Annotated in this window: 158 protein-coding genes, 1 tRNA gene and 10 pseudogenes (1 of these 169 cut by a window edge); 77 read left to right on the top strand and 92 right to left on the bottom strand. The window is 64.6% G+C overall.

Translation table 11 applies throughout. The features are described from left to right. Positions 1-100: 100 nt before the first annotated feature. Positions 101-176, top strand: a tRNA-Ala gene (locus LKE06_RS32440). Between the two features lie 165 nt (positions 177-341). On the opposite strand, the gene LKE06_RS32435 is transcribed toward LKE06_RS32440, so the two are convergent. Both LKE06_RS32435 and LKE06_RS32430 read right to left on the bottom strand, forming a co-directional pair. Next, the gene (locus LKE06_RS32435; RefSeq protein WP_228003248.1) at positions 342-527 is read right to left on the bottom strand and encodes a hypothetical protein; all 186 of its coding nucleotides are present in this window, start codon (positions 525-527) and stop codon (positions 342-344) included. 68 nt (positions 528-595) lie between these two features. Then, entirely contained in the window at positions 596-928 is a 333-nt protein-coding gene (locus tag LKE06_RS32430) for a winged helix-turn-helix transcriptional regulator (RefSeq protein ID WP_228003247.1), read from the bottom strand. A 53-nt stretch (positions 929-981) separates the two neighbouring features. Between LKE06_RS32430 and LKE06_RS32425 the strand changes: the two genes are divergently transcribed. Next, positions 982-1,590 (top strand): TetR family transcriptional regulator, encoded by a 609-nt coding sequence (locus tag LKE06_RS32425; RefSeq protein WP_228003246.1) that lies wholly within the window; start codon positions 982-984, stop codon positions 1,588-1,590. 120 nt (positions 1,591-1,710) lie between these two features. Here LKE06_RS32425 and LKE06_RS32420 read toward each other — a convergent pair whose 3' ends face one another. Next, the gene (locus tag LKE06_RS32420) at positions 1,711-2,310 is read right to left on the bottom strand and encodes a TetR/AcrR family transcriptional regulator (RefSeq protein ID WP_228003245.1); all 600 of its coding nucleotides are present in this window, start codon (positions 2,308-2,310) and stop codon (positions 1,711-1,713) included. A 134-nt stretch (positions 2,311-2,444) separates the two neighbouring features. Here LKE06_RS32420 and LKE06_RS32415 point away from each other — a divergent pair, with 134 nt between their 5' ends. After that, positions 2,445-2,936: a nuclear transport factor 2 family protein gene (locus tag LKE06_RS32415; protein ID WP_228003244.1), complete on the top strand. Its 492-nt coding sequence runs from the start codon at positions 2,445-2,447 to the stop codon at positions 2,934-2,936. Between the two features lie 70 nt (positions 2,937-3,006). Next, on the top strand, positions 3,007-3,957 hold the full coding sequence (locus LKE06_RS32410) for an alcohol dehydrogenase catalytic domain-containing protein (RefSeq protein WP_228003243.1): 951 nt from the start codon (positions 3,007-3,009) through the stop codon (positions 3,955-3,957). A gap of 75 nt (positions 3,958-4,032) precedes the next feature. Here the strand turns inward: LKE06_RS32410 and LKE06_RS32405 are convergent, their stop codons facing one another. Genes LKE06_RS32405 through LKE06_RS32395 form a run of 3 tightly spaced genes read right to left on the bottom strand, consistent with a single transcriptional unit; the run spans position 4,033 to position 5,920 of the window. Next, positions 4,033-4,425, bottom strand: coding sequence for a nuclear transport factor 2 family protein (locus LKE06_RS32405; RefSeq protein ID WP_228003242.1), 393 nt, complete (start codon positions 4,423-4,425; stop codon positions 4,033-4,035). Between the two features lie 28 nt (positions 4,426-4,453). Next, positions 4,454-5,296, bottom strand: coding sequence for a helix-turn-helix domain-containing protein (locus LKE06_RS32400; RefSeq protein WP_228003241.1), 843 nt, complete (start codon positions 5,294-5,296; stop codon positions 4,454-4,456). Positions 5,297-5,344: 48 nt separating this feature from the next. Beyond that, complete coding sequence (locus tag LKE06_RS32395; RefSeq protein ID WP_228003240.1) at positions 5,345-5,920, bottom strand: TetR family transcriptional regulator; 576 nt, start codon at positions 5,918-5,920, stop codon at positions 5,345-5,347. Positions 5,921-6,039: 119 nt separating this feature from the next. Here LKE06_RS32395 and LKE06_RS32390 point away from each other — a divergent pair, with 119 nt between their 5' ends. From LKE06_RS32390 to LKE06_RS32375, 4 genes are read left to right on the top strand one after another with little or no spacing between them, the layout of a single operon-like run. Further along, positions 6,040-6,981 (top strand): NADP-dependent oxidoreductase, encoded by a 942-nt coding sequence (locus LKE06_RS32390; RefSeq protein ID WP_228003239.1) that lies wholly within the window; start codon positions 6,040-6,042, stop codon positions 6,979-6,981. A 2-nt stretch (positions 6,982-6,983) separates the two neighbouring features. Continuing rightward, complete coding sequence (locus LKE06_RS32385; protein WP_228003238.1) at positions 6,984-8,069, top strand: saccharopine dehydrogenase family protein; 1,086 nt, start codon at positions 6,984-6,986, stop codon at positions 8,067-8,069. Next, positions 8,039-8,443, top strand: a complete 405-nt coding sequence (locus LKE06_RS32380; protein ID WP_228003298.1) for an MFS transporter — start codon at positions 8,039-8,041, stop codon at positions 8,441-8,443. Before LKE06_RS32385 ends, LKE06_RS32380 begins: the two co-directional genes overlap by 31 nt. Before the next feature lie 20 nt (positions 8,444-8,463). Further along, positions 8,464-9,015 carry an MFS transporter gene (locus tag LKE06_RS32375; protein WP_228003237.1) on the top strand — a complete coding sequence of 184 codons (552 nt, stop codon included), beginning with the start codon at positions 8,464-8,466 and terminating at the stop codon, positions 9,013-9,015. Between the two features lie 174 nt (positions 9,016-9,189). Here the strand turns inward: LKE06_RS32375 and LKE06_RS32370 are convergent, their stop codons facing one another. After that, on the bottom strand, positions 9,190-10,065 hold the full coding sequence (locus LKE06_RS32370; RefSeq protein ID WP_228003236.1) for a LysR family transcriptional regulator: 876 nt from the start codon (positions 10,063-10,065) through the stop codon (positions 9,190-9,192). A gap of 85 nt (positions 10,066-10,150) precedes the next feature. On the opposite strand from LKE06_RS32370, the gene LKE06_RS32365 reads away from it, so the two are divergent. Next, complete coding sequence (locus LKE06_RS32365) at positions 10,151-10,987, top strand: PhzF family phenazine biosynthesis protein (RefSeq protein ID WP_228003235.1); 837 nt, start codon at positions 10,151-10,153, stop codon at positions 10,985-10,987. A gap of 368 nt (positions 10,988-11,355) precedes the next feature. Here LKE06_RS32365 and LKE06_RS32360 read toward each other — a convergent pair whose 3' ends face one another. Further along, positions 11,356-11,799, bottom strand: coding sequence for a hypothetical protein (locus LKE06_RS32360; RefSeq protein WP_228003234.1), 444 nt, complete (start codon positions 11,797-11,799; stop codon positions 11,356-11,358). Positions 11,800-12,014: 215 nt separating this feature from the next. Beyond that, positions 12,015-12,548, bottom strand: coding sequence for a hypothetical protein (locus LKE06_RS32355; RefSeq protein ID WP_228003233.1), 534 nt, complete (start codon positions 12,546-12,548; stop codon positions 12,015-12,017). Positions 12,549-12,860: 312 nt separating this feature from the next. Here LKE06_RS32355 and LKE06_RS32350 point away from each other — a divergent pair, with 312 nt between their 5' ends. Continuing rightward, positions 12,861-13,172, top strand: coding sequence for a transposase (locus LKE06_RS32350; RefSeq protein ID WP_228003232.1), 312 nt, complete (start codon positions 12,861-12,863; stop codon positions 13,170-13,172). 83 nt (positions 13,173-13,255) lie between these two features. Further along, positions 13,256-13,483, top strand: a complete 228-nt coding sequence (locus LKE06_RS33435) for a helix-turn-helix domain-containing protein (protein WP_372477461.1) — start codon at positions 13,256-13,258, stop codon at positions 13,481-13,483. Here LKE06_RS33435 and LKE06_RS32340 read toward each other — a convergent pair. Beyond that, positions 13,458-14,660 (bottom strand): IS30 family transposase, encoded by a 1,203-nt coding sequence (locus LKE06_RS32340; RefSeq protein WP_228003296.1) that lies wholly within the window; start codon positions 14,658-14,660, stop codon positions 13,458-13,460. The two genes, LKE06_RS33435 and LKE06_RS32340, sit on opposite strands and share 26 nt — an antisense overlap. 398 nt (positions 14,661-15,058) lie before the next feature. Here LKE06_RS32340 and LKE06_RS33050 point away from each other — a divergent pair, with 398 nt between their 5' ends. Then, positions 15,059-15,535, top strand: coding sequence for a DDE-type integrase/transposase/recombinase (locus tag LKE06_RS33050; protein WP_228003295.1), 477 nt, complete (start codon positions 15,059-15,061; stop codon positions 15,533-15,535). Positions 15,536-15,976: 441 nt separating this feature from the next. Here the strand turns inward: LKE06_RS33050 and LKE06_RS32330 are convergent, their stop codons facing one another. The 4 genes from LKE06_RS32330 to LKE06_RS32315 are packed head-to-tail and all read right to left on the bottom strand — an operon-like array spanning position 15,977 to position 18,382. Continuing rightward, complete coding sequence (locus LKE06_RS32330) at positions 15,977-16,432, bottom strand: hypothetical protein (RefSeq protein ID WP_228003231.1); 456 nt, start codon at positions 16,430-16,432, stop codon at positions 15,977-15,979. 12 nt (positions 16,433-16,444) lie between these two features. Beyond that, on the bottom strand, positions 16,445-17,743 hold the full coding sequence (locus LKE06_RS32325) for a hypothetical protein (RefSeq protein WP_228003230.1): 1,299 nt from the start codon (positions 17,741-17,743) through the stop codon (positions 16,445-16,447). A gap of 4 nt (positions 17,744-17,747) precedes the next feature. Next, complete coding sequence (locus tag LKE06_RS32320; protein ID WP_228003229.1) at positions 17,748-18,047, bottom strand: WXG100 family type VII secretion target; 300 nt, start codon at positions 18,045-18,047, stop codon at positions 17,748-17,750. Beyond that, entirely contained in the window at positions 18,044-18,382 is a 339-nt protein-coding gene (locus LKE06_RS32315) for a WXG100 family type VII secretion target (RefSeq protein WP_228003228.1), read from the bottom strand. The genes LKE06_RS32320 and LKE06_RS32315 overlap by 4 nt, the downstream gene beginning before the upstream one ends. A gap of 264 nt (positions 18,383-18,646) precedes the next feature. Here LKE06_RS32315 and LKE06_RS32310 point away from each other — a divergent pair, with 264 nt between their 5' ends. The 4 genes and pseudogenes from LKE06_RS32310 (at position 18,647) to LKE06_RS32305 (ending at position 20,201) form a co-directional block, all read left to right on the top strand. Continuing rightward, positions 18,647-18,811: a hypothetical protein gene (locus tag LKE06_RS32310; RefSeq protein ID WP_228003227.1), complete on the top strand. Its 165-nt coding sequence runs from the start codon at positions 18,647-18,649 to the stop codon at positions 18,809-18,811. Continuing rightward, entirely contained in the window at positions 18,792-19,136 is a 345-nt protein-coding gene (locus LKE06_RS33525; protein WP_504788520.1) for an Rv1352/Rv1906c domain-containing protein, read from the top strand. Before LKE06_RS32310 ends, LKE06_RS33525 begins: the two co-directional genes overlap by 20 nt. Then, positions 19,060-19,512, top strand: a pseudogene (locus tag LKE06_RS33495) (competence protein CoiA family protein); the annotation flags it as partial. The gene LKE06_RS33525 and the pseudogene LKE06_RS33495, both read left to right, overlap by 77 nt. Before the next feature lie 23 nt (positions 19,513-19,535). Then, complete coding sequence (locus LKE06_RS32305) at positions 19,536-20,201, top strand: hypothetical protein (protein WP_228003226.1); 666 nt, start codon at positions 19,536-19,538, stop codon at positions 20,199-20,201. Positions 20,202-20,262: 61 nt separating this feature from the next. On the opposite strand, the gene LKE06_RS32300 is transcribed toward LKE06_RS32305, so the two are convergent. The 4 genes from LKE06_RS32300 to LKE06_RS32285 form a co-directional block, all read right to left on the bottom strand. Next, positions 20,263-20,589 (bottom strand): hypothetical protein, encoded by a 327-nt coding sequence (locus LKE06_RS32300; protein WP_228003225.1) that lies wholly within the window; start codon positions 20,587-20,589, stop codon positions 20,263-20,265. A gap of 274 nt (positions 20,590-20,863) precedes the next feature. Next, positions 20,864-21,337, bottom strand: a complete 474-nt coding sequence (locus LKE06_RS32295; protein ID WP_228003224.1) for an ASCH domain-containing protein — start codon at positions 21,335-21,337, stop codon at positions 20,864-20,866. Positions 21,338-21,398: 61 nt separating this feature from the next. Then, the gene (locus tag LKE06_RS32290) at positions 21,399-23,468 is read right to left on the bottom strand and encodes a GNAT family N-acetyltransferase (protein ID WP_228003223.1); all 2,070 of its coding nucleotides are present in this window, start codon (positions 23,466-23,468) and stop codon (positions 21,399-21,401) included. A gap of 74 nt (positions 23,469-23,542) precedes the next feature. After that, positions 23,543-24,076 carry a hypothetical protein gene (locus LKE06_RS32285; RefSeq protein WP_228003222.1) on the bottom strand — a complete coding sequence of 178 codons (534 nt, stop codon included), beginning with the start codon at positions 24,074-24,076 and terminating at the stop codon, positions 23,543-23,545. 310 nt (positions 24,077-24,386) lie between these two features. Here LKE06_RS32285 and LKE06_RS32280 point away from each other — a divergent pair, with 310 nt between their 5' ends. Beyond that, positions 24,387-24,584: a hypothetical protein gene (locus LKE06_RS32280; RefSeq protein WP_228003221.1), complete on the top strand. Its 198-nt coding sequence runs from the start codon at positions 24,387-24,389 to the stop codon at positions 24,582-24,584. A 383-nt stretch (positions 24,585-24,967) separates the two neighbouring features. Continuing rightward, on the top strand, positions 24,968-26,797 hold the full coding sequence (locus tag LKE06_RS32275) for an N-6 DNA methylase (RefSeq protein ID WP_228003220.1): 1,830 nt from the start codon (positions 24,968-24,970) through the stop codon (positions 26,795-26,797). Here the strand turns inward: LKE06_RS32275 and LKE06_RS32270 are convergent. The 5 genes and pseudogenes from LKE06_RS32270 to LKE06_RS32250 form a co-directional block, all read right to left on the bottom strand. Continuing rightward, entirely contained in the window at positions 26,780-27,313 is a 534-nt protein-coding gene (locus LKE06_RS32270; RefSeq protein WP_228003219.1) for a hypothetical protein, read from the bottom strand. The genes LKE06_RS32275 and LKE06_RS32270 overlap by 18 nt on opposite strands. A gap of 436 nt (positions 27,314-27,749) precedes the next feature. After that, positions 27,750-28,754 carry a putative endonuclease domain-containing protein gene (locus LKE06_RS32265; RefSeq protein WP_228003218.1) on the bottom strand — a complete coding sequence of 335 codons (1,005 nt, stop codon included), beginning with the start codon at positions 28,752-28,754 and terminating at the stop codon, positions 27,750-27,752. A 586-nt stretch (positions 28,755-29,340) separates the two neighbouring features. Next, the gene (locus LKE06_RS32260) at positions 29,341-29,682 is read right to left on the bottom strand and encodes a hypothetical protein (RefSeq protein WP_228003217.1); all 342 of its coding nucleotides are present in this window, start codon (positions 29,680-29,682) and stop codon (positions 29,341-29,343) included. A 379-nt stretch (positions 29,683-30,061) separates the two neighbouring features. Continuing rightward, positions 30,062-30,391: an SDR family NAD(P)-dependent oxidoreductase gene (locus LKE06_RS32255; protein WP_228003216.1), complete on the bottom strand. Its 330-nt coding sequence runs from the start codon at positions 30,389-30,391 to the stop codon at positions 30,062-30,064. A gap of 26 nt (positions 30,392-30,417) precedes the next feature. Beyond that, positions 30,418-31,466: pseudogene (locus LKE06_RS32250) on the bottom strand (NAD(P)-dependent alcohol dehydrogenase). A gap of 145 nt (positions 31,467-31,611) precedes the next feature. Here LKE06_RS32250 and LKE06_RS32245 point away from each other — a divergent pair. Further along, a pseudogene (locus tag LKE06_RS32245) lies at positions 31,612-31,758 on the top strand (transcriptional regulator); the annotation flags it as partial. A 177-nt stretch (positions 31,759-31,935) separates the two neighbouring features. Here the strand turns inward: LKE06_RS32245 and LKE06_RS32240 are convergent. Then, on the bottom strand, positions 31,936-32,562 hold the full coding sequence (locus LKE06_RS32240) for a TetR/AcrR family transcriptional regulator (protein ID WP_228003215.1): 627 nt from the start codon (positions 32,560-32,562) through the stop codon (positions 31,936-31,938). A gap of 115 nt (positions 32,563-32,677) precedes the next feature. Between LKE06_RS32240 and LKE06_RS32235 the strand changes: the two genes are divergently transcribed. From LKE06_RS32235 to LKE06_RS32215, 5 genes are all read left to right on the top strand, one after another. Further along, positions 32,678-34,171 carry a glycoside hydrolase 5 family protein gene (locus LKE06_RS32235; protein ID WP_228003214.1) on the top strand — a complete coding sequence of 498 codons (1,494 nt, stop codon included), beginning with the start codon at positions 32,678-32,680 and terminating at the stop codon, positions 34,169-34,171. 23 nt (positions 34,172-34,194) lie between these two features. Next, on the top strand, positions 34,195-34,350 hold the full coding sequence (locus LKE06_RS32230) for a hypothetical protein (protein WP_228003213.1): 156 nt from the start codon (positions 34,195-34,197) through the stop codon (positions 34,348-34,350). A gap of 859 nt (positions 34,351-35,209) precedes the next feature. Beyond that, complete coding sequence (locus LKE06_RS32225) at positions 35,210-35,359, top strand: hypothetical protein (RefSeq protein ID WP_228003212.1); 150 nt, start codon at positions 35,210-35,212, stop codon at positions 35,357-35,359. Positions 35,360-35,394: 35 nt separating this feature from the next. Then, positions 35,395-35,787, top strand: a complete 393-nt coding sequence (locus LKE06_RS32220; RefSeq protein WP_228003211.1) for a recombinase family protein — start codon at positions 35,395-35,397, stop codon at positions 35,785-35,787. Between the two features lie 103 nt (positions 35,788-35,890). Beyond that, a complete protein-coding gene (locus tag LKE06_RS32215; protein ID WP_228003294.1) occupies positions 35,891-37,063 on the top strand; it encodes a recombinase family protein in 1,173 nt (390 codons plus the stop codon). Here the strand turns inward: LKE06_RS32215 and LKE06_RS32210 are convergent. The 6 genes and pseudogenes from LKE06_RS32210 to LKE06_RS32185 all read right to left on the bottom strand — a co-directional run. Continuing rightward, positions 36,996-37,988 (bottom strand): annotated as a pseudogene (locus LKE06_RS32210) (type I restriction enzyme subunit R domain-containing protein); the annotation flags it as partial. The gene LKE06_RS32215 and the pseudogene LKE06_RS32210 sit on opposite strands and share 68 nt — an antisense overlap. A 125-nt stretch (positions 37,989-38,113) precedes the next feature. Beyond that, complete coding sequence (locus LKE06_RS32205) at positions 38,114-38,767, bottom strand: NAD(P)H-binding protein (RefSeq protein WP_228003210.1); 654 nt, start codon at positions 38,765-38,767, stop codon at positions 38,114-38,116. A 117-nt stretch (positions 38,768-38,884) separates the two neighbouring features. Then, positions 38,885-39,592 carry a type 1 glutamine amidotransferase domain-containing protein gene (locus LKE06_RS32200; protein ID WP_228003209.1) on the bottom strand — a complete coding sequence of 236 codons (708 nt, stop codon included), beginning with the start codon at positions 39,590-39,592 and terminating at the stop codon, positions 38,885-38,887. Between the two features lie 113 nt (positions 39,593-39,705). Beyond that, a complete protein-coding gene (locus LKE06_RS32195) occupies positions 39,706-40,293 on the bottom strand; it encodes a TetR/AcrR family transcriptional regulator (RefSeq protein WP_228003208.1) in 588 nt (195 codons plus the stop codon). Positions 40,294-40,360: 67 nt separating this feature from the next. Next, complete coding sequence (locus tag LKE06_RS32190; protein WP_228003207.1) at positions 40,361-41,197, bottom strand: alpha/beta fold hydrolase; 837 nt, start codon at positions 41,195-41,197, stop codon at positions 40,361-40,363. Positions 41,198-41,352: 155 nt separating this feature from the next. Next, entirely contained in the window at positions 41,353-41,526 is a 174-nt protein-coding gene (locus LKE06_RS32185; RefSeq protein ID WP_228003206.1) for a hypothetical protein, read from the bottom strand. Here LKE06_RS32185 and LKE06_RS32180 point away from each other — a divergent pair. The 3 genes from LKE06_RS32180 (at position 41,516) to LKE06_RS32175 (ending at position 42,624) form a co-directional block, all read left to right on the top strand. Further along, positions 41,516-41,971, top strand: coding sequence for a hypothetical protein (locus tag LKE06_RS32180; protein ID WP_228003205.1), 456 nt, complete (start codon positions 41,516-41,518; stop codon positions 41,969-41,971). The genes LKE06_RS32185 and LKE06_RS32180 overlap by 11 nt on opposite strands. 183 nt (positions 41,972-42,154) lie before the next feature. Further along, positions 42,155-42,286 carry a hypothetical protein gene (locus tag LKE06_RS32785; RefSeq protein WP_255649766.1) on the top strand — a complete coding sequence of 44 codons (132 nt, stop codon included), beginning with the start codon at positions 42,155-42,157 and terminating at the stop codon, positions 42,284-42,286. After that, positions 42,283-42,624 carry a HEAT repeat domain-containing protein gene (locus LKE06_RS32175; RefSeq protein ID WP_228003204.1) on the top strand — a complete coding sequence of 114 codons (342 nt, stop codon included), beginning with the start codon at positions 42,283-42,285 and terminating at the stop codon, positions 42,622-42,624. Before LKE06_RS32785 ends, LKE06_RS32175 begins: the two co-directional genes overlap by 4 nt. Positions 42,625-42,723: 99 nt before the next feature. On the opposite strand, the gene LKE06_RS32170 is transcribed toward LKE06_RS32175, so the two are convergent. Continuing rightward, entirely contained in the window at positions 42,724-43,143 is a 420-nt protein-coding gene (locus LKE06_RS32170; protein ID WP_228003203.1) for a hypothetical protein, read from the bottom strand. Between the two features lie 167 nt (positions 43,144-43,310). Between LKE06_RS32170 and LKE06_RS32165 the strand changes: the two genes are divergently transcribed. The 3 genes from LKE06_RS32165 (at position 43,311) to LKE06_RS32155 (ending at position 45,885) form a co-directional block, all read left to right on the top strand. Next, positions 43,311-43,505 carry a hypothetical protein gene (locus tag LKE06_RS32165; protein ID WP_228003202.1) on the top strand — a complete coding sequence of 65 codons (195 nt, stop codon included), beginning with the start codon at positions 43,311-43,313 and terminating at the stop codon, positions 43,503-43,505. Between the two features lie 106 nt (positions 43,506-43,611). Then, positions 43,612-45,183, top strand: a complete 1,572-nt coding sequence (locus LKE06_RS32160) for an ISL3 family transposase (RefSeq protein WP_228003201.1) — start codon at positions 43,612-43,614, stop codon at positions 45,181-45,183. A 45-nt stretch (positions 45,184-45,228) separates the two neighbouring features. Further along, on the top strand, positions 45,229-45,885 hold the full coding sequence (locus LKE06_RS32155) for a hypothetical protein (protein ID WP_228003200.1): 657 nt from the start codon (positions 45,229-45,231) through the stop codon (positions 45,883-45,885). Positions 45,886-46,107: 222 nt separating this feature from the next. On the opposite strand, the gene LKE06_RS32150 is transcribed toward LKE06_RS32155, so the two are convergent. Together LKE06_RS32150 and LKE06_RS32145 are read right to left on the bottom strand one after the other, a co-directional pair. Further along, on the bottom strand, positions 46,108-47,370 hold the full coding sequence (locus LKE06_RS32150) for an IS701 family transposase (protein ID WP_228001681.1): 1,263 nt from the start codon (positions 47,368-47,370) through the stop codon (positions 46,108-46,110). Between the two features lie 70 nt (positions 47,371-47,440). Then, positions 47,441-48,771 (bottom strand): annotated as a pseudogene (locus LKE06_RS32145) (IS630 family transposase). 208 nt (positions 48,772-48,979) lie between these two features. On the opposite strand from LKE06_RS32145, the gene LKE06_RS32140 reads away from it, so the two are divergent. Next, entirely contained in the window at positions 48,980-49,360 is a 381-nt protein-coding gene (locus LKE06_RS32140) for a hypothetical protein (protein WP_228003198.1), read from the top strand. 761 nt (positions 49,361-50,121) lie between these two features. Here LKE06_RS32140 and LKE06_RS32135 read toward each other — a convergent pair. After that, entirely contained in the window at positions 50,122-50,601 is a 480-nt protein-coding gene (locus LKE06_RS32135; protein WP_228003197.1) for a nitroreductase family deazaflavin-dependent oxidoreductase, read from the bottom strand. Between the two features lie 176 nt (positions 50,602-50,777). Between LKE06_RS32135 and LKE06_RS32130 the strand changes: the two genes are divergently transcribed. The 6 genes from LKE06_RS32130 to LKE06_RS32105 all read left to right on the top strand — a co-directional run bounded on the left by LKE06_RS32130 (position 50,778) and on the right by LKE06_RS32105 (position 55,579). Further along, positions 50,778-51,536 carry a class I SAM-dependent methyltransferase gene (locus LKE06_RS32130; protein WP_228003196.1) on the top strand — a complete coding sequence of 253 codons (759 nt, stop codon included), beginning with the start codon at positions 50,778-50,780 and terminating at the stop codon, positions 51,534-51,536. A gap of 118 nt (positions 51,537-51,654) precedes the next feature. Further along, complete coding sequence (locus tag LKE06_RS32125) at positions 51,655-52,887, top strand: FAD-dependent oxidoreductase (RefSeq protein WP_228003195.1); 1,233 nt, start codon at positions 51,655-51,657, stop codon at positions 52,885-52,887. Positions 52,888-52,942: 55 nt separating this feature from the next. Beyond that, complete coding sequence (locus LKE06_RS32120; protein WP_228003194.1) at positions 52,943-53,176, top strand: hypothetical protein; 234 nt, start codon at positions 52,943-52,945, stop codon at positions 53,174-53,176. Then, positions 53,173-53,928, top strand: a complete 756-nt coding sequence (locus tag LKE06_RS32115; protein WP_228003193.1) for an SDR family NAD(P)-dependent oxidoreductase — start codon at positions 53,173-53,175, stop codon at positions 53,926-53,928. The genes LKE06_RS32120 and LKE06_RS32115 overlap by 4 nt, the downstream gene beginning before the upstream one ends. A gap of 23 nt (positions 53,929-53,951) precedes the next feature. After that, positions 53,952-54,821, top strand: coding sequence for an ABC transporter substrate-binding protein (locus LKE06_RS32110; RefSeq protein WP_228003192.1), 870 nt, complete (start codon positions 53,952-53,954; stop codon positions 54,819-54,821). A 143-nt stretch (positions 54,822-54,964) separates the two neighbouring features. Beyond that, positions 54,965-55,579 (top strand): class I SAM-dependent methyltransferase, encoded by a 615-nt coding sequence (locus LKE06_RS32105; RefSeq protein ID WP_228003191.1) that lies wholly within the window; start codon positions 54,965-54,967, stop codon positions 55,577-55,579. 281 nt (positions 55,580-55,860) lie between these two features. Here LKE06_RS32105 and arsB read toward each other — a convergent pair whose 3' ends face one another. From arsB to LKE06_RS32090, 3 genes are all read right to left on the bottom strand, one after another. Then, complete coding sequence (arsB, locus tag LKE06_RS32100) at positions 55,861-56,952, bottom strand: ACR3 family arsenite efflux transporter (RefSeq protein ID WP_228003190.1); 1,092 nt, start codon at positions 56,950-56,952, stop codon at positions 55,861-55,863. Further along, positions 56,949-57,308, bottom strand: coding sequence for an ArsR/SmtB family transcription factor (locus LKE06_RS32095; protein WP_228003189.1), 360 nt, complete (start codon positions 57,306-57,308; stop codon positions 56,949-56,951). Before LKE06_RS32095 ends, arsB begins: the two co-directional genes overlap by 4 nt. Before the next feature lie 90 nt (positions 57,309-57,398). Next, a complete protein-coding gene (locus tag LKE06_RS32090) occupies positions 57,399-57,917 on the bottom strand; it encodes an ArsI/CadI family heavy metal resistance metalloenzyme (RefSeq protein ID WP_228003188.1) in 519 nt (172 codons plus the stop codon). Between the two features lie 96 nt (positions 57,918-58,013). Here LKE06_RS32090 and LKE06_RS32085 point away from each other — a divergent pair, with 96 nt between their 5' ends. After that, positions 58,014-58,373 (top strand): Rv2640c family ArsR-like transcriptional regulator, encoded by a 360-nt coding sequence (locus LKE06_RS32085; RefSeq protein WP_228003187.1) that lies wholly within the window; start codon positions 58,014-58,016, stop codon positions 58,371-58,373. A 221-nt stretch (positions 58,374-58,594) separates the two neighbouring features. Here LKE06_RS32085 and LKE06_RS32080 read toward each other — a convergent pair whose 3' ends face one another. Further along, complete coding sequence (locus LKE06_RS32080; RefSeq protein ID WP_228003186.1) at positions 58,595-59,236, bottom strand: TIGR03085 family metal-binding protein; 642 nt, start codon at positions 59,234-59,236, stop codon at positions 58,595-58,597. A 297-nt stretch (positions 59,237-59,533) separates the two neighbouring features. Between LKE06_RS32080 and LKE06_RS32075 the strand changes: the two are divergent. After that, positions 59,534-59,872 (top strand): annotated as a pseudogene (locus LKE06_RS32075) (transglycosylase family protein); the annotation flags it as partial. Between the two features lie 461 nt (positions 59,873-60,333). Here LKE06_RS32075 and LKE06_RS32070 read toward each other — a convergent pair. Continuing rightward, positions 60,334-60,585 carry a hypothetical protein gene (locus LKE06_RS32070; protein ID WP_228003185.1) on the bottom strand — a complete coding sequence of 84 codons (252 nt, stop codon included), beginning with the start codon at positions 60,583-60,585 and terminating at the stop codon, positions 60,334-60,336. 208 nt (positions 60,586-60,793) lie between these two features. Beyond that, positions 60,794-61,216 carry a VOC family protein gene (locus LKE06_RS32065; protein WP_228003184.1) on the bottom strand — a complete coding sequence of 141 codons (423 nt, stop codon included), beginning with the start codon at positions 61,214-61,216 and terminating at the stop codon, positions 60,794-60,796. 672 nt (positions 61,217-61,888) lie between these two features. Between LKE06_RS32065 and LKE06_RS32060 the strand changes: the two genes are divergently transcribed. The 3 genes and pseudogenes from LKE06_RS32060 to LKE06_RS32050 form a co-directional block, all read left to right on the top strand. Next, complete coding sequence (locus LKE06_RS32060) at positions 61,889-63,634, top strand: WD40 repeat domain-containing protein (protein WP_228003183.1); 1,746 nt, start codon at positions 61,889-61,891, stop codon at positions 63,632-63,634. Between the two features lie 157 nt (positions 63,635-63,791). Beyond that, positions 63,792-64,106 carry a hypothetical protein gene (locus LKE06_RS32055; RefSeq protein ID WP_228003182.1) on the top strand — a complete coding sequence of 105 codons (315 nt, stop codon included), beginning with the start codon at positions 63,792-63,794 and terminating at the stop codon, positions 64,104-64,106. Then, positions 64,057-64,596, top strand: a pseudogene (locus LKE06_RS32050) (helix-turn-helix domain-containing protein); the annotation flags it as partial. The gene LKE06_RS32055 and the pseudogene LKE06_RS32050, both read left to right, overlap by 50 nt. 439 nt (positions 64,597-65,035) lie before the next feature. Here the strand turns inward: LKE06_RS32050 and LKE06_RS32045 are convergent. The 3 genes from LKE06_RS32045 to LKE06_RS32035 all read right to left on the bottom strand — a co-directional run bounded on the left by LKE06_RS32045 (position 65,036) and on the right by LKE06_RS32035 (position 67,517). Then, on the bottom strand, positions 65,036-65,812 hold the full coding sequence (locus LKE06_RS32045; protein WP_228003181.1) for a DUF8020 domain-containing protein: 777 nt from the start codon (positions 65,810-65,812) through the stop codon (positions 65,036-65,038). Then, a complete protein-coding gene (locus tag LKE06_RS32040) occupies positions 65,809-66,528 on the bottom strand; it encodes a DUF8020 domain-containing protein (protein ID WP_228003180.1) in 720 nt (239 codons plus the stop codon). The genes LKE06_RS32045 and LKE06_RS32040 overlap by 4 nt, the downstream gene beginning before the upstream one ends. 83 nt (positions 66,529-66,611) lie before the next feature. Next, positions 66,612-67,517: an alpha/beta fold hydrolase gene (locus tag LKE06_RS32035; RefSeq protein WP_228003179.1), complete on the bottom strand. Its 906-nt coding sequence runs from the start codon at positions 67,515-67,517 to the stop codon at positions 66,612-66,614. A gap of 84 nt (positions 67,518-67,601) precedes the next feature. On the opposite strand from LKE06_RS32035, the gene LKE06_RS32030 reads away from it, so the two are divergent. Next, positions 67,602-68,300 carry a TetR/AcrR family transcriptional regulator gene (locus LKE06_RS32030; RefSeq protein ID WP_228003178.1) on the top strand — a complete coding sequence of 233 codons (699 nt, stop codon included), beginning with the start codon at positions 67,602-67,604 and terminating at the stop codon, positions 68,298-68,300. On the opposite strand, the pseudogene LKE06_RS32025 reads toward LKE06_RS32030, so the two are convergent. Continuing rightward, positions 68,297-69,627: pseudogene (locus LKE06_RS32025) on the bottom strand (IS630 family transposase). The gene LKE06_RS32030 and the pseudogene LKE06_RS32025 sit on opposite strands and share 4 nt — an antisense overlap. 49 nt (positions 69,628-69,676) lie before the next feature. On the opposite strand from LKE06_RS32025, the pseudogene LKE06_RS32020 reads away from it, so the two are divergent. Together LKE06_RS32020 and LKE06_RS32015 are read left to right on the top strand one after the other, a co-directional pair. Next, positions 69,677-69,971: pseudogene (locus LKE06_RS32020) on the top strand (3'-5' exonuclease); the annotation flags it as partial. Positions 69,972-70,104: 133 nt separating this feature from the next. Continuing rightward, complete coding sequence (locus LKE06_RS32015) at positions 70,105-70,467, top strand: DUF3592 domain-containing protein (RefSeq protein ID WP_443678141.1); 363 nt, start codon at positions 70,105-70,107, stop codon at positions 70,465-70,467. Positions 70,468-70,587: 120 nt separating this feature from the next. On the opposite strand, the gene LKE06_RS32010 is transcribed toward LKE06_RS32015, so the two are convergent. The 6 genes from LKE06_RS32010 to LKE06_RS31990 all read right to left on the bottom strand — a co-directional run bounded on the left by LKE06_RS32010 (position 70,588) and on the right by LKE06_RS31990 (position 75,416). Next, positions 70,588-71,445, bottom strand: coding sequence for a macro domain-containing protein (locus LKE06_RS32010; protein ID WP_228003176.1), 858 nt, complete (start codon positions 71,443-71,445; stop codon positions 70,588-70,590). A gap of 69 nt (positions 71,446-71,514) precedes the next feature. Continuing rightward, the gene (locus tag LKE06_RS32005; RefSeq protein ID WP_228003175.1) at positions 71,515-73,047 is read right to left on the bottom strand and encodes a caspase, EACC1-associated type; all 1,533 of its coding nucleotides are present in this window, start codon (positions 73,045-73,047) and stop codon (positions 71,515-71,517) included. A gap of 29 nt (positions 73,048-73,076) precedes the next feature. After that, positions 73,077-73,439 carry an effector-associated constant component EACC1 gene (locus tag LKE06_RS32000; RefSeq protein ID WP_228003174.1) on the bottom strand — a complete coding sequence of 121 codons (363 nt, stop codon included), beginning with the start codon at positions 73,437-73,439 and terminating at the stop codon, positions 73,077-73,079. A 516-nt stretch (positions 73,440-73,955) separates the two neighbouring features. Beyond that, positions 73,956-74,222 carry a response regulator transcription factor gene (locus LKE06_RS33045; protein WP_308188471.1) on the bottom strand — a complete coding sequence of 89 codons (267 nt, stop codon included), beginning with the start codon at positions 74,220-74,222 and terminating at the stop codon, positions 73,956-73,958. Further along, positions 74,108-74,584 (bottom strand): response regulator, encoded by a 477-nt coding sequence (locus LKE06_RS31995; protein ID WP_308188474.1) that lies wholly within the window; start codon positions 74,582-74,584, stop codon positions 74,108-74,110. The genes LKE06_RS33045 and LKE06_RS31995 overlap by 115 nt, the downstream gene beginning before the upstream one ends. A 16-nt stretch (positions 74,585-74,600) precedes the next feature. Then, positions 74,601-75,416: a sensor histidine kinase gene (locus tag LKE06_RS31990; protein ID WP_228003173.1), complete on the bottom strand. Its 816-nt coding sequence runs from the start codon at positions 75,414-75,416 to the stop codon at positions 74,601-74,603. A gap of 178 nt (positions 75,417-75,594) precedes the next feature. On the opposite strand from LKE06_RS31990, the gene LKE06_RS31985 reads away from it, so the two are divergent. After that, positions 75,595-76,173, top strand: a complete 579-nt coding sequence (locus LKE06_RS31985) for a hypothetical protein (protein WP_228003172.1) — start codon at positions 75,595-75,597, stop codon at positions 76,171-76,173. An 88-nt stretch (positions 76,174-76,261) separates the two neighbouring features. On the opposite strand, the gene LKE06_RS31980 is transcribed toward LKE06_RS31985, so the two are convergent. The 10 genes from LKE06_RS31980 to LKE06_RS31935 form a co-directional block, all read right to left on the bottom strand. Next, positions 76,262-78,193, bottom strand: a complete 1,932-nt coding sequence (locus LKE06_RS31980) for a UvrD-helicase domain-containing protein (RefSeq protein WP_228003171.1) — start codon at positions 78,191-78,193, stop codon at positions 76,262-76,264. Then, positions 78,190-80,067 carry an ATP-dependent nuclease gene (locus LKE06_RS31975; RefSeq protein ID WP_228003170.1) on the bottom strand — a complete coding sequence of 626 codons (1,878 nt, stop codon included), beginning with the start codon at positions 80,065-80,067 and terminating at the stop codon, positions 78,190-78,192. Before LKE06_RS31975 ends, LKE06_RS31980 begins: the two co-directional genes overlap by 4 nt. Before the next feature lie 374 nt (positions 80,068-80,441). Continuing rightward, positions 80,442-83,603 carry a coiled-coil domain-containing protein gene (locus LKE06_RS31970; RefSeq protein WP_228003169.1) on the bottom strand — a complete coding sequence of 1,054 codons (3,162 nt, stop codon included), beginning with the start codon at positions 83,601-83,603 and terminating at the stop codon, positions 80,442-80,444. After that, positions 83,600-84,193, bottom strand: coding sequence for a hypothetical protein (locus tag LKE06_RS31965; RefSeq protein WP_228003168.1), 594 nt, complete (start codon positions 84,191-84,193; stop codon positions 83,600-83,602). The genes LKE06_RS31970 and LKE06_RS31965 overlap by 4 nt, the downstream gene beginning before the upstream one ends. A 38-nt stretch (positions 84,194-84,231) precedes the next feature. Next, positions 84,232-84,570 (bottom strand): hypothetical protein, encoded by a 339-nt coding sequence (locus LKE06_RS31960; protein ID WP_228003167.1) that lies wholly within the window; start codon positions 84,568-84,570, stop codon positions 84,232-84,234. 359 nt (positions 84,571-84,929) lie between these two features. Next, on the bottom strand, positions 84,930-86,219 hold the full coding sequence (locus LKE06_RS31955; protein WP_228003166.1) for a hypothetical protein: 1,290 nt from the start codon (positions 86,217-86,219) through the stop codon (positions 84,930-84,932). An 8-nt stretch (positions 86,220-86,227) separates the two neighbouring features. After that, positions 86,228-87,628, bottom strand: a complete 1,401-nt coding sequence (locus LKE06_RS31950) for a Wadjet anti-phage system protein JetD domain-containing protein (RefSeq protein ID WP_228003165.1) — start codon at positions 87,626-87,628, stop codon at positions 86,228-86,230. A gap of 662 nt (positions 87,629-88,290) precedes the next feature. Then, a complete protein-coding gene (locus LKE06_RS31945; protein ID WP_228003164.1) occupies positions 88,291-88,833 on the bottom strand; it encodes a hypothetical protein in 543 nt (180 codons plus the stop codon). Next, positions 88,830-89,156, bottom strand: a complete 327-nt coding sequence (locus tag LKE06_RS31940; protein WP_228003163.1) for a hypothetical protein — start codon at positions 89,154-89,156, stop codon at positions 88,830-88,832. The genes LKE06_RS31945 and LKE06_RS31940 overlap by 4 nt, the downstream gene beginning before the upstream one ends. 465 nt (positions 89,157-89,621) lie before the next feature. After that, a complete protein-coding gene (locus tag LKE06_RS31935) occupies positions 89,622-90,152 on the bottom strand; it encodes a cupin domain-containing protein (RefSeq protein ID WP_228003162.1) in 531 nt (176 codons plus the stop codon). Positions 90,153-90,639: 487 nt separating this feature from the next. Here LKE06_RS31935 and LKE06_RS31930 point away from each other — a divergent pair, with 487 nt between their 5' ends. Continuing rightward, entirely contained in the window at positions 90,640-91,041 is a 402-nt protein-coding gene (locus tag LKE06_RS31930) for an ester cyclase (RefSeq protein ID WP_228003161.1), read from the top strand. Positions 91,042-91,476: 435 nt separating this feature from the next. Here LKE06_RS31930 and LKE06_RS31925 read toward each other — a convergent pair whose 3' ends face one another. From LKE06_RS31925 to LKE06_RS31915, 3 genes are all read right to left on the bottom strand, one after another. Beyond that, the gene (locus LKE06_RS31925; RefSeq protein ID WP_228003160.1) at positions 91,477-91,797 is read right to left on the bottom strand and encodes an NIPSNAP family protein; all 321 of its coding nucleotides are present in this window, start codon (positions 91,795-91,797) and stop codon (positions 91,477-91,479) included. A 113-nt stretch (positions 91,798-91,910) separates the two neighbouring features. Beyond that, positions 91,911-92,459, bottom strand: a complete 549-nt coding sequence (locus LKE06_RS31920) for a DUF4267 domain-containing protein (RefSeq protein ID WP_228003159.1) — start codon at positions 92,457-92,459, stop codon at positions 91,911-91,913. Between the two features lie 128 nt (positions 92,460-92,587). Further along, on the bottom strand, positions 92,588-93,235 hold the full coding sequence (locus LKE06_RS31915) for a hemerythrin domain-containing protein (protein WP_228003158.1): 648 nt from the start codon (positions 93,233-93,235) through the stop codon (positions 92,588-92,590). Here LKE06_RS31915 and LKE06_RS31910 point away from each other — a divergent pair. Beyond that, a complete protein-coding gene (locus LKE06_RS31910; protein ID WP_228003157.1) occupies positions 93,200-96,649 on the top strand; it encodes an ATP-binding protein in 3,450 nt (1,149 codons plus the stop codon). The genes LKE06_RS31915 and LKE06_RS31910 overlap by 36 nt on opposite strands. Before the next feature lie 68 nt (positions 96,650-96,717). Here LKE06_RS31910 and LKE06_RS31905 read toward each other — a convergent pair whose 3' ends face one another. Then, on the bottom strand, positions 96,718-97,734 hold the full coding sequence (locus LKE06_RS31905; protein ID WP_308188470.1) for an AMP-binding protein: 1,017 nt from the start codon (positions 97,732-97,734) through the stop codon (positions 96,718-96,720). A 293-nt stretch (positions 97,735-98,027) separates the two neighbouring features. Further along, on the bottom strand, positions 98,028-100,067 hold the full coding sequence (locus LKE06_RS31900) for a WD40 repeat domain-containing serine/threonine protein kinase (protein WP_228003156.1): 2,040 nt from the start codon (positions 100,065-100,067) through the stop codon (positions 98,028-98,030). Between the two features lie 236 nt (positions 100,068-100,303). Between LKE06_RS31900 and LKE06_RS31895 the strand changes: the two genes are divergently transcribed. Together LKE06_RS31895 and LKE06_RS33430 are read left to right on the top strand one after the other, a co-directional pair. Then, positions 100,304-101,056: a Mut7-C RNAse domain-containing protein gene (locus LKE06_RS31895; RefSeq protein WP_228003155.1), complete on the top strand. Its 753-nt coding sequence runs from the start codon at positions 100,304-100,306 to the stop codon at positions 101,054-101,056. A gap of 156 nt (positions 101,057-101,212) precedes the next feature. Then, positions 101,213-101,548 carry an ester cyclase gene (locus tag LKE06_RS33430; protein WP_228003154.1) on the top strand — a complete coding sequence of 112 codons (336 nt, stop codon included), beginning with the start codon at positions 101,213-101,215 and terminating at the stop codon, positions 101,546-101,548. Between the two features lie 401 nt (positions 101,549-101,949). Here the strand turns inward: LKE06_RS33430 and LKE06_RS31885 are convergent, their stop codons facing one another. The 4 genes from LKE06_RS31885 to LKE06_RS31870 form a co-directional block, all read right to left on the bottom strand. Then, positions 101,950-102,681, bottom strand: coding sequence for an SDR family NAD(P)-dependent oxidoreductase (locus LKE06_RS31885; protein ID WP_227996096.1), 732 nt, complete (start codon positions 102,679-102,681; stop codon positions 101,950-101,952). 253 nt (positions 102,682-102,934) lie between these two features. Further along, positions 102,935-103,183 (bottom strand): hypothetical protein, encoded by a 249-nt coding sequence (locus LKE06_RS33040; protein WP_228003300.1) that lies wholly within the window; start codon positions 103,181-103,183, stop codon positions 102,935-102,937. Beyond that, complete coding sequence (locus tag LKE06_RS31875) at positions 103,158-111,230, bottom strand: non-ribosomal peptide synthetase (protein ID WP_228003153.1); 8,073 nt, start codon at positions 111,228-111,230, stop codon at positions 103,158-103,160. The genes LKE06_RS33040 and LKE06_RS31875 overlap by 26 nt, the downstream gene beginning before the upstream one ends. Before the next feature lie 2 nt (positions 111,231-111,232). Next, positions 111,233-111,775: an FcoT family thioesterase gene (locus tag LKE06_RS31870; protein ID WP_228003152.1), complete on the bottom strand. Its 543-nt coding sequence runs from the start codon at positions 111,773-111,775 to the stop codon at positions 111,233-111,235. Between the two features lie 233 nt (positions 111,776-112,008). On the opposite strand from LKE06_RS31870, the gene LKE06_RS31865 reads away from it, so the two are divergent. Next, entirely contained in the window at positions 112,009-112,872 is an 864-nt protein-coding gene (locus tag LKE06_RS31865) for a TauD/TfdA dioxygenase family protein (RefSeq protein WP_228003151.1), read from the top strand. A gap of 92 nt (positions 112,873-112,964) precedes the next feature. Here the strand turns inward: LKE06_RS31865 and LKE06_RS31860 are convergent, their stop codons facing one another. The 5 genes from LKE06_RS31860 to LKE06_RS31840 form a co-directional block, all read right to left on the bottom strand. Then, complete coding sequence (locus tag LKE06_RS31860; protein ID WP_228003150.1) at positions 112,965-113,174, bottom strand: heavy-metal-associated domain-containing protein; 210 nt, start codon at positions 113,172-113,174, stop codon at positions 112,965-112,967. Between the two features lie 326 nt (positions 113,175-113,500). After that, positions 113,501-114,121, bottom strand: a complete 621-nt coding sequence (locus tag LKE06_RS31855) for a sigma-70 family RNA polymerase sigma factor (protein WP_228003149.1) — start codon at positions 114,119-114,121, stop codon at positions 113,501-113,503. 290 nt (positions 114,122-114,411) lie between these two features. Next, positions 114,412-115,008: a hypothetical protein gene (locus tag LKE06_RS31850; protein ID WP_228003148.1), complete on the bottom strand. Its 597-nt coding sequence runs from the start codon at positions 115,006-115,008 to the stop codon at positions 114,412-114,414. A gap of 103 nt (positions 115,009-115,111) precedes the next feature. Next, positions 115,112-115,327: a hypothetical protein gene (locus LKE06_RS31845; RefSeq protein ID WP_228003147.1), complete on the bottom strand. Its 216-nt coding sequence runs from the start codon at positions 115,325-115,327 to the stop codon at positions 115,112-115,114. 19 nt (positions 115,328-115,346) lie between these two features. After that, entirely contained in the window at positions 115,347-116,192 is an 846-nt protein-coding gene (locus LKE06_RS31840; protein ID WP_228003146.1) for an SDR family NAD(P)-dependent oxidoreductase, read from the bottom strand. Between the two features lie 551 nt (positions 116,193-116,743). Between LKE06_RS31840 and LKE06_RS31835 the strand changes: the two genes are divergently transcribed. Next, positions 116,744-117,409 (top strand): YcnI family copper-binding membrane protein, encoded by a 666-nt coding sequence (locus LKE06_RS31835; RefSeq protein ID WP_228003145.1) that lies wholly within the window; start codon positions 116,744-116,746, stop codon positions 117,407-117,409. A 224-nt stretch (positions 117,410-117,633) separates the two neighbouring features. Continuing rightward, positions 117,634-117,966, top strand: coding sequence for a hypothetical protein (locus tag LKE06_RS31830; protein WP_228003144.1), 333 nt, complete (start codon positions 117,634-117,636; stop codon positions 117,964-117,966). Positions 117,967-118,237: 271 nt separating this feature from the next. On the opposite strand, the gene LKE06_RS31825 is transcribed toward LKE06_RS31830, so the two are convergent. Together LKE06_RS31825 and LKE06_RS31820 are read right to left on the bottom strand one after the other, a co-directional pair. After that, positions 118,238-118,777: a cupin domain-containing protein gene (locus LKE06_RS31825; RefSeq protein ID WP_228003143.1), complete on the bottom strand. Its 540-nt coding sequence runs from the start codon at positions 118,775-118,777 to the stop codon at positions 118,238-118,240. 257 nt (positions 118,778-119,034) lie between these two features. Next, positions 119,035-120,573, bottom strand: coding sequence for an FAD-dependent monooxygenase (locus tag LKE06_RS31820; RefSeq protein ID WP_228003142.1), 1,539 nt, complete (start codon positions 120,571-120,573; stop codon positions 119,035-119,037). Positions 120,574-120,688: 115 nt separating this feature from the next. Here LKE06_RS31820 and LKE06_RS31815 point away from each other — a divergent pair, with 115 nt between their 5' ends. Then, complete coding sequence (locus LKE06_RS31815) at positions 120,689-121,318, top strand: TetR/AcrR family transcriptional regulator (protein ID WP_228003141.1); 630 nt, start codon at positions 120,689-120,691, stop codon at positions 121,316-121,318. 342 nt (positions 121,319-121,660) lie between these two features. Here LKE06_RS31815 and LKE06_RS31810 read toward each other — a convergent pair whose 3' ends face one another. Genes LKE06_RS31810 through LKE06_RS31800 form a run of 3 tightly spaced genes read right to left on the bottom strand, consistent with a single transcriptional unit; the run spans position 121,661 to position 125,054 of the window. Continuing rightward, a complete protein-coding gene (locus tag LKE06_RS31810) occupies positions 121,661-123,259 on the bottom strand; it encodes an acyl-CoA dehydrogenase family protein (protein ID WP_228003140.1) in 1,599 nt (532 codons plus the stop codon). Further along, positions 123,256-124,221, bottom strand: a complete 966-nt coding sequence (locus tag LKE06_RS31805) for a 3-oxoacyl-ACP synthase III family protein (RefSeq protein WP_228003139.1) — start codon at positions 124,219-124,221, stop codon at positions 123,256-123,258. Before LKE06_RS31805 ends, LKE06_RS31810 begins: the two co-directional genes overlap by 4 nt. Continuing rightward, the gene (locus tag LKE06_RS31800) at positions 124,221-125,054 is read right to left on the bottom strand and encodes an AfsA-related hotdog domain-containing protein (RefSeq protein ID WP_228003138.1); all 834 of its coding nucleotides are present in this window, start codon (positions 125,052-125,054) and stop codon (positions 124,221-124,223) included. Before LKE06_RS31800 ends, LKE06_RS31805 begins: the two co-directional genes overlap by 1 nt. A gap of 629 nt (positions 125,055-125,683) precedes the next feature. Here LKE06_RS31800 and LKE06_RS31795 point away from each other — a divergent pair. From LKE06_RS31795 to LKE06_RS31785, 3 genes are all read left to right on the top strand, one after another. Then, positions 125,684-126,301, top strand: a complete 618-nt coding sequence (locus LKE06_RS31795) for a DUF8020 domain-containing protein (protein WP_228003137.1) — start codon at positions 125,684-125,686, stop codon at positions 126,299-126,301. 428 nt (positions 126,302-126,729) lie between these two features. Then, on the top strand, positions 126,730-127,395 hold the full coding sequence (locus LKE06_RS31790; RefSeq protein ID WP_228003136.1) for a DinB family protein: 666 nt from the start codon (positions 126,730-126,732) through the stop codon (positions 127,393-127,395). Between the two features lie 126 nt (positions 127,396-127,521). Further along, the gene (locus tag LKE06_RS31785) at positions 127,522-127,917 is read left to right on the top strand and encodes a VOC family protein (RefSeq protein ID WP_228003135.1); all 396 of its coding nucleotides are present in this window, start codon (positions 127,522-127,524) and stop codon (positions 127,915-127,917) included. 224 nt (positions 127,918-128,141) lie between these two features. Here the strand turns inward: LKE06_RS31785 and LKE06_RS31780 are convergent, their stop codons facing one another. Both LKE06_RS31780 and LKE06_RS31775 read right to left on the bottom strand, forming a co-directional pair. Beyond that, positions 128,142-128,450 carry an alpha/beta hydrolase gene (locus LKE06_RS31780; protein WP_228003134.1) on the bottom strand — a complete coding sequence of 103 codons (309 nt, stop codon included), beginning with the start codon at positions 128,448-128,450 and terminating at the stop codon, positions 128,142-128,144. 102 nt (positions 128,451-128,552) lie between these two features. Further along, positions 128,553-129,035 (bottom strand): MarR family winged helix-turn-helix transcriptional regulator, encoded by a 483-nt coding sequence (locus tag LKE06_RS31775; RefSeq protein ID WP_228003133.1) that lies wholly within the window; start codon positions 129,033-129,035, stop codon positions 128,553-128,555. A 54-nt stretch (positions 129,036-129,089) separates the two neighbouring features. Between LKE06_RS31775 and LKE06_RS31770 the strand changes: the two genes are divergently transcribed. After that, complete coding sequence (locus LKE06_RS31770; RefSeq protein ID WP_228003132.1) at positions 129,090-129,929, top strand: amidohydrolase family protein; 840 nt, start codon at positions 129,090-129,092, stop codon at positions 129,927-129,929. Positions 129,930-130,057: 128 nt separating this feature from the next. Here the strand turns inward: LKE06_RS31770 and LKE06_RS31765 are convergent, their stop codons facing one another. Then, positions 130,058-130,705 carry a cysteine hydrolase family protein gene (locus LKE06_RS31765; protein ID WP_228003131.1) on the bottom strand — a complete coding sequence of 216 codons (648 nt, stop codon included), beginning with the start codon at positions 130,703-130,705 and terminating at the stop codon, positions 130,058-130,060. A 722-nt stretch (positions 130,706-131,427) separates the two neighbouring features. On the opposite strand from LKE06_RS31765, the gene LKE06_RS31760 reads away from it, so the two are divergent. Together LKE06_RS31760 and LKE06_RS33035 are read left to right on the top strand one after the other, a co-directional pair. Continuing rightward, positions 131,428-134,715, top strand: coding sequence for a protein kinase domain-containing protein (locus tag LKE06_RS31760; RefSeq protein ID WP_228003130.1), 3,288 nt, complete (start codon positions 131,428-131,430; stop codon positions 134,713-134,715). Between the two features lie 24 nt (positions 134,716-134,739). Beyond that, positions 134,740-135,477 (top strand): Zn-ribbon domain-containing OB-fold protein, encoded by a 738-nt coding sequence (locus tag LKE06_RS33035; protein WP_308188468.1) that lies wholly within the window; start codon positions 134,740-134,742, stop codon positions 135,475-135,477. Between the two features lie 40 nt (positions 135,478-135,517). Here the strand turns inward: LKE06_RS33035 and LKE06_RS31750 are convergent, their stop codons facing one another. Continuing rightward, the gene (locus LKE06_RS31750) at positions 135,518-135,721 is read right to left on the bottom strand and encodes a hypothetical protein (protein ID WP_228003129.1); all 204 of its coding nucleotides are present in this window, start codon (positions 135,719-135,721) and stop codon (positions 135,518-135,520) included. Positions 135,722-136,015: 294 nt separating this feature from the next. Here LKE06_RS31750 and LKE06_RS31745 point away from each other — a divergent pair, with 294 nt between their 5' ends. Then, complete coding sequence (locus LKE06_RS31745; protein WP_228003299.1) at positions 136,016-136,405, top strand: hypothetical protein; 390 nt, start codon at positions 136,016-136,018, stop codon at positions 136,403-136,405. Positions 136,406-136,459: 54 nt separating this feature from the next. Here LKE06_RS31745 and LKE06_RS33425 read toward each other — a convergent pair. Both LKE06_RS33425 and LKE06_RS31735 read right to left on the bottom strand, forming a co-directional pair. Further along, positions 136,460-136,567, bottom strand: a pseudogene (locus LKE06_RS33425) (hypothetical protein); the annotation flags it as partial. A 558-nt stretch (positions 136,568-137,125) separates the two neighbouring features. Then, positions 137,126-137,383 carry a hypothetical protein gene (locus LKE06_RS31735; protein WP_228003128.1) on the bottom strand — a complete coding sequence of 86 codons (258 nt, stop codon included), beginning with the start codon at positions 137,381-137,383 and terminating at the stop codon, positions 137,126-137,128. Positions 137,384-137,800: 417 nt separating this feature from the next. Here LKE06_RS31735 and LKE06_RS31730 point away from each other — a divergent pair, with 417 nt between their 5' ends. From LKE06_RS31730 to LKE06_RS31675, 12 genes are all read left to right on the top strand, one after another. After that, a complete protein-coding gene (locus tag LKE06_RS31730; RefSeq protein ID WP_228003127.1) occupies positions 137,801-138,553 on the top strand; it encodes a FadR/GntR family transcriptional regulator in 753 nt (250 codons plus the stop codon). Then, on the top strand, positions 138,550-139,293 hold the full coding sequence (locus LKE06_RS31725; protein WP_228003126.1) for a cache domain-containing protein: 744 nt from the start codon (positions 138,550-138,552) through the stop codon (positions 139,291-139,293). The genes LKE06_RS31730 and LKE06_RS31725 overlap by 4 nt, the downstream gene beginning before the upstream one ends. 289 nt (positions 139,294-139,582) lie before the next feature. After that, a complete protein-coding gene (locus LKE06_RS31720) occupies positions 139,583-142,105 on the top strand; it encodes an alpha/beta fold hydrolase (protein WP_228003125.1) in 2,523 nt (840 codons plus the stop codon). Positions 142,106-142,120: 15 nt separating this feature from the next. Next, positions 142,121-143,185, top strand: a complete 1,065-nt coding sequence (locus LKE06_RS31715; protein WP_228003124.1) for a sensor histidine kinase — start codon at positions 142,121-142,123, stop codon at positions 143,183-143,185. Further along, the gene (locus tag LKE06_RS31710; protein ID WP_228003123.1) at positions 143,182-143,820 is read left to right on the top strand and encodes a response regulator; all 639 of its coding nucleotides are present in this window, start codon (positions 143,182-143,184) and stop codon (positions 143,818-143,820) included. Before LKE06_RS31715 ends, LKE06_RS31710 begins: the two co-directional genes overlap by 4 nt. A 114-nt stretch (positions 143,821-143,934) precedes the next feature. After that, entirely contained in the window at positions 143,935-144,363 is a 429-nt protein-coding gene (locus LKE06_RS31705; RefSeq protein ID WP_228003122.1) for a hypothetical protein, read from the top strand. 172 nt (positions 144,364-144,535) lie between these two features. Then, positions 144,536-145,030 (top strand): COG4315 family predicted lipoprotein, encoded by a 495-nt coding sequence (locus tag LKE06_RS31700; RefSeq protein ID WP_228003121.1) that lies wholly within the window; start codon positions 144,536-144,538, stop codon positions 145,028-145,030. Next, positions 145,030-145,575: a sigma-70 family RNA polymerase sigma factor gene (locus tag LKE06_RS31695; RefSeq protein WP_228003120.1), complete on the top strand. Its 546-nt coding sequence runs from the start codon at positions 145,030-145,032 to the stop codon at positions 145,573-145,575. The genes LKE06_RS31700 and LKE06_RS31695 overlap by 1 nt, the downstream gene beginning before the upstream one ends. Continuing rightward, positions 145,572-146,237, top strand: coding sequence for an anti-sigma factor family protein (locus LKE06_RS31690; protein WP_228003119.1), 666 nt, complete (start codon positions 145,572-145,574; stop codon positions 146,235-146,237). Before LKE06_RS31695 ends, LKE06_RS31690 begins: the two co-directional genes overlap by 4 nt. Positions 146,238-146,254: 17 nt before the next feature. Next, positions 146,255-147,304: a YncE family protein gene (locus tag LKE06_RS31685; protein ID WP_228003118.1), complete on the top strand. Its 1,050-nt coding sequence runs from the start codon at positions 146,255-146,257 to the stop codon at positions 147,302-147,304. 300 nt (positions 147,305-147,604) lie between these two features. After that, the gene (locus tag LKE06_RS31680; RefSeq protein ID WP_228003117.1) at positions 147,605-148,054 is read left to right on the top strand and encodes a helix-turn-helix transcriptional regulator; all 450 of its coding nucleotides are present in this window, start codon (positions 147,605-147,607) and stop codon (positions 148,052-148,054) included. A 76-nt stretch (positions 148,055-148,130) separates the two neighbouring features. Then, positions 148,131-150,521 carry an ATP-binding cassette domain-containing protein gene (locus LKE06_RS31675; RefSeq protein WP_228003116.1) on the top strand — a complete coding sequence of 797 codons (2,391 nt, stop codon included), beginning with the start codon at positions 148,131-148,133 and terminating at the stop codon, positions 150,519-150,521. A gap of 60 nt (positions 150,522-150,581) precedes the next feature. On the opposite strand, the gene LKE06_RS31670 is transcribed toward LKE06_RS31675, so the two are convergent. The 4 genes from LKE06_RS31670 to LKE06_RS31655 form a co-directional block, all read right to left on the bottom strand. Beyond that, positions 150,582-151,547, bottom strand: a complete 966-nt coding sequence (locus LKE06_RS31670; protein WP_228003115.1) for an esterase/lipase family protein — start codon at positions 151,545-151,547, stop codon at positions 150,582-150,584. 221 nt (positions 151,548-151,768) lie between these two features. Next, positions 151,769-152,311: a YaeQ family protein gene (locus LKE06_RS31665; RefSeq protein WP_228003114.1), complete on the bottom strand. Its 543-nt coding sequence runs from the start codon at positions 152,309-152,311 to the stop codon at positions 151,769-151,771. Between the two features lie 179 nt (positions 152,312-152,490). After that, positions 152,491-153,543, bottom strand: a complete 1,053-nt coding sequence (locus tag LKE06_RS31660) for a fused (3R)-hydroxyacyl-ACP dehydratase subunits HadA/HadB (RefSeq protein WP_228003113.1) — start codon at positions 153,541-153,543, stop codon at positions 152,491-152,493. A 375-nt stretch (positions 153,544-153,918) separates the two neighbouring features. After that, positions 153,919-154,857, bottom strand: coding sequence for an alpha/beta hydrolase (locus tag LKE06_RS31655; protein WP_228003112.1), 939 nt, complete (start codon positions 154,855-154,857; stop codon positions 153,919-153,921). Between the two features lie 273 nt (positions 154,858-155,130). On the opposite strand from LKE06_RS31655, the gene LKE06_RS31650 reads away from it, so the two are divergent. After that, on the top strand, positions 155,131-156,327 hold the full coding sequence (locus LKE06_RS31650) for a cytochrome P450 family protein (RefSeq protein WP_228003111.1): 1,197 nt from the start codon (positions 155,131-155,133) through the stop codon (positions 156,325-156,327). A 56-nt stretch (positions 156,328-156,383) separates the two neighbouring features. On the opposite strand, the gene LKE06_RS31645 is transcribed toward LKE06_RS31650, so the two are convergent. Beyond that, the gene (locus LKE06_RS31645) at positions 156,384-157,322 is read right to left on the bottom strand and encodes a helix-turn-helix transcriptional regulator (protein ID WP_372477454.1); all 939 of its coding nucleotides are present in this window, start codon (positions 157,320-157,322) and stop codon (positions 156,384-156,386) included. A 330-nt stretch (positions 157,323-157,652) separates the two neighbouring features. Here LKE06_RS31645 and LKE06_RS31640 point away from each other — a divergent pair, with 330 nt between their 5' ends. Beyond that, positions 157,653-158,612 (top strand): LysR family transcriptional regulator, encoded by a 960-nt coding sequence (locus tag LKE06_RS31640; RefSeq protein WP_228003109.1) that lies wholly within the window; start codon positions 157,653-157,655, stop codon positions 158,610-158,612. Positions 158,613-158,817: 205 nt separating this feature from the next. Here LKE06_RS31640 and LKE06_RS31635 read toward each other — a convergent pair whose 3' ends face one another. Continuing rightward, entirely contained in the window at positions 158,818-159,579 is a 762-nt protein-coding gene (locus tag LKE06_RS31635; protein ID WP_228003292.1) for a dienelactone hydrolase family protein, read from the bottom strand. A 317-nt stretch (positions 159,580-159,896) separates the two neighbouring features. Between LKE06_RS31635 and LKE06_RS31630 the strand changes: the two genes are divergently transcribed. Continuing rightward, positions 159,897-160,538, top strand: coding sequence for a TetR/AcrR family transcriptional regulator (locus tag LKE06_RS31630; RefSeq protein WP_228003108.1), 642 nt, complete (start codon positions 159,897-159,899; stop codon positions 160,536-160,538). Next, on the top strand, positions 160,535-162,151 hold the full coding sequence (locus tag LKE06_RS31625) for an MDR family MFS transporter (RefSeq protein WP_228003107.1): 1,617 nt from the start codon (positions 160,535-160,537) through the stop codon (positions 162,149-162,151). The genes LKE06_RS31630 and LKE06_RS31625 overlap by 4 nt, the downstream gene beginning before the upstream one ends. A gap of 96 nt (positions 162,152-162,247) precedes the next feature. On the opposite strand, the gene LKE06_RS31620 is transcribed toward LKE06_RS31625, so the two are convergent. After that, positions 162,248-162,299, bottom strand: partial view of an LppP/LprE family lipoprotein gene (locus LKE06_RS31620; RefSeq protein WP_228003106.1) — the end only. It continues 698 nt past the right edge of the window; the window shows 52 of its 750 coding nt (coding positions 699-750); its start codon lies off the right edge, out of view; the stop codon is at positions 162,248-162,250.

Raw genomic sequence — 162,299 nt, 5'->3', positions numbered from 1 at the left:
ACAGCCCCTCCGTCACCCCGAATCAAGGCGATTTGGTCACTGACACGCCAGTGGTGTAACTTCGTTCAGGCAGTCAGGGAAACTCGACAGCAACCAATCAGGGGCTATGGCGCAGCTGGTAGCGCACCACACTGGCAGTGTGGGGGTCAGGGGTTCGAGTCCCCTTAGCTCCACCATATGTTCGATCTTGCGCTCTGACCTGCGCGTTTGTGGTTCTAGTAGATCTTTCGTTCACTACGTGAGCGAGAGTTTTGCAGGTCAAGAGCTTTTCGTTGGTTCTATTCCCGTAAGGGGTCGATGTCGTTCGTCTGCTGTCGGCTCACAGCGGGCCAGCGCATCAGTCAGACGGCGGCCCTCGCCGACGGGCTGCGCCGACGGGTGTCGGCGCAGCCGAGGCCGACCTGGCCGCTGAGGCCGACCTGGCCGCTGAGGCCGGCGCCGCGGTGTACCGGGTCACCTTCCAGCGATGGGTCGACGCCGACGGCGACCCGGACCTGCCCGACGCCATTGCCCGATCGTTCGCCCAACTGCGAGCCCTGACCGCCTCCTACTGATCCGCCGGGCGCTTCGATCCGGTGTCGAGGCCACCCACGGATTAGGGTGCCGCCCAAGAGCTTTCGTCGCGGGATCCGTGGTTGGTGAGTCGGCGGGGGCTCGATCCACGCGGTCGTAGGCTTCCTGAGCCGCGGAGACGTCGTCGAGGTGGGGGATCGACCATTCCTGTAGGGCGGAGTGGCTCGCGGAGGGTGCGGCCCGCCTCGGTGAGTGCGTACTCGACGCGGATCGGGACTTCGGGGTGGACGGTGCGGCGCGCGAGGCCGTCCCGTTCGAGTCCGCGCAGAGTTTGGGTGAGCATCTTCTGTGAGATGCCCTCGATGCGTCGACGCAGCTCCGAGAAGCGGGCGGTGTCGTCTAGCTCTGATGTCACGCCGCGACAAAACCCAGGTAGAGGCCGCATGAGTGGCTGGGTACGATACGGCCATGCCTCGTTGGGAACTCGGCAGCGAAGAGCGGCTCAAGCGGGCCGCCCTGGAACTCTTCGACGAGAAAGGGTTCGAGGATGCGAGCGTCGTTCAGATCGCGAAGCGGGCCGGCGTCACGACCCGCACGTTCTTCCGGTATTTCTCCGATAAGCGCGATGTGCTGTTCGCCGAATCGGACCAGCTGCGGCTGGCGCCCGTCGACGCGATTCGCCGGGCATCCGATGTCGGCAATCCGCTTCGGGTAGTCATCGGCACCCTGGTGGACTTCGACTGGGAATCTTTGGGGCGCGACGTCCAGCGCCGCCGGCTGGCTGTCATCTCGGCGAATCCGGAACTGCTGGAACGCGATCTGATCAAGCACGACGACATCGCGCGGGCGTTCACCGACGCCCTGCGGCAGCGGGGAATCGAAGCCGATATCGCGAGACTGGCGGCCCGCGTGGGCATTCAGGTGTTCTTCACGGCCTACGAACAATGGCTCGAGGCCGGAGACGGCGCCGACCTGGGCCCTATTGTCGAGAAGTTGATGTCAGACCTGGAGTCGCTCGTGCCCACCATGAGCGACCACATCGATAGTCCCCCGCAGTGCGCATGGAAATCGTTGTAGTACAACGATTCTTGCCTTTGTCGCTGTCCCGTCGACCACTTCGATGCCGCCGAAGGAATGCGTGGCGTTCATCAGGGGGACGCGAGGCCCACCGGCGTCGCCGAGCTGTCCCCCGGCGGTTCAGGAGTCCGACGGCAGACCAGCCAGGCGCTGGGCGGCCTCTACGACGAAGGCTCGCCGTCGTGCCTGTTCATCCGGGGTATCGGCCGCGGCCCCGGTCATCATGGTGGCGAGTTGCGGGACGCTGTACCACCAGGCCGCGAGCCCGATGATCATGAACATCAAGTGACCGGCGTCGATTCGGTCGTCGATGACGCCGTCCCGCTGCGCTTGCGCCGCTGCGGCGACCTTGAGGTCGTAATGTGCCACGCGCGCTGTGGCGTTCACAGGCGGCGCGCCTCGCAGGCCTTCCCACTGAAGCAGGCGGGCCAGTTCGGGATGCTGCTCGTAGTAGTCGAAGGTGCGCCCGGCGAATTCGCCCAGATCGTCGAACCGAAGGCCGTCCGGGGCGACGACGCGGGACAGTTCCTCGAGCGCCTCGGTGAGCACCTCGTCGAAGAGCGCGTCCTTGTCGCCGAAGTAGGCATAGAGCCGTTCCTTGTTGACGTTGGCGCGGGCGGCGATGCGAGTCACGGTGGTGCCGGCGGGCCCATGTTCGGCGAACTCGGTGGTCGCGGCCACCCGCAGCCGGTCGCGGGTCCTCTCGGCGGTGCGTTTCATGCGGCGAGATTATCACCAACGCCAACGTTGCCGTTGGCAAGAAGAAGCGGTACATTCGAGTAACCAACGCCAACGTTGGTGTTGGCCCGGTGGGCCTTTCGGTCCGCTGCTCGATAGCGAGACAAGGAATTCCGATGAATCTGACCGAGGCGACGGCGTACACCGACCGAGACGGCATCGTGGACGCGGTAACCCGGCTCGTCGAAGGAATCGACTTCGGCAACGAGGAGCTGTTGCGTTCCGCTTTCACCGAGGACGCCGTGTTCGACCTCGGCGGTATCGACCACAGCATCCACGCGTTCGAGCCCTACGTGGGCCGCGAACAGGTCGTTCGCACCTTGATGGAGACGGTGGGAACGGCGATGGACACCTTCCACGCCCTGTCCAACATTCGCGTGCTGGTGGATGGTGACACCGCGACATTGACCTGCTACCTGATCGGGCAGCACCACCGAACCAGCCAGGGACCGTCCGTCGAATTCCAGGACCACCTGCTGCTGGGCAACCGGTTCGAGACCGACCTGGTCCGCGATCACGGTCGCGTCTGGCGGGTTCGCCATAACCGGGTCAGCTCACGATGGTCGGTTGGCAACCCCGCGGCCGGCGCGATCCCCACCGAGAAGTGACGGCCCATGCCCTCGACAATGCGCGGAAAGCAGCCGGTTCGGTGACGAACCCAGGAGTGGGGACAAGGACATGCGGGCAATAGGCCTCAGCGAATTCGGCGGACCCGAGGTACTGCGGGTGGTCGAATTGCCCGATCAGGATCCGGGCGTCGGTGAGGTGCGAATTCGCGTGCACGCGGTGGCGGTCAATCCCACCGACATCATGCTTCGCACCGGAGCCGCGCGAGCCTGGTTCAAGGGCCGTCCCGGGCCGTATGTCCCCGGGATGGACGCCGCGGGCATCGTCGAGGTGATCGGCCCGGACACCGACACCTCGCTCCGGCCCGGAGACCCGATGGTAGCCCTCGTCGACGCCTATGGCCCGCGCGGCGGGACATACGCCGAAAGCATTGTGGTGCAGGCGGAATCGGTGGTTCCGATCCCGTCAGGCGCCGACTTCCCGGCCGCTTCCACACTGCTGATGAACGCCCTCACCGCCCGGCTCGCGCTGGACCTGCTCGCCCTGCCCGCCGGCAGTACCGTCGCGGTGACCGGAGCCGCGGGCGCCTTCGGCGGGTACGCGGTGCAGCTGGCGAAGAGCGACGGGCTCCGCGTATTCGCCGATGCCGCGGCCGCCGACGCACAGTTGGTAACCGAGCTGGGCGCGGATGCGATCGTGCTACGCGGTGACGATGTCGCCGACCGGTTCCGCGCGCTGATGCCCGGCGGTGTGGACGCACTGCTCGACGGCGCGGCGCTGCACACGCTGATCGTTCCGGCGATCCGGGACGGCGGTGGGCTGGTCGGCGTCCGTGGTTGGGGCGGCCCGGTCAACCGAGGTATCCACCTGCACAAGGTCTTGGTCACCCGGGCGGTCACCGACCACGGACGCCTGCTGCGATTGCGGGACCAGGCAAGCGCGGGGGAGTTGATGCTGCGGGTGGCCGACGTGCTACCGGCCGATCAGGCAGCCTGGGCACATCGGCGGCTGGCCGAGGGCGGCCTGCGGGGCCGCCTCGTCCTGGATTTCATCACCCTCTAACCCCAATGCCGCCTTCCTGGCGCGGTGTTCCTCGCGGGACCCGCTCGACACCAACGGCATGAAGACGCCATTCGTTCAGGCCTCGTCCTTGTCGACCTGGTCGAGGTAGAAGCGCACCGAGGTGATGCGGTCATCGCGCACGTGCAAGATGGCCACGCCCCGTGTCAGGTACTGTTCGGCCGTCACCGTTGTGCCCCGCATTTCCCACTCGCTCCACACGTGGTCGTCATCGACGGCCGAGGCCAGCACCGTCACGGTGAGATCGGGAACGTTGGCGAAGATGCCCGCCCAGTTGCTGCGCATGCGGTCGCGGCCGGTGAAGCTCCGTGCCGGGTGGACGGGTACATCCGAGCGGAAGTCTTCGGCGAAGCAGTCGGCCAAGGCGTCGAGATCGTGGTCGTTCATGGCCTTTTCCATCCGGCGCAGCACGCCGGTACTCGCAGTGTTTTCCATGTCGTTGGTCGGCATGACACCAGCCTGCCCGCCAGGCCCGCGCTTAGCCTGGGCCGATCCGGCCCACGGTGCGGGAGCCGTCCACGATCTCACCGAGCCGGTCCGCATCGGCGGAACCCGGTCGCGCGGTGAAGACCATGGCCACCAGATCGCCGTGCGGAACCGCGAGCAGGTCGCAGTCCAGTGCGATATCGCCCAGGTCCGGGTGGCCGAGTACCGCTGAGTCTGCTTGTGCCACGGTGTTTCCCGTCGTCCGCCACAGCCGATCGAATCGGCCGGAGGCGGTGCGCAGTTCGTCCACCAGCGCGGCGAGCGAGGCGTCGGCCGGATAACGCAGCGACGCGGTCCGCAGCCGGGAGACGAGCATGGAGTCGAAACGTGCGGCATCCGCCGTTGTCCGGCTGACCCGGCTGGGCGCGTCGCCGAAGGTGCGCCACACGACATTTCCGTCCCACCGGTGCCCGGTCGGCTCCCCGCACCGCAGATTGGCCCACGCGGCATTCCAGCCGACCACATTCCATCCGGCATCGCACACGCACACCGCGGCCCCGCCCACTCGTTCCAGGAGCCGACCGGCGCCGGGCGTCAGCTCGGTCGGCACGTGCCCGTCGGCCGCGGCATACCCGGCGAGTGCGCAGAGCCACTCGTACTGCGCGGGTGCCAGCCGCAGCGCCCGCGCAACGGCGTTCACCACCGCGAGCGACGGGCGGGCGCGTCCCTGTTCCAATCGCCGGATGTAGTCCGCGGAAACGCCTGCCAGCTCACCGAGTTCCTCGCGGCGCAGCCCCCGAGTTCGACGCCGCCCCTGGACGGCAAACCCCACAGTCTCCGGCTCGACACCTTCCCGCAGCTCGCGCAGGACAGCGCCGAGATCGTTTCGCCCCATGCTTCCAGTCTGCTCCTCTGGCACGCCTGTGTGCCGGTCCGTGCTTCGTCATTCGATGGTGGGGGCGGCGGTCAAGGCTCGTAGCTGGGTCAGCGACTCGCGGATGGCATCGCGCAGGTCGCCCTCCTCGTCGGCATCGATCCATCGTCCGAAGGCGACGCGGTAGACGGCGACACCGGTCTCGGCGGCCAGGTTCGCCTCGGGCCCGCCGACGCCGCGCAGCCGCAGTCCTCCGGCCAGGGCGGTCGAGATCGACGCGAGCTTGATCAGCTCACGTTCCCGTAGTTCGGCATTGGCCGCGATTACCGCCTGCCGTTTCCGCGCGAAATCCCGATCGCCACCGATCATTTCGACCACCGCGTCCAATGCGAGCGCGATGGCGTCCAGCGCCGATGTCGACGCCGGTGCCGCCTCCAGGGCGGCGAGCGCCTGCTCCTCCAACGCGGAGGATCCGTCGAAGAGGACCTCGCGCTTGTCGGCGAAGTGGCGGAAGAACGTACGGGCGGTGACACCGGCCCGCTCGGCGATGTCGGCCACCATCGTCTGCTCGAAGCCACGTTCCAGATACAGCGCCAGCGCGGCCTCACGCAATCGGCCGCCCGCTCCGGGTTCCCACCGTCCCATGCCGTGAGTCTACCGGCAGTGATGTCACTCGATGACACCAGCCATGTCATTAGGTGACATCGCTTGCTAGAGTGATGTCACCTAATGACATCAACTCTTTGTGGGGGTCCGAAATGACCATGAAAAGCATCCAGTACCACCGCTACGGCGGCCCGGAGGTCATGCAGCTCGAGGACATCGATCCGCCCCGGCCCGGTGCCGGCGAAGTCCTGATACGCGTCCACGCGGCGGCAGCCAACCCGATGGACTGGAAGATCCGCAGTGGCCAAATGAAGGTGGTGACCGGCCGCAGCTTCCCGCGCGGGGTCGGCCACGACTTCGCGGGCGTGGTCGAAGCGGTCGGCGACGGGGTCACCCGGCTCGGCGTCGGGGATGAAGTGCTCGGCGCGGCGCCGCTCAAAACGCCGGGCGCCTTCGCCGAGATGGTCCTCGCCGAGGAACAAGGGGTCGTGATCAAACCCGCGGGGCTCTCCTTCGAGGATGCCGCCACGATCCCGACCGTCGGCGTCACCGCCTACCAGGCCCTGATCGGCAAGGCGAATCTGCAAGCGGGGCAAGCTATTTTCATCCACGGCTGTCTCGGCGGAGTGGGCCGGGCGGCCGCTCAGATCGCCCTGGTACACGGTACCTCGGTCGGCGGCAGCTGCCGCGCCACCGCCGTGCGAGACGCTCGTGACCTCGGTATCGACCCGATCGTCGACTTCGACTTCGATTCCGCACCGCTGCGCGGACGATTCGATCTCGTCTTCGACACCGCGGGCACGCTTCCCGCCAAGGTGGCGCGGACGCTGTTGAAGCCAGGCGGCCGCATCATCGACATCAACCCCACGCCGGCGAAATTCGCGCGCAGCGCTCTGCCGGGACCCTTCCGGGTCATGATCGCCCAACCCGTCACTGAGGACCTCGAAGCGGTCGCGCAAGCCGCGGGCCAGGGCGTATTACGACTGCCGATCGCCCGTACGGTGCCGCTCACGTCGGCGATCCCCGCGCTCACCGAACTCGAACGCACCGGCACGAGCAAGGGCGGCAAGCTCATCATCACGACCGAGCAAGGGCGATGACGATGAACACCGAGGTCTGGATCCTGGGCGGCACCGGCCGCAGCGCACGCATGATCGCCACCGCATTGATCGCCCGGGGTCTCTCACCCGTGCTGGTCGACCGCGACGCTACTCGCCTGTCGCAAGTCGCGGCACGAATCGGCAACGGCCGCACCGTGGTCGCCGATTCGCTCGACGCGATGGCGGCCGAGATCCGGCGGCGGCAACCGGCCGTGGTCATCAATACGGTCGGGCCTTTCACCGCGACGGCACCCGCGCTCGTCGAAGCCTGTCTGCCGGGCAGCGATTACATCGACCTCGCCAACGATGTCGCCGCCGTGTCCGCCCTGCTCGGTATGGCAGGTGCGGCCACCGCCGCAGGCCGCACCCTGGTGACGGGTGCCGGGTTCGGTGTGACGGCCACCGAGAGTGTCGTCGTCAAGCTGTGCGAAGGCCGCCCCGCACCGACCCTGGTCCGGGTCGACATGGTGCCCGCGGTCGAGCTCGAGCCGGGACCGCTCGGCGAGGCCCTCGCCGGAACTCTCCTCGACGGTCTGCCGGGCGTCGAGGGCGGCGGACGATACCAAGGACGCCGTTATACGCATGGACGTCTCGTGGCGATGCGGATCGGTGGCGACCCGGTGCGCCTCACCCTGCCCGACGGCACCGAAGTCACGACCGCGAGCGTCCCGCTCCGTGAACTGATAGCGGCCCAAAGGGCGAGCGGGGCGGCATCGGTGGTCGCCGCCTCGAGCGAAGCACCGTCGTCGCCGATCTTCCGTGTGGTCCTGCCGCCGGCGACCGCGGCGCTGGCGATCGCTCCCATCCGTGCGTTCGCCAAGCGGCGGCTCGCCCGGGTGAAGGTCAAGGGCCGCAAGCAACCTCGTGAGTACTCCTGGGGCCACGCGCACCTGCGTTGGGCCGACGGCACGACCAGGGAAGGCTGGCTGCGCGTCGGCGAGGCACACGCCTACACCGGCGCCGTGCCCGCCGAGATCGCCCGCCGCCTGCTCGCCGGCGAGGGCAAACCCGGCGCCCACACCCCGGCAGCCCTGTTCGGTCCCGCCCTTGCCGAAGCCTGCGGCGGGTCCTACCTCATCGTCGAGTAGGTCGACAGCACGACACCTACCTGGCCGAGCTGCTGCCCCGGCGCGGGCGTGGGCGCTATATCGCCTGGAGCTATACCCTCGGCTTCACCGCCGTCCCGATAGCGGGAATCCTGGCGAAGCTGGCCAACGGTCCCTTGTTCGGCATCGCCGGTTGGCGTTGGCTGCTCGTATTCGCCGGCGTCGGAGCGATCACGCTGTGGCTGCTGCGTCGGCGATTGCCCGAATCCCCGCGCTGGCTGGCGGCCACCGGTCGAACGGCCGACGCCACGGCCGCGCTGGCGCGCATCGAGCGCGAAATCGGTAGCGCGCCGGTCGAATCGACGGCCCTCGAACCGGACAAGGCCCCGCCCGTGGCTCGCTCGGATGATCGGTAGCGGGCGCGGGCGGTGTTGCTGTGGACGATGCAGATCCTCGGCCCGATCGGCTTCTACTGCTTCGCCTCCGTCGCTCCGATCGTCCTGCAGCACAAGGGGATCGACCCGTCGCACTCACTGTGTACGCGGCCTTGATCGGGCTGGGCTATCCGCTCGGCTCCCTGTTCTCGGTGTTCTGCGCCGAGCGCTTCGAACGCCGCACCCTGCTCGTCGCGGCCACCCTGGCGGTCGCCGGATCGGGAGTGGCCTTCGGCCTGACCGCCTCGCCGCTGCTCGCTATCGCGTTCGGCCTGGCCAGCTCCACCGCGGGAATCATGCAATCCAACTTCACCCACATCTACCAAACCGAGCTCTTCCACACTGCCCGCCGCAGCATCGCCATCGGCCTGCCCTACGCCGCATCCCGCCTGGTCGCCACCGTCCTGCCGTTCTGCGCGCTGACCGTCCTGTCGGCGGTGGGCGCCGGACCTCTGTACGCGGGCTCTGCTGCCCTGCTGGTGGCCATGGCGGCCGCGGTGCGAATCCTCGGCCCCCGCACCAACAACCGTCGCGGAGCGGTTGTGCGCCAGTGACTTCCAGCTATTCTTCGTCGAATTCCTGCGCCGCGTGCCGTCGGCGTAGGTCGCGCGGAAGGTCTGCGCGCACAGAGCGTCACGCTCAGCCTGGCTCGCCGAGGTCTTGTGCGATCCAGCCCGGCATGTCCAGGCGCACAGGGTCGGCACCGACCAGCTTGATGCTGTGATCGCTTACCCGCCGGAAAGCAGCTTCGTTGCACCGCGCCGGATTTCCTCGATCACCGCGTCGAGCGCGCGGCCCATCGACCGGCGGCGGTGACGGACCAGCAGCAATCCGGGTTCGACGATCGCCGGCCCGGGGAAACGAGCCAGCCGCCGCTCGTCGACGGCGAAAACGGGCAGTACGGCCAGTCCGAGTCCAGCCGCGACGCAGGCCCGGGCGGCCTCGATACTGCCCAACCGAGTCGTGCGAACCACTGCCGCACTGTCCCGCAGGCACCGAGCGACCTCGTCGCTGTAGGTGCAGCCCTCTTCGAGTAGGAACCATCGCTGCTCCGCCAACTCCGCCCACGATTGCGCTGTCACCGATTGCCGCCGATCGGTAACGAATGCGAGTTCGAGGGTGCCCAGCTGATCGACAACGAGATCGGGCGCCTCGAGCGACGGCTCGAGCATCAGTGCGAGCGCATAGCGGCCGGTACGTAGCGCGTCGGCCGCGTCGGCCGTGCCCGCCGGCGACAGCATGACCTCGACCCCCGGATGACGTCGTTGCAACGCCGCGATCACTCCGGGAAGCAGGTGCCCGCACAGGGATTCCGGCGCCACGATGCCGACCGTGCCTTGGATCGGGCCGGCTACATCCGGATCGGCGCGCAGCGCTGCCTCGGCATCGAGGACCAGACCGGCTTTCTCCAGGGTCCGCCGCCCCGCGTCGGTCAGCGTCGCGCCGAGCCGCAACCGATCGAACAGCCGCAGCCCGAGCTCGGTCTCCAACGTCTTGATGTGTGCGGTCACCGTCGACTGGGCGAGGTGTAATTCGGCCGCGGTCGCAGTGAAACTGCCGCTCCTCGCGAGTGCGACGAAGGTGGCGAGTACCCGGGTGTCCATACCGGCGATGCTATCGAAATATTCGATGGAGAATATCAAAATACATCGTTGGACTCGATCGTCGCGCGATGCGAGCATGAGACATATGAGCACCGAAGTACAGCGCTACACCGCATTCAGTACCGATCCGGCCGGCGGCAACCCCGCCGGGGTCGTCCTCGACGGGACCGGACTCGACGACTCCGAGATGCAGCGGATCGCCGGGAAGGTCGGCTATTCGGAGACTGCCTTCCTGAACCGCACACGCGACCGGCACTACCGGGTTCGCTATTTCAGCGCGCTCGCCGAGGTCGATTTCTGTGGCCACGCCACCATCGCAACCGCAGTCGCACTCACCGAACGCATCGGTCCCGGCACACTGAATTTCCGAACCAACATCGGCGATATCGTCGTCGAGACCAGTACCGCCGACGATCACCCGGCCGCGACATTGACCAGCGTCGCAACGCATTCCAGGGCGGCGACCGCGACCGAGATCTCCGACACGCTGGAAGCACTCGGCTGGGACCCAACCGATCTCGATCCGGCCTTTCCTGCCTGGGTGGCTTATGCCGGCAACGACCATCTGATGCTGGCCGCCGCATCCCGCGAACGCCTGGCCGGCCTGGACTACGACTTCGACGCCCTCGGCGCAGTCATGCGCGAGGCCGGATGGACGACGGTGCACCTGTTCTGGCACGAGGACGACCGCCGCTTCCAGGCCCGCGACCCCTTCCCCATCGGCGGAGTCGTCGAGGACGCCGCAACCGGTGCCGCAGCGGCGGCCTTCGGCGGATACCTCCGCGACATCGGTTATGCCGAATCTGGCCGAATCACCATCACCCAGGGCGTCGATATGGGTCGGCGGAGCCGGCTGCTGGTCGACCTCGATCCAGCCGCAACCGGCATTCGGGTCACCGGACACGCAGTGCGGATCGACTGAGTATGAGCCGGAACCGCACCGAATTCCGGATCGGAGCGGCAAATTACCGCGGCGGCGGTGCAGTTGCTAAGCCATGCCTGTACCGCTGCCGTGAAGCAATACGGCACCGAGCGTTTTCACCTCGTGCCGCATGGCATTGCGATACCACTGGCTCTCGATCAGCCCAGCCGCAGACAACACCGACGCGTGCTACTGTCGCGGCTTGGCCAGGTCCGACATCCACCCGGGTAACGGCGTGCCGCAGAGCCTTGCCCGGCGTCGTGCCACGCCGGGACGCTCACCCCGGACGTCCGCGCCGAGCAGGAGAAGCTGCTGTGGTCCGACACGCTCCAACCGACGTCTGTTCTCTTGTGGCGATGCTGCTGGGTTTAGGCGCGTGGTCGTCCGTGGGTGTCTCGTGTAGGGATGCCGCGTTGGCGGAGTTTGGCCAGCACGGTGGTGGGGTCGACACCCAGGTGTTGGCCGACGCGGGCGAGGGACCAGCCGAGGTTGTACAGATGGATGGCGTCATCGGTCTGCTCGGGGGATAGGCCACGGCGGCGCATCGGCACGTCGTGCCGGTGCAGGATCTCGCCGACTGTCCGCCGCTCGATACCGAACCGGGCACTCAACTGGTACACCGTCTCTCCACTCTTGTATCCGGCGATGAGTTCCTGGACCTGATCGGTGCCGAGTTGGCGGGCCCGGCGGGGTCTGGGTCGGTCGGTGGGCAGTGGAGCGGGTGCGGGGGTGGGGTCGGGAAGCTTCCGCCGCAGGACCTCCAGGGCTTCTACCTGCGATTTCGAGTTATAGTAAGCTCCCCTAAGGTCCACTTTTTGGTTCGATAGTGGCATTGATCTGGGGCTTTGTATCGAGTCCCTCATGGATGTAGGGCCCGCTCTTCTGCGGGTTTTCCCTGTTCAGTGGCTCTTTTTCGTGTTCTATTCCTGCAGGGTGTCTTGCTTTCGCTTGGTGTTGATCGGGTCAGGAGTCGTTGGTGTTCGGCTGGCTGGCTGAGTGTGTGGGTCTGCTTGTGATTCTGTGGACATCAGGACCGGGCTCGTCCGTGGGTGTCGCGGGTACGGACGCCGCGTTCGCGCAGCCGGTTTAGCACAGTGACCGGATCAACGGCGAGGTTTCGGGCGACCCGGACGACGGGCCGGCCTCGGTTGTAAAGGTCGATTGCTTCGTCAACTTGTCCGGGGGATAGGCCACGCCGCCGCATCGGAGTGTTGTGCCGATGGGGGATCGCGCTGACGGTTCGGTGGTCGATACCGAACCTGTCTCCCAGCTCGTATGTCGTCGCGCCCGCAATATAGCCCTGGATCAGGGCCCGAACTTGGTTCTGATCGAGTCGACGTGCCCGCCGTGGCGGGAGCCGGTCGGCGGACATCGGCGGTAGCGGTGAACTCTTGTCGTTGATCGCCGCTGGATCGTCATAGGCACTAGGGTGGTCGGCCGTCTGCTGTCGTGCGAGTTCGATGAGTACCGTCGCGATCGTCTCGGCATCGGGCGGGTCACGACGGACGCCACGCACATGAAGCTCACCCCATCGAGTTTCGGCGTAGTTCGAAGTTGTCATACGACCACCCTCGTCACGTATCACAAGGACGGCAATGATGTCCGCTCTTTGGCTGTCGCCCAATCGTGCAGCAGCCCCTTTCGCTCTCGGCACTACAGGCGGTCTGCCACGCTGTGCACGGCAGCGGGCTGGATCCTCAACTTCTGGGCTTGCCTGTTAACCGACTGCTCTCAGCTCCACTAGCTGAACAGAATGTCCTACAGACCGGTGGAACGATTGGCCGGTCCCCGATGATGCGACCACATGATCCGGCCCCCGGAGAGGAGACCACCCTTGTGAGAGTTGGGGCAGACTGACCGTCAGGAGGTCATGATGCCGAAATCGTATCCGCAGTCCGTGCGCCGACAGGTGTGTGCGCGACTGCGCGCCGGGGAACGGGTCGCCGAGATCGCCACTGAGACAGGGATTTCCGCAGCGACGCTGTTCAAGTGGAAAGCCCAGGCGTTGGTCGATGCGGGAGTCCGTGAGGGCGTGCCGAGCGTTGAGGCCGACGAGTTGGCCTCAACGCATCGCCGGATTGCCCAGTTGGAGGCCGAGTTAAAACTCACCCGGGATGCGTGTGAATTGTTCGACGAGCAGGTGGTGATCTTCCCAAAAGGAAGTATGCGATCGTCGAAAGACTGATCGCACGTGGGCATTCGGGCCGAGCGGCCTGCCGTGTCGTCGGATTGAACCGGGCCACCTTTCATCGCTTGCGCAAGCCAGCGGTGTCGATACGATTCCTGCGGCGAACGATTGTGGCCGACGATATCGGAAAGATTCACCTGCGTTCTCGCGGAACATACGGGCGGCGGCGAATTCAGGCGGCATTGCTCAGCGAGTGCGACATGGTGGTTAATCATAAGCTGATCCACTCGATCATGGGTGAGCTGCAGCCTTGGATTCCAGCAGTCGTCGCAACGGTTCGGATTACGAGGTGTTCAGTAAAGCATTGAGCCGTTCGGTGGGTGTCTGCCAGGCGAGACATTTGCGGGGTCGGTTGTTGAGTTCATCGGCGACGGCTTGCAGAGCGGTCGGGGTGTGGACTTTGAGGTCGGTGCCGCGTGGGAAGTATTGGCGCAGTAGCCCGTTCGTGTTCTCGTTGCTGCCGCGTTGCCAGGGAGAGCCCGGTTCGCAGAAGTAGACGGCCATATCGGTGGCCGTGCTGAACGCGCGATGTTCGGCCATTTCACCACCCTGGTCCCAGGTGAGGGTGCCTCGCAGCGCTGGAGGTAGTCCCGACACGGTGGTGATGAGACCGTCGCGAAGCGCGTCGGCGCTGCGGTCTGCTCCGAGGTGGACGAGCACGACGTAACGGCTGGATCGTTCGACCAGTGTCGCGATGGCCGAACGGTTGGTGGCGCCGATGACCAGATCACCTTCCCAATGTCCCAGCACTGCACGGGATTCGACTTCGGGTGGACGTGTCGTGATCAACGTCATCGGATCGACGAAACGAGGCCGCCGGGCAGCGGGGTCGCGACGCGGTTTGCGGCGCGTGCGACCGCGGCGTAAATGCCGAGCGAGTTCGCGTTTCAACTCGCCCCGGGCGTGGACGTAGATGCCCTGGTAGATCGTTTCGGTGCATATGCGCATCCGCGGATCGGTCGGGAAGTCGACGACCAGTCGGTGGCTGATCTGCTGCGGTGACCACTTCGATTGCAGTTTCTTTCGAACGTATCCACGCAACCGTGCGTTCACCGACAGCTTCGTGTCCCGCGGCCGCAACCTGCGCGCGACCGATGCCCGGTGCGCCGAGTGCGGCAGATATCCCCGCGCCGAGGTCGTGTTGCGGCGCAACTCGCGGCTGATGGTCGAAGGTGAGCGACCCAGTTCGGCGGCGATCGCGCGGATCGAAATCCCTGCGCGACGCAGATCGCGTAACCGCTCGCGCTCCAGCAAGCTCACGTACCGCGGATGAATGACCTTCTCGACGCGATCGAGGTCGATCTTCCCACCCAGGACAGGAGCGGTGCGTGGTGAATTCACGCCTGCCAGTATCGGTTCCGGATATCGAACCACCCGACCGTCGGGGTAGACACGGCCCCGATGGATGATCGTGATGCCCTTGTCCCAGTCCGCCGCCGAACGCTTGTCCGCGCCGACCCGCTGGGCCGCCTGCGCACGAGTCAAACCCGAAGCGCGTAATCGTAGGAACTCTTCCCGACGCGGCGGCACCTGCCGCGCCTCGCTGGTGAAGATCCCGGCCTGGTGAGCCCACTTGTAGCACGTGACCCTGGTGAACCCGAGCTCACGCGCCACCGCCGAGACATTGCCGCGTTCGGCCAGCAAACGAAAGAACTCGGCCTTCTCCTGCTCGGAATACACGCGCGGACTACCGCGCCGCATCACCAACCCGCTCTTACGCAACCACGTATACGCCGCACCAGGATGAACTCCCGCCGCGGCTGCCGCGGCCCTGACACTGCCTCCACGATCCAACAGATCGAAGAACAACTCCCGCTGCGCCTTCGAGTACTTCGGACCAGCCAACGCGACCACCTACCACTGGTGTTGCGACGACTGCTGGAATCCAAGCTCGTGACGGAAAAGTCTATTGCTGCGCGATTCTCGATTGCTTCAGCAAGAAGGTTGTCGGGAGGTCGTTTTCGACAGTCCCGGACACGGCATTGGTCAATAACGCGGTGAATATGGCCGTCCGGGAACGGAAAAGATACCACGGCGCTATATTACATGCCGACCACGGCACTCAGTTCACATCCTGGTCGTTCGGAGAAAACCTCCGCCGACACAATCTGATTCCCTCGCTCGGAACCGTGGGCGACTGCTACGACAACGCCGCCATCGAAGCGTTCTGGGGACGAATGCAAACAGAGTTGCTGAACACCCGGAAGTGGCCCACGAACCTGGAGCTGACCATAGCAATGGCCGACTGGATCGATAATTTCTACAACGCCGAACGCCTCCACAGCTATCTCGGCCACGTCAGCCCCGACGAGTATGAGATGCTGTGGCACGCAACCCAACCAGAGTCTCAACTCTCGTAAGAGCGGCTCGCTCTCCGGGGGCCGGATCAGGCGGCCTCATTCACTGGGGACAGGCCACCACCAATATCGGCCTTGCCCAAGAAGCCGCCTGGAGAGCCACCGAAAAACCGACGCTCGGAGACCCTGTAGGCGCAGGACTCGAATTCACCACCCTCGTCCCTGTTGCTGTCGATATCGCCGGCGCTGCGCTCGCCACAGCCAGTGAAAACCTCTCCGCCGCAACCACTCCCGACATCACCACCGACATCGTCGAGCTGGGCAAAGCCGGTCAGCAGTCGCGGAGTTCTACGGAACCGGCGTGCGCCAGAACGGCTACACCGAAGGAATTCGCCAGATAACAGAATTCCTATCGGACCGAATCGACGGCAACCGATAAGGGTGTTCCTGAGATCGGGGGCAGATACCGTTTCCGGCGGACCGATGTATCGTGGAGGTTCGCTGCTACTCGTCCTCATATCGGTTCCAACGCGCCAAATCTTCAGTAATTGGACCCGAGTCGGGCACCCGAAACCACCACCATCCGCGTCCGGATGTGTCGCTGTCGGCGACAGCGGCCATGCGCTTACCTGAATCGTCGACGGTAATAGATCGAAATACGTCATCAGCCTCTGAAACATAGGCTGCCATCTTTTCACTCAGCTTCTCGGGCAGCGTGTTGATGGCACTTTTCAGGTAATCCCGTACGGACATCGCGGCGCATAGGTCGTATTCGTTCCACACCGACCGGTCTGACCACGGCAGCGACCTGTCGCGATCAATCTTCTCGACGTGAGCTTCCCAAGAGTCTGCCAGTTGGATAGCGTTCCGCTCCTCGCCGCTTTTCAGTCGGACTGTACTTCTTTCGATGATGGCGACCTCATCATCGGCGAAGTTGGACGGTACGCGATCTTTAAACATTACCAATTATCCTCACAGTTTGAAGGCGGTGGATTTCCAGGGCATTTGGTAATTCACGATCACCTTGATGCCATTGTATACAAACTGCTCAGCCTGCTGCGGTGTCCGCCCGTCGCCCATCGGCTCCGGCTTCCCCTTGGTGAGTGCCTCGTTGACTTGGGCGGGGGTCGGTCTATCCATGGTCGGATTTCCGTCGCCCGTATGACCATTTATGAATTCCTCAATTTCGTCCTGAGTATATTCGCCATGCCGGAAGTCTGGGAGGTCAGGTATGTCGGCATCGTCGTCAACGAGTACACGCATGGCAATCATCTCGGTGAGTTTCATGCCGATTGCGGTGAGGGTAGGGACTTTGTCAAAGTGAGTAAGAACAACGGTGGCGGTCGCGGTGGCGGCAGCCAGACCCAAGAGCCTGTAAAGTTTGCTGGCCGTGTAAGCAGTCCGGATGGCGTTGATTGTGTTGAGAACAAGGGCACCGACGGCGCCGCCGCTGATGGCAAGGCTGCCCCCGAAGCTGAATGCGGCCGCGATAATGCCAGCGGCGACAGCGATCCCCGCACTTACCACCAGGATGTTGATTTCGGACTCGAAGGTGCTGCGGGCTTCGGACGTGCCGGTGTGGAATTCCGAGACTGGAGAGGCAAGATTCTGGGAGGCTAGCGCGACCTGACTGGCGCCGTCGCGCAATGTGGTCAGGTGGCCAAGGACCGGTTCCAGGTTCTTCTTGTCGACGACACCGTCGAACAAACCGATGATGGTAGTGATTTGACCTGCAGCGCCGGTGACGGTGGTGTGCTTGGAAAATTTGCTCCACCCGTCAGCGGCCTTGCCGAGCTTGGGAACGTCCCCATTGGGGAGCTTCCCGAACTCGTCGCTGATCTTGCCGACGAGTTGATCGTAGAACTCCCCGATCCCTGCCCCGTCCTTTTTGTGCACGCCGGGTCCGTTGTCTCCGACCGAGGTCGGGATCTGGACCTTGTATTCCGGTAGTGGGCTGACGGTGGGGCGGGCGGGCATGGGTTTGCTGTTGTTGGCGACGGCGTAGTTGTAACCCATTGCCGATAGGACATAGCCGTAGTTGGTCAGCGCGTTCGCGAGACTCGAACTAGTCTGCAAAGTCTCCTGGGCAACCTGATCGTACTTCTCGCCCCACTGCTTGCACCCATTAGCATCCCCGGCCATTCCCCCACACTCGTTCTTAAGAACGGTGTGCAGCGGTTTGTCGGCCTCCCGCAGGTTGTTGGCCAGCTCGTGGCATTTGATGGCAGCCTCGTAATAGATCTGCCAATCTAACTTCAGGTTGCTGCCCAACGGTTCATCCCCCCGACAGCATCTTATAATTGAGATCGATCGCACGGGTGTAGCGGCCGTGTGCGGCCTTGACTGCATCGCTCATATCGGCGACCCCCTCCGCGAACTCCCGCGCGCCCGCGGCCCACCGCGTATGAGCGTCGTTGTAGGCCTGCGCGGCTACACCTTCCCAGCCGGTGCCGGCCAGCGTGGCAACCTTCTCATCGAGCCCGTCGAGGTTCTCGTTGACGAACCCCGCCAGCGCAGTCAGCCGCGATACCAGTTGCTCGAGACGGTCGAGATCGACAGAGAACTCGGAACTCATGGCAGATCCAAGCTCGAGTTGTTGAGATTCGCCGCGGCACCCTGGTCTTGGGCGGTGTAAGTGTCAGCGGTGACGCCGAGCTTCTCGGCCATCTCGGTCAACGCCTGCATGATCACCTTCCCGCCGTCACTAACGTCGGTCCACCCGGCGAAGAACTCGATCGCCGCGCTGCCGGTCCACCCGTCATCGAGCACCGAATCCACATCGTTGGCTGCTGAATTCAACGCTGATTTCAATTCGTCGGCCAGTGCGTACACCTGGTTGCCGACCGCGCGGACCTTCTCCGGCACCACGCTCAGACTCTGAGCACTAGGCGCTCCCCCACCTCCAGTCATGGTCGGGAAGCTTACCTGCCGAATCGAGCGCCTGTCGACGCGTTGACCTGCCACCGCCAATCGACTGACGTGGTCGAAGTCTGTCAGTTGTGGCTGCCGAACGCGATCTCAGCCGAAACCGGAATTGACCTCAATTCCGCTCAGTGGCAAGGCAATTGAAGATTTGCAACACCCTCCGCGAGATGTAGTCGACAACCTGTGGGCAACTGAGCCCGCTCGTGGTCGCGCGCAGGGGTGTGGCGGCCGAGGCGACAAGGGGACTTCATGCGCAAGAGCATGTTCGCGCCGTTCGCGTTAGCCGGAGTTTTCGGCACCATCGTCTTTGGATCCGGGTTGGCCGAGGCCGCTCCGACGGTGATCGCCGAAGATGGCATCTACACCGTGGGTGTCGACATAGCGCCAGACACCTATTCCTCCGACGGGAACTGAGTTCGGTTGTTACTGGGCGCGTCTCCGAGGTACCAGCGGCGATCTTGACGACATCATTGCGAACGACTTCACCGAGGCCAAACGGATCACGGTCACTATCCGGAGCTCCGACAAGTCGTTCAAGACCGAGGACTGCGGAACGTGGACGCTCACCGCCCCGGCCCTGGCCCCGGCTCCCAAACTCCTGACCTTGTCGGAGGCTCGAGTTACCTTGGAGCGGCAGACCATTGGTAAGGCAGGGGTGCTTGATGGGGGACAACGAAGATCTGTGCGTGGCGTACAAGATGAACGCGGCACTGGATCTGTATCGCGATCATCTCATTGACATTCGCATTGATGAGAACTGGGCGCGGTGGCATGGAAGCGGGAAGCTGGGTCTGCGTTGCGTGCTCTGCCGCCGCGTCGTCACGCCGTTCCTGTCCACATCGAAAAACCGGTTCGTTCGCCATCAACGCGGAGAGGGATCCGCGGCTTCCGCGGCCGCGATGAGGACTGCGCACGAGTCCTTTCTGCACCAGCGATGCAAGTACTGGGTCGCTGACCAGTTGCGCGAGGCTGGCGCGATCGCTGAAGTCGAACAGCCACTCGGTGACCGTCGCCCCGACGTGCTCGCAGTACGTGACGGCCGAACGTTCGCAGCCGAGGTCCAATGGTCGCCGCTGAGCCTCGCCACCGCCCAGGAGCGAACGGCAGACCTTCGCCGCGCCGGCGCCGACGAGGTCATGTGGCCGACACGCGGCTACACATGGGTCGAGAAGCTGCCATGCTCGGCCTATACGGCTTCAACCCCGGCAGCGAGGGCTACGCCACCGACTTCGGCTTCCTCGCCATCAACCCTCGCGGAGAACTCAGAACCGCCACCCGGCCGGTGGGACAGGCATTGCGTCAATGGCTCGACGGCGAGATCGCTTGGGCCTACCGAGACTCCGAGAAAGCAGGATGGGCCACCGTGCAGGACTGGGCGCAGCACACCAAGCAGCAAGCCGAGGAGATCGAGCGGCTTGGCGGTGAACTCGGCAAGGCGACGGACAAGATCGAGCGGCTCAGTACGACAGTGTGCAAGCAGAGCGCGCGGATCGACGCGGTGGAATCAGATCTGAAGGGCGCCAAGACAGGCCTGTTACTGGAGAAGGGCAAGGTCGAAGAGGGTAAGCGACGACAGGCTCGCGATGCCGAAAGCTTCGAGAAGGCGCGGGTGCTGATCGAGAAGGCCATCGGTCAGCGTGACCTGCACGCCGGGGCGGCAGCCAGTCTGGAGGCTCAACTCGAAGCCGAGCGTGAGGCGTACAAGCGCACTGCGGCTGCGTTGGCCTGGCGGGCTGGTCTGGTGAAGGTCCTGATTGCTGTCTGCCTCGTGCTGGCACTTCTCGCCATACTCGGCAGCTGTTGATGTCTAGGCATCAATGGACAACGTCAAGACAGCTTGGACCGGTCGGGAGGACCGAATGCAACTAAATCAGTTCGGCGCGCTGTGCATCGACTGCCACCAAGGCGTTGGATCGGGCGGCGGATTCATCTACGGGCCAGGGGTGAGTAATCGCGTCCTGTGCCTGAAATGCGCGTACCTTGAGTGCGGTCGATCCCGTGGCCTTATCGCCCAGGTACCTGTCGTACCGACGGACTGAGGCTGTCCGCCGCCGGAGGGCCAGTGGAGCTGTGCCGGCGCGACCGCCTAGTGCACGCAATCGGTTGCGGACCGTCGGCTTGGGATCGGACTCCCGATACAACCGGACCGCCCGCGCCTTCAACTCGTCGGGGTACTTCTTCGGTGCTGCCACAAGGGACTCCTTCCTGGTCCTATGGACCATGCTCAGAGCCCTCCGCGAAAGCGGGAACCTCACGTCCTCCTCCGGCTCCGGGACCTCGCCGATGAATTCGATGTCGCACAGCGAGCAGTGGATTCGGTCCCCGCCGGTCGGTCAACTCACGCGGTGCGTCCACCTGTGGTCTCCACTTGACATCGTCTCGCCCAGGTCCATCCTTCTGGCGGATCTCCACTGCGCCACCACCGGTTGGACGAAGGCGCCGCTCGGACATGCGCTGTGTGTTCGCTCAGTTTGCCCATGCCGCGGCAAGGTCTGCGAGCGGGGAGGGGTCGGTGGGGGCGATATATCGGTAGCTCTGGGGTGGTTGAAAGGTGGCGTAAGTCCGTAACAAGTTGAGGGTCAGCGGTTCTGGCAACGTTCGAGGAGCATCGATCGAAAGTGCGGTGGCGTGTTCAGCGCCAGCGAAATAGTCGGAGAACTCGGCTCGGGACAGGCCCACGCTGTCGCGGTATCGGCGCCATATGGTCGCCGGGCTGGCGGTGTCCCGGTCTCTCAGTGTCGCGACGCCTAGTACGGCCATCACTGGGGAGCTGGCGTAGAGCACGAGCAGCGTGCCGGGTAGTGCCGATACGCGGGTGCGCCGCAACTCGACGGTCTTCGTGCCGTCGAGGATCGCCTGCGCAAACCTGGGGCGAAGCGACAGCAGGAGGGGGCGTTGCACTGTCAGAAGCTCGCCTTCGGGTTCTGGTGTCGCAGTCATGGCTCGAACCTTATCCACGGACTATGTATCGAACGTGAGTTCGATACCTGATCTTTGGATGTTACTGGAGGTGCGCGCTTCCGGCCTTGTAAAGGGCGGCGAAGAGTTCTGGATTGACGCGCTGAGGGCCGTAGAACGCCTTCGGCCCGCCATGCTGTTCTCGGAGCCGGTCATATGTGCTGTTGGAAATCGGCGTGTCGAATAACTCGGTATCGGAGAACCGGAGGGCTTGCACGGTCGGTCTACCGTCTGCGAATTCCTCCAGATCTGGCAAGTCGAGCACGCCGTAATGCCTGAGAGCGGCGTGAAGCCGTGCCGGCCTGTCGACGTCGATGGCGTCCAGCAGAGACGTGCCGACAATCGCCGCAGAGGTTCGGCGCGTTTGACTGACTCGCCACAGCACCCTTGCAGGGGCAGTCAGCTTGGCATCGTGGGTTCGGTAGTAAACCTGTTCACGCCCCAGCGACAGTTCGACGGGGCGAGTCGTGAGCTGGATCGGGTAGCCGAGCAAGTCACCGCTCCACCGGGACCGGATCGGAATGACGTAGTGCGGCAGCGCGGTGTCGATGAGTTTGGCTGGCCAGAGCGATCGCTCGATCTCGGCAGCCGCGCGGGACGGAAGTCCGGGCCGCAGCAGCGGCCCCGGCCCCGCGTTGACCAGTCGACGGATTTCATTGGCAGCCTGGCCTATGTCGTGACTTGTCCCGCACATGGGAATGACCCAGGCGTACCAGTGATCACCTTGGTGATGGAAGGGGTCTGTTGCCAACGCGCGAGTGAGGACACCACCTACGTGTCGGTCGGAGACGTCGATGACACGTGCACCTTGCTCCTGCGCAACTCGGCGTAACAGCCAGAGGAGTTGGCGGGCGATGGTGTCGGACAGCTGGTGCCCGATCGTCCGCATCAGCGGCACACGCAGGATCTGCCCGTCGAGATAGGCGGCATAGCAGGCGATTGCGGGTTCATCGACCGTGCGGATCAGCCACCGCGGTACCTGTTCCCGCGCGAGCGTTCGCAGTAGATCGCGCAGTTCGCCGCGTGTTTCGCCGGACGTTTTGCCGAGGAATTCAAGCAGACGGTGCTCGTCGTCTGCGCTCGCTCGGACCTGGTCGTATGCGCTGTTTTGAAGCCGGGCGGGCTGGTAGGCCCACGCTTGTGCGAGTTTGTCCAAGTGGGTGACAACGTGGTCCGGGTCCAGGACGTGGAAGGAGGTCAAGGCTGGCACAGCCTTCTGCAGGTCTCCGAACCGCCTGCGCAGCTTGTCATCCCATGTCAGCAGAACGCCGACACCTGCGGCCGCGGCCTCCGCAATTTGCCACAGATCCCCTTCGTCTTGGGGAGACAGCTGTTGGTCGCCCGTAGTCGACGCATGAACGAGCTGTGTGAAAAGGTCCTCGGCTCGGCTGGCTACTGCGGTTCGTCGTGGGTACTGATTTGCGGCCACCTTGATCGGGGCTCGTTGGACCTGAGGGCGGCGCGCCAATTCGCGGTCGACGGCGTTCGTGACGACCAAGCGGAGCCGACCTACCAAGTGGTCGGCGATCAGCACGCGGGACCGTTTCGCACTCGCGGAGTCTGCCCGCATGTGCAGGTCCATGAGGATATTCAGATCGAGCGCCGCCTCCAGCAGGTCGGGCTCGTCGGCCAGCAGTTCGGGTTCGGGGAGGAAGCTGAAAAGGTCTGCGTGGCCGTGGTCCAGCCACCACACCGTCATCGGGCTGCGGTCTCTGCCGCGGCCGACGGCTCGACTACGGGCGTGGAAACCCAACGCCTTCCACATGGGGTTGAGTCCGTAGTCGTCTCGGCATTTGGCGAGTATGCCCAACCGTGACGAGTGCTTTTCCCGAATCTCGGCCACCAGTGCGCGAGCTACGCCCGACTTGCGTGCAAGCGAGTCTACGCACAGGTGCGACAACATGACCTGATTGTTGCGGGGCAGCCGAAAAAGGGCGTATCCCACGAGCACGCCGTCGATCCTTGCGTCGATCAGGCCGCCCCAGTGTGTGGCTTCCCGGAATGCGCCCGCTGGCATCATCCCCAGCGTGCGGCTGTACCGTTTGCCCAACTTGATGAGCTCATCGACTGTCGGATCACCGGGCCCCACCTGGCTGATCTCTAGCGTCCCCATAAAAAGTCGATTCTACCGGTTATCCCGCCACCAGTGGGCGGTATCCGACTCTGCCCCAACCAATTTCGGATGTGTCAGGATCGGGGGCGTCCGTGGGTGTCGCGAGTGCGGACGCCGCGTTCGCGCAGCCTATCCAGCACGGTGACTGGATCGACGGTGAGGTGTCGGGCGACTTTGGCAAGGGACCAGCCGAGGTTGTAGAGGTCGATCGCTTCGTCAACTTGTTTGGGGGACAGGCCACGTCGTCGCATCGGAATGTTGTGACGATGCAATATCGCGCTCACGGTTCGGCGGTCGATACCGAATCGGTCGCCGAGCTGATATGTTGTCGCGCCCGCAAGGTAGCCCTGGGTCAAGCTCTGGACTTGGTCTGGATCGAGTGGGTGTGGTCGCCGTGGTGGAGGCTGGTCGGCGCGTATCGGCGCCAGCGATGGCCCCTTGTCACCGATGGCTGCTGGATCGTCACAGTCCGGCAGCTGGTGGAACGTCTGGTGTCGGGCGAGTTCGATGAGTACCGTCGCGATCTTTTCGATATCGGGCGGGTCGCGACGGACACCATGCACACGAAGTTCGCCCCGTCGAGTAGCGGCGTTGTTCGAAGTTGTCATACGACCATCCTCGGACCGCGCCACGTACCCGGGTGCCTGGGAGCGATACCCCGGGAATGACCTCCCAAGCCTGATAGTTCGTGTTAACAGTTTGTATGTGCGCGGATAGCGGGCGAAGCAACACTCGTGGGACTGAACCAGCAGGTAGATGCGGGAAATGGGCTAGTGTGTGTGCGCCATCTTGAGGAGTCAGCTGGTCACTGGCGGCATCTGCGCATGGCAATGCGCACTGCACGGCGTAGCTCTACAGGCTTACCGTATTGCCGATGGCAGCGAGACACTTCTCGCCCAGGTGATACGGAGGAGTTCGATGTCCCAATCCGTCCGAGTTCTGCTGATGCTGATCGCCACCCTGTTCGGTGTGATCGTAGGCATCATCGCTGGAATCCTCACTGTTGTCGATGGTGGCTCACTGGCATCCGCAGTCGTTACGGGTGCGGCGGGGAGCGCCGGCGCGAGCGTCTTCGCCCTTACGGTCATCGCCTTCTTGTTCGGGTTCCGGCAGTGAGCGGGACCGAGAACCGCTTGGTATCGCGGCAAGAGATCGCTGCCCTGGCCGGCATCAGCAGGGCACTCCTATCGGTATGGAAGCGGCGGCACCCGAGCTTCCCTCGGCCGCGATCCTCAGAGGAGGGCGACTTCTTCGTCCTTACTGAAATGCTTGAGTGGCTGAACACCCGCCCGATCCCTGACGGCCACCTGTTACCAACTGAGGGGAAAGGCTGCACTTATGCCGATCGGGCGATCCGGAACACCCGCACACGGCACGCTGACCGATCCGGCAGATCAGCAGCTGGCAATGGTTCCGTCCGGCAAAGTTCCGATCAGGCCGATGCCCTCGCCGAATTGTACGGGCCATTAGCCCAACGAGTGTGCGGTAGCGGACCACAGATGGACTACCTGCAACTACTCCTTTGCGCGGTCTTCGTGCGTGTACGTGCTCCCGAGCAATGGGCGCGAATCAGCGACCTGTCTACCGAAGCTGTTGCAGATCAAGGTGATCCGACGAAACTGCTCGACGCGCTCGGGACAATCGTCGACACCGTCTTGCGTGAGCACGGCGTGCTGCCAGGTATGCGGCCGGCTTTCGCGCGACTGCGGCCCGACGCAGCCGAGGACGTGGCCCAGGTCCTGCGGACGTGTCATGGTCTGGACCACGGCTCATTTCAGGCGATACTCGACCGTTTTGCAGAGTGGGGCCAGCGCGACAGCAGCGAATTCTTCACACCGCCTGGCATTGTGCGGTTGGCGACCGAGATCCTGCTCCATGAGGTGACCGGCGCAGTGCACTGCCACGATCCGTATCTGCGCTTCGGAGAGTTCCTCTCGGGTGCCGCGTCTGCGGCTGAAGGTGTCAAGACCTCGGGGTACGGGCGCGACCCGGAGCAGCTTCGCCTAGCGGCGATGAACATCGCCGTACATGGCGCAAATGCCGTGGACCTGCTACCTGGCGATTTCCTCGCCTCGGGGGACCTTTCGGCGCGGCCGGTGCGGGCTGATTTTGTCATGACCAACCCGCCCTTCAATCAGAAGACGTCCGGCAAATGGCATGCGCCAGAAGTCGGTTGGCCGTTCGAAGCACCTCCGAAGAAGAACGGCAACTTCGCCTGGCTCCAGCACGTATTTGCTTCGCTCAACGATGGCGGTCGCGCGGCGGTGGTCATGCCGAATCAAGCCGGAGTATCGGAAGACAAGGACGAGCTAGCTATTCGTGCGGCGATGGTCGAAGACGGTGTCGTCGAATGCGTCATCGCGCTCCCCCCGGGACTGTTCGCTACTACACCTGTGCCGGTGAGTCTTTGGTTCCTGACCCGGCGGAAGAAGCTCCGAGACTCCGTTCTCCTGATCGACGCGCGAGCGGCGGGCGAAAAGAAGGCCGGCCAGCGGCGCCTGCGTGAACAGGACAGGCGGGCCATCGTCGAGTGCTATTGGGAATGGTTTTCGGGTGCTGCGGAATTCTGTCCGATGGATCTTGGCCAAGGGGGTATCGCAGTTGCCGCCAGCGTCGCCGACATCAGGTGTCTCGCGTATTCCCTTAGCCCCGGCGACTACCGCCCGATTCCTGGCGAGATCGTAGGCGGAAACACAGTGCCCCTCAGCACCCTGTGCGAGATCCAATCAGGTCCCTCGAATGAAATCATCAAGAAGCTCGAGTTCGTGGACGATGGGGTTCCTGTAATCGTGCCCGCACAGCTCGAGTACCGTGGCATCGCAGATAGACACAAGAGGCGGCTTCCCTCAGGGGCAGCCGCCAGACTTGAAAAGTTCCAGCTCAGGGATAGGGACATCCTGTGTGTCAGGACTGGAACCCTGGGCCCGTGCGCCATTGCCGATCACAGCAACGAGGGCATGCTGTTCGGCACAGGACTATTACGGTTACGCATCCGCGATCTCACCCAGTTGGACCCCCAGTATCTTGTCGCGTTTCTCTCGCTCCCTTCGACGGTGGCTTGGATCGAGAACAAAGCAGCCGGCACCACGATCCCGTCCATAAGTTCTGCCAACCTCGGTAAGCTGCTCGTCCCCTTGCCATCCCTGGGTGAGCAGCGACGACTCGGTGCAGAGGTGGCCACCGCAGATGCGGGCATTGCTGCCCTCCGGAAGCAGATCCAAATCGCAGAAGAAGAGCGAACTAATCTTGCGAGCGCCCTCTTCGCGAGGCCGCCTTCATCCTTTGAGGACGCGAACGGATCAGCCACTGGATCAGGACAGCGGGCGTAACTCTGAATCACAAGAGGTACTTGAGCCGGTGCTGGAGGCATTCATCGTCGCGGGATCCAACACCGGCGTTGCAGAGGCTGGTCGTGCCCGCCCGTGGGAGTCTCGCGTCGGTACTCCGCGTTGACGGAGCGCGGCCAGCACGGTGGTGTGGGCGACGTCGAGGTGGTTGCCGACGCGTGCGAGTGACCAGCCGAGCTGGTAGAGGTGGATGGCGGTGTCGACCTGATCGGAGGACAGGCCGCCGCGGCGCATCGGTACCTCGTGCCGGTGGAGGATTTCGCTGACTGTGCGTCGTTCGATACCGAATCGGGCTGCCAGTTCATACACGGTCGCTCCGGTCTGGTACCCGTTGATCAGTTCCGCGAGTCGACCGGCGTCGAGTTGCCGTGCCCGTCGCGGTTCGGGCCGCTTCACAGGCGGCTGGGCGGTTGTCGTGGTGTCGGGCAGCTTCTTAATCAGGGTCTCCAGGGCTTCTACCTGCGATTTCGTGTTGTAGTAGGGTCCCCCAACGTCCACAGAAATAGCAGGTCAGGCCCGGTCATCGACCGGGCCTGACCTGTTTATTCGGTCCTGGCCCCCCGTAAACCCCCCGTTTTGGGTTGTGTATTTGATCGCCGCAGCCTGCGGACGCTTCAGTCGCGGTTCCGATGCGCCGCAACGGTCGATGTGGCAGCAGTCGGCAGCAGACCTTTGTCCAGGGCTGCGCTAATGATCGGCCCGCACGCCGAGCGCCCGTCGACACCGGCACCGAGTAATCAGGACAGGATCATAGAACCACGACTACTGGGCCGCACGGGCGTCTTGGTCAGCCCGCTGTGCCTCGGCACGATGACGTTCGGATTCTGGGGCAACAACGATCCCGATGCCTCGATCGACATCATCCATCGAGCGCTCGACGCGGCTGTCGCAGTCTTTCGCGCCGACATCGCGGAGGTTGGCGTCGACGGCTTGCTCATCTCATGCGTTCCTGTAGTGCATCGAAGAAGGCGGCCACCGTGGCCTTTGCGTCACTTCGAACGAGTTCTTGCCCGCCGAAGCGGTAGACCTCGTAGCCCGCAAGTCTCAGCCGACGATCTTCGATCATCATCGTGGCGTAGCGCGATGGGTCAGCTATGCCACGGTCATCTGCGTAATGCTGGCGGCCGTCGAGCTCGATCACAACGCGCTGACGATCGCTGAACAACAGCAGGAAGTCCATCCGTTGCCTCGCCAGAGGCCCGGTCCTGGTACCTCTTTGGCGGAGCGTGTAGGGGTCGTAGTGGAGGTAGACCTGCGGGATCAATGCCGGAATGCCGAACCCGAACTTCGCGTACCGCTCACTGTAGGTGGTGAAGATCAGTCGCTCTGCGTCGTTTCCGGCAAGGCTTGCGCTCAGTCGGCGGTGCAGCGACAGTCCCACTGCCCGGTCGTCTTGATCTCCTAGACCTTCACGGGCTCTCCACCATTCGATGAGATGCCGGAAGGTCAACCCTTCCGCAGGAAGGAACTGGTCGTAGACGAGGCAGTGTTCCGCGTTCTTGATGATCTGAATGTCGTTGTTGACCGCATCGCGTAGTACGAGCTCCGGCTTGGGACCATTCGCCGCGAAGATGAGGTTCTTGACTGGCGCCCCTACTCCACCACCTCTGTCGTATTCGGCCAGCAGTGCAGGCAGCACCTCGGTGCCCGCATAGCCGTCCGCCACAATCCTGCGGGCCAGGCCGATCAGTTGGGGAGGCGCCCACTCATCGGTGTAGGCCTGGATGAGGCCTCGCTTGGAGTAGGAGAGGTCCGATGGTGAATCATCCTGTGTCCAGGACAACTTCAGCTCATCCGCCAGCACCACCTCCAGCTCTACACGGGTGAACCCCATGAGCACCAACTCGATTGCCGCCCGAACGGTCCGTACCGAGACGGTTACCCTGCGCGGAACGGGGGGAGGTGCGAGGGCCTCCGAATAAGACTTCCAGTCCATCACCACCTCATTGTCGCTGCACTGTCCGACACCCTCGGGGCTCAGGCAAACACGCGATGTCCGACGGCCGAGTTCCCCCACGTCGGCCTGTAGATCGTCAAACCTGCCGACGCCCTCCCCGGCCGATACCCTCGCCGCCGACAGCCGGCTTTCCCAGAGCACAAGCGAATCCCGAAGGTAGTTGTCGCAGGTTCGTGCCCTCGGCGGGGCACTGTGAACATGGGAACGGGGATGACCTGCAATTTCCTGTAGGACAGTTAGTCATCGAAGCTGATTACGAGCTGTGAATTGGGCAGATCCCGCTGGTGCGGGATCCATATTTGGACAGATCGAACTAGTGTGCTAACGAATTGGCAGATTGTTGCGGTCCCACCACCTTCGGTAGTTCTGCGGCCCGCATCGCACGGACGCGGCCGTCCTGCTCGCTTTGGTTTCTTCCGGGTGCGACACCCGCACCGCCTTGTGTTGATCGCCACGGCGCGGCTGCTGGCGGGGGTTCCCGGCCCCGGGCAGCGGAACCATTGGATGTCTACCGAAACGGTGCCCGCCTGGCTTAGAGTGGTGTATTGCCGTTTTGGTCGCGGGGGAGTCACAAGAATCCGATCCCGTCGTTGGTGCACCAGTTCAGCACGTCTGGGTCCATGTGGTCCGGGCCGTTCAGCAATCCGGTGCGCAGTTCCTCGGCTGGGATAGGCAGCGCTCGGGGTGTGCGGGCTTGCTTGACCAGACCGCGAGACCTGGCGGCATCGTCTTGGTCGTAGTCGTGCAGGGGGCGCGATCCCGAAAACGTCTTGTCGACAAACGCATTCACGAAGGCTGGCCATTCCGGCATGCCGAACCAGTGTCGGTCCGCACTGCCGAAGCACGACTTCACGGCGATGAACCAAGCCATGTCGTGGTCATCGCGCTCGGTCAACTCGGCGTAGTACATCACCACACTGTCGGCGTGTCTCGCCCACCTGTCGTAGTCTCGCCGGCCCGCACCCGAGCCACCAGCGCCGCGTGTGCACGGTCTTGGTGAGCTTGGGCCATCAGTTCAGCGTCGGTGCATGCCGGCAGTTCGGGTGCCGCTCGAAGTGCCGGGCTGATGGCAAGGGTATGCGGGTGGCTGCCGATCAGGTCCGCGAGGGTTGTACACGTACATGTCGGTCTGCTCGGTTTCGGGCTGAAGCTGGTCGAGTAGATGGCGTAGTAAGGAGCTGCCCGGGGCCAGGCGGTCGAGTCCGTGCTGACCAAACCATATGACGCGTCGTCAGCTCACTTGCGGAGTTATTCGGTGGAACGAGAATGTTCCGGTGACCATGATGGGCCTATGACCGATACGCCTGCCACCGCGCGGTCATGACATACGGTGCGGTGACGTTGACCGGCAGCACCGGGCCCGACATCGTTCCGGCATTGTGGATGACCGCGTCGAAGCATCCCAGCCGGTTCGCCTGTTCGACGAGGCTGGCGACCTCGTCGAGGTTGGCGAGGTCGCCGGTGATCGACTCGGCTCCGCGGTCGGTGAGGTGCTCGACGGCGGCGAGCCGCGTGGTCGTGCGGGCGTGCACGGCGGCGCGGTGGCCGTCCTCGATGAGCGCCTCGGCGGTCGCGAGCCCGATGCCGTCGGTGGACCCGGTGATCAGCACACGAGCCATGCTGTTGCTCTCCTGTCTCCTGGCGTTCAGTTGAGGGTGCTGGTGTCGATGACCAAGCGGTAGCGGACATCGGAGGCGATGACCCGCCCGGTACGCGTCGTTGATGTCGTTCGCGCCAATAAGTTCGGTTTCGGGGAGGATGTTGTGCTCGGCGCAGAAGTCGAGCATCTCCTGGGTGATCGGGATGCCGCCGTTGGCGGAGCCGGCGATGCTGCGGCGGCCCATGTTCAGGGGCATGACCTGCACGGTGATCTCCTCCGACGGGGCACCGAGCATGACCATGGTGCCGTCGACAGCGTGCAGGTTCACGTACTTGCCCATATCCACCCCGACCGAGACGGTGTTGAGGATCAGGTCGAACTGCCCGGCGAGCTTGGTGAATGTCTCCTCGTCCTCGGTGGCGTAGTAGTGATCAGCACAGAACGCGAGGCCGTCGTCCTTCTTCGCCAGAGTGCGGGAGAGCGCGGTGACCTCGCAGCCCAGGGTGTGGGCGAGCTTCACACCGACGTGGCCGAGGTCGCCCATACCGACGATCGCGACCCTGCTGCCAGGGCCCGCATTCCAGTGCTTGAGTGGCGAGTACAGGGTCACGCCCGCACACAACAGCGGGGCGACCTTCTCCAGCGGCAGCGATTCCGGCACGCTGAGCACGAAGTGCTCGTCGATGACGGGTGGCCTGCGAGTAGCCGCCCTGCGTGATCGTTCCGTCCACGTCGACACCGGCATAGGTCTGGATATTGCCGTTGAGGCAATACACCTCTTCGCCCTTACGGCACTGCTCACAGTGACCGCAGGAGCCGGATTCGCAGCCCACGCCGACGCGGTCGCCGACCTTGTGCTTGGTGACTTCCGAGCCGATCGCGGCGACGTGGCCGACGATCTCGTGGCCCACGACCTGCGGATAGGCGATCTCACCCCACTCGCCGCGGATCGTGTGGATATCGGAGTGGCAGATCCCGGCGTAGTCGATGTCGATGAGGACATCGTGCAGACCGAGGTCGCGACGCTCGATCGTCATCGGCTCCAACGGGCCGGTCGCCGACACGGCACCGTAGGCATTCACAGTCGTGGGCATGGGTCCTCCAATCATTTCGTTCTCGGGTTCAGCGGTGCGCGCCGCAGCGCGCGGCACCATCCAGTCTTCGCCGCGCCATCCACGCGCGGGAGGGCCTATCAGGACCCCTCGGGCCCGACGAGGTCGCGCCTATCCTGTAGTTGCTATGAGCACCAAAGACGACATCCGCGAGTTCCTCATCGCGAAGCGGGCGAGCATCAGCCCGGAGCAAGCCGGGCTGCCCGCCGGCCTCTCCGAGCGGCGGGTGCCGGGACTGCGGCGTGAAGAGGTCGCGATGCTCGCCGGGGTGACATCTCCGTTACGCACTCCTTGCGCGCTGATGTCAGCTCCGGCCGGTGCAGTCGCGGGGTACGGAACTTGACCATGGCCACCCCTCTTCCCGGAAAACGATCCGACCTGCGAAAATGCGACTGAAGAGTGCGGGTGGCCATACCGGTGTCGTGACTTCGCAATCCGTACAGGCGCGAGTTCATTCGTCGTCCTGCTCGGTGTGTGGCCGCACGAGTGGCAGGTAGATCGTGTCGATGATCTCGATGATGGTGGTGTCGGGAACGGCGGTGACCCCTCGGAGGAGGTATTCGTTGCGGAGCAGATCGACCGCCACGGTGGCGATGCGTGGCGACAACGCCTCGGGGCGGGCCTGGCCCCGGGCGACGGCTCGGCCGAGGAGAGTCAGCCATCGGGTGATCCCGGCGCCGATCAGCTCATCTCGAACCTCGGCCATCAACTCCGGTTCGCTGCGCATTTCGGTGGCCAGCACCTGCAAAATCTCGCCCTGTCGTGACGCGATGCGCTCGGCGGCGGCGCGCAGCATCGCGAGCGCGTCCGCGCGCAGGTCGCCTGTGTCGGGCAGATCGTCCGCCAGCGCGGTATCGCGGAATGCGGCGGTCGCTAGTGCCGCACGGCTGGGCCAGCGACGATAGATCGTGGTCTTGTTGGTCCCGGCGCGGGCGGCGACCCGGTCGATGCCGAACCCGACGTAGCCGACCTCGGCAAGCTCCTCCGACGCCGCCCGCAGGATCGCCCGCTCCAGCACCTCGCCGCGCCGGCGTGGCGCCTTACGGTGATCGTCCCCGCGGCTCGCTTTGTGCGGCATTCCCGACTCCGTTCAATATTGAGTACTTAACGTCCCTAATGCGCAGATTTCTGTGGTAGTCTAGCGAAATAATAGAGGACTTACAGTCCTCTATATGCTTGAGAAGGAGACGACCGTGACCCCTGTGGCATCGGCGGATGAAGTGCTGTCGGATACCCGTCTCGGCGTAGTGCGCGGCACCACCTACGGGCTGTTCGGAGCGCCGGAGGAGTTCGTGCCACAGGCGCGGGCGTTGGGCGCGGGCATTGTCCGGGTGAACCTCTTCTGGTCGCAGATCGAGCCGGAACCCGGCCGGTTCGTCTGGGACGCACTGGATGCGCTGCTCGACCGGCTCGGCGACGGTGAGGAGGCGTGGGTGACGGTGTGCTCCGGTTCACGGTGGGCGACGCGGCATCCCACCCGCTGGCTGCCCGCGTCACCGGCGGTCGACATCAAGCAGTACCACCGATTCGTCCGAAAGTTGGTGGGTCACCGGCCGGGCCGGATTCGGTTCTGGCAGTGTGAGATCGAACCCTGTCTGCCGTTGTTCTGGGCCGGAACGGCCGGTGAATATCTGACGCAGTTGCGGGTGTTCCACGAGGCGGTGGAACAGGCGGATCCCGCCGCACTAGTGGTGCTTGGCGCAGCGGTACCGGGGGCAATGGTGGGCGACGGACCGGCCGGAGCGCAGACCTGGGCGAGCTTCTTCGGCGAGGTATTGCGGGACGGAGCCGAGCATTTCGACGTCTTCGACATCCACCCGTATGGAGACCCCTACACGGTCACCGGCCTCGTGCGGGCGTGCCGAGTGCAACTGGCCGCGCACGGATGCCGACAGCCCGTCGTCGCCAGCGAACACAGCGGGCCATTGCCCACGGAATTCCCCGAGAATCTGCCGTACCTGACCGATGTACTCGCAGTTCATCAGCGACAATTCCTCGGACAGGCACCGATGCCAGACACCCTCGAGGATCTCGAAGCCGCCGAAGACGCGCCCGTCGTCGCGCTCTATCAACGCATGGACGAGTTGCCGCCGACCCTGCAGATGTTCATGAACGGATGCCCACCCGAACTGGACGATCACCGTCACCGGCTCGCCTGCCGGGACATGGTGGTGCGCACCATGCTCGCGCTCGCCGAGGGCATCCGGCGCAACCTCCACTATGCGATCGGTCCCGAATGGGACTTCTATCATGACAGTCGCGTCGCGGGTGTACTGATGTTCGGCAAACTCCAACTCATGGACAGTAGAGGCGACACCCTCACGCACCGGCATCCAGCCGCCGATACATTCGAATTGATGGCGCGCCTGCTCGACGGGGCGACCGAGGTTCGGCGGATCACAGTCGCCGACCGGCCCGACCTATACCTGTTCGAGGCCGAACGGACCCACAACGCTCCAGCGCTGGTCACCTGGGAGCGGCACATCAGCACAGCCGACCGCGACGGTTCGACGAACGAATTCGCATGGGAATGGCCATATTCCAGCGCCCATGCTGTGGATGCCTTCGGTGCTCGAGTGCCGGTCCGCCTCCAGGACGGCATGCTTCGCATTCCGGTCTCGTCGACGCCGGTATTCATCGACTGCCCCGCACCGCCGACAACCCGGGGCGACGCTGCGACGGACTGAGTCGGCCAGGGCAAGGTGCGTCAGTGACACCGGAACCTCGTCGCCCGCAGTGCCCCTGGGCGCACACGGTGATGCAGGTCCATATCGACTGCGCGCTGTGCGTCTGCCCGGTCAAGCAGCAGGCCAAGCTCCGGTTGATCGAGGCGAAGCGGCTTGTCCCGGACAGCAATCGGCCGTGACTACCGAGGGCTGGGGACTTGCTGCGGTCGTCGGCATTCCGCTGGCGGTGATCGTGCTCGCGGTGGTCTGGCCGGAGCGGGTCGCATGGTGTGTCGCTCGAAAGAATTCGACGGAGAGCATTCTGAATCATGTTGAGCGAGAAGCGAATTGGTGTGAGCGCAGGATGACAGTGGGTACCGACATATTCGCTATGTCACAACAGTTCTCGACGCAACCGAGCCGACCACCTGCAACGGCGGGCTACGAAGTCAACCATCCCAACGGATGAATCACACGCTGCCACAAGCACCTCCCGGCCCCGCGAGAACATCCGCTGACCTGTCTACGAATGTCACCTGACGGTCGTCACTACTGAGCCGGTCCGGTCCATATTCGCCGGTGTGCCGTAACGAGGGATCACTCGACCGTGAATCTCGGGTCTTGTGTCCATTTTCTGTCGCTGTCGACGAGTCCTCCGGTGAACCACGAGAGACCGGAGGTGATCACATGCCCGCTTATATCGACAGACAGCCGGACGCCGGGCCGTTGTGTCCGATTCCACCTGTCGGACCCGTCCGGCGGGCGGATCCTGGGGCCGATGGCCCATTGCTGCACGCGGGTCGCGCCGCTGGGGCGCGCAGCAGCCGTTTCCCGGTATGGGTACCGCCCGGCCGGGTGTCGGCTGGCAGCGGCGCGGCAAAGAGATGCCCGTTTGACAAATTCGGGGTTGCGGAGCGTTCATTGCGGTCCGCGTCGAAAATTTCGGGATATCCAGAATGTCGCGCACGAATGCAGTGCGCGATGACTCGTACCCCGGAAAACGATGCGGAAAGAAACGCGAGAAAACGTTCCGTCCCGAACGCGGGGCGGGACCGGTATGTGAAGCCAGAGCCGGAATTCGAAATTCGGATCGCCGAAGGACGTGAAGCGGAAATGCTCGCCGAATTCCAGGCCCGAGTGTTGTGGGAGGTCACGAAATGGCAGCTGGGCCAGACAAATTTACAGAATGGGCTCGAGGTGGACGAGTAGACGAGGCGTCGGCCGATCGTGGGGATGGAATCGCAGTGTCGTCCGCGCGGGGGCTGCGGTTCGCGTTCGCTGGCCGGACCTCGACCGCCGATCTTCAGGACCCGACCCTGTCGATTCCCCGGCAGCTGACAAGTTCCGAGATTGCGTTGCCTGCCAACGCGGAAATCTGCGCCTATTTCTACGATATCGAGTCCGGGCGCATGAACCTTTCCGCGCGTGGACACGGCCACGCCCACGAGCAGTTCGAGATTCCGGTTTCCCGCGACGGCGGGATCCAGGACCTCCTGGCCGAGGCCCGACGCCCGGACCGCCGCTTCGACTTCGTGATCTGTGAATCCATCGAACGGATCTCCCGTTTCACCCACACCGGCACCACCATCGAACACGAGCTACAGCAGCAAGGGGTGCGGCCCGCTCGCCGCCGATGAGCCGTTCACCCTGGCCACCAACGGAATCCGCAAACAGAAGGTCGCGACTCAGGTCTTGACCCGCCGGGTCAAACAAAGCATCGCCGAGTTCTACGTCACCGAGATGCTCGAAAAGTCGTGGGACGGTTTCGCCGTCCACACCGAGGCGGGATACAACGTCGGCAAGCCACCCTACGGGTACCGAGCGAAACCCGTGCCGCACCCCGTTCCCGCGAAACGCGCCAAGGGACACAAGAAGACTCGCCTCGAACCCGACCCCATCCAGGCCTCAGTGGTTCAGAAGATCTTCCGGTGGCGGTGGGAGGAGAACCTGTCCCACCAAGCCATCGCCGACCGTCTCAACCTCGATCTGACCACCCATCCCGCGCCCGTGCCCGTCGATCCGAACACCGCTGTCGGGCGATGGACATGGTCGAACGTGGCGGGCGTGTTGTCCAATCCCAAATACACCGGCCACCAGGTGTGGAACCGGCGGGGCCGCAAATCCAACAAGAACCAGGCCAACCCGGTGGCGGAGTGGGTGTGGTCGAAAGAGTCAGTGCACGAACCGCTGGTCGATCTCGACCTCTTCATCGCAGTCCAAGAGCGCGGCAAGACCCGGGACAACTCACGACGCGGGGCCGGGGCGAACTCCCACCCCCACACCAAACGCTCTTACCGGTACCGGTCCCATCTCTACTGCGACCTGTGCAACCGGCGGATGTTCGGCAAGACCCGCCGCGTCGCTGCCTACTACGTGTGTGCCGCGAAAAAGAGCTACATCCCCGAAGGCCATCCCACCGGAGGCTCGTTCTTCGTCCGCGAAGACGACATCACCGAACACCTCAACACCTTCCTGAACCAGTACGTCTTCGGCTACTACCGCCGCGTCCTGCTGACCAACGCCGACCTCCATACCCACGCCGAAACCGAACACACCCAACGAATCACCGCGCTGCGCCACGGGATCACCGACACCGAAACCAAAATCAAACGACTCGTCCGCAGCCTGGAACTCGTCGACGAACCCGACCAAGACCTGATCCGAGACATCAGCGAACGCCGCACACAACTACGCGACCAGCTAGCAGACCTGAAGACCCAGCTCGCCGACGCCGAAACCGAACAGCAGCAACAGCCCAACCCCACTCTGATCGACGCGCTACCCACCGGCGACGTCCGAATCGATCAACTACCCGAACACATCGCCCGCGATGTTTACCAAGCCCTAGGAGCCGCAGGAAGATCGACAACATCTCCATGTATGGGTCGCCGTAGTCGACGATCTGGCTCATGAAGTCGTAGAGCCGGACGTAGGTGGAGACGTCCTTGCGGAACAGGTCGAGGGTGTTGAGGGTGACTTTGTCGTCGGCCTCGATCGCCGCCGCGTAGCGGCGGGCGAAGTTGTTCTTGGCCGGGCTGATCGCGGCCGAGAGCGCGTTGTTGCCTTTGCGGGTGACCCAGAGTTCGGCGACTTCGCGCACCTGCTCTGGCGTGTAGATCCCGGCCTGGGCGAGCTTGGTGGCGAGGTGGACGACGATGTATGGGTCGGTCTCGGTCTCGAGGGTGGCGTTGGTGAAGTACGGCTCGAACGCGGCCCGGATGTCCTCAGGCTTGTTCACGAAGTCGATGACGAATGTCTTGCGCTTCTGCTCCCCGCCCGCAGTGCGATGGGTGCGGTTGAGTCGGGAGAGCGTCTGCACGGCAGTGACCCCGGAGAGCTTCTTGTCGACGTACATCGCCGAGAGCAGCGGCTGGTCGAACCCTGTCTGGAACTTGTTCGCGACCAGCATGATCTTGTACGTCGCGCCGTTGAAGGCGGCGGCCGGGTTCGAGCCGGCGCCGGGGTTCAGGTTGGCCTCGGTGAACTCGTCGTCCTTGCTCGGCTGCGGCCCCCAGTCCGAAGCCCACTCCTCGTTCTCGGCCATGGTTACCGAGCCGGAGAAGGCGACCAGGGTGCGGTAGTTGTACGAGGCGTCCATGGCGGCTCGCTTGGCGATGTAGGCGTCGATCGCTTTCTTGTACTTCACCGCGGCCTTGCGCGAGTCGGTCACGACCATCGCCTTCGCCTTGCCCTCCAGCAGGTGGGCGACGTTGGCGTGGAAGTGCTCGACGATGATCCGCACTTTCTGGCTGATGTTGGTCGGGTGCAGTTTCACCCACCGCATCAACCCCTTACACGCCGCGGCCTCCTCCACCTCGCCGCCGTCGCCGCTCTCGGCACCCTGCCGCTAGGAGATGGGCGGCATGGTCGAAGCGGACGAGTTCGGATGCATGCTTGGGCGAGACCCCGATATGGGTCCGGAAGCGAGACCAGAGTCGCTGGCGGGTCCAGGGGCCCGGCTGGTCAGGTGCGGGTCTGTCGGTGGACGGCGTTGTTGATCGGGTCGGGGCCTTGGGCGAGTTCGAGGATCTGGTGGTGGATTTGTGGGGTGTGGATGAGTTTGGCGAGGGTGGCCGCGACGTCGTCGCGGGTGATGTCAGTGTGGGTCAGGGCGGGGGAGAGGCTGATGTGGTCGGTGCCCGGTTCGTCGGTGAGGGCGGCGGGGCGCAGGATGGTCCAGTCGAGATCGGTGGCGGCGAGTTCGGCGTCTGCCTTCTTCTTGACGTCGATGTAGTGCTCGAAGGTGTCGGAGACGTCGCGGTGGCGCCATGCTTCGGGGAAGACGGAGACGAGCAGGAGGCGGCGGATGCCGGCGAGGCGGACTGCCTCGATGGCGGTGGTGAGGCCGGTGCCGTCGATGGCGGTGGTGGCGGTGGTGCCTTCACCGCCCGCTCCGGCGGTGAAGACGAGGACGTCGGTGTCGTGGAGGAGGGCGGCGAGGGCGGGGGCATCGAGGCGGGTGAGGTCGCCGTGGGTGGCGTGGATGCCGTCGGCCGCGAGGTGTTGGCCTTGTTCGGGGCGGCGGTAGAGTCCGTCGACCTGGTCGCCGGTGGCGGTCAGCAGCCGGGCCAGACGGCTCCCGACGCCGCCGGCGATGCCTACGATGAAGACCTTCATTGGTGTCGCTCTCCTTGATCGGTGCCGGCCGGAGCAGGCGGCGTGGGGGTGTGAGTCCGGGTGCATCCGGTGGTGGCCGGGGGCGGTGTTCTGTGTGCCGGGCGGTTGCGGGGTGGGTTATGCGCGGGCGTCGTCGACCTGGTTGACCAGGGTGAGGAGGGTGAGGAGGGCGTCGGCGGCGGGGCCGGAGGATGCGGGGCTCTGGCCGGTGATGAGGAGGCCGTCGATGACGACGTAGGGCTGCCAGTTCTCGGTCTTGGAGTAGTCGGCGCCGAGCTTCTTGAGTTCGTCCTCGACGAGGAAGGGGACGACGTCGGTCAGGCCAGCGTCGGCTTCCTCGCCGTTGGTGAAGCCGGTGACCTTCCGGCCGTGGACGAGGGGGGTGCCGTCGGGGTTGGTGGCATGACGCATGGTGCCGGGGGCGTGGCAGACCAGGGCGAGGGGCTTGCCCGCGCGCAGGACGGTTTCGATGAGCCGGACGGAGGTGGGGTCTTCGGCCAGGTCCCACAGGGGGCCGTGGCCGCCGGGGTAGAAGACGGTGTCGAAGTCGTCGGCGGAGACGGAGTCGAGACGGACGGTGTGGGCGAGGGCCGCCATCGCCTCGGGGTCGGCCTCGAAGCGGCGGGTCTCGTCGGTCTGGAAGGCGGGTTCGTTGCTCTTGGGGTCCAGGGGCGGCCTGCCGCCCTTGGGGGAGGCGAGTACGACTTCGGCTCCGGCTTCCTTGAAGCGGTAGTAGGGGGCGGCGAGTTCCTCCAGCCAGAAGCCGGTCTTGCGGCCGGTGGTGCCGAGTTCGTCGTGCGAGGTGAGAACGATGAGGATCTTCATGGTGTATGCACTTCCTTTGAGTAGACCGGTCGACTCTGACGAGACGTGGGAAACGACCGGTATCCGGGCGGATCTTCGGGGTCCGGGCGTAGCCGGGTTCTGCGTTCCGTGCTCTACAGGTGCAGCAATTGACCAGTGGCCATCATCGCCGCGTCAAAGGGGCCGATGTCGCGGTTGGCCTTGGCCATGAGACTCGCTCCGAGCCACATGTAGTAGAGGGCCTGGGCGGTGTCGCGGGCTGAGGCGTCGATCGCGAGCGACCCGTCCTCCAGACCGGCCGAGATCGTCCGTTCCAGCCGGTCGACCATGCCGGTGGTGCCCTCCTTCACCGCGAGCCGCATCGATTCCGACAGGTCGGATACCTCCGCAGCCAGTTTGACGGTCAGGCACTTGCCCTGGCATTCGTCGACGCTCTGTGTCTCGCGCCAGTGCTGCCAGTAGTTCATCAGCCGCTCTGCCGAGGTCAGGCCCGGCTCGGCGAGGATGCGGTCCATCTCCGCCAGATATTCGGTGTAGTAGTCCTGCATCACCGCCTCACCGAAAGCGTCCTTGGAGCCGAAGTAGTGGTAGAAGGAGCCCTTCGGGACCCCGGCGGCGGTGAGGATCTCATTGATGCCCACCGCCGCGAATCCTTTGTGGGGCAGGATCTCTCGGGCGGCCCCGAGAATGCTCTCGCGAGTGTCGCTCTCAATCCTATTCATGTGTGATAGGCTATCACCTATTAGACTGGTCGTCTAGTTGATGGCGGCTGCTGCACCGTTCGGTGCGTCACCGGCCGAGGAAGTCCAGAAGGATCTCGTTGACCTCGGCGGTGTGGGTGGTGAGCAGTCCGTGCGGCGCGCCGTCGATCTCGACGTACTTGGCGGTGGGCAGGGCCTTGGCGAAGCGGCGTCCGGTGGCGTCGACGGGCAGGGTACGGTCGCCCGTGCCGTGCACGATCAGGGCGGGGACGTCGATCCGGGGGATGTCGGCCCGGAAGTCGGTGGGCCAGGTCAGCGGGGCGGCGGCCGAGGCGATCGGGCCCGCGCCGGCCGCCACGTTCCAGGCGTTGCGCACGGCCTCCTCGCTCACCCGGGTGCCCAGGTTCTCGTCGAGGTTGAAGAAGTCGGCGTAGAAGCCGGTGAAGTAGGCATAGCGGTCCTTCTTCACCGCATCGGAGACGCCCTCGAAGAAGGAGAGCGGGGCGGCGCCGTCGGGATTGTCGTCGGTGATCGCCAGATACGGCTCCAGCGACGCGAGGAAAGCGGCCTTGGCGACCCGGCCGGAGCCGTAGACGGACAGGTAGCGGGCGACTTCGCCGGTGCCCATCGAGAAGCCGACCAGGACCGCGTCGCGCAGGTCGAGGGTCTCCATGACGGTGTTCAGGTCGGCGGCGAACGTGTCGTAGTCGTAACCGGTGGAGGGCTGGCTGGACTTGCCGAAGCCGCGCCGGTCGTAGGTGATGACCCGGTGGCCGGCGGCCAGCAGGGCCGGAATCTGGCCTTCCCAGGAGTTGCCGTCCAGCGGGTAGCCGTGGATGAGGACGACCGGCTGCCCGGTCCCCTTGTCCTCGTAGTGCAGTTCGATGTCGGTGCTGTTCTCCGTGCCGACCTTGATGTGTCCCATAATGCCTTCCCTTTCCGGGAGTTCGGTGTCTGTCGTGTTCCGACACCCAGGACTATACGACCGGTCTACTCCATCCGCAACCCCGGGTTGGTTCTGGAAAACCAAGGGAGGAAACGGTGGTTTCGACGACGTCTGGTTGGAGCAAAAAAATATGTTTAGCGGCGTATCCGAGCACTCACCTCGAAGATCGTCGGTACCTTCGAGAAACTTCCCAACGGCGACGTCGACAAGCTGTCGAAGGCCGCCACCACGTGGAAGACCTTCTCCACCCATGCCACCATCACCGGCGCACCCGCGAAGATCGCCACGATCTCCGCGTTGTTCGACAATATGGACGCCACCGAGAACCGCACGATCATCCAGGAACACTTCGGCACACTGAAATCCAGCGCCGACCTCCTGGTCTCCGCGTCCACCAACGTCGCCGCCCCAGTCGCGGACTATCACAGCTCGACAGTCGAAGTCGGTGACGGCATCAAGACGGCGATGACGACCTTCGCCTGGGCTGTCGGGCTGTTGGTCACCGGCGCCATCGTTGGTGCGATCTTCAGCTTCGGCGGGAGTATCGCTGTCGCTGTCGCTGGCGGTGGTGTCGCACTCGCGGTCGAGGAGACGATCGCGACCCTGCGCGGCCTCTACACGACGAAACGTCTCTTCCAGATCCTCGAGGTCACGCTGGCCGCGAGCGTCGCCGTCGGCGTTATCGACGCCTTCGGCAAGGTCCCCGATCTCACCGAGTCCCTCGCCAAGCTCGCGGCGATCATCGCGTTGTAGGTCGCAATTGATGGTGAAGAGAAGAAGCTGACCTTCGAGCCTTCTCCGAAACATGGTCCAGAGCAACGAGGTAACGCTGCGCCGGAGCCGACGCATCCGCAGGAGACACTGGGCAAGTCTGTACAGATCAAGCCCACCTCCTCCCGCCGCGTAGGCTATGACTCCGAAACTGGGGAGTTCGACGTGTTCGATGAGACGTATCCGGAATCGGGGATCTTCCATGGCCACAAACGTGCATGGGACGAGCTGACACAGGAGATGCAGAACGCCCTGATCAAGGCGGGCGTGGTGAACAGGAAGGGCAAGCCGCTGTGAGTACGTACCAAAGCCTCGAACCGATCGGCCGGAACGAGGCGATCGCGATGCTCGATTCGGACGACAACCTGGCGGTTTCGCAGGCCATACTGCGGTTGGCTCTTCACGACCCTGATGGCGGATGGGTCACCGACCGCGCGCTCGCCCTGCTCGAGAATCCGGACCCCAATGTTCGCTCCGGTGCGGTGACGGCCCTGGGACACATCGTGCGTATTCACAGGGCCATCGACACCGACCGCGTCGTTCCTGCGCTACGCGAACTCGTCAACGACCCGATCATCGGTGGTCGCGTCGAAGACGCATTGGACGACATCACCGTCTTCGGGGGACGGTCCTAAATCCCCAGCGCTGGCTGACAACAAGCAGGTGACCTGGCTGCCGGGGTGGTACATAAGCGAGCCAGCGGATATCCGAATTTTGTTCTGCTACCGGCACGGTCACCGGGACCGGCCGTGGCTATCACGCCTTGGGATTCCGCGGCGTTCGAGTGCCGACCGAACGGTGGTGTGGGCGACGTTCAACCGATCGCCGATGCGGTTCAGCGACTCGCCGTGCTGGTAGCTGGTGACGGCGTGGTCGATTTGGTCTTCGCTGAGTCGCCGTTGCTCCCGGATGTGGGTACCCGCGTCGCGCAGGATGGAGAGGATGCTGGCTTTGGCGAGTTGCCACTGGATGGCGAGCTGTTTGGTGGAGGCTCCGGCATCGTATGCGGCAGTGATCTCGGCGCGCTGTTTGGTGGTGAGGCGTCGTTGGAGTTGGTGGGGCCGGGCTGGACTAGGCCGCTTGGTCGGTGCAGGGGCTGGTCCGTCGGGGTCGGGCAGCGCCGCCAGCAACTGCTCCAGCGCTTCTACCTGCATGTTCGTGTTGTAGTAAGCTCCCCCAAGGTCCACCCATAAATGCGGGTCAGGCCCGGTTGCTAACCGGGCCTGACCTGTTCTATTTGGCTCGACCCCACGGAAACCCCACGTTTTGCATTCTGGTTTGACCAGCTTCTTCGAAAGCGGGCCGATATCCTCGGTTCCATATGCATTTCACCCGACTGGGTCGTCATGGCTCAATCAAGGTCGAGCGTTGGTTCGGTTTCCTCACCGACCAACTCCTTCGCCGAGGGGTCCATAAAGGTGTTGTGGCGCTGAACAAAGACATCACTGCGTGGATCGAGCAGTGGAACACTGACCCGAAGCCTTTCGTCTGGCGCAAGACTGACGGCGCTCGCTGAATCTGGCTCTGTCGCAGTTTTCGTGATGGTGCTGTTCGGCGTGTTGCCGCCGGATCGGGGTCGTCGCGGGTGATGGTGGCGGGCGTGCGTTGGTGATGTGCTTCGAATGTTGTTGCCGCACTTGGATGGTGTGGTGATCGGTGATGTTCGAAGCGAAGGAGACGGGGTTGTGGTCGATGCGGTGGTGGCCGCAGCGAGTGGCCGGTGTCCTGGTTGCGAAACCGGTTCGGCGCGGGTGCATTCGCGCTACTCGCGGCGGCTGGCCGACACGGCGATCTCCGGCCGCGCGGTCGTGTTACAGCTGCGGGTGCGGAGGTTCTTCTGTCCGAACAGCGATTGCGCGACAAAGACTTTCGTCGAGCAGGTCGACGGGTTGACAGCGAAGTGGGCGCGACGCACGAACCAGTTGGCGTCGATGCTGTCGAGCATCGGGCTGGCGCTGGCCGGACGTGCTGGGTCCCGGCTGGCAGTGCGGCTGCGGGTCGCGGCGAGCCGGGACACCCTGCTGCGGTTGGTGCGTGCACTGCCGGACCCGCCGGTCGAACAGCTCGCGGTGCTCGGCGTCGACGATTTCGCGATCCGTCGCGGACACGTCTATGGAACGGTGGTGGTCGACATGCAATCGCATCGGCCGATCGAGGTGCTGGCCGATCGCACTGCCGCCACGCTGGCGGCATGGCTGAGTGAGCGTGCCGGGGTCGAGGTCGTGTGCCGCGACCGGGCAGGCGCCTATGCTGAAGGAATCCGGGCCGGAGCACCGGATGCAATCCAGGTCGCTGACCGCTGGCATTTGTGGCACAACCTCGCCCAAGCGGTCGACAAGACTGTTGTCGCCGAACGGGCTGCGTTGCGACCCGACCCCGATGCTACTGCGGCGCAGACAGTTCCGGCGGTACCGATCGCCGTGGGGCAGACCGGGCCGCTAGAGGGTCGGTTGGCGACGCGGACCCAGGAACGGCACGCCATGGTGCGGGCCCGCATCGAGCGCGGTGACAGCATTTCGGCGATCAGCCGGGAGTTGGGGCTGGACCGGAAAACGGTGCGGCGCTTCGCCCGAGCCGGGCACGGCGATCAGCTGCTGGTCGAAGCCCGAGCCCGAGGCAGCCTGCTCGATCCGTTCAAGGCCTATCTGCACGAACGCCTCACCGCCGGCTGCAGCGACGCCGCCGCGCTCACCACCGAGATCATAGCTCTTGGTTATCGCGGCAGCGCCAAGACGGTCCGCCGGTATATACAGCCGTTCCGGGAGCATCTGCCGCCGCCACCACCCATCCCGGCGGCGCCCACGGTCCGACAGGTCACCCGGTGGATGACCTGTCGCCCCGACCGCCTCACCAGCAACGAGCAGCGGGAGCTCAAACAGGTCCTTGCCCGCAGCCGGACCCTGGCCCTCACACACCGGCAGGTGCGCGAATTCGCCGACATCATGGGCACCCGCATCGGCAGCGGGCGGCTGCAACCATGGATCACCACAGTCATCGGCACCGGCGCGCCCGCGTTGCGCAGCTTCGCCCGCGGCCTGGGCAACGACCTCGATGCCGTCATCAACGGGCTGAGCCTGCCGCACAGTTCCGGCGCGGTCGAGGGCACCGTGAACAGGATTAAAATGCTCAAACGGCAAATGTTCGGCCGGGCGGGCCTGGACTTGCTGCGCAAACGTGTCCTGCACCCCAACTGACCACAACCCCTGATGACAGCTGGCAGGATGGGCCGGGTGGCGAACATGCGACGACCCGCACCCGAACCGGCCCCCGGATTCCCTCAGATCCAGCGCACTCCCGGTCTCGCGCAGGACATGCTGCGCGAGATGGCGCCGTTTCTGGCCGAGGAAGGTATCGACGTCGACAACCTCGACGGCACCGACCCGGACACGCTACAGGCCGCGTTCGCCCGAGCCATCGAGCGCCACAACATGATCCAATCCACCCCGGTCGGCGTCGCTCGCGACAACACCCTCACCACCTTGCGTACTATCGTCACAGCCCTCATCAGCGGTGACGCCACGCGCGCGACCGCTCTGCTGGACGCGATACCGCCCACCGCAGCCGACCGCGACGGCGCCACCGTCGCTGGCACCATCGGTGTCGCTGCCAGTCTGCTCGACGACTGGCTTGCCCGCGGAAACCCCAATGCCCCACAGGGTCTCGCTATCGCGACCCGGCTGCCCGCCGGGCACTGGACCGGTGAACGCGCGGCCACCGACCTGCTCGCCCTGGCCCGCAAACACCGCGCCTTCACCAAACAAGACGCCGTCATCGCCAACCACGGCGGCCTGCATGTCCTCTACGGCCTCGCACTCGCCCTCACCGCCACCATCCAAGCCTGGGCGCAACTGTCCAGCATCCCGGATATCGAGCTCATCGACACCTACATCGCCTGAACATCAACGCATTTCACGAAAACTGCGACAGAGCCAGATTCGATGAGCGTCGTCAAGACGGCGGAGGAGATCCTGGAATCACTCGCAAAATATCTTCAACGGATTTCAGGCGCAGGACACTAGTAGGACTTTGTTAGGTGGGGAAGGTGTGGTGGCAGAGTGGGCAGGTGCCGATCCAGATGACAAGGGCGCGTTGGAGTTTGCGGAGGATGCCGTAGAGGGTCAGTCCTGCCCACGTGCTTTTGGGTTCGTGAGCCGGAGGGTGGTGAGGAACAAGTGCGCGGCGGTGACGAGGGTGGCGTGGTGGTGCCAGCCGAGCCAGGAGCGTCCTTCGAAGTGGTCCAGGCCGAGCGCGTCTTTGAGTTCGCGGTAGTCGTGTTCGATGCGCCAGCGGATTTTCGCCAGTCGCACGAGTTCGGTGATGGGTGTTTCGGACGGGAGGGTGGACAGCCAGTAGTCGGTGGGTTCTTTTGTGCCGGTGGGCCATTCGGCGATCAGCCAGGCTTCGGGCGCACTGCCGTCGTCGGCGCGGGTGATGAACCGGCTCGCGGGCCGGACGCGGATCGCGGTGAACTTCGAGGTCATCGCGGCGCCGGGGTTGCCGGGGCCGGATTTGCTGCCGTGGCGCCAGGTCACCTCCCGCAACGCTGTGGGCCCAGCCGCTACGACCATGTCCTTGCAGGTCACCGGCGGATCGGGGTAGCGGGGTTTGGGTGGGCGTCCCCTCGGCGGCGGGGGCGGGGTTACCGGTTGCGCCTGGCCGGGCTGGACGGTGGTGGCACCCTTGACCGCCACGACGTAGGGCAGGCATCGATCGGACAGGCCGGTGCGGAACTCCGTGGCGTCGCCGTAGCCGGCGTCGGCCACGACGACCGGGGGCGCGGCGCGGCCCCATTCGAGGAGTTCGTCGATCATTTCCAACGCCATCTCCCATTTACGGCGATGACGCTCACCGTCGGGGATCGCGGCCTTGGCGCGGCGCGCCGCGATCGCCGCCTGCTCGGCCGGTGTTTCCGCAGTAGCGTCGTCCCAGCTCTCGGGCATGAACAGCCGCCAGTCCAGCGGCGCGGACGCGGTGTCGGTCACCCCGTGCACGCTGACGGCGACCTGGCAGTTGCCGACCTTGCCCAGGGTGCCCGAATACTGCCGGGCCACACACGGCGAGGAGTCACCGTCCTTGGCGAACCCCGTGTCGTCCAGCGCCCACGCCTGCGGCGTGATCACCTCACATGCGTTGCGGGACAAAACTTTCCGCACCGGAACCACATCCCACGGCGAGGTCGTGACGAACTGCTGCAGTCGCTGATGGTCAGTCCCCAACCGCTGCGCCATCGGCTGCATCGACTTGCGCTTACCGTCCAGCATCAACCCACGCACATACACCCCGGCAGTGGCCACCCGATCCTTGCGCGTCAGCGACGCGAACACCTCACCGACAAACGAATCCAGCAACTCATCGACTCGGGCCAGCTCACCGGTATCCACACCGGACATGGTCTCGAGAAACCCACCAGAACTCGAGAGGGCACGCAGTGACAAACCTAACAAAGTCCTACTAGTGTGTTGGTCCTGAAATTTTCGCCATATATTTGGCGAGGGAGTCGAGGATTTCTTCGGCGGTTTTGCGCCATATGAAGGGTTCGGGTTCTCGTTCCAGTTGGTGATCCAGGCGCGGACGTCTTTCTCCAGTGCGGCAACGCTTTTGTGGACGCCGCGGCGTAGGAGTTGGTCGGTGAGGAACCCGAACCAGCGTTCGGCCTGGTTCATCCATGAGGATCCGGTCGGGGTGAAGTGCATGTGGAAGCGGGGGTGTTTGGCGAGCCAGGCGTTGATGGCCGGGGTTTTGTGGGTGGCGAGGTTGTCGCAGACCAGATGCACGTCCAACTCGGTGGGTACGGCTTTGTCGATCGCGACCAGGAACTTCTTGAACTCGGTGGCGCGGTGCTGCGGGTAGAGCTTCGAGATCACGGTGCCATCAGCGATGTTGAACGCTGCGAACACCTCACTCACGCCGTGACGTTGATAGTCATGGCTGCGACGTTCGGGCATGCCGGGCATCATCGGTAGCACCGGCTGCGAGCGGTCGAGGGCCTGCATACCGGATTTCTCGTCCACGCACAACACGACCGCCCGCTCCGGCGGATTGTGGTAGAGACCGACGACGTCGACGACCTTGTCCACGAATCGCGGATCGGTCGACAGCTTGAACCCGTCGACCAGGTGTGGTTTCAACTCGAACTTGCCCCAGATTCGTCCGATCGTCGTGCGCGACAAGCCAGTTCGCTTCGCCATCGACGACCTCGTCCAGTGCGTGGCGTTCGGTGGCGAGAGTTCCAGCGTGGTGATCAGCACGTCTTCGACCTGATCGAGCAGGATCGACGGCGGCCGCCCGGGACGGGGCTCGTCGACCAAGCCCGCGAGACGTTGCTCGACGAACCGGCGCCGCCACCGGGCCACAGTGCTCTCGGTCACCCGCAGATCAGCGGCCACCTGCTTGTTCGAACCTCCCGCAGCACAGGCCAGCACGATTTTGGACCGCAACACCAACGCCTGCGCGGTCTTCGCCCGACGCGACCAGCGCGTCAACTGCTCGCGCTCGTCATCGCTCAACACCAACTCCGCTTTCGGCCGCCCCGCCCGCTGGCCGTCGCTCAATCCATCCAGCCGTGATTCACGAAACCGCTTGCGCCACTTGCCCACCGTCATCGCGGTCACACCGAGATCGGCGGCCAACCGCTCATACACCACGCCGGGTTCAGCGCACCCGAGCACAATCCGCGCCCGCACCGCCACCCGCGCCGACCCCGCCCGCGACCACGCGACAAGCTGCTCCCGTTCATCATCGGTCAGCACGAACTCGACATCGTCACACCCGGAACCCGCCACCCCAACACCATCGATAATTAGAACTCGAATTTCAGGACCAACACACTAGTGTTCTGCGGCTGAAATCCGTTGGCCAATTGCAGGATTCGGCGGTGGTGAGAACTGGGCATCCGAGGGCGGGGCCGTAGTTGACGGTGACCGACGCGCAGCGTCGGGAGTTGATGCGGGGTGCGCGGGCTGCGACATCGACGCAGGCGTATGCGTTGCGATGCCGGATCTTGCCGGCCTGCGCGGCGCCGGGCGCGTTCGATACTCATGTTGCGGCAAGATCGGCGTGTCAGCCATGACGGTGCGCAAGCGGAGGGGCCGGTTCATCGAGTTCGGGGTGGCCGGCCTGGCCGACGAACCGCGGCCGGGCCGACCGCCGTCGATTCTGCTGGACCAGGTCCAGAACACCATTTCCGGGGCCGAACCGTGGGGTAAACGTGGGGTTGGGTCAAATGAAACAAGTCAGGCCCGGTTCGATACCGGGCCTGACTTGGGGTTTCAGGTGGAGCTAAAGGGACTCGAACCCCTGACCCCCACACCACGAGTCACATCGACTCCGCAGCATGAGAGGAAAGTCCGCCCCGCCGTGACGCCGATCTGAATCCACTACCCACGTGCAGGTTCACAGCATCCAAACGGACCAACTCATTCGTAATACCCTGTTCTGCAATGAAATTCGCATCTCAACCCACGTGTACGGATGCGATAGAGGTCCGATCGGGCGGCACCATGGACATGATCGTCGGCCAGTTTCGGATCACACCGGTCAGCAGAGGTGATCCCCTGATCACTCTGGCAGGGGATCAGATTCATCATGATCGTCTAAGTGAGGAATGCGAGCGCCGAAGTCCGGCCTGGACAGGAAGAACCGCCGCCGAGATCGCGATGGGTGACACCGGATGGCCGTCGCGACGAGGCCGGAATCCGCGCCGTCGACAGCGCAAGCGTGGAGTTGGGTGGCGCGCTACGACAGACCCCAGGAAAGGAGCCATCCGAGCGCCCGTTCGGTCGCGGGTTTGTAGCGTTCCGGAACGGTCAGTAGACGTGCGGCGATCACATCCGATCGAGCCCAGGTCCAGACCAGTCAGGACACGGTGGAGCCCCGGCGCGTCGCCGCATTCGATCAACAACTGCCTGGCGAGTTCGTGATAGTTGAGCGGGGCGAGTCTGTGGTGGGTAGTCGGTGGTGACGGATTCGTTGGTGAGCGTGGCCGGGGTACCAGGCCGCGCACGTCGAAAAAACGACAGGCGGCCCTCGTAGTGTTCATCGAACTCGTCGGACTGGCCGATGATGCGTGGGTTGACCAGCACAGGCGATACCCACACCAGTCCCATTTGAAGACACAAGTCGCCGCTCCGGGGTCAGGTCGACACGATTTCGAAGACCGGATGGGTGCGGGCGTTGTCGAGGAATTGCTGCGGTGAGGAGTCCGTACCCACATCCAGGTAGGGCAGCACGAAGAACCGTCGATACAGCGCCACAATGGGTTTCGGAACGCGTGGCGGTCCCGACACCAGCGACGCGCGGAACACCCTGGCCGCATGCTCGGTGGGCAACTCGACGGCCGTCACGGTCTCGACGTATTTACCGTGGCGCAGCGCCGCCTTCCCTTGTGCCGCACGCAGGTTGCGCACCCAGTTCACCGTTCCGTAGGACGCCACCAGGTATCGCTGGTCGTCTTGTTCGAACACTGCCAGCGGCGTCTCGATCGCGCGGCCGGTGCGACGTCCGGGCACCGTGAGAACACGGAAAGTCCACATCGGCAATCCAGCGCGTATCACGATCCGCATCCACGCGTTGGACACCCTCACACCCCACCATGCTCGATACGGCTTGGACATGAACTCGAGGGTCCGCCTATCCGTCATCGAAGGCAAGGAGTCTCACGGCTTTGATCCGAGCCGACCCAACCCACAATCACGACAGTCGGTGGCGTCCGCCGCCGAATTACGGAACAATTGGCCTCGTCTCGTGCACGACCCTTCGGTGTGGCCCGTCCGCAATCAAAGGAGCAGTCATGGGCAAGGAACCGAACCGAAATGATCAGCCAGACTTCGAAGCGCTGTACCGTGACGCGTCGCTGGAGCAGAATGCTCCTGCGTTGATTCCCTGGGACATTGGCGGCCCACAGCCGGTGGTTCAGCAGTTGGTGGCCTACGGTGCTGTGCGGGGCGAGGTGCTCGACCCCGGAACCGGCCCGGGACATCACGCGATCTACTACGCGTCCAAGGGCTACTCGGCCACCGGGATCGACGCATCGCCGACTGCGATCGAGTGGGCCGAGCGCAACGCGGAGCGCGCCGGGGTGCGAGTGAACTTCGAGGTGGCCGATGCCACCGAACTCAACGGCCTGGAGGGTCGGTTCGACACCGTCGTCGACAGCGCGTTCTACCACGTGTTCCTCGACGACGAACAAACCCAGAGCCAGTACGCGCAGGCCCTGCACCGAGCCACTAAACCGGGGGCGCGACTGTTTATGTTCGAAGTCGGCCGCCACAACGTCAACGGCCTTCAGCCCGAAGGTTTGCCGGCCGAGAATTTCGACCGGGTGCTTCCCGCGGCCGGGTGGCGCATCGACTACCTGGGAACCACCACTTACCAAGCCACCTTCAGCCCGGAGACGTTCACCCACCTCACCAACGAGATGAGCAACGACTCGGGATGGGCTGAACGGATGAAGCCGATGCAGGAACAACTCCAGATCATTGCGCCGCTGCTGAAAAACAACCGGGTGCACCTACCGGTGTGGGCCGTCACCGCCACCCGCCTCGACTAACCCTTCCGAGCTGCCGCACCACTCACACACAACCGCAACGGTTCGCCGCGAAGCCGCAGCGTGCGACCGACGTAAGTGGGATGCACTGCGGCGATGCGGCGACCGAGGAGGATAGTCGATGGAACGCACGAGATGTCTGGTGGTCGGCGGTGGCCCGGCCGGAATGATCCTCGGACTGCTGTTGGCACGGGCAGGAGTCGCGGTGACCGTGTTGGAGAAGCACAAGGACTTCCTACGTGACTTCCGCGGCGACACCGTCCATCCGACCACCCTCGACCTGCTGGACGAACTGGGGCTCGGCGTGGAATTCGCGACATTGCCCGCGCGCAAGGTCGATCAGGTGCAACTGCCCACCGCGAACGGGGTACAGGTGCTCTTCACACTCGAGAACCTGCCAGGCAAGCACAAGTACATCGCGATGGTGCCGCAGTGGGACCTGCTGGATCTGCTCGCGCGCGCCGCCGCGGCCGAGCCGACTTTCCTGCTGCGGATGAATACCGAGGCCACGGACCTGATCTGGGTCGACGGCAGGGTCGGCGGAGTCGCCTATCGGACCGTCGACGGCGCGACCGGCGCGATCGAGGCCGACCTCACGGTGGCCTGCGACGGACGCGACTCGCTGCTGCGGTCCGTGGCGGGACTGCCCGCGCGCACATGGTCGACGCCGATGGACGTGTGGTGGTTCCGCCTGCCGCGCACCGAGCTCGACCCCGTGGGCACATTGCCGATTGTCACCTCCCGACAGGTGGCGATCTTGCTCGACCGCGGCGACTACTGGCAGTGCGCGACCCTGATCGCCAAGGGCACCGACGAAACCGCGCGCCGCGGTCCGGTCGGGGAGATCGTGCGCACCATCGCCGATGCCGCGCCCTGGCTGCGTGACCGCGTCGACGTCTTGACCGGCTGGGACGAGGTGAAGCTGCTGGAGGTGAAGCTGGACCGGCTGACCAAGTGGTACACCAACGGCCTGCTCTGTCTCGGCGACGCCGCCCACGCGATGTCTCCGGTCGGCGGCGTCGGCATCAACCTGGCCGTGCAGGACGCCGTCGCCGCCGCGAGAATCCTTGCCGCGCCGTTGCTCTCGGGCGCGGTCGGCACCGGGGACCTGGCCAGGGTGCAGCGGCGGCGGATCTTCCCTACGGTCGTGACGCAAGCTTTGCAACGTTTCCTGCACGCCTGGGCGATCGTGCCCGCGCTGGAGGGACGGATCGAGATTGCGACCGCTTCGCGTGCGCCGCTGCCTGTGCGCATCTTGCGGCGGATCCCAGTGCTGCGCAGCGTCCCGCCGTTTCTGGTGGCGCGCGGCGCATTGCCGGAGCACGCTCCGGATTTCGCGCGGCGCCCGGCATGATGCCGCGTCCCGTGTGCGGGTCGTGGCACGCCGGATTCCCGAGCAAAGACTGATCGTGGCAGCTCAGAACGAGGAAGACACGCCGTTCGGCGAGCAGGTGCAGCATCGGCGCGGACTACTGTCCGCGCCCCCGATCGGCGAGATTACCCGCGGCGTGGTGGAGCGCCTGCTGAACTCGCAGTTGCCGCGCCAACTCGACTGCACCGCGGTGAATCTGCTCCGAGCGACGGTGGACACGGCGCTGCACATGGCGATTCGCCCCAGCAGCGACAAGGAGGCAGCCTCATGACCGAGACAACCGGCAGGGTGGCGTTGGTGACCGGGTCCAGCAGCGGAATCGGCGCGGCAACTGCGCGCCTGCTGGCCGCGCGCGGAATGCGGTTGGTGGTGAACTACCTCCACAGCGCCCAGGCGGCCGAGGAGGTCGTCGCCGGCATCGAGGCCGCGGGCGGTCAGGCCATGGCCGTGCAGGCCGACGTGCGCGAAGCCTCGGCGGTCGACACCATGATCGAACACGTCGGGGCGGCCTGGGGCGGCATCGACGTGCTGGTACACAATGCGCTCACTCCGTACGCGATCAAGCCGTTCAAGGACATGACCTGGGCAGAACTGGGTGGCAAGCTCGACGACGAGATGCGTGCCGCCTTCGTCGTCACCAAGGCCGTGCTGCCCGCCATGACCGAACGGGGCTGGGGGCGGCTGATCTATCTCGGGACCGCCCTGAGCCGCCAGCCCCGGGAGGGCATGATCGCGCTGGGCACGGCCAAGGCCGCGCTCACGCAGTTCGCCCGCTACCTCGCCCAGGAGCTGGGTTCCGAGGGCATCACGGTCAACGTCGTCGAGCCCGGCCCAGTGACCGACACCAGGATCTCGCACGTGCTCGACGAGGAGCAGACGCAGCGGCAGGTGGCCGCCACCCCGCTGGGCCGGCTGGCACGTCCGGCCGACGTCGCCCAGGTGGTCGCCTTCTACGCCAGTGCGGACAACGCCTTCATGACCGGCACCACCGCCGCGGTCAACGGCGGAATGGCCATGTACTGAGCGAAAATACGGAGGGAACGGCCATGCACACCATCGATCTCGCCTACGTCGGGAGGGGCCTGCACGAGGAACTGGCCGCCTACATCGCCGACCAGAAGGACTTCTACGCCGATGAGAATGTCCACGTCGCACTGCGCGACGGGTGTGCCTGGGACGAGCAGCGGCTGCGCTGCGCCGCCACCATCGGGCTCGGCCGGGCACTGTTATCCCGACTGACCGGCGGTATCCCCTGGGTCGCGCTCACGGTCAACACCCAGCGCCCACTGTTCTGGTTCCTTGCTCGTCGGGGCCTCGACTCCCTGGCTGACCTGGCTGGCCACCAGCTCGCGGTACACGCCCCACACACCGCGCCCGGGTGCTTCGCCCGCATCGTGCTGCGCAAGGCCGGCCTCGACCCTGACCGTGACGTCCACTGTGTCGTCCGGTCACCCGGCGACTACGGCATGGACCTGCGCCACCTGCACTACGGCACGATCGACGCCGCCTTCGTCGGCAGCACCATGGCACCGGAGGCGATCGCCGCCGAGTACGGCTGGCGGGTGCTGGCCTGGGTCGGCGACCACTTCCAGATCCCCACCGTGGGCGTGGCCGTCGACCCCACCTACATTCAGCCGGACGACCCCGGGGTCCAGGCTGTCGTGCGAGCCCACCGGCGTGCCCTGCAGGTGCTCCACAACGATCCCGACACCACGGTGCGGTACATCCAGACGTTCCTGGGCCGGCACACCGCTGCAGAGGCCCGAACCCATTACGAGACGTTCATCGCGCCATATTTCATCACCGACGGCCAGGCCGACCCGACCACCGGGGACACCGCGATCGCCGAGGTCGCCACCGAACTCGGCGTGCCCGCTGCCGTCACCGCAGCCGAGTTCTATCGCACCACACTCTGACAAGCCCACCGGAGAACCCCCGAACCAGACAGCCGGCCTGTGATCGGCTGCATCGGCGGCGGGACGATCAGGCCGCGCGCTGACGATAGGCACGGTGGTGGCACAGTTGACCAGATGCAGGCCCGAGTGAGGAGGGACAGACCATGAACGGACGTACCCCGAGCCAGTGGGAGGAGCTCACTGCTGCTGACCCTGCGCATTCGACGTGGTACGTGGAGCGGTTCCGGGCAATGGCGGCCGAAGGCACGGATATCGTCGGGGAGGCGCGGCTGGTCGACGCGATGCTCGACCGCAGTGGCCGAGTCCTGGACGCGGGGTGCGGCCCGGGACGTGTGGGTGGCTATTTGCACCGAGCTGGTCATGTCGTAGTGGGCGTCGACGTCGACCCGGTGTTGATCGCTGCGGCGGAGCAGGACTATCCCGGTCCGACTTGGATAGTCGGTGATCTCGCCGAACTGGACTTGCCGGGCCGTGGGATCGCCGGCGATTTCGATGTCATCGTGTGCGCGGGAAACGTGATGACATTTCTGGCGCCGTCCACTCGGGAGGCCGTGCTGGCCGGGTTCGCCCGCCATCTCGCCCCAGCCGGTCAGGTGGTTGTGGGGTTCGGCGCCGATCGTGGTTACGAGTTCCCGCAGTTCCTGGCAGACGCCGAGGACGCCGGACTCACAGTGGATTTGCGGCTTTCGACGTGGGACCTACGCCCATTCACCGACAAGTCCGACTTTCTAGTGGCGGTGTTCTCGCGCGCAGATTGAAGCCTGACTAGCCCCGGAGGATCCCGAACACGACTGGGCTCTATCCGTTCCTCTGCAGCACCGAACACCCGATATTGTCGCTTCCCGCGATGATCGAACCGGCCGCCGCGGTACCTCGGAAGATCAACGGGCCGCGGACAGCCGAGACCGGCCGTGCACCGGCAGGGGTGGTCATGGTGTACTCCGAACCGGCTGGTCGCGGGTGGTGAGCTCGATACGGAGGGCTTCGACGCCCTTGCCGCTGTTTTTCACGCACACGAACAACACCGACGGCTTTGCGGTCACTGCGCCACCCCTGCCGACGCCTCGATGCTGGTGTGGGTGAAGCGTTTGCGGAGGGCGAGGGAGACGTAGACGAGGCCGACGAGGACGGGGACTTCGATGAGGGGGCCGACGACGCCGGCGAGGGCTTGGCCGGAGGTGGCGCCGTAGGTGGCGATCGCGACGGCGATGGCGAGTTCGAAGTTGTTGCCCGCGGCGGTAAACGCGAGGGTGGTGGTGCGTTCGTAGCCGAGACCGGCCAGGCGGCCGTAGAGGTAGCCGCCGCCCCACATGATCGCGAAGTAGGCGAGCAGCGGGATCGCGATGCGCACTACATCCCAGGGTTGTGAGGTGATCTGTTTGCCCTGCAGGGCGAACAGGATCACGATCGTGAACAGCAGTCCGTAGAGCGCCCACGGGCCGATCCGTGGGATCAGTTTCGACTCGTACCAGTCGCGGCCCTTGGTCTTTTCGCCGAGTCGGCGGGTGAGGTATCCGGCCAGCAGCGGGATACCGAGGAAGATCAGCACCGATTTCGCGATTTGCCACGGTGAGGTGTCGATGTGAGTTTGCTCGAGCCCGAGCCAGCCGGGCAGCACCGTCAGGTAGAACCAGCCCAGCACGGCGAACATGACGACCTGGAAGATCGAGTTCAACGCGACCAGCACCGCGGCGGCTTCACGGTCACCGCAGGCCAGGTCGTTCCAGATGATCACCATGGCGATGCAGCGGGCGAGCCCGACGATGATCAGCCCGGTCCGATACTCCGGCAGGTCCGACAGAAAGATCCACGCCAGAGCGAACATGACCGCGGGGCCGAGGAGCCAATTCAGGACGAGGGAACCGATGAGCAGTCGGCGGTCGCCGGTGACGGTATCGAGGCGGTCGTAGCGCACCTTCGCCAGCACCGGATACATCATGATCAGCAGGCCGATCGCGATCGGCAGCGAGATACCGTCGACCTGCACCGCGGACAACCCGTCCCCGAGACCGGGGATCAGACGCCCCAGCAGCAGGCCGGCGGCCATGGCCGCGATGATCCACACCGGCAGGAACCGATCGAGCGTGGACAGTTTCCCGACAACGGCCGGATCCTCGGCGGTGGTGGTCACGGCGTCACCACCAGACCGGCCTCGGCCGCCAATATCTGCGAGAGCTGTTGCAGTGCTTGCGGAACAACCCGGTAATACACCCACGACGCGCGGCGTTCGCTGGTGACCAGCCCGGCCTCGCGCAGCACCTTGAGGTGGTGGGAGATGGTCGGCTGAGTGACATCGAGACCGTCGGAGACATCACAGACACACGCCTCCCCACCCGCGCGGGCCGCGATCGCCGATAGCACTCGCAACCGCACCGGATCGGCCAGAGCCTTGAACTGCACAGCCAGCTCCGCAGCGGTGGCAGCGGTCAGGGGCGGACGTGTGGGCGGGGTGGTGTCGCACGCCACCGGCAGTTCCTGATTCGACATACATCAATATTGATCGATATCGAATCAGGAAGGCAAGCGAACATCCGGCGAACTCGCCCACCCCGCCCCAGCGGCCGCGCCCGGTCGACCTCAGCCGCAGCAGGACGCGCCCGAGGCGATCGCCTTCTCCTTCGTCTCGGTACCGCAGCAGGCACCCTCGGCGGCAGCTTCGGCGTCAGTGCCGCAGCACGCCTGCACCGCCTCGGCATCACCGGTCGCGAATTCCGGTGCGGTGCCGAAGTTCTCGGTATCGGCAAGCACCGTGTAGACCTCCCACTTCTCGGCGTTCGGTCCGGTCACCCACACCTTGTCCTGGGTGGCGAAACAACACGTGGTCGCGATCTGCTCCTCGGTGAACAACCCCGCCTCCGACAGCCGGGCGATCTCGCCGTGGACTTGCACGGAAGACTCCACCTCGACGCCGAGATGGTTGATGGTGCCGCCCTGGCCGGTGTTCTCGAGCAGCACCAGCTTCAGCGGCGGCTCGGCGATGGCGAAGTTGGCGTAGCCGGGCTTGCGCTTGGCCGGCTGAGTGTTGAACAGCGTCGAGTAGAACTGCACGGCCTGCTCGAGGTCGTCGACGTTCAGGGCGAGTTGCACGCGGGACACGAGAACCTCCATAGTGAGACATATGTCGAAAAACTGAATGAGCCCGAGTCTGCCACCTTTTCGACATATGTCAATCCCGCAGGTAGTGTGGGATGTATGCCCAAGACGCTGCCCGTGATCGACATGTCCGCGCCCGTGTGCTGCGCACCGGTAGCGGCCGGACCGGTCGACGACACCGCCGCCCTCGAAGTCGCACTGCGGTTGAAGGCTCTCGCCGATCCCGTGCGGGTGAAGCTGATGTCGCTACTGCTGGCCAGCCCCGACAGCGGGGAGAACGGCGGCAATCTCGCTGCAGCGGTCGGCTTGTCGGAGTCGACGGCGAGTCATCACCTGGGCCAACTACGCAAGGCCGGCCTCGTCAACTCCGAACGCATAGGCATGAACGTCGTCCACCACGCCAAGCGTGAGGCGTTGGCCGCACTGTGCGTCGTCCTCGACCCCAATTGCTGCCGCTGACACCGTAATCCCTCGCCTGACCACCATCTCAACACCTCGGCCCTAACCCGCAGACCGCAATGCAACACCAGATAGATCCTGCCAGGAGGTTGACGCAAGACATGTGCACCCGGGTGCGGTCACCGCAGATCAACGGTGTGATCGAAAGGTTTCGGCACCTTGAAGTACGAACGCGGTTTCGCGGCGTGATCGCAGACGGCGACGGCCTGGATATGGAGGTCCTACATGCCGAACCGCGCACGCCGGACGGTGTCGACCGCGTCGGCGGGACCGCTGACTTTCACCGCTGCGGCGCCCTGACGGCCGAAGAGATAAAGCAGCAACTCGCCGGGGGTCCCGGCGATGCGTGCCGCGGGCTCTCCTCGCCGGGCTCTGACGGTAATGGCCGTGCCGGCCCACTCGAGCACCAGTCCCGCGCCGCGCAGACGCCGAGCGAGTAACCATCGTGCACCGCAGACGTTGTGCCAGAGTGCCGCATCCAGTGCGGGCACATTCGTGCGAGGACCGCAACCGTTGGCTCGGCGCACATCCTCATGGTGGACGAAGAACTCATTGAGGTTCGGGACGCGCCGCACCCATCCGTTACGGAACGGACCTCGTGGTGGTCCCGATCGGATCGTCGCCACCAGCGAGCGAAAGTCCGTGCGCGCGAGTGCTGTTCTTCGTCGTTCCGCGAAGTGGCCCCACGCCCCTGGAACAACGAGTCCGGGGCCGGCGAGAGGGTCGTGTTCGCGGAGCACGAGGTGCGCGGCGAGATCACGCGTCGTCCACGGCGTGAGAAGTGTCGGTGCGTCAGGGCCGAGTTCATCGAGCAGGTCGGCAAGTTGTTCTCGCTCGATCGCGTCGAAAAGCGGCCCTGCCACACACGGAAGTATAGCGAGTGCCGAGCCTCGTTCTTTGATGACGATATCCGGAATTCGGCATTACCGCGTCTGCGTACCGCCATTCATCTGGTCGGTCGCCGCAGCTTTTCGACCGCCCAACGGCTGCGATCAGGTTCATGTACGACATGGGTCTGTATTTCGATGTGGACACGATATCGAGGACTGTCACTTCAGCTCACCGCGCCCAGCACACACTCGAACGGGCCCGAAGATCAAGTGATCACCTTTCATGCTTGGACACCTTTATAGGTTTGCTGACTCGAAAGGAATTGCGACATGAGCACTCTGGGCATTCCACTCAAGAAGATCGTCGCCACCAGCGCGATCATTGGCGGGGCCGGCATGGCATGTGTTGGCCAAGCCTCCGCCGCTACCGATCAGGAATGGGACAGCCTCGCCGCGTGTGAGTCGGGTGGTAATTGGAGTACCAACACCGGCAACGGGTTTCAGGGCGGCCTGCAGTTCTCGCCGGGCACATGGGCCGCATATGGCGGTGCCGCGTATGGGCAGACTGCCGACCAAGCCACCCGTGAACAGCAGATCGCCGTCGCCGAGCAGGTACTCGCCGCTCAAGGCTGGGGCCCTTGGGCAGGTTGTTCGGCAGCGCTCGGCCTTTTCCGGTGAGACAGCAGAGCTGTCCAGCGGTACGCCCGAGCCATGACGCTGTCGTATCGTCCCGGTTCTCACCGACGCCGCACTGCCGCGCGAACAGTTGCGCACAAAGAGATGCACGACGATGCCCGACGACGATAGGAGAACGGTGCTGACGATCGGCCAGCTCACGGCGACCGCCGGATCAGAATATTTCCGGAATGCAGTTCACCCCCGGCTCGCCTCGCGGTCAGGACGGGTGGAACGGGCAGCACGGCTGCGGCACGGTCGACACCAGGCGTGCGTGCGCGACAGTCGAAAGTGCCAGATGGTTTCCTCCTGAACCGATCGACAGCACGGCGTGAGGCTCGGTACCAGAAACGTTAGAACACACTGGGGCCCTGGCACTGTTGTGCTCGGGTATACGCGCAGTCGTCTATTCCGAGGCCGGTCCAGCGATTCTCGGAATCGGGACGGCGTGGCCCTCAGTCTCCGCTGAACCACAGGTATCCGCGTTGCCGGATCGCGGATTCGGCGGCGTCGCGTAAGACGTTGAGCAGTTCGCGCTCGCTATCGTTGTCGGGCGTCAAGGAGGCAATTTCGTCGATAAAGAAATTAAGCTGGGTGGTATTGAACATCGTGTCCGCATGTTTGTTTATGCCCCGCGTCAGTGAACCCATCGGCGCCTGTGAGATAACCTCGTCCAGTGTCTTTGATGCATATCCGGCAACTTCCACAATTTGTTCATGTATTTGGTTCTGAATAAATACAGAAATTCAAAGAACCCGGCCCTGACGTTCCAGTCAAGACGAAAAATGACACCACTGCGCTTGACCGATGGGTGTTCGTATTGGGTTGTGCCGCTGGTCGGTCGAGCCGCCGCTGACGGTAGGAGTCAGCGGCGGCTCAGCGAGGGCGGGGATTGTTACTGGGCTCCGTCGTCTTTCAGTTGTGCTGGGCGGTGATGTTGAACATCCAGCTGATCCCGAACTGGTCCACGAGCGAGCCCGCCTCGTCGCCCCAGACCTGCATCGCCAGCGGCAGGGTGACGATGCCACCGTCGGACAGCTTCTGGAAGTAGTCGCGGAGTTCGCCGCCGTCGCCGCCGAGGAAGACCGCGACGTTGTTGCCTGGCTGATAGGACGGGTGGCCTAGTCTGTCGTCGGGGAAATCCCACGCCATCAGTGTGTAGCCGGCAGATGTGTCCAGACGAGCGTGCATGATCTTGTCGGCGTTGGGTGAGTCCGGTGAGCCGAAGTCTGCGATGGTTCCCATCTCCAGGTCGCCGCCGAAAACCTGCCGGTAGAACTCCATTGCCTGCCGCGCGTTGCCGTTGAATGTGATGCACGGATTGACCTGAGATCCCACGTGGACGCTCCTTCGTGAAGTGACCCATCGGGCTGTCCGATGGTCGCCGAATCAGGGTCTCAATGAATCACGACACCCTGTGTCGTGATTAATTCTGTTGTCGGATTATCGCCACGTTCTGGTCACCGAGCCGGAACGGCACAGCAGACAGTCTTCCGCTTGCCTCCCGACCAGCGCGAAACACCCCCGGATCGCCACGCTGCCGACCTGCTTCCCCGGCTGCAGGTATTGAGCCGCCGGGCTGGCGCGACGGAGACCGGCGACTGCTCACCACGATCGCGATCTCACCCGACCGGACCCGGGCCGCGACCGTCGACGTGGCCGGGGCGCAGGTTCAGGTGTGGAATATCGCCGCTCCCTCCGGCCCGGCGAAACTCGGGGCACCCATCACCAATTATTTCCGCAGCCTCCCGGCCAGCATCGCATTCACCCCCGACGAACGGAAACACTACCTACCCGGAACGCCGTACACCGCCCCATGCCCCGCCCGAAGGTAGCGCAGCCCTGACGACGGAGAATCCGGCCGGGGAGCGGCCCTGCAACGAAACTCGGTCCCCGACCACGACGAAACCGTGACGCGTCAGCCCGTCCAGTTCATTGTGCAAATATCCCCACCGACGGGTGCCGTGTAGCCTACATGGACAGTAAACTCCGAAGTGAGTGGAGATTTCGATGGTGGATCCGTTTTCCATCATTGTGGCCGCGGTGTCCGCCGGTGCCGCAGCTGGACCGGACCCCGCATCAGCGGACCTACGTGCGGCATATTCGTTGCTGCGCCGGCGAATCACCCGTGACGGTACCGATGCCGAAGCCATAGCCGCGCTCGACGGGATCGAGGCCACCGACGGTACGGACCGTGCCGCAGTGGAAAGTGTTGTACGGCATGCTGGATTCAGCGATGACCAGGAGGCTGCAGCGCTGGCGCACCGCCTGCTCGAGCAGGTTCCCGACGACGTGTTGCACGCTACGGGCCGCACCGATGACAACAACAGGGCCACCGGTGTTCCGGAATCCGCCGATACCACAGTGGACCGCAGCGATACCGACCCCGACCGCGAATTGCACCCGACCTCGAACCATGCAGGCCGACGCGGCATCGTCGGGCGTCGGCCGATCATCGCGACTTTGATCGCTCTGGTCACTGTCGCCGCTCTTGGTGTTGTCGTGATTCACGAGAACCGGGAATCCGAAGAAGCTCAACGCAGGATCGAGGTCGCCGACGACCTCATCGACCGCAGCCGGATCACGAAATACACCGATCCCTACACATCACGCTTGGCCGCATTGGCGGCGTGGCGCCTTCATGAAAGCTCCCAGGCCCATCAGGCCATGCTCGATGCGGTCCGCAATCCGCTCGTGGCCGTGCTCGGCGACACCATGAAGCTGGGCGTCGGCCAGATAGCGTTCAGTCCCGACGGACGCCTCCTCGCTGCTGCCGCCGGCAGTGACGACTACCCCTACCACACAGTCCGGTTGTGGGATCCGGTCACACACCGGCCCGTAGGTGCACCACTCACCGGTCACACCGACACGCTCACCTCGGTGGCGTTCAGTCCTGATGGAAGTCTCCTTGCCAGTGGCAGCCTTGACGCCACAGTCCGCTTGTGGGATCCGGTCACACACCGTCCTGTCGGCGAACCGATCATCGTCGGCAACGACGAACTCGAAAACGTCAAGAGGATAGCGTTCAGTCCCGACGGACGCCGCCTTGCCACCATCAGCACCGTGCGCGGCTTCCAGCTGTGGGATCTTGCCACACGCCGACCCATAGGTGAACCAATCGACTGGATCGCCAATGGCTCCATTCACTCGGTGGCGTTCAGTCCCGACGGACGCCTCCTTGCCATCGGCAACACCGCCAGCACCGTCGTGCTGTGGGATCCCGGCACACTCCAGCCCGTCGGTGAACCACTGACGCTCGTCGGTGCAACACGACTCTCCAGCGCCTTCGTCGGGCCGATGGCGTTCAGTCCCGACGGACGCCTCCTTGCCACAACTGACGATATCGGCAATGTTGTGGTTCTATGGGATCTCGCCACCCGACGCCGGATAGTCGGTGAACCAACACTCTTCAGCGGCGGCTACCTCCCGTCGGCGGTGGTGTTCAGTCCCGACGGACATCTCCTTGCCACCGACAGTAATCAGGGTGTCGTCCGGCTGTGGGACCCCGCCACCGGCCAGCAGATCGGTGAACCGCTCGCCGACCAATACCTGGGGGCCACCACGGTGGCGTTCAGTCCCGACGGACATCTCCTTGCCACCAACAGTGACGAGGGTGGTGTTCGGTTGTGGGATCCCACCGCACGCCCACCCGTCGACAATGTCGAGGAAGCGCTCTGCAACCAAGAGAACGGCTTCGCTGCACCACGATGGCCACCAGATATCCCCGATGACATGCGTCCCCAACTGTGCCAGTAGAGGTCGCGCACTCCCGGCCGACCTCGACTGCACCGTTCGGGGTGCTCGATGATCACCAGACGGAGCCTGACGCTGACGGAACAGGGCGCTCGGCCGCGGTCTGCGCCTGCCGTTCGGCTCTCGGGTCGGCATTCCGGCGATCGATGATGCCGAGTTCGTGGCACACGATTCGTACCGAAAGCTGCTGGCCAACAATGACACACTGCTCGAACACCTCGCACCACCCGCACCGGACCTGCCTCCACCTCCGCCGCCACGAGGGCAACCGCCGCTCACCTTCGGTCAGCCACAGCCGTCGCACTCGGAGATCGAACAGAACGGCGAACTACACCTCGTGGGGCCAGCACAGGTCGAGGATGGCGAGCAGGTCGACGGGTCCGAGTTCCTGATCCTGTCGTCGATGGAGGCCCCCGACGAGCAGCTCCCGTCAATGCGCATCGAAATGGGTGAATCGGTGGCGCCGCTTCGGTGAGCCGGGTCTGGCCGACCGGTCATCGATACCGCATTGTCAGCCCAGGGCAACATCGGCCGAAGTCGTGGCCCGGATCGAACAGTTGCGCCGGGCCAACAAGTGGTCGGCCCGGCGCATCGCGTTCGAACTCGACGCCGCAGGTGTTGTCATCGCGGTGCGCACCGTGACCCGCCAGCTCACGCATCTGGGATTGAACGTCCGCCGGTTCATCGACCCCAACGGTGACAGCAACCGTGCACCACGCCGCATCACGGCTCGCTGGCCAGGGCATATGGTGCACGTCGACGTGAAGAAGGTCGGCCGGATCCCCGACGGCGGCGGCTGGCGCGTCCACGGCGCCGGTTCCGAACAGGCCAAAGCTGCGGCCCGCGCCAAGAAACGCGGCACCCGGGCTCGTTACCTGTTCCTGCATTCGGCGATCGATGGCTACTCGCGGCTGGCTTATACCGAAGCTCTCGATGACGAGAAGGCTGTCACCGCTGTCGGTTTCGTAGGAATTCCTCGAGCTTCCTCCAGCGCAGCTATCACCAACCCACTGAAATCCAAGGATTGGTCCCGGGCCCTACACCAGCCTGCATCCCCACCCAGACCGAAAGGCATACGAAAACGCGCTGCTTCGGCTCTCGATCCCACGACATCACCGGTCAGGACATCAAGTCGATTAACAGGTACCGGCTCGCCCGGATCGCGGACAGGCCGCGTCGCATCAGGCATAACATAGACCCGAAAAGGCAAACGATCGCATCACCGTGGGTGTCGGCACGGCCGGTGCGCGCACTGTGGAAGAGGCTGCTTCCGCAGCTTCGAACTGCCGCAGCCGGCCGCCTTGTCCAGGCGGCTGGGTCCTCGCCGGAGCACCGCATGCTCCTGAAACCATGGCGCGGGTTGGATTCTGGACAATCTGCATGTCGGGCCCACGCTGGGCTCGGCTACCCGCCGGAGCCGCTGGAGGAACCGCTCTTCAGGCCGCTCGCCGATCCGGAAGGTAGGCGGAGATTGGCGTCGGGAACGCCGGTTCCATCGTTGGCGAGCACTCCGTCCTGGCCGGCGTAGGGGCTTCGCCCGGGTGGTGCTTGCAGGGTGAGCAGGTATTTCCACCCGGAGTCGGCGAGTGCCGAGCCGCCGCCGATCAGTGTGCCCGCGACGCCGCCGCCGGCGGCGAACGCTGCGATGGCGGCGGGAATGGTGGCCAGGCAAGCCGGGCCGACCACGAGGCATGAACCGAGCCCGAGCACGGCACCCACGGCGGCACCGACCACTGCGCCCGCAAGACCGCCGATGCCCAGCTGGCGGCCGAGATCGACGGACAACTGGTTCAACGCGAGCTGCTCCTCCATCGGGGAAGCCACCGGTTCGAGCCCGGCTCGGTGAACCGCTGCGAGGTCCGGGGTCAGCATCAGGGTGCGTTGATCGTCGGAGATCTGCTTGCCGATCGTGAATGGGCGGTCGTTCACCTGAAACGTCAGTGGCAGGGTCTCCAGCAGTTGTCCGTGTGCGTCGATGATGCGCACCGTACGTTGGTCTCGGGCCAGATCGAAGGTGGCGCTGTCGAGGTGGGTGACCACTGAGTTGCCCGACACCGTAGTTTGCAGCGTTGGCGACACCGGGGGCTGGGCGTGTACAGGCAGCGCGGTCACGGTGAGGGCACCGGCCGCTGCCAGAGCGGCGACGACCGTTCGCGGTATGCCGCGATGTCCGGTAATCACTGCGGTGTGCCCGGCAGGGGAGCGCCACCGGGTTTGCCCTGGGTCTGCTCGGCGTACTTGCTGGTTCCTGGCGGCGCGTTGAGAGTAGTGACGTAGTCGAACGCCGCCGCAACGCTGGTGGGCCCGCCGGCAATGATCAGTCCGGTGATCCCACCGGCCGCCGCGGCCAGGCTCATGATCGGCAGCACGGCGACGACGCAGCCCAGGCTCAGTGCGGCACAGGCGGCACCGGAAATTGCGATACCGACGCCGATTCCGGCGAGCGCGCCGAGAGCTGTGCCGACGAGAGTACCGAGCGAGGTGCTGATACTCACGGCATTGATGAGGTCGTTCATCGCGAGTTGGTTCTCGACCGGGGATGCCACCGGACGCGGCGCAGTACGGTCGAGACCGGTGGTGTCCGGCATGACTGTCAGGGTGCGCCCGTCTCTGGAGATCTGTTGGCGTAGGCCGAGCCTTTGGCCGTCCAGGGTGTACGTCAGCGGCAGCGTGTCGAGGAGCTCGCCCGCGGCGTTGCGGACGGCGACCGAGCCGCCGGTGTCCGTGACGGCGAAGGTGCCGTGGTCCAAAGTCGTAACCACGGACCGGTCGACCACCGCCGCGTGATAGGACACGACTGTCCGAGGTTGATGCGGGTCGGCGTGTGCGGTGGTTGCTCCCGAAACGATGCCGGTAGCCGCGAGCGCGGCTATGAAGGTCGATCGGCTGAATTTCATCAGTGCTTCCTCATCGAAAGTTGATATGTGCGGCATCCGGATGGTGGTGAGCCCACCAGGCGGGAGATCGGGGAGGTTGCTCGTCAGGCGTTCGTGTCAGCGAGTTCCCGGATAGCGGCGGCGAGTGGTTTCCACGCGTTTTCCGGTAGGTTGTGTCCGACTTCGGGCAGTAGGAGCAAACGAGAGCCGGGAATCCGCGATGCGATGGCATGGGCAGCGCTGGGTTTGATCAGCGGGTCGTCTTCGCCGTGTACGACCAGGGTGGGCCGGGTGATCTCGGTGATGGCCGGACCGCTCCATTGGGCACCGACCTGCCGGCTCTGCGCCTCCTGGTCGTGAATCCCACTGTCGGGGTTGAGTTCCAACCCTGCTCGCACGGCGGCTTCATCGAACTCACCGTTCGGGGAGGACAACAGTTTCATTACCGCGACACCTGCATCGACCGCGCCCTCCCGGTTGTCGGGGAACTTCACCCGCGCGAACTTCGCGAGCGTGCCCAACCGGATGTAGCGCAGTGTGCGCAAACCGGTGACATCACCCGGAACGGCATCCACCGAAATGAGGGAACGTACTCGATCGGGGTGCCGCAGGGCGACACGCTGCGCGACCGCGCCGCCGAGAGACACTCCGAGCACATGTGCCGAACTCCAGCCCAGTTCATCTAGCACCGCTATCGCGTCGTCGGCCATGTCTTCGGCGGTATAGGCCTCACCGCGTCGCGCCAACAGGGCGGTGATCGGGTTCCGGACCGCTGTCGGTGGCAGATGAGTCGATTCGCCGCCGTCGCGTTGGTCGTATCGCGCTACAGCGAAACCATGCTCGACCAGCTGCTCGCAGAACCCGTTGGGAAGCCAGTGCCGGTTGGCGCCCAACCCGGTGGCAATCAGCAGCGGTTCTCCACCAAGCTCTGGCATGAACTCATCGAACGCGAGGCGCACCGCCCCGTTCTGCGCCCATCGTCGTGGTCCCCACGCGTGATCGGGTGACATCTCGAACCTCCATGAAATAGTGTTCACTGAACGCAGTTTTAAGATAGAACACGACCGGCACCGGCGACTAGAGGGGTATGACGAGTGACACAGTCCGGGAAGGCGAGCCCGACAGTGTGGGAACGTACCGATGGCAGGCGCGGGCCGCCCGCGTCGCACAGCCGGGACGAACTCGCGGCTGCCGCGATCGAGCTGGCCGACCATGGCGGTTTGGCCGCTGTCTCCACGCGCCGGATCGCGGAAAAGCTGGGCGTGAGCCAGTCGGCGCTGTACCGCTACGTGTCGAGCCGTGACGACGTGCTCGACCTCATGGTCGATACCGCTGCCGGCGAGATAGATCTCGACGTACCGCCGAGCGGCACGGTGGTCGACGACCTGACCGACTTGGCGATCCGAGCAAAGAATGTCCACGTGAAATACTCGTGGCTGCTCGACATCCCGGTTGAGCCGTTACGTGTCGGACCGCACGGAATCCGATACCTCGAGTACGCGCTGCAGGCGATGACGACCGTCGACCTACCCGGGCAGATCAAACTGCAAGCAATCGCAGCGCTCAACGCGCTCGTCCAACAGCTCGCGCGCGCCGAGATAGGCGACCGGACGGCCAACCGGTCGCGTCGTGCCGCGCAGGCGGCCTACCTCCACAAAACCGCCGAGGAAGGCGACCATCGGTATCTCGCGGCAGCGCTGGGAACCTCACACCACGACACCGACCCGCCGGCCGACATAGTCGAGCTCGTAATACGCCGAGTCCTCAAGGGTTTACTGACATCGGACTGCTAGTGTGTTGGTCCTGAAATTTTCGCCATATATTTGGCGAGGGAGTCGAGGATTTCTTCGGCGGTTTTGCGCCATATGAAGGGTTCGGGTTCTCGTTCCAGTTGGTGATCCAGGCGCGGACGTCTTTCTCCAGTGCGGCAACGCTTTTGTGGACGCCGCGGCGTAGGAGTTGGTCGGTGAGGAACCCGAACCAGCGTTCGGCCTGGTTCATCCATGAGGATCCGGTCGGGGTGAAGTGCATGTGGAAGCGGGGGTGTTTGGCGAGCCAGGCGTTGATGGCCGGGGTTTTGTGGGTGGCGAGGTTGTCGCAGACCAGATGCACGTCCAACTCGGTGGGTACGGCTTTGTCGATCGCGACCAGGAACTTCTTGAACTCGGTGGCGCGGTGCTGCGGGTAGAGCTTCGAGATCACGGTGCCATCAGCGATGTTGAACGCTGCGAACACCTCACTCACGCCGTGACGTTGATAGTCATGGCTGCGACGTTCGGGCATGCCGGGCATCATCGGTAGCACCGGCTGCGAGCGGTCGAGGGCCTGCATACCGGATTTCTCGTCCACGCACAACACGACCGCCCGCTCCGGCGGATTGTGGTAGAGACCGACGACGTCGACGACCTTGTCCACGAATCGCGGATCGGTCGACAGCTTGAACCCGTCGACCAGGTGTGGTTTCAACTCGAACTTGCCCCAGATTCGTCCGATCGTCGTGCGCGACAAGCCAGTTCGCTTCGCCATCGACGACCTCGTCCAGTGCGTGGCGTTCGGTGGCGAGAGTTCCAGCGTGGTGATCAGCACGTCTTCGACCTGATCGAGCAGGATCGACGGCGGCCGCCCGGGACGGGGCTCGTCGACCAAGCCCGCGAGACGTTGCTCGACGAACCGGCGCCGCCACCGGGCCACAGTGCTCTCGGTCACCCGCAGATCAGCGGCCACCTGCTTGTTCGAACCTCCCGCAGCACAGGCCAGCACGATTTTGGACCGCAACACCAACGCCTGCGCGGTCTTCGCCCGACGCGACCAGCGCGTCAACTGCTCGCGCTCGTCATCGCTCAACACCAACTCCGCTTTCGGCCGCCCCGCCCGCTGGCCGTCGCTCAATCCATCCAGCCGTGATTCACGAAACCGCTTGCGCCACTTGCCCACCGTCATCGCGGTCACACCGAGATCGGCGGCCAACCGCTCATACACCACGCCGGGTTCAGCGCACCCGAGCACAATCCGCGCCCGCAACGCCACCCGCGCCGACCCCGCCCGCGACCACGCGACAAGCTGCTCCCGTTCATCATCGGTCAGCACGAACTCGACATCGTCACACCCGGAACCCGCCACCCCAACACCATCGATAATTAGAACTCGAATTTCAGGACCGGCACACTAGCTAGGCCAACGCGGAATCGACGCCCGCGCCCTCGGCGACAACCCGGCAACCACCGGCCACGTCCAGGTACTCACCATGCACCGCAGCAAAGGAACGGAAATCTCCCGAGTCGTCCTCGCCGGCATCGACCCACGTCCCGTCCCAGGCCGCACTGCGCACCGCGCCCGAAGAAGAACGAGCAGAAGCGGAACTGCGCGAGCGGTCCCTGTTGTATGTGGCGGCCAGCCGGGCCCGCGACGAGCTCGTCGTGACCTGGAGCGGGCAGGCGTCAGCGTTGCTGGGGGTCGATTCCTGACCGGACCATATTGCGTCGAGAACAAGGATTGCGGTGGCGCCACGACGTCGGTGAGCTATGCTGATCGCGCCCGTACGACCAGTATCAGTACGGCGGGGAAGGTGATATACCCATTGTGCTTATCTTGCTCGGTGTGCTGTGGACGGTGGTCGGTGCCTGGACGCTGATCAGCGCACGGCGACACCGTCTCCGAAGCATTCCGGTGCGCGGAGAGATCACTAACGTGGTACGCAGCCGTGACCCAGAGGAAATGGGCACGCTGACGTTCCGCTTCACGACCGTCGACTACCGCGACATCGAGGTCACATCGAACACCAACGCGAAACGTCTTCCTCAGCGTGGAGACCGAGTCACAGTCATTTACGATCCACGAAAACCACAGCGCGCCAGCATTAATACCAGGGAACAACGCGGTCTCAGCATGGGCTGGCACGTTACTGCATTGGGCTTCTTCCTCTTGGTCCTCGGCGTGCTTGTCGCCCTCAATGTCCTCTGAACGCGGCCGATACGATACGTTCGGTCTTTGTTGCGTGGAGTGCGCGTGGCAGTTCGTGGCCGCTCCTCCCTGAACACCAGGACCCGAAATCCGAACAACGTCGCGCCCACGCCCGCGAGGTCAATTCTCCAGGGAACTCAAGAACGCCTGAAACTGCGGCATATCGATGAGGTCAGCAGCATGGGGGGGAACAATGATCCTCAACTCCGGAGAAAACCTCCGCCGCTGGGATGACAGCAGATATGAAAGAGATATAAGGCGCACGGACAATTCTGCCCCCAAATCTGGAATGCTATCCATTCCCTGACCTATCAAGGGAATGCAAATAGGCCGTCTGTTATCTGCACGCGCACACTCATTCCACAGAGAATTCAAGCTAGTAATCACGCCCCGTATCGTTCCATGAGCGACGTTATTCTCGTCAAGATCTGAATATGCAAGACAAAAATACGTCTTGCCGTCCGGCAAGGATATCGGCGCAACGGTTCCAACCGGATATACTTTTTTGTCTCCTCTGTTGACCGATCCTACAGGGGTAACGGGAGAAGCAGTGAGAGCGCGGTCGATCGCATAATCCATAGCGTCCGTCGAGCCACCATAGTGACGCTTGAGAAGTTGCCCTTGCGTACCCTTCCGATCGACTATCCCGCCGTTAATTTCTACATCGAATGTCGAAGCCATCCCGATCACGGTATGCGCGCTACTATGATCAAATAGATCGCCGACTTCCAGGCGTATGATCGTATTGCAACAGCGGAAATCCTGGACAGGAACCTGATAGCGTGCGGTATACACGGACCAAGATAGCGCCAGCATACCCATTACTGCAATGATCCACCATCGACCTTCAAATGCATCGGGATCAATGACCACCCACACCACTGCCGGTATCGACATCAAGCCGATCGCGGCAAAGTAGTTTAGAAGGAATTCTTTCCAAAATCGCCAATGCTTGACCTGATATTCGTATATCGTCACAACTTCTGACCTTCTCCCGTGCCCACCCACCACGCCGACGACCGAGCGCCGTCCGAGGATGGGGATTGGTCAGTCGAACGTATACCATTGGCCATTATCGAAATATATAATTTCGCCATGCCGACCTACGACTTCCCCTCTTTCGCGAGTTTCCAACTCCTCAGCGACTCGGTACAGGAATTCATCCACTTCGTCCATGTCGTATCCTCGGCGCCCGAACGGAGATTTTCCGAAGGCGACGCGGCGGACATCTTGCGAACTCAACGAATTCGATCCGTCATCTCTGATTTTTTCCTCTACCGTGTCAAGGAACGCATCCACTTCGTTCTCACTGTATCCACGTTTCCCGAGTCCACTCTGGGAAAATTGCATATTTCCCACTTCATCCGGGGTCATACCACGAACGATGGGGCGAGCCGGCCGAATTTTTGTACCTAGGTTCGCGCCACCCGTGGGGTCCGGTGCCTCATTGTCGGTCCGCGCGTGTCGTTCGACCGGCAAGTTCTTTCGCCGCACCACTTTTCGCAGCTTCTCGCCGTTTCGCTGTGGCGAGGTATGGCCCGCTGCCTGCCACCACCGGGCAGCCTCGGCCTCGCGCCCGCGGAGCCGAAGCCGGATCGCGAGGTTGTGCATGGCGTTGGTGTCGCCGGTTTCGGCGGCACGCTGGTACCAGAATTTGCCGTCCTCGAATCTGCGCTGAATTTCGCTGACCACCGCGACGTTGTACATCGCACCGGCATCCCCGGCCTCGGCGGCGAGGCGCCACCACTGTTCGGCACGCTCGAGATCGTTCGCGCCGTGAAATCGTTGCGCCAGCTCGATCATTGAGTCGACATCGCCCTGCTGTGCGGCGTTGAGTACCGCGAGTGCGTCGACATCGACCGAATTAGCGACCGCAGGTGCTGCTGCCAGTGCGGTGGGTGGAGCGAACAGTCTCAGCGCGTGCGCCGAATTGTGCACTCGGCATTGTGGTTCCGGCTGGCTACGGCCCTTCAGAATCTTGGCCGTGCTCGCGTAGAGCTGATCGAGAGTGAGATCGGTGTCCGTCGCGGCGGCCAGCAGGGCAGCGGTGAACGCGGTGTGGCGGTCGCCTGTCGGCGCCAATGAGGTCTTGTTCTTGGGGGACGAGGTGAGCACGTACGTACCCTCGATATTTTGGGTCTCGGACGTGATGAGATCGGCGGACGTGCTCATGGTTTCGATCGCGTTGCCGGAGAAGCAACAATCCAGGATGACGATGCGCGCGCGAGCGCGGCTCTTGCTGAATTGCCTCTTGACCACGCTGAACGGCACCGAACTCAGCTCGATCTGGTGTGGGTCGCTATCGGGTAGAACCAGGTGCAAATTTCCGTCCTGATCCTGCTTTCCGTGCCCGGAAAAGTAGAACAGCAGAACATCTTCGGCCTCGGCCGCCGCCTGGGTGATCGCGGTTCCGACTTGCCAGGGCAGGCTCGGGTTGTGCAGGACGGTGCAGTGTTGCTTGGCCACCGCACCACCGGATGGCACGGTGAGGCGTTCGGCGAGGTCGGTGATGTTGTTGGCGACGGCGGGCAGATCTTGAAAGTCTGGGTGCGAGAAGCGGCTCGCTCCGATCAATACCATCCGCCAACCGCTGCGGTCCGCCGCACCGGTCACTGCTCGGTCCGGTGATCGAGGAGCTGCCGCAGGAGTTTCTCGACGTCGGTTCCCGCCCCGATACCCTTTGCATCGATGGTGATCTCGCCGTCGCCGCGGGTGAACGTCAGCTTGATGTCGGACTGTCGGACGGTGAACCATGTCGACAACGAACTCGCCAGCGCGGTGAGGGTGCCGCTCGCGCCGACGGCGACGACGAGGACTTCGGTGACGCCCATCTCGCCATCCTGAATAGGGCTGTCCACCAACGTCGCCCGACCGCGTAACGCCCGGTCGTCGTTGAACCACTCGTGCAGGTCGAATAGATCGTCGGCACCGCCGCTGGCGTGGAGCGTGAACTCGCTATGTGCATCAACCACTGCACCATATTGCCACGGGCGCGACGACCTCGAAACCGGATCGGTGCACTGATTACGTTGCCGCCCAGTAACTTCCCGCGTGATCAACGCGGCCGGGCGGCTCTGCTCTGGTGGTACTCCACAGCTTTGGCCAGCTCATCGAAAGTGCCGACGCGTCCACGTCGTCGACCAGGGTCGCCTCGTAGATGCGCCGGGCGGCGGGTTCCGAGGCTGTCGGACCGCCCGTGGTTTGCGCGCGCCAACTCGGCGAATAGGAGCTATCGGAGTCTTGATTGCGCGCAAAGGCACCCGTGTGCGTCCACTCACTCGCCGGGTCTTCACCGGCATGACCCGAATCGCAGGGCCTTCGACCGTCGAGGGGGTCGGGTTGTGGGACGTTAGGCCCACACGTATCAGGTCAGGCCCGGTCTGAGAACGGGCCTGACCTGTCTTATTTAGGTCGTTTCCAAAAAGTACCCCGGTTTGGTCGTGCGGCCCGTTGATCCACCAGCCGACAGGCTCGGTATCGCGGATCCGCTACACGAATCCGGATTCGTAGGCCACGATGACCGCCTGGGTGCGGTCCCGGGCGCCGAATTTCGCCAAGATCGAGCTGACATGGGTCTTCACCGTTTCCGACCCTACGTACAGGTCGGTCGCGATCTCCGCGTTCGACCGCCCTTTCGCCATCAGGCGCAGGACCGCCACTTCTCGTTGCGTGAGGTCGGCGCGCTCCAATTTCGCGCGTGCGCTGTCGTTTCTGCGGCCCGCCGCCAGCGACCGGACGGCGGCCGGATAGAGCACCGAATCGCCTTGTGCGACGGTGCGTACCGCGTTCGCGATCTCGGCGGGGCGAGCGCGTTTGAGCAGGAATCCGTCGGCGCCGGCGCGCAGCGCCTCGTAGACGTAGTCGTCGTTTCGAAGGTCGTGATAATCAGGATCTTCGGTGGGTCCGGTATGGCTCGAAGTACTGTCCGGGTGGCTTCGATCCCGTCCATCAGCGGCATCCGCACGTCCATGGCGATGACGTCCGGGCGTAGTCGCTTGACCTCGCCGACCACCGACACGCCATCGGCCGCCTCGCAGACCACCGTAATTCCCTCTTGCGCATCGAGAATCGCCCGCAGCCCTGCCCGCGCCAACGGTTCGTCGTCTACCAGCAGCACCGAGATGGTCACCGAATCACCCTAGGCCGTGGTTCGGTAGTCGCACCTGGGTCCGCCACTGCCCGTCCTCCAAGCCCAGGCGGGCATCGCCGCCGAGTAGTTCGGCACGTTCCCGAATCCCACGCAGACCGCTGCCGTGACCGGCCGGGGCGGCTCGATCTGCCGCCGATTCGGGGACCGGATTCGACACCTCCAGCTCGAGCCATTGCGGGTTCGCGTGCACCCGAACCTGTACGGCGACACGGCCCGCATGGCGCAGGAAGATACGGCTGTGTGGGTAGACGACGATCTTGTTATTCACCAGCCGTCTGAACGCATATTGATAGTGCTCGGCGTCGACTCCGGGTATGTGGACGCGCAGATCTGAGCGGTTGTTCGGGTAGCGGACGAAGGTTCGGCAAAAAGGCCGAATCGTCGCCGCGGTCGCCTCCCGAAATCGTTCGCCGCCACCAGATTCGCCAGATCTCGAACGACTCTGGCTCGACCGCCGCTCCGGTGAGTTCACTGCGGTGGGATCGACCTGTTCACGCAACGTCGTTCGGACGAGCCGAGACGGGTATCCCGTCCCGGCGGCCCGCTCGGTCTGCGCAGGCTCGAGGGGGCCGTCGTTGCGCACCAGGGTCGGGTCGCCCGCGATCGGGCACTGACCAAGATGCGGATGGTCTTTGCTGGCTCGGAAGTACGGCCGGACATGCTCGGAGTCCAGTGCCGCCGGAGTAGCCGGACAACCGCAACCGACGCACTCGTAGTTCCCGCTGCCGGAATCGGGTCGATAGCGTAGCTCCTCGGCATCGACCATGGCGTCGCGGTCGACATCCCATGCCTGATCCATCTCACCACTCCCGTCGCACGAAAACTCCGCAGGGCACAAACCCATAGTGCCCGTCTGCCGACTTGCGCGCGGATCTCAGTCCGCTGCGCATCCGCTACCTGGTCGTACCAAACGACCTGCCGCCGAACGCCTTGTAACATCGAACCGTCTCGGGAGCCAGGTAGAAGGGGGACGAGCAGTGACCGTCGAGCAGCCCGTACGAGAGAAGGCGGTCGGCCCCGCGCTTGGCATGCGACGCGTCCAGCGTTACGCCGCAGCGTTCGACTGGGTGCTCCACTGCATCGACCGAGGCTGCTACTTGGAAGCCATCGCAGTCTTGGACTCGCTGATCAGCGACCGTCTCGCCAGCCGCGTGTCCTACATCCGCCGCCAAGAACCCCACGGCGTTCCAACAGTCGGGACGCTCTGTTCGTGGCTTCTCAACGGGCACAAGAAAAACGAGAACCCTCGTGTCGAACACGACCCCGAATTCCGTGCCGTGATCGCGGACATCGAGAACTGGTCGAAAGCGCGCAACAAGGCAATGCACCAGACCACGAAGATCTTTCACAACAACGATCTGACCATCAGCTTCAACGACGTACCGATACCACACCGGGAGACCGCGACAACCGGAGTCCAGCTGCTACGGCGGTTCGACGAGTTGGACACCCAAGCCCGCCCACCGCGGGGAAGCTGCCAGGCTCGTTCCCCAACGCTTTCCTCCCGGAGCGGCGTACACATCCGACAACACCCCGCACCACGATCTGAAGCCTGACAGCGTGAAGGCTGAGTCGAGGTCGTCGCCGCGGTTACGGTCACCTCGGGATTGGTTCACCGATCACTCGGGCAACTCGGTCGCCTGTTCAGCCGCAGATTCTCGACCAGGTGTCACTTTGAAGGGTGAGGTCGTGGACGGCCCAGCCGTTGAAGGCGAGGAAATTCAGGTATGACGATGCTCGGTCTCGGCGGACTGCGAATGCAAGTAGCTGGGTGGGTCGTGTTGCTCCGACGAATACCAGTTGGGCGATGTCTCGCACGGTAGATGTTGCGCTGTCGAGGTCCCCGTTGGTTGCGAGCAGTTTCAGAACCTCGTGGACGTCGTGGTTTTTTCCACTCCGATTCAAGCATTCCAGAATCAGGGTCGCAGTATGGGTTTCGCCTTTGGCGCTCTGGATGGACCCCAGTTCACTATGTACGGTCCCCACCGGAGCTCCGTCCCGTTCGTCCACTACTGCCGCAGAGCTGCTTGTGGACGGCGCGACGTAGTGCGCGAATTCGCCTAACGTGATTCGAACTGGACCGGCTTGACTTGAGAGCTCTGACAGCAAGCTGGCCATGCGATCCATCAGACCCTCCCAGCTGGTTTCGTCGTCGTTCGGGTCGGTCAGGATGTCCAGAAGTAGGGCCCTCATGCGGGCGCCTAGAGTCTCGGCGTCTCGGCTCAGGGAACGCAGTGTTGGTAAGGCTTCGTTCGTGGCGGACTTGGTGGCTGCTCTCACCGCTTCCCATAGGAGATCGACTGCAGTGCGGCTTGCCCCAGATCGCCACTGTGCCCGTGCCGCGCGTGCGGTGATGAGTAGTGATGCTTGTCGATCGCCTGGGATAGTGGCGGCGAATCCCGGTACGTAGCAGGCAAGGGACTGCGGGAATGCCTTCGACGTGCCGGGCCGTAGGCGCGAGGCAAGGACTCGTGGTGGACGGTCCCGGAGCAGCGAGTGTGGAACGACCTCTGCCGCGATCCGTTCAAAGGCCGGTACGACCTGGGGCACGGAGGTTTCGTCGTAGAGCAGGACCGCGATCGTTCCGGCGGGGCCCGCGCCACGGATGCGTTGGGAGCGGTGGACCGTGAGTGAACTGGCGAGTTCGGCGATGGTACTGCCGAATCGGCGGCTGACGGGTAGGTCGAGGGAGTCCGAGCGTGGGAAGGAGGACGTGGTTGTAGTGCTGTCGGTGAAGATTCGCTGGTTGACGTCGCCGACGCGTTGCACGATGGTCGACGGGTCGCCGAAGACTTGGTCTAGCAGTTTCTGTTGTAGCGCGCTCGTGTCCTGCATTTCATCGACCAGTACGAACGGAAAGCGGTGTGCGACTGCACGGCCCAGAGTTGGACGCCGGGAGAGGTGGAGTTCGGCTAGGGCGAACATGTCCGCGTAGCGGAAGATGCCCTGGCGAGCCAATTCATACTTAAGTGTCGTGAACTGCTTTCCGCTGTTGGTGTCTGGGCCGAAAGGTAGTTCCCGCGAAGACCGGATAGTGAGTTGCCCCGACTCGAAACTGAACTCGGCGTGAGCGACCAAGTCGTCACCGTTGCGCTGTCGACCGAGCAGGGACTTCAACGTTCTGAAGCTTTGACCGCTCGCCAGGGTGCGTCTGGCCTCGTCCGCGTACGCATCGTTATCAACGATCTGGACCTGCGTGCGCATCCCACGAAGGTGCGGCGACGCGAGGAACGTGCTGGTGAACGACTGGATCGTGCCGATGAAATGGGGATAGCGCTGCAACCGGGCGCCGGAGGGGGAGTCGCTGATCCGGGCGATGATCTCGTCCTTGGCGGTATTGGTGTGCGAGAGCACGCACACGCCGCGGGTCGTGCTCATCCAGTGTTCGGCGAGTACCTGGAGTTTGAGACCGATCAGGCTCGTCTTTCCTGAGCCCGGTGCGGCCTGCAAGTCCAGGGTGTCGACACTCTGGAGGAAGTCCCACTGCTCCTGGTCGGAGAGCTGCATTCCCAGTTCAGAGGCACACGCTTGAATGCGGTCTCGGGTGAAGGCATCGGCGCGGTACAGGGTTGTCATCGTGGCGCCCCGGCGCACAGGTGGGCGAAGGCATGGACCAGGTATTTGGGTAGCTGTTCCTCCGTGATGGGAGTGGTCCCGAGGAGACGTGCCGCGTGTTGCGCGGCGATCGGCTTACTCGCTTTCTCCATGCGCAGCGGCCTGTAGATCTCGATGGCAGTGGCCTCCAACGATTTTCCGTTGTCGCGCCACTGCGTGACTTGCTTGGCCCCTGCCGTGTCAGACTCTGCGAGGGCGCCCGCATCGGGCCAGGCCGACTTCGAAGCGATCGCGGCCTGCACCGCCTGATGCATCAGTGTCGCCATTTCCCAGGACGCGGCGGCGAGATCGTATTCGAGGGTCCAGTGGTCGGAGACGAAAGTTCGGACGTTGCCGCTGTCGAGGGCAGTCAGCTTCTCGATGTGCCGGGTGATCTCGTTCGGTTTCATCTCTTGTACACATTTCAACTTGCGCCGCATATCGTCGGGTGTTCCAGCTGGCACCAGGTCACGGTCACGGATGCAGGCGACCGCCACTGGGATCTGTTCGCCGTCGCGTTGGAAGATGCGGCTGTAGCGGAATAAGCCCACTGTGCCGACGTTCACGACGGTGACGCCGCTCGCGTTGAAGGAGCCCCCGGTCGCTGCGGCCAGTGCAGGGAGAAGAATCGCCTCGGCATCACCCTCCACGATCGCGACAGCACGGGCGAAGAACAGGCCCGCCTTGGTGACATCGAGGAAGCGGGTCAAAAACTCATAATCGCCAGCGTCCAAGTAGGTCATGTCCGGGGCAAGCCGGAAGGTGCGCCCCTTGGCCACGAGGGTCAGATGCGCCACTGGAATCGCGGACGCCAGGTTCGGGCTATGGGTGGTCAAGAGGACCTGAACCGGAGCGGCAGGGCGCTTACTGCCCATGTTTGTCTGGGTGCGTTCTTGCAAGAGATCCATGATCCGGGCCTGCAGTTGCGGGTGTAAATGTGCTTCGGGTTCCTCGATCAGGAGCAGGGGAGCGACGTCGCTGTTGCCGAGTAACAGCAGCTCAGCGGCCATGAACAACGCATTGTTGTACCCCAGTCCTCGCCGAGTCCACTCACCATTTTCCGGGGACAACACCAGCTCCAACCGCTCCAGCGCCCGGGCCAGTGTGGCGTCCCCAGACACCGTGATCTGGCCCCGCAAACTATCCGAACCGATCGCGAATTTGCTCAGATAGTCGGTATTGATGTCGTTGAGTGCCGTCGCCACTGAGCTGTTCCTGGCCAGATGGTGCTGGGCACGACGAAGGATCCCTACCAGAGTGCTCGCGGAATCCGCTTTTTCATCGAAGTCGTCCACCTCCTGATCGCTCATGGCCGGGTAGCCAGCCAGGATCTGCGATAGCCGCGATCCTCGGCCCGAACGCAATTCGGCTTCCGCGTCCCGCAGCGGACGTAGGTATGTCGCCTTGAGTAGCTCACGTGCTGCGCCGTCCAGTGCTGGACCGCTGCCGTCCGGTCCGGTCCGAGTGGTGACCGAGATGCGTTGTGGACGGAGCGGGTCCATTGCTTCGGCATGGACGGTGACAAACAGGCTGGCAGTGCCCTCGCGGTCGGTCGTGACGAGCTCGAGAAAGGTGGCCTGTTCCTCCAAAGTGAGGTCGGTGAAGCCGCAGGTGATATTAAAGGCAGTCGCTCTGCCCTTAGGACCGACGTGAAAGTCGTCCCGGGTGACCCGATAATAGTCGGCGGCGGTGGTGAGCAGACAGATGCGGATCGCATCGATAATCGCGGACTTACCGCTGTCGTTCTCACCGACCAGGACATTCGTGCCCCGATCTAGCTCGAGCTTCAGGCGGCCGTCTTCGTCCTTGTCTTCTCCTGGGCCCGCCCCGAAGATACGGAAATTTTCAGCACGCACGCACGACAAGTACAACGCTGTTCCCCTGTTCCCCTGTTCCCCTGCTACCGGCCCTGCGCTCTGGTGTGTGCGCGGGTATCCGCACCGCCCCACTTACATGCGGCTTCCAAAGATGTTACGAGCCACCGGGTATCGCCCCACGATGGGGATCCGTCCATGGCTCCGTGCGCCATTCACGAGAATGACACGCCCAGTTCGAGATTAGTAACTCGATCTAGTTTCCCGACCGTGCTGTGCGATCCGCGCACTGGCCGCTAACCTCCGAAATTCGGCCACGCCGAAGGAGTAGGAACAGGCGCGCTGGTTTCTCAGCGAGCTTGTGGACACCATCTTCTCGCGTATCTGGGCACGCGACGGTCCCCTGAACCTCCTGATCAGCGGGAGTGCCTGCCGACAAGTAGGTGTTCGGCCGACAGTTCAACTCTCTCGCTGTTGTCGTCGAATCCGAACATCCGGGTGGGTAGGTTGAGAGCGTCCGCCTTGGACGGGTAGCAGAAGTAGAGGACCTCGCCGCAATAGGACGCCGCGTCGGGCATCACCGCGTCCTGACATGTACCCAGAACGGTAATTCCGTGGATACGGGCGACTTTGGCGACCGCCGACAAGACGTCGCGGCGATGCTCGTCACCGAGGGAATCGCCGAGTTCGTCCAGGATGAGGACACGCCCGCGAGGATTCGGGCTCGCGAGAAGTGCTGCGAGCACGAGGTGGATGCTAAACAGCTTTTCTTGGGCCGTGTTCGTGGCGTTGTCGTACGGCAGCATCCGCCCGCCCGGCGATCGCTGCCAGGCCGGTGTGACTCTCCATGTCCAGGTATCGCCAGGTCCGATGGGCCGGAATACCTCGCAGTGCAGTGTCGCGCCGTAACCGCCTGCAGATCTGTTGAGTTCGTTCAGCGCGTCGCGGATCGCCATGAGGTTGTCCTCGACACGTTGTTCGAGGCTATCTTGAACGTTCGTGACGCTTTGCTCCATCACCATGAGGTTGTCCTCGATGTAGGCTCGCTCGCGCGAGCGTTCCTGCCGGGCTGTCTCGATCTGTTCCTCGGCGAGTTGATCGCGTTCCACATGCTGGGTGAGCCAACCTTTCAGCGCCGAAGCGAGCACCGTGAAACTAGCTTCGTCGTGGGATGACGGCACGTGATTTCGGTCATCCAACCGATCCCGGTGGCGGACGGCTTCGCCAATGTCGCCTGTAGGTGCCCCTTCACCGGTATCGCGCTGTACTCCGAGGAGATTGAGGATGGCGTTGAGTTCATCATTGGCGCGATTGGCGAGTATTTCTCGAGAGCGGATGACTGCGGGAAGAGCCGGGTTGCGGGGATCGGTGGGGCGCACGAGGCCGCGTTGCACGTCGTAATCTACCGGTTGTTCGGCCCAGTTGAGGATGAGGCGAGCGTCGGACTCGCCTCCAGGAAGTCCTGAACGCCAGTAGGTCAGCGCCGCAGCTTCGAGAGCTTGGTGGGTCGTGGCGTAGTCCTTCTTGGCTGAGGCGAGGTCCTTCTCCATTTGCTGCCGTTCGCTGCGCGCCTGAGAGCGTGCTGCTTCGATACCTTGGACCTGGGCCTTTGCCGCAGTAAGCACTTCCAAGGTCGTCTCCCGCTTGTCAGCCAGCTCTCGGACGGCGACACTAATCTCCGGAAGGGCACCCTTTTCGATCCCCGTGCGCTCGTCATGGCATTGCTGGTATTCGACTGCGGCCTCGGCCGCGTCGAGATCCTCGATGGCCTGTGCTTCCCGCGCCACGGCGAGCTTGTCAGCTTTAATGAATCCAACCAGCTTGCTCTCGGCTTGCGCGAGCCGTGCTTGAAGGGCACGTACCAGTTGCACACGACCGGTGGTGGGGTGTCCGAAGCCACCGAGCACGGTGACGCCGAGCTCGACGTCATGGACTGCATCGACGCCCTCGATCTCGGCTGGCGGGACGCGTGATGCGAGCTCGGCCAGGAACCGTCGTGCGGGTGGTGGCGCCGCTAAAATGCCATCGGGGAACACGTCCGTTGCTTCGCCCGCGATAAGTATTGTCCCTGCATGGCCTGCGAGTGCGGCTAGGGCATCGTCGCGAAGGTGTTGGTCGATGCACACAGCGTCGCGCCATGGATGCAGGCGCGGTTCCCAGACGGCGCGGTGTTCTTCGGCCACCTCGATCGCATCGAGTAGCCCGACGGCCACAATGCCTGAATCGGACAGGGCCGAGATGCTGCGGCCTGCTTCTCCGGTCCGGCCCTCCTCGGCGTGCGCGAGCTCGATCTGAAGGTCGTCCACGACCTGTGTCTTGGTTTGGACGGCTACTGCGCTCTTCGTGCGCTCCACCTTCCGGTTTTCCAGAGCCTGCTTCGCCGCGTCAACATCTGGTGGTGAGCTTCGAGCTCCACGTTCTTCGAGCTTGATCATCTGATCGCGAAGTGTGCTGAGCTTGTTCAGGAGCGTCGTCTCTTGGCGTTTCGCGTCTGAGAGGTCTTGATCGGCCCGGTTAAAGGCTTCTTGGGCGTCTATTGCACGCTCGTGCACCGACGTGTCGTCGGAGAGCTCCTTCTCGCGGGCTTGGCGCTCGCGTAGCTCCTTGCTCAAGGTCTTGACATCAGCTGCAGCCTGCCGAGTCTGGGTATCAAGCATCTCGCGCCGGCCTATTGTGTCGAGAAGACCGCGTGCCAAGTGCTGGCGCCACAGCGTCTCACCGTCGTCGAGCGCGGCGCGGATCTTCTTTCGAGTACGAACGCCTTCGGCGATCGCTTCCTCGGCTGTCCACCTCTGCTCGTGCTGTGCCTTGGTCGATTCGAGTTCTTCGAGCTGCTTGGCGAGTTTGCGGCGCTGATCCTGTTCAAACTCGAGTGCTTCACTGCGTCCTGTGAGGCGGACTAGAGCCACCCCGATGTCTTCAGGACTGAACGCGCCGGTGTCCATCTTCAGCAGCGACGGGCCGCTGCGCTGCTTGCCCCGTGCGGCTACGTAAGCAAGGCAACGGGGGCTGTGACCGTAGAGAGTCTCGACATAGCTGTGTGCGCCGAGGTCGGTCGCAGGCAACGCTTTCCACTTCGCGGGAGCCAAGCGGTGTCGCTCTACATCGTTCTCCGCGTCCACAATTTGTACCCCTGCACAATGGCGGACCTGCACGTACTTCGGGGTGGAGGACAGTTTCATCCACACGGTGTGCGCGGTGGACACTGGATCGTCCGGGTACGCGAAGACACCAATTATGAATCCGGTGTCCGCGGCGGGGTAGCGAGTAGCGGCAACACCCGCTGTGTCGGGTTCGAACAGCAGTTGAGCCACGGCTGCGACCCCGCCACCGGTGACCCGCCACTCGGGGTCGCCAAGCAGGAGTGAGACGGCCGCGTTGAAGCTCGTCTTTCCGGATTCGTTGGAGTCACGCGGGCCGCGCCCCGTGACGGCGACGAATGCGGATGGCACGATGCCGACAGGATGGCTGGTGAGGCGTGCGATGTAGAACGTCTGCACCGCCACGAGTTCCCGATCGCCGATGACACCGAGGGCGCCGTCGGCGATGGGCTGCGGCTGATCGAACAGTGTGGTCATACCCTCTCCTGGTGGTCGTCCCGCTGAGGCCCACTGGTTCGGCGACTGCGGATCGCCTGGGCGTAGAGGCTCTCTGGCGCAGCGAGGAGCAGCAGGTTCTCCCACAGCTGCGCTGATCTCTGCGGAGTAAGGCGCAGGAGCGCGGGACCGGGAAGCAGCATCCCGCGACGACGGTCGACCAGGCCGTGCGTGGACAAGCTACGAACTGATTCCTTGATCTGAGTCTTGGACATGTTTCTGTTCAACGCGAGTTCGTCGACCGATGTACCTTTGACTCCGTCAGTGTTGGCCCATGTCTCTCCAGCCCTGCTGCCACGAGCCCGCGGAATGGCGACCGTGCGTAGAAGGATCAGGACGAGCACGGCTCGGTCTTCCGGTGCGAGGACACCGATGTCCAACTCGACCAGCGCGTTGGCGATATCGTCACGGTAACCGCTTGTCCAGCCGTTGCCGACGCTGATCAGGGTTCGACCGCACTCCTCTAGTCGCGCTCTAACTGTCTTGCGCAGCGCAGGGTCTTCCAGCGCTGGGAACACCCCCGACGGCACTAGGCCGTCAGCGATCTCCAGCGCACCAATCGCTTCACACACAGCGGTTTCGTCTGTTGAGGGGATTCCTTGCACAGCGATCATTCGCCCCACGGGTCGTCATACACAACCTGTCCGAAGTCGTCCTCATTGGTGAAGGTCTCGTCTTCCAAGCGTGTGTCTTGATCGTCCTCGAAGTCGAGTTCCTCGCGTTCGGCATCGTCAAGTTCGGTGTCATGAGGCACGGCCGGTCGCGGTCGCAGCCGGGGAAGCCTGTCGTGGAATCGTCGCATCGCATCGACGAACGGTTCCGGCAACGCGGCGGTCGCAGGCCCCAAGCGCAAGGCGCCCCCGTCCGGAATGACAAGAAGGCTCGGAATCAGCGTCCGGAACAGCGCGGTCTTGACCCACATCGTCGAAACGCCGAGCTCCCCGGACACGTCTACTACTTCCGACCTCCTGAATGGCACGCCGGGATACGGCGCGGCGACGCGATCAGGCCAAGCGAGGCCGAGGCAGCACGCCCAGGTCAACCTCGCTACCGGAGTCAGGTTGCGTACCGGATAGGTATGGCTTTCCTCCGGCGCAGGCGTGGACTGAGGAAGCCACCCGAGGACCCACCCGCGTCCACCTGCGTGTCGGCGGACACTTCCGGTCGTGCAATGCACGAGTGAGCGCCCTGCGGATTCCGCCGTACGCCGCGCGAGGTTGACAGCCCGTGGATCAGCAAGGGCTGCGGGGAGGCCACCAGTCGCGCGGATAGCGGCGAGCAGGACCGCTGGATCTGCTACCAGTGTGTTCACCACGGTTGGCCCTCCTCCTCGGTCATGTGCTCCCGATGTAGTGACACAGGGTGCAGATAGGTAACCGGAGACTCCGCGTCGATCAGTGCCTCCTCACCCAGGCTTACGGTGAACGGCTGGGTTGGGTCCGCCGAGACGCCGAGCAGTTCCACGAGTTCAACGGCAGCTGCCGGCCACCCCATCTCGCGGAGGGTCTCCGTAAGGTCGATCGAGTCGGCATCCCCGAGGTGTGATTCGATCGTCAACCGCCGCTGACGAACCACGCGCTCATGCTGCTGCTGCATCGTCCCGATGGGGTCGGCGTCCATACCTTCCGTGGGTCCAGGTGGTCGCGACGGCTGGCGGCGTCTAGGGCGGAGTTCGTCCAGTGCGTCCACGACCGACCCTGGATCCAGCCACGCGCTCGGCGGATCGACAACGAGCTGTCCCGCGACCTTCGAGAGTTCCTCCAAGGAGGCGTCGAGAGCAGCGGACAGGTACTGCTCAGGTGTGAGGACGCTGAAGTCCAACGACGCCCCACCCTGGTCGAGCACCCGGTCCACAGCGTTGAATACTTGGTGGCGGTAGGTCAGTTCTGCCTTCACTAGCTGGAATGCGAGTTCACCGAGTTGGAAGTCGCGGGCGAACCGGTCAGTGACCAATCTGTTCAGCGCGTGGACATCGTCTTGAACCCTGCGAGGGTCGTGGTTGCGGTGCTCGTCCATGAGTTCATTGATCGATGCTGTCTCGATCAGTCGGGCGAGACTCGCGGTATAGACGCTAAGTAGCTGGCGACACCGCTTGAGGTGTTTGGCCAGCGTAGCCCGGTCGGCCTCGCCGGTCTCGATCAGCCAGCGTGTTTGGTCGAGCAGCAACAGCATCTCCTCAACACCCCCACGCGTGCCGAGCCGCTCGAACACGAGAAGGCCCACCATGCCGGAGGGGTCCAAGACGTACCGCGACTGGTTCTTCTTCGCAAGGAACGGTTTGATCAGGCCCATTCGGATGAAGAGGTCGAACCGCGACTCGAACAAGGCTTGGTCCACGCTGCCACGACAAGCCATCGCACGTTCGACTTCCACTTTCGTCATCCCAATCAATCCGGCGTGATCGGCGAACACCTCGGACAGATCGCGAGCCATTTTCAGCGCGCGCGGATCATCCGTGACAGCCGACATGTCACGAGCGATAGGCGCTACGAACGAACGGAGGTTCTCCAGCAACCTCGCGTCGCTGACCGGAACGACGTGATCAGGGGTCGCCGGTGGCGGCGACGGAAACAGCGGCTGCTCATCGAATTCATCCACGGTCCTGGCTACTCCTGGCGTACTGCCGCGAGTTGACGGGCGAGGATTGGCAGGACGACGTCATGGAGGGGCTGTTGCTCCACGGCCTTGCCAGTCGTTTCGATGTGTTCCGCCACTTCGCGCAGCGAGTGAGGGAGACGGTCCTTCAAGCTCGCGGCAAGACGCCTGTCTTCGTGCTCAGCCTTACATTGCTCCTCGACGTTCGCTCTCTTTCTGGCCGGACCGGACCGCAGCAGCTCCAGGTCCATGGCAATAGGCGTCGCGGGCCTGCCCATTCGTTGGGTCAACATCGTAAAGATCTGCAGCCCGGCCGCGTCGAGGTCCATCCACGCCGCGACCCTCACCGGTGGCAATACGGCAATGAGGTCGATCGTGTTGACAACTGCTTTTCCTTGGCCCCACAGGCACAACCAGGAATCGGTGATTTCACCGATCCCGCACACCTGTTCAAACGTCTCGGCGTTCTCAATCAGCAGGATCCCCGTTGCCGCGAATTCGATCTCCCCGACAAGGCGCACGCCTTCCGACGGCAACCCGATCCACGGCCTGCTTCGGCTCGCGTCTGCGATTGCACTTCCCTGCCGCCAAACCAGCGGACCACGCATCCTGATGGTGATGTCCGACTTCTGTACGGCTCGAGAGAACTCAATACCGACGAGTTGGCTGAAAACGATTGACCGTGCAGCGGACCACTTGGCGTGTGTGTCACCCCACGCGAGGCCAGCAAGTTCGGCCGCACCGGGCGTCCGCTTCATACGCGCCCAGGTGCATGCGGCGCGCAGCGCGGCCTCATAGGTGGCCCAACTCTTGGCGGTAGTCGTCGTGTCAGGTGGCGGGATGAGGGCCGAACCAGCGGATACCGCACGAAGCACCGACCGTTCCGCGACCAGCGGCGGCGGTGCCTCAAGGCCTTCGAGCAGCTCAAGGAGTTCTCTGCGTACCTCGTCGGGGTCACGTTGCGGTCTGAGTTCAGCGAGTTCGTCGTCTGCCTGCTCCACCCACGCACTTGACAGTGTCCAACTCTCTGGGGAACCCAGCGCAAGTCGATCTCGGTCGACCGCGCAGCGCAGCACAACGCCACCAGACCGGACAAGGTCGAGGGCCGCTAGGAAGGCGCGGTCGCCGAAGCGGTTCTGCACCGACGACCACTGCCGTCGCCCCGCAGACAACGTCCACACCAAATCAGCACGCGACAAGCCATCTGGCGGCGCGAAAACCGCTTTACGTTCAGAAGGGACAAGGTCCACCCTTGTCACGTTCACACGGCCGCGCCGGTCCTTCGGCACGCGTGACTCACCATTGCGGCGAACGGGAACTGTTACGGCCTCTACACCGTGGGGTAGACCGCTCAGCGCGATCGGCGTCCGTCCCGAGAGCTCACCTAACAAGGGCTTGTAGTGCTCACGCATGTGGATCACCAACGACGGCGCGAAATGTTCGCGTAGTAGCCCCAGTCGGTTCGCCGAGGACCCGGTCCATTGACCCCCCAATCACTGGTTTAAAGGGTAACTGGTTCGGTACCGGATGGCTACCAGTCGACGACTCACCGCTGGCGCGTCAACTTGATGCGGTCAGCAATGATCTCTAAGCGATGCGTCAGCGCGTAGGACCGTCGGAGGGCGCCGTCGATTATGCGGTGCACGAAGAGCGTTGATAACCAGCGAACCGACAAAGCCGCAGGTCATGCCTTCAATGTCCCTCTGCGTGTGCCTACTGGCTTGATCCGTAGTGTCGGCCCTTCGGCTGTGGGATGGTTCGGATTGATTAGCGTTAGGCCCACCTAGATATACAGGTCAGGCCCTGCGAATCGCCGGGCCTGACCTGTTCTATTCGAACCGACTCCACGTTTACCCCTCGTTTCGCTGAAACGGCGCTGGGGCATTGTGCTAGCCGGTCTCGGTCGTTGCGGTTCCGGTCACTTCGGTGGGGCAACCGTTTGTGGTTCCCGGTTCAGTTTGCGAGATCAGCGTGACGCATATGCGGGACTCAGCATGCCGAGAAAGATGCTGCTGCTTGACATTCAAGATCCTGGGAACGTCTTTCAGTGTTCGTGACACACGTGGATCCAGGCTCAGCCCGTCAAGGCGCGGACCATTCCCACAACTACCTTCGCGGCAGCTTCGGAACTCGCATCATCGCCCTGGTAAAAGACAAGCGAACTTTCCCATCCATCAATTTTTGCGAACAGCTTATATGGCGGGCGTGTGGTCGCCTGATCCTGCAATTCCGGTACAGGCAGAACCATTTGAGCGACAGACACTCCGTCCACATTTATATGTCGAACGGCTGTACTATCGTCGGCCTGTGAGGTTTGTGACTGGCGCTCCTGACGCAGATAGGTGTTTCCGAGGTACCTGCCTCCCTCCTCATCGGACTGATGGTAGAAACATCCATTTCCCGCTTCAATCTTCCTCGACATAGGCATTGACAATAGTAGCCCGATCCTGAGATTGACGGCTCCGGACTGCAGAATGAAAAATGGCTTGGCGAAGTCGCAGAGTTCCTGAAGAGTGTGCTCACTGTAAGGAGTGGTGGGCGTCCCGGCGTTCACAGACAGGCTGCATCCGGACAGCAGAATAACTCCCCCGAAAACGACAGACCGAAAAGCCTTCACCGCGCAGACCATTTCTCAGAGTTAGGAGTGTCTATCGATATCAGATCGATCCCGAGCTGGGGCCACTGATTATTATCGTACGATTTCGGGTGATCGATAACGCTGCTCATCTGATCGACTAGGCCCTTCTCCGCCATCAGCGCTGCACCGAGATTCAAACCCTGATCCACGACCGCCTTGGCTGCGCTCGCCAATGCGTCGATAATATCGCCAGCCTCCCAGAATAGATCAAACGCTAGCTTGCTCAGCGCAGCCGAAAAATCGATGAGAAAATCAGATAGCTGTTTTACCAGGCCGGAGTAAAAGTGATCCATGGTTGCCACGAAATCACCTCACAACAATAGCTCGTCTGCTGGGATTGGCACTTTTTTTGTCATCGAAATCGACACCCCCTGCTTTCGTTTGCCTGTCGTCCTGTGCAGACAGACTTACGGTCAACGGTGCGTTTGTCAAACCCGGTGTGCGGCATGTGTTCTCGGCAACTGACAGGGTGTCCTGCTCGACATGTCGATGTAGCCACCGTCGGACGAGACCAGGCTACGGGCCGCCGGGCTAACTATCGGCGGGCTCAAGGCGGTGTAGTTCGGTGTAGCGGCCGTCTGCGGTGATGTCGTGCCATTGGATTGCGGCGCGGGGCTTGCCGATTTTGTTGACAGTGCCGGCGCGGTGCTCGGCTTCCTTCCCGAACCTGCTGGTGATCCTTACCTCCGGCGCAATTCGGTGGCGGAGGGGTATCGAAATGAGGGAAGTGCCTTCTGAACTGGGATGATCGATGTTGTTCAGTGGGATCAGCGGGCGAAGAATTTCGCCCAGGGGTCGTCGGCTCGTGCGGTCCAGTAGTTGCTGAACAGGAACTGCGCTGCCGCGACATCTTCTGGCGCTAGATCTTCAGTCCTCGGGGGAAGCTCACGCTTCGGTGCCGGTCTCGCGAGCCCCTTGATCACTTGCTCAAATCCGCCCGGTGTATAGCCGTTGAGTACATGAGAGACCTCGCTCGTGACGTTGAAACTGTGCACGGTGCCCCGAGGAATCCACAGAGAGTCGCCATCTTGCCCCGACGACATATCGCCCTCGAGGTCGAAGTCGACAGTGCCATCGAGGACGTAAAACCACTCGTCGACATTGTGCACGTGCTTGGTATGTGCGCCAGAGTCTTTCGGCATCCACTGCTCGGTGACCGAAAACAAACCCCCGGTTTGATGGGCCTCTAGCAGCGGAATCCACAGTATATCGAGCATCCAAAACGCTGGTGCGTCTCTTCTGCCGCTTAAGAGGGCGGGAAGTTGTGCCTCGAAGAACGAGGGTGTGGTAGGGGTCATGGCGGCCTGCCTTCCAAGAGGTGTAGTCAAACCAAATACCGGCGTCTGACGGCCGCAGTTCTGCCCCGACCCGACGTCGTCCGAAGCGAAGGCGTGTCGAAATGGGAAAGTACCTTCTGACCCGCGATGAATGTTGTTCAGGTAAGGATCATCAGCAGTTCGGGAAGACACTTTCGGTGCGATTGTTCCATAGGTTCGACGAGGACTCGGCGAGGTTCGGCGAACGGCCGGATGCCGGAGTTGTTCACCGGTGTGTACGCGCCCTCGACGGTAGGAACACTGTTGCGGGAGTTCACCTTCGGCCACACCAAAACAGCTGGAGTCGGTGCTAAATAGAACGCGCACAGGCGCGGGAATAGCCGAGCGCGAACGAGGGCGCCGACACCGAGGTGACCAGGGTCTGTCTCGAATGGCAGGTGGATGAGCGCTGAAGTACTAAGATGCTTGCGAAGGTAGGAGAGTCGATCACGTGAGGCGGTGAGAACGCATGCGCGACGAACACCGATCCCTGTACCTGTCTTATCTCGAGCGCTGTAATGAGCACGACCTTGATCGAATGGCTTCATTTTATACACCAACCATCAAGGTTAATGACATCCCTATGGATCCAGCCGCCGTTGAGGCGCAATTCTTGCCGCTCTTCACCGCTTTTCCCGACTGGCATTGGGAGATGCGGAACTTCCTCGCAGACGGCGACTATTTAGCGGTGCACTTCACCGTAACCGGCACCCACCGGGGAGATTTCCGTGGAATTGAGGCAACCGGTCGTCGGGTGACTATTTCCGAGTTCACTCTTTATCGCCTCGAAGACGGCAAGTTCGCCGAGGTCTGGGACCATGCCGACATGGACGCGTTGATGAGGCAAATCGGGCAGGGTGAACACAATTGACGTCGGGTCGCGTCGCGGGTCGTGCGGGCTTACCTTGCCGGTATAGACGGTGTCGATCGCCACGCCGCGGTGTGCCTGGTTTCGCAGTCCGGCGGGGATCTGACCCGGCCCGCTACGCGACGAGACCGATGTGCACGGCAAACGCCGCTACCCCGTCGCCCGGATCGCCAAGACCTCCAGCGTCATCCGCGAAACGCTCGACTGCCACCTCGCGCTGGCCATAGCTGGAACGAGTGAGCGCTCATGCCGATTACAGCGCGTTCTCCGATGGCCGCACCCGCTCGATACATCCATCGTTGAGTCGACACTTCCATACCTGTGTCTGCGCATCGCGAAGTGCAAAGCAGCCTCGGAGGCAGCAGGTTTCGCTGGCCTCGGGCGTGCGTCAGAAGTGGTCGACGCCGCGCGGTCGCCGCGCGGCCCACGTCGGCGCGTCTACAGCAGTGGTGATCCGGGGGCTGGGGTGAGTTGGGTGGCGGTCACCTCGATGATGGCGGCTGTGTCGAAACCCTCCATATCGGCGCGCAGTTCGGGACTGGCCAGATACTGCTCGGTGATGACGGCCGGGTCCGCGTCCGCGGGGAACGACAGCAACGCATATAGCCTCGGCACATCGGCGCTGTCGGTCCACAGACCATGTAAGCCGATGCCGAATTTCGGGAAGCTTGTCAGATGCCGGGGATAGTGGATGTCCCGATATTTTTCCAGCGTATCTGCCGTCGATAGGGTGTATACCCTGAGCTGATAGATCCTCATGATCTGGTTCTGTTCCTATTCACGAATGGTTGTGCTGGGCATGACAGCGTGCGGGGTGGATCGTGGCCGATTCTGTTGTGGCAGGGATCGCGCATGCTTTGTGTGACCGGGTTTCAGGCGGTCAGCAGCAGCGTCGCGACCGTCAACACCACGGCTGCGCTGGCGGCGTGAATGCCGTAGGCGGCCGACTTGGGCCCCTTGCTGCGGAGCACGATCGCCGCGTCCCCGATCGGGATGAGGGCGAGGGCGAGCATGAGTCCGCCGAGCAGTGCGGGTGTGCCGGCGGCGAGCAGGATGAATATGCACACCCCGGTGGCCATGTCACGGACGCCCTTGACGTGCAGCCAGGCGTGGAGGACGGGGTCCTGGGAGGGGGTGTGCGGGATACCGAAGTTGACCGCACCCTGCGGTGCCCAGAAGAAACTCGAGCCCATGAGGACGACTGCGATGCCGATGATAGCGGCAAGGGAGCTGCCGATGATTGACTGCATAATGAATTCCTTTGTTCGATCGGCATTTTCAGCCGAGACGGGGCCGCCGTCGACAGCGAGGCAGGCGTCGGTGATATGACCGGCAGCCTCGATCGCGACGATGAAAGTGATGTTCGCGAAGCTGATGTGCGTGAGGATCTCGTCGTCGACGCGCCGGCCCGTCCGGCGCATCTACTCGACCGCGAGACCTTGAAACGCCTGCGGTCCAGGCGATCACGGCGTTGGTGGCCAAAGGTCGGGCACCAACCTGTTCGGTGTTCACCCTGGTCACGCCATGGTCGACCTCGTGCCGGGGAGGGTCAGGGTCGGGCCGCGCGAACGCGACGGATGTGACGGGCGTAGCGGGGGCGGCCGATGACGTGCCAGATGCCGCGCACCGGTGCGGGGAGAACGGAGAGAAGCAGGGCCCGCTCGGCCCGGTTCGCGTCCTCCAGAACGAGGCCGAAGAGCGTGAGCAGGGTGAGCTTGGGGGTGTTGGTCACGAGGTGGTCGCCCAGGGAGGCCCATTCCTTTTCGGTGAGGTGCTCGGCCGCGAGCGGAAGAAGGGTGGCCTCCTCGTCGTCGAGGTGTTCGAGTAGAACTGCCCGGTGGTCGGTGAGGACCGCCACGAGGGTGTCGCGCTCGTCGGCCCCGGCGGTAGCCTCCCAAGCCGGGACCGCAACGTCGAGCCTGGTCACCGTGGCCGCGACGCGGTCGTGCTGGGCCTGCATGCGCAGGACGATGTCCGCCTCCAGATCGACACGGGACAGCAGCGGCGGCCACAGCAGCTCGTCCTCGCCCTCGTGGTGGTTCTTCAGTCCCAGCTGGTAGTCGCGGAAGTGGTCGGCGATCACCTTGGCGCGTGCGGTGTCACCGGGGGTGACCGCCGCGACGAGCTCGATCAGCAGCCTCGTCTCGCGGCGGAAGACGCGGTGGACGATCTCCATGTCCTGGGTGTTGACGCTCATCTGTTCCTGCCTTTCTTTGTTCTGTTCGACGTACCTGAGACTGCGCCCGTGGGTTTGGAAGGCACTTGGAGCCGACTTGGAACGCTGTGGAGCGGCGGCCGCGCGTACGATGCCCTGGTCATGGTCTTGATCCGGGTATTGGGCTCGTTCGCGGCCGAGGTGGGCGGCGAACCCCTTCCCCTCGGCGGACCGCGGCAGCGCGGCGTGCTGGCCCTGCTGGTGGCGGCGCGCGGGCAGGTGGTGAGTGTCGACCGAATGGTCGAGGACCTGTGGCGTGGTGAACCGCCGTCGCGCGCCTTGGCGTCGTTGCAGGCGTACGTGTCCAACCTGCGCCGCCTTCTGGAGCCTGGCCGCCCGCCGCGCACCCCGGCCCGCATGCTGGTGAGCGCGTCGCCCGGCTACGCATTGCGGCTGCCGCCGGGGGCGGTGGACGCGTGGCGCTTCGAGGAACTGCTCGACAAGGCTCGTGCGCTCGCCGATCCCCGTGACGCCCGCGCTCGGCTGGGCGAGGCGCTGGCACTGTGGCGGGGACCCGCGTTCGCCGAGGTCGCTGACGAGCCGTGGGCCGCCCCCGAGACCGCCCGGCTCAACGAGCTGCACTTGGTCGCCCGCGAACTGCACGTCGCGGCGGGACTACGGCTCGGCGACTCCGCGGCGGTGGCACCGGAGGCGGAGGGCCTCACCCGCGACCATCCCCTGCGCGAGCAGGGCTGGCGCATGCACGCCCTCGCGCTGTGGAGCAGCGGCCGCCAGGCCGACGCCCTGGCCACGCTCCGCCGGGCCCGCGCTATCTTCGCCGACGAGCTGGGACTCGACCCCGGTCCGGACCTGATGGCCCTGGAAGAGGCGATCCTCACCCAGCGCACGGACGTCCTGCGCGCAGCCGTCCCACCGTCCCAGGTAGACACACCCCGGCACCGGGCAAGCGCGCCGCCGCCTCCGAACCACAGGCCCCGTGCGACAACATTCGTGGGGCGCGACGGCGAGCTTGCGGCGCTGGTGGCGGCAGCCGGGGAGGCCGCCACCGACGGGGCGCGCGTCGCGCTCGTCACCGGAGAGGCGGGGCTGGGCAAGTCGACGCTGCTCGAGCACCTCGGCGCGCGACTCCGACAGGACGGGTGGCTGGTCGCCGCCGGGCGCTGTCCCGAGGTGGACAGTGCGCCGCCCGCGTGGGCGTGGGTCGAGGCGCTGCGGAATCTGGCCGTGAGCGTTCCTGCGGGAGAGTTCGCGGACGACCTGGCGCCGCTGCTGTCGGACTCCGCACCGGTCGACGGTGACGCGGCGGCCGGGCGGTTCCGGCTGCGGCAGGCGGTGTGGAACTGGCTCGCGGCAGCCGCCGCCGACCGGCCGGTCGCCGTCGTCCTGGACGACCTCCATTGGGCGGACGCCGCCACACTGGAACTGCTCGGCGGCGGCGTCGGCACGCGGGCCCCGATCTTCGTCCTCGCGGCGTACCGCGCGGACGAGAGCGAGCGCCTCACCGAGGCGCTCGGGTCCCTCGCCCGCACCGTGCCCCTGCGGCTGGGCCTGCCCGGACTCAACGACGACGCCGTCGCGGAACTCGTGCGCGCCGAGTGCGAGGCCGACGACACGACTGTGGCCGGGATCGCCGCCCGGACCGGCGGCAACCCGTTCTACGTGCGGGAGAGCGCGCGGCTGCTGAACGGGGAGGGCACGCTGGTCGCGCTCTCGCAGGTCCCCGAGGGCGTGCGGGACGTGCTGCGGCGCCGGCTCGCAAGACTCCCCGAGAGCAGCGTGTCGGTCCTGCGGCTGGCGGCGGTGGCCGGCCGGGAAAGCTCGGTCGACGTGCTCATGCGGGCCGCCGACTCCGACGAGGACGGCGTGCTCGACGCACTGGACGCGGGCGTCATCGCCGGACTGCTCGACGAGCCGGGGCCCGGCCGCGTCCGGTTCGTTCACGCGCTGGTCAGGGACACGCTGATCACCGACATCAGCCGAGTGCGGATCACCCGGATGCACGCCCGGATCGCCGCCGCCCTGGAGGACACCGGCGACGTCGCGGCGCTCGCCCATCACTATGCGCGAGCGGGATCGCCGAAGGCAGTCGGCTATTGCGTGCGGGCCGCCGAGCTGGCCGAGGCGCGCTACGCCCACGACGTGGCGGCGGCGCTCCTCACCGACGCGGTCGCCAACTCCAACGAACCGGACGAGCGCGTCGGCCTGCTCGGCGGACTGCTGCGCGCGCAGATCAGGGCCGGGGCCGTCGCCGCGGCCAGGGACACACGCGAGCAGGCAGTGGAGTACGCCGAGTCGATCGGCCGCGACGACCTGATGATCGCCGCGTTCACCGCCTGGACCGAGCCAACCCCCTGGCAGGCCCGCACCTACGGCACGGTCGACCGTCCCATCGTCGACCGCCTGCGCCGCCTGCTGAAGCGGACCGGCCTCGCCCCCGAGGTGCGGTCCCGCCTCCTCACCGCGTACGCCTACGAGCTGGTGGGCGAAGACGATCCGACGGTCATGGCGGCGGCGCGGGAAGCACTCGACCTCGCCACCGACCCCCGCCTCCGGGCTGCGGCGCTCCTGATCCTGGCCCGCGACCCGGCGAGGGAGGATTATTCCAGCGAGCTGGTGGAAATCGGCGTCGAGCATGACCTGCCCGTCTACCGCGTGAACGGGCTGCTCAACCAGGCCGCGAAAGCTGCCGCAGCCAACGACCCGGCGACCATGCGCCGCGTGACCGAGGAGGCGCTCGACCTCGCCCGCGCCTACCGGATGCCGGAGGCGATCGGCGCCGCCGAGATCGCCCTGGCGACCCTGGTGCTCATCGAGGGCCGGTTCGCCGACGCCGAGCGCCGCTACGTTGAGGCCACCGAACGCATGGAACGCGCCGGATCGGTACACGCAGGTTTCCTCGGCCTCGCGCTGGCGACGATCCGGCTCAACGACGGCACGCTCGGCGACCACCTGGACGACGTGCGCACGCTCCACGAGACACTCGGCCCGATGGTCGCCGACCTGCTCGTGCTCGCCCTCCACGCCGCCGGCCGCGGCGACGAGGCACGCCGTACCCGCATGTCACCTAGCCCGATCCGGCCGGACTTCTTCTTCACCTTTCTCATGAGCCTGCGCGCGATGGCGATCGTCGCGCTGAACGACCGCGACGCTGCCGAGGAGATCTACGCGGACCTGTTCCCCTACCACGACGGTCCCCCGGCAGGCGTGGAGAGCGTCTCGCTGGCCCTGCGTCCGGTCGCGCACACACTCGGCGAACTCGCCTTCTTCCTGGGCCGATATGACCAGGCCGCCGCCCACTTCGCCAGGGCCGCCGTCATCGCCGACCAGTGGAACGCTCCCTACTGGTCCGCCGACGCCCGAGCACACCCCGATCCTGCTCTCCTCCGAGAAGCGGGGGAGACTCAGGTCAGCCGTGATGACGTCGCATTGAACTGATGTTCGGCGCCCGGGAACGACCTATGGCCGCCGTACAACCAGAGCGCTGACACAGACGATCAGTACCGTCACGATTGGGTTCCGTCGGATGCCCACGTGCGCAATTGATTCTTCTGAATCTTTCCGGTCGATGTCTTGGGGAGGTCGCGGAAAACCACTCGTTGCGGCGCTTTGAATCGGGCGATCCGGGTGCGGACGAATTCGATGATCTCGCGCTCGCGCACAGAAGCGCCCGGACGCAGGGTCACAAACGCCACGGGTACCTCACCCCACTTGGGATCCGCCGCGCCTACCACCGCCGCCTCGAGGATGTCGGGGTGATCGGTCAGGGTGTTTTCCACTTCGACTGAGGTGATGTTCTCGCCGCCGGAAATGATGACGTCCTTGATGCGGTCGCGCAGTTCGATATAGCCGTCCGGGTGCATGACGCCCAGATCGCCACTGCGAAACCTTCCGTCGCCCGTTGCCGCAGCCGCGGTGGCCGCGTTGTCGCGGTAGTAGCCGAGCATCACGTCGTTGCCCCGCAAGGTGATCTCGCCCAGCGTGCTTCCGTCCGCGGGCACATCCGCGCCGGTGGAGTCGAGCACTCGAATCGGTTCCGCGATGACGTTGGCAATGCCCTGACGGGCAGTCAACTGTGCTCGTTGATCCGGTGGCAGCTCGTCCCATTCGGGCTGCCATTCCGACACCACAGCAGGCCCGAACGTCTCGGTCAACCCGTACAGGTGGCGGATGTCGATTCCCAAGTCGTGCATCCGCGCCAGCAGCGCCGGCCATGGCGGCGCCCCTCCGGCGAACACCCGCACCCGCTGGAGGGGTTTTCTGGTGGAGGTACGCACGTCGGCCATCATCGACAGCACCGTGGGTGCGGCACAGAAATGCGTGACGCCGTCGATATCGACGGCATTCCAGATCGCGTCGGCGCTCACCTTCCGGAGGCACTGGTGGACGCCGCCTGCGGCGGTCACCGCCCAGGGGAAGCACCATCCGTTGGTGTGGAACATCGGCAGCGTCCACAGGTATCGCGACGACGTGTCCAGTCGAGCGTGATACGCCATCGCGAGTGCCTGTCTTGTAATGAACACGCGCTCGATATCTTTATCGGGTTGTTCGGAGGGCTCGGCATTGAACGCTTCGTGAGTCTTCCACTTCCGTCTCCCATCGCGCCCGACAATCTAGCGTTCGAATGGTGGGCCAACTGCATCACGGACTGGCGAACCGGTCAAACAGTTGCCCCGGTGCGAGCACCTAGGAACACAAACATGGGCAACTGGGTAGGCAGATCGGACCATTCAGGTTCGGCTGACGTCGTCATGCCCGGCCTGCCACTCCAGTAACGCGGCAACGACTCTTGCTTGCACAGCAGCGATGCACTCACCTACGCGGGCTCGGTCATTGTCCACATCCGCACGAAATCCTCCTCGCCGGCGCTGGCGAGGAAGTTGCCGTCGGGGCTGAACGCCACCGAATACACCGCTTGGCCCTGGCTGACGAGCGGCTGTCCGATCTGTTGATGAGTATGGGCATCCCACACCCGTACTGTCTTGTCCCCACCGCCGGTGGCGAGCATGGTGCCGTCGGGGCTGATTGCCACCACATGCGCCCTGTTGGCGTGGCCGAGGAAGGGTTGCCCGATCTGCTGGTGGGTGTGGGTATCCCACAGTCGCACTGTGTTGTCGTAGCTCGCGGTGGCGAGCCGGGTGCCATCACGACTGAATGCCAACGAAACCACCGCATCGGTGTGGCCTTTGAGGGGTTGCCCGATCTGTTCGCGGGTGCGGGGATCCCAGAATCGCACTGTGCTGTCAATGTCGGCTGCGGCGAGGAAGGTGCCGTCGGGGCTGAACACCATTGAGGTCGCCGCATAGGTGGCGGCGGTGGCGAGGGATTCCCCGATCTGTTCACGGGTGCCGACGTTCCAGAGCCGCGTTGCCTTGTCGTCGCCGACGGTGGCGACGTAGGTGTCGTCTGGGCTGAACGCCACGCAATTCACCCCTCCGCTGGGATCGGTGAGGTGTTGCCCGACCTGTTGTTGGGTGCGGGGATCCCAGAACCGCACCGTGCTGTCCCCGCTTGCGGTGGCGAGCAGGGTGCCGTCGTGGTTGAACGTCGCCGAGAAAACCACGCTGGTGTGGCCGTCGAGGGGCTGTCCCATCGGTTCGTAAGTGCGGGCATCCCATAGCAGCGCGATCTTGTCGTAGGTGGCGGCGGCCAGCATGCTGCTGTCGGGACTGAACACCACCCTGTACACGGCGGTCTCGAGGTGGAGGGGTAAGGAGTCTATCGGCCTGGGCACCTTCAGTTTCGGCGGCTCGTTCGGGGGCTCTTGTGACGAGGATTCACGTGCGGTGAGGGTGATTCCCGCGACAGTGGCAGTGGTCAGCGGGACGACGAGCCCGGCGGCGGTCAGCAGTCGCCGCCGGGTGATCCGTGGCCCGGGCACGGGTACCGGTGGTGCGGACGCTTGGGCCTTGATATCGGCGGAATCCCGCGTGACGGACGTGACGGAGGGGTCCGGCGGGTGAACGGGGAGCTTCGGCGTTGCGGGGGACGGCCTGGAAGGCGGTGTGGTGTGGGCAATCTGGGCTGTGCTCGCGGTTCGGGCGGCTTCGGCGAGGGCGGCGCAGGTGGGGTAGCGGTCGGCGGGGTTCTTGGCCATCGCGGTCGCGATCACGGCGTCGAGTTCCACCGGCAGATCGGTCCGGGACCGGCTGGGTGCGGGCGGTGGTTCGCTGAGGTGGGCGCCGATGACGGCGGCCTGGTCGGCGCGGGGGAACGGTGGCCGGCCGGCGAGGAGGTGGAAGAGGGTGGCGCCGAGTGAATAGATGTCGGCGCTCGGGTCGGCGGGAGCCTGGGCGAAGCGTTCGGGGGCGGCGTAGGCGAAGCTGGCCGAGATCGCCGACAGGGTGACCGTGCTGTCCAAGGTGCGGGCGATCCCGAAATCGGTGAGCAGGGCGCGCTGGCCGTGCCTGGCGTCGGCCTCGATCAGCAGGTTCGCCGGTTTGACGTCACGGTGCAGCACGCCCTGGGCGTGGGCGTAGTCCAGTGCGGCCGCCGCGTCGGTTATCAATTCCGCCGCCAGCCGAGGTGCGAGCCCGTCCGGGTGCGCGGCCACAAAGGAGGCGGCGTCTCCACCGCGAATGCGGCGCATGGCCAGCCACAGCACGGGATCGCCGGGTGCGCTGCGGTCGTGGACGGTGACGATGTTCGGGTGGTCCAGACGGGCGGCCAGCTCGGCTTCGCGGTCGAATGCCGCATGTGCGCGCCGGTCGGTGGCCAGGTTGTCGTTGAGGACCTTCAACGCGACCAGTCGATCCATGCGCGGGTGCCGTGCCGCGTAGACCACACCCATCCCACCGGCGCCGAGGACCTCCTCGATCATGAAGCCCGCGAACACATCTCCCGTGGCCAGAACCACCAGCGATCCCCTCCGTCGAAATCCCACGCCCGCCTGATCATCCGTGGGTCAGCCAGAAACTGACACACAACGATCGCGCGCGCACGCCAAAAGGCATGCCTGGGGTTCCCGCCCCGCTGCTAATCGTACAGGGCGCCAACGGCATTGGGCTTCCGCACGGAGACGTGATACTGCGCGAGATTGCTCAACTAGGCTTGTCCTGGACGGGCTGGGTGCTCCCGCCGGACAATGGTCGTATGACGGCCGGTGTCGAACTGCGTGTGTATGCCGAGCTGAACGACTTTTTGCCCCCGGGTGTGCGGTACGCGGTGCAGCGGCGGCCGGTCCGGCCGCATCAGACCGTGAAGGACGTCGTCGAGGCCGCCGGTATTCCGCACACCGAGGTCGACCTGATGCTGGTAAACGGTGAGTCCGTCGACTTCGGCCGCCATCTGCAGCCGGGCGATCGGGTTGTCGTCTACCCGATGTTCGAGACGCTTGATATCGGGCCGCTGACCCGGGTGCGTCCCCGCCCGCTGCGCGATCCGCGTTTCATCGTCGATGTCAACCTCGGCGGGCTCGCACGGCTGATGCGGCTGATGGGACTCGACGTCCGCGGCGACTGGGAAGCCGACGACGCAGCACTGGCGAAGACAGCCGCGGCCGAGCATCGGATCCTGCTCACCCGCGACCACGGACTTCTCAAGCGCCGCACCGTGACCCACGGTGTATTCGTCCGGTCGGACCATCCGCTCGAGCAGATGGTGGAGGTCGTCCGCCGGCTCGACCTGGCGGATCGGCTGGTGCCGTTCAGTCGCTGCCTGCGCTGTGGCGGCGTTGTCACCGATGTGGCCAAGCAGGACATCATCGATCGGCTCGAACCACTCACCCGCTGCTACTACGACACCTTCCGGCAGTGCTCGGATTGCGGCCGAATCTATTGGGAGGGTTCACATCAGCAACGTCTCGACGCCCTGGTCGCCCAGATCCGCGCGGCCATCTCGTCGTGATATGGCGACGGCGCTCGGGTAGGTCTGTGCTCGTAGTTCTGTTGTGTTGCGTTAGATCTTTCTGTGTCCGAGCTGGGTTCGTTGATGTCGTAGATCCGAAGCCAGTTCGCACAACGGTTCCCCAGCACATGAGCACGACCTTGATCGAATATCCCTATGGATCCAGCCGCCGTTGAGGCGCAATTCTTGCCGCTCTTCACCGCTTTTCCCGACTGGCATTGGGAGATGCGGAACTTCCTCGCAGACGGCGACTATTTAGCGGTGCACTTCACCGTAACCGGCACCCACCGGGGAGATTTCCGTGGAATTGAGGCAACCGGTCGTCGTCACGCCTGCGGCACAACGGATGTCGCGGGACTGATGCGCGCATCACGGCCGCCTCACTACTTTCACCTCCGGCACCAACACGATCTGGTCCGTCACGCACCTGTCCGACAGCGGTCACACCGTGTTCGGCGACGCCGCCGGAACCGTCACCGTCGCGGAGGCTGACGAACCCGACTGGCGGGCCAACGGATCACACGGCGTAGTACAGATACGCACCCAAGCAACTACATGAGTCGCCTCCGGGGTGGGCACCTTCCCGGCTCCAAGTGCACGGGACTCGCTATCTCGGCCACAGCGCGACTTTGGCGGCGATGTGCGTGCGACAACACGACCAAGATGTTCTCGCGGACGGCAGTGTCGAATCCCATCGTTTTAGCCAGCAACGCTGGGATTCGGTCACGTGCGGATGTTCAGCCTCTCGATCAGCTGTGCGATCTGGGCGGCGCTGGCCGGTTCTGGGGATGCCTCCGATTCGCGGATAGCGTGCCGCATCACCTGAGCAGGATCGGTGAGGAGTTTCAGAGAATGGTCTGTGCCCTTTGATTCTTCCGGCATCACCGTGCCAGCTACCAGGGCACTACGCCGTCGCGGCCGATGAACGAGCCGGATGCGGCATCGATCTTCAGCATCGCGGCCTCGACCACGGGTTCGGCGCCTTGCGCGGCGGTCAGCGGTGCCTGGGCGCGGTTGATGGGCGAGAAGTCGGTCTGCGCGAATCCCGGATCGACGGAGAACACCTTGATGCTCGTGTCCGCGAGAACCTTCGACAGCGTGATGGTCAGGCTGTTGAGTGCCGCTTTGGAGGCTTGATAAGCGGGCACCACCATGTCGGCCGGATCGGCGCGGGACTGCAGGGTCAGCGACCCCATGAACGAGGACACATTGACGATCCGACCCGAGTCGCTGCGCCGAAGCAACGGCAGCAATGCCTCCACGGTGTGGAACACCCCGATCACATTGGTCTCGAGTGTCCGCCGCACCGACTCCGGATGCGCATACCGGCTGGGACCGGGCGCGTCCCATTCGGCGGCGACACCCGCATTGTTCACCAGCACATCCAACCGCCCATGGTCGCGCGCGATGACATCGGCCAGCCGCTGCACCGATTCGATCGAGACGACATCGAGCCGGTGGCCGTGCGCGTCGACACCCCGCTCACCCAGCAGCCGCGCCGCAGCCACCGCCGCCTGTTCGGAGCGCCCCGTCACGACGACCGTGTACCCCGACAATCCCAATGCCAGCGCCGTCTCGAACCCGATGCCACGAGTCGAGCCCGTCACCACCGCAACCTCGGCCACATCAATTCCTCTCCGAATGTGCTGTCTCGAACGAACCTCCCTCCGAGGATGGGGTGCAAGGACCCCACAGCACCGGCGGAAAACGGACCTGACATTCCGACCGGACCCAGGAGCAGCAAATACTCCCGCCCCGACCTCGGCCGAAAGGCCGATCGGCCGACCAGATCCGGTTCGCCGAGATCGTCGTCGGAGACACGTTGGCGTGGACCGGTATTCTCGCGAATGCGCTGTATTCGGCTACTTAAGACTGGTGTCAGGGTCGGGTCCCGGCCTGGATTCGGTCACCGGCACGGCCACCCAGCAGTAGCAGGCCGCCGAAGGCGAGCGTATGGGCGTTGAATACCCAGGCCAGGTCGGTCGTGGAGAAATGCAGATCCGTGCGGATGTCGGGCAGTGCAATATTGACGATGGTTACCTCGTGCGGGTCGGTGGGACGATTGCTTCGGTCCGGGCATCGGTAGCTGACACGGGTACTCCTACTTCTGGCCGTGAGCAGGGGCAATGTCGATGGCGGTGGCGAGGGCGCCGATTGTCGGGGCGGACAGGAATTGCCGAGCCCCGACCGATGCGCCGGTCACGTCGCGGACTCTGCGGAGCATCGCTATCGCCGCCACGGAAGTGCCGCCCGCATGGAAGAAATCGGTGGAGCGGTCGTAGTTCGTGGTTCCCACACCTGGTGTGTCACTGAGTAACTCACTCCATATATCGGCAACCATGCGTTCGGTCGGTGTGGTGAGAGGCTCGGCGACCGGGGAGGGTTGGTGTTCGTTTACCGATTCGGGAAGCTCGGCGGTGGGTAGCGTGATCCCGGTGTCCCAGGATCCCGGGTCGGTGGCCAGCTGCTCGAGGGTGGAGCCGAGGTCGTCGAATATCGCATCCACAACACCGGGTTCGAATAGCTCGGCCACGGCGTCGAGGCTGATGGTGACCTCGTCGTCTTTCCATGGTGATGGGCCGACCTGAAGGTCCAGGGACACCTGTGGGGTGCGGATGCTGCGGAAGGAGTCGAGGATTTGCACCGTTTCCGGCATGTGCGCGGGTGGACGCAGTCCGAGCATGCTGTGGAACACCACTGGTGCCACCGGCCGGGTGTTGCGTCGGCGCCGTGCGATCTCGCGAGCGACCTCGACTCCGCTGAGCAGTGCGTGATCGAAGGTTCGAGCGGTCGCCGATTGAGTATGTCGGGCCAGTTCGGCGAAGGTCACCGAGCGAGGCAGTCGCAGCTCGACCAGCGCGGTGGTGGCGAACGGACCGATCACCTGGTCCAGGTCGGCCGGCAGCGCCATTCTGTCGAGGTACAGCACATTGAGCAGGAAATGGCGATGGTGCGCGGCGCGGGCCAAGGCGATCGCATAGCAGGTTGCGAAGACTGCCGACGGGATGATTCCCCGCTCCCGGCACCGATCGGTGATGGCCGCGAATTGCTCTGAGGTGAGCTGTGTTTCCCGCCGTTGCATGAGTTCGGACCGGATCCGATCGGCGGGCTCCGCCAGCGGCAGCGCGGGCGCCGGTGGCACGTCGTCGATACGGTCCCACCACCATTGTCGGTCCCGTGCCCACTCCGGGGTTCGGCGGCGGTAGGCGAGCGTCGCGACATAGTCGCCGAATCGCGTGGTCTGCGGGGCCAGCATCGCATTGGGTTCGTCGAGGTAGGTGAGCAGTTCGCCGACCAGGAGCTGTCCTGACCAGCCATCGGCGATGAGCAGGCCGCACACCACGTGCAGGCTGACCTGCCCCTCGGGCAGCAGTACCGCGACGATTCGGAAGGACCACGGCTCCGGTCCCGGCCCGAGACGCTGCAGGTCGGATCGGATGCGCGCGATCTCCTCGGTGACCACCGATTGCGGGGCCGTACTCAGATCGATCTCATCGACCGGCAGCTCGGCCAGTCTCGGATCCGTCCCGTCGAGTACCTCCTGGGTCCCATTGTCGGAGAAAACCGTCCGCAGCATGGGGTTGCGATCCACCAATCGCCCAACGGCACTGTACAAGTCGTCTCCGTCGAGGCCGGCGATCCGCAGATCGCCGTAGCCGTGCGCTGTTCGATAGCTCAGCGCCCAGGCATCCTGCTGGCCGACCCAGTACGCCTGTTGCAGCGGTGTGAGCTCGAAAGGGCCGGTGTCGGTGCCAGGTGCGACCAGATCGGTTACAGGACCGGTCCGTGCGACGGTATCCACTGCCTTGTGGACGATCCGAGAGACGAGGGCCGTGACGGTGAATTCCGGTGCGATGATCTCGTCGATGGGAAGGTACAAGCCGAAGGAGCTGCGCACCTGCCTGGCCAGCCGGACGGCCGAGACCGAATCACCGCCTGATGCGACGAATCCTCGCGTCGTATCGATCGCGCCGATATCGATGCCGAGGAGGTCGGCCCACAGAGCGGTCAGCTGGTGAGTGACCGTGTTGGCCGATGCGGGTCCGGCGTAGTCACTGGTCCACGCGGCGGGGTCGCCGGTGAGGCGCCGCAGCGACCGCATCAACGCCGCGAAGGCGGTATCAGCGGCCGTGCCGTCGATAACGGTCTCCAGGACGTCCCAGCGGACGTGCAGCTGTCCGTCTTCGACCAGCACCTGGTGATCGAGCCATACGTCGGGTGTCTGGCTGATGCCGTACTCGACCGGACCCACCCAATTCAGCCGGGGTTCGCTGCCGACGATCTCACCGACGTCCAGGCCGCTGGTGAATACGGCCGGCAGTCGGATCCGGCGGCCGGTCAGGGCGGTGAGGTCGGTGAGTACCTCGACCGCGGAGTAGTCGCGGTGGTCGAGGTCGTCGAACAGGCGCTGCTGGGTTCTCCTCGCGCGGTCGAGGAAACATCCGCTCTCGCGACGATCCACCTCGTGGGCGATCAGTGCGGTGAACTCGCCGACCACCTGATCGATATCGGGAAGATCGAGGGGCCGGTCCATCAGCGTGAGCATGATCGAAAACCGATCCTCGCCACTCAATTCGGCGAGTGCATCGGCATAGACGGTCAGCAGTACTGCGGCCACTGTCAGCTTGTGTCGGGCAGCGAGGGAGGTGAGTGTTTCCCATTGTTCGGACGACAGGCGATCAGCGCGGCGGACGAAACGGGGGGCAGCGTCGGTCTCCGGTCGTGTAGGCAGCGTAGGAGGCCCGGGGATCGTGGGGATGCGTTTATCCCAGTACTCGGCCGCACGGGCGTAGGCGGCGCTGTCGCGGCGGTCGCGGGTGTGAGTGACGTACGCTGCGAAATCGGTTCTCGGAACGGGAATCCGATCGAGAGGTCGCTCATATGCCTCGCGTAGGTGGCGGTCGAGCAGGAAGAAGCTGCTCGCGTCGCAGATCAGAGCGTCGATACCGACGAACAGTCGCAGCTCACCGTCGCCGAGGACGGCAGCGCGCACATCGAACAGTGGCCAGCGGTCGTGGCGGATGACTCGGTGTGACAACTGCTCACGCAGCCGCAGCAAGCGTGCATCTCGTTGCTCGCCGGACAGCGAGGTCAAGTCGTATCGGCGAATTCGGTAGCGCGGAACGGAATCGACGACCCGGTTGAGGTAGTCGGTCGTGATCACCGTGCGCAGCATCGGGTGGCGTGCGATCACGATGCTCCAAGCCTGCTCGTATCGATCGAGATCTATTTCCGTGCAGCGGAATTCGTTGAATACGTAGCACGCTGTTCCCCCGTTGCGGCCGAGCAGGTAGGCGTGCTGGACACGGGTCAGTGGGAACGGCTCGCCCGGGGTCGCACGGGTCGGCTTCGGGAGTTTCCGGGGGGAACCCGGTTCGCGGTCCAGGCGTTTCCCGGCCAGCAATCCGGCGAACTCGGCGACCGTGGAGTGGGTTGCCACTTCGCGCATGCCGATCTCGGTGTGCCCGTCGGTCCGCACCCGGAAGAGCATGCGGGTGGCCAGCACCGAATGTCCGCCCAGTGCGAAGAAGTCCGCGCCGGGTTCGGTGATCGTCACCTCCAGCAGCTCACTCCACAGCGTGGCCACCCACTGCTCTTCTTCGGTCAGCGGCCTTCGGCCCGGGTGGGATACCGGTGCAGGCAGGGCGTCGGTGACAGGCGTGGCCGGGGGTTCGGCCGCGCCGATGCCGGGTTCGCGGAGTGCGTCGTCGGCTCCGGTCACGGGTTCGCCGGCGAACGGGTCGGGAAGCGCGGCGTGGTCGATTTTGCCGTTCGATGTCAGTGGCAGCTCGTCCAGAGTGACCCATCGGGTGGGAACCATATAGGCGGGCAGCTGTGCCCGAGCGTGGGCGGCGATCGATTCCAGGTCCGGTGATGTCGATCGGCCGACGAGGTATGCGACCAGTCGCACATGTTGGTCCTTGCCGCGTCGCCCGACGACCAGGCATTGCCGGATCTGCGGCAGTCCGGTCAGGACGGCCTCGACCTCGCCGGGTTCGATGCGGTGGCCGAGTACCTTCAGCTGGCGGTCCACTCGGCCGAGGAATTCGATCGTCCCGTCCGGACACCAGCGCCCCAGATCGCCTGTGCGATAGAGGTGTTCGCCGAGCACCGGATGGTAGAAGAACCGGTGAGCGGTCTGCTGCTCGTCGCCCACATAGCCTCGCGCCAGCCCCGCACCGCCGATATGCAGCTCACCGGCGACACCGACCGGGCAGAAGCTCCCGTCCTCGTCGAGGACGACGAAGAACTGCTCGCGCAGGGCGCGGCCGTAGGGGATGCTGCGCCAACCTGGATCCACCCGCTCGATCGGATAGCAGATGGACCAGATCGACGCCTCGGTCGCCCCGCCCAGCGAGATGACCCGCAGCCCGGGCAGCATGGCGCGCAACCGGTCCGGCAGGGTGAGCGGAATCCAGTCACCGGACAGCAGCATCAGCCGCAACGACGCCAGCCGGCCGAGTACGACAGGATCGTTTTCGGCGTATTCGACCAGCATCTGCGCAACTGCTGGCGCGGTATTCCACACTGTGACGCCGTGTTCGGCGATCAGCTGCGACCACTCCGCCGGATCGAGTGCCGCGGCCGGCTCCGGCACCACCATGGCACCACCCGCGCCGAGTACGCCGTACACGTCGTAAATCGACAGGTCGAAGGTCGGCGAGGACAGCGCCAAGACCCGGTCTGCCGGTCCGATCCCGAAACGGTCGTTCATGTCGTCGATGGTCGTGCGAGCGGCCGCGTGTTCGATCGCCACGCCCTTGGGTTCCCCGGTTGATCCCGACGTGAAGATGATGTAGGCGAGATCCTCGGGCGACGAGCGAGGCAGAACATGTTCCGTCGCAGTAGATTCGAAGATCAGGTCTATATCACTGACCGCAATCGACGGCGGCATCGAGGCGACGTGCTCGGTCCCGGTCAGTGCGTGGCGCACTTCGGCGCGCTCGCAGGCGGTGGCGATTCTGGTCGCCGGCCATTGGGGATCGAGCGGGACCAGTGTCGCCCCGGCGGCCAGCACGGCGTAACAGGCCACGATCTGAGCGGTTGAGCGGCTCGCGACGACCGCGACCCGGTCTCCGGAGACGACACCACTGCGCACCATGGCCGCCGCCATCGCGGAGGACCGGGCGGCCAGCTCACCGTGGGTCAGCGCCCACGTCGTACCGGCGACCGCGATCGCGGCCTGATCGATGACGGCGCGTTGCCGCTGCGGATCGGCCAGCAGCGGCCCACAATCCGGCCGCGCGTCTGGTTCGAGCGCGGCGACCGTCTCGAAGTACGGATTCGCGCCCAGATCGGCTCGTTCCCAAGAACTGATGTCGTCCGCCAACGCGGTCAGGAGACGCTCGTATGCCGCCAGCATGCCCGGCACGAATCGATCGGGAAGTGCGCGATCGACCGCGTCCCAAACCAACCGCACACCGCCATCGGCATGGTCCCAGAGCATGAAGTCCAGAACCACCTGCGGTGTCTGTGACACCCCATGGACCTCGTCACCGAGCCACGCCACGGGATCGGTGGCGGGCAGGCCCGTGCAGTCAGTGAACACGACCGGGTAGCGCGGTGCGGCTGTCGTCCCCATCACGTGCTGGATCTTGATTCCGCTGAATGTGTGGTGTGCGAAATCATTTTCGAGTTGGTCATGCACTGCCTGGGCGAGGTCGGCGAAAGTCCGCCATGCGTCCAGCGGCGGCAGTTGGGTGAGGGAGGTGGTGCTGAAGTCGCCCACCACCGTCGCGGGTAAGTCCTCGTCTCGGTCGAAGACGACGGTGTTGATGCAGAAGGGATCGACGGCACCCCAGCGAGTGAGCACCAAGCCGTACGCTGCCAGCAGTACCCCCCGCGGATGTAGCCCACGTGCGTGGCACATGGTGTGCAGGCGCGACCATCGTTCGGCGGGAAAGACGGCCTCGTGGCGATGGAACCGCATGTCCTGCAGGCGGTCTAGTGGTTCGGTCCAGGGCAGCGCCGGGCCCGATGGTAGCGAGGGGATCCGCGCCAGCCAGTAGTCACGATCGGTGTCGCCATTGCGGCGCGTGTACGAGGCCGACTGCCGGGCCTCGACATAGGAAAGCTGCGGTGGCGTGTAGGTGGCGGAGTTCACCAGATCGCGCCAATGCCGCATGAGCAGTGCCCAGCTGGGCACATCCATGGCGATCATGTCGAACCCGAGGAAGATCCGCAGGCCGCCGGCGGGCATTATGGCGGCGGTGATGTCGAACAGCGGCCACTGGGCAGGGTCACGGACCTGATGGGATTTCTCCGCGGTCGATTCTGCCAGGACGGCGTCGGCCTGCCGGTCCGGCAGTCGGCGGAGGTCGGTAAGGGCGATCCGATACTCGGGTCGCGACGGCGGGATATGGGCGCGGCCGTCGACGGTGATCTCCAACCGCAGCATGTCGTGGTCGGCGATGAGCCGGTTCCACGCCGCTTGCAGTGTCGTGATCTCGGTCATGGGATCGCCGGTGATCAGCTGTTGCGCGGTGCGCTCGACCTCGAAGTAGCACCAGGGCGCGACACCGCCGAGTGCGACATCATTTCGGCGGCCGATCCAGTACGCGGCCTGCGTCACCGTCAAATCCATGATCTTCGGCTCCCCGCCGCTGTGTGTCGGGTCCGCGGCACTCGTGTCGAGTGGCGATCTACCGCCCCGATCGACTGCCGGACGTCCGCCCACACGTTCGCGTAACCGGTGGCGCAGGACCTTTCCGCTCGCGTTGCGTGGAAGGGCCTCGGCGAACTCGAAGCTGGCCGGAACCTTGTGGGCAGCCAGTCGTCGTCCGGCGAAGGTGAGCAGTTCGTGGGCCGTCACGTCTGCGCCGGGAGGCGATACGACGACAGCGTGTGCCAGCTCGCCGAACTGCGTGTCCGGAGCACCGACCACGGCGACATCGGTCACCGCGGGATGCTCGCGCAGCACGCGTTCGACCTCGGCCGGATACACGTGTTCGCCGCCGACGATGATCATGTCCTTGATGCGGTCGCTGAGGTGGATGTAGCCGTCGTCGTCCAGGTAGCCCGCGTCGCCGGTGTGGATCCAGCCGTTCACCAGAGTGGTGCCGGTGGCCGCCCGGTCCCCGAAGTAACTGATCATGCGTGCCGGGGTGTGCAGGCAGATCTCACCGACTACTCCGGTAGGCGCAGGCGTGCCGTCGCGGCCGATCACCTTTACCGCGAACCCCGGATACGGGCGGCCCACCGACCGCAACCGCTCACCACCGCGGCGATGATCAGCAGGTGACAGGCACATCGCGGTGTTTCCCGTCTCCGTCAGACCGTAGATCTGCGCGAATTCGCAACCGATCACTGACTCCGCCCGCGCCAACACCTCGTCCGGCATAGGGGCGCCGCCGTAGATGATCTTGCGAATCGATGCGAGAGCGGTAGCGTCGGCCGCGGGCTCATCCAGCATCCACTGCAATGTCGCCGGGACCACGCACATCACCGTCGCCGCCGACTCGGCCACCAGCGTCACCGCCGCCGAGGGGTCGATGCGTGGCATGGTCACGGTGGTCGCGCCGACCATCACGCTCTGCAGCGCACACCACATTCCGCCGATATGGAAGCCCGGAAGACCCACCAGGGTGACATCGCCGGGGCGCCAGTCGAGCCAATCCAGGCCCGAGTCGGCCAGCGCGTCTCGCACCGCGAAAAAGCTCCGATGGGCCAGGACCACGCCCTTGGGGCGACCGGTGGTTCCGCTGGTGTAGAGCTGGACCACGGCGTCGTCGGCCACGATGTCACGATGTGGTCGGTCGGCGGGGGACTGGTTGTACCATTCGCTCAGGTCTCCTCCCGTGATCGATACCACCGAGAGGTGATCGGGGCACTCGTACGGGAAATCAACATCGGCCAGCAGTATGGTCGCCCCGGAATCGGCCAGGATATGGGCGATTTCGTCCGGTGCTAGCCGGTTGTTGATCGGCACGAACACTGCGCCGGCCTTCGCGCAACCGAACAACAGTGCGTAGAAGTCGACCGACTCCGAGCCCAGATAGGCCACGCGCGCGCCCTGTATCACCCCGGCCGCACCGAGGGCCGCGGCGACCCGGTCGCCGGCGTTGTCGAGTTCGGCGAAAGTCAGGGCGCGCTCACCACATCGCAGCGCACATCTGCCCGGCGAGTCCCGGACATGCGGGTCCAGAAGTTCTGCGAGAGTGAGTTGTTCGTCCATTGTCACCGCGCCTCGCCGACGATCACGACGCGGACCTCGCCCCGGCAACCATCAAGGGTGTCATTGCCGAAGTCGACCGACGTCGTCAACGCGATGCGCTGCTGCGACCCCACACGGTAGGTCTCGATGCTGTCGAAGATCAGCTCGGCGCGGAATCGCCGGGAGTCGATCGGGCGTTTGAAGGTGAACCGGCTGTCCGTGATCACCATGTCGGGCAGATGCCGGCGGCGAAACTCTGCCATCGACCACTCGCTGAAGACTGGGCCGATCGAGTGTCGTATCAAGGTCGCGATCGTGAGGTAGGCCATCTGGTTGTAGCTGATCAGCGCATCGACCGCATTGAGATGCCCGGTGTCGTCGATGTAGCACGAACCCTCGATCGCGAGTTCCGCATCGCCCCTGATCTTCTCGCCGTCGAAGCGGTGAGTCATCTGCCGCAGGTAGCGGGCGTCGGGCCGATAGGGCTGCAACACGTCGGCGAGCAGATTCGTGTCGTGAGCTACCTCCAAGCTATCGACACTGTCCCTGCGATCGGTTGTCTTCATTTTTAACGCCTTTCGATTTCGACATCTCCAAGATGAAGTCGGACCGAGTGCTGGACAAGTTCCCGCCGATTCTCGAGATATCGGCGAATACAGCAGAATTGACCCCTCTGGTGTTCGAAACATCACATCTGCCGACAGCGCGGAACTTTCGACCGTCGCGGCCCGACTGCTCGGGAGACGTCGTGGCGTTTTCGCTCGCGCATCGAAAGGCTTCGGTCGGCAGGAGATGTTCAATGAAGATCAGCCCACAACCCGGAATGGGTGTCATCGCCGAGGGTTTCGTGCCCGGATCCGATGTGGATGTCCGGACGTTGAAGCAAGCGGCCTACCGCCACCGAATCGTCATTGTGAAGGAGCAGCACCTCGATCCCGCAGGGCTGCTCGAGTTCGGGCGCAGGCTGGGTACACCACAGCTCTACTACGAGCCGATCTACCACCATCCTGACGTGCCCGAGGTCTTCGTATCGTCGAATGTCTCCACTGGCGGGCGTCAGCTTGGAGTACCCAAGACGGGCCAATTCTGGCACTCCGACTATCAATTCATGCCGCGGCCGTTCGACCTGACGATCATCTCGCCACGTCAGGTGCCCAGAGAACGACGAGGCACGCTGTTCATCGATCTCGTTGAAGCGTATCGGCGGCTCGATCCGGAACTGGCACGCGTCGCATCCGAGACGGTCGCGATCCATACTCCGCGGCGGAAGTTCAAGATTCGCCCCGACGACGTCTACCGGCCGATCGGCGACGTTCTCGCTGAAATCGACACGCGCACACCGCCGGTCCGGCAACCGACAGTGTTGCGCCACCCCCGTACCGGCGAGCAGGTGCTCTATGTGACCGAGGGCGCCACCGAAACGATCGAGGACTCCGCCGGACGGCCGCGCCCCGACCTACTGGAGCAATTGCTCTCCGCCACGGGACAACTCGACCCGGCCGATGAGCATCCCGTCATCCACCTGCAGAAGTTCGACGTCGGCGATCTGCTCATCTGGGACAACATTGCCCTGGCGCACCGGTCACTGCACAACCCCACCGCGGAACCGGCGGAATCCTGGCGCATCACCGTCTACGACGACGAACCCGTAACTGCTCTCTGAGAGAGACGAGACCGAAACCGATAGTCTCGCAATCGGAGCGCGGTGATGCCTGCCCCACATCGAGGGCAGGCACTACTCGCGATCGACGCGTGCTACGCGTCGACCATGTCGTACCCTGCATTCTCGACAGCGGCGCGGACGTCTGCGGTCGGCAATCCGGCGTCGCTACGCACGGTGACCCGGCCCCGTTCCACATCGACATCGACTCCGGTGACTCCCGGCAGCTTCTGGACTTCGGAGGTCACATGCTGCGCGCAATGCCCGCACGTCATCCCCGTTACCCGATATACCTCTTCGGCCACGTCACACCCTTTTTCGAATCACATATGAAGTGCCACAACCACATTGTGTCACCTCCGGACGTGAAGTAAGTCGGACGCGGAGCGCCTCGAGTTCCCGCCGGGCCACCAGTTCGGCGAACTCGAGCGCTGTGCGGCGTGATAGTGGCTCGCCGGACGGACGGCGTGGCCCGACTACAGGGACGTGGGGCACCAGCCGTGCGACGGTGACGTCGTCGCGAGGCCGATCGCGCCGGTCCACGCCGCGCAAGTCGGACATACGGAAACCGGTGGGCGGCCCGCGCCGCCCACCGGTTACCGGAAACCCGGGCGGGCTCGATCCTGCCCCGTCAGCGTGCTCGGGCGAGCGGCACGGCGGCTCCATCGCGCCGAGTTCCCTGGCGGAAGGCGTAGACCACGGTGGAATCCGTGTCTATGCCCTGCCATAGTTCGACCAGCGTTTCGCGGGCCCGCGCGACCCGGGAGCGGATGGTGCCGACCGGGCAGTCGGCGGCCTGCGCGGCCTCGGCGTAGGTGAGTCCCAGGATCTGGGTCAGCACGAACGCCTCGCGGCGGTCGTCCGGGAGATGGCGCAGGAAGTCCGCGACCACCATATCCTCGCCGATATCGCTGTCGTGCCGGTCGCGCCGCTGTTCGACCGCGGTTTCCCAGTCGGCCCCGCCTGTGGTGCGCGGACGAGCGGAGGCGGTGCGCAGCCGGTCGATCACCGCGCGCCGGGCGATCGAGAGCAACCAGGTGCGGGCGGTGGAACGCCCCACGAAACGCGGCAGGCTGCCCATCGCGCGCAGGAAGGTTTCCTGGGTCAGATCGTCGGCGGACTGTGCATCGGTCAGGTGGGCGACGAAACGCCACACATCGGTCTGGGTACACCGGATGAACTCCGCCAGGGCGGTTCGGTCGCCCGCGCCGGCGGCCAGAGCCAGCGCGGTCAGGTGTTCATCGGATGACATGACGGCGAACCGGGTGGTGGCCGGTGGATCGCGCGGGGCCTGGGTGTGGTCGGCAGTGCTGTCCGGGGCTGGGCAGCACTCGAGGTTGCGTGTTCATGGCGAAGAATTTTCTGATCGGGACGCACAAGCGGCCTCGCGGTCGCGCCGGAATACGCCCGCGTGCACGGCTAGTGCGCGGACCGAGTCGCGGGACCGCGTCACCGCCGGCGATGCGCCGGTGACGGGATGCCCGCCGCGCACACCCGACGGTCCGGCGGGCGCCCCGGAGGATATCCCGGGCAGCTAGCCGGTCACGGTGTCACGACGGATTCTGGAATGTGCGGAGTCGGGGGTGGCGGGCCGCGGCGGGCCATCGCGTGGCGCAGGAATTCGACGGTCGCGGCCGGTGCGCCGAGTTCGGCAGGGGGGCGTGCGGCGACCGTGGCCGGTAACGGCGGAACGAGCAGTAGCAGGGGCAGCACGATCCGGGTGTACAGAGCCGAGGCGAGCGCGAACGCGGTGCGCTCACCCCACCATAACCAGAGGCCGCACAATAGCGCGGCAAAGCAGTGTGCTCCCAGCATGGCCGGTGAGCTGGTGTCGGCCAGACGGCCGGCCGTCGCGGCGTGGCCGGTGTGTCCCCCGGCGGGGTCGGCGGCGAACCACAGGTGCAGTACACCTTGGCCGGCCAGCAGTCCAGCGGTGATCGGCAGCAGACCGCGCTGCCGGTCGGCGACGGACCAGGCGAAGGCGGTGAGGAAGCCGACCGCGAGGCCGAGTGTCGACAGGGAAATGGAGTGGGCGGAGGTGAGGGCGTGTCCCGTCGCCGAGAGCAGGACACAGATCAGCGCGAACATCCACGCACGGCACGCCTGGGCGAGCGGCGAACGGTGCGCTGCACTGATCATGGTGCCGTCTATCGTCGCACCCTTTCCGGAACAGCGGCGGGCTGGGACGGCGGACCGTCGGTGCGCACCGCCACGCCGCCCGCGGCGATGACCGTCATGGCCCTCAGTATGCCGGATCCATGCGCGGCGCTCCGCTGGTCCGGCGGCGGCCGGACACCCGGAACGGCGGAGCGCCGCGCGCATGGATCCGCTCGCCGAGATCGGGGACCAGTGGGGCCGGGGCGAGCCGTAGCTGCCGGGGCGATTCGGTCACCGCCGCGTACCACCGGCGGCAGTCCGGGCACTGGGACAAATGCTCGTCCAGCCGTGCAGCGGGCACCAGCTCGGCCTCGGGCCGATCAGCTCGGCCAGCTGAACTGCGTGTCGGTCGCGTAGTCGAGGCGCCGCTGGTCCAGCGCCATCGCGACCATCTGATGCGCGCCAGGACCAATGATCTTGCGTACCGGCGGATTCGGCATCTCCACGAGTGACAGTAGTTCGGCGGCGGCAACTTCGGGCGCCGCCTCGGTCCACTCGGACTCGTAGTCGACTTCGGGCGGTGGAGCCGCTGGATCGGGATAGTTCCGCATGCCCAGGATCGATGTGCGCAGCTCGTCGTAGGCGAGCAGAGGTTCGGCGAACCGCATACTGGATTTCGCCCAGTCGGTGTCGAAACCACCCAGCTGTGCCATGGTCACCGCGATACCGAAGGGGCGCAACTCATCCGCGAGTGACGCACTGAAACCCTCCAGGGCCCATTTGCTCGCGTTGTACATACCGAACAACGGCATCGAGCCCACCGCACCAACGGTGGAGATCTGCACGATATGTCCCGAGCCCTGCTTTCGCAGGTGCGGGATGGCTGCCTGCGAAACCCACAGTGCACCAAAGAAATTGGTGTTCATCTGATTCCGGATCCGCTCCTCGTCGAGTTCCTCCAGCGCGCCGACAAGGCCGTAGCCCGCGTTGTTGACGATCACATCGATCGAGCCGGAGAGCTCGAATGCGCGGTCCACTGTGTCAATAACGCGCCGGCGGTCGCGAACGTCCAACGGCAGCACGGTGAGTCGATCCTCGGCGATTTCGGCCATGTCGTGCGGGTCGCGAGCCGTCGCGACAACCCGGCCGCCTTGCTCGAGTGCGGCACGGGTGAACGCTTTCCCTAGTCCGCGATTGGCGCCGGTGATGAACCATGTCCGTGTCATGAAACTCCTCTCGTTGCGAGACGCCGCGTCTCGCTCAAGAGTGTGCCAGTGAATCGACCACAAGTCAATACGACACGTCTCGTCTCGCTTGGGGTCGACAGTTGGACGAGGGCCGGTTCCGCACGCATGACAAGGATTTTCGTTTCTAGGGTTGGTGGGCAACAACGTGCAGGTGAAGCGCTCAGGTACCCACCTGGTTCGGCTTACCGCAGTGCTGATTTCGAGTGGTACTCGTGGTCGGATCGGGTGGCCCCGACGAGATCGAGCAGTTCGAAGCGGGCGCGGACGTCGAGGTGGTTGGTGAGCTGTGGGGTCAACCTTTCAGCATCGGCCGACGTAGAGCGGTTGTAGCACAACCATTCTCCTCAATTCCCCGGGGAGGCCCTTCCGCCTACCCAGCGAAAATGGACGCGACATTCGCCGTAGTCGCGGTTCCGTGTATCGCCGACATGATATTCGGATTGTCGCGGACCGCGACCGGGAAGGGTTTATCGTCGACAGCTGAGGATCGGTCGCATTCGATTATTTACTGTGAAGGAGAGATCTCTTCGATGAACAGTTCTTGGATTTCGCGTACCGCTTTCACAGGAGCGGCAGCCGCGATCGCCGTCGTGGTCGCGGCGGTGCCCGCATTCGCGCATGTCAGTGTGTCGGCGCCGGATGCCGCTCGCGGTGGCTCCGCGATCTTGACCTTCCAAGTGCCGAACGAGTCGGCCACCAACAGCTCCACCACGGAGTTGGTGGTGCGGATCCCGGGTGTGACCGCCGTCGATACCCAGGCCATGCCGGGCTGGAAGGCGGTGGCGGCCAAGGACTCCGCCCGTAACGTCACCGCCGTCACCTGGACCGCTGATCCAGGAGGTGGGATCGGCCCCGGCCAGTTCGCACAATTCTCCGTGCTCGCCAACGGACTTCCCGATACCGAACGGCTCACCATGCCCGCGGTTCAGACCTACGCCGACGGGCAGGTCGTCAAGTGGGAGCAGGAGCCCACGACAGGGGGCCCGGAATCCGAATATCCCGCGCCATCGCTGAAACTGGCGGCCAAACATGCCGGTGGTGTCGAAAACCACGGCGACATCCCCTCGGCCATGCCCGAGAAGGGTGGATCAACCAGCGATACCACTGCCCGCTGGCTCGGTGTCATCGGAATCGTCCTCGGCGCGCTCGGCTTGATCGCTGGAATCGGCCTGGGAGTAACGCGCCGCAAAGCCTGACCCCTATGCTGGTCGAGCAGGGGATCAAGGGATGAATTCTGGCCACCTGTTGTCACCTTCTGGGCGTGAGCTTGCGAGCGGACGCGACGACGGTGGTGTTATGAACCGCTCACCCGTGCCCGAAACGCACGGGTGACGCGTGCCGTGGTGTTCGCCGCAGTCTGTGTACTACTGTCGGCTGGGGGCACGCGCAGGTGTCGGGGCACGGTCTGCCGGTTTGGGCGTTGATTTCGACGTTCGCCGCCATTGGTGCGTTGGCGTGGGTCGTGGCCGAACGGCAACGCGGGATCGTCGCCATCGGTAGCGGTCTGCTGGCCGTGCAGGTGGTACTGCATCTGCGGTTCGGGGTCGCGTCGGTGTCGGGCGGTCATGGTTCATCCCATGCCGTCGCGCACGAATCCGCTGGCACGTATGCCGGTCCGGTCCCGACGATCGCCGTACACAGCGCGGTGGTTTTCTACCGCGTGACGGTGCCACTACGCAGTGTCCTGCTGCAGAGAGTCCGCCACCGCAGCCTCGACGGTTGGTGCGGTCGTCCGCCAGGCCCGTATCTCTGATTGCGCACCCGGTCGGACGGCCGGTCTCTCCGACGCCGGAATTTGTGTCGTGGATTATTCGAACAGTCGACTATGTCGATATGGATTTCGGTGATATCCGACGAAGGACTGACCGAACTCGCGCTCGCCGCCGGGAATGGCGACCGGGGCGCGCTGGAAGAATTCATCCGCTCGACCCAACGTGATGTGTGGCGATTCGTTACGCACCTGGGCAACAAACTCTCGAGCAAAGGCGATATCCTCGACTGCCCGGTGGCCCTGACACCCTGTGCTATTCCGTGCCGGTGTGGTGGCGGGCGATCACGATCGGTTTGATCTCGTCGGGGATCTGGTCGAACGCGGAAACCGGCACTCCGAAAGAGGCGGCGAGTACCGACCGTGGCAGGCTGTTGAGTGTGCCGACGATCCCGATGTCGTCATTGGGTTCCTGGGTGCTGGTATTGAATACCACCAGTACATCCAACCCCTCTGTCGCACTGGCATTTTCGAAATAGTGGAAGAAGCCCTGCGGCGCGAACACCAGGTCGCGTGGGCCGACTTCGAACAGGTCGTTGTGGTAGCTGCCGTCCGGGTGCGTACCGAGTACGGTCCATCGGGCGAATCCGGAGATGACGAAGTTCAGCTCCCATGCCGAGGGGTGCCAGTGCGGTTCGCGGATTCCCCCAGGATCGAGGTGGATCAGGTAGACCGATCCCCGCTGATTCTGTAAAACGGGAAAGTTCTGCTCATGCGCGCCCTGCAATTCGCCGCCGTCGAATCTGATCGGCTCGGACTCCGAGAAATGGTAAACATAGGGGTGATCGGTTGTCATGCCAGGCTCCTTGAATGTCGAGACCGCATGCATATCGAGACCGGATTCACGCTCGTTGTCATCGTAGACGTTCGAGCAACCCGATAACTGAGGATCGGCAGACAGCTCGACCAGGGCTCGCGCATCGGACCTCGCCACGCCATCGTTCGATATCGGTCGTAGGCGGATGACCACTCGTCCGGGGACGCGATCGGCTATGCGGGGTAGGCGTCGCGCCCGTCTTCGAGGTCGAAAGTGCGTCCGATGGGCAGGGTCGGTCAGGGCGTGGCCGTTCCGCATTGCAGTGCGTGTTCGAGCCATCGTGTGAGTCGCCGGGGCTCGGTGCCGCGCCAGGCAAGGTGAGCGTCTGGGCGGATGAGTCGTACGTCTCGTTGTTCGGTGGTGGGCTCGGAGACGAGTGCGATGACGTTGTGGCCGAGGAGGGCTCCTATCGCGGTGAAGGGTACGGCGTCGCCGTGGGAGGGTAATAGCAGTACCCAGCCCTTGCCCAGTTGGGAGTAAAGATCGGTGCGGCTGCCGTCGAGGTGTCGGCTGGGCAGGTTCGGGATGCGGTCGCCGGGTCGGGGCGGGCGTCCGAGGTGGGACCGGATGCCACGGCTCAGGGGCCCTTGGCGGTAGGTCACCCAGAGCTGGGACGCGACCCGGCTGGCTCGGCGCTGCACAGCGGGTATAGCGGCGATCGGCACGAGAAGCCGCCGCCGTAGGAACCTTAGGAACGGGCTGTCGCCGACTTGCAGGCGTGTCGCGGTGGTGGTGTTCCGCAGTACATCGGTGGCCAGTGGTCGGCGTTCGGCCTCGTAGGTGTCCAAGAGGGCGGTGGTGGCGCGTCCTTCGATGACGAGCGCGAGTTTCCAGGCGAGGTTTTCTGCGTCGCCGATTCCGGTGACGATCCCTTGTCCGCCCAGCGGGCTGTGGATGTGGGCGGCGTCGCCGGCGAGGAAGACCCGACGGTCACGGTAGGTGTCGGCTAACCGCCGGTGGACGTGGAACACCGATGTCCACGACGCGTCCGTGATGCGGATATCGGTGCGGCCGGTGCGCTCGGGTACCAGCTGCCGGAAGCGGTCCACGATCTGTTCCGTGCTCTGTGCGTCGTCGCTACCGGTGGGGTCGTAGGCCATCAGCCGCCACAGGTCATCCGGGCGGCCGGCTTCGCGCATCGGCACGGCGAACAAGGGTCCGTCTCGATGGGGCCAGCCGTGCCCGCCTGAGCGGTCGACCGGCCACTCGGCATAAACGTCGGCCAGCAGGAATCGTTCGGTGAGCCGAGCTCCGGGGAACGCGATCCCGGCCAGTTTCCGTACGGCACTGTGGGCCCCGTCGCAGCCGACCATCCAGCGGCATCGCAAGGTATCGCCGCTTGTGAGGGTCGTGGTGACACCACTGTCGTTCTGCTCCGAGCCGGAGATCGCGGAGTTCCATTCGATATCTGTACCCAGTTCGCCAAGCCGCCGCCGCAACTGCGCTTCGACATCGGCTTGTGACGCATACAGGGCAGGACGGGTGGTTCCCGGGCCGAGGTCTCCGAATCGCACTGTGACGGCGGGTTTCCCATCGAGATACTGGGTGATGGTGAGGGCGGTCAGCGAGCGTTGCGGGAGATCTCCGAGGGCACCTATGCGTTCCAGAACCTCGGCGCCCCGGGCATGCAGAATGTTCGCCCGTGAGGTGGTCGCCGGCCCTGATGCGGCATCCACCACCCGCACCGCGACCCCCTGGAGTCGCAGCGCGCACGCCAGTACCAGTCCGGTGGGGCCAGCGCCGACGACAAGTACATCGGTCTCTGCAGAATTCATGACAACCCCGGGAGCTCTGCCGTAATGCGTCGGAACTGTTCCGTTCCGTATTCGAGAGTAGTTGTCTAGTACGGTGGAACGCAACCGTATCGTTCCGTTCAATAGACTGGTGCCGATGAGCGACTCGACTCGATCCCGTCCCGTGGCCGGCGCGGCTCTACTGCGTGGGCAGGTCACCAATGCGATCACCGCGGCGGCGTGGGACGAGATCGCCGAGTCCGGTTACGCACGAATGTCTATGGAAGCAGTCGCACGCCGCGCCGGTGTCGGCAAAGCAGCGATCTATCGGCGCTGGGAATCCAAGCAGGCCATGATCGAGCAGATCGTGGCGGACCTCGCATGGAACGCGGTGCCGATACCCGATACCGGGACGTTGCGCGGGGATGTCGGCCACTACGTTGCGGATGCCACCGAAGCCCGCGGCGATCAGCGAATGACTCGCATCGTTGCCGACCTCTGCGCCGAAGCCACCCGGAACTCGCGTCTGGCGCGTGCCTTTTACGCCACGCTGCGTCAGCCGCGCCGGGACGCCGGTGCGGCGATGCTTCGCAGGGCCGTCGAACGGGCTGAGCTCCCGGCCGACTTGGACACCGATCTCGCCTTGGACTGCCTGGTCGGGCTCGCTCACGCGCGTCCCCAGACACTCACAGCCGCCGGTGATCTCGCAGATCCCTACCCGCAGCAGCGACTCGTGGACGTCATCCTCACCACCCTCGCTGCCTGCCGAGCGGAGCCGGAGCCCTGATCGTGACGGGGGCAATGCCGAGATACCGCGCCCAGTCGGGCGTCGTCGCTCGGTAAAGGGGCAGGGTGCGTTCGCCGCTTCGAAGTGCACCGCTGGGCGCTGCAGAAGTAGCCAGACAGACCATGCCAGGCTGTACAAATCTGGCCGATGCCCTCACGAGTTTCGGCTACGTTCTGTCGGCCTGACCATTCGTCGCGGCGGGTGATAGACGCCGTCGCCCGGGTGTGAGAGTCGGAAACAGGTGGGCGGTTAGTAGATTTCCCGTCGCGGATCGCCGGTTCGTTCAGAAGGCTGTGGGGGACAGATCGGTTCGGCGGAGTGCGTGACTCCGCCGGTCACGGGTTATCGGGATGGGGGGTCGGGGTGTGTGGCGTGGAGTACGTGGGGGATTTGTCGGCACAGGGTAGTGGTGAGGTGGTGGGCTTGTTCGGTGGTGAGCAGGCCCTGGGTGAGGTACCAGGCGAGGTGCCGGTCGACGAGTGTGGCGGTGACCAGTGTTGCTGCCGCAGCGAGTTCGGGGGTTCGGGTGGCGGCGTGGGTGATGGCGTTGGCGGCTAGCCGGTCGCCGTGTGCGCGGCCGAGTTCGACGGCGTAGGTGCTCCAGGATGTGTCGGCCGGGTCGAGTCCGGCGAGTTCGGTGGCGAGCCGCTGGACACGCGTGGTGAGCAGCCGTAGTGGGTTGTGCGGATCGTTGCGCGGGTCGTCGTGCGGGGTGCTTTCGGTGAGGGCGCGGGCGCAGTCGAGCAGGATCAGTGTGTTGTCACCGGCGGCGGCCTGGTAGCCGGCCGCCAGTGCTTCCCAGCCGGGTATGGGTGAGCAGAACCCATGTGAGCCTTGGCGGATTCGGCAGGTCCGAAGTATTTGCTCGACGGCGTCGACAATCCAGGCCTTGGTTACGGCGCGGTGTTGATCGACTCCGGCGAACGGCGCCCATTCGGCGTGGAATGGGCCGGGTGCGGGCGCAGCGGCGTATTCAAGGTTGCGTGCGAGCACGGAAGCGGTGGCGGTGAATGCTGTGGCAGTGGCGAGGTCGTGCTGTACGAGGGGTTGGTCGAGGAGGGTGCCGCCGAATCGGTGTTGGGACCGGACGGGTCTGCCGGAGGCGAACCGGATGGTATCGGTGACGGCGGCGCGCGCGCAGGCTGCGAGTGCGACAGCGGTGGCGGTCCACATGTTCGCAACCGGTGCCAGACTGCTGCCGAGCCGGCCAGGCCCGGCAGGGTCGCATACTCCGCGACCAGGTTCCCAACGGGCGCTACCGTGCAGCCATGCCTGGTCCGGGACGAATACCTTGTCGAAGCGGATGCGGGCGAAGTCGACCGGCATCCCTTGGTGGACGAGCATCGGTTCGGTCCGGATTCCGTTGTCCTGCAATGGTACTGCGAAGGCGAATACTCCTTGCGGACGGCCGTCGCAGAGGATTTCGGCGAAGACCATCCCGAGCCTGGGTGGTGAGTCGAGGGCGGCGTTGGCCATGATTTTGACCGCGGCGTCGTCGGGTGTGTCAAGGATGAAACCATTGGGGGCCCGAGTGGCCGTGGTGCGCACTGCTAGTTGGCTGGCGGCGGCACCGGCTTCGGTGATGACCATCGCGCCGAACCAGTCGGCGTCGCGGAGCTTGCGCTGAAAGTCCTGCAGCAGCGTCGCCCCGGTCTCGGCTGCGGCGGTGGTCAGTGCCGGTTCGATGAGGCACGTGTGCACGGCCAGGACATGGAACAGGGCGGGTTCGCTGACCGCGGCGGCGGCCAGCATCGTCAGCGTCGCAGCCCGGTCGGTGCTGATATTCGAGCGATTGGGCCCGTCCCGCAACACGATTCGTGCTCGTTCGTACAATCCTGGCCCGGCCTGTGCGGGGTGGGCGGTGTCGAGTTCGGTGAAGAACTGGGTCCAGGTCCGGCGCTGTTCGGCGGTGCCGGGCAACAATATGTCCGGTGCGGTCATCGCCGGTCACCTCCCCAGCGTAGGACGGCGGTTCCCCAGGTCATGCCTGCGCCGATAGCGGCCATGAGCACCACCTGCCCGTCGGTGAGAGCGCCGTGACGAACGGCGTCGTCGAGGGTGATCGGCACCGACGCGGCGCCGGTATTGCCGTAGCGGTGCCCGGTGGCCCAGATCTGGTCGCTGCGCACTCCCACCCCGGTGAGCAGACCGGTGACCAGCCGCATATTGGCCTGGTGCGGCACGATCAGGTCGACCGCATCCAAGTCGGTCTCGGCTGCCTTCGCAGCGGTCAGCACCATGGCGGGCAGGCGGTGTTCGATGAACTCGCGGGTGCCGCGGCCGTTCATGACGACGTGGCCGGGCTCCAGGTCGAGGCGGACGTTGTCTTCGAGTTCGCCATCCGAGCCGATGCTGGTGTGTATGAACCCGTAGCCGTCGGCGACCGTGTCGAGCACGATCGCGCCGGCGCCGTCCCCGAACAGCGATGCCGTGGCTCGGTCCTGATAGTCGAGATGGCGTGAGTACCGTTCGGTGGCGACTACGACGACCGGCCCGGCGACAGCACCGCTGGTCATGGTGGACAACGCGAGATGCAGCGCGAACAGGAATCCCGCGCACGCGGCGTTGACGTCCAGACCGGTCGCGTGCCGGGCCCCGATGCGTCGCTGCACTCCGCAGGCGATAGAGGGCATAAATCGCCCCGGTGTCGAGGAGGTGGCCAGGATCAAACCGACCCGCTCGGCGGGCACGCCGGCCGCCGCCAACGCCGCCGTCGTTGCGGCGGCCGCCATCTCCACCGGTGATTCGCTGGGATCAGCGACGCGCCGTGCCTGGATTGCCGTGCGGTCGGTGATCCACGAACCGGGTTTGTCAAAGTTGTGTGCGATTGCGTCGTTGGTCAACACCTGGTCGGGAAGATACGAGCCGACCCCGGTAATGCCTGCGTTGATCGGACCGGACATCAGGCTGTGACCTCCTGAGTGCGCACCGGCTGCGTAGCAGCGGCGAGGGTTTGACAGGCTCTGTGGTTCTCGATGGCATAGATCGTGTCGCGCACGATCCGCTGACATGACCACGACGCCCGCGCGCAGGTGTGGCCGGCCTGTTCGATCGTGACCGACATGTTGAACCGGACTCGATCTTCACGACTGCGGTCGGAGGTGACACTCATCAACAGCTGAGCAGGTAGCGGGAACACATACCGGTCGAACTCGATCCGGAATCGCTGCATCACCATGTAGAAATCGATATCGGGCCAGCGTGCGTCGACCACACGCGAAGTGACAGCGATATACATCTGGCAGGTAGCTTCCATCAAGAGCATTCCCGGAATGTGCTGCCGCAGCGCGGTATGGTCTTGAATCAGTTCCGTGTCATCGCCGATGACCAGCTCACAGGCCCACCGGTCCTCAGCGATCCGGCATAGATCACCGATCAGGACGTTCGCCTGCCGCTGGTTCAGCGTGTCTCCGCGATACAGTGGTTCCGGCGGCAGCGGCCCCAGCACCACATCCTCGTCGCACGATGCCGTGACCCGGTCGCCCAGCCACGCCCAGTCCCGGCGCGAGACCCCCTGCCCGGCCAACAGCCGAACCGGACCTGACAGCTCATCCCGGGCAATCCGCTCGACCAGCTCGCTCCAGGTGGTCACCGACGTCCCCTCGGCGAACACCGCGAACCGGTCGGCCACCACGAATACGGTGAGCGCGGCATGCCGGGTATCCGGCCACCCTGTTGCGACAGGAAAACGCGGTGCCGTCGACGATTCTTCCTCGATGTTGTGCATGACCATCATCTCCGGATCGTTGTCGTAGGAAATGAAAAGCGTTGTGGCTGAAATGAATACTGTTCACGGACTTGCGGACACCACCGCGGTGACGCCCGACCGCGACCACTGCGCGGGAAACCTATTGGCGGGTGGAACTTGATCAGCCGATGAAATATGGTCACCGGTCTCTCCGCACCTCATAGCCTCGCGCATCCGACACCGAGCAGGAACGGTCTTGCCTGCATAACGACCATCCACGCCGCGCATATCGGCCGCACCTACGACCGAAACGGCGTCAACCGCCGACCGCGCAGCCTGTTCATTGGTTCAGGATCGTGCTCCGCGGGGAGGTGGTGACGCGCATGGGACCATGCGTGAGCTACACGCGCGCGGCCCCTGAGAACCCATCCGCCATTGTGGTCGCCCCCTCGAGGCCCTCATGCTGGTCATGAAATGTCGATCCGGCTCTCGCCCCGCGTCAGGCCGATTTGCTGTGAACCAAAGGATTCAACTCAGCCTGACACACAGGGACATGAGAAATAGGAGTGCAGTGACTTCGAACTGTGTGTGTCGTACTACACACCATTGAATTCGACACCGCCTAAGGTCTGACTCGGTCCGCCCATCAGGGGCAGCTGAGTGGAGGGGTTCGAAGAATGAAGTTCAAGAAGATGACTGCTGCCGTTTTCATGGCCATTTCGGCCGTAGGTATCACTGCGGCAACCGCCCATGCAGAGCTGGCCGTAGCGGAGCAGCCGACGGCGGTGAATGCGGTGGACACGAATTCCGGTGTGGATCACGGAATCAACTACCAGATCACCGTTTCGCCAGTCGACAGGGGCATTATCGCCACCGTCGAGAATGGCAAGTTCGAGATCGCGCAGAACGGTGCGGTGGTGCTCGAGTCCGACGACGGAGCGGCGGTGACCGAAGTGCCGCAACGGTACGCCGTCGACGGGCGCTCGATCGCGATTGCGCAGCAGATCGGTGCGGACGGCCGCACCCTGACGTTGACACCGACCCTGACGGCAGAAGATATTGCGCAACTGAAGGACATCAGCTCCTACGACCGGCTCAAGGAGCAGATCAACAAGAACCTGCCTGGCGTCGTCGGCGGTGCCATCGTGGGCGGCCTCCTCGGGGCGTGTATGCCCCTGATATGGGGGGTCAGCATCCCCACGGGTGTGCTGATCGGTGGAACCGTCGGCGGATACGTCTCGGGCGGCCCGGAGTTCCTCGACGCCGTACAGGCGGTCGTTACCGGCCAGCCGTGATCACGGGCAGGTGAAATAGCGTGTGCGCGGGCGCTTTCCGCACCCGCACACACGCGCCACGACCCGGACTGGTGTGGATATGCACCCGGTGCCCCTCTGCAGTGCGTGTGCAGGAATCAGGGGCACCGGGTGCAACATTCGGGTTCAGCTGGCGATCCGTTCGTCATCTCATGTCGGCTCACTACCGAGTCCATGTCGACCGCAGCGACCGACTGGACCGCCGAGATCGGCCCATATCCACCGTGAGGGACTGTCGGTGGTCGAGCACAAAGACGCACTCTTCTGCCGCTGGGCGCGCGGTTTGGTAGGCCGAGTTCCGTTGCGGGATCCGGCATTCGATTATGAGCGCGTGCGAACCGAAAACGGGCAGATGGCCGAGTCCGGAAAATCGGTCGGGAATACGAGGCGCCTTTGGCAGAGTGCTCGACATGACTGACTCTGGCCCGAAAGCGGACCTGCACCGCTACCTGCGCTTCGCCCGCGAGGCCGTGCTGTGGAAGCTCGACGGCGCCTCCGAGTACGACGTGCGTCGGCCCATGACACCCACCGGCACAAACCTGCTCGGCCTGGTCAAACACCTCGGCACCGTCGAGTTCGGCTACTTCGGCGACACCTTCGCCCGCCCGTACGACGAACCCCTCGCCGAACAGGATTCCGTGACCGACCCCACCGTCGACATGTGGGCCACCGCCGAAGAGTCACGTGAGGACATCATTGGGTTCTACCGCCGGGCCTGGGTACATGCCGACGCCACGATCGACGCGCTCGACCTCACCGCCGCAGGCTCGGTCCCGTGGTGGTCCGAGGACCACCGGACCGTCACCCTGCACCGAATCCTGGTGCACGTGACCGCCGAAACCAACCGGCACGCCGGACATGCCGACATCATCCGTGAGCTCATCGACAGCGTCGTCGGCCTGGTCGCCGGCAACGACAACATGCCCACCAGCGACCCGAACTGGTGGCAGAACTATCGAGCCAAGCTGGAGGAAACCGCGAAACAGGCTGCCAGGCTCAGCAATGAACGCTCTCGGCGAGCCCCACTTGATCAGTTCGCCGACACGTATCCGGCACCGTCGCCGAACGCACCTTAATGTCGATGATCGGTTGGGCCACAACGGATTTCGGCTTGTGTGCGACTCAATGATCGCACTCGCCGACTTCCGGATGAGCGGGCTGTGGTACCGATGGGATATGGCCCACGGCACGAGGCTGGGACCATGAGTTCAGGGGGAGCTATGGCCGCGATCGCCAGATTCGGTGCGATTTCGCTCGACAGCAGCGATCCGCACCGCCTGGGGCAGTTCTATCGGGAGTTGCTGGATTTTGAGGTCCTGTACGAATCCGGCGAGTTGGTTGTGCTCGCGGGCGCGGGAGTGATGTTGACGATCGAGCAAGTGGCAGATCACAGACCGCCGGACTGGCCTGGCAACCAGGTGCCCAAGCAGATGCATCTGGATCTGTTCGTCACCGATCTCGATATCGCCGAGACGGCGGCGATCGAGTGCGGCGCGGTCAAGGCTGGTTTTCAGCCCGCACCCGATCGCTGGCGAGTGCTCATCGACCCTGCGGGACATCCCTTCTGCCTCACCATCCCACCCGGCACCGATCAGTGAGTCCGCTCGCCAGAGCGCAGGTTCGGTGGGTGACAAACCGATACAGGCCAGCTCTATCGGAGCTCCAGTCTGTGATCTCTGCGGTTGAATCGGCCCGCGTATCGAACGTCGGCGGGTAGCTTCGAGGAGCCGGAGTGACTTTCGCCGCCACGTCCGGCAGTAGGTTCGACAACTCGATGACGTCGATGAGTTCCGGCATCGGCAGCGACCGTAGCAGCGCGCCGTCATTCGCACGTTGATCGGGAGTGTATGTGCGGGCCACTGACCTCGATGCCACGGATCGGTGCGGTGGTGTGGGGCGCGGCGAGCAGGGCGAGCATTCCGCCGATCGAGTGGCCGACCAGCACGACACCGCTCGACGGCGCTAAGTCCTCGACGATCCGTTCGGCGGCGGCCGCGAGTATTCGCGCCTGCGCCGAAAAGGACTGCTGAGCTTCCGGCCGAAGCTCTCCACGAGCGAATTGGTGGCCCGCGCCGCAGGATTGGCCCAGCCCGCTTCCGTAGGACGACAATCCCCACGGGGTGGCGAGCATTGCTTGTGATGTGGCAACTCGACCGAGATGGCTTGCGGGTAGGTGAGCTTGCGGGGATGTCACCGCGATGTTTGCGGCATCTGCCCCCGGCGTCCCGGCTCGCTACATTCGGTCAGGGGTCACTTCCGGAGAACCGGTATCGTCGGACGGGTTCGGGAACGCGTTGACGGCCGAATCCAGCGCGTCGAGCAGTTCGGCGAACCGCGCGCGGCCCTCGACCCCCAGGGCTTCGAGGATGAGGCCGTTGATCACACTGTAGGTCTCCCGCACCCGCCCGACAGTCTCGGTTCCATGCGCGGTGACAAACAGGGCGACCGCTCGCGGGTCTCGGTCGCTGACCCGCCGCTCGACCAGGCCGGCACCCAGCAGTCGCCCCACGGCGGTGACCACGGCAGATTCGCCGAGTCGTAACCGCTGGGCGATAGTGCGCTGGGAGCAGCCTGGATCGTCGGCCACTACGGCCAGGATCCCGGCCTGAGCCGTGGTGACCCCGGCGCTGTCGATCAGTATCCGGTCGGACTTCTTGCGCAGCGAATGGGACACCTGCTGAATTCGGCCGATCAGTCGATACGGGTCTCTTGCCATCCGGCCCACCTCTCAATACTTTGATAGTGAAGTATATCGGGAGAGGAATCACCCATGGAAACGATCGACGTGTGGGCCCAGCAGGTCGGCCCGCGTATGGCCCAGGAACCCTGGCTGGCCACACTGTTGCGTTGGACCGGCAAGAGTTCCGACGATATGGCCCCCGGCATCGACCACACGCTCGCGCGGATGGACGCCGCGGGAGTGGATCTGGCGCTGCTGTCGGCATGGTACGGCCCAGGCGGAGCGCTGATCACCAACGACGAGGTGCGGGCCGCGATCGACCACGCGCCCAACAGGTTCCGCGGCCTGCTCGGAGTCGACCTCCGCGACCCCGTAGGGGCCGCGCGGACAATACGCGAACTGGCCGGTGACACTTTCGTGGGCGTCCGGGTTGTGCCCTGGCTGTGGGAGCTACCGCCGGACCATCGGCTCTATTATCCGGTCTACACCGCATGTGTCGAAGCGGGTGTGCCGCTATGCACCCAGATCGGGCACACCGGACCGTTGAAGACCTCGGAAACAGGTCGGCCGATTCCATACCTGGAGCGGGTTTTGCTGGATTTCCCGGATCTGGTGGTCGTTGGTGGTCACGTGGGTTTTCCGTGGTTGGGCGAAGTTGCCACGCTCACAGTAAAGTTCCCGAACTTCTACGTTGACTCCTCTGCCTACGCGCTCGACCGACTTCCCCCGGAATTCCTCGACTACGCCCGCACGCTCGGCCGCCGACGTGTTATGTTCGGCACGAATTGGCCGATGATCGACCCGGTCCGGGCACTGCGCAATCAGGAGAACCTGGGGTTCGACGACGATCTGCGCGCCGACTTCTTCGGGGGTACCGCGCGGCAGGTGTTCCGCCTTCCTGATCCCCGTGCCGTAGAGGTCCGGTCGTGAGGCGGATCGGCGGGGGGAACCTCACAACCTGCCGGCCCGAATTCCGGGACAGCCCACCGCGGCCCAAACCGTAACGGTCCACTCGTTGTTGCGAAGGGCGAGGCATTGGGCCGAGGGCTGACGCGGTGTCAGGCGGGATGCGCCACTGGGAGTCGGGATGTGAACTGCTGCACCGTCGTCACATGAGCGGTCGATTGCGCGAGCACCACGAGCGACGCGGTGTGCACCTGATCGGCGGTCATCGCGCCGTAGCCGAGGTCGGGATGGTCATAGGTCGCGCATGCGTCCGAGAGCACCACCGTGTCGAAGTTACGAAACATCGCGTCGCGGGCGGTGGACTGGACACAGTCCTCGGTGGTGACGCCCGCGACGACGACGGTGCTGGTGTCCATGCCGCGCAGCAGAGTATCCAGATCGGTGTCGAAAAAGGCGCTGTATCGGTGCTTCTTGATCAGTTCGTCGGTGTCCAGGCGGGCGACGTCCGGATGGATATCGACACCCGGGGTGCCGTCGATCAGGGCAGACCGCGTCGCCACCGGCGGGTACAGCCGCGCGAACGCGCCCATATCGGCACCGGTGCGGCGATGCACGTGCGTGGTGAACAGCACCGGAATACCTGCCGTGCGGCACGACTCGATCGCGATATTCAGTGTGGGGATCATGGCGCGGCCCGCCGCGGACTCCAGCGGCGCACCGGGCTGCAGAAAGTCGTTCTGCATGTCGATGACCAGCAGCACCGTGCGGGCGGGATCGAGGCGTGCGATGTCGAGAGGCATATGAGCTCGTTTCGGTCGAAGATCAAACCACGAGTGAATCTATCATCGAAAATTTACCGCCGTAATGAATACGCGATAATTTCTATTGTGGGCACCTAGGCGATGACGATACCCACGATGAAGTGTGTGACAAGAAAAAATGGGCATCATGTACATCACTTCACCAAGTAGCGAATCGCGTGTCGCAAAGTCGATTCAGCACGTAACGCACTCGCAGCCCCAGTCCGATAGCTCGGCAGCGCGGCCTACTACGCGGACGTCATAAAGCTCACTGTAAGGAAGCAAAATGTCTAGCGAGATCGTCAAAAGCCGTGCCGCGACTGTTATTGCCGCGCCCCTGCTCCTCCTCGCGGCGCCCGCAGCCACTTGGGGATCGAGTCGACAAAGACGACGTCGTCCGTCGTCCACCACTTGGCGACCTTGCCCTCGCCCGAGCAGCTCGTCGGCCGTCACCGTTGCGCCGGTTCGTCGGACGACGACCAGAAGGGGCCGCTCGTCCCATTCGGGATGCGGTACTCACCGTTCGGCGTCGGCCGTGGCTCCCGTTCGATGCGGCGGCGATTACCTGTGTCCGACTGCTCAGATCCGCGTTTGCCAGGCGATCCAGAGCGCTCTCCCGATAGTTCAATCGTCACCGTTCAGTGGGATACGCTGTCCATTAACGAAGAGTTAACGCGTGTTACCCGTTGCCGGGGGGCGCGCTTGCGGATGGTGTACAGCCGATGAGCGAGGATGATCCGTTCCAGACATTTCGTGACATGTTGGAACCGGTCACGGAGGAACTGGCCGCAGCCGGGTTCGCCGATGCCGAGGAGATCGGGCGGGGCGGTTTCGGTGTGGTGTATCGCTGCACGCAAGCGGAGCTGGACCGCACGGTGGCGGTGAAAGTCCTGACCGTCGAGCTGGACGCAGACAATCGGGAGCGGTTTTTCCGCGAGCAGCGGGCGATGGGCCGGCTGACGGGGCATCCGAACATCGTCACCGTGCTACAGACGGGTACCACCGCCAGCGGACGTCCCTATCTGGTGATGCCGTATCACCCGTTGGACCCCCTGGAAGCGCGCATCCGCCAGCAGGGTCCGCTGTCGACGGAGACCGTGTTGTGGATCGGGGTGAAGATCGCCGGTGCGTTGGAGACCGCGCATCGCCTCGGCATCGTGCATCGCGACGTGAAACCGGGAAACATCCTGCTCACCGATTACGGCGAACCCGCGTTGACCGACTTCGGTATCGCGCGGATCCCCGGTGGGTTCCAGACGACCGCGGGCACGTTGACCGGGTCGCCGGCGTTCACGGCCCCGGAGGTGCTCGAGGGCCAGGCCCCCACCGCGGCCGCCGACATCTACGGGCTGGGTGCCACTCTGTTCTGCGCACTGACCGGGCACGCGGCATTCGAACGACGCAGCGGCGAGAACGTGGTTACCCAGTTCCTGCGCATCACCACCCAGCCGGTGCCCGACCTCCGCGACAGCAGCATCGCCGATGACGTGTCCGCAGTGGTAGCGACCGCGATGAACCACGATCCCGGTGAGCGGCCGTCGGCGGCGGCGCTGGGGGAGGCGATCCGGCAGGCGCAGCGCCGGCGGGGGTACCAGGTCGACGAAATGGCAGTGCACACCGAAATGGAAGTGCACACCGAACCGGCGCACGAGCGTCGGGACCGCAAGCCCGGCACGCGGGGGTGGCGCCCGCCGGCGGGGCCGGCGGTGGTTCGGGGCGGCGGTCTGCCGCTGGAGTTGACCAGCTTCGTCAACCGCCGCACCGAGGTGGCGGAGGTGAAGAATATGCTGGCCTCGACCCGGCTGGTGACGTTGACCGGGATCGGGGGAGTCGGCAAGACCCGGCTGGCGCTGCGGGCCGCGGCGACCGCGCGACGCGAGTTCGGCGACAGGGTGTGGCTGGTCGAGCTGGCCGAGGTGTCCGACCCATCGCTGCTGGTCGGGGTGGTGGCGGCCAGCCTGGGGTTGCGCGACGATTCGGCGCGGCCGTTGGGCGAGGTGGTGCTCGAGTTCCTGTCCACGCGGGAGTCGCTGCTGGTGCTGGACAACTGCGAGCAGGTGGTGGCGGTGGTGGCGGGGCTGGTCGAGACCTGGTTGCAGGCCGGTCCACACCTGCGGATCCTGGTCACCAGCCGCGAACCGCTCGATATCGCCGGGGAGGCAGTGCTGCGGGTGTCGCCGTTGACGGTGCCCGATCCGGATTCGGAGCTGTCGCTGCGGGGACTGCCCCGCTACGACGCGGTGACGTTGTTCGCCGACCGCGCGACCGCGGTGGTGCCGGGTTTTGAGCCGACCGAGGACAACAAGGCCACCATCGCCCACATCTGCGCCCGCCTCGACGGATTGCCGCTGGCGATCGAGCTCGCCGCCGCCCGGATGCGCACGATGTCGCCCGAGCAGATCCTGCAGCGGCTCGACGATCGGTATGCGCTGCTGACCCGCGCCAGCCGCACCGCGCCCACGAGGCAGCAGACCCTGCGGTGGTGTGTCGACTGGAGCTACGAGCTGTGCACCCCGCCCGAGCAGCAACTGTGGGCCCGGTTATCGGTGTTCACCGGCGGCTTCGAGCTCGACGCCGCCGAACAGGTGTGCGCCGCCGATCCGGCACCGGAGGATCCGCTCGACGTGCTGTCCTCGCTGGTGGACAAGTCGATCCTGATCCGCGAAGAATCCAACGGCGTGGTGCGGTTCGAGATGCTCGAGACGGTGCGCGACTACGGCCGCCAGAAGCTGCGAGCCTCCGGCGAGGATCAGGAGTTGGGGCGCCGGCACCGCGACTGGTACCAGCGGCTGACGCTGGACGCGGAGGCCGGGTGGATTAGCGACCGACAGCCCTACTGGGTCGCCAGGCTCGAACGCGAGCTACCAAACCTGCGCGACGCGCTCGAATACTGCCTGGCCGAGGACACCGAGCAGGCGGCCGAGGCCGGACTACAGACCGCCGCCGCGCTATTCATGTTCTGGACCTTCCGGGGTATGTACGGCGAGGGTCGGCGCTGGATCGACCGGGTCATAAACCACCCTGCCCGACAATCCATACCCGACCGTGTCAAAGCGCTCCAGGTAGGTTGCGTCATGGCGGCGGTGCAGGGTGAATCGCCGACGGCGGCCGACCTCCTGGAGGAGGGGCGCGTGCTCGCCGACCAGGCTCCCACCCCGATGACCCAGGCACTGATCGCCTACGCCGACGGCGCCCTGGCCTTCTATCGTGGTGAGCTTGCTCGCGCGTCCTCATCCCTCGAACGCGCCATCGAGGTGCTCAGTTCGAATCGGCGAGGATATCTTTACGTTAGTGCTTCGACCCGGCTTGGTTGGGTGCACGGACTGGCCGGTGATCAGAGACGCGCGATCGAGTGTTACCGGCAAGTGCTTTCCGTCACCGAAGCGTGCGGCGAATCGCTTCTCCGGTCGATGGCGTTGTGGGGCATGGGAGTTGCCGTCTGGCAGCAAGGTGAGCGGACCCGGGCAATTGGGCTGCTCGAGAATGCACTACGAGTGAACCGGCGAATTCGCAGCCCGCTTGTCGCTGTGTTGAGCCTCGAGGCGCTGGCCTGGGCAGCCGACGGCGAGCGCGCAGCGATACTGATGGGAGCCGCGCAGGAACTGGACCGGTCCGTGGGTAACCTTGCGAGCATCAACCCGATAGTTCCGCCGCATCACGACGACTGTGTCCGGCTGGCGCGATCGGCCCTCGGGGTACGCGGATTCGATTCGGCCTTCCGGCATGGCCGAGCGATGGGACTGGACCAAGCCGTGGCCTACGCACTCGGCGAGCAACCCACCGACACCACCCCGACGTCGGGTCCGTATGTGGCATTGACCAAGCGTGAGCGGCAGGTCGCCGACCTCATCACCCAAGGCCTCACCAACAAGCAGATCGCCACAAAACTGGTGATCTCCCTACGCACCGCCCAGGGGCACGTCGAACACATCCTCACCAAACTCGGATTCACCTCCCGCACGCAGATCGCGGCCTGGATCACAGAACACGCCGAACGACAGAATCGTTGACGCAATCCGGATGTCGTGTGATCGGTGACCGAGGAAGCCGCGCCGGGGCAAGGTGTTGACGACTTGGTACGTCCACCAAGTCCGCGACCTGCGATCATTGCAAATGAAGATGGTGGCGCGGGCGGTGCCTGCGGCACGTCGAGGATTGGCGAGCCGTCAAGTCCGTTCGCTGATCTCAGTGACCTGCGCCTAGCTGGTCGCTCGCGCCCAGAAATAGGTATGCCAATGGGCAGTTCTACCGTCGCGGGTACGCCCGCCGGGCATGAGGCTGTACTCGACAGAGCGGTCAGGATCAGGGCAGGACTTCCCATGCACCCTCACGAGCCAGCCAAGCCACAGCGCGTCAGCGACACCACTGAGCAGCACGGTCGGACGACCTTGATGATTCGGCGTTGCATCAACTGCGCGAAGCTGCTCGCGCCGCTGACCACCACGTGTTCGAAATGTCAGTCGGCGACGCTCGATTGGGTGCCCTCGTCGGGCGAGGGGTCGATCGTGTCATGGAAAGTGGTGCATCGCCCGAAGAGCGGCAGTTCCGTCGAGTGGGAGACGTCGACGATCGCCATCGTCGAGCTCGACGACGGCCCCTGGGTCTACACCACGATCGAAGGCGCGCTTCCTCCACCATCGGACCAGCCGGTGCGCGTGCGGTTCCAGCCCAAGCCGAACGGGGACCGGTTCCCTATGTTCACAACCCACACGGCCGACGAGCGGCATTCGCCGGAAGTCGCCGATCCGAATCCCGGCTCGCCGGTGGTCTGAAGGGGAAGAAATCGAGGGCGCACATGACCGAGGGCAACAGCTACGAGTCGACGCACCTCTGCGATTTTCTGGAGGCGACAAAATCGCTCGACGCCGAGGCGAGGTCCTTGATCCAGTTCGCGATTCGCTGGCCCCATTCGGCGGTGCCAGCACCGGCGAGCTGCTCATCATCTTCGGCGTTACCCGGTGGCGCTTCGTGCAGATGCTTCGCCGCGCCCTCCGCCCGCGTCCCGGCGACAGTCACAATGCGCGCACCCTCGAGCGCATGGCGGCGATACGGACGGTGGCAAGGTAGCGGACGGCGAGTTTGTCGAATCTGGTTGCCACGGCACGGTTTTCCTTCGGCTGGCCGATACCGCACTCGACAGCGAAGTCGGGCCCCGTATGGTCAACGGGTCGAAGACGACGAGCGCGGCGCGGCCGAGGAGATCTCGGTGGAATGCGTCCGCTGCCAACACTTTTGGATCTTGACGCCCCACTGTGCACGCTGTAGATCTGTACGGGCTCAGGATTCGGACTGTGAGAAGAGGAATTCATAATGCGTAATGCGATTGCCACGGTGGCGGCGCTGGTAGGTGTGATCGGCGGTTGCGTCGCGGTAGCCGGGTCGGCGAACGCGGTGAGTGACACGAGCACCTGTGCGGCGACCCGCGATGCGCTCGAGGACTACAGCAGCAAGAACAATGCCATCGATAGTTCCGATCCCTCCGCATCGGCGGAATCGAGCAGACTGTGGAGCGGTCTCCTCGCGAGCCTCGCCGATATCTCGGCCAACGCCGACGAAGGTCAGGCGAAGACCGCGCTCAACAACGCATTGCCGCAGATGCATCGGATAGTCACCCCGAATGGTACGGATCTGAAGACCATGATGGCCGATCCGGCGTTCAGCGATGCCATGACCGGTCTCGACTCCGCGTGCGGGTTCTAGTTCACCGACCCCATCAAGTGGGGCGTCGATCAACGGTGCGGTCAGTTCGACTCGGAGATACGAGACGAAGGCTACCCGTCGTGAGTCGGCCCCGAGGTCGTGTGCGCAGGCGATGATTCCGCCGGAGCCGCCGGGAACCATCCCCAGAAAGGCGTCGACCATTGAGGTGCGCAAATACTGAAGTACCCCGAGTTTGACGGAGTCGGCATCGGCCTGGCGGACCAGTTCCGCAACGCCTCGTGATCCATTGCTCAGGACGAACGCTCGATACTGGGCCGGGTTGTCTATTCCGGACTCATCCAGCCCGTCGGACGTGTCCGCCCGGGATCGAGCCAACCGGCCACCGCCCTCCAATCGGCCGCGGTCATTCGTTCAGAAACGCGTTTCTCCCATCCGGTGCATCTCGCGTGTAGAAGTCGATGCCGATCGAGGTCCGATCGCAGTACGCTTCCGCACCGCGGGCATTTCAGTTCAACCATCTGTCGTCTCCGGGTTCACGTCGTTGTGACCGCACTCGGCGCTGTTCCCGGACGGCGCGGGATTGCCTCCGCGCACCCGAGACGAGCGAATCAACTGTCAGATGATGCGGAATCCAACTCTGTTCGAGATGTTGCGTTCCGATCAGCACCGTTGCCTTGGTGCCACCCCTGCTACATGATTTTCCCGAACGGGCGCTGCAGGTGGCTGGCCGACGCGTCTGTAACCGTGACCGCTTCGTGGTCATGCCCACGCCCGATATTCGGTGCCCAGCCGCAGCGGCGGGATGAGTTTGTCCCAGAACTCGTGTCGGACCGCGTCCCACAGCCTTGTCAGTTCTGGATGAAGTTCTCGTGCTCGCGCGAGATCTGGGTAGTTTCCGGGGTCGAAGCAGACGGCCCAGGAGGCGTCGCATGCGTTCTCCACCGCGACTATGGCGATCAGATGATGCTGAATCACATGCCATGTCACATGGAGCCCGTCGACTTCTGTTCGGCGCACGTCAGCCATCGTTGATACTCCCCTGCCGTACAACCATCTCGCCCGTCCGGTAACCACGGCCGACCGGTCGCGCTCGGCTGTGCATCACCGTTCGGGTCGGCAACCCGGCGCAGTGACGGACGCGCCACCTGAGGTGATCGCCAGGACGAGGTGGGTTCTCGCACATGGGACGTTCTCCTTCGATCATGACTTCTGCTGAAGGTGCCCGGGGGTCATCCACCCCGAAGGTAATACATTAGAATTCATAGTTCAATGGTTTATGGCGAGCTCTTTTCGAGTTCTTGTCAGCCCTGTTAACAGGCCCGGGGCAACCGACCGACAGCCTGGCGACCAATGGGATGTCTCTAACTTGATAGTTCATGTTTCAGGTGTTCTCGGCTTAGAATCGATGTGCACACGGCTACCTGAGGAGTCGCGTTGTCCCCGCAAGAACGTGCTGGCCTGACCGCGCTCGGCGCCGTGCTGTCACCGCTCGAAGGTGGTGGTCTGAAAACCGAGGCCGTGGCGCAGCGGTTGTCCGCCGCGATCAGTCTCGGTGTGATGGTCGACGGCCAGCAGTTGCCGAGTGAGTCCGATCTCGCCAAGCAGTTGGGCGTGTCGACGATGACCCTGCGGGAAGCATTGGCCGTGCTCCGGCAGCAGGGCATCGTGCGCACCAAACGCGGGCGTGGGGGCGGCAGCTTCATCTGCGCTTCGGCGGAGACTCTCGAGTACACCTCGCTGGCGCGGTTACAGCAGATGAGCCTCCCGGAGCTGCGCGACCTGGGGGACGAGCAGTTCGCGATCGCCGGCGCGGCCGCCGTGTTCGCCGCGCGCCGCGGGTTGCGGGCCGATATAGCCCGGCTCCGCACCTTGGTCGACCGGTTGAAGGTCAGTACCGAGCAGGTCTCGTCCCGCCGCGCCGACAGCCGCTTTCATATCGAGATGGCAGTGTGCGCGCAGTCCACCAGGCTGACTCGCTCCCAGGTCGGCTTGCAGGCCGAGCTTTCCACACTGCTCTGGCTGCCACGACTGGAACTCGATCCAGCGGCAGAGGCGACCGTCCATCAGGACCTGGTGGACGCCATCGAACGGGAAGACGACGCCCGGGCACGAGAACTGGCAGAATCGAATACAGAATCCCGTATCCGTCGACTCGTCGCCCTACGCTTGGAGCTCAATGATCGATGAGTGACACCGACAACTTTTCCACCCCGAGAACCATCGAGTCGCTCGCGTCCGCTGTCACCGAACTGGCCGACGAGGTGTACTTGTCCCTGGGAACCATCGGGACCGCGCTGACGGGCCTGTGGAACGATCTCACCGAGAAGCTGCGGCGGGCTCCGCGGTCAACCGACCTGGCACCCTTGGGCGAGACCATTGTCGGCGAGCTCGAGCGGCGCGGAAGACTGTTCGATGGGGCGGGTGTCGTGATGGCAGACGGCGTCCTCTCAGACCGCCGCCTATACCTGGACTGGTGGCTTTCGAACCCGGCACACGAACCCCAACGTCATACGGTGGAACTGAACCCCCAGAGTGAATACTTCTACGACTACACCGCAATGGACTGGTATGTGATCCCACGCGACCAGGGAAGGCGATGGGTGCACGGGCCGTACCTCGATTTCGCATGCACCGATCAGTACGTGTGCACCTTCGCGATCCCGGTCAGGACCGCGCCGGGCAGTTTCCTCGGAATTGCCGGCGCCGACGTGCCGGTCGGCGCGATCGAAGAGGCATTACTTCCGCGATTCCGGGCAGCGGGTCCGACCGTTGCACTGGTCAACAATGAGGGCCGCGTCATTTTGGGAACCGATCCCCGGTTCCCACCTGGATCCAAGGCGAACCGCAGGGACCGGCCCGCTGCCGGAGTACCGATCGACACGATCCCTTGGTCCCTGCAACTACTGGGGTCCGCGACACCTCACTGAGGCCAACCGCATACCCTGCGGCAACTGTCGCTTCTCGAGTGCTCACGATCCTTTACCGACCTGCTCGGTTACCCAATAGCCGGTCTGGCGTCGAGGCCGCTGAGGGTCGGGTCGGTTATGACCCTTCCGGCCTTGCCGCCTCTGCCAATTCTTGCCGGATCCTTCACCTGCAACCCCACTGACCAGTGCAAATCCCGCCCAACGTGTTGGCCGGATCTGCCATTCGGCAGATGGTCGGCGGTCCTAGGGCATGCGAGGCTGGGGATGGTCGATCTGGTTGGGAGGACCAGTGCGTAGGAAAAAGCTGGTGTTGGCCGTGGTGGTTGGGCTTGTCTTGGCGGCGGTCGGGGTGTCGGCCTCGGCCGGCCCTCCGGATCAGGTCGAGTGGGGTGGTTGCCCGTTCGACGTGGGCGCGTCGCGTGCGGAGTGCGCGATCGTGTCGGTACCGCAGGACTACCGCAACCTGGATGGTCGATCGCTGGAGATCCACATCTCGCGGGTTCGCAGTGCTCGGCCGGACCTGCGGCGTGGCACGCTGGTGATGAACCAGGGTGGCCCGGGACCACACCTGGCTGACGTGACGAGCATCAACGAGTTGGTGCCGACGAGCGTCCTGGATGCCTACGACATCGTCAGTTTCGACCAGCGAGGGTTCGGGCACAGTGCGCCGGTGGAGTGTGGTCTGCGGCCTGATCAGCAGTTCACCGTTCCGTGGCCGTTGCCCGGAGGTGAGCCCGCGGACCGGGAGCGGGCCGCCGGGATCGCTCGGCAGTGTGCCGAGCAGGCCGGCGCGGAACTGGCGTTCCTGGGAACCGCCAACGTGGCGCGTGACCTGGATCGGATCCGCCAGGCCCTCGGTGCGGAGCAGATCAGCTACCTCGGCGTGTCCTACGGCACCTACCCGGGGGTCGCCTACGACTCGATGTTCCCCGACCGGGTGGACCGGATGCTGCTGGAGAGCATCGCGGACCCGGCCCGCGCGTGGCGGGGTACGTTCCGCGACTCGATGACCGAAGGGACCGAGCTGCGGTTCGGTGACTTCGCGGATTTCGTTGCCGCACGCCAGCATGAGTACGGCCTGGGCGCCACCCGAGCGCAGGTGCGGCAAACGTTCCTGGACCTGGTGCGCAGCCTGGACACCGAGCCGTTGCACACGCCCTCCGGCAAGGTCACCGGCGCCCACCTGCGCACCGGCCTGCTCGCCGCGCTGTACTCGGATACGGTCTTCCCGCTCGTCGCGGAACTGCTCACTGCCTCCCGGGACCGGGATCCGGCGACCGCCGAGTCGGTCGGTGCCGAGCTGGGGCTGTGGTACGACGACGACAACGCCGCTTCCGCGCAGATGGCAGTGTTCTGCGCGGATGGTATTTGGCCACGTAACCCGGCCGTATACGCCGCCGAGGCCCGTGCGGACGCGGCGCGCTATCCGCTGACGGGCGGGGCGGGCGCGGCGATCTGGCCGTGCGCCTTCTGGCCCAGCGATCCGATCGACCCGCCGGTTCGCGCGACCAGCCGGGGCCGGCCGAACGTGTTGCTGATCAACAACCTGCGTGACCCGGGCACCCCCTATGCCGCCGCCACCGCGCTGCGCGGCCAGCTCGGCAACCGAACCCGGATCATCGGCGTGGACCAGGGCGGCCACGGCGCCTACTTGTTCCACCACAACGCCTGCGCGCAGCGGGTCGGCACCGACTTCCTGATGCACGGCGCCCGGCCGGCGCGGGACTTCGTGTGCCCGGACATACAGGCCGGGTTGCGTGGCGCGCTCGAGCACCTCACCACCGTCGAGCAAGTGCCCGGCGCGCTCGCCGAGGTCCGGGACGGCACCGGCACTGCGGTCTTCGCCAGCGGGGTCGCCGACGTGCGCACCGGCCGCGCCCCGACCGGCTCCGACCGGGTGCGGATCTTCAGCAATACCAAGACCTTCGTCGCGACCGTGATCCTGCAGCTGGTCGCCGAGGGCCGGGTGGAGCTGGCCGCGCCGGTGGAGCGTTACCTGCCTGGGCTGATCCGGGGCGACGGCAACGATGGGCGCGAGATCACGGTCCGCCAGCTGCTGTCGCACACCAGCGGACTGCCCGACTACGACTCGCCGCTGCACGCACCGAACGACAGCTACTATCAGCACCGGTTCGACCACCACACTCCGGAGGAACTGGTGCGGTCGGGAACGTCGAAGCCCCGCCTGTCCGTTCCCGGCACCGAGTTCCATTACTCGACGACCAACTACGTGGCGGCCGGCATGATCATCGAGAAGGTGACCGGCCACCCGTACGCCGAGGAGGTGACCAACCGCATCCTGCGCCCGCTCGAACTGAGGGACTCCCTGCTGCCCGGCGACCGAGTCACCATCCCGGGCCAACACGCCCACGGCTACTCCCACCTGGACGACAACAACCAGCTCAGCGACACCGGTCAGCGGATCGACGTGACACTGATGAATCCGTCGCTGGTGTGGGCCGGCGGGGAGATGGTGTCGACGTTGGCGGACCTGAACACGTTCTTCGCCGCGCTGCTGGACGGGCGGCTGCTGCCCGCAGAACAACTCGCGCAGATGAAGCAGACGGTACCGGCCGACGTGTTCCCCGGCGCCAGCTACGGGCTGGGCCTCATCCGGATGCCACTGTCCTGCGGCGGCGAGTATTGGACACACGGCGGCAGCGGCCTGGGCTACCAGACCCGCCAGGGAATCACCTCCGACGGACGACAGGTCAGCATCGTGACCACCACCTCACCGTCCACACCAGAGCAGTCAGCATCCGTACTGGACGCGGTGGACACCGCGCTCTGCGCGGCAGTGCCGGCGCGGTAACGGGATACTCCGGCCGTGTACCCATTGCCTGTCATCTCCACGGTGGTCGCGCTCACCGCGGCGATCGGTGGGGCGTTCTGGTGGCCGCGCCGGTCTGGCGCGGTCGCCTTCGGCGCGACCATCGCCGCCGCCGTGTCCCTCATGGCCACCGCGTTGCACCCGGGACCGGGGAACAACGCGGTGGCCTACTGGCTGGTAGTGGAGATCGCGGCCGGCCTGTGGGTGGTGGCCCAGGCCGTCCGTACGTTGCCCGGCCGGACCGCCGCGCTGGTGGCGGTGCTGGTCGTGGTGGCGATCGGGGTGTCGCCGCTGCGAATCGGACGCTGGCTGACCCCGCCACCACCAGCGTTGGAGCTCATCGTGGTGTGCGCCTGTTTGACGCTGCTCGCCGTGATCGGCACCGGTGCCGGCCTCTACCTGCGCTGGCTGGACCGGGAACGGGCGCATTCGGTTGCCACGGCCCAGCGCGCGCAGCGGATCCAGCTGGCCAGGGACCTGCACGACTGGCTGGCCCATGAGATGACCGGGATCGTACTGGCCGCGCAGGCCGGGCGGCTGACCGCGGCCGACCCGGCTGCGTCGGCGCAGATGTTCGGTGAGATCGAGGCGGCGGGGACCCGAGGGCTGGACTCGATGGACCGCGCGCTGCGCCTGCTCAGGGACGCGGCCGGCCACCCGAACAGCACCTCCGAACGGCAGCTCACCCACGCGGAGGTCACCGAGGTGGTGCACCGGTTCGCGGACACCAGCCCGGCCCGCGTGGACCTCGACATCGCGACAGACCTCGATGAGCTGCGCCCCGAGGTGCGGGCCACGATTCACCGGATCGTGGTCGAATCCCTCACCAACGTGCGGCGGCACGCCCCAGCCGCGACCCTCGTCCGGGTGGCGGTGACCAGAACCACCACGGCCGTGACAGCCGTGGTAAGCAACGGCGGCGGGCGGCCGCCGCGCCACGGCCGGCGGGGCGGCACCGGCCTGGCGAACCTGACCGAATCCGTCGCAGCTCTCGGCGGCACACTGCGGGCCGGACCGGACACCCCGGACGGGTGGACTGTGCGGGCAGAGGTACCGGCGTGATCCGGGTGCTGATCGCCGACGACCAGGCGATGGTCCGGCAGAACCTGCGGCGCATCCTGGAGTCCGAGCCCGACCTTCGCGTCGTCGGGGAGGCCGCGGACGGCGTCACCGCGGTCGAACAAGCCCAACTGCTGCGACCGGACGTGGTACTCGCGGATGTGCGGATGCCCCGCCGCGACGGCCTCGAAGTCACCAAAACGCTCGCTGGCCCCCACGTGCCCGACCCGATGCGCGTGGTCGTGATCACCACCTTCGAGCTGGACGAGTACGTCTACACGGCGCTACGCAACGGCGCGTGCGGCTTCCTCCTCAAACGATCCGGCCCCGCACTCCTCATCGAAGGGGTACGAGCCGCGATGGCCGGGGACATGATGATCAGCCCACAGCTCACCATCCGGCTGCTGCGCCACCTCACCGAGGGAGGCCACCGCGCCACCGCGGCACGGCTCACCGAGCGGGAACTAGACGTGGTGCGGCTGGTCGCCCAAGCCCGCACGAATATCGAGATCGCCGCCGAACTGTTCATTTCCCCCGGCACGGTGAAGACCCACCTCGAAAGCATCCAGCGCAAAACCGGCGCCCGAAATCGGGTAGCCATCGCGGCCTGGGCATGGGAAACCGGAAACACCGGCTGAGGCTACCCACGCCAGCGAGTCGCCTCCTGGCCCACCAGCAAGCCGCGACCCCGCTTCGGAAAGAACCCGTTATATAACGAGCAAAGGGGAGACCATCCCCGGAAGGGCAGCTGAATGATCCGCTATGTATCGGCCGTGTTGTGCGTGCTCGCCGGCGCGACAGCGCTGGTGTTGAGCGCATTCGGAGACTGGATCGGAGATCGGGACGGCAAGGACATTCCGCTCAGCGACCTGTGGAGCGGTTTGGGCTCGCAGACTGTGGGTCTCGCGACATCGTTGTTCGTGCCCCTGGTGATCGCGGCCGCACTGGCGGTCTTGGGGGCACTGACCAGACTCCGGCTCGTACTGGCACTCGCCGCGCTGATCGGGCTGGCCACGGCCGGCATGTTCATGCTCCAACAGGGACGTACCGACAGCGGCTTCGACCACTTCCACCAAGGATGGACCAACGCGGGAGGAGGCGCCCTCTTGCTCATCGTCGCCACGGCGGTCCTGCCCAGCCAACGCCGGGCCACCACCGTCCACTCGTACGAGGATCAGTAACGACAACCTGAGGACATGCCAGTAGGGCAGCTCCCGCCGTGCGATGGCCGAGCCGCAGCAGGTGTTGCCGGAGTCGTGATCTACGCCACAACTTATGGCGTCCGGTGAACTCATTCGGCTTTAGAGACGTCCCACTGGTCGACATGTTCCGCGATACAGACTGGAGATACAGATGAAGGTACAACGCTACGTTTTGGCGGGCCTCGCGGCGATCGGCCTCGCTGTCACATCTGCGTGCTCTTCGACCGATGACGCGGCGGCCGCCTCCACCACCCCTGAGTCACCCCAATCGGTCTCGGCCACTTCGGTGCCCGCCGCCGCCGACAATCACACCATCGGCGTCACGTCATTGGGCGGCCGTGAGGTGCTCGTCGACGAAGCGGGGCGCGCGTTGTACCTGTTCACCAAGGATGCTGCCGGGGTCTCGGCATGTTCCGGTGAATGTCTGGTGAAATGGCCGGTGTTGGCGGGCCCGGTCACTGCTGGCGCCGGCGCCGACCCGGCCGCGATCTCGACCATTACCCGACCGGACGGCGGCAGCCAGGCCACCTATGCCGGAAAGCCGCTGTACTACTTCGCCGCCGACGCGGCTCCCGGCGATACCCGCGGCCAGGGTGCGATGGATGTGTGGTACCTGGTGGGCGCAGACGGGGAGGCCGTGCGCTGATGCGCCTGCCGCGGCCCACGCGACCTCGCTCCGATCGAGCATTCCTGGTCGCGCTCGATGCCGATCACGGCTCGGCGGTCCGCGGCTATCTTCATGAGCATTGGCGCGACCAGCATCAAGTGGAAGACCTGACCCAGGAGGTCTTCATTCGGGCGTGGCGTTCCGCAGGCATCCTGCGCCGCAACGGCATTACCGACAAGGAGATTCGCAGCTGGCTGTTGACCACGGCGCACAATGTGCTCGTCGATCGGTGGCGTCACGAACAGCGGCGCCCCGCCGATCCATTGGAGCACGATCAGTTGTCCGCGATGGCGCTGGTGGAACACCCGATAGACCGTGCGATCGACGGCTGGCTGGTGGCCGAGGCGCTGCAGCGACTGTCAGCGGAGCATCGGGGGGTGGTGGTGCAGCTGTATTACCGCGGCCGCAGCATTGCCGAAGCCGCGCAACACCTCGGCATCGCCGAAGGGACAGTCAAGTCACGCAGCTACTACGCACTGCGCGCGCTACGCGCGATCTTCGACGAGCTGGGGGTGACCCGATGATCAATCCACCGGCCCATGAGCACTATCAGCTGATGCTCGGCGGCTATGTACTCGGCGGGCTCACCGCCGCCGACCGCGCCGCGGTCGATACACACATCGCTGACTGTCGGGCCTGCCGCCGTGAATTGGCCGAGTTCGCCGTCATCCCAAGCCTGTTGGCCACCGCCCCGGAGCCACACACCGCTGAGACCGAGCCCTCGACGCCGTCAGCTTCGTTGTTCTCGGCGGCGCCCCGATCGATGACCGCGGCGCGAAGGTCCCAGCGCCGCCGGACCATCACCAGTGTGCTCGGGACGGCGGCAGCGGCGCTCGTGGTCGGAGCCGCCATCGGCGTCGCTGCTGTCGATCGGCCGTCGGAGCCGGTTACCGATCAGGTGGTCGCCCTTACCGCCGGCTCCGGGGCAGCGCATGGAGAGGCGGACCTGGCAGCGCGCCCCTGGGGCACCGAGATCCGATTGAACCTGGCCAGTTTGCCTGCGGGACAACGACTGATGGCGGTGGCGATCGATGCCGACGGCCGGGTCGAACCGGCCGCGACGTGGGTAACTCCTGCGCTCGCGGAGATCCGAGTGGCCGGCGCCGTCGCCATCCCCACGAACGCGGTGCGCCGCATCGAGATTCGTACCGACACCCAAGCGCTACTTGTCGGGACGGTGAATTGAACGGTTGAGGAGCCATCATGCGCAGAAATAGAAGAACCCCGGCGATCACGCTCGCGGCCGCACTCACCGCGGCGAGTATCGCCCTGCTGTCGGTCGGTTGCGCCAGCAGCGAGCCCGACTCAGGCCCGGCACCGACCACGCTCGGTAGCTACAGCGTGCAGGGCGCTGCGGGCAGGTTCGACGGCGATATCCACAACAACACCCTCGCTGTATCGCCCGACGAGAAACTCGCCGTCGGCGCGAATTCACAGTCGGGTCACGTGCGGCTGATCGCACTGACAACCGGTTCCGTGCTCCGAGACCTGCCCGGGTATGTGACACCGAGAAACGCGGTCTTCGCACCCGACGGCTCCGGCTTCTTCCTCTCCGACAGCTCACTGGGAGTTGTCGACCACATCGGTGTCGACGGCACACTTCTGGATCGTTTTCCGTTGGGAGCCGGAGCATTCGGGACCGCGATCAGCCCCGATGGCTCCCGGCTGTATGTCAACAATCAAGCTGCCAACACGGTCACCGTGGTCGATCTGCGAGAGCGTCGACCCGTGGCAGTCATCACCGGTTTCGCACAACCGCGACAAGGCATTGTGCTGTCGCCTTCGCGAAATGCCCTGTACGTCACCAACTTCGCCGACGACTCCATCGCCGTCGTGGACACTTCGACCAACACAATCGTCAGGAGAATCGGTGGGTTCGACAAGATTCGCGGCGTGTCCGTGACGTCGGATGGAGCTCGCCTGTTCGCCGCGAACAGCGGCGACAACACGATCTCGATCGTGGACACCGCGACCGGCGCCACTGTCGGTCGGGTACCGGTGGGCGACCAACCCTACGGCGCCACGCTCGCACCCGACGGATCGGTGCTGCTGACAGGCGATCTGGCGTCCAGCACAGTGACCGTTGTCGACCCCGGTGCCGGGACAGTTCGTACAACGATCACGGGAACGAAACGGCCACGGCAAGCGATCGCGATTGGGCGCGATTCCACTTCGGCCTGGGTCCTCAACGAGGACCTGACCATCGCCGAGATCGATATCCAGGCCGCGCGAGTAGTTCGAACCCTCGGCTGACGAACCCGTCGGCGCCGCACGCGGGGCTCGGACGAACGTGTCGCCGAGCCGAACCGGCCGTGCTGCCGGGGCCGCGGGTCATTGAACGTGCGGCATCGGCATCTCCGGTTGGCTGCATCCGCGTTCGTCTTCGCCCGAGTGCGGATGGAGCCCGCCCGCGGTCCGCGGCGATGCAGGCTGCCGGCGGGACGCCGGCACCCAGCCGCCCTCGCTGCTGACGTGCGGAAGCGGCACTCCGGGTAACAGACGGAAGAAGCCAACGCCCGACCGCGTGTCATTGCGATGTGGGACGATCGCGGTATGACCAGCAGACCCGCCGAGACGGAGCGCTTGCGCGATCTCGCGGTGCTACGTCGCGTACGCGACCGGATCGATCGCGAGTATGCCCAGCCGTTGAACGTCGAGGCGCTTGCTCGGGGAGCGCATATGTCGGCGGGGCACCTCAGTCGCGAGTTCCGGCTCGCCTATGGCGAGTCACCGTACGGATATCTGATGACGCGGCGTATCGAGCGCGCGATGGCACTGCTGCGTGTTGGCGACCTCAGCGTTACCGACGTCTGTTTCGCGGTCGGCTGCTCGTCGCTGGGGACCTTCAGCACTCGCTTCACCGAGCTGGTCGGTGTGCCGCCCAGCGTCTATCGGCGCGAAGCGGCGCTCGAGACGGCGGGGATGCCGTCATGCGTGGCGAAACAGGTGACCAGACCGATCAGGAATAGAGAAGCGCCGGTCACCGAGCCGCAGCTAGCGTGACAGTCATGGACACCACCACTCACTCAGGCCCTGACCAGGTCGGCTCCGTGGCCGCCGGTCGGCACATGCGGACACGATGAGCATGGCCACGAGCATCGACACGCAGTCGCCCGCGTCGCATATTGCCGACAGCCAGGATCTGATCCGTGTGCACGGCGCGCGCGTGAACAACCTCCAGGACGTCAGCATCGAGATCCCCAAGCGCAGGCTGACGGTGTTCACCGGCGTCTCCGGCTCGGGCAAGAGCTCGCTGGTGTTCGGCACGATCGCCGCGGAATCGCAGCGGCTGATCAATGAGACCTACAGCGCCTTCGTGCAGGGCTTCATGCCGACGTTGGCGCGGCCCGATGTGGATGTACTCGAAGGGCTGACGACCGCGATCCTCGTCGACCAGCAGCGGATGGGCGCCGATCCCCGCTCTACGGTCGGCACCGCGACCGACGCCAACGCGATGCTGCGCATCCTCTTCAGCCGTCTCGGGAAGCCGCACATCGGCTCGCCGCAGGCGTTCTCCTTCAACGTCGCCTCGATAAGTGGGGCGGGCGCGGTCACGGTGGAGCGCGCCGGGACGATGTTGAAGGAGCGTCGCAGCTTCAGCATCACCGGCGGTATGTGCCCGCGCTGCGAGGGTAGGGGCTCGGTCAATGACATCGACCTGACCCAGCTGTACGACGAAACCAAGTCGCTCAACGAGGGTGCGCTCACCATCCCCGGCTACAGCATGGAGGGCTGGTTCGGCCGGATCTTCACCGGCTGCGGCTTCTTCGACCCCGACAAGCCGATCAAGAAATACAACAAGCGGGAGCTCAACGACCTGCTCTACAAGGAGCCGACCAAGATCAAGGTTGAGGGCATCAACCTGACCTACGAGGGCGTGATCCCGAAGATCAGGAAGTCGATGCTGTCCAAGGATGTCGACGCGCTGCAGCCGCACATCCGCGCCTTCGTGGAGCGGGCGGTCACCTTCACCATCTGCCCCGACTGTGCAGGCACCCGCCTCAGCAAGGAAGCTCGGTCATCGAAGATCAAGGGGGCCAACATCGCCGACGCCTGTGCGATGCAGATCAGCGACCTGGCCGAATGGGTCAGCGGGGTGAAGGACGCGTCGGTGGCGCCGCTGCTCGCTTCGCTACGGCACACCCTCGACTCCTTCGTGGAGATCGGGCTCGGCTACCTCTCGCTCGACCGGCCGGCAGGCACGCTGTCGGGCGGCGAGGCGCAGCGCGTCAAGATGATCCGTCATCTCGGTTCCTCGCTCACCGACGTCACCTACGTCTTCGACGAGCCGACCGCGGGCCTGCACCCCCATGACATTCAACGAATGAACAACCTGCTGCTGCGGCTGCGGGACAAGGGCAATACCGTGCTGGTCGTCGAGCACAAGCCGGAGACGATCGTGATCGCCGACCACATCGTCGACCTCGGCCCCGGCGCCGGTTCGGCGGGCGGCACCGTCTGCTTCGAGGGCGCCGTCGAGGGATTGCGGGCCAGCGGGACCATCACCGGCCGCCACTTCGACGATCGGGCCGCGCTGAAGGAATCGGAACGCAAACCCAACGGCACGTTGGAGATTCGCGGCGCGACAACGCACAATCTGCGGGATGTCGACGTCGATATCCCGCTCGGGGTGCTGGTCGTCATCACCGGTGTCGCGGGCTCCGGCAAGAGCTCGCTCGTGCATGGATCGATCCCGGCCGGTGCGGATGTGGTGTCGGTCGACCAGGCGCCCATCCGCGGCTCGCGGCGTAGCAACCCGGCGACCTACACCGGACTGCTCGACCCGATCCGCAAGGCATTCGCGAAGGCCAACAGCGTGAAACCGGCGCTGTTCAGCGCCAACTCCGAGGGCGCCTGCCCCAACTGCAACGGCGCGGGTGTCATCTACACCGACCTGGCGATGATGGCCGGCGTCGCAAGCACCTGCGAGGTGTGCGAAGGGAAGCGGTTCCAGGCCGCTGTGCTGGACTACCACCTCGGCGGTCGCGATATCAGCGAGGTGCTCGCGATGTCGGTGGACGAGGCCGAGGAGTTCTTCGGCGCCGGTGCGGCGCGGATCCCGGCCGCGCACAAGATTCTGCAGCGGCTCGCCGATGTCGGGCTCGGCTATCTCACCATCGGCCAGCCACTCACCACGCTGTCCGGCGGCGAACGGCAGCGGCTGAAGCTCGCCACCCACCTGGCAGATAAGGGCGGCGTCTACGTTCTCGACGAGCCGACCACCGGCCTGCACCTCGCCGATGTCGAGCAGTTGCTCGGCCTGCTCGATCGGATCGTCGATTCCGGTAAGTCGGTCATCGTCATCGAGCATCACCAGGCGGTCATGGCGCACGCCGACTGGATCATCGACCTCGGTCCAGGCGCCGGCCACGACGGTGGCCGGATCGTCTTCGAGGGCACCCCCACCGAGCTCGTCGCCGCCCGCTCCACCCTCACCGGCGAGCACCTCGCCGATTACGTCGGCACGTGACCCGATCGGCGGAGACATCCGATGGCTGGTGCTGTGTGGTTGTGCCGCGACGAATAGTGGTCAGGCGGAGCCGTTTTCGCTCGCGGAAGGCTGGTCTTCGTTTGGCGTGACGCAGGCCGGGCCGGTTCGAGTCAGGCCGAGCGCCTGGTGGACCAGATAGGACACCGCGGGTGAATCGGGGAGGGTGCCGTGGTCGAAGGAGTCGGTGGGGCACAGGTCCTGGACCCACAAATTGTCGACAGTAGCGCCGGGGCCGGCGTGCAGGAAGGTGGCTTCGGGCGGGGTGACGACCCGGTCGACGCGGCTTGCGATCACCGTGTAACGGATACCGGGCTCGGTATCGCCCGCGGCGTTGAGGGTGTGGATGAATTCATTGCCTATCAGCTGCTGGACCGCCGCGATGCCGAGCACCCTGGCGATCACGGCGTCCGCCGGCGCGGACGCACTCCCGGTGGGTAGCAGGTTGCCGAGCCCTTCGGCCGAGGTGCCATGGTTGGTTGCGGCGATGGTGACGAGCCGATCGACCTTATTGCGCTCCGGGTCGCCGGGGTATATGCCGCCGCCGAATCGGAGGTACTGCCGGGTCAGTGGGCCACCCTGCGAGTGAGCGACGATGTTGACCTTCGCCGCACCGGTGGCACTGCGCACTTGGTCGACGAACGCGGCGAGTTCTTTCGCGGAGGAGCGGATATCCGCAGTGCCGTAGACGCCTGGAGCCGAACCGCGGATGCTGAACGGCGCGCGGCCATAATTGAACGAGAATAGGCACATCCCACGGGCTTTCAACTCGGGGGCGAGAGTGTCCCAGGTGTTCTGATTGCCCCAGGTCCCGTGCACGAGCAGCACCGGTTCGGGCTGGGTAGCCGACGGGGCGCAGTCCCAATCGTTCGCACCAGCGGGTGGGCTGCTGCCGTCCTCGCTGACATCGGCGGCGGCGGGAGGGGTCGCGACCATTCCCGCCAACGCGAGTGCCACGGCGAGGCTGTCGATTGCAAAACGGCACCAGCGTGAACCAAGGGCAGGCATCGAGGCACGGCTCCTTTCACCAGCACTCAGATCCGCTCGGCAAATGTGGCGGTGTCGATTTCAGCCACGTCAAAGGTGCCGCGTCTTCATGGAACCATCAGGGCGAATTGGTGGCAAACATGTGGCCGGAGTGGCGTGAAAATTGCTGTCAGCACATCTCACATCGGTGCCTTGGACTCGGCGATGACCAGTTGCTTCGGTGCCCCCGAGCTATGCCGTGCTTATCCGACTGCGTGCTTGTCGACCGCAGTGCTCATAGTGGTGCCGTTGAGGTCCAGGTACAGCAGGCGCTCGGTGATCGAGAGTGTGGCGGTGTTGCGACGTTGGATCGCGGTGACCGCCGCATCGATGAAGTCGCGATCGAAGCTGTAGAGGGGGATGGCGTCGGCGTTGTGGATGCGTTTGCCCACGAGTTGTGCCAGCACCTTGGCGGGGTCGCGATGGGTGTATACGGCGGCCTGTCCGGCCAGTTTGCTGCCTCGGTGCAGGCGTTCCGCGTCGGGGGCGCCGACTTCGATCCAAGCGGTAAGACGCCCGGTGAGATCGCGTACCAGCACCGCGGGTTCGTCCGTGGACGATACGCCGCCATCACTGAAGGCAATGCCTTCCTGGTACTCGAGGCAGTAGGCAAGCAGCCGTGTAATCATGAATTCGGCGGTCTCGGACGGATGGCGCGCCAGCCGCAACTCCAGATCCTCGTAGACGCCGCGGTCGACATCGGCGAGCTGGACGGCGAAGTTGTGCAGTGTCGCGCTGAGGGCCATAAGAGCATCAGCTTAACCTGCTGCTACACCGCACTGAGCGGGGCGCTCGCATCCATGGCCCGCACCGCCCGCGACCACATCTTCTTCGGCTCCGAATGGCCCTTCAGTACCTCACCCTGCTCCGATCCGGCGACCCGCATGCCGCCAAAGCCGCTGTCGCCCAGGCTATTGCAGCATTATCAGCGGAACTGGATATTGGTGGTCGCCAGCCCGAAGATCTTGCGGCCGGCGGACTTCGCCACGATAGCGACGACAGCACTTCGCGTGGCCGGGTCGAGCGACTTGATTCGGCCGGAGTATTCGATCTGCCCACCCAGTTGGGTGTCGACCACCGTGTAGTTCGAAAGCCGAACGCCATATCGGGTGGCCGCGCCAGGATCTCCCGACCACGCTGAGACAAACCCCGCCCCCAACCCCATGGTGAGCATGCCGTGCGCGATGACGTCGGGTAGCCCGGCGAGCCGGGCTACCCGATCGTCCCAGTGAATCGGGTTGACATCGCCGGAAACACCCGCGTAGTTCACGAGGTCGCCGCGCGAGACGGTCGCATTGCGAATCGGGAGTTCCGCACCGACGGCCAGATCATCGAATGACACAGCCGTACCCGGAATCCGCGCCTGTCCTTCGAGGGAGAGCCGGATTTCTCCCTCCGGCCGCCGTGGTGCCGACTCTGTGCTTGTCGCCGAACTATCCTCGGGTGTCCTGCCGCGTCCGAGGATGTTGACACCGTGCACCATGATGTTGTCCACGGCGCGAGTTATCTCGGGGTCCACCCCGTCATCGGTGATGCCGACGACCGTCGTATGCATGATGTGCACCACCTCGCCGGTCTGATCGGTGAAGGTGTTCGTGACGGTGATCAGGTCTTTGCCCGCGATCCGGCGGACCGAGGTGAGTTCGACATCGGTGCTGAGCCGATCGCCCGCGACGATCGGCTTGTACTGTTCGAATACCTGCTCGGTCTGGACGAACATGTCGTATCCGACGACCACTGTCTCGAACAGGGTGCGGTTGGCCGCCATCGCCGGAATCGAGACGAACGTCAAAGGTGCTACCAGGCCCGAGTATCCGAGTTTCGCCGCCGCGTCCTCGTCCCAGTGCGCGGGGTGATAATCCTGTACGGCTCGCGCATACTCGCGGATCTTCTCGCGGCCGACATCGTGTGTGCCGTCTGTCCGGTAATAGTGCCCCACTTGCGACGCGACATCAGGTGCATCGATTACCGAACTCACTGTGAACCACCTTTGGTCGAGGAACGGACTTTGGAAGGATATAGGACGGGCTCGTAGTGCGTGGTCGCCGTTTGTTTATCGGACGGCGCGTGATTTTGGATGCGTCATCGCTTCTCGGGTTCGCGGATCGCGGGGGCGGTGATGAACAACCAGCCGCGCCTGATCGCCGCCGGTCAGGTACAACAGTGTGGCGTCGGCGACGCTGATCTGCGGGGCGCCGTTCTTGTCACGTCGCCGTCGGCGAGGATGGTGTTGGCGGTGAACGATCGGCGTTCCCCGGCGGCCGGTACCAGCGGGAACTCGTCGATGGTCCATCCGATTACGCGCTGTCGAGTCCTCTTGTCGAGGAGCATCATTCGACTCGCGCCGACGAAATCACGCACCGAGGGCGCGGGCCAGGAGAGGCCACGAGTCGTGCAGGTCGGCTTCGAACTGGGCCCAGGTGTGTGAACCTGCGGGGCGGTTGAGGTGCCTTGCGGGAATACCGAGTTGGCCGAGCCTGCCCGCCATGGCAGCAGTACAGGCACTCGCTATCGCTTCGATGGGTGGCAGTGGGATGCCGCCCTCGTCGATCGTGCCCGGCATCCCGGAAGCGGCCGACAAATAGATGGATTTCCCGGCAAGGCGGCCCGCGTTGGCGAACGCGTCGTGCGCTCGCCAGGTATCGCCGCCTGGGGTGCCCCACATGTTCAGTGTGTTGCCGCCGCCGCGCAACACCTGGGCGCTGACAAAGCTCATCCCGACAGGGTCGGAGGACCAGGGGCAGCCGCTGTAGGCGGCCACCGCACTGTAAAGATCGCCCGCCTGGATGGCCAGGTCGACGGCGGAGCCCGCGCTCATCGAGACACCGGCTATCGCATTACGCTCAGTGGTGGCGAAGTGGTCGTCGACCAGCGCCGGGAGTTCCCGCGTCAGATAGGTCTGCCAGCGCTGGCGGCCGACCGCCGGATCGTCGGCGAGCCAGTCGGTGTACATGCTGTAGGCGCCACCGATAGGCAGCACCACGTTGACGTGCTTGTCGGCGAAGAACTCCCGGATATCGGTGTTGTCCCACCACGAGATGCCGTCCTCGCCGCCGCCGAGCCCGGTCAGCAGATACAGGGTGGGTGCCGGGCCGTCGCCCGCCGCTCGAATCACCCGATTGGAGATGACCCGATCCATCGACGGGGAGTAGACATCCACCCTCGACACCCGGTCATCGATGGGTGATTCCCTGACCAGTTGTGAACCCGGCGGGGCAGCCGCGGCCGGTTCGACGAGCACGATGGAAGCAGCGATTGTGCAGACGAGCGCGGTCAAGAGCTTCGAAGGCATCACGATATCCGTTCTACCGTCCGAACGCGGGGTCGGTGCGGAAGCCGGGGGATCGGCGTGTGTTGTGTCCGCCCTCCGGCGCCGGCGACCGGGGCGGTGATGACCTGCCCGCTTCCGGCGGGATCGGGCCGGACTACTGCTACCCGAGCCCTGAAGTTTGTGGTTTCGTGCCGTGTTTGTTGGTTGGCGGCATGGTGTGCGGATGCGGTTGTGGTGGTGCCGGTCCGCAATCGAGACTTACCCGGCATCAACCCGAAAGCCTTGGGAGACAGCATGACCGAGTCAGTCATCCAGCTGCCGAACGCTGGAGAATCAATTCTCGACACACATGAGCGAATTCGTCGTAGCGGCGAGGTCGTTCCCATCGAACTGCCGGGGAACGTTCCTGCCTGGGTAGCCGTCAGCCATCGGGCTGTCACCGCGATCCTCGACGACAAGGTGTTCGCCAAGAGCCCCGCGCACTGCCCGGCGCTGCACGACGGCACCATCGCACCGGATTGGCCGCTGCGCGCGCTGACCGACATGGATCACATGCTCAACAAGGACGACGTCGAGCATCGGAGGCTGCGCCAAACCATCAACAAGGCTTTCACTCCCGCCAGGATCGCGGCGCTCGAGCCGCGGATCGAGCAGATCGCCGCCGAGCTGCTCGAAAGCTTTCCCGCCGACGGCGTGGTCGACCTGGTCGAGCATTTCACCACGCCGTTGCCGGTGCGCGTTATCTGCGAACTGTTCGGTGTGCCGGTGGACGAACAGCCGCTGATCAAGGGCTGGACGGTCACTATCGTGTCGACCGACAGCACCGGCGAACAGGCGCATGCGGCAATGCGGGCGATGATCGGTTACTTCGTCGAGTTGCTCGAGAGGAAGCGACGCGAACCCGGCGATGACCTCACCTCCGCATTGCTGGAAGCAAACGGGCAGAACGATTTGACCACAGTGGAACTCGTCGAGATGCTGTGGCTGGTGATCGTGGCCGGCCACGAGACCACGGTGCATTTGCTCAGCAATGCGGTTGTCGTGTTGTGCGCGCACCCCGATCAGCTCGCGACCGCGCGCGCCGATGATCGGTGGCGCGACGTGGTGGAGGAGATGCTGCGCTATCGCTCGTCGGTGGTCGCCGCGCTCATGCGGTACGCACGGCATGACGTAAACGTGGCCGGTGTGGACATTCCGGCGGGCGGCATGGTGGTGTGGACCGGCGGTGTCGGCCGGGATGCGACGCGCTACCCCGACGCCGATATCTTCGATATCGACCGGATCGATCGTGACCAGCTCGCTTTCGGCCATGGGCCGCATTTCTGCCTCGGCGCTCCATTGGCGCGCCTGGAAAGCCGGATCGCGCTGTCGGCGCTGTTCAATCGCTTTCCGCGGCTGACTCTCGCGATCGACCCGGCGGATATTCAATACACGCCACAGATCAGCACGATCGGTCCGATACAGCTTCCGGTTCGGCTCGACGACGCGTAGTTCGCTGATTGATGGTGCGGCGCTGGGTAATCCAGCGCCGCACAGTCATGCGGTCGTCAAGACTGCGGGGCCGCGTTTTCCGTCAGCCGGCGACGGCGGAAATCCCGAGGCGTCTGCCCGTATCGGGCCTTGAATGCCGCGGAAAACCAGCTCGCGGTGAACCCGCACCTCGTCGCGAGTTCGCCGATGGGCATGGCCTGGCTGGCCGGATCCTCCAACATGTCGCGGGCCGCGCGTAATGCCTCGTCCCTGCGCACATCTCGATAGGTGGTTCCGGTTTCCTGCAGGACCACCCGCAGCTGGCGGGGCGACCAGCCGAGGGCATGCGCCACCGCGGGTAGCCGCACATCGCCGCGCCCGACGTGCCGGCGCACATAACGCCGGATGCTCTCCGCGACATCGGCGTGGTGGGCTCGCTGTGGCGAGGGGTCCCCGATGGCCATCATGCACAACAGTTCGGTGATCCGGTCGCAGACACCGTTGAAGTCACGGTCCGACAGGTTCGCTTGTTCGGCGTGGGTGCCGCGGATCATGTCCTGGGCGATCCGGCCGAGACCACGAGTCATATCCAGCACTACGGTGTGCCTGGACGGTGGCACTCGGTGGTCGATCTCTATGCGCGGAACCTGGAACGCGTGCGCGGTGGATTCGGGAATGTGCAGCTGGCATGCCTCGTTGAGGCCCGAAAGCACGGCACGGCCGGGCGGGGCCACCGTCAGCTCATCGCGAGACCGCATCGAATATATGCCCCGTTCGGGAACGACGATCCAATAGAAGTCGTCGCAGGGCGCCTCGCGGATGTGTGCGCTGGTGCGATCGGAAACGCGGTCGCCGCGTTGATCCCAGCGCATCAGGCGATAGGTGCTGGTCTCCTGGCCGGTCAGTCCCGCATGCCACCGTTCCGGATCGCGGAACTGATGGTTCATCGGAACTAGAGCGTTGGTGATGGTGGTCCATGATCTGGGATCACTCGTAGGGACACTGTAGAACTGCATGGTGGCGACCTGGCTGCTCTCGGTTCCGGCGAAAATCTCTTAGCGAGCGTACCGGCTCGCGCGAGAGCCGGTTCCGCCTTACGCGTGGTAGCCGGGCTGTTCAGCCTCGATCCACCGATCTGATGGCGGAGCTCGCGTCCCGGTGTATCCGAATCCGGTGCCCTGCCTGCCGTGGCCGTGGACCTTCATGACCAGACCCATAAACTCAGCGCAATAAACGCCTTCTAGTTGTTGGATGACACTGCAGATTGCCGCGTGTATGACCAGTTAGAGTGGCTCTTAGTCGAACAACCGACGGCCATCGGGAACAACTAATGGATGTGGAGGCAGGTGATCGCGTTGGATCTTGATCTGGCTGCGGTGCGAGCGATGGTCGCCGTCAGCGACGAGGGCCAGTTCGGTCTCGCCGCGTCGGTGCTGGGTATCAGTCAGCAGGCGGTGTCCAAGCGGATCGCCAAGCTCGAAGTCCACCTGGGCACTCAACTGTTCGCCCGCCGCGCCGGCAGCATTGCGTTGACCGCGCAGGGCGCACGATTCCTGCCCCACGCGCGCACTGTTCTCGCGTCGGCCGACGCGGCCATCGCAGCCGTCCTCGGCTCGCCGGTGCTGCGAGTGGCGGTGCACGGCGCTCAGATCGCCGACGCGAACCTGATGCGGTTCTACCTCGAGAAGCGGCCAGACGCCGAGGTGGAACTAATCATGATGAGCCCCTCGAATACCTCACGCAACGCCGTCATCGACGGCCGAGTCGATGCAGCCTTCGCCCGTTCGCACTGGCGCACGCGACCGCTCCCACCTCACATCACTGCAGCACCCGCGTACCTCGACGCGCTACATCTACTCGTTGGCAAGCAACACCCACTCGCCAGCCGCGACCATGTCGAACTTCGCGACCTCACTGGCTACACAGCCTGGGTGCCCGGAGCCGGATTCGGGTCCGAAGTGTCCGACTTCTACCGCCAGCTCAGCGAATACTGTGGAATGGCTATCGATACCGAGCGCCACCCTGACGGCATCGGCTTCACGAACATCATCGACCGCATCGCCGCCTCAACCGCACTAGTCGCTTTTGGCGGAGAAGGAACCACAACGCCCTGGCATCCCACCATCCGCCGAATCCCAATTGTCAACCCCACGCCTGCCTACCCCATGGCTCTGCTGTGGCGAAACACAGCTACCACCAATCCACAGCTCGCGCCTCTCCGCGACTTCATCACGCGCAACTACGCCCGACCCCAGGCCGGCACCATGTGGATACCGGAGCCGGATCACTCGCTCTTCACCCAATGATTGCCAGGCACTTCGCAGCATCCGTCCGCCAGTAATCACCGCAGATAAACTGGTGCACCGCAACCTATTTCGGGAAATTTTGGGCCACAGAACTTTCTGGGTTCGGTGGATCCAGGTTTAGGCCGGCCACTATTGAATCGCCTGTCGTTCAGTCCTTTTCGACCCGAAAGGAATACCGCCGCGCCGCCGAGCGCACTGAGCGCGCTCAGCTAACCGCCGGGCGCAAGTTGCGGTCGAACAGGTCCAGCAGTTCGCGGTAGTGCCGTTCGGCCGACTCGGGGTCGTGGGCGGAAGTGTCGGCCTGGGTGTAGCCGTGCTGGGCACCCTCGTAGACCTCGGTGCGATGGCGGACGCCGGCGGCATCTAGTGCCTTGTCGAACTCGGCGGTGTGTTCCGGGGACTTGTTGTGATCCTGGCCGGCGTGGCCGAGATACAGCTCCGCCGTGATGGTTCCGACGGCCAGGTGCGGGCTGTCCGGGGTGTCGGTGACGAACGGGCCGCCATGGAATCCGGCCGCCGCCGCGACCCGATCGGGGAACATAGCGGCGGTCAGCACCACTGGCCGCGCTCCCATGCAGTAGCCGGTGAGCCCGACCGGGCCCTCGGCGACCTGCGGAGACTCCGCCAGCCACTCGAGGTAGGCACCGGCGTCGGAACGCACGACCTCCGGTGTCAGCTCGCGGATCATCGGCAGGATTTGCTGGAAGATCTCCGGCCGCTGCGACGGGTCGATGAAGTCCGGCAGCTCGATCACCGGCGCGCGTCCGTTCCGGTAGAAGAGGTTCGGCAGCAGGACGGTGTAGCCGTGGTCGGCAATACGGTCGGCCAGGGATCGCAGGCTGGGCCGCAGTCCGAAACCGTCCTGGAACACCAGGACCCCCGGATGGGCGACGCCGTCGTCGGGGTAGGCGACATACGCGTCGGCGACACCATCAGGTGTCTGAACGTCCACCGAAAGTCCGTGCACAGCGGTCAAAAGTACTTCTCCTCGTACGTTGATAGTGATTTCAGCACCCAAGCGGAGTATTAATCTCCGTTTCGAGGTTCACCCTACAACGTTCCCGGCCACCGTGATCGCCACCTTCCTGGTCGGCAGCTCACCCAGCCCGGTCTGCTCGGCGTCGGCACCAGACAAGCCGGCGAGACCAGACTCTGGTCATCGAAAACCGCTGACTCCGCAGCGAACTTACACCCGGTCGGGCCGCGCTCGCCCGGTGCGAGGGTGGGCTCGATACGAGATATTTGCAGTTTCTGAAAACTTGCAGTTTGTGCTAAATTCTCGACATGTCCCAGTCGAAGCGCGTCGAGCCGACTGTCGGTCTGCGCGAACAAAAGAAGCAGCGCACACTGCTCGACCTGTGTCTAGCCGCGCGGCGTCTGACCGTCGAGCGCGGGCTCGACGCGACGACCGTCGAAGACATCGCACGTGCGGTCGGCGTATCACCGCGCACGTTCTTCAACTACTACGAAACGAAATTGGACGCGGTTGTCGGACCGGTCGGCGAGGTCGGCACGCGGCACTCGCGCGAGCAGTTCGTCGCCGGCGGCCCGACCGGCATCCTGATCGACGACCTCACCTGGCTCTTCTCATGTGGATTCGAAACGGAAAGTGATGTGCGAGAAGGGATTTCGCTGGTGACGAAGATTATCCAAACGGAGCCGCGGGTGTTGGCGGGTTTCGTCGCGTCCGGCCCCCGGCTGGAGTCCGCCATCGGTGAACTTCTCGTGGCCCGCATGGGCGATGAGGCTTCGCCCGAATTCGTCTCGCTCGCAGCGGGAGTCATGACCTGCATCACCTCGACGGCGGCGATGTCCTCGGCCGGGGATCCGAACAGATCGCTGGCCGCAGCGGTACGCGAACACTGTGCGATGGCCGCCCGGTTGTTCAACCAGCCTGACGACAGGAATAGGAGACCTGCCGAATGACCACAACGGTACAATCGCCACCTGGCCCGATTGTCCTCACCCAGAAGCGAATCTGGCTCATCTTCACCGCGCTGATCGCGGGGATGTTCCTGGCAAGCCTCGATCAGACCATCGTCGGCACCGCGATGCCGACCATCGTCGGTGATCTCGGCGGCATCTCCAATATGGCGTGGACCGCCACGTCATATCTGCTGGCGACCACCATCATGATGCCGATCTACGGAAAGTTCGGTGACCTGTTCGGCAGGCGCTGGCCGTTCCTGTTCGCGATCACGATCTTCACGGTCGCCTCCGTCGGCGCCGCCGCGTCGACTGGCTTCTGGGAGTTCATCGCCTTCCGCGGTCTGCAGGGCGTCGGTGGTGGCGGCCTGATGATCCTGGCGCAGGCCATCATCGCCGATGTGGTGCCCGCGAAGGACCGCGGCAAGTACATGGCGCCGATGGGTGCGGTCTTCGGGATCACCTCGGTGGCGGGTCCGCTGCTCGGTGGCTTCTTCGCCGACCATCTCGGCTGGCGTTGGTGCTTCTGGATCAACGTGCCGATCGGTATCGCGGCGCTGTTCATCGCGTATCGCTATCTGAGCATTCCGAGCCACCGGCCCAAGACCCGCCCCGACTACCTCGGTGTCGTCCTGATGTCGGCCGCGACCACGCTGCTGATTCTCATCACCGACTGGGGTGGCAAGCAATACGACTGGGGCTCAGCGGTCATGGTGACAATGATCGCCGCGTTCGTGGTGGTCGTCGCGACCTTCGTCTTCGTCGAATCACGGGCCGAGGAGCCGATGCTGCCACTGTGGTTGTTCCGCAGCCGAACCTTCGTGCTGACCTCCGCGATCGGATTCCTGGTCGGTCTGGTGATGTTCGCGTCGCTGGCCTTCATGCCGACCTATCTGCAAATGGCCACCGGCGCTTCGGCTTCCGTGTCGGGCCTGCTGTTGATACCGATGATGGTCGGCATGATGATCACGCTGATCGCCTCGATGGCCATGGTCACCAAGACCGGCCGCTACAAGCTCTACCCACCACTCGGCGCGGCGCTGATGATCCTGGACATGCTGTGGTTGACCCGGATCGACGCCCACACCAGCATGTGGGTGGTTTCGGCGATGCTCTTCGTCATGGGTGCCGGACTAGGCCTGATCATGCAGATCATCGTGCTTGTCGTGCAAAATGCGGTGGCGCCCAACCAGATCGGCACCGCGACCAGTGCCAACAATTATTTCCGCGAGATGGGCGGCGCGCTCGGCGTCGCCATCTTCGGCTCGATCTTCACCAACCGTCTGACCGAGGGGCTGACCGATGTTTTCGTGTCGCACGGACCGGAGGCGATGGCGGCGAAGCTCGACCCGAGCGCGCTGGTGCCTTCGGCGGTGAAGCATCTGCCCGCGAACCTGCATGACGCGATCGTCGGGGCGTATGTCGACGCCCTGGTGCCCGGCTTCTGGTACCTGGTCCCCGGCGCGCTGATCGCGTTCGGGCTCGCGCTGTTCATTCCGCACATGACGCTGTCGGACGAGGCGGGCATGATCGCCCGCGGTGAAGCGGTGATGGCGGACGACGAGGAAGCCGCCGAACCCGATCGCGAGGACACGCAGTACGCGACCAAATAGTCACGGCACAACCGAAACCTATAGGGCCGGTACCGCTTCGGCGGTACCGGCCCTACGGGTACGCGTGCTCGGATCGTACGCTCGGCGCACGCCCGTTCAGTTGTCCGGCGGGAATTGGCCGTCCGCGTGTACGGAGGTTCCATTCAAG

It is taken from the genome of Nocardia australiensis (assembly GCF_020733705.1).
Classification (GTDB): Bacteria; Actinomycetota; Actinomycetes; order Mycobacteriales; family Mycobacteriaceae; genus Nocardia; species Nocardia australiensis.
The sequence above is the reverse complement of the archived record's forward strand: the minus strand, read 5'-3'. Positions and strand labels throughout refer to the sequence as shown.

Bases quoted from the DNA above. Each gene is read 5' to 3' on its own strand.
- LKE06_RS32425 (WP_228003246.1), top strand. From the start codon at position 982: ATGCCTCGTTGGGAACTCGGCAGCGAAGAGCGGCTCAAGCGGGCCGCC.
- LKE06_RS32420 (WP_228003245.1), bottom strand. From the start codon at position 2,310: ATGAAACGCACCGCCGAGAGGACCCGCGACCGGCTGCGGGTGGCCGCG.
- LKE06_RS32415 (WP_228003244.1), top strand. From the start codon at position 2,445: ATGAATCTGACCGAGGCGACGGCGTACACCGACCGAGACGGCATCGTG.
- LKE06_RS32410 (WP_228003243.1), top strand. From the start codon at position 3,007: ATGCGGGCAATAGGCCTCAGCGAATTCGGCGGACCCGAGGTACTGCGG.
- LKE06_RS32405 (WP_228003242.1), bottom strand. From the start codon at position 4,425: ATGCCGACCAACGACATGGAAAACACTGCGAGTACCGGCGTGCTGCGC.
- LKE06_RS32400 (WP_228003241.1), bottom strand. From the start codon at position 5,296: ATGGGGCGAAACGATCTCGGCGCTGTCCTGCGCGAGCTGCGGGAAGGT.
- LKE06_RS32395 (WP_228003240.1), bottom strand. From the start codon at position 5,920: ATGGGACGGTGGGAACCCGGAGCGGGCGGCCGATTGCGTGAGGCCGCG.
- LKE06_RS32390 (WP_228003239.1), top strand. From the start codon at position 6,040: ATGAAAAGCATCCAGTACCACCGCTACGGCGGCCCGGAGGTCATGCAG.
- LKE06_RS32385 (WP_228003238.1), top strand. From the start codon at position 6,984: ATGAACACCGAGGTCTGGATCCTGGGCGGCACCGGCCGCAGCGCACGC.
- LKE06_RS32370 (WP_228003236.1), bottom strand. From the start codon at position 10,065: ATGGACACCCGGGTACTCGCCACCTTCGTCGCACTCGCGAGGAGCGGC.
- LKE06_RS32365 (WP_228003235.1), top strand. From the start codon at position 10,151: ATGAGCACCGAAGTACAGCGCTACACCGCATTCAGTACCGATCCGGCC.
- LKE06_RS32355 (WP_228003233.1), bottom strand. From the start codon at position 12,548: ATGACAACTTCGAACTACGCCGAAACTCGATGGGGTGAGCTTCATGTG.
- LKE06_RS32350 (WP_228003232.1), top strand. From the start codon at position 12,861: ATGCCGAAATCGTATCCGCAGTCCGTGCGCCGACAGGTGTGTGCGCGA.
- LKE06_RS32330 (WP_228003231.1), bottom strand. From the start codon at position 16,432: ATGTTTAAAGATCGCGTACCGTCCAACTTCGCCGATGATGAGGTCGCC.
- LKE06_RS32320 (WP_228003229.1), bottom strand. From the start codon at position 18,047: ATGAGTTCCGAGTTCTCTGTCGATCTCGACCGTCTCGAGCAACTGGTA.
- LKE06_RS32315 (WP_228003228.1), bottom strand. From the start codon at position 18,382: ATGACTGGAGGTGGGGGAGCGCCTAGTGCTCAGAGTCTGAGCGTGGTG.
- LKE06_RS32310 (WP_228003227.1), top strand. From the start codon at position 18,647: ATGCGCAAGAGCATGTTCGCGCCGTTCGCGTTAGCCGGAGTTTTCGGC.
- LKE06_RS32295 (WP_228003224.1), bottom strand. From the start codon at position 21,337: ATGACTGCGACACCAGAACCCGAAGGCGAGCTTCTGACAGTGCAACGC.
- LKE06_RS32290 (WP_228003223.1), bottom strand. From the start codon at position 23,468: ATGGGGACGCTAGAGATCAGCCAGGTGGGGCCCGGTGATCCGACAGTC.
- LKE06_RS32285 (WP_228003222.1), bottom strand. From the start codon at position 24,076: ATGACAACTTCGAACAACGCCGCTACTCGACGGGGCGAACTTCGTGTG.
- LKE06_RS32280 (WP_228003221.1), top strand. From the start codon at position 24,387: ATGTCCCAATCCGTCCGAGTTCTGCTGATGCTGATCGCCACCCTGTTC.
- LKE06_RS32275 (WP_228003220.1), top strand. From the start codon at position 24,968: ATGGACTACCTGCAACTACTCCTTTGCGCGGTCTTCGTGCGTGTACGT.
- LKE06_RS32260 (WP_228003217.1), bottom strand. From the start codon at position 29,682: ATGTACTACGCCGAGTTGACCGAGCGCGATGACCACGACATGGCTTGG.
- LKE06_RS32255 (WP_228003216.1), bottom strand. From the start codon at position 30,391: ATGGCTCGTGTGCTGATCACCGGGTCCACCGACGGCATCGGGCTCGCG.
- LKE06_RS32240 (WP_228003215.1), bottom strand. From the start codon at position 32,562: ATGCCGCACAAAGCGAGCCGCGGGGACGATCACCGTAAGGCGCCACGC.
- LKE06_RS32215 (WP_228003294.1), top strand. From the start codon at position 35,891: ATGCTCGAAAAGTCGTGGGACGGTTTCGCCGTCCACACCGAGGCGGGA.
- LKE06_RS32205 (WP_228003210.1), bottom strand. From the start codon at position 38,767: ATGAAGGTCTTCATCGTAGGCATCGCCGGCGGCGTCGGGAGCCGTCTG.
- LKE06_RS32200 (WP_228003209.1), bottom strand. From the start codon at position 39,592: ATGAAGATCCTCATCGTTCTCACCTCGCACGACGAACTCGGCACCACC.
- LKE06_RS32195 (WP_228003208.1), bottom strand. From the start codon at position 40,293: ATGAATAGGATTGAGAGCGACACTCGCGAGAGCATTCTCGGGGCCGCC.
- LKE06_RS32190 (WP_228003207.1), bottom strand. From the start codon at position 41,197: ATGGGACACATCAAGGTCGGCACGGAGAACAGCACCGACATCGAACTG.
- LKE06_RS32170 (WP_228003203.1), bottom strand. From the start codon at position 43,143: ATGCAGGTAGAAGCGCTGGAGCAGTTGCTGGCGGCGCTGCCCGACCCC.
- LKE06_RS32165 (WP_228003202.1), top strand. From the start codon at position 43,311: ATGCATTTCACCCGACTGGGTCGTCATGGCTCAATCAAGGTCGAGCGT.
- LKE06_RS32160 (WP_228003201.1), top strand. From the start codon at position 43,612: ATGTTGTTGCCGCACTTGGATGGTGTGGTGATCGGTGATGTTCGAAGC.
- LKE06_RS32155 (WP_228003200.1), top strand. From the start codon at position 45,229: ATGCGACGACCCGCACCCGAACCGGCCCCCGGATTCCCTCAGATCCAG.
- LKE06_RS32140 (WP_228003198.1), top strand. From the start codon at position 48,980: ATGCCGGATCTTGCCGGCCTGCGCGGCGCCGGGCGCGTTCGATACTCA.
- LKE06_RS32135 (WP_228003197.1), bottom strand. From the start codon at position 50,601: ATGTCCAAGCCGTATCGAGCATGGTGGGGTGTGAGGGTGTCCAACGCG.
- LKE06_RS32130 (WP_228003196.1), top strand. From the start codon at position 50,778: ATGGGCAAGGAACCGAACCGAAATGATCAGCCAGACTTCGAAGCGCTG.
- LKE06_RS32125 (WP_228003195.1), top strand. From the start codon at position 51,655: ATGGAACGCACGAGATGTCTGGTGGTCGGCGGTGGCCCGGCCGGAATG.
- LKE06_RS32115 (WP_228003193.1), top strand. From the start codon at position 53,173: ATGACCGAGACAACCGGCAGGGTGGCGTTGGTGACCGGGTCCAGCAGC.
- LKE06_RS32110 (WP_228003192.1), top strand. From the start codon at position 53,952: ATGCACACCATCGATCTCGCCTACGTCGGGAGGGGCCTGCACGAGGAA.
- LKE06_RS32105 (WP_228003191.1), top strand. From the start codon at position 54,965: ATGAACGGACGTACCCCGAGCCAGTGGGAGGAGCTCACTGCTGCTGAC.
- LKE06_RS32095 (WP_228003189.1), bottom strand. From the start codon at position 57,308: ATGTCGAATCAGGAACTGCCGGTGGCGTGCGACACCACCCCGCCCACA.
- LKE06_RS32085 (WP_228003187.1), top strand. From the start codon at position 58,014: ATGCCCAAGACGCTGCCCGTGATCGACATGTCCGCGCCCGTGTGCTGC.
- LKE06_RS32060 (WP_228003183.1), top strand. From the start codon at position 61,889: ATGGTGGATCCGTTTTCCATCATTGTGGCCGCGGTGTCCGCCGGTGCC.
- LKE06_RS32040 (WP_228003180.1), bottom strand. From the start codon at position 66,528: ATGAAATTCAGCCGATCGACCTTCATAGCCGCGCTCGCGGCTACCGGC.
- LKE06_RS32035 (WP_228003179.1), bottom strand. From the start codon at position 67,517: ATGTCACCCGATCACGCGTGGGGACCACGACGATGGGCGCAGAACGGG.
- LKE06_RS32005 (WP_228003175.1), bottom strand. From the start codon at position 73,047: ATGGTATTGATCGGAGCGAGCCGCTTCTCGCACCCAGACTTTCAAGAT.
- LKE06_RS31990 (WP_228003173.1), bottom strand. From the start codon at position 75,416: ATGGATCAGGCATGGGATGTCGACCGCGACGCCATGGTCGATGCCGAG.
- LKE06_RS31980 (WP_228003171.1), bottom strand. From the start codon at position 78,193: ATGACAACCCTGTACCGCGCCGATGCCTTCACCCGAGACCGCATTCAA.
- LKE06_RS31970 (WP_228003169.1), bottom strand. From the start codon at position 83,603: ATGACCACACTGTTCGATCAGCCGCAGCCCATCGCCGACGGCGCCCTC.
- LKE06_RS31950 (WP_228003165.1), bottom strand. From the start codon at position 87,628: ATGCGTGAGCACTACAAGCCCTTGTTAGGTGAGCTCTCGGGACGGACG.
- LKE06_RS31935 (WP_228003162.1), bottom strand. From the start codon at position 90,152: ATGACCCCTACCACACCCTCGTTCTTCGAGGCACAACTTCCCGCCCTC.
- LKE06_RS31930 (WP_228003161.1), top strand. From the start codon at position 90,640: ATGCGCGACGAACACCGATCCCTGTACCTGTCTTATCTCGAGCGCTGT.
- LKE06_RS31925 (WP_228003160.1), bottom strand. From the start codon at position 91,797: ATGAGGATCTATCAGCTCAGGGTATACACCCTATCGACGGCAGATACG.
- LKE06_RS31920 (WP_228003159.1), bottom strand. From the start codon at position 92,459: ATGCGCCGGACGGGCCGGCGCGTCGACGACGAGATCCTCACGCACATC.
- LKE06_RS31915 (WP_228003158.1), bottom strand. From the start codon at position 93,235: ATGAGCGTCAACACCCAGGACATGGAGATCGTCCACCGCGTCTTCCGC.
- LKE06_RS31895 (WP_228003155.1), top strand. From the start codon at position 100,304: ATGACGGCCGGTGTCGAACTGCGTGTGTATGCCGAGCTGAACGACTTT.
- LKE06_RS33430 (WP_228003154.1), top strand. From the start codon at position 101,213: ATGGATCCAGCCGCCGTTGAGGCGCAATTCTTGCCGCTCTTCACCGCT.
- LKE06_RS31875 (WP_228003153.1), bottom strand. From the start codon at position 111,230: ATGGACGAACAACTCACTCTCGCAGAACTTCTGGACCCGCATGTCCGG.
- LKE06_RS31870 (WP_228003152.1), bottom strand. From the start codon at position 111,775: ATGAAGACAACCGATCGCAGGGACAGTGTCGATAGCTTGGAGGTAGCT.
- LKE06_RS31865 (WP_228003151.1), top strand. From the start codon at position 112,009: ATGAAGATCAGCCCACAACCCGGAATGGGTGTCATCGCCGAGGGTTTC.
- LKE06_RS31855 (WP_228003149.1), bottom strand. From the start codon at position 114,121: ATGTCATCCGATGAACACCTGACCGCGCTGGCTCTGGCCGCCGGCGCG.
- LKE06_RS31850 (WP_228003148.1), bottom strand. From the start codon at position 115,008: ATGATCAGTGCAGCGCACCGTTCGCCGCTCGCCCAGGCGTGCCGTGCG.
- LKE06_RS31840 (WP_228003146.1), bottom strand. From the start codon at position 116,192: ATGACACGGACATGGTTCATCACCGGCGCCAATCGCGGACTAGGGAAA.
- LKE06_RS31835 (WP_228003145.1), top strand. From the start codon at position 116,744: ATGAACAGTTCTTGGATTTCGCGTACCGCTTTCACAGGAGCGGCAGCC.
- LKE06_RS31825 (WP_228003143.1), bottom strand. From the start codon at position 118,777: ATGACAACCGATCACCCCTATGTTTACCATTTCTCGGAGTCCGAGCCG.
- LKE06_RS31820 (WP_228003142.1), bottom strand. From the start codon at position 120,573: ATGAATTCTGCAGAGACCGATGTACTTGTCGTCGGCGCTGGCCCCACC.
- LKE06_RS31815 (WP_228003141.1), top strand. From the start codon at position 120,689: ATGAGCGACTCGACTCGATCCCGTCCCGTGGCCGGCGCGGCTCTACTG.
- LKE06_RS31810 (WP_228003140.1), bottom strand. From the start codon at position 123,259: ATGACCGCACCGGACATATTGTTGCCCGGCACCGCCGAACAGCGCCGG.
- LKE06_RS31805 (WP_228003139.1), bottom strand. From the start codon at position 124,221: ATGTCCGGTCCGATCAACGCAGGCATTACCGGGGTCGGCTCGTATCTT.
- LKE06_RS31800 (WP_228003138.1), bottom strand. From the start codon at position 125,054: ATGATGGTCATGCACAACATCGAGGAAGAATCGTCGACGGCACCGCGT.
- LKE06_RS31795 (WP_228003137.1), top strand. From the start codon at position 125,684: ATGAAGTTCAAGAAGATGACTGCTGCCGTTTTCATGGCCATTTCGGCC.
- LKE06_RS31790 (WP_228003136.1), top strand. From the start codon at position 126,730: ATGACTGACTCTGGCCCGAAAGCGGACCTGCACCGCTACCTGCGCTTC.
- LKE06_RS31785 (WP_228003135.1), top strand. From the start codon at position 127,522: ATGAGTTCAGGGGGAGCTATGGCCGCGATCGCCAGATTCGGTGCGATT.
- LKE06_RS31780 (WP_228003134.1), bottom strand. From the start codon at position 128,450: ATGCTCGCCACCCCGTGGGGATTGTCGTCCTACGGAAGCGGGCTGGGC.
- LKE06_RS31775 (WP_228003133.1), bottom strand. From the start codon at position 129,035: ATGGCAAGAGACCCGTATCGACTGATCGGCCGAATTCAGCAGGTGTCC.
- LKE06_RS31770 (WP_228003132.1), top strand. From the start codon at position 129,090: ATGGAAACGATCGACGTGTGGGCCCAGCAGGTCGGCCCGCGTATGGCC.
- LKE06_RS31765 (WP_228003131.1), bottom strand. From the start codon at position 130,705: ATGCCTCTCGACATCGCACGCCTCGATCCCGCCCGCACGGTGCTGCTG.
- LKE06_RS31760 (WP_228003130.1), top strand. From the start codon at position 131,428: ATGAGCGAGGATGATCCGTTCCAGACATTTCGTGACATGTTGGAACCG.
- LKE06_RS31745 (WP_228003299.1), top strand. From the start codon at position 136,016: ATGCGTAATGCGATTGCCACGGTGGCGGCGCTGGTAGGTGTGATCGGC.
- LKE06_RS31725 (WP_228003126.1), top strand. From the start codon at position 138,550: ATGAGTGACACCGACAACTTTTCCACCCCGAGAACCATCGAGTCGCTC.
- LKE06_RS31705 (WP_228003122.1), top strand. From the start codon at position 143,935: ATGATCCGCTATGTATCGGCCGTGTTGTGCGTGCTCGCCGGCGCGACA.
- LKE06_RS31700 (WP_228003121.1), top strand. From the start codon at position 144,536: ATGAAGGTACAACGCTACGTTTTGGCGGGCCTCGCGGCGATCGGCCTC.
- LKE06_RS31695 (WP_228003120.1), top strand. From the start codon at position 145,030: ATGCGCCTGCCGCGGCCCACGCGACCTCGCTCCGATCGAGCATTCCTG.
- LKE06_RS31690 (WP_228003119.1), top strand. From the start codon at position 145,572: ATGATCAATCCACCGGCCCATGAGCACTATCAGCTGATGCTCGGCGGC.
- LKE06_RS31685 (WP_228003118.1), top strand. From the start codon at position 146,255: ATGCGCAGAAATAGAAGAACCCCGGCGATCACGCTCGCGGCCGCACTC.
- LKE06_RS31680 (WP_228003117.1), top strand. From the start codon at position 147,605: ATGACCAGCAGACCCGCCGAGACGGAGCGCTTGCGCGATCTCGCGGTG.
- LKE06_RS31675 (WP_228003116.1), top strand. From the start codon at position 148,131: ATGAGCATGGCCACGAGCATCGACACGCAGTCGCCCGCGTCGCATATT.
- LKE06_RS31670 (WP_228003115.1), bottom strand. From the start codon at position 151,547: ATGCCTGCCCTTGGTTCACGCTGGTGCCGTTTTGCAATCGACAGCCTC.
- LKE06_RS31665 (WP_228003114.1), bottom strand. From the start codon at position 152,311: ATGGCCCTCAGCGCGACACTGCACAACTTCGCCGTCCAGCTCGCCGAT.
- LKE06_RS31655 (WP_228003112.1), bottom strand. From the start codon at position 154,857: ATGCCTTCGAAGCTCTTGACCGCGCTCGTCTGCACAATCGCTGCTTCC.
- LKE06_RS31650 (WP_228003111.1), top strand. From the start codon at position 155,131: ATGACCGAGTCAGTCATCCAGCTGCCGAACGCTGGAGAATCAATTCTC.
- LKE06_RS31645 (WP_372477454.1), bottom strand. From the start codon at position 157,322: ATGCAGTTCTACAGTGTCCCTACGAGTGATCCCAGATCATGGACCACC.
- LKE06_RS31630 (WP_228003108.1), top strand. From the start codon at position 159,897: ATGTCCCAGTCGAAGCGCGTCGAGCCGACTGTCGGTCTGCGCGAACAA.
- LKE06_RS31625 (WP_228003107.1), top strand. From the start codon at position 160,535: ATGACCACAACGGTACAATCGCCACCTGGCCCGATTGTCCTCACCCAG.